The sequence below is a fragment of the Paraburkholderia sp. CHISQ3 genome (assembly GCF_030464945.1).
Taxonomy (GTDB): Bacteria; Pseudomonadota; Gammaproteobacteria; order Burkholderiales; family Burkholderiaceae; genus Paraburkholderia; species Paraburkholderia megapolitana.
The window spans coordinates 115,344-343,294 of the sequence record NZ_JALPRG010000008.1 but is presented as its reverse complement, the minus strand read 5'-3'; the positions used below and the strand labels follow the sequence as shown (position 1 = coordinate 343,294).

The following is a 227,951-nucleotide window of genomic DNA, read 5'->3' as shown; positions in this document are numbered from 1 at the left end:
CACCTGGCGAATACATTCCACGAAGTGACCCGCGCCACCATCGCGCAGATCGTCGCGATCGACGCTCGTGATCACCACGTACTTCAGCTTCAGCGCCGCGATCGTGCGGGCGAGATTGACGGGCTCGTCGGTATCGAGCGGATCGGGCCGGCCGTGGCCGACGTCGCAGAACGGGCAGCGGCGCGTGCACTTGTCGCCCATGATCATGAACGTCGCCGTGCCCTTGCCGAAGCATTCGCCGATATTCGGGCAGCTTGCTTCCTCGCACACCGTGTGCAGGTTGTGCTCGCGCAGGATCTGCTTGATTTCGGAGAAGCGCGAGCTACCGGTCGCGGCCTTCACGCGAATCCACTCCGGCTTCTTCAGCTTTTCGATCGGGATGATCTTGATCGGGATGCGCGCGGTCTTGGCCTGTGCCTTCTGTTTCGCCGTGGCGTCGTAGACAGCGGGAGCGTCGGTGGGGGCGGCAGTAGCGCCGGCGAGGTTCGCGGTAGCGTCAGTCATTCGTTCGATCCAGTCAGGCGGTGACGGCACCGGCCTGCGGTTGGGCGGCTGCGGTGCTGCCGTCGAGGTTTGCGGTAAGGCGGGCTGCAAGGGTGCCGGCTACGTCGTTCCAGCCGGCGGCGACGCCGAGCGTCGCCATATCGACTGTTTCGAGCCCGGCGTAACCACAGGGATTGATAGCCAGAAACGGCTGCAGATCCATCGCGACATTCAGGCTGACGCCGTGATAGCTGCAGCCGTTGCGGATCTTCAGCCCGAGGGCGCCGATTTTCGCGCCGCCATGCGGCCCTGCGTGCGGGCCGGGCGCCACATAAATGCCGGGCGCGCCCGCCTTGCGTTCTCCGGCGAGATTATACGCCGCGAGGGTATCGATCACGGCCTGCTCGATCCGCGTGACCAGTTCGCGCACCATCAGCTTGCGCCGTCGCAGGTCCAGCAGCAGGTATGCGACAACCTGCCCCGGCCCGTGATACGTGATCTGCCCGCCCCGATCCACCTTGACGAGCGGAATGTCGCTGTCGGCGGCGAGCAGGTGAGCGGGGTCACCCGCCTGGCCGAGCGTGAAAACCGGGAGATGTTCGACGAGCCAGATTTCGTCGGGGGTGTCGGCGGTACGCTCGTCGGTGAACGCGCGCATGGCCGCAAAGCTGGTTTCGTAGGCTTCCACGCCGCGCCAGCGCAGCACCGGAGCCGGCACGGCAGGCGCCGTCTGGACGTTCGCGCTGGCGGCGTCAGGAGCAATCGGGCTGGGAGAGGGGGAGGAAGGCAAAACCGGCGAAGCGCACATAGTTTCGGCAGTTTACCGAAAACCGTGGCACCTCGCCGGAGGCACGCCATATCGCTACGGAACGTCCGGGCCGGTTCAAGCTGGTTCAGACCGGCTCAAACCGTGCGCCAGCCGTCCCGCTGCAGATGCATCGTCAGTCGCTCGACGATCCGCCCCAGCCAGCCGCGTACGCGCTGGTCGCAGCGACCGGGTACCGAAAAGGCGACGTTCGCAGCCAGGTCGCTCTCGGCGCTGAGCCACAGCCGCTCGCCGCTGCGCAGCCGCAACGTATGGCCCGGCTGGAGCCAGTAGTCCCGGGTGTCGTCGCTGCGCGTCACCCAGACAGGGCCGCCGCTCACCGCCAGCCGCGTGCTGCGCGTGACCCGCATCGGTACGGTTTCGCCGGACTTGATTTCGAACACGATACTAGAGGAAATTTCTCGCATGACAGACTCCGCAAAGGCTCGTTGACTGACTACAATCCTAGGCGTAACAAGGGATTGCGCATAACGATCAATTCTCACGGCTATGTGAGCCAGATTGCGATGGACCGACCACCATGGACCTACGACAGCTCCCCGCGCTGAACGCCATCAAGGCATTCGAGGCCGCCGCCCGGCACGAGAGCTTCTCGCGCGCCGCCGACGAGCTCTTCGTCACCCACGGCGCCGTCAGCCATCAGATCCGCGCGCTCGAAGCGGAGCTCGGCATTGCGCTGTTCTCCCGCGACGGCAAGCGCGTCCAGCTCACCGACGTCGGCCGGCGCTACGCAACCCAGGTGCGCGCCGCGCTGACGGCCCTTGTCGACGCGACGCAGGCCATCCGCGGCGGCGACCGCGAGCGGCGGCTGGTGGTGTCGATGCTGACGTCGTTTGCCGCGCGCTGGGTAACGCCGCGCCTCGGCAGCTTTATCGAAGCCAATCCGCAGTGGGACCTGGAGTTGCTGTCCACCAACGCGCTCGCCGATTTCACGCGCGACGACATCGACGTGGCAATCCGCTTCGGCTACGGCAAATATCCGGGGTTACACGCTGAATTGCTGCTGGAGGAGGTGTTCTTTCCCGCGTGCTCGCCGACCTTCAACGGCGGCAAGCTGCCGAAAGTCCCGACCGATCTCGCGAAATTTCCGCTGCTGCGCTCAGACGACGAGCTGTGGCGCCCGTGGTTCGACGCGGCGGGTTTGAACGACTGGCCGGAGCCCAAGCGCGGGGTGCTGTATGAGGATTCGTCGAACCTGCTGCAGGCTGCGATCGAAGGTCAGGGCATTGCGCTCACGCGGCGCTCGCTGGCTATGCCCGAGGTTGCCGCCGGCCGGCTGGTGCGGCTCTTCGACATCGACGGGCCGAGCCCGTGGCAATACTATTTCCTCTGCCAGCCGCAGATGCTGCAGACAGCACGCGTGATGGCGTTCCGCAACTGGGTATTCGAGGAAGTCAGACGGTTCCGGCAACTCTTCGAGCGCGCCTGTCAGGAAGGTCCGCAGAAAGCGGTGAAGGGCGGAAAGACCGGCAAAGCGGAAAAAGCCGCCCGGCCGTCGCTGCAGGTCGAGCCCTGAACGGCTGTCCCGCTCAGAGCACGACCTTGACCATCGGGTGTCCGGTCAGCGCGCGGTAAATGTCATCGAGCTGTTCGCGATTGACCGCCCGCACCGTCACTGTCAAACCGGTGTAGTTACCGCCGCTCGACGGCCGCACTTCGATGCGCTCAGCGTCGACACTGTTATCGAACTGACGGATCACCGTAACGATCGTCTCGGCGAATTCGGGATGCGACTTGCCCATCACCTTGATCGGGAAATCGCACGGATACTCAATAAGTGATTCTTCGTTCACAGGGCTCATCCTTGACTCCTTGAAACACCGCGCACGGCGTAACCCGACGACGCGCGCGGCGCAACCCGGGATGCCTCGGGTCTTACTTCTTCTTGTTGAACATCAGCATCAGCGAATCCCACACGCGGCCTGCCACACCGGCCTGCGGCACCGCTTCGAGCGCGACGACCGGGAACTGCGCGAGCGTCTTGCCGTTGGCGACGAGCTGCACGTTGCCGACCTGCTGGCCGTCCGTGAGCGGCGCGATCAGCGGCGAATTCAGCGTGACCTGCGGCTTCGCCTTGTCGGCGGCGCCCTTCGGCAGCGTGAGGAACTGGTCGCTCTTCACACCGACCTTCACCATGTCCTGCGCACCCTTGTAGATACGCGCCGTTTCGATCGTCTGACCGGCCTTGTACAACCGCACCGTGTCGTACGCGCTATAGCCGTAGTTCAGCATCTTCAGGCTGTCCTGCACGCGGTCGTGTTCCTTCACCTCGCCCATCATCACGGTCACGAGGCGGCGCGATGCATCAGGCGTGCCCGGCAGCGAACGCTTCGCGGTCGCGATCAGGCAGTAGCCGGCGGCTTGCGTGTGACCGGTCTTCAGGCCGTCGACAGTCGGATCGATCCACAGCAGACGGTTGCGGTTCGGCTGCTTGATCTTGTTATAGGTGAATTCCTTCACCGAGAAGATGCTGTAGTAGTCGGGGAAATCGCGAATGAGGCGCGTGGATAGCAGCGCGAGATCGCCGGCTGTCGTGTAGTGCTGCGCGTCGGGCATGCCGTTCACATCCGCGAAATGCGTATGCGCCATACCGAGGCGCTGCGCCTCCGTGTTCATCATGTTGACGAACTGCGATTCGCTGCCGCCGACCAGTTCGGCCAGCGCGATCGCCGCGTCGTTACCCGACTGGATGATCATCCCGTAGACGAGATCGTGCACCGTGACCGGCTTGTTCGCTTCGATGAACATCCGCGATTCGTCGTTGCGCACGCGGCGCACCGCTTCGCTCGGCATCACCGTCTGATCCATCGAAATCTTCTTCGTCTGCAGTGCTTCGAAGACGAGGTAGGCCGTCATCAGCTTGGTCAGCGACGCGGGTTCGACGCGCTCGTCGGGGTTGCCCGATGCCAGCACCTGGTTGCTGGTGGCATCGACGAGTACCCACGAACGCGCGTTCACCGCCGGCGGCGGCACCTGCGCGAAGGCCGTGCTCGCGACCAGCGTAGCGGGCAGCAGCACGCCGAGCGAGACGGCACGGCTGAGGGAAGACGGAACGAGGGAGGACAGTGACGAAGAGCCGGGAGTGGAAAAACGCATAGGATCGATTCGGGCAGGGTGAGCTTCGTGCACACAAGGGCACACGCGCAGTGCATGGTTGGGTAGAGCCGGTCGGCAAGCGCAGCGCCGCAAAAACTGTGCGGCGCCCATTGGACTTGCGGCCACGCGATCGGTTCGCGCAGATGCCGGGCATCCGGCGCTGCACGTGCTCAATCGGGCCCGCACTACCGGATGGGCGGCGCTGCGCCCAAAAAAGAGCGCCCATTATACGCGCCGCGGTATCGACCGATTCGGGTCGATTGGGGAAAACCGCGAGAAAACAGCGTACATCACGCTAAAAACGGCTTCATCCCATCAGTGCAATCAGTGCCACGCGTCGACGATGATGCGCTTCAGAATATGCAGCTTGCGATGCAGAAAATGCTCGGCACCCGGAATCACGACGACCGGCAGTTCCTGCGGCCGCGCCCAGTCGTACACCGATTGAATCGGCACCGTATCGTCGGTTTCGCCGTGAATCACGAGCGTATTTTCCGGCACCGGCGCGACTTCCCAGCGGCTCGCCGCGGTGCCGACAAACACCACTCTTTCGATCTCCTTGCCGGCCTCGCGCAGTTGCTGCACGACATGCGACAGCACGAACGTGCCGAATGAAAAACCCGCAAGCACGAGCGGCAGATCGGCGTAACCCGGTTGCGCACGCATGTGATCGAGTACCGCGAGCAGGTCGTCGCGCTCGCCGTGACCGTTGTCGTGCTCGCCTTGCGTTTGCCCGACACCGCGAAAATTCGAGCGGTACGTGACGTAGTTAAGCTGCACCAGCGTACGTGCGAGCGTCTGCGCGACCTTGTTGTCCATCGTGCCGCCGAAGAGCGGATGCGGATGCGCCACCAGCGCGATGCCGCGCGGTGCGGCGCCGGATTCGCGCACGGCGTCGGGCAGATCGAGCGCGACCTCGATCTTGCCGACCGGACCGTCGATCAGGAAATTCTGCGTGTGAACGTTCATCGTGTGGCTTACCGGTCGATCAACAGCCGTTCGACGATCTTGCCGTTCGCGAGATGCGAATCGACGATCTCGTCGATGTCGGCCTCGTCGACGTAGGTGTACCAGATGCCTTCCGGATACACGACGATAGTCGGACCTTCCTCGCAGCGGTCGAGGCAGCCGGACTTGTTGATCCGCACCTGCCCCGGACCCGCGAGGCCCAGTTGCTTGACGCGTTTTTTCGCGTACTCCTGCATCGCCTGCGAGTTGCAGTTCGCGCAGCTCGGGCGTTCTGCGCCGGGGTCGCGCTGATTCAGACAGAAGAAGACGTGGTGCTTGAAGAACGAGTCCATGATGGGCCGGAAGGTACGCGCAAATGTGGGGACCGCTGCGGCGCGACGATGCGATACGTTGTACGCGCGCTGCGCACGGCTTGTTGTGCGGTCGATTATAACGAGCGCGGTGGACGCTCGCAGCCGGGAGGTGCCGATCGCCCCCGGCGAGGCGAGGTGAAGCGAGCGCCAGACAGATTCAGCGGCCGGCACGCCGCCGCGTGAGCCACGCCCGTTCCGCCGAAAACGCGAGCCACACGAGCATCGCATACGGCCACGTCCACGCGAGCCAGCGTGCGAGTCCATTGAAGTGCAGATAGCGGCCCTGGCGCCAGTCGGCAAGTACGACATCGAAGTACGGATTCACCGGCAGGAGATTCACGCACACGAGCGCGAGGACCAGCGCGCCTGCGGCGAGCGTCGCCCGCAACGTAGGCGGCAGAACGAGCGCCAGCAGCGCCGCCACGGTACCGGCCACCAGCCCGGCCAGCGCGCCGGGCGTTGCCCAGTCGAAGGCGAGACCGGACTGCGATTGCAGGAACGTCGCGCCGGCCTTCACGAACAGCGTCAGCGCGATCAGGCCGAGCATCAGGCGCACGCGCGGTGCGCGCGGCCGGATCGGCAGCGATGCGAGCGCTGCGGCCGCAAACAGGTTCAACGCGGTGACGACGGCTTCCCACACGTCGTCCGGCATCCACGTGGCGAGTAATCCTGGCCACCCCGCGACGTGCCACGAAGCGGGCGTCCACGCGAGCAGCGCGTCCTGCATCGTCGCATCGAAGTTCAGCCACAGCACGCGCGGCCAGTCGCCAATGCCGAACAGAAGCGGCGCGGGAAACATCGTGGCGAACGGCCATAACCCGGTAAGCGCGACCAGCGCCGCCGCATCGCGCTCGAGCCACAGAAAGCGCAACCGGCGCAATGCGCCGCGATCGAGCAGCGCGCCGGTCGCGGGCGCCATCAGCGCGGCACCGAGCAACGCGCCAAGCGCATTCGCCGTGAGATCGAGGTTCGATGCAACGCGCGTCGGCAGATAGGTCTGCACCGCCTCCATCACACTCGATAGCAGCGCACCCAGCGCAAACCCGAGTGCGATGGCCGATGCGCCACGCCGGCGCGGATAGATCGCGAGTACGACGAGCGCACCGAACGGCATGTAGCCGAGCACGTTCGTCACGACATCGAAGGCGGTCAGATAGCGGGGAAGCGGATCGTTCAGATAGTCGAACGGGCCGAGGCCGAGCGAGCGCCAGCCGGAAAACGGATACCACGACCCGTAGACGATCAGCGCCGCATACAGCCCCAGCGCCTGCCGCGCGAGCGCAGACGGGCGGCGCTGCCACGGCTTGTCGCTCATGCTGCGCTCCAGTGTCCGCGCGGCGCGCCGCTCACGACGCGCCGCTCATCGCCGCTCGCTCATTGCGCGGCCACCAGCGGCTGCACGCCGAGCCATGCGGCAATCTGCGCGATCAGATCGTTGCTCGCCGCGGCTAGCGCGGCGGCGCCGCCTGCGGCATCCGGAGAACTAGCGGGCGCGCGTGCTACGAACGTGTGCTGCCCGATCACCTTGCCGTTCTGGATCAGCGTTGCGCGTGCCGTGACCCCACCGTGACTTTGCGCCTGTCCGTCGAAGACCTGCTCGAACTCCTCGAGATCGATCTTCAGCACCGGCGCGCGCACCCCGTCCGCGCCGGTCAGCACGGTGCCGCGCGACGACAGCGCAGCGCGTAGACGCTGGGTCAGCAGCTGCGCGGGCGCCATCGTCCAGTGGCTGTTCGAGTACGACGAGAGCCGCTGCGCGTCGGCATAGCCGAGGCGATAGACGAGGTGGTCGGAGTCGAGTGTCTGCGGCGCGGTGACCTCGAGCACCTTGATGGCGGGCAGCGTGCCACCGGTGATTGACGGCGTGGCCGGGCCGAGGTCGTAGCGGAAATCGGCGACTGCCGCCGGCGTGCTGCAGCCCGCGAGCAGACTCACGGCGAGCAGCACGGACAACACAGCACCGACGCCGGCGGAAAAGGAGCGGTCAAGCAAGCGTGACATGGCAGAGTCCTTTGAAATCATTGCGCCGCCGCGGGCACGCGCGATGCCGGCCAGCTAAAGCCTGGCTCGCCGGGGCCCGGTGCAGACGGCGCCGTGCCGAACAGCACACTGCGCGGGTTGTTGCTGAACGCATCGGCGGCACGATCCACCGAGCGCGCCGCCGACCGCACATCCTGCGACAGCGAATTCACGCGCGGCAGCGTCTCGTAGCTGACCCGCGCGGACAGATCCTGCAGCGTGCTATCCATCGACGACAGCGCGATACCCGCCTGCTGCGCCGCCGTGCCGACCTTGTTGAGCGGGCCGTCCGAGCGGTTCAGGCTCGTGATCAACTGATTGGTCGAAGCGAGCGTGCTGTCCAGTTGCGTCAGCGTGCCGGGCAGCTTGCTGACCGTCGGGCCCATCTGCTGGCTCAGCGTCGTCACGCCGTCGGCGGCGTGCTGCAGGCTCGCGGCCGTGGCGAGCAACTGGTTGCGCATGTCGTCGGAGAGCATTGCGTCGACGTCGCCGGCAACCTTTTCGAGCTCCCGCAGCAGCACATCGCCGCGCTCCTGCAACTGGTCGAGCAGGCCCGGATGCATCGGCAACTGCGCCACGTCCTTCAGTGTGGAAGGCAACGGCGCGGGATCGTGGCCCGTATCGTCGAGCTGGATGAACGCAATACCCGTCACACCCTGAAAGCCGAGGCTGCCGAACGTCGAGCGCGTAATCGGCGCATTCTTGTCGACCACGATGCGGATCACGATCTGCCCCGGATGCGAGCGATCGAACTTGATGGTCTGCACCTTGCCGACGTCGAGCCCGCGATACCGCACGGCGGCATCGGTATAGAGCCCGGTCACATTGGTCCGCGCGATCAGGTCGTACGGAATGCGCACCGACCGGTCGACGTTGAACAGAAACGCCGCCACGGCGATCGCGACCAGCAGCGCGACGGTGAAGAGCCCGGCCCAGAAGGCGTGCGATTTGTTTTCCATGGTCAGGTTCCCTGGTTCACAGCGGTAGCTCGGACGACGCCGGCTCGAGCGCAGCCGGCGGCAGCTTCGCACGGCGCTCGGGCGGCAATGCCTGCAGCGCGCGGCGGCCGCGCAGGCCGAGGAAATATTCGCGGATGAACGGATGATCGACGTTCGCGGCTTCTTCGACGGGCGCGGCGACGAGCACCTTGCGATCCGCGAGCACCGCCACGCGGGTCGACAACGCGACCATCGTATCGAGATCGTGCGTCACCATCACGACCGTAAGACCGAGCGCGCGATGCAACGTGCTGATCAGTTCGACGAATTCGTCGGAGGCACGCGGATCGAGCCCGGCGGTCGGCTCGTCGAGAAACAGCAACTCGGGTTCGAGCGCGATGGCGCGCGCAATGCCGACGCGCTTGATCATGCCGCCCGACAGCGCGGCCGGCATCTTCGATGCGTGCTTGCATGGCAGACCGACCATCTCGAGCTTGAGCATCACGATGTCGCGCAGCAGGTCGTCGGGAATCTTGCCGAGTTCGCGCAGCGGTTGCGCGATGTTGTCGAACACCGACAGCGACGAGAATAGCGCGCCCTGCTGGAACAGCATGCCGGAGCGGCTGCGCATCAGGTGAGCGGTTTCCGGGTCGATCGTCGAGGTGTCTTCGCCAAACACCAGGATGGTCCCCGACGAAGGCCGCTCGAGCCCGAGGATCTGCCGCACGAGCGTGGTCTTGCCCGAGCCCGAGCCACCGACAATCGACACGATTTCGCCGCGCTTCACGTCGAAGTTCAGATGCTGGTGGACGATGTTGCGGCCGTAGCGCTTGGTGAGGTCGCGCACTTCGATCACCGGTTCGGCGATCGAGGGCAGCGGCTGGCCGCGCACGGCGGAAGTGAGCGGCGCGATCATCCGAGCCCCACGTTCTGGAACAGGATCGCGAACACCGCATCCGCGAGAATCACGACCGTGATCGACGACACGACCGAAGTCGTCGTCCCCTCGCCGAGACTCTGCGAGTTCGCCTTGATGCGAAAGCCGAAGTGACAACCGACAATCGCGATCAACATGCCGAACACGACGCCCTTGCCGAGGCCGATCCACAGGTTCGCAACCGGCACGACGCCCGGTAGCGCGCGCACGAAATACGACATGTCGATGCCAAGCACGATTTTCGCAGCGAGCGCGCCGCCGGTGAGCGCGATGATGTTGGTCCACATCACGAGCAGCGGCATCGCGACAGCGAGCGCGACGACGCGCGGCAGGATCAGCCGCAGACCGTGCGGGATGCCCATCACGCGCATCGCGTCGAGCTCTTCGGTGACGCGCATCACGCCGATCTGCGCGGTGATCGCCGAGCCCGAGCGCCCGGCGACGAGAATCGCCGACAGCACCGGCCCGAGTTCGCGGATCACCGATAGCCCGAGAATATTCACGATGTACTGGTTCGCGCCGAACAGCCGCAACTGCTGCGCGGACAGATAGCTCAGCACGATGCCGATCAGGAACGCGACGAGCGCGGTGATCGGCAGCGCCTTCGTGCCGGCGCCATAGACGTTCGCGGAAATTTCGGTCCACGGCGTGATCTTCGGATTGCGCGCAATGGCCAGCAGGTCGAGTACGACACGACCGAACATCGCGATGCCGCCCGACAGATGCTCGAAGAACGAGAAGAGCGACAGGCCGAGGCGCGTGAACGGATCGATGCGCGGCACGGCCTCGACCGGTTCGCGGCCGGCGTCGAGTAGCGCGATGCGCTCGAAGATATCGCGCTGCGTGTCGTTCAGTTCGGCGAGTTCCGGCGGCAGCCGGTGGCCCCAGATGCGCCACAGTGCCTGGCCGCCGACGTGATCGAGCCGCTCGACGCGCGACAGGTCCCATTGCACGACCCGCTCCGCGCTACCCGCCAGCGCGCGCAGACGCGGCACCACGTGGCTGCGCGAGCGCGCCAGCGCGAGCGCCGTCCACTGGCCGGAGAGCCGGACCACCTTGCCCTGGTTGCCCGCGGTGATGTCGAGGCCGGGGGGAGTGTCGAAGTTCAAGGGTGCGTGGAAGAAAGTGGTTATGGGGTCGAGGTAGCGGCCCGGGTGTCCGCGCCCGGGTTAGCGGCCATTGTAACGAACGCAGCGCGTCGAAAGCGTGGCCGCGCCCGCGGTTGGTCCCTATGGCTACAATACGGGCCATGAACGCTCCCACAAAACCCTCCAGCGGCGCTCCGGCAGACGACTGGCGTATCGACCGGGCCCGCGCCGTCGCGCTGTTCGGCGCGCATGCGCAAGATTGGCCGATCGAGATCGTCGAAGAAACCGGTTCGACCAACGCCGACCTGATGGCCACCGTCAAGGCGCTGCCGCGCAAGGCCGGCGCGCTCGTCCGGCCGATCGTGCGGGTCGCCTATCTGCAGACCGCCGGTCGTGGCCGGCGCGGTCGCACCTGGTATGCGGAACCGGGCAATGCGCTGCTGTTTTCTGTCGCCTGCGTGCTGCCGCGGCCGCTCGAAGGGCTCGCGGGTCTGAGCCTCGCGGTCGGCGTCGCGCTGGTCGACGGGTTGCGCTCGCTGCCGCTCGGTCCGGCGGCTGGCCAGATCGCCCTGAAGTGGCCGAACGACGTGCTGTTCGAAGGCGACAAGCTGGCCGGCATCCTGATCGAAACCGCCTGGAGCACCGACGATGCCAGCGCGGTCGTGATCGGCATCGGTACCAATGTGAAGGGCGCGGACGCGCTTGCCGCGAAGGTGGGTGCGCTCAATGCTGGCGTGCCGGCGCAGGTGCGTGGCGCGGCGCCGACAGCGCTGTCGCGCGCGTTGCCGACGGCGAATCTCACCGATACGCTCGCCGCCGAACTGAATGCACTCGAACCCGCGCTGCAGCGCTTCGCGACCGACGGCTTCGCGCCGTTCCGCCAGCGCTGGAACGGCTGCCACGCGTACGCGGGCCGCGAAGTCGTGTTGATCGAACAGGGCAAGGAAATTGCGCGCGGCGTGGCGGCGGGTGTCGACGAAAGCGGCCAGTTGCTGCTCGACACCGCGAGCGGCCGCGAAACGATCGCTACCGGCGATGTGTCGCTGCGGCTCGCCAGCGACGGTGCCGCATGAGCGACGCGCTATTTTTGCTGATCGATGCTGGGAATAGCCGGGTGAAGTGGGCGCTGGTGCGGGCCGACGGCACGCAAGTACAGAGCGGCACGTTCGAACATCGCAAGGCGCAGGCCGAGATCGACGAAACCGCGGATGGCCCCGACTGGTCGCAGTTGCCGGTACCGCGCGGCGCGTGGCTGTCGAATGTCGCGGGCGCCGCGGTCGGGCAACGTATCGACGCATTGCTCGATGCGCACTGGCCCGCTCTGCCGCGCACGGCGATCCGCGCAGTCGCCCGGCAATGCGGTGTGACCAATGGCTATACGACGCCGTCCGCGCTTGGCAGCGACCGCTGGGCCGGCTTGATCGGCGCGCACGCGGCGTTTCCCGGCGAACATCTGTTGATCGCGACGTTCGGCACCGCAACGACACTCGAAGCACTGCTCGCGGATGGGAGCTTCGTCGGCGGCTTGATTGCGCCCGGCTGGTCGCTGATGATGCGCTCGCTCGGCGAGCACACCGCGCAGTTGCCGACGCTCGACATCCCGTCCGCGCAAGGTTTGCTCAAGGGTGAGAACGGCTCCGGCCCGTCGTTTGCGAGCGATACGCTGCGTTCGTTGTCGGCCGGTTGCGTGCTCGCGCAGGCGGGGCTGATCGAGCGGGCGTGGCGCGACTTGCAGGCCGCGTGGCAGGTGCCAGTGCGGCTCGTGGTGGGCGGCGGCGCGGCGATCGAAGTGACAGGCGCGCTGCAGGTGCCGCATACTCGCCATGACACGCTCGTGCTGTCCGGCCTCGCGTTGATCGCCGCCGACGATGCCGCGCGGACCGTATCATCCGCACCATCCCCCTGACCCGCACGCGCCCGATGAACGCAGCCTCATCCTCTCGACGGAGACTTCGACCATGCTGCGCTGGCTGATCGCCATCCTGCTTCTTGCCAATGTGCTCGCGTTCGTTGCGATGCGAGGCGTCTTCGGTCCGTTGCCGGCTGCCGGCATACGCGAACCGAATCATCTGAACCGGCAGATTCACGCCGACTGGCTCAAGGTCCGCGCGTTGTCGGCCGCGGATGCGGCGGACCAGGCGGTAGTGGGCGGGCCGGCTCCCGCTCCGGCGATCGCGGCGTCGGCGCTCGCGCAATAAGCTGGGCTACTGCGGCGTTACTTTCGCACCGGGCGCACTGCATCCGCGCTACCGCCGCACCACCGGCGCGCGATTCCCCAGACGAAACGAGCGCGTCAGCCCTGAGCGCGAACTTTCTTCAGCAACGACGTGGTCGAGCGATCGTGCTCGAACGGAATGGCAAGCGCGCTGCCACCCCACCCGCGCACCAGCGCCGATTCAGGCAGCGTGTCCATGTCATAGTCGCCGCCCTTCACGAGCACATCCGGACGCAGCGCTTCGATCAATGCGACCGGCGTCTGTTCTTCGAAACACACCACCCAGTCGACGCTTTCCAGCGCCGCGAGCAGCGCCATACGGTCGGCTTGCGCGTTGATCGGCCGGTCGTCGCCCTTGCCGAGCATGCGCACCGACGCATCGCTATTCACACCGACGATCAGACATGCACCGAGCGCCTTCGCATCGGCGAGATACGTGACGTGCCCGCGATGCAGGATGTCGAACACGCCGTTCGTGAACACCACCGGGCCGGTTAGCGACGGGCGCAGTTGCGCGAGCGCGTCGCGGGTCGTGAGCTTGCGTTCAAAAATGGCAGGCATGGGAATCGGGCTAATGAAGGTGAATGAGGGGTAAATATCGGACGAATGAGGAAATCGGGAAATCACGAAGCGGGGACGACGGCAGAAAGAAAAACGGCCCGCCAGGTTTGCGCCTGTCGGGCCGTTTCGTGTCCGTTGCCGGTTCGGGCTTCTGATTCTTGCTACCGGCTACCGGCGCAATCAGGCCGGTTGTTGCTGCACCGAACCTTGCTCGACCTGCAGACGGCCGACCACTTCCTTGCGGTAGCGATTCAGTTCCTGCGCGGTGTTGAAGGTGCGTTCGAACAAGATAGACAGGTTGTGCAGGATGCGCTCGACGACCTTCTTTTCCCAGCCGTCGTCGAAGCGGATCTGCTCGTCGAGCCAGCGTTCGAGCCATTCCGGATCGGGCAGGCGCGACTGGATCGTGTCGCGCGGGAACAGCGCCTGGTTCACGTGCAGGTTGGTCGGATGCAGCGGCTTTTCAGTGCGGCGGGCCGACGCCATCAGCACGCCGATCTTCGCGAATGCCGCACGCGCGACGTCGCCGAAGTTCGTCAGTGCCTTCTTCATGTAGCGCAGGTAGGCACCGCCGTGGCGCGCTTCATCGCGCGAGATGGTTTCGTAGATGTGCTTGATGACCGGCTCGGTATGCCATTCGGCGGCCCGGCGATACCAGTGGTTCAAACGGATCTCGCCGCAAAAGTGCAGCATCAGCGTTTCGAGCGGGGGCGCCGGATCGAACGTGAAGCGCACCGCATGCAGTTCTTCCTCGGTCGGCACGAGTTCCGGCTTGAAGCGCCGCAGGTATTCCATCAGCACCAGCGAATGCTTCTGCTCTTCGAAGAACCACACGCTCATGAAGGCGGAGAAGTCGCTGTCGTGGTGGTTGTCGCGCAGGAACATTTCCGTCGCGGGCAACGCCGACCATTCGGTGATCGCGTTCATCTTGATCGTCGCCGCCTGCTCGTCGGTGAGCAGCGAAGCATCGAACGAGTCCCATGGAATGTCCTTCTCCATGTCCCATCGAACGGACTCGAGCGATCTGTAAAGTTCCGGATAAAGCATGGTGTTCATATTCCCACCCCTGTTTCTGCGCGTTACGACGACTGTTGAATCTGGTTACTGTTTCGGCTGACGCACGAAAACCGCTTGTTCACGTGCTCAATGTTCGATTTTACGCGGCAATCGGACGCTCAGATGCACGCGTGTCGCAAAGAAACGTCTGGAAACGATTATGCGTTTGCGAAAAAAGCCGGTTTTTGCGCGGGGCGGCGACCGCCACGCGGTCAGCCGTGGGTGGAGAACTACCTTGCCTGGGCCGACAAACGGGCGATTCGTGGGTTGTTTTCTGTGCGCCCGAACATTCTGAAAGCTCATTGCATGATAGCACGCGAACTTGACAAAACCTGGTTGCGTCCGGGACGGTCCGGCTCACCGCCGGATGCAGGATGGAAAAGCCGTCTGCCGCGTCGATCCGGGGCGACATCCCGATTGTGTCAGCGGCCAGCGTGCCCGCTTGTGCCCGCCTGTTCGATCCATGCAGCCACTTCATCGCGCCGGGCAAGCGCGTCGCGCCGGCCGAGTTCGATCAGCTCGCTCGTGAATTCGCTTTCGAACAGCAGATAACTGGCAAACGACGCGCCCGATGCCCGGTTGCCGCCGACCGCGCCGAGCAGCCCGCGCACCGTCAACGGCAAGCGCTTTAGATGGCGTGCCGCGATCAGCTCGATACGTTCGCTCGGCGCGATCGCGAGCACGTCTACGTGGCGCCAGCCGCTTTCGGGCTCGACGGCATGCGGCAGTTGCAAGACCATCCGGTTGACGTGCTCGATCCGTTCGATGTCCGCGCCGATCGCATCGAGAAACACGCTCGCGAGCACCTGCTGGCCGATCTGCGCCAGCGACGGATAGTTGTCCTGCTGCTCGATCGCCGGCACTTCGGGGCGCGGCGTGGCCGCACCGATCACGACGATGCGGTCGGCGCCGAAGTGAATCGCGGGGCTGAGCGGCGCGATCTGGCGCACCGAGCCGTCGCCGAAATATTCATGGCGACCGTCGATTTCGAGTGACACAGCCGGAAACACATACGGAATCGCGGACGAAGCGAGCAGATGCGCAGGCGTCAGTTCGACCATCCGCGCGGTGCGTTGTGCGCGCCGCCATGCGTGGATCGGCTCGCTGGCCTGATAGAACGTGAGGTGTCGCCCCGACGAATAGCTGAGCGCCGTCACCGACAGCGCATGCAGCGCACGCGATTCGAGCATCTGGTCGATGCGGTGAAAGTTGAGCGTTTCATGCAGCAGCTTCGCGAGCGGTGCATTGTCGAACAGCGCACGCGGCGAGCGGCGCGCAGCCCAACCGAGCGTCATTGCCGCGAGCCAGCGCGCCCCGGCTCCGACCACACCGGGCCAGTCGGTGCGATACACATGATTCGCGCGCATGCCCGACCACACGTCGACGAGCCGTTCTGCGCCGCGCGCGAAATCGTCGGCGTGGCTCGCAATCGAAGTCGCATTGATCGCCCCCGCCGATGTGCCGCACACCACGGTGAACGGCGACGCGCGCTGCGCGGGCGCGACCTCGCGGGCAATGCTCGCGAGCGTCTGCAATGCGCCGGCCTGATAGGCCGCGCGCGCCCCGCCGCCCATCAGAACCAGTGCGAGTCGCATGAGGTACGCATCGGGTTGTCGGTGATGGTGGTGTTTTACTCGGGCTGCGGCGGGGTTTTCTTCGCGCGCGAGGGGCTCGACGCCCGCTTCGCCGCCGGTTTGCGCTTCGCGGCCGGCTGCTTCGCTCCGGCTGCCTTAGGCGCGGCCGTGCCAGCTGGCGCATCGGGCGTCGCGCCAGGTTGCGTCATCGCGAACTGCGCAAGCTGATTGAACTGCGATTGCAGCAGGTTCCACCAGCCCGACGTATCGAACGCGGGCGCGCCGGCTTCTGTGCCAACGGTCGATGCCGAGGCTGCTTCCTCTGGCGCCGGGGCCGCTTTCGCAGCGGGCTCAGCCGGTTTGCTGCCAGACGCCGCAGCTGCTGCCGCCGCCGAGAACGCAAACGGCGACGCCGCCGACGACGACGTCTCCTTCGGTCCCAGCGGCGCCTGCGCAAACGCGCCGAACGCGCGCAGCGTTGCGAGCGTCGCGCGCTGCACTTCGAGCGCCTGGATCGCCGATTGCAACATGTTCAGGTTCAGCTTCAACCATTGCTCGACGGCGCGCATGTCGGTGATGCGTTTGTCGAGTTCCTCGACGTTGGTCAGCGGCGCCATCATGTCGGACATCATCGACAGCGACGGTCCGAAGCCTTGCGCCGCGCCGGGCTGGCCGCCCGCAAACGGCGTGAGACGCATCATCTCCCACATCCGGTCGAGCATGCCGGCAGGGGGGAAACCTGGGAAGCCAGGGAAAGGCGGCGCGGTGCCGGATTTATCGGTCATATAACTTTCTCCTCACACCGGAAACGATTGAAGCGCGGCGGCCCGTTCACGGACAGGATGCGCTTCGTCCGATCATACCGCGCGGGCCGTGCTGCGCGCCGCGCTCCGCAACACGGCCGCGACACACAGGCGAAACCGCATCAGAACGGCTCGCTGCCCGGAAAATCGGCGGGGCGACGCTCGCGCAGCGAACTCACGCCCTCGCGCACGTCCGGCCCCGCGAAGCCCATGAATTCAAGTGCCAGCGAGGTATCGAAGGTCGGCCCTGCCAGCCGCAGCCAGTTGTTCAGCGCGTACTTGGTCCAGCGGATCGCCGTCTGCGAGCCATACGCGAGTTTTTCGGCGATCTCGAACGCGGTGGACAGCAACGCACTTTCATCGACGGCGCGCGACACGAGGCCGATGCGCTCCGCTTCTTCGCCGCTGACCGGCTCGCACAGCAGCAGGTAGTACTTGGCCTTCGCCATCCCGCACAGCAACGGCCAGACAATCGCCGCATGGTCGCCCGCCGCGACGCCGAGGCGCGTATGACCATCGATGATGCTCGCCGTGTTCGCCGCGATCGAAATATCGGCGAGCAGCCCCGCGACGAGACCCGCGCCGACCGCCGGCCCATGCATCGCCGAGACGATCGGCTTGCTGCAGTTGATCACGTTGTAGACGAGATCGCGGGCCTCGCGCCAGACGCGCGTGCGGACATCGAAGTCGGTCGCCATCTGCTCGACGAGGTCCAGATCGCCGCCAGCCGAAAAGCCCTTGCCTTCGCCGCGAATCACCGCGACGCGGGTCTCGTTGTCGCGATCGATGTCGCGCCAGATGTCGGCGAGTTCGCGATGCATGCGCTCGTCGGCGGTGGCGAGACCACTGCGATTCGCGCCCGCACCGTTCATCACGATTTCGAGGATGCCGTGCGGATGGCGGCGCAGTTGCAGCGACTCGTAGTGCGCGTAGAAGGCGGGGTTGCGGTCGGGCGCATCGGGCGATGCCGCTGGCTCCGGTGGTTGATTCGACATGGCGGTTTTCCGTGATCGAGGGTTGCGTGCCGGCGGTATCCGGGTCGATGCGGTTGAATGTGGCTTAGTGCAGCTCAATGCGGTTGATACACCCACTTGCCGTCGCGGATCTGCACCATCACCCGTGCGCGCTGATCGAGCCCAAGGTGATCGGTCGTACTCATGTTGACGACGCCGTTGGTATCCGCGAAGCCGCGTGTTGCTTCGAGTGCGTCGCGCAGTGCGTGACGGAATTCGGGTGTGCCGGGCGCCGCGCTCTTCAACGCGATCGGCACGGCGTTCGAGAGCAGCATGCTGGCATCCCACGCATACGAGCCGAACGCCGATACGCTGCCGCGCCCGTGCAGCGCTTCGAAGCGGCCGATGTAGTCTAGCGCGAGACGCTTCGCCGGGTGATCGACGGAGAGTTGCGCGGCGACCAGCACCGGGCTTGCGGGCAGGAACGTGCCGTTGCAGTCGCTGCCGCACACGCGCAGGAAGTCGTTATTGCCGACCCCGTGATTGTGATAGATCTCGCCCTTGTAGCCGCGCGCGATCAGCGTCCGCGGCGGCAGTGCGGCCGGCGTCCCGGCAGCGCCGACCACGACTGCATCGGGATTCGCGGCCATGATCTTGAGTATCTGGCCGGTCACGCTCGGATCGGTGCGGTTAAAGCGTTCGCTCGCCACCACGCGGATGTGATGCAGATCCGCGAACTTCGCGACCTCGGTATAGAAGGTTTCGCCGAGCGCATCGGCCTGGCCGATGTACGCGATCGTCTTCACACCGTGATCGCTGGCATGTTCGGCAATCGCGGAGGCCATCATCGCGTCGGTCTGCGGTGTCTTGAACATCCAGTGGCGTTTTGCATCGACGGGTTCGATGATCTTCGCGGACGATGCCAGCGAAATAGCCGGCGTCTCGCCTTCCGCGACGACGTCGATCATCGCGAGCGAGTTCGGTGTGATCGACGAACCGATGATCGCATCGACATGATTCTCGGAGATCAGCTTCTTGGTGTCCTGTACGGCCTGCGTCGTGTCCGATGCATCGTCGAGCACGATGTATTCGACCTTCTGGCCGGCCAGTTCTTTAGGAAATAGCGCGACGGTGTCGCGTGCAGGAATGCCAAGCGATGCGGCCGGTCCGGTCAGCGACAGCACGAGTCCGATTTTTACCTGGGCGAGTGCGAGTGCGGGCAAGCCGACTGTGAGTAGCGGCACGCAGCGCAACCAGCGGCGTAACGGCGTGCTCGCTCCGGCTCCGGTTGATAGCGATATGCCCCGGGCACGCCGGGTCGTCATGTCGAACGGGCGCAAGCGCAGCATGGAAGTCTCCTGATGGTTCTTGTTGTTGGCGATGTTGTTCTCTATGCCGGCCGTCTGTTGCGTACTGTCGTTGTCGTACGGCGTGAGGTCGTGCGACACGGTGCGCGTCCGGCGCGTGCGTCAGCCAGTGTAGCGGCGCACCGGCAGCCCGGCATCGGGCGAAACCCTTTCGGATCGGCGCGGCAGGCCGCGCAGCCGGGCGCGGTATTTCGGGCAGTCAAGCGCGTGCAGTCTGCTGCCTGCCGATGCGGTTAAACGCGCACCGTCCACCGATTCGGAGCATGCAGTCGAACCGTTCAGCACGCGCCATCGTTACGTTCAGCGCGCCCCGTCAGGCGGTGCAATCGCCTGATCGATCGCACCGAAGATCGATTTGCCCGCCTCGTCGAACATCTCGATCTTCACCGTATCGCCGTACTGCATGAACTCGGTCTGCGGTGCGCCATGCTCGATGGTTTCGAGGCAGCGCTTCTCGGCGATGCAGCAGTAGCCGCGCTTCGCATCCTTGTTCGAGACCGTGCCCGAGCCGACGATCGTGCCCGCGCGCAGATTGCGCGTCTTCGCCGCATGCGCGATCAGCTGGCCGAAGTGGAACACCATGTCCGTGCCGGCGTCAGGCTGGCCGACTTTCTTGCCGTTCCAGTGGACGATCATCGGCCGATGCACGCGGCCTGCGCGCCAGTGCTCGCCAAGTTCGTCGGGCGTGACGGCGAGCGGCGCGAACGATGTCGCCGGCTTGCTCTGGAAGAAGCCGAAGCCCTTCGCAAGTTCGGCGGGAATCAGGTTGCGCAGCGAAACGTCGTTCACGAGCGTGACGAGCCGCACGCCTTTCAGCGCCTGCTCGGGGGTTGCGGCCATCGGCACATCGCCGGTGATCACCGCGACTTCCGCTTCGAAGTCGATGCCATAGGCTTCCGAGGCGCAGATCACGTCGTCGCGCGGCCCGATGAAATCGTCGCTGCCGCCCTGGTACATCAGCGGGTCGGTCCAGAACTCGGGCGGCATCTCCGCCCCGCGTGCGCGGCGCACGAGTTCGACGTGATTCACATACGACGAGCCGTCGGCCCACTGGAACGCGCGTGGCAGCGGCGCCATGCAGTTTTCGGCATCGAACGGGAACGTGTTGCGCGCGCGGCCCTGGTTCAGCGCGTCGTACAGATCGAGCAGTTGCGGCGCGTAGAAGGTCCAGTCGTCGAGTGCGCGTTGCAGCGTCGGCACGATCGCGTCGGCAATCGCCGCGGTATGCAGGTCGCGGGATACGACGATCAGTTGACCGTCGCGCGTGCCGTCCTTCAGCGAGGCAAGTTTCATAGGGAAATGAGCGGTATGGATGACGATAGAAGGAATCTATTCTACGATGGTGAATCGGCGCGACCCAAACGCGCGTTTTTCCACCGCTGTATATCACGTGCCTTCGCGGCTCGCGCCTGCTCCCGCTCATGCCGTCATCCACTCGTCCACGCACTGCCCGTCGCAACGCCGCCGATGCTATCGATCCGCCGGCTATGCCCGCGGCCGCCGATGCCCTGGAGCCATTCGAAGCCGACGACGACGCGCCGGACGCCGGCGAAGAGAAACTGCGCTCGGGCATCCAGTCGATCGAAGTGGGTTTCCGGCTACTCGACGTACTGACGCACGAACCGCGCGCGATGATGCTGCGCGACCTCGCGCAACGCGCGGGCATGAGCCCGGCGAAGGCGCATCGCTACCTCGTGAGTTTTCTGCGGCTCGGCGTAGTCGCACAAGACCCGCTGTCGGGACGCTATGAACTCGGCGGTTTCGCGTTGCAACTGGGGCTCGCACGGCTTGCGCGGGTGGATGGCGTGAAGCTCGCGCGTGTCGCGCTCGCCGAACTGCGCGACCGGCTCGACATGACGGTCGGCATCGCCGTATGGGGCAACCAGGGGCCGACGGTCGTGCACTGGATGGAATCGAGCTACCCGGCGAAGGCATCGCTGAAGCTCGGCGACGTGATGCCATTGCTCGGCTCGGCGACCGGCCTGCTGTTCGCCGCCTATCTGCCGCGCAGCAAAACCGCTGCACTGATGGAGCGCGAACTCGCCGGCGCGCAACGGTTCACACAGGCCGACACACCGCGCACGCCGGCAGAAGTAGAGCGCGCGCTCGATGAAGTGCGCGCACATGGCGCGGCCCGTGTCGAGGGCATGCTGCTCGCGACGATCCACGCGTTCTGCATGCCGGTGTTCGATTCGACCGGCGAACTCGCATTGGGGCTGATCGCGCTCGGTCATGAGGGCGCGTTCGACATTCGCTGGGGTGGTGCCATCGATACAGCGCTGCGCGAATGCGCGGACAGACTGTCGTACGAGCTGGGGTATAGTCCGACGCCGCGCTGAGGCGAGTTTCACGGAGCGTGTTGGCCTGTTGCTTCGCGTGGGCCCGGAACGTCGCGGGTAACGGTACAGTCGAACCCCGCAGGCGCGCTGGCTCATCGATTGCGTGTACGGTATCGACCGAAGCCACTCGCCGCCCGATTCCTCACGAGTTATTACCGCCCACCTATCCCGTCCTGCATGTCGTCATCTGCGCTCCGTCGCGGTCCGAACCGCCCGCCTCGTCCGAATCGTCCGCCAACGGCAGCGGCGCGGTTGAGCTCGCGCGCAGGACGCTGGATCGCGGTGTTGATCGCCGTGCTGTGCCTGCACTGGATCGCCGCTGAGTGGATCGAGCGGAATCGGCAAACATTCCAGCCCGCCGACGCCGCACACGCGCCGGTCGAAATTGCGCTGCTACAGCCCGAGCGCATCGAGCAAAAGCCGGCCGCCGAACCGGCTGCTGCCGCACCGAAGCCCGCACCGGTTCAACGCGCCCGTCCCCATGCATCGCAAGAACATGTGCTGACGGCTACGCAACCCGACGCGAAGGCGCCAGCCGCTGCGTCTGCGCCCGCGGTGCCCGAGGCCGCAAGCGCTGCGACTGCAACGGCAGCTTCAGGCGCAAACGGCAATGCGGCCGCCACCGGCGCCTCCGCACCGAGTGCCGCTAGTGCCGCGCAGGCAACGCCCGGCGTGAAGTTCTCGGTACCGCCGTCCAGCGACATGCAGTACGACACGTTTTACAACGGCGTACGCAACCAGCCCGGCACGATCCACTGGACCAGCGATAGCCAGCACTATGAGATCGTCGTCTCGATGCCAGTACCGTTTATCGGCCCGTTCACCTATTCGAGCCACGGCCGGGTCGACGCATTCGGTCTCGCGCCCGATCAGTACATCGAAAAACGCGGCCGGCGCCCCGAAGACGTAACGATCTTCAACCGCACCGACAAGCAGATCGCCTTCACGCGCACACCGACAACGCTCGCGTTGCCCGATGGCGCGCAGGACCGCTTCAGCATGGTGATGCAGCTTGCGAGCCTCGTGCGCGGCGACCCCGATGCGTACAAGCCTGGCGTCACGCGGCAGTTCTACGTCGCGGATAACAACAGTGGCGAGATCTGGCCGATCGAAACGATCGGCGACGAGACAGTGCGCACTGCACAGGGCTTCGTCGGTGCGCGGCACTTCATGCGTCTGTCGCGTCACGCCGGCGATGAGCGGCGCATCGACGTATGGCTCGCGCCGTCGCTAGGCTGGTTGCCCGCGCGACTCGTGCAGACCGAACCGAACGGCACGCAGATCGAGCTTGTCTGGCGCGGCAAGCTTGGTGCGCCCGATGGCGATGCGGCCGGCGGCGCAGCTTCACCGGCGCCTGATGTCGGCGGGGCGAACGGGGCAAACGGGGCAAACGATCTCGCCGCGCCTCAACCCGGCGCCGCTGCCGGGAGTGCTGGTAGCGCTGCCACGCCGGCTTCGTCGTCCATTGTCGCGCCCGCTACATCTCCAGCTGGATTACCCGCTGTCCCGCCTGTTGCTTTCCCCGCCCCTCCGACGACTGCTTCACCGGACGCGTCACCCGCAACGCCACCCGTCGCTTCACCTGCGCCTGCACCGACCCCTAGCGCCCCCTCGGGCAACAGCGCGCCAAGCCCCTGAACCTCACCAGGTCTTACACAGATCCCTGAAACTTCCTCGTGAGACTCCACTCGCATCCACCAGGCGCACGCCCAGCGACGCCGCCATGACGTCTATCGCACGCCGCGCCGCAAGGCACCGCTGGCCCGCTTCGTGCGACGGTATATCTCGCGACATTGCGTCATTCAACGCATCTTCACCGCATCACGACTAACGGAGCCCGCATGCAACTGAACATCGACGGCATCGACACACGTTATGTACTGAGTAACGAGGGCGGCGGCCCCTGGCTGACGTTTATCCATCAACTGGGCGGCGATCTTTCCATCTGGGACCAGATGGCCGGTTATTTTCGTGACGACTACACGGTGCTGCGCTACGACGTGCGCGGCCATGGTGCAACCGCGGTCACGGATACCCATTTCAGCATCGCGGATCTGGCACACGACCTGGCGTCGCTACTCGATGCGCTGGGTGTAACGCATACGCATCTGGTCGGTATATCGATGGGCGGCATGATCGCGCAGCAGTTCGCACTCGATTACCCGCAGCGCGTCGACACCTTGACCCTCGCCGATACGTCCGCGGGCACGCCGCCCGAGGGCCGCGCGGTCTGGGACCAGCGTGCGGCCTCGGCACGCAACGACGGTCTTGCGGCACTCGCCTCTGCGACAATCGGTCGCTGGCTCACACCCGACTTCCAGCAGGCGCATCCCGAAGCAGTCGAGCAGATCCGCGAAGTGCTGCTGCAAACGTCGCCACAAGGCTATGCGCGTGCATGCGAAGCACTGCGCGATTTCGACGTGCGCGACCGGCTCGCCGCACTGCGCATGCCGACGCTCACCGTAGCCGGTCGACACGACACGGGCACGCCGCCAGCTGCGACGGCGGCGATCGCCGAGGCGATCGAAGGGGCTCGGCACGAATTGCTCGATGCCGCGCACCTTGCACCGATCGAGCAATCACAGCGATTTGCTGCCATGCTTGAAACGTTTCTACAAAGCCCTGTCTAACCTTCAGGTCCGGAAATTTTTACTAGCGTTGCCCGGACCCACCCCTTGAATTCCACACCATATGCTCCATGTATGGCGCAGGAACGGCCTGGAGCCCACGGAAAGAAGGAGTGTCGCCATGCAAATGATCTACAACAGCCCCAATTATTGTGTTGTCGAGTTTCCGCCTGAAGATGGCCATCTCGCCATGCGCTCAGGCGGTTATGAGATCGTCGACAAGAATATGCAACGCGAGATCTATATCGACGGCGCCATGGCTGCGCGCTTTCGCGAACATGTACAGAAGCTGATCCAGGAGGAACCGTCGCTGGACGAAGTCGACGAGTTCCTCGGGCAATTCGATAGTCTGATGAATCAACCGGTCGTGCTTCACTAACCCACGCCCCGGCGACACGTTACTCAAAAGTCCTGTCCGGCTCCGTGCCGGACAGGACTTTTTCTTTGTCATTGCGAAACAGATCTTGCTCGCCCGCACGGGGGCGCTTTTCAGCCCGATGGCCACACGCAGCGCCACCATGCGGCTGCGGCTACAATGACGGGTTCCCGAGTCCCATCAGGCGCAAGCCGCTTTTTGCCACGCGCTTTTGCCATTATTTCGCCATGAACCAGCCTGCTTCCTCCGCCGTTGCCGCCCGCACCCATGCGCTCGCCCGTGTCTACACGCGCGGCGCAACGCTGCCCGCGCTGCTCGAGTCGCGCATCCTGATCCTCGACGGGGCGATGGGCACGATGATCCAGCAGTACAAGCTCGGCGAAGCAGCGTATCGCGGCGAGCGCTTCAAGGACTACGGGCGCGACATCAAGGGCAATAACGAGCTGCTGTCGATCACGCAACCGCAGGTCATCGGCGAGATTCACGAGCAGTACCTCGCGGCCGGCGCCGACATCATCGAGACCAACACGTTCGGTGCGACTACCGTTGCCCAGGCCGACTACGGCATGGAGAACCTCGCGTACGAGATGAACCTCGAATCGGCGAAGATCGCTCGCGCCGCGTGCGAGCGTTACTCGAGCGCGGGCAAGCCGCGCTTTGTCGCCGGCGCGATCGGCCCGACGCCGAAAACGGCCAGCATCTCGCCCGACGTCAACGACCCGGGCGCGCGCAACGTGACCTTCGACGAGCTTCGCACCGCTTACTACGAGCAGGCGAAAGCGCTGCTCGAAGGTGGTGTCGACCTGTTTCTCGTCGAGACGATCTTCGACACGCTGAACGCGAAAGCGGCGCTGTTTGCGCTCGACGAACTGTTCGAAAACACGGGCGAAATCCTGCCGATCATGATCTCCGGCACCGTCACCGACGCGTCGGGCCGCATCCTGTCCGGCCAGACCGTCGAGGCGTTCTGGAATTCGCTGCGGCACGCGAAGCCGCTCACGTTCGGGCTGAACTGCGCACTCGGTGCGGCGCTGATGCGCCCGTATGTCGCCGAGCTCGCGAAGCTCTGCGATACGTATGTGTCGTGCTACCCGAACGCCGGTCTGCCGAATCCGATGAGCGACACCGGCTTCGACGAAACGCCCGCCGACACCTCCGGGTTGCTGAAGGAGTTTGCCCAGGCCGGGCTCGTCAATATCGCGGGCGGCTGCTGTGGGACGACGCCGGAACATATCGCGGCGATCGCAAAAGCACTCGCCGACATCAAGCCGCGCAGGTGGCCGAATCACTATCGCGACGCGGCCTGAGCCGCGCGGCTGACCCACGCTCCTGCACCGCTCCATAAAAAAGACAACGCCATGACCGATCACACCCTGCGCCTGTCCGGCCTCGAACCGTTCAATGTCACGACCGGCACGCTCTTCATCAACGTCGGCGAACGAACCAACGTCACCGGGTCGAAAGCGTTCGCGCGGATGATTCTCAACAGCCAGTTCGACGAAGCGCTCGCGGTTGCGCGTCAGCAGGTGGAGAACGGTGCGCAGGTGATCGACATCAACATGGACGAAGCGATGCTCGATTCGAAAGCGGCGATGGTCCGCTTCATGAATCTGATCGCGTCGGAACCGGACATTGCGCGCGTGCCGGTGATGATCGACTCGTCGAAGTGGGAAGTGATTGAAGCGGGTCTGAAGTGTGTGCAGGGCAAGGCGATCGTCAACTCGATCTCGCTGAAGGAAGGCGAAGACGCGTTCCGTCATCACGCGAAGCTGATTCGCCGCTACGGCGCAGCCGCGGTCGTGATGGCCTTCGACGAAAAAGGCCAGGCCGATACCTTCGAGCGCAAGACCCAGATCTGCAAGCGCTCGTACGACTTCCTCGTCAACGAAGTCGGCTTCCCGCCCGAAGACATCATCTTCGATCCGAACATCTTCGCGATTGCGACCGGGATCGAAGAGCACAACAACTACGCGGTCGACTTCATCAACGCGACCCGCTGGATCAAGCAGAACCTGCCTTACGCGAAGATCAGCGGCGGTGTGTCGAACGTCTCGTTCTCGTTTCGCGGCAACGACCCGGTGCGCGAGGCGATCCACACCGTGTTCCTGTATCACGCGATCCAGGCGGGCATGGATATGGGCATCGTCAACGCGGGCCAGCTCGGCGTCTATGCCGATCTCGACACCGAACTGCGCGAGCGCGTCGAGGACGTCGTACTGAACCGCCGCGACGACGGCACCGACCGTCTGCTCGAAATCGCCGACAAGTTCAAGACCGGTGCCGCGAAGAAAGAGGAAAACCTCGAATGGCGCAACCAGCCCGTCGAGAAACGTCTGTCGCATGCGCTCGTGCTCGGCATCACGACCTTCATCGTCGAGGATACCGAAGAGGTCCGTGCGAAGATCGACGCGGCCGGCGGCCGCCCGATCAACGTGATCGAAGGGCCGTTGATGGACGGCATGAACATCGTCGGCGACCTGTTCGGTCAAGGCAAGATGTTCCTGCCGCAGGTGGTCAAATCGGCGCGCGTGATGAAGCAGGCCGTTGCGCATCTGATCCCCTTCATCGAGGAAGAAAAGCGGCTGCTCGCCGAAGCCGGCGGCGACGTGCGCGCGAAAGGCAAGATCGTTATTGCCACCGTGAAGGGCGATGTGCACGACATCGGCAAGAACATCGTGTCGGTGGTGCTCCAGTGCAATAACTTCGAAGTGGTCAACATGGGCGTGATGGTCCCGTGCAACGAGATTCTCGCGAAGGCGAAGGTCGAGGGCGCGGATATCGTCGGGCTGTCGGGGCTGATTACGCCAAGCCTCGAGGAAATGGCCTACGTCGCCTCCGAAATGCAGCGCGACGATTACTTCCGCATCAAGAAGATTCCGCTGCTGATCGGCGGCGCTACGACTTCGCGCGTGCACACGGCCGTCAAGATCGCGCCGCATTACGAAGGCCCTGTCGTGTATGTGCCGGATGCGTCGCGCTCGGTGTCGGTTGCATCGAGCCTGCTCTCCGATGAGGGCGCGGCGAAGTATCTGCAGGACCTGAAGACCGACTACGACCGCATCCGCGACCAGCACGCCAACCGCAAGGTTCAACCGATGGTCACACTCGCCGAGGCGCGCGCGAACAAGACGAAGATCGACTGGGCCGGCTACCGGCCGGTCAAGCCGAAGTTCATCGGCCGGCGCGTGTTCAAGAACTTCGATCTGAACGAACTCGCGAACTATATCGACTGGGCGCCGTTCTTCCAGACCTGGGATCTCGCCGGCCCGTATCCGGCCATCCTCAACGACGAGATCGTCGGCGAATCGGCGCGACGCGTGTTCTCCGACGCGAAATCGATGCTGTCGCGGCTGATCCAGGGCCGCTGGCTCACCGCGAACGGCGTGATCTCGCTGCTGCCCGCGAACACGGTCAACGACGACGACATCGAGATCTACACCGACGAATCGCGTACTGAAGTCGCGCTGACATGGCGCAACCTGCGCCAGCAGAGCGTGCGACCGGTGGTGGATGGCGTGATGCGGCCGAACCGGTCGCTGGCCGATTTCATCGCGCCGAAGGATTCGGGCGTGGCCGACTACATCGGCATGTTCGCGGTGACGGCCGGCCTCGGCGTCGACGTGAAGGAAAAGCAGTTCGAGAAGGATCACGACGACTACAGCGCGATCATGCTGAAGGCGCTCGCCGACCGGTTTGCCGAAGCGTTCGCCGAAGCGATGCATGCGCGTGTGCGCCGCGACCTGTGGGGCTACGCCGCAGCCGAAACGCTCTCCAACGAAGAACTGATCGGCGAGAAATACCGCGGCATCCGGCCCGCGCCGGGCTATCCGGCCTGCCCGGACCATCTCGTGAAGCAGGACATGTTCACTGTGCTGCGCGCCGAAGAGATCGGCATGAGCGTGACCGAGTCGCTAGCGATGCTGCCCGCGGCAAGCGTCTCCGGTTTTTATCTTGCGCATCCCGACAGCACGTATTTTTCGGTCGGCAAGATCGCCCAGGATCAGGTTGAAAACTTCGCGCAGCGCATGGCGCTGTCGAAAACGGATGCGGAACGGGCGCTCGCGCCGCTGCTGTAAAGCCTCGACGGGTGGGCAATATATCGGATGTGTAAGGCTGAATATTTCTCGCAGCACGAATTTCGGTTTTGTAAGCTGAAGCAGCAGTACCCGCCGGACGCGGGGTCAACAACGCGCCGGCTTCATCGACTTGCAACCGTCACGGAGAAAATCGTATGAAAAAGCTGACGCTGTTACTGACTGCTTTGTCACTGGCTGCGGGCTCGTCGCTGGCGCTCGCCCAAACCGCCACGCCCGCCGAAGCGAGCGCGGTCAGTTCGTACTCGCCGCCCACCCAGAAGCACGTGAAGAAGGCGAAGAAGAAAAAGGTGAAGAAGGGTGCATCTGCGCCGGCCGCTACGCCGGAAGCGGCCAGCCAGTAATCAAGACACGTGCAATGCACCGTTTGGTTTGCGGCGCATTGCAGACCTGCAGAAACGACGGAGCCCGCTTATAGCGGGCTCCATGTCTTTGGTGCGCTCGATGCGCGCGGTTATTTATCCAGCGCTCGCCAGGCCGCGGGATTCTTTCCGGGCCTGGTCAATGCCAGCACCAGCACCGCGGGCCACCACCCGATAACCGTTCAGATGCCCCAGAGCACGTCGTTGTTTTCCTGCTTCGCGAGGCGCAGCATGTCGAGGAACGGGTACGCGCGCTGCGCGAGACCGATCGGGATTTCATGATGCTCGTGGCCTTCTTCACCTTCGTGGAAGTGCCCGTCGTGTTCGGCGCGCTCCTGCTTGTCGGTGACGATGGCCGACTCGAGCTTCGCGATCGCCGCATCGAGTTCGTCGTGCATGATGACGCCGCGTTCGCCAAGCGGTTTGCCGACGATACCGACGAGATACTGTGCGAGATTTTCGAGCATCACGACGTCCGGGGCGGCGCGACATTTGAAAGTAACCAGCATGGCAATTCCCTTTTCGTTATGTTGGATTCGCGTACGAAACGACATAGAACGGTGATTCATACGGTTTCGTTGGCAAGGCCGGCGCGCGCCGGCTGCCACGGCCCTTGATCGGGCATCGATCCAGTGGACACTCAATGGACATATTAGCACCTGCTAAAATCCGTCTAGACCGAAAAAGCACCTCCCGACGCGCCGGACCCGTTTGCTGCTCCGCCCGCTCCCGCCTCCCCGATCGCCGCCTGCGGCCGTGGCGACGACCGCAGGCCGATGAACGATCCACCGCAGGCGAAACGAACCATCCGCCGCGAGCGGACCAGCCGCCTGCCGTGGCCGAACTACCATCCGGCGCCTCGGTCGCCTTACTGCACTGCCTCACTGGACTCGCAACAAGCATGCTGCCCGCACAAAAACTGACTCTCGAAACACTGCTCGCCGACATCGTCAAGCAGGTCGCCCAGACTACCCAGGCCGCCCAGGACCAAGCCGATGCCGCCTTCGTCGCGCCCGCCATCACGCTCGAACGCCCGAAAGTCGCCGCGCACGGCGATGTCGCGTGCAACGTCGCGATGCAGCTCGCCAAGCCGCTGCGCGCCAATCCGCGCCAGCTCGCACAACAGATCGTCGACGCGGTGCTCGCGCACCCGCAGGCTAAAGGTCTTGTGGACGGCGCCGAAGTCGCCGGTCCTGGCTTCATCAACCTGCGTCTTGCCGCCGCTGCAAAGCAGGCCGTAGTCGGCGCCATATTCACCGAACGCGCCGACTTCGGCCACTCGCAGCGCGAAGCAGGCAAGCGCGTGCTGATCGAATTCGTCTCCGCCAACCCGACCGGCCCGCTGCACGTCGGCCACGGTCGCCAGGCGGCGCTTGGCGATGCACTGTCGAACGTACTCGCGTCGCAGGGTTACGCCGTGCATCGCGAGTTCTATTACAACGATGCGGGCGTGCAGATCCAGACGTTGGCCCTGTCGACCCAGGCGCGCGCGCGCGGCCTGAAGCCCGGTGATGCAGGCTGGCCCGAGTCCGCCTACAACGGTGAATACATCGCCGACATCGCGCACGACTATCTGAACGGCGAAACCGTGGCAGCCAAGGACGGCGAACCAGTGAAGGGTGCCGGCGACATCGAAAACCTCGATGCGATCCGCCGTTTCGCGGTCGCGTATCTGCGCCACGAGCAGGACATGGACCTGCAGGCATTCGGCGTGATCTTCGACCAGTACTTCCTCGAATCGTCGCTGTACACGCAAGGACTCGTCGAGAAGACCGTCAATACGCTGATCGCCGCAGGCAAGACCTACGAGCAGGAAGGCGCGCTGTGGCTGCGCACCACCGACGACGGCGACGACAAAGACCGCGTGATGCGCAAGACCGACGGCACGTACACGTACTTCGTGCCGGACGTCGCCTATCACGTCGCGAAGTGGGAGCGCGGCTTCACCAAGGTCATCAATGTGCAGGGCTCGGACCACCACGGCACGATCGCGCGGGTGCGCGCCGGCCTGCAGGGGCTCGGCGTCGGCATTCCGAAGGGCTATCCAGACTACATCCTGCACAAGATGGTCACCGTGATGCGCGACGGCCAGGAAGTGAAGATCTCGAAGCGGGCCGGCAGCTATGTGACCGTGCGCGACCTGATCGAATGGTCGGGCGGCGCTGCGCAAGGTGCGGAAGCCGCGCCGGATCTGCTCGATGAAGCGACCATCCGGCGCGGCCGCGATGCGGTGCGCTTCTTCCTGATCTCGCGCAAGGCCGACACCGAGTTCGTCTTCGACATCGATCTCGCCCTCAAGCAGAACGACGAAAACCCCGTGTATTACGTCCAGTACGCACACGCGCGGATCTGCTCGGTGATCAACGAATGGAAGTCGCGCTTCAACGCCGACGAGGCCGTGCTGCCCACCGTGGACGTCACGCCGCTCGTCAGCGACCAGGCGATGGCGCTGCTGCAGAAGCTCGCCGAATACCCCGACATGCTCGCGCACGCCGCCGACGAACTCGCGCCGCACGCGGTCGCGTTCTATCTGCGCGACCTCGCGGGCGAATTCCACTCGTTCTACAATGCCGAACGCGTTCTCGTCGACGACGAAGCGCTTCGCAATGCCCGCATCGCGCTGCTCGCGGCGACGCGCCAGGTGCTCGCCAACGGTCTGGCAGCGATCGGCGTCTCCGCCCCCGCAAAGATGTAGGCATTGCGCAGCGGGATGCGTGCGGCCGTCGTTATAATCGACGGCCGTTCCACGATTCTTTTCGCAGGTGATTCAAACGATGGCAAAACCGCGCCGCACTACGAAGCAGTCGAAACAAACCGGGGGCACTTTTCTCGGTATCGTGCTGGGCCTGATCGTCGGCCTGGCGATCGCGGTGGTGGTGGCGCTCTACATCACGCGCGCACCGACGCCGTTCGTCGCGAAGGTCGCGCCGGCCGCCGCCTCGGACGCGGGTGCGAGCCAGCCGCAATACGACCCCAACCGGCCGCTGCAGGGCAAGACGCCGGGCGTCGCGGTGCCGCAAGCCGCCCAGCCGGCGCCGCCGAATACCGCACCGGGACAGTCGACCAACCAGACGCAGTCGTCCGGCATGCTCGAAGAACCGCAGATCGTCGAAGTGCCGCCGGCGGCCAGCAACGGCGTCGCTGTCGCGCCCAAGCCCGCGCAGGACAACAGCACGCAGACGAAGAAGCCGCAGGGTGCTTCGGCACCGGCCACGGCCAACGCGGCAAACACCGCGCCGAAGCCAGGCTCCACGGCCAACGCAGCCAATGCGGCCAACGCCAAACCGGCAACGGGTACATCGAACGCCGCAGCCGACGCGAATACCGGCTACTTCCTGCAGGTCGGCGCCTACAAGACCTCCGCCGATGCCGAACAGCAGCGCGCGCGTCTCGCGTTCCAGGGCTTCGAATCGAAGGTGACGCAGCGCGATGCGGGCGGCATCACGTACTATCGCGTGCGCATCGGGCCGTTCTCGAAGTTCGACGACATGAATTCGGCGCGTCAACGGCTGTCCGATGCGGGCGTCGATACCGCCGTCATTCGCTTCACCAAACAGTAAGCCAACACACTGCGCCGCCGCTGAACCTTCGGTGCGCGGCGCAGGTCTGAATCACGGCAGAACGGCGCCGTAGCCTGTACGATGGCGCAGATCGCTGGGTCACCCGGGTCGCACAACTTTCGTAGTGGCGACGCACGCTACGGCAAGCCGCCGTCGCACGTCGCCGTTATTTCCGCCTTATCAGGTCCACACGACATGAAAAAACTGCTTGGCATTCTCTTCATCTCCGTCGGTATCGTCGCGGGCGCTGCCCACGCGTCGCCGGCCGCACCGGTCGCAGGCAAGGACTACAAGGTACTCGCCGCGCCGCAGCCGGTCGAAGTGCCGGCCGGCAAGATCGAAGTCACCGAATTCATGTGGTACGGCTGCCCGCACTGCAACGAGTTCGACCCGTTCCTCGAAGCATGGGTGAAGAAGCAAGGTCCGGACGTCGTATTCAAGCGCGTGCCGGTTGCGTTCCGCGACGACTTCATTCCGCATTCGAAGCTGTACCACGCTGTCGATGCACTCGGCCTCGCACAGCAGCTGACCCCGGCCATCTTCAACGAAATCCACGTCAACCACGATTACCTGCTGACGCCGGAAGATCAGGCCAAATTCCTCGCCACCAAGGGTGTCGATCCGAAGAAGTTCAAGGAAGCGTACAACTCGTTCTCGACGCAGACCGCGCTGGCACGTGACAAGAAGCTGCTCGACGACTACAAGATCGACGGCGTGCCGACGCTTGCAGTGCAGGGCAAGTACGAAACCAGCCCCGCCATCACAAACGACCTGCCGGGAACGATTCAGGTGCTCGACTACCTGGTCGCCCAGGTTCGCGCGAAGAAGATGTAATCCCCAAAGGCGCCGGAATGAGTACACCTCTGAAGGTTTTCATTACCGGCGCATCGAGTGGCATTGGCCTCGCGCTCGCCGCCGAATATGCGCGGCGCGGCGCGATCCTCGGCCTGGTCGCCCGTCGCGGCGACGCACTCGCCGCGTTCCAGCAAGCCCATCCCCAGACTTCCGTTTCGATCTATCCCGCCGATGTCCGCGACGCCGAAGCGCTCGCCTCGGCCGCCCAGCAGTTCATCGATCAACACGGCTGCCCCGATGTCGTGATCGCCAACGCCGGTATCAGCCGCGGTGCGGTCAGCGGTCGCGGCGACCTGCGGACCTTCCGCGAAGTCATGGACATCAACTACTACGGCATGGTCGCCACCTTCGAACCGTTCGCCGCCGCGATGAGCGCTGCGCGTACCGGCACGCTGGTCGGTGTCGCGAGCGTCGCCGGGGTGCGCGGGTTGCCGGGCTCGAGCGCGTACAGCGCATCGAAGGCCGCGGCGATGAAGTATCTCGAAGCGCTGCGCGTCGAGATGCGGCCGCGCGGCGTGGCCGTCGTGACGATCGCGCCCGGCTTCATCCGCACGCCGATGACCGATCACAATCCGTACCGGATGCCGTTTTTGATGGACGCCGATCGCTTCGCCAGGAAAGTGGCCGATGCGGTCGCACGCAAGGTGTCGTTCGCGGTGTTTCCGTGGCAGATGCGCGTGGTCGCGATGCTGCTGCATGTCACGCCTCGCTGGCTCTACGACCGCGCGTTCGAAAAAGCGCCGCACAAGCCGCGCGCCGAAGACTGACGGACTGTGACGGACTGACCGATAGACCGATAAACGCACACACGTAGCCGAAGCGAGCCGCGTGTCGAAGCGAGCCTTCTGTCACGATGCACGTGTCGTGAGCCGGTGCGTGGCGGCGTGGCCCGTCCATATGCATATGCGGTTTAAGTGGTTGTCGGCGCAACTCCCCTTCGATAAGCTTTCTCCCAGGCGGGATGCGAAACGCAACGAATCGCAACGAAATGCAGACAGGCACTGCACGCATCGCCCGCATCTCGATCAGAACGCCCGGCCGGGGTTGTCGCTGCCGGAACGAAGACGAACTGCCTCGAACTGCCTGATACCACGCCTGTTTTGGGAGATCTTATGCGCTTCAAACTGCTCGCCGCCGTCGTACTCGCCGCGGCACCCGCGCTCGTGCTGGCCAAGCCGCTGACCGTCTGCACGGAAGCGAGCCCGGACGGTTTCGACGTCGTCCAGTTCAACTCGCTCGTCACCACCAACGCCTCCGCCGATGTGATCTTCAACTCGCTCGTCTCTTACGACGAAGCCGCGAAGAAAGTCGCGCCCGCGCTCGCCGACAAGTGGGACGTCAGCGCCGACGGCCTCACGTACACGTTTCATCTGCGGCCGGGCGTTGCGTTCCAGACCACCGATTACTTCAAGCCCACCCGCGCGCTGAACGCCGACGACGTCGTGTTCACCTTCACCCGCATGCTCGACGACAGCAACCCGTGGCACAAGGTCACGGGCGCGAGCGGGTTTCCGCATGCGCAGTCGATGGGACTCGTGAAGCTGATCAAGTCGGTATCGAAGGTCGACGACAGCACGGTCAAGTTCGAGCTGAACGAACCGAACGCCACCTTCGTGCCGATCCTGACCATGGGCTTCGCATCGATCTACTCGGCCGAATACGCGGACCAGTTGCTGAAGGCCGGCAAGCAGGCCGATCTCAATGCAAAGCCGATCGGTACCGGGCCGTTCGTGCTGAAGAGCTACACGAAAGACGCGATCATCCGCTACGACGTGAACCCGACCTACTGGGGGCCGAAGCCGAAGATCGACCGGCTCATCTACGCAATCACGCCGGATGCCACCGTGCGCGCGCAAAAGGTGAAGGCCGGCGAATGCCAGATCGCGCTGTCGCCGAAACCGCAGGACATCGCCGAAGCGAAGTCCGACAAGTCGATCAAGATCGAACAGACGCCCGCGTTCATGACCGCGTTCGTCGCACTGAACACGCAGAAAAAGCCGCTCGATAACGCAAAGGTGCGCCAGGCGCTAAACCTCGCGTTCGATCGCACGACGTATCTGAAGACCGTGTTCGACAACACGGCGACGCCTGCGACCAATCCGTATCCGCCTAACACGTGGAGCTACGACAAGGCGATCCAGCCATGGCCGTACGATCCGGTGCAGGCGAAGAAGCTGCTCGCGGAAGCGGGCCTGCCGAACGGTTTCGAAACGACGATCTGGGTGCGCCCGAACGGCAGCGTGCTCAATCCGAGCCCGAAGGTCGGTGCGGAACTGCTGCAGGCCGACTTCGCAAAGATCGGTGTGAAGGCCGACGTGAAGGTGATCGAGTGGGGCGAGCTGATCAAGCAGGCAAAGCAGGGGCAGCACGACACGCTGTTCATGGGCTGGGCCGGCGACAACGGCGATCCGGACAATTACCTGTCACCGCTCTTTAGCTGCAACGCGGTGAAGTCGGGTATCAATTTCGCGCGCTACTGCGATCCGCAGCTCGACAAGCTGATCACCGACGGCAAGGCAACCGCCGACCTCGCGAAGCGTACGAAGGCGTATGAAGCCGCGCAGAAGATCATTCACGACCAGGCGCTGTGGATTCCGCTCGGCTATCCGACGGCCACTGCGTTGACGCGCACGAACGTTAGCGGGTATCAGGTGAGCCCGTTTGGGCGGCAGAACTTTGGGGCGGTGAGCGTGCAGTAATGTAGCGGTAGTTGTCACGGCATTGCGTGGCAGAAAAGCAGAAGGCCCGATTGCTCGCAATCGGGCCTTCTGCTTTTTTCACCGCGGCTTGCTCAGCAATCTGACAACGCCGCGTCGCGCAAACTACGCCGTAAAGCGGATCACACCATCGGCATCGTTGGTTCGCTTCAACTCGCCCGCCAGCCACAACAAATGCAAATGTGCGAGCGCTTCACCCAGCGCAAACGTCATCTGATGAATATCGAGTTCGCGCTTGAACATCAGCGGCACGATGTCCGCGGCACTTTGCGGTTTTGCCGCACAGGCTTCGCGCACTTCGGCGAGCCGCGCATCGTGGTGATCGCGCAACTGCTTAATGCGCGTGTGCACTCCGCGAAAAGGCTTGCCGTGCGACGGCAGCGCAAGCGTATCGGCGGGCATCGTTTCATAACGACCGAGCGACTGCAGATACAACGCCAGCGGATTGCCTTCCGGTTCGATATCGAACACCGACACGTTGGTCGAAATGCGCGGCAACACCATGTCGCCGGAAATCAGCACGCCCGCCGCTTCGCAATGTAGCGCGCAATGTTCCGGCGAATGTCCGAAGCCGGTCACGACACGCCACGAACGCCCACCGATCGCGAGCACGTCACCTTCACGCATCCGCCGATACTGCCCCGGCACCGCGGGCACCAGGCTTCCGTAGTAGCTCTTGCGATTACGCAACGCATCGAGCGATGTTTCGTCGGTAAGCCCGTGGCGCGCGAAGTGCCGCGCTGCACCTTCGCCGCCTGCATTCGAGCCATCGCCGGCGGCCATCACACGGCCCAGCATGTATTCACCAAGCGACATCCAGAGCCGCACATTCCAGCGCTGCCGGTCGCCGCCGTTGCACAGCCAGTGAGCGAGCCCGAGGTGGTCCGGATGACAGTGCGTGACGATCACGCGCAGGATCGGCAGGCCGTCCAGCACGGTGTCGAACACGCGCTCCCAGTTCGCCTTGATGGTGTCCGACGCGATCCCGCAATCGACCGCCGTCCAGCCCTGCTGTCCATCGATTTCATCGCGCAACAGCCACAGGTTGATGTGATCGAGTGCGAACGGCAGCGGCATGCGCAGCCACAGCACGCCGGGCGCGACCTCGTGCGCCACGCCGGGTTCGGGCAAGGTATCGGCGAACGGGTAGTCGAGTTGATGTTCGAGTGCGTTCATTGCGGGTGTCTTTGTGTGGTGTAGTTGCGCTTCGTTCAAGTTGACGATAACGTAAACGTCGATTCTATCGTTCAATCCGCTTTCGTGCGCAGTCACGGCGGTCTACGAGATGCCCCAATGGATACCCAGTACACGATCACCGAGCTTGCCCGCGAATTCGACGTCACGCCGCGTGCGATCCGTTTTTACGAAGATCAGGGTTTACTCTCACCCAGTCGAGAAGGATCGAGCGGCTTGCGGCGCGTCTACTCAGGGCGCGACCGCACGCGTCTGAAGCTAACGCTGCGCGGCAAGCGCCTTGGTTTCACGCTGTCCGAAATCCGCGATCTGCTCGATCTCTACGATTCGCCGACCGACACGCTTGCGCAATTGAATGCGTTCCTCGCGACGGTCAAGCGCCATCGGGACGTACTCGAGCGTCAGCGGGAAGATCTGGACGCGACGCTCGAAGATCTCGCGCAGTACGAAGCGCAGGCGCGCGCACTGCTCGACGGCGACACGCGGGAAAAAGACGACGCGCAACCGGTGGCGACGAAACCGCAGGCTAAACCGGCGCGGCATACAGCCTGAGGCAATACGCGAGTGGATTCACGACGAAAGATTTTCCGCACGAAGATTCCTGCACAACCCGGCGATTAATCGCTGCGTTGCACGGAGTTAGCAGGAACCGCTGCGAACGCCGCTCAACGTGCTGATGCAACGGCAAGCGCAAACGCGGCGAGCGCGGCATGGCAGGATCGCCCGGACGATACAATCGCGAGTGGCGTCACGACACTGGATGAATGCACGGTCACCATGAATCACTTTCCTAAACTGCTGTCGTCGCAAATCGGTTTCGACCTCGCGCAGACGATGCTCGAAGGTTTCGACCGGCACTACCGGATCTTTCGGGAAGCGGCGATCCACGCCAAGACGCTGTTCGAGCGCGCCGACTGGCACGGGTTGCAACGGCTTGCCCGCGAGCGCATCACGTCGTATGACGAACGCGTGAAGGAATGTGTCGAGCTGCTCGAAGACGAATACGATGCGGAGAACATCGACGACGAAGTCTGGCAACAGATCAAGCTGCACTACATCGGTCTGCTGACCACGCACCGTCAGCCCGAGTGCGCGGAAACGTTCTTCAATTCGGTGTGCTGTCAGATCCTGCATCGTTCGTACTTCAATAACGATTTCATCTTCGTGCGGCCGGCCATCTCGACCGAATACATCGAGAATGACGAGCCCGCCGCGAAGCCGACTTACCGCGCGTACTACCCGGGCAAGGACGGCCTCGAAGCAACGCTCGAGCGCATCGTCACCAACTTCCAGCTGGAGCCGCCGTTCGAGGATCTGCAACGTGATGTTGGCTGTGTGATGCAGGCGGTGCGCGATACGTACGGTGAATTCAACGAAGCCGCCAATTTCCAGATTCACGTGCTGTCGTCACTGTTCTACCGGAACAAGGCGGCGTACATCATCGGACGCATTATTAACGGCGATCTCGTGCTGCCGTTCGCGTTGCCGGTGCATCACGTGTCGCCGGGCGTGCTCGCGCTCGACACCGTGCTGCTCAAACGCGACCAGTTGCTGATCATCTTCAGCTTCTCGCACTCGTACTTTCTGGTCGACATGGAAGTGCCGTCCGCATTCGTCGAATTTCTCGGCTCGATCATGCCGGGCAAACCGAAGGCGGAAATCTATACATCAGTAGGTCTGCAGAAGCAGGGCAAGAATCTGTTCTATCGCGACCTGCTGCGTCACCTGTCGCATTCGAGCGATCCGTTCATCATCGCGCCCGGCATCAAGGGGCTCGTCATGCTCGTATTCACGCTGCCGTCGTTCCCCTATGTGTTCAAGCTGATCAAGGACAGCTTCCCGCCGCCGAAAGACACCACGCGCGAACAGATCCAGGAGAAGTATCAACTGGTGAAGCGTCACGATCGTCTGGGACGCATGGCCGACACGCTCGAATATTCGAGCGTCGCGCTGCCGGTATCGCGTCTCGACGAAGCGCTCGTGCGCGAACTCCAGAAAGAAGCGCCGTCGATGATCGAGTACGAGGGCGACAACCTGGTCATCCGCCATCTGTACATCGAACGCCGCATGGTGCCGCTCAACCTGTTCCTGCAGAACGGCACCGACGAGGACGTCGAGCACGGCATCAAGGAATACGGCGACGCGGTGAAAGAGTTGATGCAGGCGAACATCTTCCCTGGCGACATGCTGTACAAGAATTTTGGCGTGACACGGCACGGCCGCGTGGTGTTCTACGACTACGACGAGATCGAGTACCTGACCGACTGCAACGTGCGCGCCGTGCCGGCGCCGCGCAACGAGGAAGACGAGCTGTCCGGCGAGCCCTGGTACACGGTCGGCCCGCACGACATCTTCCCGGAAACCTACGGCACGTTCCTGCTCGGTGATCCGCGGGTGCGCCAGTACTTTCTCAAACATCACGCCGATTTCTTCGAACCTGCGCTGTGGCAACGGCACAAGGAGCATCTGATGAAAGGCGAACTGCCTGACTTCTTCCCGTACGACCGCGGCGTCCGCTTCCGCGTGCGCTACCCGGAGCGCTTCACAGCAGCGACAGCAGCCGACACAACCGCGCAGCCGCCGGACCGCGCTGCGCGTGCGGCCTGACGGCATCATGCCAAGCCTGGTCGAAGCGATCCGCCACGATTCAACCGATACGCCGCCCCATAACCGCGTTGAAGCGACATAAAAGCACATGAACTCAAACCCGAACCAGCCCCACCCGCTCGCGCATCTGTTCGACAACAACGATGCATGGGTCAAACGCAAGCTCGCTGAAGACCCCGAATTTTTCTCGCGACTCGCCGACCAGCAGACACCCGAATACCTGTGGATCGGTTGCTCGGATTCGCGCGTGCCGGCCAACCAGATCATCGGTCTGCCGCCCGGCGAAGTGTTCGTGCACAGAAACATCGCGAACGTCGTCGTGCACTCGGACCTGAACTGCCTGTCGGTGATCCAGTTCGCCGTCGATCTGTTGAAGGTCAAGCACATCATGGTGGTCGGCCACTACGGCTGCTCGGGTGTCGGCGCCGCGCTGCACGGCCGACGCATCGGACTTGCCGACAACTGGCTGCATCACGTGCAGGACGTGCGCACCAAACACGCGGCGCTACTCGAGGAATGGCCGATCGGCGACGCGCGGCATCGCCGGCTCGTCGAGCTGAACACGATCGAGCAGGTCGTCAACGTGTGCCGCACCACCATCGTCAACGATGCATGGGCGCGTGGCCAGGACCTCACCGTGCATGGCTGGGTGTATGGCGTGCATGACGGCCGCGTGCGCAATCTCGGCATGACGATCGCGAGCCTCGACGATCTCGATCCCGCTTACAAGCAATGCGTGGCCGCCGCGTCCGCCGGCCGCGCACATTCGACCGACAACGACGTGGTCGCCGCCGATGCAGCGAAGCTCGGCGACGTGCCCGCTGTCGTCGCAGGTGTTATCAAGGAGCTGAAACATGAGTGAGACAAACGCAACTTCGCGCGATCCGATCGTGATCGTTTCCGCTGTCCGCACGCCGATGGCGGCGTTTCAGGGCGACTTCGCGACGCTGACTGCGCCGCAACTGGGTTCGGTGGCAATTGCCGCTGCGCTCGAACGCTCCGGACTGAAGGCGGAACAGATCGACGAAGCGGTGATCGGTTGCGTGCTGCCCGCCGGCCTCGGCCAGGCACCCGCGCGGCAAGCCGCGCTCGGTGCCGGCCTGCCGCTGTCCACCGGCAGCACGACGGTCAACAAGATGTGCGGCTCCGGCATGCGCGCGGCGATGTTCGCGCACGACATGCTCGCGGCCGGCTCGATCGACGTGATCGTCGCGGGCGGCATGGAGAGCATGACCAACGCACCGTACCTGCTGCCGAAGGCACGCGGCGGCATGCGTATGGGGCACGGTCAGGTGATCGATCACATGTTCTACGACGGTCTCGAAGACGCGTACGAACGCGGCCGCCTGATGGGCACGTTCGCCGAAGAATGCGCAGCATCGTTCGATTTCACGCGCCAGGCGCAGGACGCCTTCGCGATCGAATCGCTGCAGCGTGCGAAACGCGCGAACGAAGATGGTTCGTTCGCATGGGAAATTGCGTCAGTGAAGGTCGAGAGCCGCAAGGGCGAGGTCACCATCGAGCGCGACGAGCAGCCGTTCAAGGCCAACCTCGACAAGATCCCGACACTCAAGCCCGCGTTCAGCAAGACCGGTACGGTAACGGCAGCGAACTCGTCGTCGATCTCCGACGGCGCCGCCGCGCTCGTGATGATGCGCGAGTCGACCGCACAAAAACTCGGCGTGACGCCACTCGCCCGCGTCGTCGGCCACTCGACGTTCGCTCAGGAGCCGGCGAAGTTCACCACCGCACCGATCGGCGCGCTGCGCAAACTGTTCGAGCGCAACGGCTGGCGCGCGGATCAGGTCGATCTCTACGAGATCAACGAAGCATTCGCGGTCGTCACGATGGCCGCGATGAAGGAACACCATCTGCCGCACGACCGGGTCAACGTGAACGGCGGCGCGTGCGCGCTCGGTCATCCGATCGGCGCATCGGGTGCGCGTATTCTCGTCACGCTGCTCGGCGCGCTGCGGCAACGCGGGTTGAAGCGCGGCGTGGCGAGCCTGTGTATCGGTGGCGGCGAAGCGACTGCGATGGGCATCGAGCTGCTGTGAACGCAGCCACGACGAACCGTGTGAGGTGAGTGCATGAAAACTGCGTTGATCGTCGGGGCGTCGCGCGGCATCGGCCGCGAGTTCGTCCGCCAGTACCTGCACGCGGGCTGGCGCGTGCTCGCCACCGCGCGCGACGACGACGCGCTCGATGCGCTCGCCGCGCTCGGCGCGCAGACCTTTCCGCTCGACGTCACCGAGCCTGACGAAATCGCTACGCTCGGCGACAAGCTCGTCGCCGAGCGGCTCGATGTCGCGCTTCTCGTGTCGGGGGTGTACGGGCCGCGCACCGACGGCGTCGAAACGATCACGTCTGAAGACTTCGATCACGTGATGATCACCAACGTGCGCGGGCCGATGCAGTTGCTGCCGGTGCTGCTGCCGCGCGTCGAAGAGGCGGACGGCGTGCTCGCGGTGCTGTCGAGCAAGATGGGCAGCATCACGGAAGCGACCGGCACGACTGGCTGGTTGTATCGCGCGAGCAAGGCGGCGCTCAACGACGCGTTGAAGATCGCTTCGCTGCAAACGCGGCGCGCGGTTTGCGTCGCGCTGCATCCCGGCTGGGTGCGCACCGACATGGGCGGCTCGCAGGCGGCGATCGATCCGGAACACAGCGTCAGCGGTATGCGCAACGTGCTCGCGCAGGCCGCGGGCGCGCACGCGACGTTCAACGGCCGCTTCTATCAGTACGACGGCACGCCACTCGAATGGTGAGCTTTTCACCACAAACCTCACGGCCGTCCGCGTGCCCCTGCGGCGGCGCTGCACCTGGCTCGCGTAGCGGCACTGCCGCGCCGTCGTTCGCGCAGTGTTGTGGCCGCTTCATCGATGGCGATGCAACTGCGCCGGACGCGCTGACCTTGATGCGCTCGCGATACAGCGCCTACGTGCTTGGCGCGACTCAATATCTGCGCGCAACCTGGGCGCCACACACCTGTCCCGCCGACCTCGATGCCTCCGAAGCATCTAACGCATCCAACGCCACACGCTGGCTTGGCCTGCAGATCAAGCGCTTCACCCCACTCGATGCAACCCATGCCGAAGTCGAATTCGTCGCACGATACAAGATCGGCGGTCGCGCGCACCGGCTGCACGAACTGAGCCGCTTCGTTCGCGACGACAGCGGCTGGCGCTACGTTGACGGCGACATCCGCGAAGACTGACACAGCGACGCGATATCGTCGGGCTACGTGTGTTGTAGCTCGCCACCTGGTTACCACCCGTTACATAAGCCCCTTCCAGCGCCTCCTTCACGTAGTGTTCAGGTGTTGGCCGCACGCCACATGGTTTTCCCGTCATCGCCGCGACACCTGGTCCTGCGCCCCTGCATGGGGCCTTCCGGGCGCCACCTGGCGGTCATTCCAGCGCGACGTGCCACTCGGCAATTTTTTCGCTGCGGGCTTGTCCCGAATTGCACAAACCAAAATTGTCGTGCCAGTATCGCTCCACAGGTTGTGCAGCGTTACGTCGCGAGGAGCGGCTCAACACCGTCCTCGTGCGATACCAAAGTGCAGATCCGGTATCGCGTAGCGCTCATCTTCGGCGCGTGGGGTCGCGTCGGTCGACAGACGGTTCACTCGTTGCGATCTCCAGCAGCGTGCGCGTGCAAGCGCTCATGCATGTCAGTGGCTTGTTGTTGTCAAACGGCGCTGTAACGAGTCCGTAAGGCGATCCGGTTGCATGACCTCGGGCGAAGGGCTTCAAGGCAGATCTTCAAGGTGGGCGTAGCAGATGGCGTTCAGAAGGGTTCAGGCGGGATGTAAGGCGGTCTGTGCATGTGCGGCGCTCGTTGCGCTCACTGCGTCGTCCGCACACGCCGATCCGCTCTTCGCTTCATCGACGAATGCGCCAGTCAAACCGGATAAGCCGGTTAATTCAGCGTCCGCTCAACAACCGGTCGGCCCGCTCTCCAGTGCGCAGGTCCAGCGTCTGTCGCTCGAAGACGACGCATGGCTGCCCAGCGCGCGCCTCAACCAGCAGATCCTGCGCATCCCGACCGATTCCTCCGGCGACATCACGCTCGAAACGACCGTCTACAAGCCGGACGGTGCGGGTCCGTTCCCGATGATCGTCTTCAATCACGGCAAGATGCCCGGCGACCCGCGCAACCAGGCGCGCAGCGATCCGCTGCCGTTCGCGCGCGAGTTCGTGCGCCGTGGTTACGTCGTCGTTGCACCGAACCGGCGCGGCTTTGCGGAGTCGGGCGGCGTCTACGAGCAGGACGGCTGCAATGTCGAACGCAACGGTATCGGCCAGGCCGCCGACGTTGCCGCGACCATCGACTACATGTCGAAGCAACCGTATGTCGACGCACAGCACATCGTCGTGGCCGGCACCTCGCATGGCGGCCTCGCGACGATCGCCTACGGTGCGCAGGCTGCATCCGGCGTGCGCGCACTGATCAATTTCTCGGGCGGTCTGCGCCAGGATGCCTGCAACGACTGGCAGGGCAACCTGACGCAGGCGTTCGGCGCTTACGGCGAGAAGACGCATGTGCCGTCGCTGTGGCTCTATGGCGACAACGATTCGATCTGGCCCGCCGCGTTGATCACGAAGATGTACACCACGTACACGACGGCGCTCGGCCCCGATGTGCGGCACGGTGTCGGCTCGACGATGATCGACTTCGGTATCTACAAGGACGATGCGCACCGCCTCGTCGGCGATCGCGACGGCGTGCGCGTATGGTGGCCCGCCGTCGAGAGCTTCCTTGCGCGTGTCGGTATGCCGACCAGCGTGCAGTATCGCGTGGAAGAGGCGCCCGAGCCGAAGCCGACGGGCTTCGCATCGGTCGAAGCAATCGATGCCGTGCCGTTCGTCGACGAAGGCGGCCGTGCGGGTTATCGCAACTTCCTGCATCAATATCCGAGTCGCGCGTTCGCGGTCTCCAACTCGGGGGCGTGGTCGTGGGCCGAAGGCGGCGACGATCCGAAGGCAGTGGCCATCTCGAACTGCCAGAAGCACAGCAACGATCCGTGTCGCCTGTATGCGGTGAATGACGTTGTCGTGTGGAAGGACACCTCGGCCACGGCATCCGATCCAGGTGCGGTCGACCCCGCCGTGCATAAGCCCGCGCTCGCGAGCCGTTAGTTTTCGTCGTAGCAATCTTCGGCGCGTGGCCGCGCGTTATCGTTGTCCCATCGCGTCCTCGCATCGCGTGGTTGCATTCCGCACGGCCGCTCCCGCTTACCGGTTCTCACCTCATCCTCCCCACCGCATCCCCCACGGCGTTATGCGAAAGAAGTCGTGTCGCGACCGCTCCATGCCTCTCGAATTCGCCCGCCGCACCTCCGCTCTGACCCAAAACCCTGCATTTCCCCCACCCACCACCCGATTTTTTTAGTCACCCCCCACTACTTTGCCGTCGTCATCTGCGGTCTTTTCTGCCCTTCTGGCGCGATCGGCTCCGTGTTGTCGAAAACGCCCGCTAACGCCCGCCCAGCATGGCTCAGCGGCCTTTTTCCGGGGTAGTGCATCGGGCCCGTTAACACGCTAATCTCCGCCTGGAATGGCGAACGGCACCACCCGGCAACCTGTATCGAGCCTCAGATTGCGCACCTGAATCGCACCGCGCTTCACGTGAGCGCTGCGAAATCCCCGTTCGCCTGCTTCAATGTCCCGGAGTCCGTGTGAACCCATCCGCATCAACCGAAGACTGGGTCGCCCGCAGCCTGCGCGCTGTCTGGCACCCCTGCACGCAGATGAAACACCACGAGCGCCTGCCGCTCGTGGCGGTTTCTCGCGGCGCCGGCGCGTGGCTGTACGACCGCGACGGACATCGTTACCTCGATGCGATCAGTTCGTGGTGGGTCAATCTGTTCGGCCACGCGAATCCGCGCATCAATGCCGCGCTGAAAACACAGCTCGACACGCTCGAGCACGCGATGCTCGCCGGTTGCACACACGAGCCTGCCGTCGAACTTGCCGAGCGGCTCGGCGCGCTGACCAACCACACGCTCGGCCATGCGTTCTTCGCGTCCGACGGCGCCTCAGCCGTCGAGATCGCATTGAAGATGAGCTTCCATACCTGGCGCAATCGCGGCTTCGATGAGAAACGCGAATTCGTGTGCGTCGCGAACAGCTATCACGGCGAAACGATCGGTGCGCTCGGTGTCACCGATGTCGCGCTGTTCAAGGACGCCTACGATCCGTTGATCCGTCACGCGCACGTGGTCGCTTCGCCCGATGCGCGACACGCCCAGCCTGGCGAAAACTCGGAGGATGTCGCACGCCGCGCGCTTGAGAGCGTGCGCGCGCTGTTCGAAGCACGCAGCACGAAGATCGCCGCGCTGATCGTCGAGCCGCTCGTGCAATGCGCGGCCGGGATGGCCATGCACGACGCGTCGTATATCGCCGGTTTGCGTGCGTTATGCGATCAATACGGCGTACATCTGATCGCCGATGAAATCGCAGTGGGATGCGGGCGCACCGGCACATTCTTCGCGTGCGAACAGGCGCAGGTGTGGCCGGATTTTCTGTGTCTGTCGAAAGGCATCAGCGGTGGCTATCTGCCGTTGTCGATCGTGCTGTCGCGTGACGAGATCTACGCAGCGTTCTACGACGACGACACCGCGCGCGGCTTTCTGCACTCGCATTCGTACACGGGCAATCCGCTTGCTTGCCGCGCGGCACTCGCCACACTCGATCTGTTCGCCAGCGACGATGTACTCGCGACCAACGCACGCAAGTCGGCAACGCTGCGCGCAGCACTCGCACCGCTCGCCGAACATCCGCAAGTGCGCAACCTGCGTCAATGCGGAACGATCTTCGCATTCGATGCCGCGCTCGACGACCCGAACGCCGCGAAAACATTCTCGCGCCGCTTCTTCGAACACGCGCTGCAACGCGAACTGCTGCTGCGCCCGATCGGCACGACCGTGTACCTGATGCCGCCGTACATTCTCGACGACAACGAACTCGGCCTGCTCGCCGAGCGCACGCGTGAAACGTTCGATGCAACACTGAAGGAGACCCGCTGATGCATCTGCTCACCACCCTCGAACAAGGCCTGAAGGACATCGATGCGCGCGGCCTGCGCCGCCGTCGGCGGATTGCGGATACGCCGTGTGCGGCGCACATGACTGTCGATGGCCGTGAGATCGTTGGCTTTGCGAGCAACGATTATCTTGGCCTCGCGGCGCATCCGCAGCTGGTCGCGGCACTTGCGGAAGGCGCGCAACGCTATGGCGCGGGCAGCGGTGGTTCGCACCTGCTCGGCGGTCACTCGCGTGCGCATGCGCAACTCGAAGACGATCTCGCTGCATTTGCCGGTGGCTTCGTCGATGCGCCGCGTGCGTTGTACTTCAGCACCGGCTACATGGCAAATCTCGCCACGCTGACTGCGCTCGCGGGTCGCGGCACAACGCTCTTTTCCGACGCGCTGAATCATGCGTCGCTGATCGATGGTGCGCGGCTATCGCGCGCCGAGGTGCAGATCTATCCGCACGCCGACACCGATACACTGAGCGCGCTGCTCGATGCATCCACGGCCGAAACGAAACTGATTGTCACCGACAGCGTGTTCAGCATGGACGGCGACGTTGCACCGTTGGCACGGTTGCTCGAACTGGCGGAGCGGCACGGCGCGTGGCTCGTCGTCGACGACGCGCATGGTTTCGGCGTGCTCGGTCCGCAGGGACGCGGCGCGATTGCTCAAGCGGCATTGCGTTCGCCGCATCTGATTTCGATTGGTACGCTCGGCAAGGCGGCTGGTGTGTCGGGTGCGTTCGTCGCTGCGCATGCAACGGTGATCGAATGGCTCGTGCAACGCGCGCGGCCGTACATCTTCACGACTGCATCGACGCCCGCTGTTGCACATGCGGTGTCGGCAAGCGTGCGCATCATCGCGGGTGCTGAAGGGGATGCGCGCCGTGCGCATCTGCAGCAGTTGATCGAGCGTACCCGCGCCATGCTCAAGACGACACCGTGGTTGCCGGTCGATTCGCATACCGCCGTGCAGCCGCTGATTATCGGCAGCAATGAAGCTGCGCTTGCGGCAGCCGAAGCACTCGATCACGCGGGACTGTGGGTGCCCGCGATCCGTCCACCGACTGTGCCGGTCGGCACGTCGCGCCTGCGTATTTCACTGTCGGCTGCGCATTCGCACAGCGATCTCGACCGTCTCGACGCAGCACTCACACGACCCGGCACCACCATGGTCGCGGAGGCTGCATGAGCGCGCTGTCGCTGTTCGTCACCGGCACCGACACCGAGATCGGCAAGACGCTGGTTTCCACGGCGCTGCTGCGCGGTTTCGTGCGCGCGGGACTGCGTGCCGCTGCAATGAAGCCAGTCGCGGCAGGCGCGTTCGAAGTGGATGGTGTCCGGCATAACGAGGACGCCGATCAACTCGACGCCGCCGCGAACGTGCTGCTGCCGCCCGCGATCCGCACGCCGTATCTGTTGAAAGAACCTGCCGCACCGCACGTCGCCGCCGCACTGGAAAACGTGACGCTCGACGTCGCACGCATCGTCGAGTGTCATGCTCAGGCGTCGCGCACCGCGGATGTGGTGGTGGTCGAAGGGGTCGGTGGTTTTTGCGTGCCGCTCACCGACACGCACGACACCGCCGATCTCGCCCGTCTGCTGAACCTGCCCGTGGTACTCGTGGTCGGCATGCGGCTCGGCTGCATCAGCCATGCATTGCTCACCGCCGAAGCAATCGCCGCACGCGGCCTGCGCCTCGCGGGCTGGGTGGCGAATCGTGTCGACCCGGCCATGCGCTTCGCCGACGAGAACATCGCCGCGATTCGCGAGCGGCTCGAACATCGATACGGCGCACCGCTGCTCGGCACCGTCCCGCATCTGAATCCCACGTCCGCCGATGTCGCAGCGGAACATCTCGACATCGCCGCACTCCTGCACACGCTGCGCACGTTATGCATCGCACAGCACCCGACCCGACTCCCCGTCATTCATTCATGAGGATCGACGACATGACTTCACTGCACACCGGTTCGACAACTACCCCCACACCTGCCGTCGCAGCGACAGCTTCAGAAGCCACGGTCGCGCGCTGGCGCATCGCCGACATCGTCGCGTTGTACGAACTGCCGCTCAACGACTTGCTGTTTCGTGCGCAGCAAACCCATCGCGAGCACTTCGATGCCAACACCGTGCAACTCTCGACACTGCTGTCGATCAAGACCGGTGGCTGCGAAGAAGACTGCGCATACTGTCCGCAATCGGTTCACCACGACACGGGCTTGAAAGCGGACAAGCTGATGCCCGTCGACGACGTGCTCGCAGCCGCACGCGTTGCGAAAGAGAACGGTGCCACGCGCTTCTGCATGGGCGCCGCATGGCGCAATCCGAAAGACCGCCACCTCGAGCCGATCAAGGACATGATCCGCGGTGTGAAGGCCATGGGCCTCGAAACCTGCGTGACGCTCGGCATGCTCGAAACGCACCAGGCAGAAGGTCTGCGCGAAGCCGGGCTCGACTACTACAACCACAACCTCGATACGTCGCCGGAGTTCTACGGGCAGATCATCTCGACGCGCACCTATCAGGACCGGCTGGACACGCTGGAGCGCGTGCGCGACGCCGGTATCAACGTGTGCTGCGGCGGTATCGTCGGGCTCGGTGAGTCGCGTCGCGAACGGGCTGGGCTGATCGCCCAGCTCGCGAACATGGACCCGTACCCGGAGTCGGTGCCGATCAACAATCTCGTGCAGGTGGAAGGTACGCCGCTCACCGGTACCGAGGCGCTCGATCCGTTCGAGTTCGTGCGCACGATCGCGATTGCGCGCATCACCATGCCGCGCGCGATGGTGCGACTGTCGGCAGGCCGTGAGCAGATGGACGAGGCGCTGCAGGCGATGTGCTTCTTTGCCGGTGCGAATTCGATTTTCTACGGCGACCAGTTGCTCACGACTAGCAACCCGCAGGCGGAAGCGGACCGGAAGTTGCTCGAGCGTCTTGGCATACGTGCCGAAGCCGCGCAGCAAATGCCGCACGATTCGCACGGTTGCGAACATGCATGCGACGGTCATGCGCAATCGGCTGCGAACTAAGGCTGCGCAAGTTCACTGACCGACTGATCGACTGACGCTGGAAATACGAAGGCCGCCCGATAGCACTATCGGGCGGCCTTTGCTTTACAACGAAACCCGCGCTTCTTACTTCCGGTCGACGACGATTTGATCGAAGGTCCCGCCGTCGGAGAAGTGCGTCTGCTGCGCCTTCTGCCAGCTGCCGAACATCTGCTCGACAGTGAAGGTTTTCAGCGGTTTGAATTCGCTCGCGTGTTTCGCGAGCACGCTCGCATCGCGCGGCCGCAGATGATGTTGCGCGATGATCTCCTGCGCGGCCGGCGTGTACAGATAGTCGAGATACGCCTGCGCTTCCTTGCGCGTGCCGCGCTTGTCGACGACCTTGTCGACGATCGTGACAGGCGGTTCGGCCAGCAAGCTCACCGACGGGTACACCGCCTCGAAGCTGCCCGCGCCCACACCGGTTTCGATCAACGCGACTTCGTTCTCGAACGTCACCAGCACGTCGCCGATACCGCGCTGCGTGAACGTCGTGGTCGCGCCGCGGCCACCGGTATCGAGCACGGGCACGTTGCGGAAGATCGTCTTTTCGAAGTCCTGTGCCTGCGCGTCGGTGGCGCCGTGCTGCTTGCTGTAGCCCCAGGCGGCCAGGTACGCGTAACGGCCGTTGCCCGACGTCTTCGGATTGGCGATCACGACCTGCACACCGGGCTTCGCCAGGTCGTCCCAGTCCTTGATGTGTTTCGGATTGCCCTTGTGCACGAGGAACACCATCGTGGTGGTGTACGGCGCGCTGTTATCGGGCAATCGCGCGCGCCAGTTGGCGGGTACGAGCTGGCCGCGCTCGGCGAGCAGGTCGATGTCGTTGGGCTGGTTCATCGTGACCACGTCTGCCTGCAGGCCCTGCAGCACCGACAGCGCCTGTGCGCTCGACGCACCATGCGACTGGCGGACCGATACGGTCTCGCCGCTCTTCTGCTTGTATGCAGCAATGAAGGACGCGTTGATGTCCTTGTACAGTTCGCGTGTGACGTCGTAGGAGACGTTCAGCAGCGACGTATCGGCATGCGCATTCGATACGCTACCGAGCGCGAGCATAAGCGCCGTAACGCCGGCTGCGAGCCAGCGCGGATTTATTCGATTTCCTCGATTCCCCGAATTGCCTGTCATTGTGTCTGCGCCCCGTCCGTGATGAATGCGTGATGCCGCCGCTGCGGTTCAAAGCCGGATTCTAGCGGATCGGACTACATGCGACCGGCACGGCACGATCGAACGATTAGAACGACGATCGACTATCCGCGCGGCGATGTCATCAAACGAAGGCGTGCGTAGCAGGTTCGATCGATTCTTCGCGAAAGCGCAGCGGCGCGGCGCAATGCACGAGCGTATCGATGAAGTATTTGGCGCGCGGCCACGGACCATAGCCCGCTGCGGTGTTGATATGGCCCGCGTCGCCGAGATTGACGAACGCGCTGCCGAAACGTTGTGCGAGTTCGCGAGCGTCGGCGAGCGGCATCCATGGGTCGGTATCGCTGCCGATCATGATCGACGGCACACCGATGCGCCGTGCGTCGAAGGTGCCCGCGAAGGTGAACTTCGCGGGACTGGCCGGCGCGACGAATAGCACGCCGGCGACATCGGCAGCGTGCGTGGCCTGCTGCAGCACTTGCGCGGCAACCAGGCACCCGAAGCTATGCGCGGCCAGCACGAACGGACCGCGCTCGCGCGCGAGCAACTCGCGCAACGACTGGGTCCACTTCGCGAGATTGGGAGCATCCCAGTCCGCCTGCTCGACGCGCAGCGAACGCGCGAACTGCCGCTCAAGCCACGTCTGCCAATGTGCGCCCTCGCTGCCATGCAGACCCGGAACGGTTACGACGCGGGGTGGCCATGTCGATTTGCTGCATGAGAACATGATTTTCCTCGCTGACGGGACCCGATAAATCATTGTGGACGTCGAATCCGCGCTTCCGAACCAATTTTTCGTGCTTTGTTTATGGGTTAAAGATTCGCAATCGCCAGCGAGACTGCGGGCGTAGCCGCTCCGGCGCACGGCACCGTCGGCAAGAAAGTAGAATGTGGCCTATCCGCCCGCGCAATCGCCAACGTAATCAAACAGCCAGCCTGTGAAAATTCTCTTCTATACGCCGCTCACCGACGCCGCCGCGTGGCTGCACGATCTGACTCGCGCGCTGCCGGGCGCCGAACTGCGCGAATGGCAACCGGGCGACACCGCCCCCGCCGATTTCGCCGTGGTGTGGCGTCCGCCGCGCGAACTGTTCGCGCCACGGGCCGGCCTGCGGGCCGTATTCAATATGGGCGCGGGCGTCGACGCGATTCTCGCGCTCGAACGCGAACACCCGGGCACACTGCCGCGCGACGCCCTTCTGGTGCGCCTCGAAGACACCGGCATGGCGCCGCAGATGGTCGAATACACGCTGCACTCGGTGCTGCGCTACCTGCGCCGCTTCGACGAGTACGCCGCGCTACAGGCACAGCGTCGCTGGCAGATGCTCGATCCGCATCCGCGCGAGTCGTTCACGGTCGGCGTGCTCGGCCTTGGCGTGCTCGGCACGCAGGTCGCGCGTTCGATTGCGGCGCTCGGCATCCCCGTGCGCGGCTATAGCCGCAGTGCAAAACAGATCGACGGTATTACGACCTTCGCGGGTGAAGCGCAGCTCGGTGCGTTTCTCGACGGTGCGAAGGTGCTCGTGAATCTGCTGCCGCATACGCCCGACACTCACGATGTCCTGAACGCCCGCGTGTTCTCGCAACTCGCGCGCGGCGCGTATCTGATCAACGTCGCGCGCGGTGCGCATCTGGTCGAGCAGGACCTGCTCGATGCGCTCGCGAGCGGCCAGATCGCGGCGGCCACGCTCGATGTGTTTCGCGAGGAACCGCTGCGCCCCGATCATCCGTTCTGGCAGCATCCGCGCGTCACGATCACGCCGCACAGTTCGGCGTTGACGCTGCGTGAAGAAGGTATTGCACAGATTGCCGAGAAGATCGGTGCGCTGACGCGTGGTGAAACAGTCGGCGGTCTCGTCGATATCGCGCGCGGCTACTAACGAACACACGTACTCAACACCCATTGCAGAGGCCGCCTCAGGCGGCGAGGAGACACCCCATGACATTGCCTCAAGCAGTCAAGATCGTCGAAGTCGGTCCACGCGACGGCCTGCAGAACGAAAAGGACTTCGTCCCGACCGCGGTCAAGATCGAACTGATCAACCGGCTTTCGGCGGCGGGGTTTCGCAACGTCGAAGCCGCGTCGTTCGTCTCGCCGAAGTGGGTTCCGCAGATGGCCGACGGCACCGAAGTGATGGCCGGCATCGCGCGTCGACCGGGCACGCTGTATTCAGTGTTGACGCCGAATCTGCGCGGCCTCGACGGTGCGCTTGCCGCGCGCGCGGATGAGATCGTGATCTTCGGTGCTGCCAGCGAAGCCTTTTCGCAGAAGAACATCAATTGCAGCATTGCGGAAAGCATCGAACGTTTTGTGCCGGTTGCGCAGGCCGCCAAGGAAAAAGGCCTGCGTGTGCGCGGCAGCGTGTCGTGCTCGCTAGGTTGTCCGTATCAGGGCGACGTGCCGGTTGCATCGGTGGTCGATGTGGTCGAACGTTTTGCGGCGCTCGGTTGCGATGAGATCGACATCGCAGACACGATCGGTGTCGGCACGCCGAAGCGCACGCGCGAAGTTTACGAGGCGGTGACCAAAGTGTTCCCGCGCGAACGTCTGTCCGGGCACTTTCACGACACCTACGGTCAGGCGCTCGCCAATATTTACGCGGCGCTGCAGGAAGGTATTGAGATTTTTCATGCATCGGTGGCAGGGCTCGGCGGCTGTCCGTATGCGAAGGGCGCGACCGGCAACGTCGCAACCGAAGACGTGCTGTACCTGATGAACGGCCTCGGCATCGAAACCGGCGTCGATCTCGCTCAGGTAGTCGCGATCGGCGACTTCATCTCGACGTCGATCGGCAAGCCGAACGTGTCGCGCGCGGGCAAGGCGCTGCTTGCCAAAGCGCGCAGCGAAGCGCAGACCTGCGTCTGACACCGTCGCCCTGAAACTCATCCGAACGACCATGACAGACAACGCATCTCTTCAGACTCCCCACCCTGACGATCTCGACGCGCTCCCCGACGCCGCACGTCGTGTCGCGCTGCTGCTGCGCGAACGCGGTCACGCTGGCCACGTCGTGATGCTTGCGGAAACCGGCAAGACCTCGGCGGAAGCGGCGGCCGGTCTTGGCTGCACCGTCGCGCAGATCGCGAAGTCGATCCTGTTCCGTCGCAAACACGACGATGCGCCCGTGCTCGTCGTGGCGAGCGGTGCGAACCGCGTCGACGAACAGAAGGTCGCCGCGCAGGTCGGCGAAATCGGTCGTGCCGATGCGAAGTTCGTGCGCGAGAAGACCGGTTATGCGATCGGCGGCGTGTGCCCGATCGGTCACGCGACGCCGCCCGTGACGCTGATCGATGCCGACCTGCTCGCACTCGACAGCCTGTGGGCCGCGGCAGGTCATCCGCATGCGGTGTTCAACCTGTCGCCGCAGCAACTGGTCGAACTGACCGGCGCGCCCGTCGCCGACGTCGCCTTGCGCGAATCCGCATGACACACGACACCGCGTCCGTCCCGTCACCGTGCATCGACGTGTGCAGGATGAACGCTGCGACCGGCTGGTGCGAAGGGTGTCTCCGAACCATCGACGAAATCGCCGGCTGGTCGTCGTTCGACGACACGCGCAAGCACGCGGTGTGGGATGCGATCGAAGCGCGTCATACGCAGTTGCTCACAGCGCAGCGGGAACGGCCATGAAAGCCGCCGCATTGCAGATCGTGATTCGCTCACAACCGGAGCCCCGCTCGCCATGATCGCGCTGCCTGCATCGATACGCGTATTCGAGCGCGGCTGGCTCTCGTCGAACAACGTGCTGCTGGTCGACAACGCGTGTGCTGCGCTCGTCGATACCGGTTACGCGACACACGCGCCGCAAACCGTCGCGCTGGTTCGCGAGGCACTCGGCACGCGGCCGCTCGATCTGATCGTCAACACGCATCTGCATTCGGATCATTGCGGCGGTAACGCGCTATTGCAGGCGACCTGGCCCTGCCGCACCGAAATCCCCGCCCAGGAAGCCGACGCGGTTCGCAACTGGGACGAGACGCGCCTCACCTATCGCGCGACGGGTCAGACCTGCGAGCGCTTCACGTTCACCGGTACGCTATCGCCCGGTATGCAGGTCACGCTCGGCGCGCTTGAGTGGACCGTGCTCGGTGCACCCGGCCACGATCCACATTCGCTGATGTTGTATTGCGCCAGCGAGCGTGTGCTGATCAGTGCCGACGCGCTGTGGGAAAACGGCTTCGGCGTGATTTTTCCGGAACTGAACGGCGACAGCGGTTTCGCGGAACAACAGGCAGTGCTCGATCTGATTGCGACGCTCGATATCGATGTCGTGATTCCCGGTCACGGTGCGCCGTTCACCGATGTGCAATCCGCACTCACGCGTGCGTGGTCGCGCGTCGCATGGCTGCGCGCCGATCCTGCGCGCAACGCGAAGAACGCGCTGAAGGTGCTGATCGTGTTCAAGCTGCTCGAAGTACGCGTGATGCAGTTCGACGCGCTCGTCGCGATGCTCGACGACGCCACCCTGATGCGCGCAGCGGTATCGATGCTAGGAGCACGCACCGAGACTCCCACGTTGCTACGCGAACTTGTCGGCGAACTGGCGCGAGCGGACGGCCCGCTGTCGATAGACGGCGACTGCATCCGCGCCCGCAGCGCGTAAATTCCAGTTCACCAAAAAAGAAAGCCGTTCCCCAGAAATGGCGAACGGCGTAATTTGGTCGACGTGATCAGCGTCGATTCGGATCATACTCGCGCGTACCTTTCGAACGCATCGGTGATTTCCCTACAGAAGGTTGACGGCGTTTCGTAGTCTTCATACGCACTGCAGTCGTGCCGCCATGTTGCGCAATTCGCAGCAACGTCGGCTTACGACACCAGACGCCGCTGCGGCACGATACGCCAGCCCAGATTCACGCCCGCCGCGGCGAGCAGGATCAGCAGCGCGCCGAGCAGTTGCACCCACGCGAGCTTCTGTCCAAATGCGACGCGGTCCACAATGATCGCCACCACCGGATAGATGAACGACAGCGCGCCGGTCATCGCGGTCGGCAGCTTCTGGATCGCGCCGTACAGCAACACGTACATCGCGCCGGTGTTGACGACGCCGAGCGTCACGAGTTGCAGCCAGTGCACGCCGCTCGTAGGCAGGTTGTCGAAGTGGACGAACGGCGCGAGCGCCAGCACGCCGAACGCACCCTGTATCAGTGCGAGCAGGTGCGGCGGCGTGCCCTTCAGGTGTTTGGTAATGATCGACGAGATTGCATACAGGAATGCAGCAGCGACCGCATACGCCACACCTTCCAGATACTGGCCGGGCACCGCGAGCACCGCCGGTTCGACCTTGACGACGAACACGAGACCGATGAATGCGATCACCAGCCACGCAATCGCCGACGGCGTGACGCGTTCGCGGAACACGAAAGCACCGAGCGCGACCAGCATGAACGGCTGCGTGTTGTAGACCGCGGTCGCCATCGAGATCGACGCGCGCGAATACGCGGCGAACAGCAGCGCCCAGTTGGCGACGATCGCCGCGCTGCTCAGCACGGCCAGGCCGATGATGCGCCAGGAGAACAGCTTGCGCCGGAACAGTCCCAGCGCGCCGCAGACGATCGCCATCGTCGCCGCGCCGAACAGGCAGCGAAAGAACACCACGTTCGAGACAGGTTGTTGCGACGACACGACCAGCCAGCCGATCGTGCCCGACATCAGCATGGCGATGCTCATCTCGGCGGCGCCGCGGCGGATTTCATTGGAAGCCATGTTTTCGATCCTCGGATTGGCGAATTCAATGAGGAAAGTTTAAGTGCTGCAACTGCGCATTTACATGGCTAAACTATGGATCATCGGCACAATCGCCTAATAAGCGAAGGCAAAAATGAACAAACACCTTGCATCGCTCAATCTCCCCGTTCCGCTCGACGATACCGACCGCGCGCTGCTTGCCGCACTCGCTGAAGACGCGCGTCAGCCGGTCAGCGAACTTGCACGGCGTGTCGGCTTGTCGGCACCGAGCACCGCCGACCGTTTGCGGCGGCTCGACTCACAAGGCGTGATCGAGCGCTTCACGGTACAACTCGATCCGCGCGCGCTCGGCTACACGCTGCAGGCCATCGTGCGCGTGAAGCCGCTGCCCGGTCAGTTACACCTGGTGGAAGACGTGCTGCGGCGCATTCCCGAGTTCGTCGAATGCGACAAAGTCACCGGCGACGACTGCTTCATCTGCCGTCTGTATCTACGCTCGATCGATCAACTCGACGAGATTCTCGCCAAGGTGACCGAGCGCGCGGAAACCAGCACGGCGATCGTCAAGTCGACGCCGATCGCGCGGCGGCTACCGCCGCTGGGTTGAGCGCGCTGGCTGTTATAGCTACTGCTACTACTGCTCGACCGCTTCGAAAAACGCCAGCATCTCCGCGACGAGTGCGTCCGGCGCTTCTTCCGGAATGTAGTGCCCGCACGGCAGCGGTCGCCCGCCGACATCGCGGGCGACGCGCCGCCATTCGTCGAGCGGCGTGAAGCACTTTTCGATCACGCCATACTCGCCCCACAGCACGCGCAACGGACACGCCACCTTGTTGCCGCGTTCGATGTCGGCGCGGTCGTGCTCGAGATCGATCGTCGCCGATGCACGGTAGTCCTCGCACATCGAGTGCACCGCGCCCGGCTGTCGCAGCGCCGCACGGTATGCCGTGAGCGCTTCGGGCGCAAACGGCGTGAGCCCCGCGTGACGGCTGCCCAACACGCGATCGACGAAGACGTCCGGATTCGCGCCGATCAGCGTTTCCGGCAGCGGCTCCGGCTGGATCAGGAAGAACCAGTGGAAGTACAGCGTCGCGAAGGTACGGTCGGTGGCTTCGTACATCGCGAGCGTCGGCGCGATGTCGAGCAGCATCAACCGTTCGACTGCATCCGGGTAGTCGAGCGCCATCCGGTGCGCGACGCGGGCGCCGCGGTCGTGCGCACAGACCAGAAAATGCTCGAAGCCGAAATGGCGCATCACGGCGACCTGATCGGCGGCCATCGTGCGTTTGGAATACGGTGCGTGAGTGTCGTCGGTGGGCGGTTTGGACGATGCGCCATAGCCGCGTAGATCGGTCGCGATGACCGTGAAATGCTGCGCCAGTTGCGACGCGCAGCGCTGCCAGATCAGATGGGTCTGCGGACTACCGTGTAGCAACAGCAAAGGCGGACCTGCACCGCCCTTCACCCCATGGATGTCGACGTCGCCCACGGCGACGCGAAAGGGCGTGAAAGCCTCGAAGGACATATCGGGTCTCTTGTCGTTGTAGGTCAACGCATTGTAGGAGCCCGGTGTGACTGTGCGGCGCCGAACCCATCGACAACGCGTAGACACTGAACACTCCTTCCAACCCGAAGCTGCACATGCAAAAGTGGCGTTTCGCCTATAATCGAACGATCGTTCTTAAATTTACCGGTCCGAATGGACGGGCCTTTACGGTTGGCCACGTTTGTTTTCCGGTACCTCGCTACACTCATCCGTGGGCCGCATAGCCCGCATCAGCTTGTGCAACTGCACTTATCAGGAGACCCGCATCATGGCTCTGCCCGCCGTCCTGCAAAACCTTGCGTTGCCCGTCGTCGCTTCGCCGATGTTCATCGTCAGCTACCCCGAGCTTGTGCTTGCCCAGTGCAAGGCCGGTATCGTCGGTTCGTTTCCTGCGTTGAATGCGCGCCCGGCAGAACTGCTCGACGAATGGCTCACGCAGATCCAGGCGTCGCTCGCCGCGCACAAGGAAGCGCATCCGGATGCCGTGATCGGGCCGATTGCCGTGAACCAGATCGTGCATCAATCGAACACGCGACTCGAGCACGATGTGCGCGTGTGCGTCGAGCACAAGGTGCCGATCTTCATTACGAGTTTGCGTGCACCGGCGCGGGAAATCGTCGATGCCGTGCATAGCTACGGCGGCATCGTGCTGCACGACGTGATCAATATTCGCCATGCACAGAAAGCGCTCGAAGCGGGCGTCGACGGGTTGATCCTGGTGGCGGCGGGTGCCGGTGGTCACGCGGGTACGACTTCGCCGTTTGCTCTCGTGGGCGAAGTGCGGCGTATGTTCGACGGTCCGATCGTGTTGTCGGGTGCGATCGCGAACGGCGGGTCGATTCTTGCGGCGCAGGCGATGGGCGCCGACCTCGCGTACATGGGCACGCGCTTTATCGCTACGAAAGAAGCGCACGCGGTCGACAGCTACAAGCACGCGATCGTCAACGCGAGTGCATCGGACATCATCTATACGAACCTCTTCACCGGCGTGCACGGCAACTACATCCGCGAGAGCATCGTCAACGCCGGGCTCGATCCGGACGCACTGCCCGCTTCCGACAAAACGGCGATGAATTTCGGCAGCGACAAGGCGAAGGCGTGGAAGGACATCTGGGGTGCGGGCCAGGGCGTCGGCCTGATGAGCGATGTGCCGAGCGTCGACGAACTGGTGGCGCGTCTCACGCAGGAGTACAACGATGCGCGTGCGCGGCTTTCGATCGCACGCTGAGACGCTTTGACGTAGCGGCTCGTTTGTTTGCTTGCTTGATTGCGCTAACGCGCCGCCAGCGCGCAAATTTCTTCGGCAGAGGGCCACAGGTTTTCGCTGCCGAAGCGCGCCGCAATAAAATCGACAAACGAGCGCACCTTCGCCGACAGGTGTCGGCGGCTCGCATATACGACGTGGATGGGCAGCTCGTGCGGCGGCATTTCATCGACGAGCAACGGCACGAGCCGGCCCGCCAGCAGATCTTCGGCGATCACCTCGGTGCCCAGCTGCGCAATGCCGGCGCCTTGCAACACGGCGACGCGCATCGCCTCGAGGTGGTTGACGATCATGTTGCCGGTCAACTGGATACGCGCGCCGCTGGCGATTGTCGTCATGAACTCCTGAGCCGACACGCCCGCGTACTGGATGAAGTTGTGGCGCTGGAGATCGGCGGCACTGGTCGGTGTGCCATGACGGCGCAGATACTCCGGCGATGCGCACAACACGAGGTGCGCGGTCGCAATCTGCCGCGCGATCAGCGATGACGATTTCAAACCGGTCGGCGATGCGCGGATTGCTACGTCGAAACCTTCGTCGATCAGCTCGACGACGCGGTCCGACAGCGTGACTTCAACGGTGACCTTGGGATATTGCCCAGCGTAGTCGGCGATTGCGCTCATCAGGTGACGCAGCCCGAATGCGGAAAGCGACGATACGCGCAATCGTCCCTGCGGCACGACGCTCGCCGCACCGACAACCTGCGCGGCTTCTTCGAGTTCGGTCAGCGCCTGGCTCAGACGCTCGTAGTATTCGCGGCCGGCTTCAGTGGGCGCGACGCGCCGGGTCGTGCGGTTCAGCAGGCGGGCGCCGAGCTGCTGCTCGAGGTGCATCACATGCTTGCTCGCCATCGCCGCCGACATCTCCATGCGCTCCGCCGCACCGATAAAGCTTCCCACTTCGACGACGTGCCGAAACACTTTCATGCTGACGAGGGTGTCCATAGGAATCGCTCACGATGAGAATCAATCGCGTCGATTTTACGGGCTTTATCAAATGGGGGTGTGGAAAGGGGGGGCGATCGGGTCAGGGATCTTGACGCGCTAAACGCTAGCCTCGTGAGGCCCAGGCATCGAAAGATGGGTGGTCCCGGCGCTGAGCGGGCTATCGCAGAGCATCAAAAAACAGCTCAAATGTGGGGACCGCCTCGAAATAGACCAAGTAGACTCGAAATTGGTCAATTTTTTGCTGGATTTCTACCAAAACCTCGAAATGCAGTTACTTACCACTGTCGGAGTCTGGTTCGACATCTTCCGCATCGGTACCAACCGGGTTAAAAGCCTCCCGGACAATTTGTTCGATCCGGTCGAGAGTTGACACCGGCACGTGCACATACTGCTTGCGTCTGTTAATCGCCAGGACTCCCTTGTTCGACTGAATCATGCGGATGAGCGCTGACAGATCCTTGTTAGGGAGGTCGAACTCCGCATTCAACTGCTGGTACGCCTTGTCGTAGCCGCTTAGCCATGCGAGCTCTCCCGGTATCTCTTCTTCGACCGCCAGGCGAATCATTCGATAAAGAAACGCGACTTCCGCCGTCGCATCTATGAACCGATACGCACGACCACCGGGCGAGTGAACCACGATTGGAGTGACATCCCCTCGCTGGTATCGCCAGAGCTGAGTGACCGGTCGAGAGAACCCCGTCAAGACACTCAGATATTCGGGAATATTTTTCAGGATGACGGCCGAGACTGGCACCAACGCGCCACCGCTCAGGGGTGACGAAGGTGCGAGCACATGCTGGATGAGGAAGCGATGCAAGCGACCATTCCCATCGAGAAACGGATGCAGGTAAACGAAACCGAACGCAGCGCAGGCAGTTTTCACGAGCGCATGCTCGCATCGGGTGGTGTCGTTCACGAACGCTTCCCACCCGCGCATTGCCTGGCGGAGGTCCGTTGGTGGCGGCGGGAAAAAAGTAACGCGGCCGAGACCGTCTTCGAGCCAGTTCTGTGAGGTTCTGTAGGAAGCTTCCTGGCTATAAACATCTCGCACAATCGCGTTTTGCAGACCAACGAGCCATTCCTCGCTGACGGTTGCCGTCTCACCGACCCGGCGAAGCAACTGTACGAACCGTTCCTGTTTGTCTGAGCTCGGCGTTTCGCGCTCGATAGCATAGCTACTTCGCGTTTCAGACAGATACAGATAATTGACCACCCGTTCGTAGAGAACCGGATCTGTCAAAGTCTCGAGCGTGCGCTTCGCCTGCTCCATCAGTTCCGCGAGACTCGGCAACTCGGATACGGCAGCACGTCGCACGACGGGGCAAAAATCCGCGTTGCCTAACGCGTTATTCCGAACACGAAATTTCTGGTTGTTTGTCGGCCTTGTCGATGTGACGTAGGTATCCGAGGGAAACAGGTCGACGTAACCCGCGTTCAACGTCGTGGGAAACGAAAGCGTTTGTCCGGTAAGCCATTCCCACAGAAAGCAGGCTCGGCGGATCGTCGCCCGGTTGGGCGCGGATTCCAGCGTTCGGACGAGATCATTGGCGGAAATGTGCTCGAACACCGCGTCGATAACTTCAAGGTTCACCCCTTCATGTTTCAGGGCGAACTCAAGATGCCCGACTGGGGATTCCTCGATCGCAACATTTTTTGGAAACAGCAGCTGATTCGGCGCATCGACACGCCGATTCACCGACGCGCTTGTGGTGGCTGGTGTTTGAAGCGGCCGGACGTCTAGAGAAAAGTGCCCGATAAGATGCTGGTATCCGATCGCCGACATGGTTCAAGCTCGAAATCCGTTAACTCCCATCGAAATATAGCAATAAATTTGATCATTTCGTCTTTTTTATCGAAATCCATCAAAAATCGGCATCATCTTTTGTTGCTGCTACCCGAACTCCAGGAGTCCGCCAGGCGTTGGCGGGCTCCATGGCCTGCGGATCAGCCCCCCCACCTCCACTGATCCGCGCGGTCACATACGCTTAAAACTTCGCCCGAACCCCCACCCCAAAAGTATCCCCAGTCGACTGGCTACTAATGTGGTCGTTCATATACGCCGCATACACATCCGTGCGCTTCGACAACGGATAGTCGTAGCCGAGCGCCCACGTCTGATGCGTCTGGTCGAGCCCACCTTTGTCGCGCGAATAGGCGTACGACGCCATCACGGTACCCGTACCGAGCGGCACACTGACGCCGCCTTGCGCGGTATTCACATGCCAGTTGCCGAACACGTCTCGAACGTTCTTCGTGTACATGTACTGGCCGAAGAACTTCACGTACTTCAGATCGTACGAGAGGCCCAGTTGCGCGACGCTCTGGCTCTTCAGGCCGGTGACAAGGCTATTCAGTTCGCTCGGATCGGCGGGAACGCTCGTGTTGAAGTTCACGTACTGATACACCGCGGTGGCCGCAAACGGACCATGGAAATACAACGCCTGCGCACTCCACTTCTTCAGGCTGTTGTCCGACGCGTTGTTGCCGAAGCCGTACATCACAGCCCCGCTCAAGCCGTTGAAGTTCGGTGTCTGATACTGGATCGCGTTGTCCCAGCCCGAATCGCCGACCACGCCCTGGTCCGTCGTGTAGGTCGGGAACGTGCCGAGGCCGAGGAACACGTGATACACCATCGGCGAGAACGTATACGAGTCGATGAACGGATTGAACAGGATCGTCGACACGAACAGTTGCGTGGTCAGACGGCCGGCCGTCACGGTGCCGTAAGGCGACTCGATGCCGACGTAGGAGTTACGCGCAAAGAAACGGTCGCCAGGGAAGCGGCCATACTGGCCGTTCTGCGCGAGGAAGAAGTCTTCGAGTGTGAAGATGGCCTTGTAGCCGCCGCCCAGGTCTTCGCTGCCCTTTATGCCCCAGTACGAAGTCGACATCCCGCCGCCACCGACCACCCACGAACGCTGGTTGCCTGGAAATTTCTGCGAGCCGACCCATTCGTCGACCTGACCGTAAAGCTGCACGCTCGATTGCGCGAACGCCGACGATGCGCCCGCCAGTAAACCTGCCACGACGATCGCCTTCAAGGACGTTTTCAGCACATCGCTGACCATTGTTGTTCTCATGGATTCTCCAGTCTTTGTCAAAAGTGAGGTGGCTGTGCGGCGGGGAGCTCACGCGAACCGTTGTTGCCTGCTGCTTGTTGGTATCCGGTCGATCGTCGAGCCAATCAGGGCTCAACCATGTTTGCGGACCATTTTTATGGACAAAAATATGTACGGTTATTGCCGGTATAGCGTTCTGATTAGTTTTTACTGATATCGACCTGATAACGGGTCGAGTGAAACAGGACAAACTGCACTGCCACAAACCGTTTTATCGACTGCTCATGCCCGGTACGGCTAAAGCGGTGGATTCAACCGGGCGTAATCCGGCGCGCGGATGATGCACTGCCGCACGCCTCTGACAATTGGATGACGAACCCCTTCTTGCGAGCGAGCAATTTCAAAAAAGTGTGGTGTGCATACGTCACTTATGGACGTGCGAAATCGCGCCACCAGGCGGTGACGGAGCAAAAGAAAGAGGAAAAAGCGGCCGGGTTACCTCAGAGCGCGCTCAGTTGCGATAGGGCGACGCGCCAGGGCGCGAGAGGTCTTCGGGCGGTCGGGGCGGCGGCCGGCTAAAACCGCGCTCTTCGTTATATCGCGCGACGTCTTCGCGGATCGAGCCGGCCCGGACCATGGTCGAATTGCCGGACTGGCGCGGCACCGGCCGCGTTTCGGCGCTTACCGGTGTGATCGCGCCGGCATACTGCGGCGCGGCGCGCGGGGCCATGCGCGGAATGCCGCGGAAACCATTGCCGCTGGGCATCACACCCGGGCCACGCGCCACATTCATGACGCGGTCGGGACGATTGCCGTAGTTGCTGAAGCTACGGGCATCGGGGCGTCCGCCGCCACCGAACGACCGCGGCGCGAAATGAGCAAAGTGCCCGCCGCCACCGCCGCCGAAGCCGCCGTGCCCCATCATCACGGGTCTCGCTTGGGCGAACGAAGCCAGGACGACGAGAATCGCGCCCAATAACCACTGCTTCGCTGTTGACGATGCTGCTTGCACGGTAATCCACCTGCCCGACGACCCGCCCAGACCCGCCGCTCGGACGACAACGGAATCTGTCCGGGGAAATCACATCCGATGCGCATTTTTCGCATCCGCAGCTATCCCCGATGGCCCTGTACAGTAATTTATGGGTCCCCCTAAAACGTGTCGAGCCAAAAAGTGTTATGCCCGCCGAACGGTTGTAACACCGTGTTACTGCGGCGTTCCGGCGAGTAATCCGCCGAATAACCGCCCGAGAAAACTCTCGTTGAATAGACGGAAAAAACCCTCATCGCTTTTTAACCAGAAACGTTTCCAGCAAAAACTACGGCGGCATTTTTAGACCAGATCGAAAGATAAAAGCGTGACCGTCGATACCGGCAGGAAAGACCCGTCTCATGCCGGTAATTCATCAATCAATGCCTCAAATGAATTTGCATTTTCAATCGCTTTGCCGGGACAATAGCCGCACCTGAGCGTGCGTAGCACGCGTCGTCGCGTTGCCAGGACACCGCGGCGATTCAAGCACTACCGTATCGAGATTCCGAAGATGGCCCGCCCGAAACTGCTTCCCGACAACTTCACGCTGTGCCTGATCGGCACCGTGATCTTCGCCAGCCTCCTGCCCGTACACGGCCAGGCCGGTGTCGCGTTCAACTGGCTGACGAACGTCGCGATCGGCCTGCTGTTCTTCCTGCACGGCGCCAAGCTGTCGCGCGAAGCGATCGTGGCGGGAGCGACGCACTGGCGCCTGCACGTCGTCGTGCTGCTCAGCACGTTCGCGTTGTTTCCGCTGCTCGGTCTCGCGCTCAAACCGCTCCTTTCGCCGCTCGTCACGCCGGCGCTCTATGCCGGGGTCCTCTTCCTCTGTACGTTGCCGTCGACGGTGCAGTCGTCCATCGCGTTCACGTCGATCGCCAAGGGCAATGTGCCCGCCGCGGTGTGCAGCGCGTCCGCATCGAGCCTGCTCGGCATCTTCATCACGCCCGCACTGGTCGGAGTGGTCGTCACTAACCAGTCTGCCGGCGGCGCATCGCCGTGGCATACGGTGTGGAACATCGTGTTGCAGCTGCTTGTGCCGTTCATTGCCGGGCAGTTGCTGCGGCCGCTGATCGGCGACTGGATCGAGCGCAATCGCGGCGTACTGAAGTTCGTCGACCAGGGCTCGATCCTGCTCGTCGTGTATGGCGCCTTCAGCGAAGCAGTGAATGAAGGCTTGTGGCATCACATTCCGCTCAGCGCGCTCGGCGGGCTCGTCGTGGTCAATGCAGTACTGCTCGCGCTGGCGCTCGCCGTCACGATGTTCGTCAGCAAGCGGCTCGGCTTCAACCGCGCGGATCAGATCACGATCGTGTTCTGCGGATCGAAGAAGAGTCTTGCCGCCGGTGTACCGATGGCAAAGGTGATCTTCGCGTCGCACGCGGTCGGTGCCGTCGTGCTGCCGCTGATGCTGTTCCACCAGATCCAGCTGATGGTGTGCGCCGCGCTCGCGCAGCGCTGGGGCGCGCGCGACACGAGCGGCGAAGGACGCGCGGCCGCGCAAAAAAACGGCCCCGCGGCGGTGGCGCGGCGTTGATGCCGCGCCAGATGTGAACCGGATGTTCATGAGCGCAGACCTTCCTGTGCGTGATCGACGAAAGCCGCCCCGTGCGGCTTTTTTCTTGCGGACGATCATTTCAACTGCAAAGGCGTGAGCTGTCGCTTAGGCCGGATGGGCTAGATCGCGCGACTCGTTACGTCGCACTACCCAATCGGCAAATGCACCGCCGCAGTGCGACGCTTCATCAAAGATTCACTTAATTCGCCGCCATCCCCGCCGATAAGCCGAACGTCCACCGTCTTCGGCTCTTTGCGATGTCCTCGCGCTCGTCTTTCCGTTCCGTTGCGCCGAGCAAAGCAACCCTGATCGCGCAATGCGCAACGCCCAATCCCGGCAACGTCACGTCATTCGCGTTGCCACCCGCGCTTCAACTTCCCGCACACACATGACCCGCCTTACCGTCAAAACCCGCCTGTATCTGCTGATGTCCGTCGTCGTTCTCGTTCTGGTCGCCGCCGGCGGCATCGGCCTGTATGGCGTCGCGCGTACCGATGCCGCGCTCGAGCAGGTCTTCGAAGGCCGCGCGAAAGCGCTGCAACGCATCTCGTCGATCGACGATCTCGCTGCGCAAACGCACTACGCGATCAGCGATGCGGTGCTCGATCCGTCGGCGGCAAAAACATCGGCGGTGGTCGATGCCGCGTCGCGCAATATCGCGAGCATCGACCGCTGGCTCGGCGAATATCGCGCGTATCCGCTCGACTCGCAGGAACACACGCTCGCGAACCGCTTCGCCGACGACTGGACCACGTTGCGCGATAAAGGCATCGCGCCGACGGTGGCTTTTCTGAAGGCGAACAATCTGTCGGAAGCGCAGTGGGTCGTCACGCAGTCGCTCGAACCGGCGGCGCAGCGCGTGAAGCGCGAGACCTCCGCGCTGCGGCAACTGCAGGTCGAATCGGCGCAACGCGAATACGATCGTGCGCAGGGTGTCGCGCGTACCGTGCAGGTGCTCGTTGCCGCGTGCATCGCGCTCGGCGCGATCGTCGTCGGCGCGTTGTGCTGGACGATGGCGCGGTCGTTGTATCGACAGCTCGGCGGAGAGCCCGCGTATGCAGCGGCGATCGCTAACGCAATCGCCCAGGGCGATCTCGCGATCGACGTGCGCATAGAACACGCTGCGCACGGTACAACCCACAGCGTGCTGCACGCGATGCTCGCGATGCGCGACCGGCTCGCCGCGATGATCGGCGCGATCCAGCATGCGGCGCACGGCATCTCGCACGCGACCGGTGAAATCGCCAACGGCAATCACGCGCTCTCGCATCGCACCGACGAGCACGCCGCCGGCATCCAGCAAACGGCAAGCAGCATGGAACAGCTCGCCGCGACCGTGAAGGCCAACGCCGATCACGCGCGCGAAGCAAACGTGCTCGCGTTACACGCATCGTCGAAAGCGGAAGACGGCAACGAAGCCGCCGTCGAGGCGATGAACCGCATGGAATCGCTGAGCGAACGGTCGCAGAAAATTCGCAGCATCACCTCGGTGATCGAAGGCATAGCGTTTCAGACCAACCTGCTCGCGCTGAACGCAGCCGTCGAAGCAGCTCGCGCCGGCCAGTCGGGTCGCGGCTTCGCAGTCGTCGCGCAGGAAGTGCGGGCGCTCGCGCACCGTAGCTCGCAAGCGGCCAAAGAAATCTCGGCGCTGATCGCCGCGGTGACAACGGAGGTCGAGACCGGTACCGAGACGGTTCGCAAGGCAGGCAGCACGATCGTCGAGATGCTCGGCTCCGTGCAAAGCGTGGCGGCGCTGATCGACGAAATCTCCCATGCCTCCGACGAACAGAGTTCGGGCATCGAGCAGATCAACCGGGCCGTCTCGCAGATGGATCAGATGACGCAGCACAACGCGCTGCTCGTGCAGAAAGCGGCCTCGGCGGCCAACGCACTCGCCGACGAAGCGTCCGTGCTGCGCGAAGCCGTGGCGATCTTCCGGGTCGGTGAAGCACCGGCTTTAACACTCGTTTAGCGAATTTTACTAAACAATACATTTATCATAGAAGAGCCTGTATACGGGTATCTACGTGTATTGATAAAGCGGTTTAAGGGGTTTTCTGTCGACGTTTTACTATACAATCCTCGACACCTGAAACCGCTGCGGCGCACCCGCGTCTGCCCTGATCGATGACCACCACCATTCGCGATGTCGCCCGTGAAGCAAGCGTGTCGATCGGCACGGTTTCGCGCGCGCTGAAAAATCAGCCTGGCCTGTCTGACGCGACCCGGGTGCGGGTCGTCGAGACCGCGCGCCGGCTCGGTTACGACGCGGCGCAGTTGCGCCCGCGCATTCGCAGGCTGACGTTCCTGCTCCATCGTCAGCACAACAACTTCACGACCACGCCGTTCTTCTCGCACGTGCTGCATGGCGTCGAGGACGCGTGCCGCGAACGCGGCATCGTGCCGTCGCTGCTCACCGCGGGCCCGACCGAAGACGTCGCTCAGCAAATGCGTGTGCACGCGCCCGATGCGATCGCCGTAGCCGGTTTCGTCGAACCCGAAACGCTGGCAACGCTCGTCGCAATGCAGCGGCCGCTCGTGCTGATCGACTTGTGGGCACACGGTCTGCGCTCGGTGAATCTCGACAACGCGGCCGGCGCCGCGCTCGCGATGCAGCATCTGTTCGAACTGAAGCGCAAGCGCATCGCGTTTATCGGCGGATCGCTTGCGCACTTCAGTATTGCGGAGCGTGCACTCGGCTACCGGCGCGCATTTTTCGAAGCGGGCCTGCTGTTCGACCCGTCGCTCGAAGCACCGATCGACGCCGGCCTCGATCCGGACACCGGCGCCGCGCTCGCCATGCAGCGTCTGCTCGACGCATCCGGTCCGCGGCCCGACGCCGTCTTTGCCTATAACGACGCCGCAGCGCTCGCCGCGCTGCGCGTCTGCCTTGCACGCGGGCTGCGTGTGCCGCAGGACATCGCGATCATCGGCTTCGACGACATTCCTGCTGCCGCGCACGCCACACCGCCGCTGTCCACCATCGCGGTCGACAAGGAAGCGCTCGGGCGACGCGGCGTCGAACTGCTGCTTGCCGACTCGCCACCCGAACTCGAAATCCGCTTACCCGTCCACCTGATTACCCGCGCCAGCACTTCAGTGAATAAGCCATGACGCAGACCGACACGCTTCAATCCACCCCTTCCGCGGACGCACCGGTAGCCGTGCCGCCCGTTGCAAGTTTCCGCGAGCGCGGCTTCCTGCTGTCGCACATCGAGGACACGTTGCGCTTCTACGCGCCGAACGTGCTCGATTCGACCGGCGGTTTCTATCACTTCTTCCGCGACGACGGTTCGATCTACAACCGCACGACGCGGCATCTGGTCAGCAGTTGCCGGTTCGTTTTCAACTACGCGATGGCGTATCGGCAATTCGGCGATCCGCAGCATCTCGAGTACGCGCGTCACGGGCTACGCTTCCTGCGCGAAGTGCACTGGGACCCGCGGCACGAAGGCTACGACTGGGAACTCGAATGGCGCGACGGCGAGAAGCACACGCTCGACGGCACGCGCCACTGCTACGGCCTCGCGTTCGTGCTGCTCGCCTACGCGCATGCGGCGATGGCCGGTGTCGAGGAAGCGAAGCCGCTAATCGCTGCCACCTTCGAACTGATGGAAAAGCGCTTCTGGGATGCTGCCGGCGGTCTCTACGCCGACGAGGCGACGGCCGACTGGCAGGTGAGCGGTTATCGCGGGCAGAACGCGAACATGCACACCACCGAGGCGCTACTCGCCGCGTATGAAGCCACCGGCCATCTCGTCTATCTCGACCGTGCGGAACGCGTCGCGTCGAACATCACGCTGCGCCAGGCGAAGCTGTCGCAGGGACTTGTGTGGGAGCATTTTCATGCGGACTGGTCGGTCGACTGGCACTACAACGAGGAAGACAGTTCGAACATCTTCCGTCCGTGGGGCTTCCAGCCTGGTCACCAGACCGAATGGGCGAAGCTGCTGCTGATCCTCGAACGACACCGGCCGCTGCCGTGGCTGCTGCCGCGCGCCATCGAACTCTTCGATGCCGCCATGTCGCGCGCATGGGACAACGATCACGGCGGCCTGTACTACGGCTTCGGACCGGACGGCACGGTCTGCGATCACGACAAGTATTTCTGGGTGCAGGCCGAGACGTTCGCGACCGCCGCGCTGCTCGGCAAACGCACCGGCAACGAACGGTTCTGGGACTGGTACGACGAACTCTGGCGCTATAGCTGGAGCTATTTCGTCGATCACCAGTACGGCGCGTGGTACCGCATCCTCACTTGCGACAACCGCAAGTACAGTGATGAAAAGAGCCCCGCCGGCAAGACCGATTACCACACGATGGGTGCCTGCTACGAAGTGCTGATCCACGGGCTGGACAGCGCGTCGAGTGCGTCGGCTGCGCCTGTCGCGACCCTCTCCGCACGGTGAACCGCATGACCGATCCGACCACATTGCCCCAGTTCGTCTCCGCAGGCGACATCCTCACCGACCTCGTCCGTACCGATACCTCGAACTGGCTGTCCGTGCCCGGCGGCGCAGGCTGGAACGTCGCGCGTGCCGTTGCACGGCTCGGCGTGCCGACCGGTTGCGCGGGCTCGCTCGGCACCGACCATTTCTCCGACCAGATCTGGAACGCAAGCGTCGCGGCCGGACTCGACATGCGCTTCCTGCAGCGCGTCGATCGTGCGCCACTGCTCGCTATCGTTCACGAAACCCATCCGCCCACCTACTTCTTCATGGGCGACAACAGCGCGGATCTCGCCTTCGATCCATCGCAGTTGCCCGACGGCTGGATGAAGCAGGTGAAGTGGGCGCACTTCGGCTGCATCAGTCTCGTGCGACAGCCGCTCGGCGAAACGCTTGCTACGCTCGCCGCCACGCTGCGCGCCGGTGGCGTGAAGATCAGCTTCGATCCGAACTACCGCAACCTGATGGCGCATGGTTACGAACCGACGTTGCACCGGATGGCCGCGCTCGCCGATCTGATCAAGGTTTCCGACGAAGACTTGCGCCTCATCTTCAAGACCGACGATGAAGCGGCCGCGCTCGCGCAACTGCGCGCGCTGAATCCGACGGCCGTCGTGCTGGTCACGCGTGGCCCGGAAACGGCGACATTGATCGACGGCGCTACGATCGTCGAGGCAAAGCCGCCGCGCGTCGAAGTTGCGGATACGGTCGGTGCCGGCGATGCGTCGATCGGCGGGCTGCTGTTCAGCCTGATGGCTTCGCCGCAACGTCACTGGAACGAGCATCTCGCGTTCGCACTCGCGGCCGGTGCCGCGGCTTGCCGTCATTCGGGCGCGCATTCGCCGTCGCTTGACGAAGTCGTCGCGCTGCTGCCTCAGGGCGGCGCATAGCCTTAGTATGGGCCGCGCCGCCTCTGTGCGGGCGGCCCGAAAAACCTTACGAAGTGCCCCCCGGTCGACGCCGAATCATCGTGCTAGGATGGATCTTCCCCTCGCAGGAGATGCATCATGGACGACATCACCTATACCAAAGGGATCTACACGGCCACTGCAACGGTGCGTCCGTTAGACGACGGCAAGTATCACGGCATCGTGTCGCTCGCACGCGATGCAGGTGACGGGCCGGAGAACACGGTCTACGAAGTGGAGGCGAGCTCGCCCAGCCCGGAAGAAGCCTTTGAAGAAGCGAAGGCGCTCGCCCATCGCATCCTTGGCGAGATTGATCTGTAGTTTGCGAACCGTACCGCAATCCGCGGGCACGTCGCGCCGCTCTTTTCCTACGTTGCTGGAGGCCCAGATGGCTGAACAGCTCTTCCTCTACGGCGTCTATACGATCCACGTGCGCCCGCTCGAATTGCAGGGCTCGCACTGGGACGCCGAATACGAGATCCGACATCGCAACAAGGCAGTGAAACCGTGGACCACGGTCGGCGGCGACGCCGGCTATCTGGATCAGGCCGATGCGATCGAATCCGCGCATCAACAGGCTGTTGGAGACATCGAGCGCGGTGCGGGTATTCCGAAGCCGCGCGGTTTTCCCTGACCTGACGACCGACGCGGCGTGGCGCATGACCTGATCGCAGCTGTCGTAGCGGCTGTAGATACGTGTAGCCGGCGTGCTACGCTGTGCGCGTTTTCATTTTGACGGGAACGCGATGGCTACAGGCTCAGACGATCGCCGCTTCGACGCATCCGCGTCCGATACCGCCGATGCACCGATGCGCCGCCGCGGGCGCCGGCTGAAGCTGGATGATCGCGTCGTGTTCGCCCAGGGCCTGCCGATGCCGCTCTGGCAGGACCTCTACTACCAGGCGCTGCGGGCCAGTTGGCCATCGTTCTTCGTCTCGCTGGCAGTGCTGTTTCTGCTGCTCAATACCGCGTTCGCTTCGCTCTACATGCTCGGCAGCACGCCGATCGCCAACCAGTTTCCGAAGGGCTTTGCCGGCGCGTTTTTCTTCAGCGTCGAAACGCTGGCGACCGTCGGTTACGGCGACATGCATCCGCAGACGATCTACGCGCATCTGGTCGCGACCGTCGAGATCTTTATCGGCATGTCGGGCATCGCGCTGGCGACCGGGCTGATCTTCGCGCGCTTCTCGCGCCCTCACGCCAAGATCATGTTTTCGCGCTACGCGATCGTGCGGATGCTCGACGGGAAGATGACGCTCGTCGTGCGAGCGGCGAACGGACGGCAGAATGTGATTGCGGAAGCGCACGCAAGGCTGCGGTTGATGCGTGTCGAAGTTACGCCGGAAGGCTATCGGTCGCGCAAGATTCGCGATCTCGCGCTGATACGCGACCAGCATCCGATCTTCCAGCTTGGCTGGAGCCTGATGCATATCATCGATGAAACGAGTCCGCTGTATGGGCAGACGGCGGAGTCGCTGGCGGCTTGCGATGCATCGTTATTGGCGATCATCGAAGGCTCCGACGAAACCACCGCGCAGACGATGCAGCAACGCAAATCGTGGCCGGCTGCGGATATTCGCTGGCAGTACCGCTATATCGACTTGATGCACGACGAAGATGGGGTGAGCTATATCGACTACTCGCAGTTCGATGAGGTCGTGCCGCTTGAGCCGCATGAGATGATTCCGGCGGGGGTGGTGGCGGATATGCAGCGGGGGTGAGGCATACACCGATTACCGCGTAACCTTCAACGCCGCCAGTTCCCGCTGTTCAACCGCCACCGCCCGCGCATGACCATCGCGCGACACCGCCCGCTCGACAAAATCGCCGATCCGCCCTTTCGGCTCCAGCAGCTTCGCAGCAAACGCAATCTGCAACGTCCCGGCAAGCAACAGATCGGCAGCGGTGAAGCGTTCGCCAAGCAACCATTCGCCTTCTTCGAGCGCACCGTCAACCGCGTGCCGCACACGATCGAAATCCCCCCACCCGAAGCTAAACGTATTGCCAGAAGCACCGGTGATCTTCTCAGCCATCGCCGGTTCGAGACAGCCCGGCGTAAAGAACAGCCACTGCAGGAAACGGCCGCGCAACGGATCGTCGATCGCTGCACCAAGATTCGCAGCGGGAAAGCGGTCGGCAAGATACAGCAGCACCGCACCTGATTCAGCGACGCGCACGCCATGGTCATCGAGTGCGGGCAGCTTCGTCATCGGGTTAACGTCGCGGTAGTCGGCAGTGCCCTGCTCGCCGGCGCGGATGTTCACGTGAACAAGCTCGTAGCGTGCACCGATCTCTTCGAGCATCCAGAGTGCGCGAAACGCGCGGGTCTTCGGCCAGTAATAGAGTTTCATCTGACGGCTCCCGGATGCGGAAAGGAAGCTGTCAGCGTACAGCAATGCACCGGCGGCGGGCGTGTTATCGACGGTGCCCACGCACCCGACCAGGGTGCCCGGTAGAACTCACTCAAAAAACCGATTAAACACCGCGTGCGTCGCGCATTCAGACGGACAGCGCGGCAAGTTAGCAAAAATATTCTCCATTCGGCGCGAAAAAATAGAGTCTCTTTCGCCACGCCCGGGATCGCCCGGCGTGGCGAATGCATAACAGGAGACTCCACAATGACCGCCCGCCTGCCCGTCGACGGAACGCCCGCCCTCTCGGACTACCGTCTCTCGGACAATCTCACCGCTACGCGCGGCCGCATCTTCCTTACCGGTACTCAAGCGCTTGTTCGTCTCGCTTTGATGCAGCGCGACGCCGACCGCGCGCGTGGCCTGAGCACTGCTGGCTTTATCAGCGGCTATCGCGGCTCGCCGCTCGGCATGGTCGACCAGCAGTTGTGGAAAGCGAAGAAGCTGCTCGACAGCCACGACATCCGCTTTCTTCCCGCGATCAACGAAGAACTCGGCGGCACGGCCGTGCTCGGTACCCAACGCGTCGAAGCAGACCCGGAACGCACCGTCGAAGGCGTGTTCGCGATGTGGTACGGCAAGGGACCAGGCGTCGACCGCGCCGGCGATGCACTGAAGCACGGCAACGCATACGGCTCGTCGGCACACGGCGGTGTACTCGTAGTAGCCGGCGACGACCACGGCTGCGTGTCTTCATCGATGCCGCATCAAAGCGACTTCGCGATGATGGCGTGGCACATGCCGGTCGTGAATCCGTCGAACGTCGCCGACATGCTCGAATTCGGCCTGTACGGCTGGGCGCTGTCGCGCTACTCGGGCGCATGGGTCGGCTTCAAGGCCATTTCGGAAACCGTCGAATCGGGCTCGACCGTCGATCTCGATGCGCTCCACACCACCTGGGATGCCCCGAGCGGTTTCGAGCCGCCCGCGGGCGGTCTGCACAACCGCTGGCCCGACCTGCCGAGCCTCACTATCGAAGCGCGCCTCGCCGCGAAGCTCGACGCGGTACGGCACTTTGCGCGCACCAACAGCATCGATAAATGGATCGCCCCGAGCCCGCACGCAAACGTCGGCATCGTCACGTGCGGCAAGGCGCATCTCGACCTGATGGAAACGCTGCGCCGGCTCGACGTGACGGTCGCGGACCTCGAAGCGGCAGGCGTGCGGATCTACAAGGTCGGCCTGTCGTTCCCGCTCGAAATGACGCGTATCGATGCGTTCGTCGCAGGGCTCTCCGAAGTACTCGTGATCGAGGAGAAAGGTCCGGTCATCGAGCAGCAGATCAAGGACTATCTGTACAACCGCCAGGAGGGCGCGCGTCCGGTCGTGATCGGCAAGCACGCGCAGGACGGTACGCTGCTGCTGTCGTCGCTGGGCGAACTACGCCCGTCGCGCATCCTGCCGGTGTTCGCGAACTGGCTTGCGCGGCACAAGCCCGCGCTCGATCGCCGTGAGCGCGTGGTCGATCTCGTCGCGCCGCAAATCCTCTCGAACGCCGCCGATGCAGTGAAGCGCACTCCGTACTTCTGCTCGGGTTGTCCGCACAACACCTCGACGAAGGTGCCCGAAGGCTCGATCGCGCAAGCCGGCATCGGCTGCCACTTCATGGCGTCGTGGATGGAGCGCGACACGACGGGTCTGATCCAGATGGGCGGCGAAGGCGTCGACTGGGCCTCGCACTCGATGTTCACGAAGACGCCGCACGTGTTCCAGAATCTCGGCGACGGCACCTACTTTCACTCGGGCATTCTGGCGATCCGCCAGGCAGTCGCAGCGAAAACCAACATCACGTACAAGATTCTCTACAACGATGCGGTCGCGATGACAGGCGGCCAGCCTGTGGACGGCAGCATCTCGGTGCCGCAGATCGCGCGTCAGGTCGAAGCGGAAGGTGTGTCGCGCTTCGTTGTGGTCAGCGACGAGCCGGAAAAGTACGACGGTCATCACAATCTCTTTCCGCTGGGCACGACGTTTCATCACCGGCGCGAACTCGATACGGTACAGCGCCTGCTGCGCGACATCGGCGGCGTCACGGTGCTGATCTACGACCAGACCTGCGCCGCCGAAAAACGTCGGCGCCGCAAGAAAGGCGAGTTCCCCGATCCCGACAAGCGCCTCTTCATCAACGAAGCCGTCTGCGAAGGTTGCGGCGATTGCGGTGTGCAGTCGAACTGCCTGTCGGTCGAGCCGGTCGAAACGCCGCTCGGCAGAAAGCGTCGCATCGACCAGTCGTCGTGCAACAAGGACTACTCGTGCGTGAACGGCTTCTGCCCGAGCTTCGTGACGATCGAAGGCGGCAAGCTGAAGAAAGCCGCGGGCGTCGCGTTCGACGTGGAAGCGCTGGCCAAGCGGGTCGATGCGCTGATCGTGCCGACGCCTCAGCTAGATGCTGCACCGTATGACATCCTGGTAACGGGTGTCGGCGGTACAGGCGTCGTGACGGTGGGCGCATTGATCAGCATGGCCGCGCACCTCGAAGGCAAGAGCGCGTCGGTACTCGACTTCATGGGCTTTGCGCAGAAGGGCGGTTCGGTGCTGTCGTTCGTGCGTTTCGCCGCACGCGATGAGTGGTTGAACCAGGTGCGCATCGATACGCAACAGGCCGACGTTCTGCTCGCCTGCGATATGGTGGTCGGCGCGGGCGCCGACGCGTTGCAAACCGTGCGTCATGGCCGCACCCGCATCGTTGTGAACACGCACGCGATTCCGAATGCGACGTTCGTGCAGAACCCCGACGCCAACCTGCATGCAGACGCGCTCTACGAAAAGATGCGCCACGCGGCCGGCGACGAACGCATGTCCGCCTGCGATGCGCAATCGCTAGCCACGCGCTTTCTCGGCGACACGATTGGCGCGAACATCCTGATGCTCGGCTTTGCGTGGCAACTCGGGCTCGTGCCGGTCTCGCTCGGCGCGTTGATGCGCGCAATCGAACTCAACAACGTGGCCGTGCCGATGAACCAGCTCGCGTTCGCAGTCGGCCGTCTCGCTGCCGCCGATCCGGCAGCACTCGAAACGCTGTGGCAGGCGCGTCATTCGGCCAAACCGGCGGTGAATCTCGACACGCTTGATCAACTGATCGCCGATCGCGAAACGCGTCTCGCAACCTATGGCGGCGCAGCGTACGTGAAGCGTTATCGCACGCTCGTCGATGCGGCACGCAAGGCCGAAGGCGGCGCCAACGACGACCGTATCGCACGCGCCGTCGCGACCACGTTCTATCGTCTGCTTGCTGTGAAGGACGAGTACGAGGTCGGTCGCCTGCATACGGACAAGGCGTTTCGCGAAGCACTCGAAGCGCAATTCGAAGGCGTAGCGGGTAAGGATTTCGGTGTGAAATTCAATCTCGCGCCGCCGGGACTCGCACGCTCGAAGCACGGTGAAGTGCCGCGCAAATTGACGTTCGGACAATGGATGTGGCCAGTGCTCGGCATGCTTGCAAAGTGGCGTGGACTGCGCGGCACGATGCTCGATCCGTTCGGCAAATCGCTTGAACGGCGCATGGAACGCGCGCTTGCTGGCGACTACGAAAACACCCTGCTGCGAGCCTTCGCCGTGTTGCAGCCCGATACCGCCGAAGTCGTCGCGAAGCTCGCCGATCTGCATGCACGTGTGCGCGGTTATGGCCACGTGAAGCTGGCGAACCTCGCGGGTGTGAAGCGCAGCGAGCGCGATCTGGCTGCGCAGTTGCAGATCGATGCGGTGACGTCGTCGGCAGTTCAGCAGGCGCTCGCCGAGGTGAAAGGCGCGGGTACGTTGCGCGGTATTCCGGTGGTTGTGGCGAAGTGAGCTGTAAAACGTGCGCCGTGCAACCTGCGGCGCACGCTGTCATGTCATGTTGATCAAACCACCGCGTCGAGCAGCGCCCTGACGCGCGCCACCTGCTGCGGATCGACCGGCGCAAGACCATTGCCGCCGATCCGCACGCCCGAACCGAAGTGCACCGCCGCGACACCGGTAGCGCGCACGAAACCGGCAATTGCATCCACAGTCAACCCCGCGCCCGCAAGCACCGTGCAGTGCGATCCTGCTGATTGCTGCACGAGCAGCCGGATCGTATCGGCGGCATCCAGTACCGAAGGTTTGCCGCCCGATGTCAGCACGTTCGTCACGGCTTCGAAGCCGAGCAGCGTATCGAACGCTTCGTGAAGATCGCGCGCTTCGTCGAACGCGCGATGAAACGTAATAGCCAGATCACCGGCGACATCGATCAAGCGCGCCAGCCCCTCGCAATCGATCTCACGCGCCTCAGTCAACATGCCGGTCACAACGCCATGCGCGCCCGCGGCAACGATCGCGCGAACATCGCGCGTCATCACGGCAAGATCGTGCGCATCGAAAACAAACGAACGGCTATGCGGGCGCACGATCACGTTCACCGGAACCGGCACGGCGTCGACCACCGCTTCGATCAATCCGATGCTCGGCGTGAGGCCGCCTTCGCCCATCGCAGTAACGAGTTCGAGCCTATCGGCACCGGCCTGCGCGGCAAGCCGCGCGTCGGCGACAGTCGTCGCGATGACTTCGAGCAGAACAGGAGAAGCGGGCATGGTGAATCGTCGTCTTCGAAACAGAAAGACGACATGATCTCAGATGCGCTCCTCATCGAGCCAGTCGATATCGCCGCACAGCACGCAGGTCTCGCCGCCGATCCGCGTCACCACCGACAGCGTCACGCACGGCATCGCCTCGTTGATCGACAGATACGGCCGCGTCACATGCACGCGCTCGGGCGCCGCGATCGCCGCACGGAAGTACGGCCGGCGCAGCCAGTTCGCGCCCTGTGCATCGGCGAGCGGCAGAAAACGCGTCTCGTGTGCGGCACGGTCCGCGCGCAGCACGACGTTGCTCCCCGACTGCCGGCCGTTCGCATCGAGCAGAAAGCAGCGTGCCGCGTGGTCGAGCGCGAGAAAATTCCAGCACACCTCGTCGAGCGCTTCGCCGGCACTCAGACGCTCGGCGGCCCGTTCGAAAGCGCGCACATACGGCGCAAGGCGCGCCGCGTTCTGCCGCTCGCGCGCTTCGGTCTGTATGCGGTGGCGATCGGTCAGCTCGCCGATGCACTGCGCGGCCTGCACGCTGTCCGCCACACCGGGATTCGGCCGGCCGAAGAAAAAGCCCTGCACGAAATCCGCGTTGCACGCGAGCGCCATCTGCGCTTCGTGCTCGGTCTCGACACCTTCGATCAACACGAGCTTGCCCGCTTCATGCAGCAGCGCAACGAGCCCAGGCAGGATCGCCGCCATGTCCGCGCGATGCGCGGCGTGCGACAGCATGACCCGGTCGAGCTTCACGATGTCGGGATTCAACTGCCAGATGCGTTCGACGTTCGAGTGTCCCGCGCCGAAATCGTCGAGTGCGATCAGGAAGCCGCGCTCGCGGAACTGCCGCACGGCATCGGCCAGACGTTCGATGTCTTCGGCCCGTTGCTCGAGCACTTCGAGCACGATACGGCGCGGCGAGATATCGAGCCGCCGCAGATTCGCGAGCAGCGCGGCCGAATGATAGGGATCGGTGAGCGCACCGGGATGCACGTTGAGAAACAGCCACTCGCGCTCGGCACCGAGCACCTTGAAGTTTTCGAGGTGCAGCGCCTGGGCGAGCCGGTCCACCTGCAGCACTTCGCCAAGACGCGCGGCCTGGCCGAATACGTCGAGCGGCGATACCGGGCGATCGAGTGCATCGTGTGCGCGCAGCAATCCTTCATAACCGACTGCCCGCATATGCGACAGGCTGAAGATCGGTTGAAATACGCTCGTCAGCGTGAGCTCGCCGTGGTGCACCGAGTAGCGTTCGAACCCCGAGGTCACCGAAAGCTCGAAGCCGTGCGGCCCAACGGCCGTCCTTTCCTGTTGCGCAATCGTCATGCATTCCTCTCGAGCGAGAGCAGCACCGATGCAGTCCGCATGAAACGGGGCACGGCGTCTGTTCTCGAAATGTGCGTCATCGGTACAGGTTAAGCAAGCTCCATGCGCACAGCGGACCACGCGTTGGCGAAATTTGCAATGAAGCCTGCACCGACCGTAAGGTTCGTGCGTCGCGTGAGGGCGTTCACTGCACCGCAACAGTGCGCAACGATTATTGTGGTCCGTATGCGCGTTGTTCGCTTCAGTGATAACCGGGCTGTGACGCTATGTGTGTTTTGCACCGGACCGCCGTCGCATCGGGCTACACTGCCTGCTCCATCGCCTTTCAATTTCACTGGCCGCCCGCGCGCGGCGTTCCGTTAAACGGTCGCTTCCGAATTCGCCCATGGAAATTGTCTTTACCGTTCTGATCCTGCTGCTGGCGGTCGCCGTCTCCGGCATCGCCGTCCGGCTCTTACCGTTTTCGCTGCCGCTTCCGCTGGTGCAGATCGCAATCGGCGCCGTGCTCGCGTGGCCCGTACTCGGCCTGCATGTCACGTTCGATCCCGAGATCTTCATGCTGCTGTTCATTCCGCCGCTGCTGTTCGCGGACGGCTGGCGCATCCCGAAGCGCGAATTCTTCATGCAGCGTCGCGCGATCCTGATGCTCGCGCTCGGGCTCGTATTCATGACCGTGTTCGCGGTGGGCTACTTCATCCATGCGCTGGTGCCGGAGATTTCGCTGCCGGTTGCCTTCGCGCTCGCCGCAGTGTTGTCGCCCACCGATGCAGTCGCGCTGACCGGTATCGCGGGCAAGAACAAGCTTCCGGCGCAACTGATGCACATCCTCGAAGGCGAAGCGCTGATGAACGATGCGTCGGGTCTCGTCGCGCTCAAGTTCGCAGTCGCGGCCGCGCTGACCGGCGTGTTCTCGTTACGCGAAGCGTCGATCAGTTTCGTGTTGATCGCTTCCGGCGGACTCGCGACGGGCATTGCCGTCACCTGGCTCTTCAGCTTCATATCGGCGCATTTTCTGAACCTGGCGGCTGAAGGCGACCCGGCGCCCGGCGTGGTAATGACGCTGCTGATTCCGTTCGCCGCCTATCTGTTCGCCGAGCACTTCGAGTGTTCGGGCATTCTCGCGGCTGTCTCGGCGGGCATGATGATGAACTACACGAAGCTCGCCGAGGCCGCCGCTGTCGCAACTCGCATGCGCATGGCAAGCACGTGGACGATGATCGATTTCGTGTTCAACGGCATGGTGTTCATTCTGCTCGGGTTGCAGTTTCCGCACGTGCTCGGCCGCGCGCTGCTCGATGCGCATCACACCAGTAACGCACAGGTGTGGAAACTGCTCGGCTATGTTGCGGCGGTAGCGCTTGCGCTCTACGCGATGCGCTTCGTGTGGGTGTGGCTGTTGCGCTGGTTTGCGAGCCGCGGGGCGGCGAAACGCGGTGTCGAAAGCGCGGTGCCGGGGCTGCGCACCGTCACGGTGACGACGGTGGCCGGTGTGCGCGGGGCCGTGACGCTGGCAGGCGTTCTGTCGCTGCCGGTCGCGCTCGACGACGGCTCTGCGCTGCCGGGGCGCGACACTGCGATCTTCATCGCATCGGGCGTTATCCTGCTGTCGCTGCTGGTGGCGGTGATCGCGTTGCCGCTGCTGCTGAGCGGCTGGCGGCGCGGACGCGATCCGAACGTGGCCGAAGAGCGCCTCGCGCGTACGCGCGGCGCGCAGGCGGCCATCCGCGCGGTCGACGATCTGCATGAAACCGCTACCGCCGATCTCGACGAATCGGCGGCGGCTTACTGCACCGACGTCACCGCGCGCGTGATGGACATCTACCGGCGCCGGCTCGCCACGCTCACCGACGAAAAGGAAACGAGCGAAGCCGCGCGCACGGCCGAAGCGCTCGAGTTCCGTATGAAGCTGACCGCGATGCGCGCGGAACGCGCGACGCTGCTCGGGTTGCGCAGCACGCAGGAGATCAACGACGAAACGTTGAACAAACTGATGCGGGAAGTGGACCTCGCGGAAACGGCGCTGACGAGCCGTAACCGCGGTAAAGGCTGAACGATGTAGTGCGGTCCGTCACACGACGGAGTCCTGCGCAGGTTTGCGGCGCAGCAGCGCATACAGCACGATCGCGCCGAACGTCGCCGTCCCGATACCGCCGAGCGCGAAGCCACCCAGCTTCAGCGAGAAATCTCCTGCGCCGAGCACGAGCGTGACCGCGGCCACGATCAGGTTGCGGTTGTCGGAGAAGTCGACCTTGTTGACGACCCAGATGCGCGCACCCGTCACCGCGATCAGCCCGAACACCACGATCGACACCCCACCGAGCACCGGTCCCGGAATCGTCTGGATCACCGCGCCGAATTTCGGCGAGAAGCCGAGAATCAGCGCGATCACCGCAGCGACGACGAACACCAGCGTCGAATAGATTTTCGTCACGGCCATCACACCGATGTTTTCCGCGTAGGTCGTGACGCCCGTACCGCCTGCGAAGCCGGACACGACCGTCGCGAGACCATCGCCGATAAACGCCCGGCCGACATAGCGATCGAGATTGTGGCCGGTCATCGCGCTGACTGCCTTGATGTGTCCGAGGTTTTCGGCGACGAGAATCACGGCGACCGGGGCGAGCAGGGTCATCGCCTGTGCGTTAAACACCGGTGCGGTGAAATGCGGCATGCCGAACCAGGCGGCCTGCGCGACGATCGAGAAATCGATGGGCTTGCCGAAACCGAGGCCGTTCGTCACGACTGCGTAGATCGCGTATGCGATCAGCAGGCCGACGAGAATCAGCAGACGTTGCAGCATGCCGCGTGCAAACACCGCGACACCGCCCACGCACAGCACGGTCACGAGCGCCATCCACGATTCGAACGCGCTGCCGCTCACGCCGTGCACCGCGATCGGTGCGAGATTCAGCCCGATCACCGCGACGATCGCCCCGGTAACGACCGGCGGCAACAAGGTTTCGATCCACGTCGTGCCGATCGCCGACACGATCGCGCCGATGATCGCGTACACCACGCCGCACGCGATGATCCCGCCCAGCGCGAGCCCAATGTTCGCGTTCGGGCCGTGTCCCGCATAGCCGGTGATCGCAATCACGAGCCCGATGAACGCGAAGCTCGAACCGAGATAGCTCGGCACCCTGCCGCCTACCATCACGAAGAACAGCAACGTGCCGATGCCCGACATGAAGATGCACAGGTTCGGATCGAAGCCCATCAAGAGCGGGGCGAGCACCGTCGAGCCGAACATCGCGACGACGTGCTGGATGCCCATGGCGACCATCTGCGGCCAGGGCAGCCGCTCGTCGGGACCGACGATGCGGCCCGCGGCGGCATTGGGTTGTGCGCGCCAGCGCGGGAAATAAGTATTGGCCACGGCGGGAGGTCTCCTTTTTATCGCGGGATGATCCTGGGCAGCGTCGTGAAGACGGCGCTGTTCTGAATTACGCGCGAGTGTACGGAGTGGGAATGGTGCTGACAAGCTGGGGGGAATCGGGTTGATGTCCTGGGGATGTGGGGGTTTCTGGTCGGTGGTGGCGGTGGTTTGCAATGACTGCGCTGCAGTGTTTCAGTGTGTTTTCCTGTGTGCGTTTCGGCGTGCGTTTTGGTGCGCCTCTCAACGCACGTCGAACGCACCGTCCGCCAGCCGTCCCGCATGCTCCCGCACATCGGCCGGCCACACTGCAATCAGCTTGTCGAAGCGCGCGCGGTCGCTCGCATACAGCGCACGGGTCGCCTCTTCGTAGCCAGGCAGATTGCCGGCCAGCGCAGTCATGAACCGGTAGGCCGATTCCTGCGCAGCGCGCCTGCGGTCCTTGTCTTCGCTCGCGAGCCGTGCGGCATCGACGAGTTTGCGCAGCGCCACCGATGCGCCGCCCGACTGCTCGTTCAGCCAGTCCCAGTGACGCGGCAGCAACGTGATCTCGCGCGCCACTACGCCGAGCTTCGGCCGGCCACGGCCGCGCGGTGTCGCGTCGGCGGGCTCCTGATCCGCGTTTGCGGACGACTCGACCTCCGGCTCCGTGCCAGCGAGTCTTGCGCGCACGTCGTCGACGGTGCCGCGTAGATCGAACTCGACGGGCTCGCTGGTCAGGTCATCGAAGACCAGGATGGGCGGCTGCTCACCCTGCTCGCCTTTCCCTGCCAACCGTTTCAGCGCAACAGCCACCTCTTGCCGGCTGCCCGCCGCAACCCTTCGCACGCCTTCGAACGCCGTACACGTTGTTACCTGTCGATTCACGTACCGCTCCTTTAGTCGTCGATTGCGCCGAATTATACCCGGGTATAAAAAGATGCCATAGCAATTTGTGCCGACGACCGGCACGTGCAGTGTTGCATCGACTAGGAAGTAGCTGGTGCTGGCCCCAGCGTGCCTCCACCGATTGGCTCTAAAACCGCACTCGCGATGGCCGTATGCTGTTGACACACGACCGCACATCCCGCTTCGCGGGCCTTCAGGCGGTCTCATGCGGCGAGCCGATGGCACGGCCTCAATGAAACCGTCCGCCGGTTCGCCGACACACCACAAGGAGCTACGCTTGAAACCGCTGCAAAACGAATACGGCCAGTCGATCGGCGCGCCTGTGCCGAACTGGCAAGGCGCACGGACGCCCGCACACGTCACGCTCACTGGGCGTTATGCGCGTCTCGAACCGGTGAACGTCGAGCGTCACGCGCGCGACCTGTACGAGGCGCACGCCAAAGCCGCCGACGGCCGTATCTGGACCTACCTCGCCGCAGGCCCGTTCGATTCGTTCGAAGCCTGGAAGGCGCACTTCACGAAGATGACCACGCTCACCGATCCGCTGCATTTCGCGGTGATCGATCTGGCGAGCGGCAAGGCGGTCGGCACGCTGGCGCTGATGCGCATCGACAGCGCGAACGGTTCGATCGAGGTCGGCCACGTCACTTACTCGCCACTGTTACAGAAAAGCCGCACCGCAACCGACGCGATGTATCTGACGATGAAGCACGTGTTCGAAGACCTCGGCAATCGCCGCTTCGAATGGAAATGCGACGCGCTGAATGCGCCATCGCGCGTCGCCGCCGCGCGGTACGGGTTCACGTACGAGGGGTTGTTCCGGCAGGTGGTCGTCTACCGGGGACGCAACCGCGACACGGCGTGGTTCTCGATCATCGATCGCGAATGGCCGGCCATCCGGCAAGGCTTCGAGGACTGGCTCGCCGCCGATAACTTCACTGCCGAAGGACAGCAGGTCGCCCGGCTTGCGGATTTGATTGCGGCGCGGCGTTCTGCTGCGGATGGTACCGCCGGTTAGCCAGATGGAAGGCTGCAGGACTGTGCATGCGGCACGGTGGCGTAAATCTTCACGCGCAGTTTGCATCGACTGCATCCAATAGCTTGCGCGTGCACCTTCCTTTACGCGTTGCGTCGACAGTGCAACGCATCGCAACGGTGGGAGTTAAGAGGTCGTCCAGTCTTCGATGCGCAGATCAGGCATTTGGTGAATAGCCTGATCGTTCGTCACGAGTGTCGCGTTCACACTGAGTGCATGTGTGGCAATCAGCAAATCCAGAGGCGCCAATACCTTGCCTTGACTGGCCATACTGGCACGTACGGTCCCGTAGTGCTCCGCCGCAACGCTGTCCCAAGGGAGCACGTCGACACGTCGAAGAAACTCCTGCACTGCGACATGAAGCTGTTTGGCAAGAGGACGTTTGGCAAGTCCAAAGAGCAGTTCCCCTTCGGTGATGGCGGAAATACAAAGCGATGCCATGGGCACGGCCAGGATCCGTTTAGCAACAGCGAGATGTCCTTTGATCAGATGGCTGACGGTGTTGGTGTCAAGCATATAGCGAGTCATTCGTCGTGGCCTTCAAAGGGGTCACGATCCTGCTCTGCCTGGCTACGTTCTTGCTGGTTAAGGAAGTCATCCGGTATATCGGCGCCTTCAAGAGCAAGGAAGAAATCGTCCCAACTTGCTGGCTTGCGCGACAAGATCACATCACCGGTTACGGGATCCTGGCGAATGAAAACTTCTTTGGTGTCGAAGCGATAGGCCGCAGGCAGGCGCACGGCTTGGCTACGGCCATTGGTGAAGAGTTTGGCGATTTGAGTCATATCAATTCCCCTCGCGGTATATACCAAAGTATATGCCAACGATCGTGACGTAGCAAGATGACGAACCGGCGCCAATGTGCACGGGCGCGAATCGGCTGCCGCATGGATCAGTTGCGAGCCTGCGGCGCCCCACATTCTGTAGCCGCCAGTCACGCAACCGGCCTCGCGCCATTTCGCGCTGCCAACCACGTGCCCTATGATGGTCAAGCACCGTTCACGGCGCACAGCGACGACGAGCCGGCACGCCGCAAAGCGTGCACGACACCGACACGAAAGGAGACACCAATGGACCTGCATCTACGAGGAAAAGTCGCCGTACTAACAGGCGCGAGCGTCGGCATCGGACTCGCGGTAGCCGAGAGCTTCGCGGCAGAAGGCGTGAATCTCGTGCTCGCCGCGCGCACCGCCGACCGCCTCGAAGTCGCCGCCGCACAGATCGCGACGCAGCACGGCGTGCGGACCGTACCGGTCGCCTGCGATGTCGCGACGGTCGAAGGCGTCGACCGCCTCGTGCAGGCAACCGTAGACGCATTCGGCGGCACGGACATCCTGTTCAACAACGCAGGCACCGGCAGCAACGAAACGATCATGAATGCGCCGGACGAAAAATGGCAAGCGTACTGGGACCTGCACGTGATGGCCGCCGTGCGGCTCGCGCGCGGTCTCGTCCCGTCGATGAAGCAGCGCGGCGGCGGTGCGATCCTGCACAACGCATCGATCTGCGCCGTGCAGCCGCTCGGCTACGAGCCAATCTACAACGTCACCAAAGCCGCATTGATGATGTTCTCGAAGAATCTCGCGAACGAACTGATCGGCGACAACATCCGCGTGAACACGATCAACCCGGGCCTCGTGCTGACACCCGACTGGATCAAAACCGCGAAGCAACTCACGAGCGATTCCGGTGGCGACTGGGAAGGCCATCTGCAGCAGGTCGCCGACCATCACGCGCCGATCCGGCGCTTCGCCACGCCGGCCGAGCTGGCGGACTTCATCGTCTTTCTGTGCTCGGAGCGGGCGAGCTATAGCGTCGGTTCGACGTACTTCGTCGATGGCGGGATGCTCAACACGGTGTGAGCGACGGGCCTTCCATGTGGATGTCTTCGGGCTCCAGCGCGAACAGTTGCGGGTCCGGCTGCACGCTCACTACGAAGCCAAGCCGCAGATAAAAATCTATCGTGCTTTGGGAAGGCGTCGCCGATACGTAGAGGCGCCGCGCGCCGACCTGTGCCGCATGCGCCTGTGCCGCGCGATACAGCTGCATACCCGCGCCGCGGCCGCGATACGCGCAGCTCACGTGCAGGAACTTCAGTTGCAGCATGTCCGCGTTCGCACCAAGCCGCCGACTATCGATGATCGTCGCGCCAATCAGCCGCTCGCCATCGAAAAGACCCGCGCACCACCCACCACGGTCGTAGCAATCGAGCAGTATCGGCGCGTAATGCTCCGCCTCGCCTTCGGGCCAGCCGTGCATGTCGTAGAACTCGGGGTAACGTTCCAGCCGCCCGTCTTTCAAACGGTACAGATGGTGGATCACCTCGCTGCGATCGATGGTCCAGACCCGCACCAGTTCCTCGCGTTGCAGTTCGCGGAGAGTGAAAGAAGGTGGTGTGAGAGAAGCACGGGTCATGAATTCAAGCGGCGTCGGATGCCGGAAAAGATGCCTTGGAAAGGCGCTGAAAAAATGTGCGCAGCGTCTGCTGCGGGAGCGCAGGATAGCATTTGCGTGTGGCTACCCGTTGTACACCCGCGTAGTACGCTACGACAATCATGGGCCGCATGTCCATCGTTGCCTCCATCCCGTTGTCTCCGTCCCGTTCCATCAATTCGACGAGTGTATGAAAGAGGACATCACACTGAGAAGTATCGTCAGCCTCATTGCCTGGATCGTTATCGCGATCGTGATCGTGGTTATCTTCGCCCGTATGGGAGTCGGTCTGATCGTCTACGCCGACGACCTGGCGAGAGAACTCCTCGCGGACTATGGAATGCAGGGTTGGGCGTTGGTCGCCATACCGCTGTTGTGCTGTTTCGTCGCGGGATGGCTCGCATGGCGCTATCTTCGCGGCAGCCGCCGCTTCTTCGCACTACTCGTGTGTGCGAGCTTGATCGGCGACATCGCGTTACGCGTCGTCGCGCCCAACGTCGAAGGACTGGTTCGAGAATTCGGACAACCTGCTTGCCATACAAGCAAGGTCGACGCGTATCGAAGCCGATGCTCATTCTGAACGCGGCACCCAGACGAGTCACCGCCATTCAACCAAGCGGACAGTAACGACCTCGGCTACCATGTGCGCGTCGACCCACTACGCTCTGCGCGCCATCGCGCCGTTCCACCGCCATCGCCCGTCATGTCTACCTTCCCGACACCGGCCGAACTCAGGCTGATGCTCCCGTTCACCGCCCCGGCCCGGCCGTGGCGGCTCGTCCGCTATGCATGCGTCGACTGGCTCGTCATTGTCGCGTGCTGGATCGCGATGAGCCGCTTCGCGCATCCGCTCGTCTATGTCGCGGGCGTGCTGCTGATCGCGGGACGGCTGCAGGCGCTCGGCGTGGTCCTGCATGACGCATGCCATCTGCCGTCGCGCCGCCGCACGTTCCCGCTCGTTGTCGTCGAGGCGCTGGCGGGCTGGCCGATCGGTTCGACGGTTGCCGCGATGCGCTATCACCACCTGCGCCATCACCGTGCGGTATGCACCCCTGAAGATCCCTATCTGCATCGGCTCGCCGCCCACGGCGGCTGGGTCAAACGCGCGATGATGGTACGCGGTGCGCTGCTGCCGATCTGGTGGCCGCTACGCGCGCTGATGGCACCGCTCGCGCTGGTCTGGCCGGCCTTTCGTCCGTGGTACGCACGCGGCTTCATGCAGGACCGCTCGAAGCACGATCTGCACCGTCATCCCGAGGTCCTTGCGTGCATCCGTGCCGATCTGCCGCACTGCGCCGCCTATCTGCTCGCGATCGCCGCAGTGCTGGTCTGGCATCTGCCGTTCTTTACGTATTACGGCTTGCCGTGGATCGTCGGCGGCATCATGAACGCGAACCGCGTGCTGATCGAACACGATCACGTCGAATCGGGTGAGCGCACACAGGAAGCGGTCTGGGCCATGACCCATACGTGGCACTACGGCTGGGCCGGCAAACTGATCCTGTTCCCGCGCAATATCGGCTTTCATCAGGTGCACCATGTGTACCCGGCGCTCGCGCTCGAACATCTGCCGGCTGTGCATCGCTTCCTGCTCGATCGGTTGCAGGCCGCGGCGCGCGACCGGACCAACCCCGCTACATCCAGCAACCATCCCGCTTAAAGCTCGAAGCGCATCGGCTTCTCGCCGCGCTGTGCCTCCGGCAGACTCTCTCCACGCCGCACCGCGGCGAGCAGCCTCTCGATCCCCACATGCACGACATCGGCGCGCACGTTGTGCACCTCGAATCCCGGCGCATTGTCGAGCCCCTCGCGATGCGCGCGCATGATCCGTACGTCCTGCTGGATCACGATGTGCGTGTACAGATGCAGTAGCGGTCGCAACGCACGCAGCACCCAGCGCGGCAGCGGAAAGCGGTACGCGATGTAGGTATAGACGCGCGACGAGCGTGCATCGATTGGCGTGATCTGGCTCACGATCAAAAAACCCGACAGGCTGCCCCATCTGTAATCGCAGCGCGTCACGTTGGGCGCGAAGAAGCGGTCGGTGTGCACGAGCGGCTCGTGATGCGGATTGGTCAGCCAGTCCATCATGCCGATCTTGTCCGAGCCGTCGTGATACGTCACCTCGACGCTCTGTGCGTTGAGCGCGACCGTGGCTTCCATTGCTTTGCCGCGGCTCGAACGGAAAATGCCGTCGTGGACGAACACGGTATGCGGCACGTCCATGAAGTTCTGCGCGAGCATGCCGATGTCGCCGTCGAACGTGTTCACCATGTAGTACGACTGCCACGGCTTCTCGCCATGGAACGGCATGCGGAAGATCGGCACGGAGTCAGCCGCTGCGCTGTCGTTGCCGCGATAGACCCAGATCAGGCCATCCTGCTCGCGCACCGGCAAACGCCGCTGGCGAAACGGGTAGTCGCCGGGCGTCGCGGACGGCTGCACGCCATCGATGGTCGGAATGTGCACGACCTGCCCTTGCCCGTCGTAGCGCCAGCCGTGATACGGACACACGAGGCAATCGTCCGCGAGCTTGCCGGCCGACAGGCGCGTGCCGCGATGCACGCACTGGTCGATCAGCGCAACGACTTCGCCGCTGCGCTGACGAAACAGGACAACGCCCAGTCCGAGAATTTTTACGCCGCGCGGTTTGCCGTTGCGCAGTTCGCTACCGGTACACGCGACGAACCATTGGTCATGCAGACCATCGGCGGCGGCGTGATCGACGACGTTTGGCGTTTGCTGAGATTCGGCGGTCGACATGGTGTCAGCGCTGCGTCAACGCGAGCAACGCGTCGGCGGTCACGAGGCGGTTGACGAGCGCGCGCGGTTTCACGTCGCCGGCGCGGATGCCGGTCTGCTCGGCGGCCTGTTGCAGCAGGTCGGCAAGCAGCGCAGGCGAACCCGCGAGATGCCGCACGCGCACCGGTCCTAACTGTGCGAAACGGCGCGCATGCGCATAGTGGAACGATCGCGCAAGACCGCTTTCGACGGCCACACTCAACGCGTCCCGATCGCACGGTACTTCGCTCGCGACGAGCAGCACATAGTGCGGTGGGTCCGCTGCCGCGCACGGCACGAGACACGCACTGTCGCCCGCCGCGATGCATGCGGCAAGCACCGCCGCGACACCGGCTTCATCGAGCTTCTCGCCGACCAGATCGCTGTGCGCACCTACCCTTCCAACGAACTCGATACGCGGCGTACGACCCGTCATGCCGACTACTCGCACGCGGTCGCCGAGCGCATAGCGGTACAGGCCGCCGCCGGTCGTGACGACGATCTGCACGATGTCGCCCGGTGCGAGTTCGTGCGTTTCGCGCACGCTGCCGTCATCGAAGATGCATTCGAAGTAATGCCCCGCGACCGCAAGCGGACACCCTTCGTCATCGCCGAACGGTACGCTCACTACGGCTTCGGTGGCGAACAGGCTTTTCGACAACCAGCGTGCTTGCGGAAAGCGGGCCTGCAACGTAGCGGCATAGTCGCGGCTCGGTCCGTCCATCCAGCAACTCACTGCGGCCAGTCGCGGCCATAGCGCATCGCAGGTACCCGCTTCGAGCGCGTGCCGTAACGCCGCGCGGCGCGGCGCGGGCAGTGCCGCTTCGAGCCATGCGAGCGTGTCGCGATGCGCAGGATCGTCAGCATCGAACAGCGGGCGCAGCAGGCTTGTCAGGAACGTCGGGCTCCATACACTGATGAACGCCAGATCGGCGGCTTCGATGAGCGCAAGCAGGGTTTGCCTGCGCCACGCGGACGTGTCGTCGCTCGCATCGCTCGCGAGCCGCGGAACGATCAGCGTCGCAGCGAGCCCCGCAACGATGCTGCCGTCGAGGTACGCGAAGTCGCTCTCCGAGCCGATCGGGATGCCGTTCGGCGCGCGGCCCGGTGCCTGCAGCGGCGGCGACATCGACCAGTAGGCACGGCCTTCGCCGATCTCCGGCACACGGCGGTAGAGATCGGCCAGCCAGATCGTCAGCGCATGCTGAAGCTCGCCGAGAAATGCAGCCGTGTAGGGAATCCGCTTCTGCTGCGCGCTATTGCCGCTCGTGCGCTCGAAGAACAGCGGCGGCTGCGCGGTGAGCACCGGTTGGGTGTCGCGCTGCCCCCGTTCGATCCACGGTTCGAGGTCCGCGTAGCTGTGCACGGGGACGCGCTCGCGATACTGCGCGGCGTCGGCGATCTGCGCAAAGCCGTGCGCGCGGCCAAACGCCGTGTCGCGATTCGTGTCGAGGATCTGCGCGAGTCGTTGCCGCTGCGTCGCGGCCGGATCGTCGAGCATGCGCTCCCACGCAGCGAGCGTCGGAGCCGCCGCGTCGGCAAAGGCTCGCCACGCGTCGCGTGTGCCGCTCACGGGCGGGTTCATCAGAAGTAGGTCTTGTCGAGTTGCCGGAGATCGCCCGGCAGTCGCTGCGGCGGCAGGAAGATCTGCAGCCAGCCGAACCACAAGGGGCGCGTTTCGCGTGCGTTCGACAGCGTGTGCAGCTGTTGCCAGCGCAAATGCGGCTGCCGGTGGTGTGTGAGGTTGTAGTTGAAGTTCAGGAACGCCCAGCGCACGAGAAGCGGTGCGCGCATGTTGTAGGTCCCCTCGACAACATCGAGCGGTGCGCGCATGTGATTGACCCACTGCAGCGACGACCACGAAAACGCGAATGCGACATACGCGATCGCGACGACGTGCAATTGCCAGTGCAGTAGCCAGGCACACAACAGCCATGCAGCCACACTTGCGATCACTTCGAAACGGATGCGCTGAAAATCGCGCAGTGAAAAATCCTTGAAGGCCGCGGCGTAGGTATTGTCTTCACCGCGCTTCGCCCAGCGGTTCGCGAAGCCTGCGGGCAGCAACACGAGCACGACACTGCCGACAAATCCGCCTAACCAGATACCGCCCAGCACCGCGGCATAGTATTCGATCCGCTTGCGCACTAGCGACTCGCCCGCCGTGGCGAAATCCGCGCGCTCCGAGCGCGTGCGGTTGCGTACGTGATGCCCGAGATGGTTGATATGGATCAGCGTGCCGGAGGCACCGAATATCGTGGAAGCCCACCACCGCATCATATAATTCACGGACGCGACGCGATGTGCAGAGCCATGAAACGACTCGTGCATCATCGAGAACACGCCCTGCATGATGAGGCAGAACGGAATCAGCGCCAGCCACTTCAGCGGTCCGGCGGCGGTGTTCGAGAGCCACGTCAGCATGCCGGCCCATGCGGCGGTTTGCAGCGCCAGCACGAAGAGATTGGCCAGGTCGAGGCGGGCGGTTCGCATGACGCTATCCGGCTCGTTCGATGTACGCATACAGGAGATCCAGACGGGATGTACGCGAAGGATACATCGGATGCCTCGGGTTTATCCAATCGGCAGCGACGCCCGGCCGCTTCGCGTTTGCTGAACGCTCGTGGGACTGTTTTCGTGGGGCTCTTCGTCCGGCGGGCCACGCCTATCCCTGAAGTTGCAATCGAACCATGACGCCGTCGCTCGCGTGGACACCGCACGGCTTCGACGACTGGCGTCGTCATTTTCCGTCGACGCCGTTTGCGCGACCGGCTGGCGAGCTCGACTGGACTGCGCGTTTTATCGCGTGCTGGGAGCGCCCTGCGCTGCGGTTGCCGCGCGACACCGTCGTCGTACTCGTCTCGGGGCTGTACTCGGAATGGCTGCCACGCTGCCACCGTGACGCAGCCCGCGCACTGCGCGGCGCGGGCTATCGGGTGTTGCGGATACCCGTGCGGTCGTCGCGCGGCGTGATGACGCAGGCGACGCACATCGGCGCAACGTTGCGCGCGCATCTACCGGACGGGCAGCGTTTTATCGCGCTCACACATAGCAAGGGCGGTATCGATACGCTCGCCGCGCTCGCGGCCGACCCTGCGCTGTGCGCACGATGCGATGGCATCGCACTGGTTCAGCCGCCGGTCGGGCCAGCGTCGGTGGTCGACGAGATACTGGGTTGGGGGCCTGCGGCTGCGATGTCGACAACGCCAGGCACCTGGAGCCCAGCGACGCAGACGCCAACAACTCCGCCCAGCACGTGCCCGGCGACATCCACGTCGCCAACGCCGCGCACAGAAATACCCTGGCACGACCGTATCGGCGCCCGGTTACTACGCAGCCGCTGGCTCGCCGACGGCACACGCGATATCAGCAGCCGGCGCGATCCACGCGTCGCCACGATGCTCGCGAACCTGCCACGTGGTCTGCACAGCGTGCATGCAATCAGCTGGTCGATCGAGCGCAGTTCGCGCTTCGATACGTTCCACGCAAGGCTCGACGGCCGCCGACCCGGCTGCGCGCACGACGGCCAGTTCTACCTCGAAGATCAGGTGCTTGCGGGCGTTCCGCAGATCTGTCTGCCGCGGCTCGATCATGGTCAGCCGGTGCTCGGCGGACTCGGTTTCGACTCTGGACGCTTCTGGCTCGCGCTCGCCGATCTGCTGCATGCGAGCCGGCCCACATCGACAGGTGAACCGTACCGTTCAAACGAGGTAGATTTCGAAGCCGGGGATGCGGGTATCCGGGCAAGCAGCTGAGTCGCGGCGGAGTGCCGGCGCAGCACCCGTACCCGACAGTGTGTACAGATCCATCGGCACACGCGTGTAGCGATAGCGCGCCACGGCCGGCCACAGCGGATCGTCGTCATACAGGCACAATTGCATCAACGCATAGCGGCTACGCACCTGCAGCCACGCAGCATCGAGCAACGCGGCGAACACCGCCGGGTCGCGCTGCCGCACCTGCAGATGCGTCAGATACACATCCTTCAACGCCTCCCCCGCCGCCGCGATCCGCGGACGACCGAACACCGGTGCCACCACGTTGAACGCCACACGGATCGCCTCGATAGAACCCGGCAGACCTTCCAGCACGATCCGCTTGATACGCCCCGCGTCCCAGGGCGCAACGCAACCGAGCAGATTGCCATGGGCGTCGAGCGCCAGCAGAAACGATTCGATGCCGAAGTCCGGCCAGCTCTGCAGGCGGCGCGCGAACTCATCGGTGGAGAAGACGCAGCCGAACGGCTGACCCATCGATTCGGCGTCGAGAAACGCACGCAGTGCATCGGCATGACGCGGCTGCGCCTGCACGACACGCACATCCGGCACGGCACGCGGCGTACTGCGCAGCCCACGCTGGCCATACACCGACACGTTGCTGTAGCCGCGCCAGTGTTCGAATCCAAGCCGTCCCGCCCGCCGCGCGCCGAGCAGCGATTGCGTGGCGAGCCGGTTGTCGCGGATCATCGCGCAGTACGCGTGCCGCACTCCCGCTTCGTGTTCGAGATCGGCAAGGCGGCGACGCACTTCGTCCGTCCAGTTGCGCGACAGATGCCGGTCCGGCATCACGCGTAGATCGCCGAGATAGGCGACCGGTTCGACGCGCTTCCCCAGATAACCGTCGCGCACGACCAGACTCGCGATGCCCTTCAAGTCCCCCTGCGCATCCTCGGCAATCCATGTGCGGTGATCGTCCGCATGACAACGATGCAGCGCGAAGTAATCAGGTGAACGATCGAAGCGCAACGGCAGGGCGCCCTGCATCGGATGACGTGCGTGGAAGTCGAGGATGCGCAGGTTGTCCACTGCCTGCGCACGCCGGATCAGCATTGCTCGGCCTGGACGCCGCTGAAGAGGCGTTGCGCCATCGGCCGCAGGTTGGCCGGTGCGAGTTCGCACAGGCAGACGAGTTCGTCGCCGCGCGCGTAGTGCGGATTGCGCGCGAGGAAATACGCCACGTCCGGCAACCGGCGATGCGCCTCGGACACTTCCGCCAGCTCGGGAGCGAGCCGGCCCTGCGGACGCTCGAACGACAGCACGCCGCTATCCGCGCCATACGCGGCGCCGAAACGCTCGCGTGCCAGGTAGTCCATCAATGCCGCGGTGGTCGCGGGCGTTTCGGCATCGACACGCGGCGCGTAGTCGCACGCAAACGCACGCAGATACCGATACGTACGATGCCCCTTGCAGATCAGAAACCAGTAAAGCGGCACGTCCGGAGATTGCCGGTAGAGCTCGCCGGCAAGACGTATCCATGTGAAGGCGAGTTGCTGGCTACCCCAATGCTGCGGATCGATGATCGTATCGCCGGAAAACACAACACGTAGCGGCTTGTCGCGCCAGGTCGTGGTGTATAGCTTGAGTGTCGAGAACCCCTGGATCGAATCGTCGTCGCGCAGTACAACGCAGTGGGTTTTGTCCGCGAGGTCGCGGTCGAACAGACCGCGCTGCGCATCGCAGTACGAAGCGGCGTAGAGCATGAACATGCGGTCGATGTCATGTGTGCTCAAGGTGCTGCACTCGACGGGCGTAGCGCGAAGGCGCATGGGTAGCTTCTGCGTGGCTGAACACGTTGTTATGATACTCGACCCGTTCCGCGCATTCGCCGCCCATGCAGACACTGTCGTCCAGCTCCACAGGTAGCGCGTTCATGGCGAGGCCGCTGAGGTGGCTCGTCGCCTATCTGTGCGTATCGGGCGCGCTGTACTTTCTCGTCACACATGTCGCGCTCGGCACCGTGCGCCTCATCCAGCCCAGTGCGATCGATGCCGCCGTGCCGATCCTGCCCGCTACCGTCCCGCTGTATCTGAGCTACCTGTTCGTGATGCCGGTACTGGTCTGGCTCGGCCGGGCACGTCCGTGGTTGCTACCCGCGTTCTTCGCCGGTGCACTCGCAACCGGCATCTGTCTCGTGTTCCATCTGTTCTGGCCAACAGAGATCGTGCGACCTCCCGCCGATACAGGGTGGCTTGCGTGGCTGCACCGGATCGACTCGCCGCTCGCGGCGTCTCCCAGCGGACATGTTGCGCTGCCGGTGGCGATTACGATCGTGCTCGCCGCACAGCGACAGCGGGTCGCTAGCGTGTTCGCGGTGTGGAGCATCGTGTTGATACCGACCGTGCTGACGACCGGACAGCATTTCCTTGTCGATACGTTATGGGGCTGCGTAGTCGGCCTGCTGGCCGGCACAGTGACCTTCATGCTGGCGCGCTCGCGCGTGAATCTGCGCTCGATGGCAATGATCCTGCTCGAATGGCTCTGTATCGTCGTCACCTTGCGAATCGCGTTTCTGCTCGGCAACGGCTGGTTCGATGCGCTCGCCTTCGTCGTCATTGCGACGCGCCAGCACGCGCTGTTCATCCTGTATCACGACGCCACGCACTACCACCTCACGCGACGCCGCAGCCTCAACGACTTTCTGATCAACGTCGCGATCGGCGTACCCGGCACCGTGCCGGTCGAGTTCTACCGTCCGCTCCATCTCGCGCATCATCGGCATGTCGGTACAGCGCTCGACCCCGAGCGCCGCTTTCTCTATCAGAATCAGTTATGGCAATTCCGGCCGCTAGACACGGTGCCGCTCGTGCGGCAACTGCTTGGCGACGCGCTCTTTATCAACACGTTGCGCACGATGCGCGCTTACCGCGCAGCCGGCGGTAAGGCCCCGCGACCGACCACGCCGCTCATTGCGGCGCTTCTGGTGTGGACCGCGGCGGGCGCACTGCTCGTGTGGTTATGCCCCGTGCGCACGCTGATCCACCTGGCCGTGTTGTGGTTCGGACCGCTCTTCACGATCGGCGTACTGCTGCAAAAGCTACGCAGTTTCGCCGAGCATAGCGGCGGTCCCGGTGCGACGCCGGGTTGGCTCGACTGGACCTATTCCTGGCGTGTCAGTTGGTTCGGCCGGATCTTCGTCTGGCCGTATCACATCAACCTGCATCTTCAGCATCATCGCAACCCGGATGTCGCGTGGCATGCGTTACCGGAGCAGATGCGCGACGACGATCTCACGCTGCCCGGGAAGCATCTTGGCGGGTTGCTGTGGGCGCGCGCCGCTCGACGGAACGAAACGTAACGGCACGTGCGTGGGTTTCCTTTCCGTGATGCGACGCGACGCGCCTCAGGCTCGCCGGTCAATATGCAGGTTCGCTACGCCTGCGACTCGAGAGGCTGCGCCGTCACCCGCAGCCCACGCGCCGGCATGAAATACCACACCGCGCACGCTGCCTGCATCACGATCAGCACCGCCCACACGCTCTGATGCGCAACGGGCGGATAGTGGCCGTCGTGCGCGGGCCAGTGACCAAGCGCCGCGCCAATCACGACCTGCAGCACGAAGATCGCGAGAAAGATCACCAGCGTGAAGGTCGTGTTGACGCGACCGACCATCCGCACCGGAAAGTGCCGCGCGAGCACCGTGTAGGTCAGGATGCCCGTGCCGCCGAGCGCACCGTAAGCGGCCCACAGCACCGGTTCGGGCAACGGCACACGCGCGGCGATCGCCGCCTGCACGAGCACGAACGACAGCATCGTCAGGCCGGAAAACATCTGCACGCTGACGCCGCGCCGCTCGAGTGTGCGAGCCAGCGCGCCGAAGCCGACATTGCCGACGATAAACGCCGCCCCCAGCACCGACACGAGAAACGCGGCGCCCGCGGCCGCATTACCCGGCGACGCCGGCATCACGACATCGCGCAGAAACGCGCCGACCCACAGCGACTGCATGGCATAGAACACGCTCTGCGTGAGCCCGGAGAACATGGCCAGCTTCCAGAACGCGCGACTCTTCAAGATGTGCAACGTGCCCTTGAACTGTTCGAGCACCCCGGCCTGGCGATGCGTGTCGCGCACGTTCGGTGCGAACACGAACAGATTCGCTGCGACGATCGTCGTGAAGATCGCGAGCCCGATGCAGATGGTGCGCCAGCTCGCCACGGTAAGCAGCCACGACAGCGGCGTGCCGACCACGACGCCGCCCAGCCCGCCGACCGCCATCACGAGACCGTTGACGAGCGTCAGTTGCGCCGCCGGAAAATGCTGCGCGGTCGCCTTGAACGCGCCGCCCAGGCACACCGATACGCCGACGCCGATCAGGGCGCGGCCGATCATCATCGTCGGTAGCGTGTGTCCGATGCCGAAGATCAGCGCGCCGACGGCGGCGATCAACATCACGCAGGCGGTCACGCGGCGCGGTCCGAAATGATCGAGCAGCACGCCCGCCGGAATCTGCGCGCCGGCAAAGCCGAGGAAGTAGAGGCTCGTCAGCGTGCCGAGGTCGGTGGCGGAGAAACCGAGGTCGTGCATCAGGAACGGCGCGAAGCCGAGATTCACGCCGCGGTACAGGTACGAGACGAAGTACGCGAGCGCAAATACCGCGAAAACGCGCAGTCTGGTGGAGGTCATGAAGCGGACAGCCCTGGTGGAATAGCAGGGTTCGATTATTCGCGACTATCGTGGGCGGAGCCAGCGAGAGATTTAGACGGCAATTGTGAGTAGAATTTGACGTCATGCCGACTCCCATTCCTCCGCTGCAGGCTCTACGTGCGCTCGAAGCGGCGGCGCGCCGCCGCAGCTTCAGCCGTGCTGCCGAAGAACTTCATTTGACGCACAGCGCCATTAGCCACCATCTGCGGGGGCTCGAAGCGCAGCTCGGCGTAGAGCTGTTCCGCCGGGCCGGCGCGCGCATGATCCCGACAGCCGCCGGCGCGCAACTAGCGGATCGCGTGCGTCACAGCCTCGACGACCTGAGCGAGGCACTCGATGCCGCGCGGCGCGGTGTCGGCGCAGCAGGCGTGACGCGGCTCGAACTGAGCGGGATGTCCGACTTCCTGTCGGTCTGGCTGATTCCGCGGCTCGGCGACTTCTACGAAACCCATCCACTGATCGACCTGTCGCTGCATATGCACGCGAACGTCGTGCCGCCCGATCCGTATTCCGTCGATATCGGCATCTGGCACCGGCGGGTGGACGAGCCGGGGTTCGTCGCCCGCAAGCTGCTCGACGACCAGGTAGTCGCCGTGTGCAGCCCGACGCTGCTCGCGCGCTATCCGGCGTTTCGCATCGAAGACCTGCCGGAGATGCCGCTGCTGCGCTTCTCGCGGCGCTCGTGGCGCGACTTCTTCGAGGCAGCCGGCATCGCCGCCGACGAACCCGATCGCGGGCCGATGTTCGACGACGCAGGCTTGCTGCTGCAGGCGACCGTCGCCGGGCAAGGCGTCGCGACCGCGCGTCTGCAACTGGCGCGCGCGTTTCTCGAGCGCGGCGAACTGGTCCAGCTCGGTCACGTGAGAATCCCCGCTTCGCTCGACTACTACTTCACCTGGCGCGAGGGGCATCCGCGGGAAGCGACGATCCAGCAGTTCTATCGCTGGCTGAAAACGCAGCTCGCACGTTGACGTTCGCCGGACCGCCAGTCCATTGCGACTCGCTTGATACGTACCCGCGCTACCCGTAGTGACCTTATTGACAATGATTCTCATCTTCAATAAAGTCACCGGGCTTTACTTACATCTACCATTCAGCCTGCGCAGCAGGTTACTGCGCAGCAGGTTACTGCGCAAACCGGATCACTCCTTTGCCGCGTCCGTACCCGATCTTGTTCTGCTCGATGGCATCTGCAGCGCCTGCTACTTCTGTGACCTTCGCGATATCCACTTTCACGTCTCCTCGCGCGATCATCGCTACGATGTTCGCGAGTTGCGTCTGGTCGGGACGCATCTGGAACCACACACCGTTCTTGCCGGGCGGGATCTGCGCGAGGATATCTGGAGCGGCCGTGCTGACAATCCTGCCTCCCGCGCGCAACACCTGCCACGAATCGGCTAGTGTCGTGCCTCCCACGAGATCGAGCACGAGGTCCACATCCGCCACACGTTCGTGGAACGCAGCAGTCCGATAGTCGATCACGTCGTGCGCGCCGAGCGAGCGCAGGTAGTCGGTATGTGTACCGCGTGCAGTGACCACCACACGCGCGCCAGCACGCCGCGCGAACTGCACCGCGAAGCCGCCTACCCCACCCGCCGCACCGTGGATCAACACGGTTTGACCGGCGATCAATCCCCCTGCGTCGAACAGCGCCTGCCATGCAGTCAGCGCAGTTACGGGGATAGCGGCCGCGTGTACGTCGTCCAGATTTGCTGGCGTCGGCGTGAGATTGGCGGCAGAAATCGCGACTCGATCGGCGTACGCACCGAGCCCACCCATCGCGCCCATCACGCGATCGCCGATCGAAAAGCCGGTCACGCCAGCGCCGAGCGCGATCACTTCGCCGGCAAGTTCGCTACCCAGCGTGACAGGAAACGTCAACGGAAAAGCGCCGTGCAGCAAACCGTCGCGAACCTTCCAGTCGAGACCGTTCACACCCGCCGCATGAACACGAACTACAACTTCGCCTGCGGCAGCAACCGGCTCGGCAATCCGATCGATCTGTACCGCGTCGCTACCGCCGTAAGCATGAATACGAAGCGCGCGGTTCGTCGCGTTGCCGGCGTCGAGTGCCGGGTAATCGATGTAGCCGTCAGGACCGGGCGAGTAAAACGTATTCCGGTCCGGCGCGTTGAGCGGAGCGTCTGCAAGAAACCGGTGCGGCAGATCGGGGTTCGCCAGATACAGGCTGCCGAGCACGACAGCATCCGCTGTCCCTTCCGCGATCACGGCCTGGGCTGTCGCTTTCGTCAACGCGCCGCCGCGCAAATAAGCACCATCGAACAGCGGCCGCAACACACCGTGATAGTCGAACCCGCTCTTCGACCATGCGACGTGCAGATAAGCCAGCTTCAGCGGTGCAAGCTGTTCCACCAGGTAGCGATAGGTTTCCTGCGGCGCGGCATCGACGATGTCGTTAAAGCCCATCTCCGGCGAGATCTTGATGCCGACGCGGTCGCTGCCTGCTTCTTCAGTCATCGCGGCGAGCACCTCCAGAATGAAGCGCGCGCGATTCGCCAGCGAGCCGCCGTACTGGTCCACGCGCTGATTCGTGCCCGTCGACAGGAACTGCTCCGGCAGATACCCGGACGCGGCATGCAGTTCGACGCCGTCGAAGCCGGCATCGAGTGCGTGACGTGTGGCACGCCGATACTCATCGACGACACCGGCAACCTCTTCAGTCGACAACGCACGCGGCGTGACGAAATCCTGCAGCCCGGATGCGGTCCATACCTGGCCGGCTGGACGAATCGCGGAAGGGGCAACCGGCGTGGCGCCACCGGGCAGCATATCCGGATGCGAGATGCGGCCGGTGTGCATCAGTTGCAGGAAGATGCGGCCGCCTTTCGCGTGTACTGCCGCGGTGACCGCGCGCCATGCATCGATCTGCGCAGCGGAGTGGATGCCCGGCGTGCGGACGTAGCCCTTGCCCATCAGCGACGGGTACGTGCCTTCCGTGATGATCAACCCTGCGTCGGCGCGCTGGCCGTAATAGACGGCGACGAGGTCTGAAGGCACACCGCTGTCGTCGTCGGCGCGGGAGCGTGTCATCGGGGCCATCACAAAGCGATTGCGAAGGGTATAGCGCCCGATCCGGGCGGTACTGAAAAGGTCGTTGCTCATGTCCGTTCTCCTGGTTAGGTCGGCATGGAGGCATCTTGCATTGCTTCATTAATGGATTAAACAGGCATAATTGAAAATACTGATCCACTAATGGAGCAATCGACATGGAAGTGCTCAATGGCATGCGCCTGTTCGTCGAAGTCGCGAGAACCCGGAATTTTCGTCGTGCCGCCGATGCGCTGGGGATGCCGAACTCGACGCTGTCGCGGCAGATCGCGGAACTCGAGAAAGCCGTTGGACTACGGCTTTTGCATCGCTCCACGCGCAAGGTGGAGCTCACCGAAGCCGGTGAGGTGTATTTCAAACGCTGCCAGAGCATCGTCGAAGAAGCGCTCTCCGCGCACGAAGCGCTGCGCGATGTGGCGACGAAACCGGGCGGAACGTTGCGTGTTTCGATGCCGGTCGATCTTGCGACCGGCTATCTCGCGCCGATCCTGAGCGACTTCGCGCGAACCTATCCGTTGATCGATTTCGAATTCGACGTGACGCCGCGGCGTATTGATTTACAGACCGAACCGTTCGATCTGGCGATCCGGATCGGCGAGCCGCCCGCTGCGCCGTCGATGCTCGTCGCGCGGCCGATCGGGTTGTTGCCGCGGTATCTCTATGCTTCGCCGGATTATCTGAAGGGTGCGCCGACGCTCAAACATCCCGACGATCTGGCGTATCACGTGATGTGCGTCGGGCAAGGGGCGACGAAACAGCAGGATGGGTCGAGGACACTGCATCGTGGCGATGAAACTGTGACGGTCGTGACCGGGACGCGTTTTGCAATGAATAGCGTTGGTTTGGCTCGTGCGTTTGCGAAGCTTGGTGTCGGCATCGCTGTGCTGGATGACGTGCTTGCTCGCGAGGACGTTGCGTCGGGGCAGTTGCGGCGCGTGCTTCCGCAATGGAGTCTCGCGCCTGTGCCTGTGCATGCGATTACTGAAACGCGGTTGTTGCCGGCTCGGACGCGGTTGTTTATTGATTTTTTGAGGGTACGGTGGGAGGGAGTGGCGGGTGTTTAGTGTCACTCCGGCAGCGTCTGCGGACCTGCGCGAATTCCGAAGTAAGTGATGAGCATGTCGCAGAGCAGATCGGCCTGACGAACAAGTTTTACCGCTGAGGTTCGCTCGTCCGTGGTTCTTTCAGCGAAGCTTGTGACCAGCAGAACGATGAAGTTGACGTCGAAGTCGAGATCTTCCGTATCTGCGATTTCAAGCGCGTCTTTGATGAACGCCTTTGTCAGGGCTGCGCCCTCTGCAATCAGCGCCTTGAACTCCTTCGTCTGCTTGAGATCAATCGCTGCCGTCTTCAATGCCTGACGCAGGTCCGCTTCCGCTGCCTCGATTCTGAAAAACTCGCGAATAAATTCCCGTAGCTTGCTCGGGTGATCGGAGCCAGATTGCTGGAGGATTGGCGATAGCTTCGCAAGCTGTCTTTCCCAGGCCGTCTGGGCTACATAAAAGAGCAAAGCCTGCTTGTTCGGAAAGTATTGATAGAACGAGGCAATGTTGACACCGGCCCTGTCGCAGACCTTATTGGCCGTGAAGCCGCCAGGCCCCTCACGACGCAAAATGTAAGTGGCAGCCTCCGCAATGGCGGCGACCGTCGCGATAGACCGCTCCTGTTTCGCCTGCTTTTTCAATGAGATATCTATCTTTTGCTTCACGTCGCAATTGACTCCAGCAATGTGATTAGAGAATGTAACTAAAAAATTATATTCTGATTCCATCGAAATCAAACGACGGAATGAACATCATGGAAGCAAATCGCGAGGAAACCTCGGTTGTCGTCATTGGCGCTGGCGTGTCGGGTCTGACGCTGGCGACCTTCCTCCAGGATGCGGGGGTGAATTGCGTGGTACTGGAGCGGCGCGATCGTGCAAGCATCGAAGTACGTCAACGCGCCGGTGTCGTTGAAGCGCGCGGCGTGCGCATGTTTGAGAGGTGGCGGTTGGCCGATAAGCTTCTAGGCGGCCCTGTCGCGCAGACCATTGATTACCGCGTGAATGGCGTAGGCCGCATCTTCGAAACATCAGGAGACGACGGCAGCGAAGGTCGGTTTTGCACACAGCAGATGCTGGTCGGCAACCTGTTGCAGGAACACATTGACCTAGGTGACGGCGACGTCCGCTTCGCGGTTGCGGACGTCGCAATCTACAACGAACGGGACTGTCGACCGAGCGTCAGCTATTCCGATTCGACTGGTCCGCACGAAATTCTTTGCGACTACATCGTAGGGTGTGACGGCGATCGCGGTGTTAGCCGGGCCTCGATTCCCGATGGTGTTCTCAGCAAGTTTAGTCACGAGTTTGGCTATGCTTGGTTGGCTGCCCTGGTCGAGGCTCCAGTAACCGGACAACCGATCATGGGCGTAAGCGATCACGGTTTCGTCGCGCAACTGCCTCGCGGCCCCAGTAGAAGCCGGTACTACCTCCAGTGCCCACTCAGCGATGGCCCCGGGGACTGGCCCGATGAACGACTCTGGAATGAAATCCGGCTGCGACGGTGCGACAGCACGATCCAGAATGCCGTGGTGCATGACAAGGACTTCGTCCCCCTGCGCTCCGTGGTCTATGCGCCGATGCAATACCGGAATCTTTTCCTGGCTGGCGATGCCGCACACCTTGTGCCACCTACCGGTGCGAAGGGAATGAATCTCGCCCTGTTCGATGTTGATGTCCTCGCCCAAGCGTTGACAGGCGCGGTGCGGCATCACGACACGACCGGGCTGGAGCGTTATTCCGATACCGTTCTGCCGCACATCTGGAAGTATCAAGAATTCAGTGTCTGGATGACGGAAACGATGCACGACGCTGGCGATGCGACGCAGCACGGAACGTTTCGCCAGATGATCGCCCGTGCGCGTCTTGATACGTTGTTCGATTCATCGACGGCGGGTCGACTGCATAGTGAGTATCAACGTGGAGATATTTGAGCGTTGGTCTGTGATGAGCATGTGACGCCGCGGCGTATTTATCTCTACTGCTCTGCAAGAAAATGGCCTACGTCACGACCAAAACGCACGGGCTGCTCGACAAACATAAAGTGACCACTACCCGAATAGATCAACAGCGTCGCTTGTTGCAGATTTCGCGCAAGCGCACGTTGCACCTCAACTGGAGTTTGAAAATCAAGTTCTCCGGCGATGATCAGTACCGGCATGCTAATTCTCGCGAACTTCACAAAACGGTAGCGCGTAAGGCCTTTGTTGAGCAACGCTTGAAAGCTCTCACCGGAATTGCCAAGTCCGTCGGCCGAGTCTGTATCTTCAACCATCCGTGCGACTCGTATATCCGGGAACATATTGCGATCTATGTAGATCTGTTCGCGCTGGTCCTGGTAAGCCTCGAAGGGATCGCAGCGCGGAAACGTAACGCCAGCAACAGCTTTGACAGCACGTGTATAGGCGACTGGATCGGAACTTTCCAGGCGCCTGCATTGACTGTCCATGAGTGCGGGCATGTCGTTCGCAGTTCCCGCCAGAACAAGCCGAGATACGTGTTCTGGATATCTGGCGGCGTACTCCAGCGCGAGAATCGTGCCGAACGAATGACCGATGATGTCGATACGCTGCACTCCTAGTTGTATCCGCAGTTCTTCAATATCCTGCACCATTCGGTTGATGGAATACGCACTCGAATTTTTTGGACGTTGCGATCGACCACTGCCGCGTTGATCAAGATAGATCATTCGAAGATGCTGCTCTAACTCAGGACCTGCATATCGTGCGAACGTCTGGCTTCCCTCTCCCGGTCCTCCGTGAAGAAAGACAACCGGTGTCCCATTGGGTTGCCCCGCTTCGCGGTACCAGAGACGTACGCCGTCACTTGTCTTGAACACGTGGCTATTCGCAGGGACCGCGGCCGATTGAGGTGCACTGGTTGAGCGAGACACCGGGGCATCGGTGACGTTGCCCGTAGCGTGCGCACTGATTCCGATAAAAAGCGTCACCGAAGCGCAAAGCATCGTAAGGTGTTTCATATCTTGATTGCGTAGTTCCGTGGTTTGGCTAATCTCAGTCATTCGACGGCAGCGGACGAATCCGCGACAATCGCAAGATCGCTAACAGAAGACTATCCAAGATGACTAACAGCGAGTTGATAAACACACTAGCCGAAGACCTTCGTTTAACGTACGGCTGCCATACAGCAATTCTCTATGGCTCGCGCGCACGTGACGACTGGGACGCTACGAGCGACATCGACGTCATTGCCTTCCGGGATGTCGGCGGTCAGCAACGTGTAGCCTCACGGTGGAACGGTGTGTTTCTCGATCTGTTCATACATTCGACGAACGATACAGTAGAACCGGGCTGGATCAGGATCAACGGTGGCCGGGTGCTCTTTCAGGTAGATGGGTTTGGTGACAAGGTGCTTCTTGAAACAAAGGCGCTTTTCGACGCAGGGCCCGAGGAAGTGCCTGCGGCGGAGTTGCATGTGCGAAAGGTCTGGGCAGAGAAGATGCTCGAAAGAGCGGCCAAGGGGGACGTAGAGGGAGACTATCGTCGCCACTGGCTCCTGTTCACCTTGCTTGAAGATTACTTTGCTGCTCGCGGTGAGTGGTACCTGGGTCCGAAGCGGAGTTTTCGGGCGCTAAGCGAGACTGCGGGAGAGCATTTCGGTTTGTTTGAGGCTGCACTGAAGCCTGATGCTTCGCTTGCTGCTGTTAGAGCGGTGATTGATGTGACCTTCAAGGGCGTATAGCAGCTAGGGACAGTCGGTCGAGAATGGCAAAAGATCGTCAACATTGCTACATGCGCTCGTGCGGTCACAGCGCCCTAAGCTTCATGGACTTGAATCGGGATGGGTCGCCTGGTACGCTTGCAAACGGCTCGCGTACACGGCGGCTTTCTGTTCGTCGCCCATCGCGTGATAAATTTCCCTAAGCTCATCCAGGACATCCGGGTTTGTTGTTCCGATAGCGTCGTATTCAGTAAGCAACTGTTGCTGAATCGCCAGCGCTTCGTTGTTTCTTCCCAAAAGACGTAGCGTCCAACCCACGGAGCACCATGCTTGACGTGTGCTCTCTGCGCCCCCGGCGCGTGTACGGAGCGCAAGCGCAATGCGGAATTGCTCGAGCGCTTCCGTGGAACGACCGAGATCGTTAAGTGCGCCTCCAATATTATTGCGTAGGGATGCCTCCCACTTTTGCGCCTTAGGATCAGAAGAATTCATGGCGATTGCGAGCGCTCGATCATCCAATCGCAATTGATCCGCGGGGGCCTTATCGACGAAGGCCATCATGTGAAGTGCGTCCACGGCCAGGTCGTCTAGATGCTGTTCGCTAGCCAGACGAAACGCCTCACTATATTCATTTCGCGCTTCGCGCTGCATCTCCCGCGACGGTCCTCCCTCAGTCGAGACAGCCGAGGCAAACGTGCGGCCACGTTCCAGGTGGTAGCGTACGCGTGCTTCCGGTGAGACGTGAGCGAGTTTGGGTTTGAGATCTTCGAGAATCTGACGCGCCTGGGCGGAATTACCACGCAAACCATAGGTTCGTGCGATTTGAGTCTGGAGAATGAATGCCTGGTTAGCATCGGCACCTGCGAGCGCGGAACGGAAGCGTTCCTCACTTTGCGCCGGCGAATTCCAGTTCCAAAGCTGATCGATGTCTATTGGAACGGCCAGGAGCGTTCGCGGAAAACCCATCGCAAAGAGAAATGCGAGCGCGATATAGAGCGGCACGGACCTGGGTTGTCGCCTTGTCGGATGGGCTGATCGAAGAGAACGATTTCTAAGGTAGTGTTGCGTCGCTTCGATCTTGTTCATAGGTCGCCGGTTTATAGAGGGCCTAATTGGTGAGACCGTATGTTGACACAAAGGAGAGTATGCAAACCCCGTCGTCTGCCGGGGTCGGAATCGGGAGGTTTTATCGGGCAGTAGCCGGCCAGTCTGAGACCTCCGCCCCCCGCCGAAGATCGTCGGCAATCTTCGGAACGCCCGGTGATGCAGCAGATGCTTTCCGTTGACGCCTTTCTCACCAAACCCACCGGCGTCGATCTAATTTCCCGCAATCCCCTTTGCGCTTCGTTTCTCGATTGTGCGTGCAGGAATAGTCATCGCTGCTACACCGCTAACAACGCATCCCAGCCCCAGCCACGCCGACGTAGACAGCGACTCTCCGAGAAATACGATGCTTATCGCAACCCCAATCGGCACCCGCAGGTAGGCCTGTGCCGTTGTACCAATCGACCCCAGCGTTTGCACCAATCGAAAATAAATGACGAACGCGATAGCTGTCGAAAAGAGCGCGAGCGCTACAAGTGCGCTGAGTGATTGCAATGACGGATGGAGCGTCCACGGACGATCGACCACCAGACTGAGCGGAACAAGCAAGATCGCGCCGACAATCAGCGAACCTGCGGCAGGAGCGATGGGAGGAAGTCCTTTAAAAGACCGTCCATAGATTGCCGCCGCCGCATAGCAGACCGTGGCCGTGACAATCGCCAGTTGAGGAACAAGCTGCCGTCCCAGCCCTTCGAAGGCGTTAACACCCACGACCAGGCATATACCCGCAAGCCCCGCGACGACTCCAAACAGTTTACGAGGCGTTAGATGTTCATGGCCGGTGACGAGCCACGTTGCGAGAAAAGCAAGGACCGGCGACGCGGAATTGAGGATCGTTGCCAGGCCCGCGTCAACCGAACGCTCCGCCCACGCGATCAGCGTGAAAGGAACCACACTGTTCAACAGTGCCTGCACGAGGAAGCGACGCCATACTGCGGGATCGTTGGGCATCGGAATACGTTGCGCCCTCATCCAGAGCAGGAGCACCGAGCCGGCGATCATCGTTCTCCCAACAATGAGCGTAAGCGGAGGAATAGTGGTGACACCGATTTTGATGAAGGTGTAGGAAGCACCCCACAGTGTCGATAGCGCTAGCAGAAGAAGCAGGTCAAGGGCGGCTTTGGGTCCACCCTGCGTCGTTGAGGTTTGGGACAATTGGTTTCGCCGTGACTGGATCAGGATCGACGTGGCTCGTGGCAAGCCCGCAGGGATGAATTATGCAAGTACCCTGGAGTCGAACGCTTCAGCTTGCAGCGAAATGTCGATGGCGGTCGCGGCAACAGCAAATACACCCGCGGTTCATGCATCCAGATCGATGACGACCTTCCCAAAGTGCGCCGCACTCTCCAGGAACCGATAGCCCTCCACCGCAGCCTCAAACCCAAATACCCGATCAACGACCGGCTTAATCCCCGTCGTCGCAACTGCCCGCGCTGCATCCGCAAGATTCGCCGTCGATCCCGTATTGCTACCGACAATCCTCAACGTCTTGAGATTGATCGGCAGGATTGGAATTGACAGCTCCATGCCACTGACAAAGCCCACGACAAAAATCGTTCCGGCGATAGCCGCCGCGTTCAGAGACCGCGCAAACGTGGTCGCGCCGACCGTCTCGACGATCAGGTCGGCGCCCATCCCATCTGTTGCGGCGAGCACAGCGTCGTCCCAGGCCGGCGTCGACTGATAATTGATCGTCAGATCTGCACCCAACGTGCGGGCACGCTTGAGTTTCTCGTCCGACGAGGATGTGATGATGACGCGCGCGCCCACCGCCTTGGCAAATTGCAACGCAAACAGGCTCACCCCACCGGTGCCAAGCAACACGACCGTCGACCCCGGACGAACCCGCCCTGTAACGATCGCGTTCCAGGCTGTCGTTGCAGCAATCGGAAGCGTTGCGGCTTCTGCAAAAGTGAGCTGATCGGGAATCGGAACCAGAGACGTAGCAGGAACCACCGCGTAGTCGGCCAGCGATCCCGGCATGGTGACGCCACGCATGCGCGTCGCAGCCGCGGATGTCAGCGGTCCCGCAGCCCAGTCGACCAGCAACCCGGGGACCACTCTGTCACCAACGGCCCAACCCTTCACCCGATCGCCGACCTCGACGATCTCACCCGCGCCGTCAGTGCCGGGAATAAACGGCGCGCTTCGGCTCCCCAATCGCCCCCACGCAACCATCAAGTCGAGATAGTTCAGGCTCGCGGCGCGCAAACGGATTAGCACTTCGTCATGCGCCGGGCTCGGTGTCGGCATATCGACACGCTTTATGGAAGCCAGCGAATGGTCGGTCAGGTTGAAAGCGCGCATGAAAATCTCCGGTTCGCAATGGAGAGGATCGTAACAGCGCCCAATCGCTATAATTCATCGCTAGAACACAACATCCATGCATGTGGTGCACTAATGAACAGCGACGAAGCGGACCAGACCGAAGCGTTCCTTGCCGTGGTGGAATCGGGAAGTTTTTCGGCGGCGGGACGCAAGCTGGGTCGCGATGGGTCGGTGATCTCCCGGCGAATCGCTGCCCTCGAAGCACGTCTTGGTATCCGCCTGCTGGAACGTTCGACGCGCCGTGTAGCACCGACTGAAGCGGGCATCCGTTTTCGCGCCCGGGTCCATGAGGCGATGGACATGATGCGTGCCGCTGAAGACGAAGCGAGAGCCATGGCCGCATCACCGACGGGTCTATTGCGCGTGAGCCTCCCTTTGGCCTTCGGGCGCAGGTGGATTTCGCCGCGGTTGCCTGAATTCCTCGCGCGCTATCCGGCGCTTCGTGTCGAGGCAACCTACACCGACAGGTACGTCGACCTCATCGCCGAGGGCTTCGATGCAGCGGTCCGGCTCGGTGAAATGAAAGACAGCAGGTTGATCGGCCGTCGCATTGCGGCGACGCGCCGACTGATATGCGCAGCGCCTTCCTATCTCGACCAACGACCCGCGCTGAACGAAGCAGAAGATCTGCTACGTCACGACTGCATTTGCTTCACGCGACTGACCACCCACCCTGTCTGGCACCTGCAACGCAACGGCAAGAACCGCGCTGTGCGAATCTCGGGGCGCCTCGAGACCGACGACGTCGAAGCCGTCGTTCACGCAGCGCTTGCCGGTATGGGCGTCATCATGGCGACCGACTGGCTCGTTGCGCGCGAACTCGCCGACGGTCGGCTCGTCCCGGTGTTGACGGACTGGACGGTGGGTGGAGAAGCCGCCGTGAGTGTCGTGCGCGCTTCCGTCCAGCATGAGCCTGCCAAGAGTCGCGCGTTCGTGGATTGGATGGTAGAGATCTTTGCAGCCGTGCCGTGGCAAGAAGCGGTGCGATGAGCAAAGCGATCGATGCGCTCGCGGTCGCGCCTTGGCGATATCCTCTTTACCTTCGAATGCGTTATTCGTCGACATCACACGATCTATCCATGCTCGCTTCCAGATTGCACCGACGATACTCATCACTCGCACTTCCCCGCATTTGCGGCCCGATCGTGTTGATCCTGGTTGGGCTTCTCTTCGGCACTGCACGAGCAGATGTCGCAGGAAGTACATCTAATGTCGCGCAAGGCGCTAGTAGCCAACGCAGTATCGTTCTGCCGACCGCACAGGCAGATTGCCGCCCTATGCTGATCGAAGGGACGGCGAGTTCAAAGGGTTTCGTCGGTAAGTTTTTGATCGCTAGCGATCCGCAAGCGCAGGTGGCGACGATCCAGGTAACCGATGCCGGGCCTGCGAATTTCGCTTTTGGTGTGTCGGGCTCTCATGCGTGGGTCAAGGGCGCGGATGGAGTTATCAGGGATGCGGACTTCGATGGCTATCGGGCGGGTATTGTCAGCGACGCGTATTGGCTAGGCGGCGGTCTATTGAATAGATGCTGGCCGGCGAAAATCGACTTTCTTAGAACCGATCGGATAGACGGTACGACGGTCGATGTCCTTGAGGTATTACCGTCGGGCGGCAAGGTCACAACGGCCTGGGTTTCTCACGCGACGCATTTGCCTCTGCGCTGGTCGCGCAGAGATGAACCCGATGTGGCGACAACGACATACTCCGACTACCGTCGTGTCGATAAGCAACTCGTTCCGTTCAGGCAAAGCATCGTGGATCGTGACAGCAATCGGTGGGATCTCAAGGACATCCGGATACAGTCTGGAATCGATCCGGCGATCGTCGCAGTCAAAGCACGGAAACCCGATGCGGTTGTGAACGACTATGGCATCGATGGGGGAGAAACCACGACGATCCCGATGAGTTCAAGGGAAAAACCACACGTCGATGTTTTCATCAATGGGAAAGGTCCGTTCAGTTTTCTGTTCGATACGGGGAGCGCGCTCACGCTATCGAGGGCCACGGCGCAAGCTGCAGGTCTTAAGCTGGTCGGAGAAGGACACGACACAGGGTTTGCCGGAATCGCGATCACGACACGATTCGCAAGAATCGAGGATTTGCGTTTAGGTGCGGCGCATGTGCGGGATCAATACGCCACCGTCTTCGACGACGCCTCAGGCGGGGTCGGCGCGCAGACTGCCGGGTTGATCGGCTACGAAGTGCTTGCGCGCTTTACTACGACTTTCGATTTTCCCCGGCGTACCGTCACGCTCTCTCTGACGCCGGATCGCACGGTACTCGACGATTCGCACGCGTTGCCTTTAATGCTCGACCACACCGTGCCGGTGGTAGCGGCTGAGATCGATGGCGTGGCAGATCATCTGTGGCTCGACACCGGGGCCAATACTGCACTCGTCGTCAATCGGGCGTTCATGAATGCCCATCCCGGTGCTGCGCCAAAGCGGCTCTATGACGTCAACGGTTCGTTAGGCGGCGTGGGCGGAAGCGGAGGAAGCAGGCTCGGACGCATTCCCCGCCTGACCATCGGGTCGAACACTTTCGCCGATGTCATCGCGATGTTCCCGGGCTTCGACCGTGGGCTAAATACAGATTCGGAATTTGCCGCTGATATGGGTACTCCTTTGCTTAAGTCGAGCGTTTTGACGCTCGATTACCCCTCACATCGTATCTGGCTCGCGAGACAGGATGCGCCGGTCGGTCCGGAGATTCCGGTCTATAACAGAGCGGGCTTCGGTATCGAATATGCGCACGGCGATGTTGCAACAGTGAGCTACGTCAGGGAAGGTTCCCCCGCCGCCGAGGTGGGCTTGCAGCAAGGCGATCGAGTGATAGAGATCGATGGGAAACCCGTCTCTGCGCAAGCGGTCTCGCTCGTTAAAGCGCAATTCGGAACCTTCGATAACACGCTCATAAAACTCGCCGTCCTTCGGGATGGCAAGGTGCTGGATTTCAATGTTCGACCGCGTGACTATATTCAGTGACCCATACAGGAGTGAAACTTGTCATCAACCAGTCTGCGCCTCTACGTCGATGCTCAATTCGCCAGTCCCTATGCGATGTCGGCGTTCGTGGCCCTTCGTGAAAAAGAACTGTCGTTTGAGCTCGTCACCATCGACCTTGCCAGCAAGGCAAACCATGAACATGGATACGCAGCAAGTTCACTCACGCAGCGTGTACCGACGCTGGTTCATGACGGTTTCGCTTTGTCCGAATCGTCAGCGATAGCTGAATATCTCGACGAGGTTTTTCCGGGAACCTCGCTGTACCCCAAAGACGCGATGCGGCGCGCACGGGCACGTCAGGTACAAGCATGGCTGCGAAGCGATCTCATGCCGATCAGGCAGGAACGCTCCACCGAAATCGTCTTTTATGGCGCTTCCGCACCGCCCTTATCTGCTGCCGCACTTTCCGCAGCAGGAAGACTGTTTTCTGCCTGCGAGTTATTGCTTACCGATCATTCGCCGAATCTCTTTAGCGAGTGGTGTATTGCAGACGCTGACCTTGCTCTCATGTTGAATCGACTGGTCCTGAATGGCGATACGGTGCCGCAAAGGTTGGCGGACTATGCTGCGCATCAATGGCAAAGGTCGTCTGTTCAACGCTGGGTTGCTATGAATCGTCCTCCGTTGTGAAGCCTTCGGAGCGGCGCCAGTAATCCAGCGCTCAAAGCTGGCCCGCAAGAACGATCAAATGCCCTCATCGGCTGTGCCATATATTCCTTGGAAAACTCTCTTTTGAACCCTATTGATCCGGTTGGCAAAGCGCTCTGGTTCATTGAAATCGAACTGGACGACGAACTCACTCTCGATGCGATTTCTGCAATTTGCGGAATGACACGCTTTGGTCTGTCGCGCATCTTCTCGATGAGTACGGGCTGGCCGGTGATGCGTTACGTCCGGTCCAGACGACTGACGCGTGCGGCGCGAACACTGACGCAAGGCGCACCGGATATTCTTCGCGTGGCGCTCGACGCCGGATATGGTTCTCATGAGGCGTTTACCCGCGCGTTCCGTGATCTCTTCGGCGTCACACCGGAAGAGGTGAGAGCACGGCGCAGTCTCGATGGTCTTTCTCTTGTGGAGCCGTTACGCATGAAGGAATCGAAAATCGTACCGATAGCGCCACTGCGCTTCGAGGTCGCCGAAAAGCTATTGATAGCAGGCATGAGTGGCCGCTTTACCTTTGAAACCAACGAAGGCATTCCTGCGCTTTGGCAAGCCTTTAACCCATACATCGGCAACCTCCCGGATCAGGTCAACGGCGTGACTTACGGTGTGTGCTGTAACCCGGATGCGGATGGCGGCTTCGAATATGTCGCCGGCGTAGAGGTGAAGAGTCGGGACCGCTTGCCTGCTTCACTGCGTTGCGTGGAGATTGAACCGCAGCGCTATGCGGTCTTTGTACATGGCGGGCACATATCTACGCTCCATCAGACGTTCTATAGCATCTGGAACGGGTGGTTGCCGGAGTCTGGATTGGAGGTGGCAGAGGCTCCGGAGTTCGAGCGGTACAGCGAGGACTTCGATCCTGTTGCGGGTACGGGCGTTCTTGAAATCTGGTTGCCAATAAAGAGCCCGGCGCGCCCATCGAACTGATCGAGCCCAATTGCCAACGCGCTCCCGAGGAGCAGTAGCCGAGGGCAATAAAACCAGGTTGTGTAACCAGGTTGGATCCATCCTGCTTCCGCGTACTAGAATCGCTCCAACAATGCAAAAACGCGCCGACGCGCATCTGCGCATCCGACGTGTCGCACAGAGCCATTAGAACTACGAGAAATACAGGCGCGAAAAGGGCCGAGTATGAACGCATCGGTGATGTGCCGCAGGGGGATTCGTGGGTTTAGTGCGATTGGCCTGGCGTTGATCGCAACCCGATTGTTCGCCGCATCCGAATCGGTGGTGCCCTCGTCCGAGCCGGTCGCTGCGATTGTCGACGCCACACGCAGCGATCCGAGCCAGGCGGACGACATTTCGCGGCTCGACGCCGATGACGCTCACGTACGCGCGATTCGAGCAGCGGCCGAGCAAGGCCAGCCGGAGGCCGAAGACGAGCTTGGCCGGCTGTATCAGGGTGGCCTCAGCATCCCGCGAAACAATGTCATCGCCGCACAGTGGTATCGGAAGGCTGCCGATCAGGGCTATGCGCGCGCGCAAAATCATCTCGGCTACGCGTACGAGAACGGACTCGGTGTGCCACAAGACGACGCGCTCGCGGTGCAATGGATGACGAAGTCGGCACAGGGTGGCTACGCGCCTGCGCAGTACAACCTCGGCTTGTTCTATGACGCTGGAAAGAACGGGCTACCACACGATGTCGATCGCGCGCTCGAGTGGTTTCGGAGCGCGGCAGCGCAGGCCTACGCACCGGCTCAGTTCCAGATTGGCGATCACTATCAACGTGGAATCGGCGTGTCGCAGGATTCAGCGACCGCCGCGCGCTGGTTGACGCTGTCCGCGCAGGGAGGATATGCGAAAGCGCAAACGGATCTCGGATACCTCTACCTGAAAGGTTTGGGCGTCGCACACGACGATGCACGGGCCGCCACACTGTTCACCCAGGCGGCGCTTAGCGGCGATATGGCCGCGCAAAGGAATCTCGCCATCATGTATGACCAGGGTATCGGCGTGCCGCGCGACGACGCGCTCGCGACCGGCTGGTTGAAGTCGGCCGCAATTCAGGGCGATGCGTTCGCGCAGTGGCAATTGGGCAACCGCTACAAAAACGGAATCGGTGTCGAACGCGACCCGGTTGCGGCGGTGGCCTGGTACCGCAAGGCCGCAGAGCAGGGCGATGCCGAGGGGATGATGTTGCTTGGCTACGGCTACGCGAAGGGACAAGGCGTTGCTCAAGACGACGCCGAGGCGTTCCGATGGTTCGCGAAGAGCGCCGAACAAGGCAACGCATTCGCCGAAGACTATCTCGCGGCATTTTATAAAGCCGGTCGTGGCACCGCGAAAGATGACGTACGTGCCGCCACCTGGTTTCGCAAAGCAGCCGAACAGGGCAACGCCGACGCGCAGAATAATCTCGCCCTCGCGTATCAGGCCGGTACCGGTGTCGCACGCGATCTTGACGCCGCAGCGATGTGGATGAGGAAATCGGCCGAACAAGGCGACGTGATCGGGATGTTGGTGTTAGGCAGCGACTACCTGTTCGGGCTCGGCGTCGCAAAGGACAACGCCAAAGGGTTTGCGTGGCTATCGAAGGCCGCCGCACTCGGCGACGTGCGCGCCGAAGTTTACGTCGCGAAGTGCTACGCGCTTGGCCTCGGTGTCGCGATCGATTACGGTCAGGCGACCGCGTGGTTTCGCAAGGCCGCCGAACAGGGCAACCCTGAGGCGATGTTCAACATGAGCCAGGCCTATCAGGACGGGTTGGGTGTCGAGCGCGACCCCATCCAGGCGCTCGAATGGCGTCGCAAATCGGCCGCGGCGGGATACGTGTCGACGCCCGCGCAGAGTGGCGGGGGCGGTGAAGTGAATACACAGATACCTGGGCAGCCGGTTCACTGACTGTCGAACGGCAGGAGCGCCCGATAACCCGTCTGATCGTGCCGGTCGAACAATGAGCGTCCGCTGACCGCCCAGGCACACCAGCCCGCTTCTGTCACAATACCCCTCTGCCGTTTCACCGCCGTGCCGCTGGCAACGCACCACAACTGACGTTTTCGCAAATGCGCATTTTCGGAATCAGCCTTTACCTCATCATCGCCGTGTTCTTTGCGGTGCATGCCGTGCGTACCCAGCAGAACATGTTCTGGCTACTGATCCTGTTTCTTTTCCCCGGCCTGGGCAGCCTGGTCTACTTCTTCGTCATCTACTTGCCTTCGCTGCGCCAGTCGCATGGCGCGCGAGCGGCAACGCGGGCGATCTCGCAGCTTGTCGACCCCAACCGGGCGGTGCGCGAGGCGCGCACGGATTTCGATCGCACGCCGACCGTCGCGCATCGCATGCGACTGGCCGCTGCGCTACTCGATGCAGGCAATACCTCGGAAGCTTTAGAGCATTATCAATTGGCGGTGAATGGACCGTTCTCATCCGATCCTGCGTTACTCCAGGGCCTGGCGCGCGCGCAGTTCGCCAATGGCAACGCTGCGGCCACGCAGGAGACCTTGGAAAAACTGTTCGCAGTCCATCCTCCTGCCCGTCAGCAATCCGAACCTGCCTTGCTGTATGCACGGGCTCTCGCAACGATAGGCGCACCTGGTACGCGCACTGCGTTCGAGACGGCGCTCGCCAGTGCCAGCGACGCGGCCCCCCGTTGCCTGTACGCCGACTGGCTAACGACGCAACCCAACGATGCCGATCGCCAGCGTGCGCGCGACCTTTACGCTGAGATCGTGCACGATGGGAAGCACTGGCCACGCCACGCGCGCGAACATAACAGCGAGTGGCTGCAACGGGCGCAGGCTGCGCTGAGTCGATAATCCACGGAAGCCTGCGGCAGAGCGGCTGACAATCGTCACCGGGTAAAAAACGTGAACTAACTCACGTCGCCGCGGCTTCGCGCATCAACGCAACATGCAGCGCCTCACTCGCCTCATCCGCAGGAAACATGCATTCAATGCGCAGCTCCTGCGCGGCCACCGTTTGCGGCGTACCCACCGTCGCAACCATCGAGAAGTAATTCAACACCCGCCCATCCTTGACGAAGCCAAGCGGAATAACCGGCATCGTCGGCGACACCGGCAGCGCACTCAACGCCTTAGGCGATTTCCACTCGGCCTGCACATCGGGATAGTCGAGCAACGCATCGAGTAGCTCGCGCGTTTTCTCATCGATCACCCGCCCAACCGATTCACGATAAACCCGCTGGATCAAACTCTTCGCCACCGCTTCCCAATCGGCGATAAACGGACGCATGCCTTGCGGATCGAACATCAGATGCAGCAGGTTACGCGGGCTCGTGCGCGCCGACATATCGATGAAGCAGTTGAAGAAACGCGGCGCCGATTCATTGGTCATCAGCACATTCCAGTAGCGGTCCATCACCACGGCGGGAAACGGCTCGTGCTGGCGCAGCATTCGCGCGAGCGCACTCGTTACGCCCTGCATTTCCTGCGCATTCCACGCGCCTTCCGGATAGATCGGTGCGTAACCGGCCGCCAGCAGCAGCGTGTTGCGTTCGCGCAGTGGAATGTCGAGCGCCTGGGCGAGATCCATCAAGGTTTGACGGCTCGGCACGCTGCGCCCACCTTCGATAAAGCTGATGTGTCGCTGCGACACACCCGCGTCGAGCGATAGATCGAGCTGGCTCGTGCCGCGCACGTCGCGCCAGTGGCGCATCAACGCACCCAGATCGCTGGCAGGCGAGCGGGTATCGGTAGTGGTGGGATTCATTGGGCGGCGTTCACTATGCGTTCGGGGAATGACTCGATCATAGCGGTCGCGTGAATCCACACAACTACCTCCCAGGTAATGGCCGGCCCGCGACCGACCCGTCCAATAGTTCAGATTTTCAGATTCATTAGATAAGAATTATCCAATTTTCTTATTACTCCAGAGCGCTTAACGTCGCCGAATCCAGTTTTCCCAGGACGGCCCGCGTGACACCCCAGACCGTACGCCTCTATGGAGCGGCAATCGCCAGCGCCAAAATCGGCACAGGCTTTTTCTTCCTCATCAACACGTGGCTGATCATCGAGATCACCGGGCATCCGTCGAGCGCGGCGATCACGCTCGTCATGACGATTCTGCCGAGCCTGCTGCTGTCGCCGCTCATCGGTCTCGCCGTCGATCGCAGCGAGCCTGCGCAGCTTGCGTGGCGGGCCGAGGTTTTCCGCTGGCTCGTGTTGATGAGCTACGGCCTGCTCTATGCCGCCGGCTACGCGACAGCGCCCATCGCGTACCTCGTCAGTTTTCTGATCGCACTCGGCAACGAAATCCAGGTGCTGGCGTGGCGGGCCGCGCTCGCACGCCACGCTTCGTCCGAGCAGATGTTTCGTCTCAATGCGCTAACCGTCGTCACCGGGCAGACCGGACAGATACTCGGCGCGGCTGCATCGGGTGTGGTGCTCGCCGCTATCGGCGCGTCCGCTACGGTCGGCGTGGCTAGTACAACCTATCTGCTGTCGGCGTTCGCGGGTTTCGTCGTCGCGCGCCGCATGCATGGCACCAGCACCACGGAACCGAGCCCCAACGCGCCCGAGCGCGGCGTACGCCGGCATTTGAACGACCTGCGCGACGGTCTGAGCCACATTGCGCAACGCCCCGCTATCGCGTTCTTCTATGGGCTGATCCTCGCCAACCTGACCGTCATCTTCGGCATCAATGCGATGCTCGCGCCGTTCGTGCGCGAGGAACTGCATCTTGGCGCCGCAGCGTTCGGCAAGATCGATGCGGGTTACGCGCTCGGTGCGATCGTCAGCGGGTTTTTCGTGGTGCGGCTCGCGAATCGCTTCGGGAGACGCACCATCCTGACGCTGGCGTTCCTCGTCGCCTCCATCAGTCTGCTGGTGTTCGCGCAATGTAGCGGCCTCATCGTCGCGTTCATCACCTACGTCGGCCTTGGCGCAAGTTTTCAGAGCAGTGTGATCGCGCTGAGCGCGGCACAACGCGCCGCCGATCCGCTCTATCAAGGCCGCGTGAGTGCGAGTTTCAACGTGCTCAATGGCCTCGCGGGTCTCGCCATCTACGGCATCGTCGCGATGAGTGCTGGACATCATCTGTATCGCCAGCTTTATCTCTGGCAGGCCGCGATCATGTTGATCATGGCTCCGGTCGTGATCCTCGCGAGCCGGCGCGAGGGGATCAGCCGGCTACTCAAACCCGAAGCGCTAGCGCCCGCGCCCACCCGCGAGCGAGCCGCCGAACATCGCGAGACGACGCCCTCCCGATCAGCGCCGGAGACCATCGAAACATAAACGCGAAAGCAACAGCCCAACCGCCCCAGCCCCGCATATCCCCTTCGGGACATTCAAAATCTTCCGCCACCGTCTCATGATGAGTCCGGCTTCGTGCGCCCCTGGCGACCGACGGCCTCATACAACGGAGACAAATCGTGACGGAAAGAAGCGCTTTAAGCACCGATCTGCCACCAGGCAGCGCGACAGGTGTCAGCTACCAGGACGTTAGCGACAAATATTTCGAACAACGCCAACTGCAGCGCCACGCGGGCTTCTTTACGCTGCTGGTGCTCGGCGTTGGAGCGGTTATCGCCGGGCAATACTCGGGCTGGAATCTCGGTCTGTCGCAGGGCTTCGGTGGCATGCTCGCGGCGACGCTGATCATCGCCGTGATGTACGTCTTTCTCTGTTCGTCGATCGGTGAAATGGCCGCAGCGCTGCCGCATACCGGCGGCGCCTATTCGTTCGCGCGGACCACGATGGGTCCGTGGGGTGGCTTTACCACCGGTCTCGCGGAAAATATCGAGTTCGTGCTCGCGCCGGCCGGCAACATGTTTTTCATGGGCGCGTATCTCGGCGCCATCTTCGGCACGCCCGCCGATGCGCAACCGCTCTGGTGGATCGCCGGCTACGCGGTGATGCTGCTGCTGTCGATGCGCGGCCTCGGCATGTCGATGCGGGTCGTCGTGATCGTGACGATCGCCGCAGTCGCGGTGCTGGCCTTCTTCTGTCTCGCCGCGATCCCGCACGTCGATTTCGCGTATCTCGCGCTGAACCTCGGCGCGGATAGTGCGGGCAAACCGGTCGAACTGCCGGCCGGTCACGGCCCGTGGCTACCGTTCGGCGCGACCGGCATCATGCTGGCGCTGCCGTTCGCGGTCTATATGTTTCTCGCCATCGAGCAACTGCCGCTCACCGCCGAGGAAGCGCACAACCCCACGAAGCACATGCCGATGGCACTGATGTTCGGCATCCTGATCCTCGCGGTGCTCGCGCTGTCGATCGTCTTCTTCAGTGCATCCATTCCGAATGGCGCGTTCGCGCTGAGCACGTCGGGCGAGCCGCTACTCGATGGTTTCCGTTCGCTGTTTGGCCATACCGCCAGCAAGATACTCGCGGGTGTCGCTGTGCTCGGTCTCGCCGCCTCGTTCCTCGCGGGCAGCTTCGCCGCGGGTCGCAACATCTACTCGCTGTCGCGTGCGGGTTATCTGCCAACTGCGCTCTCCGTCACGCACCCAGTCAAGAAAACGCCGAATCGCGCGCTATGCGCCGGCTCGCTGCTGGCGCTCGGCGTACTGATGGCCTTCTGGTTCACCTTCGGACGACGCGACAACGCGCTGATGGGCGGTGTCCTCGTCAGCATGATCGTGTTCGCCGGGATGATCTCGTACATCTTCCAGAGCCTCTCTTACATCCGGCTCAGGAGCCTTCACGCGGGTTTGAAGCGTCCGTTCAAGAGCCCGTTCGGCATCTTCGGCGCGGTCGTGACGATCCTGATTGCCGGTGCGACGCTGCTGTTTCAGTTCGTCGACCCGGTCTACAAGTGGGCCGCGCTCGGCGCCGCCGTCTGGTATCTGCTCGGCCTGAGCTACTTCGGACTGTATCGCCGCCATCACCTCGTGCTGTCGCCCGAAGAAGCATTCGCCGTAAGCGGCGGCCGGCGCGGCATGCCCGATTGATCGCACCGTATGACTCTCAACTGGAAAAGGGTAATTTCATGAATGCACAGTCGACAGGCCGGCTGGCCGGCAAGGTCGCGATCATCAGCGGCGGGGCGGGTGGCTGCGGTGCCGCCGCGGCAGCGCTATTCGCCGCCGAAGGCGCGCAGGTCGCCATCATCGATCGCGATCCGGCCGCGGGCCAGGTACTCGCTGCGCGCATCAACACCGGAGGCGGCAGCGCGATCTCGCTGGCTGCGGACGTGTCGCGCGCCAAAGACGTCACGGAAGCCGTCGCCGCGGCCAACCGCCTGCTCGGCGATGCGGACATCCTCTTCAATCACGCGGGCACGCTGATCGTCAAACCGTTTCTCGATGTCGAAGAAACCGAGTGGGACTGGTTGATGGCGGTCAATGTAAAGAGCATGTACCTGATGACGCGTGCGGTGTTGCCGCAGATGCTGCGCAAAGGCAAGGGCAGCATCGTCTGCACGTCGTCGATTTCCGCGCTGTACGGCACACCGGGCGAAGTGCTGTACGACACGACCAAGGGTGCATGTCATATGTTCGCTCGCGCAATCGCAGTCGAGTATCGCGATCGCGGCATTCGCTGCAATGCGGTAGCGCCTGGCTTTATCCGCACGCCGCACGGCATTCGCGAACTGCGCGACCTGCAGGCGATGGGCGTGGCGGCATCGGAAGCGGCGATCGCCGAACAGCAGGGCAGACTGTGCGAACCCGAGGAAGTCGCGCGCGCCGCGCTGTTCCTCGCCTCCGACGATGCGAGCTTCGTCAACGGCACGCATCTGTTCGTCGATAACTGCTTTTCGGCGGTTTGACGCATGGCCCCGGCACAACATACGATGGCTGGATTCGGTGCGCAGTCGCACCCGTCGTATCGTTCCGAGGCCATTTTCATGAGCGTTTCCCCCGCATCGCGGCCGCGCCGTGCTGGCGATGGCCATGGTATTGCCGCCTGGCAAGATGCCGCGCCGAAGCTCGTCGAGCTGATCGGACAGGATACGTTCATGCGCCAGCTCGACGACACGCTGCAGTTGCTGGTCGAGTTCGATCTGAGTTGCGTGCTGCTCTACGTGCGTTCGCATTCGCCGGCCTTGCTGCACGACAATCTGAACGGCGTGTCCGAACTCGATGCGATGCGCAACTATCTGAACGGTACCTATCTGCTCGATCCGGTTTACTCGGCTTGCATGGAGCGCGTGGCGGCCGGCCTGTATCGCATGGCCGAACTGGCGCCCGATGAATTCTTCGACAGCGACTACTACCATTCGCCATATGTGCATCCGTGTATTTCGATGACCTCGGGTTCGCTCGCCGAAGAAATCGTTTTTATCGGTAGTCCTGCACCCGATACCTATGTGGCCTACTCGTTGATGCGCAGCAATGGTCGCACGCGCTTTACCGATGAAGACATTCATTGTCTTGACGCGGTCCAGCCGCTGCTGAATGCGCTGCTGTGTCGTCACTTTCTGATGACTGCGCCGCCCGCTGCGAGCACATCGAGCGCGCCGCAACAAGGCGATGTGGCAGGGTATCTGCATGCCGCCTTCGCCGATTTTGCTACCGACATTCTCACGCTGCGCGAGCAGGAGATCGTCAGTCTGATCCTGCGCGGCCATTCGAGCCTGTCGATTGCGCGCACGCTGCAGATCGCCGAAGGGACGGTGAAGAATCATCGCAAGCATATTCATTTCAAGCTCGGCATCTCCAGCCAGTCGGAGCTGTTTCATCGCTTCGTCAAACATCTGTTGACACGCTCCGCTGCGCTTCCTCAGGTACCGCATTGATGTCAATCGCTGCCCCATCCACCATCGAATTGCGCCACAGCCGCGACATCGAAGAGCAGGCGGGACTGTTCAGCAACTGGCATCAGTCGTACTGCCAGATCTCCCGCGGCACCTTTGATGGCTCCGTGACCGTCATCGAGATCGGTGGCGTGTGCATTCTCGTCGAGAAGATGAACCGCATCGTGTTCCAGCGCGGCTACGTCGCGGACACAATCGCTGTCGGCGTGCCGTTTCAGCTAGGCGGCCACGCGCGCATGTGCGGACAGACCAGCCATACCGACGGCCTGCATGTCTTTTCCGGCGACCGCGAATTCGAACTGGTGTCGCCGGACTGCTACCTCGATTGCAATATCGAACTGGACGCGCGACGTATCGAATCTCTGGGGTCACCGCTCGCGCGTGCGGGGCTGCACCGTATCGCCGCGTTGCTGCCTGCATCGCCGGGCATCTTGACCGTCGATCACAGTCTGCTGCACAGATTCCGCGCACGGCTCATGGCGCTGTTCGAGATCGCTTCGTCGGCACCGCATCTGCTGCTGGATAGCGCGTTGTGCGCGCAACACGAGCAATCGGTTGTGCTGGATCTCGCGGCGTTGCTCGAAGACGAGATCAGCGAATGCAGACCGCCGCAGAGCAATGCCACACGTGACTGGTCGCTGGTTACGGCCGCGCGCGACTTGATCGAGTCTAGCGATACGTGCCCGCTGTCGGTTGCGGAACTCGGCGCGCAGCTCGGCGTCGCGACGCGCACGATCTACCACGCGTTCCAGAATGCACTCGACGTCAAACCTGTCGACTACCTGCGTGCAGTCCGCCTGAACCGTGTACGCCACGAACTGCAGAGCGCGCAGTCGGTGACCGACGCCGCGACGCGCTGGGGGTTCCTGCACTTCGGCCGCTTTGCACACGACTATCGCGCGATGTTCGGCGAGCAACCGTCGCAGACCTGGCGACGTCTTCACTCGGGCTGCGCGCACGATGCCGGGCCGTTTCAGTAAGACGGCTTCACTTCGGTAACGCCCCGCCGGTGCAGCATCTCGACCAGATGCGCACGCCGCTGTGCGACTTCAGCAAGCGCCGGACGACGCAGACGAGCAACTTCTTCCGTGGTGTACGGGCGAAAGTCCGCTGGCAACTCTTCACGGTTATAACTAACCAGCAGCCAGTTCACGACTTCGGCGAGCTCGCTATCGTCGAGCGCCGAGTTCGAAGCGCCCGGCACGCGCACGGCAAATTCGCGCCCCTGCGGCAAATGCATGAAGTAGCCCAGCGAATGGCGCAGCGGCGGGATCTTTCCCGCGACGCCGGCACCGGTCGGCGAATGGCAACCCATGCAGTTGAGCGTGTAGTTCTGCAGCGCGCGGGCGTTGTCGATCGTTTGTGCACGCGCACTCGCCGCACCGCACGCGAGCAGCAGGATCGGGAGACCGCGCTGCCGCAATGTGCGAACCAGACGGCTGAGCGCATTCACCGCTACAGTCCCAGCGAAGGCAGCAATGCGTTGCGCCGCTGCCGCACCTGCTCGCCGTCGAGCGCTTCGGCACGCAGCGCATGCACGTCCTCAGGTCGCAGCGGCAACGCCTTGCTGCCCTTCTTCGCAGCGAGATCGAACGCGACGTAGTTCAGCACGTTGGCAATGTCCACATCGCTCAAGCTCGCGAACGACGGCATGCGAAAGTTGTAGTGCTTCGCACCAACGGCGACATCGCCGTACATGCCGTTGAGCACCGTCTGGATCAGTTGCTTGCGACCCGGTGCGAGCGTGACGTAGCGCGCCGGATAGTCGGTAAGCGGCGGCGCGAGTCCATCCATGCCGCGGCCGTCGGCTTGATGACAGACCGCGCAGCGCGCGGCGAAGATCGTCTTGCCGAGATCGTTCATCTGTTGCGCGTGAATCGCGTGCATCGGGCTGGCGGCGCATACCGCAACCAGCGCGCACAACATCGTGTTCCACCGCTTCATTTCTGCGCCACCCCAAGGATGTAGGACACGGAACACACGTACGTCGACACGGGGTTCGCCATGCACCAGTTGATATCGTTGTCGAGTGACAGCTTGTAGAGCGGCTTCTCGCCTTCATTGCGACTGCACAGGCAGTGCCCGCAACTGGTCGTGCCGCAGCAGTCGTTGTACGAAACCATGTAGTCGCGACCATCGTTGGGATTGCGACAGGTGCCGATCCACGTGATCGGCGATGGCGTGCTGCCGGGCGGGCAACTGGTCGACGTGCCGCCGCAGCAACTGCACAACCAGCCGTCGACGGCACAGTACTTCCAGTAGTCACAGCTCTTCGGGTCGTTGACGCCGGTGGCCAGCGGACCGGAAGCACCGGACGCCGCGGCCGGTGTCTGCGCATTGGCAACGCGGTCGTACGGCAACAACGGCAGCGCTGCAGCACCCGCAACCGCGCGCCCGAGGCGCGCCAGTGCACCGCGGCGCGAGCTGCGCTGCGCGACGTTGCGCGCCGATTGAACGAACATTGCATCAAACCATTTCATCGCGGTTCCTCGCGTCGTGATCAAAAGGCTTGCGCGGCAGATTGCCGCTGCTTGCCGGAATATTCCTGAATCGATGCGACACCTTGCTCCCTTGCTTCGAACAGGCTTTCGAGGTGTTCGCGCGTATTGACCAGGCCCTTCGCCCGCACCGTGCCGAATTCGTCGAGCAGCACCGCGTACGGCAGCTTGCCGATCTGATACGTCTGCCCGAGTTCCTGGGACAGCACGTAGGGCACGGCATTCACCGGCGATTCAAGGCCGGCACGTCGATAGAAGGCACGGTGTTCATTGCGCTCGCCGTCACTTGCGAGCACGACGCGGTACGGCTGGCGCTCATTCGCGATGATCGACGGCAGCAGCGGCAGCAGCTTCTTGCAGATCGGGCAGGTAGGCGACAGGAAGAACAGCAGCGTGCCGCGCCCCGCTTCGTCAAGACCGCCGATCTTCACCGGACGCTCTAGCAGATCGAGCAACTCGAACATCGGCGCGAGACTGCCGACCGCCGGCCCCTTGTCGATCACGAGCGCGCCGACCGGCATCAGACGTTCGTACAGCACGCCGATTTGCCGGGCCAGCGCGAGGCATAGCGCAACGAGAGCCGCAGTCGCGACCCACAACACCAGATTCGAAATCAGCAATGCATTCAACATGGTCATGCCTCAGGTTTTTTGGGTTTCGATGCGTTCGATAGCCACAGATCGACGACAAAGCAGACGCCCATAACAAGCAGAACGGAAAAGAACACGGTGAGGTGATTCACAAGGAGCAGTGCCGCGATTGCCATCCACAACACAAGGCTAAAAACCAGTACGACGCTCAGCATGGTCACGTCCCGAGATTCTTGAGCTTCGGCGCATTTGCGAGCAGCAGATCGACGACGTAGTACGCACCGACGATAAACAACACAGCGAAGAACACCGTCGCGTAATCGAGCAGGAATACCTGGCGCTCCGTCACGGGCTGCAGTGCGGGCCACAGCAACACAACCAGCGCGGCAACACGGCCGACGTGCCAGTAACCGATACCGCTCGACGCCGCAGCGGATTGCGCTTCGACGAAACCACCGCAGCCGCAGTCGATTGCATCGTTGCCGCGCAGCAGGTTGACCAGCAACGCGATTGCGAAAACGCCGAGCAGACATTGCAGACCGAGTGCCGCGAACGGACGGACCGGCGCGTACAGCAGGCCCATTGCAAACCCGGCTTCCAGAACCGGAATGAGCGGTGCCGCATAAGGCGTCAAGCGCGCAGGCACGAGCCGGTAAGCGCCGAACGCTGCAGTGAACACCGCGAGGCTACGAAACTTCGTCAATGCCGACAGAAAGAAAACGATCGCGCCAGCCGCCACGCTGATGTGGCGCAACACAGGATCGAGAGCGAACATGGGTTCTCCGGTAACAGACTCGCGGGCCGTTCGGGTTTGAACGACACGATGGCGTACGGCGGCTAGAAAGCGGCCATCACATCGAAGCTTTCGCCGAGCTGCTTTTCGTTTTGCAAAAGCCTGCCGCTCGCCGCATCGAGCACGATCAGATCGGCCCCGCCGGTGCCGTACACCATGGGCTTGTCGTCCTGCGATACCTGGATCGACGTAATCGGTTCGACTTTCAACGCGGCGAGATTCCAGCGCGCGATGCGTGTACGCCGCGCGAGGTCGTAGACCCAGATCTCCGTGCCCGGGTCCTTATGCGAACCGTCGACACCCTGGTGCATCGCGACATAGATCCTGCCGGTCTTCTCCTGCAGCGAGAACGGTTGATTGCCGCCCGGGCGCCAACCCGCGGCGCGCTCCGGTTCGCTTAACAAACTCCACGGCGGCCCGAACTGCCCCGCGCCCTTCGAGAAATCTGCGGTGCGGATCATCCCGTGATGCGACAGGAACACGTACTTGTCGCCCAGGTGCTGTGCATTGACGTATAGCGGGTCCCTGTCGACGTCGATGAATGCGTCGCTTTGCTGGCACGAGATTTCCTTGCCGGCGTCGTTAAGCGTGAAGGTCAGCGCGCGACCGCTCTCGCAGAGCGCCGTGACGCGGCGATTACCCGACGGATAGGACAGCACGCAGCCGGCCGTATCGATCTCGCCGGTGACTTTCCGATGCTGTAGATCCACCACCGTAATCGACGTCGCCGGTGTGATGTTGGACACATAGGCGAACTTGCCGTCGCGACTCACCGACGTATCGAAGCTCGCGGTGACGACCTGAACGTGCTTCGGCGGAAGCACGACTTCGGCGATCTTTTCGAAGCTGCTGTTGTCGGTGATCTCGAGCACATCGGTGCGATCGCCGCGTGTGCCGCGCGACAGGTAGCTCGTAGCGACATAGCTGTAGCGACGATCGGGCGATGCGGCAAGGCCGGGCCAGGAGCCCGCACCCACTTGCGCGACGATCTTCTTGTGATCGGCGTCGTAGATCACGAGCCGTGCATCGATCATGTGGCTGTTGGCCGCATCGACCAGATAGAGCCAATGCGGCCCCGGCTTCGGAACCGGCTCGATGCTGAGCGTTTCGGTCTTCAGGGGCGGCGCGGCAACGCTTGCCGCAGACACTCCCAACGCGACCAGAGTCGCCGCCATTCGCCAGACGCCACCTTGACTCATCACTACTCCCATGCTTGGAAATCGTGCGGATCGCCTGAATGCAGCGATCTCGCACAACCTTCGTTTCGATAAAGGAAATCTCGCAGGAAGCTTAGTTGGGTGGCCTGTGTCAGCACTATCCGATTTCGACCGGAATGTGTAACAGCTACGCGTTGGGCATCACGTGCTGCAAGTGCGCGTAACCCGCAGCGCGCTTGAAATCGGCAAGCGTCCACGCCAGACCGCTTACGCCCCACGCACCGTTGGCCACGTCGTGCAGTACGACCGAGGTTTCAAGACGGCGCGTCTCGCCCGCCGGAAGCGACTGCCTGAACGCGGCGTGCACAAGCTCGACATAGCGGCTACGCGCCGCGCCATCGAGCACACCCGCAGGCACGTACACCAGCGCGACGCACGGAAGAAATCGCGCTGTCACATCGATTCCTCCGCAAGTCCAGTTGCCGGTTTCAACTTCTTCGATCAACACCCAGCACAGAAACCGCTTTGCCGGATCGGCAGGAATCTGTTCCGCCGCTGCCGCCGCGTCGCTGATCCCTGCAGAAAGTGCCGCGCGACTCGCGCCAGCGAACGAACCCTTCGGAATCTTCACAAAAATGTTTGGCATATCGATACGCAAGTGAATAGAAAGCTTGTATTGAAGTGTTTTTCGCGTCAAAATCACAGTGTCCGATTCGACTTTTTTAGGGCTTAATCCGACATGTTCGATTTCACGGTTCTCGTCCTGGAAGATGCCTATCCCAGCAGCGTCACGATCACGCTCGACGTTCTCAGCGCGGCCACGGCGCTCGCGGCGCAAGCAGGCGTGGTGGCGCCGCGATGGCGGTTGTGTTCGGTGGATGGCGGGTCGGTTCAGTTGCAAACCGGCTTGACGGTGGAGACTTCCAGATTGCCGGTCCGGCCAAGAGAAGACCGCTCGATATGGGTCGTGCCGGGTCTGGGCGTCAGCCCAGCGGCGTCGCTTACACAGCGGCTCGAATACGACGATGCGGTGCGGGCGATCAAGGCGCTCGCGCGGCACGCGAAGGCTGGCGGACATGTCGCCGCTTCGTGCTCGGCGGTGTTTTTGCTGAACGCAGCAGGTTTGCTGCAGGGTCGGCGCGCGACCACGTCGTGGTGGCTCGCGCCGTTGCTGAAAAGAATGGGACCGGACAGTACGGTCGACGCCGACCGGATGGTGTGCGCCGACGGCCCCGTCGTTACGGCCGGCGCCGCATTTGCGCAAACGGATCTGATGCTGCATCTGATCCGCGAGCGCTGCGGTAGCGCGCTCGCGGATATCGTGTCGCGCATGCTGCTAATCGATGGGCGGCAGGCTCAGGCGCCGTTCATCGTGCCGGAAGTCATGGCTAACGGAAACGATCTGGTGGCACGGCTGGCGGCGCGCGTCGAATGTGCGCTGCCGCATCCAACCGCCGTGACGGCGCTCGCACAGGAGTTCTGCATGTCGGAGCGCACGCTGTCGCGGCACGTGCGTCGGGCAACCGGAAAGAGCACGCTCGCGCTGGTGCAAAGCGTGCGAATGCGTCGGGCGCGGGTTCTGCTGGAAACGAGTCGCATGACGGTCGAACAGGTCGCCGAAGCAGTCGGTTACCGCGACTCAACGGCGCTGCGACGTTTGATGAAGCGCGTATCGGGTGCGAATCCGGGCCGGTACCGGCCGGCGGTTGCGGCGCCGTAACGTACGCCGCACGCAGCAGACGTGCGGTCCCGAGCCGGTTACCGGGGTTGAGCGGCCGCCGGCGTGTCGGGCGTGTTGATCTTTAGCGCAACCTCGGGCCGCGCCGTCGCACGTTCGACGAACATGCTCGGCGTCATCCCGCAGCATTGTTTGAAATGCCGGCCAAAGTGGCTTTGATCGAAGAACCCGACCTCGGTCGCGACCACTGCCCCCGGCACGCCTTCCAGTAGCAAGGCCTGGGCGCGTCTGATCCGCAGGCCGCACAGATACCGGTAAGGCGACGCCCCGTACTGCTGCCGGAACACGGTCGCGAAGCGCGACACGCTGAGTGCCGACAGCGCGGCGAGTTGCGCGAGCGTCACCGGTTCGTTGAAATGCGCTTCGATGAACGCGCGCGCGGCATGGAGCGCCGGCGAATTTCTCATAGTGTCGCGACCTCCGGCCGACCTGCCGCCCGCTGCGCAAAACGCGTCACGGAAAACGTGTCGAGTGGAATCGGCGTGCTGCCGGTATCGATGAGTTCCGCCAGTGTCTCGCCGACGCCCGGGCCGATCTGAAAACCCGAACCGCAAAAGCCGAACGCATAGAACAGGCCGTCCACGTTTGAGCTCGGCCCGATCACGGGTTCGCTGTCCGGCAGATAACTTTCGACGCCGCTCCACACGCGGATCACATGCAACGGCGCGAGGCCCGGCACCAGTCTGCGTAGTTGCGCGAGCTGGCTCACGGTGTTGCGCGGCAGGACCGCGGCACGCTGCGTGACGGTATCGGCGGGACCGCCCGGCCCGCCGCCGAAAATGATGTTGCCGCGCGGAATCTGGCGGAAATAGATGCTCTCTTCCTTGATCGCCGTGAATACACCCATCGACGACCTGAAAGCGTACGGCACCGGTTCGGTAACGGCCATCTGTGGGCCGCTCGCCGTCAGCGGTACTGGCTCGCCGAATTGCGCCGTGAGGCGGCCCGCCCATGCCCCCGCGCAGATCACCAGTTGCGCGGCCCGATAAATCTCGCCGCGTGCGCACTCCACGCGAAAGCGGCCCGCTTCCTTTTCGACCCGCACGACCTCGACGTTTTCCACGATCTGTGCACCGTGCCGCGCCGCCGCGCGACCAAACGCCGGCGCGGCGAGCCGTGGGTTCGCATGGCCGTCGAGTGGAGAGATCGACGCGGCAAGCACTTCGCGCCCGAGAAACGGAAAACGCCGGAACATCGCCGCGCCGTGCAGAACTTCGAGATCGAGGTCATGGGCACGTGCCTCGGCGGCGTAACGGTCGAAATACTCGGCGTCGTGCGCGTGGTAGCACACGCGTGTATGGCCCGACGGCAGGAACTCGATATCCTCGTCGAGCAGCGCCGCCGAATGCTGCCACGTGTGCAACGCCCGGTTCGCCAGCGCGAGTTGCGGCATCGTGCGCCCTTGCCGGCGAATTCCACCGAAATTGACACCGCTCGCCTGCTGCCCGGTCAGGCCGCGCTCCAGCACGATCACCGAACGGTTGCGTCGGCGCAGAAAGAATGCCGTGCTCGTCCCCATGATGCCGCCGCCGATCACGAGCACATCGGTTTCTCGGGCTGTCATTCGCTGGCCTCCACGGCAGGCGCGGTGAGTGCATCGAGTGCATCCAGGACATCGAGCGCGACCGGCAGCGGTTTGACCGGTGCCTGGCCGCGCAGGCGGCCCACGGCCGAAAGCGGTATCGATGCTGCTAGCGCGATGATCTCTGCGCCCGCGTGCCCGCAATAGCGGCCCTGACAGCGGCCCATGCCGACACGTGAAAATGCCTTCGCGCGATTCGCTTCGCGTGCCCCGCCTTCACGCACCACGCGGCGCAGTTCGCCCGCGGTGATCGCTTCGCAACGGCATACGACGGCGTCGTCGGGGATCGACGCGGCCAGTCGGTGCGGCCACGGAAATGCGGTCCGCAGCCCCGCCGCGAAACGCGTGAAGCGCGCCAGTTCCGCGCGTAACGCCTCGACGCCGTCGGCCCGCATGCCGCAGTCGTGCAGCGCCGCGAGCGCGGCAAGACGGCCGGATCGTTCAGCAGCATCGGCACCGCGTACACGTGCACCATCGCCGGCCAGATAGACGCCTTTAACGCTGCTGCGGCCATCTTCGTCGACGCCCGGCAGCCATTGCCGCGACGGCGCGTCGAACTGAAACTCGCAGCCCGCGAGATCCGCGAGTTGCGTCTCGGGGCGCAGATGATAACCAAGCGCCACCGCATCGCACGCGAGCTCGTGGCGCGCGCCGCCCTGCAGCGCGACTGCCACGCCGCTTACGCCATGCTGCGGCGTGCCGACGATTTCGAGCGGCGACACGCCGCGATGGACCGGCACGCGTGCGCGCTTCAACACGCGCAGCAACGCGATGCCCTTGAGCAACGCGGCAGGCATTGCCAGCAGTTGCGGCAACGCGGCGAGGCGTTGCGCGAAGGTCGACGTGTCGAGCACGGCCGCCACGTTCGCACCGGCCTTGACGTATTGCGCGGCCACCAGATAAAGCAGCGGGCCGGTACCCATCATCACGGTTCGCGTACCGATCGCGCAGCCCTGCGATTTCAGTGCGACCTGCGCACCGCCGAGGCTATAGGTCCCCGCCGCCTGCCAGCCCTTGACCGGCATCAAACGATCCGTCGCGCCACTGCAGACGATCAGCGCATCGAACGCGAGGCTCCGGTAGTGCGCGCCGTCCGTCGCGAGATGCACGGTGTTCGGCGTGATGTTCCACACCAGCGTCTCGGGCAGATAGTCGATCTGCTCCCTGAGCGCGTCGAAGCGCCGATGCAGCGCGGCAGCCTTCGATGCCTCGGTGCCATACAGCGTCTCGTAAGTACGCGAAAAACCTTCTGGTTGGCGCCGATAAATCTGCCCGCCGTCGCGCCGTCCTTCATCGATGAGCGTCGGGCGCAGCCCGGCCTCGACCAGCGCCTCCGCAGCCCTTACGCCAGCCGGCCCGCTGCCGATCACGATCACCCGCGCGGCCATAAATCCTCCGTGGCGGCATCGAGCCTCGTGACGATCGACATGCCCGGCACCGCGGGCGTACTGCATGCGCGCACCCGTTTGCCGTCGCTCGTCCACACCCAGCAGTCCTGACAGGCTCCCATCAGGCAAAAACCGGCGCGGCGTCCGTCGCCGAATTCGGAATCGCGCAGGCTCGACACGCCCGTCAGCAGCGCGACCATCAGCGTGTCGCCCTCGGCCGCTTGGTGTACGACGCCATCCACCGTTACCGGAAAGGTTCTGCGGCCGGTTTCCGCGACCCGTACGAATCGTCCGCTCATACCGTGTGCGCCTCCATCGTCTGCAAACGGTGCAGCTCGGCGGCCGGATGGTGGCAGAGAATCTCCGCACCGGAAGGCAGCTTCTTGAGCGACGGTGGCGTCGCATTGCACATACCGTCGATACGTACCGGACAGCGCGCACGAAACGCGCACAACTCCGGCATATCCGCGCTTGCTCCAAGCGGCGGCAACGCCACACTGCCGATCTCACGGCGCGCATCGAGCCAGCCGGGTTTGAGCGCCGGTACGGAGTCGACCAGCAGCCCCGTGTACGGGTGATAAGGCGGCGCTGCCAGCACATCGCGCTGCCCCGCTTCCACCCGGTGTCCCGCATACAGCACGATCACTTCGTCGCAGATCGCGCGCACTGTGGAGATGTCATGGCTGATGAACATGTACGACACGCCCAACTCGCGGCGCAGCTCGGCTAGCAGATCGAGGATCGCGGCACCGACCACCGTATCGAGCGCGGACGTCACCTCGTCGCACAGAATCAGCGCGGGGTCGGCCGCGAGCGCGCGCGCGAGATTCACGCGCTGCTTCTGGCCGCCGGACAAACCGGCCGGCGTACGCGTCGCGAGCGACGCGGGCAACTTCACCAGATCGAGCAGTTCGAGCGTCCGCCGGTTAGCCGCCGCACCGCGCAGACGATGATAGAAAGCAAGCGGCCGGCCGAGAATACCGGCGATCGTGTGGCTCGGATTCAGCGCGGTGTCGGCATTCTGAAACACGATCTGGATCTGCCGGTACTGCTCAGGCGTGCGCTGCGAAAGCTGCGCAGGCAGCGGCTTGCCGCCGAACGACACTTCGCCGCGCGCACGGTCGACGAGCCCCGCCACCACGCGTGCGAGTGTCGTCTTGCCCGAGCCCGATTCGCCGATCACGCCGAGCGTGCTGCCGCGTGCGATCGACAGGCTGACATCGTCGAGCACGTGCACCGTGGGCGCGCCAAAGCGGTCGAGCTTGCCGTAACCCGCCGCCAGCCCGCGAATCTCGAGCAGCGGTGGTACGTCGCCACTTGCCGCTGCCGGCTGCGCCAGTGGCGCTTGCGGACGGCGCGTCGCCGCGAGCAACTGGCGCGTGTACGCGTCGACCGGCGCATCGAGCACCTGGGCGACGGCCCCGCTCTCCTTCACCGCGCCGCCGTTCAGCACGACGATACGGTCCGCCATCTGCGCGACCACCGCCAGATCGTGCGATACGTACACCGCCGTCGTGCCGAGTTCGCGCACGACCTTCTTGAAGGCCGCGAGCACTTCGATCTGCGTGGTGACGTCGAGCGCGGTAGTCGGCTCGTCGAATACGACCACGGCCGGATCGGTGATCAGCGCCATTGCGGCCATCAAGCGCTGCAACTGGCCGCCCGACACCTGGTGCGGGTAGCGCTCGCCGATCGTCTCCGGTGCGGGCAGCGCGAGCGCGCGAAACAGCCCGATCGCTTTCGCCTGCGCTGCGGCGCGCGTCATCAGCCGATGTAGCAGCGCAGGCTCGGTGACCTGGTCCATGATCTTGCGCGCGGGATTGAAACCCGCCGATGCGCTCTGCGCCACATATGCAACCGTGCGGCCACGCAACGCGCGGCGCCCCGCGGAATCGAGCGCAAGCACGTCGACGTCGCCGATGCGCACCGAGCCGCCGCTGATCTCGCAACCCTCGCGCGCATAGCCTAGCAGCGCCAGCGCAATCGTCGTCTTGCCCGACCCCGACTCGCCGATCAGCGCCAGCACTTCGCCACGGTGCACCGAAAAATCGACGCCTTTGACGATCTGCGCCACCGGCCCCGGCGCGGCCCCCGCGACGACCTGCAAGCCCCGCACTTCGATCATGCTTCGAGCCGTCATCGCGCGCCTCCGTGACCGCGACGGCGCCGCAGGTTGTCGATCAGCAGGTTCACGCCGATCGTCAGCGTCGCGATGGCGACAGCCGGCATCAGCACGGCGGGGGCACCCTCCGACAGCCCGCCGATGTTCTCGCGCACGAGCGAGCCCCAGTCCGCATCCGGCGGCTGCACGCCGAGGCCGAGAAAACTGAGGCCGCTCAGCAGCAGCACGATGAACACGAAGCGCAGCCCGAAGTCGGCGAGCATCGGATGGATCATGTTCGGCAGCACCTCGGCACGCGCGATATAGAAGATCCGTTCGCCGCGCGCCTTCGCGACCTGAACGTATTCGAGCGTCATCAGATTCACCGCAAGCGAACGGGAGATGCGGAACGCGCCGGGAATGTAGGCGAGCGCGGCAACGGTCGTCAGCATCGTGATCGACGAGCCGAACGCCGCGATCACGACGAGCGCGAGCACCTTGCTCGGAATCGAGATCAGCGCGTCGAACAGACGGCTCAGTATCTCGTCGACCCAGCGGCCGGACACCGCCGCCAGCAGCCCGAAGCACGTGCCGATCACGCTGGCCAGTAACGCCGCCGCCAGCGCGAGGCCGACCGTGTAGCGCGCGCCATAGAGAATCCGGCTCAGCATGTCGCGGCCGAGATAGTCGGTGCCGAGCGGATACGCGGCGCTATAGCCGCCGAAGATCTGCGTCGAGGTCAGCGCACCGCCCTTGTAGGGGGCCACCAGCGGTCCGACAAACGCGATCAGCAACCAGAACACCACCAGTACGAGACCGATCAGGCCGAGCACGGGGAAGCGCCGCACCAGTCGCCTGAAGATGCCTTGCCGGGGCGCGTCGGTATCGGCCACAGGCGACGGGCAATCCGGTTCGTCGCGCGCCGCGTCGTACAGCTCGGTACCGGGATGGGGGACCGGGGGAAGGGCGGGTCGATTCATCATTGACGCAGCCTCGGGTTGGACACGATCTGGCACAGGTCGGCGATCAGCACGAGCGCGAGATACGCCGCGCAAAACACCATCACGCAACCCTGCACGAGCGGCATGTCGCGATTGGTGACGGCATCCACCATCAGGCTCGCCAGACCGGGATAGTTGAAGATCGACTCGACGATCACCACGCCGCCGAACAGATACGACAGGCTCAGCGCAACCGCGTTGGCGATCGGGCCGATGGTGTTCGGCAGCACGTGCCGCAGCACGACGCGCATCGGCGACGCGCCCTTGAGCACAGCCATCTCGACGTACGACGAATTGAGCTGATCGAGCACGGCGGCGCGCGTCATGCGCGCCATCTGCGCGACGATCACGCAGCACAGCGTCATGACCGGCATCGCGTAGATGCGCAGCAGCCCACCGAACGACGTCACCTCGGACAGATACGACAGCGCAGGCAGCCAGCGCAGCTTGACCGCGAAGATCAGCACCGCGATCGTTGCAATCAGGAATTCCGGCACGGCGACGGTCGACAACGTCAGCACGTTGAGCGTGCGGTCGAGCAGCGAGCCGCGAAACATCGCCGACGCGATGCCGATCAGCAGCGCGAGCGGCACCGAGACGAGCGCCGTCAGACCGGCCAGCACCAGCGAATTAGGCAGCCGCGTGGCGATCAATTGACTGACCGGTAGACTGTTCGACAGCGAGGTACCAAAGTCGCCGCTGAGAATATGCAGAAGCCATCCCGCATAGCGTTGCGGCGCCGGTTGGTCGAGCCCGAACTGATGGCGCAACGCCGCGACCGCTTCGGGCGTAGCCGCCTGGCCGAGCGCCTGCTGCGCGGCATCGCCCGGCAGCAGACCGGTGATGGCGAACACGACCATCGAGACGAGCAGCAGCGTGAGCAGCGCGAGGCCGAGGCGCGTAGCGATGAGTCGTTGCGCGTGTGCTTTCATCGAGAATCGCCTCCTGGGTTGAACCTGCTGCTTGCCTCCCGCCTGCCTGACGCTCAGCTCTCGAGCCAGACGTTTTCCGCAAACATGAAGCCCATCAGGCCAGCAAGCGGAATCGAGCCAAGCCCCTTGAGTTTCGTCGTATGCGCGTCGAGCGAACTCTGGAACAGCGGGATGCCGATACCGCCGGTTTCATGGACCAGTACCTGCATGTCGCCGTAGATCTTCTTGCGCTTCGCATCGTCCGGTTCTCCGCGTGCCGCGACCAGCATCTGATCGAACTTCGGGCTCTTCCAGTTGGCTTCGTTCCACGGCGCATCGGACTTGAAGAACTGCGTGAACAGCACGTCGGCGCTCGGCCGCGCGTTGACCGAACCGAAGCCCAATGGATGCTTCATCCAGTGGTTCGACCAGTAGCCGTCGGCGGGTACGCGTGTCACCTGCAGGTTCAGGCCGGCTTGCGGAGCGACCTGCTGAAGCAGCATCGCCATCTCGACCGATCCCTCCGCCGCCGGCGACGCGAAGATCTGCACCGGCGCGCTGCCAAGCTTGGCCTTCTGGAAGTGGAACTTCGCCTTGTCCGGGTCGAACGTGCGTTGCGGCAAACCCGCGAGGTAATACTTGTTGGTCGGATCGATCGGCTGATCGTTGCCGATCGCACCGAAACCCTGGAAGATCGCGCGGCGCATCTGCTCGCGATCCTGCAGATACATCATGCCTCGCCGAAAATCGTCGTTGCCGGTAATACCGCCTTCGTCCCGCACGATCAGATCGGTGTACTGGCCGGTTTTCGTCTCCAGTACGGCGAAGCCACCAGCGCCCTTGATCTGGGTGGTGGAACGCGGGCTGACCGAGTTGATCAACTGCACGTCGCCCGACAGCAACGCATTCACGCGCGCCGATTCGTCGCCGATACCGATCAGCTCCAGTTCGTCGAGGTACGGCATACCCGACTTCCAGTATTTCTCGTTGCGCACACCCACCGTGCGCACACCTGGCGAAAATTCCTTGACCTTGAACGGACCGGTGCCGATCGCGGTCTTGAAGTCGCGCGTGCCGTCCTTGATGATCAGGAAATGTGACGTGGCGAGGATTACCGGCAGGTCCGCGTTCGGACCTTCCAGCGTAATCGTCACTTCGTTCGGGCCACTCGCCTTGACCTCCTTGATCTGGTCGGCAAGCGTTTTTGCCTTCGATGCGGTCGCCGGGTCCTTGTGGCGCATGATCGAGTACACGACGTCGGCGGGCGCGAGCGCCTTGCCGTCGTGGAACTGCACGCCGCTACGCAGCTTTGCGACCCACACCAATGCATCTTTCGATTCGAGCGATTGCGCAAGCGCCATCTTTGCGCCGAGGTGTGTGTCGAGTTCGGTCAGGCCGTTGTAGAACATGTTGCAACGGACGTAGTCGGTACCGAGCGCGCCCTTCGCCGGATCGAGCGTATCGGCTGCGGAAGCGGACTGGGTCGCCACGCGGATCTTGCCGCCCTGCTTCGGTTTCTCCTGAGCAAACGCCGCGCCGCTCGCGGTGAGCAGACCGGCGCCGGTCATCGACATCATGCCGGCGGCGGCCATCGCGCGCAGCACGTTGCGCCGCGACGCGCCGCTCGCCGTCAAGCCGTCGAGCCCGGTAACGGGTGCGAGGACGTCGTGTTGCGAGTTTTCCTTATTCATCGAACTTCTCCGCGAGGGTTGGCAGGGATAGCTGCGCGATTGACCGGCGACCGGGTCAATCGGATCGGGTCAATAAAAAATGTCCTTGATGCGGTAGTACGTGCCCACCAGCGGCAAAAACCAGGGCTTGCCGGTATGCCCCGGAATCGCGGGCCACTCGGCTTCGCACCACGGGTTGCGCTCGTCGCGGCCGTCCATCACGTCGGCCATCACCTGCCCCATGTGCGTCGACATCTGCGTGCCGTGACCGCTGTAGCCCATCGAAAAATAGATGCCATCGTGCTGCCCCGCGTGCGGCAGGCGGTCGGCGGTCATATCCACCAGGCCGCCCCAGCAGTAGTCGACATGCGCGATCGCGAGCGGCGGAAACATCTTCGCGAGGCTCTGCTGCAGAATGCGTCCGCTCTTCGCATCCGACGGCTGCTCGGATGCGGTAAAACGCGCGCGACCGCCGAACAGCAGGCGCGAATCGGGTGTGACGCGAAAATAGTTGTGCATGAGGCGCGTGGTCGTGTACGCGCGCCGCTTCGGGAACAGCTGCGCGAGCAGTTCGGACGGCAGTCGCTCGGTGACGACGATAAACGAGCCAACCGGCGCAAGCCGGCGCCGGTACCAGCCGAACGGGCCGTGCCGCGACGGCCCGGTGGCGATGAGCACCTGCTTCGCGCGCACTTCGCCGCGCGCCGTCGCGACCCGGTAGCCGCCCGCGCCGTCCTTCGCGATCGCCGACACGGCCGCGCACTCGTACAACTTCGCGCCGCGGCGCACGGCAGCATCGGCGAGACCCACGGCGAACTTGCCCATATGCATCTGGCCGCCGTGCCGTTGCAGCAGTCCGCCGTAAAAACTGTCCGACTGGATCTCGTTGCGAATCTGCTCGCGGCCGATCAGTTCGATATCCGGATCGACTTCGCGATGAATCAGCGCCGCCGTTTTCTCCAGATGACCGAGGTGGTGCGGCTTCGATGCGAGCTTCAGTTTGCCGGTGGCGACGTAATCGCAATCGATCTGCTCTTCGCGGATCAATCGTTCGACGGTATCGACTGCACTCGCGTACGCGCGATAGCAGGTGCGTGCGCGATCGATGCCGAGTTGCGCGGCGAGCGCCACGAAATCCTGCGCGACGCCGGTGTTGACCTGACCGCCGTTGCGCCCCGATGCGCCACCGCCGATCCGTCCCGCGTCGAGCACCGTGACGGACGCGCCGCGCCGTCCGAGCGCCTCGGCTGCCGAAAGACCGGTGAAGCCGCCGCCGATCACGACGACATCGGCCCGACCGTCGACTGGACCTTCGCTGGCCGACCGTAGCGGCGGCGCGGTATCGAGCCAGTAGGAATCGAGTTTCATCGGCGAGGTCCCGGTGGCAGGCGGTTTCGGTGGCGGGGCGGTCGCGCTTACAGGCCGAGTTGCGTTGCCAGATGCGGAATGTCGTCGACTTCGTAGTACTCGTAGTAAGGAGTAGACGGTTCATGGCCGCGCTTCACGAAGGCCTTGTGGCGGATGCCCATGTCATGCGCGGTCATCAAGTCGTAGCGCAGGCTCGACGAAACATGCAGGACGTCTTCCGGATTGCAGTCGAGCTGGTCGAACATGTACTCGAAGCCCTGCATGCGCGGCTTGTACGACTGCGCCTGCTCGGCGGTGAAGACCGCATGGAACGGCGCACCGAGCTTGTCGACGTTGCTCTGGATCTGGTTGTTCGAGGCGTTCGACAGGATGACCAGCTTGTACTTCTTCGCGAGACGCGACAGGCCCTCGGGTACGTCCGGATGCGGGCCCCAGGTCGGCACGGCCGTATAGAAGGTTTCGGCCTGCGCTTCGTCGAACGCTACGTTCACGCGCCGGCACGCGCGACGGAGCGCATTGACGATCACATCGCGATACGGCTTCCACGCGCCGAGCACTTCGTCGCGACGATAGCCGGCGAAGAAGGCAACCAGCTTTTCGAGGTCCGCGGCGTCGAGCTTGTCGCGATACAGGTCGCGCGTCATATCGGCGAGACGGAAACGCGTCAAGGTACCGTAGCAGTCGAAGGTGATGTACTTCGGCTCGAATTCGATCATGGTGTCAGTCCTATCGTTGTGATGAACTCGCGACGAGTTCAGTAGCGAAAACAGGAAAACGCATTCCCTGTAGAAGATTTAATCAGCGCAAAAACATAGATGCTTCTGATTCGGCCGGCGCCGATGACACAAAACATCCGTTTTGAGGGCATCGCGCAGCAGAGTCTGCGGCGGGCTCAAGGGCGAATATCGATCAGCACGCTCTTGAAGCGCAGGTTGGCTTCGTAAGCCTGCCGGCCGAGATCCTTGCCGATGCCGGAACGCTTGTAACCGCCGGTCGGAATCATGAAGTCGGCGCTACGGCCGTAGCGGTTGACCCAGACGGTGCCCGCCTCCAGACCGCGCACCAGACGCAGCGCCCGGCCAAGGTCGGCTGTATGAACGCCGGCAGCGAGGCCGTAGTCGGGATGCCGGGCCAGCGCGAGCGCTTCATCCTCGGAATCGAAGACCTGCAACGTCAGTACCGGACCGAAGATTTCTTCGCGCACGGCTTCGATGTCGGTGCCGACATCCGCGAGTAGCGTCGGGGTGTAGAACGCGCCGGGCGTGCCGCCGTCCGCACGCTTGCCGCCGTAGCGCAACGTCGCGCCGGCCGCCACGCTGCGCGCCACGATGCCGTCGATGCGCGCGGCCTGCGCTTCGGAAACGATCGGCGACAGCGTGGTGCCGGCGAACCACGTTGCACCGGCACGCAGTTCGGCAAACGCACGGCCGATCCGCTCGGCGAGCGCGTCGGCCACACTGCGCTCGACCAGCAGCCGCGAGCCGGCCACGCAAACCTGCCCGGCGTTGCCCGTGATCGCACCGGCAATCCGGCGCGCGACATCGTCGAGACGCGGCGCATCGGCAAAGACGATCTGCGGACTCTTGCCGCCCAGTTCGAGCGTGACGGGCCGGGTGCCTGTTTCGGCACACGCGGCCATGATCGCGGCACCGGTGCGCGTGGAACCGGTGAACGTGACCTTGCCGATCTTCGGATGACGGACGAGCGCGTCGCCCGTGATACGGCCGTCGCCCTGCACCACGTTGAAGATGCCGGCCGGTACGCCGGCCTGCACGGCGAGTTCAGCGAGCCGTAACGCGGAGAACGGCGTCATTTCGGACGGTTTGAGCACCACCGCGTTGCCCGCCGCGAGTGCCGGCGCGATCTTCCATGAGGCCATCACGAGCGGAAAATTCCACGGCGCGATGGCGCCGATCACACCATATGGCTCGGCCATGGTCAGGCCGAGATGATCGTGATCGGTTGCGGCGACGTCGCCGCCCAGCTTGTCGGCGAATTCCGCATAGAAGCGGATGCCTTCGGCGGTGAACGGCACGTCCCAGGCGAGCGCATCGCGGATCGGGCGCGTCGAGCCCAGCGCCTCGAGACGGCCGAGCGCGGCGACATCGGCGGCGACGAGGTCGGCGAAGCGCCGCAGGATTCTTGCGCGTTCGCGCGGTGCCATGCTGGCCCAGCCGCTCGTGCGAAACGCCTGCCATGCATTCTCGACCGCGCGATCGACCCATGCCGCGTCGGCGACCGGCACCGATGCATACACCACGCCATCCGACGGCCGCGCGACCTCGATGCGACGTGCGCCTTCGTCGACATACGCCCCGCCGATGAAATGGCCGCTGCGAATCGCAATGTCGTTGGGATCGAAACTGTCCATAGGGAGAGAGGTCCTGATTGCGTGGCTGAAAGACCGCACCGAAAGGCCGCACTGAACGACACCATGCGGCGCGGCCGCGATAGCTGAAATCGTAGGACTGGACGCACCGCATATCTCGCCGACAAAAATGGGCGTACAGCACAATCCCGTTGTAATCGCCACGCCAACCGGCCATTTGTGCCGATCTGCGCGGCCCGGTCGCGGATGCGTCGCAATGAAAAGATCGTCCTAGTCACGCTACACGGCGGATGACACAGTCACGGGTAGCTTCTAGCCATCGAGGGAGTTCGGCGTGTCCGATCCAATCACCTACAGACGCTTCACTGACGACGACATCCCGGCAGCCCACGCGCTGACAGTCGAACTGAAATGGCCGCACCGCGCGGACGACTGGAAATTCGTCGCGCATCTCGGCATTGGTTTCGTGGCGCAAGACACGAGCGGTGTAATCGGCACCGCGCTGTGCTGGAAATTTGGCGCGGACCGGGCCTCGCTCGGGATGGTGATCGTGTCGCCCGCGCACCAGGGGCGCGGTATCGGCAGGCAACTGATGGAGCGCGTACTCGAAGCGCTCGGCGGTCGCGTGACGTTTCTGCATGCCACGACAGCCGGCCGCCCACTTTATGAAAAGCTCGGCTTTCACGCGACCGGTACGCTCGACCAGCATCAGGGCGCGGCGTTCCAGCCGCCGCTCGTATCGCTGCCGCCGGGCGAGCGTCTGCGCCCGCTCGGATCGAGCGATACGGCACGCCTCGTCGAACTTGCATCGCGCGCGAGCGGGCTCGACCGCAGCGTCGTTCTGCCCGCACTGCTCACCGCCGCCGACGGCATCGCGCTCGATCGCGACGGCGAACTGGTCGGCTTCGCCCTGTTCCGCCGCTTCGGCCGCGGCTTCGCGATCGGACCGGTGGTCGCGCCCGCGGCCCCCGACGAGCGCCGCGCCAAGGCGTTGATCAGTCATTGGCTCGCGCTCAATGAAGGCGTATTCGTGCGCATCGACACACCCGGCGGAAGCGGGTTGACCGCGTGGCTGGAACGGATGGGCCTGCCGCGCGTGGATACCTCTGTGAAAATGGTGCGCCCGGCACAACGCGGCGACGTAAGCGATGCAGAGGATGACGATTGCCGGCAGTTCGGCATCGTCAACCAGGCGATCTTCTGACCATGACGTTTCTCTACAAGGGCGACCCCGAGCGCGGCGCGCAATGGGCCGCGCTGTTCGCGCGTAAGGCGCCGGACCTGCGGTTTCGCGTCTGGCCCGATCTCGGCGACCCTACTGAGATCCGCTACCTCGCCGCCTGGCAGCCACCCGACAACCTGACGCGCACGCTGCCCAATCTCGAAGCGATATTTTCGGTCGGCGCGGGCATCGATCAGTTCGACCTGTCGCACGTGCCGACGCATGTGCCGGTCGTGCGCATGATCGAGCCAGGTATCGTCGAAGGGATGGTGGAATACGTCACGCAGGCGGTGCTGACCCTGCACCGCGACCTGTTCGATTACGCGCTTCAGCAACAACAGCAGATCTGGCGCGAGCGGACGCAGTTGCCGGCGGCGCAGCGGCGGATCGGTGTGCTCGGACTCGGCGTGCTGGGCACAGCGGTGCTGGAGCGGCTACGTCTGTTCGGTTTCGCGTGTGCGGGCTGGAGCCGTTCGGTCCGCACCCTCGAAGGAGTCGAGTGCTATGCGGGTGAGGCTGCACTCGATGCCTTTCTTGCCCGCACCGATATTCTCATTTGCCTCGTGCCGCTCACCGACGCGACCCGCGGCCTGCTCGACGCGGCCCTGTTCGCGCGGCTGCCGCGTGGCGCGTCGCTGATCCAGACCGGGCGCGGCCCGCACCTGCGGCAGCAGGACCTGCTCGCGGCGCTGGACAGCGGCCAGTTGCAGCACGCAATCCTCGACGTGACGGACCCCGAGCCGCTACCTGCCGGCCACCCGCTATGGACGCATCCGCGCGTGCGGATCACGCCGCATATCGCCAGCGCGACGCGGCCCGACACCGCCGTCGAAGTCGTGCTGGAGAATCTGCGCCGGCATCGCGAAGGCCTGCCGATGCTCGGCGAGATCGACCGGACGCAAGGGTACTAGGCGATTTCCTGTCGCCGTGTTTGCGGGTGGTCAGCAGAAAATGCCGGACAGGTGCCGAAAAAAACGTCGCGCGCACTTTTCGGGCGATGGTTTAAGGCATCGCGCGATCGTCGTGGGTCAGTAGTATCGGATGGTCTACAGCCCCTTTGCGACGAGAAAACTCACCATGTCGATTCAATCGCTCATCGAAGCCGACCGCAAGCATCTGATTCACCCGGTCATCAACTATCGCGCGCACGAAGCCCGCGGCGTCACCGTCCTCGAATCCGCCAATGGCGCGTTTCTGCGCGACGCGGCCGGCAACGAACTGCTCGATGCATTCTCCGGCCTGTGGTGCGTCAACGTCGGTTACGGCCAGCAGAGTATCGTCGACGCCGCGACCGCGCAGATGAAGAAACTGCCCTACGCGACCGGCTATTTCCACTTCGGCTCGGCCCCCGCCATCGAACTGGCGCAACAGCTCGTCGCCGTGTCGCCCGCTTCGCTGCAGCACGTGTATTTCACTCTGGGCGGCTCGGACGCAATCGACTCCGCACTGCGCTTCATCACCCACTACTTCAATGCAACCGGCCGGCCTTCGAAGAAACACGTCATCGCGCTGCAACGCGGTTATCACGGCTCATCGACGATGGGAGCGGGGCTCACCGCGCTGCCAGCGTTTCACCGCCACTTCGATCTGCCGCTGCCGAACCAGCATCATCTGCCGTCGCCGTACGCGTACCGCAGCGACTTCCCCGACGACGCCGCGTTGATCGCCGCATCGGTCGCCGCACTCGAAGCAAAGGTCGCCGCGCTCGGCACGGACCACGTCGCCGCGTTTTTCTGCGAGCCCATCCAGGGTTCCGGCGGCGTGATCGTGCCGCCGGTCGGCTGGCTGAAAGCGATGCGCGACGCCTGCCGCCGGCTCGACATCCTGTTCGTCGCCGACGAAGTGATCACCGGGTTCGGGCGCACCGGTCCGCTGTTTGCGTGTCAGGGCGAACAGGTCGAACCCGATCTGATGACCGTGGCGAAGGGGTTGACCGCCGGCTATGCGCCGATGGGTGCCGTACTGATGTCGGACGAGGTCTACCAGGGGATCGCGGGGCACGATACCGAGGCGATCGTCGGTCACGGCCATACGTATTCGGCGCATCCGGTCAGTGCGGCGATCGGTCTCGAAGTGCTGCGGCTGTATCACGAGGGCGGTGTGCTCGCGAACGGCGTGGCACGCGCTCCGCGCTTCGCACAGGGGCTGGACGCGCTGCTCGAGCATCCGCTCGTCGGCGATGCGCGGCATCGCGGCCTGCTGGGGGCGCTCGAACTCGTCGCCGACAAGAACAGCAAGGCCGGCTTCGATCCCGCCCTGAAGCTGTCCGAGCGGATCGCCGCGGCCGCGTATCAAAACCGCCTCGTGTTCCGCGCGTTCGGCGACAACATTCTCGGTTTCGCACCCGCGCTGTCGTACACCGAAGCCGAATTCGACCTGCTGTTCGAGCGCCTCGAAAAAACCCTCGACGACGTTCTCGCACAAGCCGATGTCGGGGCTGCCGTGAAGCGCAAAAGCGCTATCGCTGCGTGCTAGAGTAGAGCGTCTTTCGAGCACCATTCCCCAATCGCCGGAGCGATAAAGTCACGATGATCAGCGACAGCAAGCTTGATCGAATTGATCTGCGGATACTTTCCCAGTTGCAGAAGAAAGGCCGCATCACGAACGTCGAGCTTGCCGATGCGGTCGGCCTTTCGCCCAGTCCGTGCCTGATCCGGGTCAAGCGCCTCGAAAAGGCCGGCTACATCATCGGGTACGGTGCGCAGATCCAGCTCGAAAAGCTCGGCGACGTGCAGATCGTGTTTACCGAAGTGACGCTCGCCGATCACCGGCGCGAAGATTTCATCAAGTTTGTGGCGGCGATCCGCGATGTCGACGAGATCGTCGAGTGCCACCTGGCAAGCGGCGGCTACGACTATCTGCTGAAGTTCGTGACGCGTAGCGTGAGCCACTATCAGAGCATCGTGGAAGGCCTGCTGGAACGCGACATCGGGATCGAGAAGTACTTCAGCTACGTGATCATCAAGTCGCCGTTCGTGAAGAATCACTACCCGCTCGAAACGCTGTTCTCGCAGCATCACAACTAGCGCGGCTGCGCAAACTCCTCGCTCAGAAAATCGACACACACCCGTACCTTCGCCGACTGCGCGAGCCGCGCCGGATACACCGCCCACAGGTTCGCCGGTTGCGTGACGTCGGGCAGCACCTGCTGCAACTGGCCGCTCTCGAGCAGCGGCCACACATCCCACATCGAGCGCAGCACGATGCCACGCCCCGCCAGTGCCCATTGCACGGCCACCTCGCCGTGATTCGTCGACAGCGGCCCGGTGACCTTGACCGATGTCACATCGCCGCGCACTGTCAAACGCCAGAGACCGAACGGATGATCGCGTTCCTTGATCGCGAGGCACGCATGCGACGACAGATCGGCCAGCTGTTTCGGCGCACCGTGCTGCGCCAGATAATCGGGCGACGCGCACAATACGCGGTGATTCGACGCGAGCCGCTTCGCGATCAGATGCGACGCGATGTCGTCGCCGATCCGGATATCGAGGTCGAAGCCTTCACCGCCTACGTCAACAAGCCGGTCGAACAGATCGAGCCTCACATTGAGCTGCGGGAACTGCTCCGAGAAACGGGCCAGCGCGGGCGCGACGAACCGCCTGCCGAAACCGAAACTGCTCGATATACGCAGCTTGCCGGCCGGAATGCGCCGCGTGGTGGACACGTCCTCGACGAGCTGCTCGACGTCGTCGAGTATCTTTTCCGCCCATGCGTAGACGCGTTCGCCGGCTTCGGTGATCGCGACGCGGCGCGTCGAGCGATGCAGCAGCCGTGTGCCGAGCGTAGCCTCGAGCACGTTGATTCGCTTGCTGACGTACGCCGCCGACACCGACAACGCCTCGGCTGCCGCGCTAAAACTCGATTTGCGCGCCACTTCGCAAAACACGCGCAAATCGCCGAGATCGGGTGACGGGACGGCATTCATGGCGGATCTCTTTGTACACGATTCGTGCACAGTGACTTAACTGAAGCCGCCATTTTAAGATCAAACAGAAGGAATAGACTAGCCACTGTCACACCATCGAAGACTCATGGAGGAGCAGGAACATGGCGAACAAGTACCAGATTGCGGTGATCCCCGGCGACGGCATCGGTGTCGAAGTGATGCCCGAAGCGCTCAGAACACTGGACGCCGTAGGCAAGCGTTTCGGCATCGACTTCGAATACCGGCACATCGAGTGGGCGAGCTGCGCGTACTACGCGAAGCACGGCCAGATGATGCCGGACGACTGGAAGGCCCAGCTGCAATCCGCCGATGCGATCCTGTTCGGCGCAGTCGGCTGGCCCGACACGGTGCCCGACCACATCTCGCTGTGGGGCTCGCTGCTCAAGTTCCGCCGCGAATTCGATCAGTACATCAACCTGCGGCCTGCGCGCCTTTTCGCTGGCGTTCCTTCGCCGCTCGCGGGCCGCAAGGCCGGCGACATCGACTTCTGGATCGTGCGCGAAAACACCGAAGGCGAATATTCGTCGGTGGGCGGCGTGATGTTCGAAGGCACCGAGCGCGAATTCGTACTGCAGGAATCGATCTTCACGCGGCACGGCAGCGAGCGCGTGCTGAAGTTCGCCTTCGATCTCGCTCAACGGCGCGAACGCAAGAAGATCACCGTTGCAACGAAGAGCAACGGCATCGCCATCAGCATGCCGTGGTGGGACAAGTGTGCGGCCGGTATCGCCGCACAGTATCCCGACGTAACGTGGGACAAGCAGCACATCGATATTCTCTGCGCGCGTTTCGTGCTGAACCCCGATCGCTTCGACGTCGTCGTGGCGACCAACCTGTTCGGCGACATCCTGTCGGATCTCGGCCCGGCCTGTACCGGCACGATCGGGCTGGCGCCGTCGGCCAACATGAATCCGGATCGCAAGTTTCCTTCGCTGTTCGAGCCCGTGCATGGATCGGCGCCCGATATCGCGGGCAAGAACATCGCGAATCCAATCGCGATGATCTGGTCCGCGGCGATGATGCTCGACTTTCTCGGCAATCACACGGGCAAGGAGCGCGAGGCTCACGACGCGATTCTGGCGGCCATCGAAGCGACGTTGATCGAAGGACCGCATACCGGCGACCTCGGCGGCAAAGCAAGCACGACGGATGTCGGTCAGGCGATCGCGGCGAAACTGGCTTAGGCCGAAGGAGCAACGCATGGCGCGCAGATTCGAACTGAGCGAGCTGATCCGCTTCGACAACTTCATCGACGGACGCTGGACGCCCGCGCAGGACGGCGCACGCTTTGCGGTCACCGACCCGGCCACCGGCAACACGATTGCCGAGGTCGCCGACAGCAGCCCCGCCGATGCCCGCGCCGCCACCGATGCCGCCGCGCGCGCCTTTCCGGCGTGGCGTGCCGCGCTACCTAAAGATCGCGCGGCCGTGCTGCAGCGCTGGCATGCGCTGATCGTCGACAATCAGGACGCGCTCGGCGCGCTGATCTCGCTAGAACAGGGCAAGCCGCTCGCCGAAGGCCGCGGCGAAATCGCGTACGGCGCGTCGTACGTGGCGTGGTTCGCGGACGAAGCGACGCGCATCTACGGCGACCTGATTCCGCAGCAGCAGCACGGCAAACGGATGTCGGCGATCAAGGAACCGATCGGCATCGTGGCCGCGATCACGCCGTGGAATTTCCCGCTCGCGATGATCGCGCGCAAGATCGCCCCGGCGCTCGCCGCCGGCTGCACCGTGATCGCCAAGCCCGCCGAAGACACCCCGTTGACCGCCTCCGCACTGGTCCTGCTAGCGCACGAAGCCGGCGTGCCGACGGGTGTGCTCAACCTGATCACGGCATCGCGCGATCACGCGGTCGGCGCGGTCGCGGACTGGCTCCACGACGCACGTGTACGCAAGATCACTTTCACCGGGTCGACCCAGGTCGGCAAGTACCTCGCGCGCGAATCGGCGGATACGCTGAAGAAACTGTCACTGGAACTCGGCGGCAATGCGCCGTTCATCGTGTTCGACGACGCCGACCTCGATGCCGCTGTCAGCGGCCTGCTCGCGGCCAAGTTCCGCAACGGCGGACAGACCTGCGTCTGCCCGAACCGTGTGTATGTGCAGGCGGGCGTGTACGATCGTTTCGCCGAGCTGCTGGCACAACGCGTCGCCGCACTGAAGGTCGCCCCCGCCACCGACCCCGCCGCCCAGATCGGTCCGATGATCAATGTCCGCGCGCTCGACAAGATCGCCCGCCACGTCGACGATGCCGTGTCGCACGGCGCCCGCGTGCTGGCCGGCGGCAAGCGTCTGCCGGAACTCGGGCCGCGCTATTACGCACCGACGGTACTGGCAGATGCGACAGCCGACATGCAGCTGAACAACGAAGAAACCTTCGGCCCCATCGTGCCGCTGTTTCGCTTCGACGACGAAGCACAAGCCGTCAAGGCCGCGAACGACACACCGTTTGGCCTCGCCGCTTACTTCTTCAGCGAGAACCTGAAGCGTATCGACCGGGTATCGCGAGCGCTCGAAGCAGGTATCGTCGGCATCAATGAAGGTGCTGTGGCGAGCGAGGCTGCGCCCTTCGGCGGCGTCAAGGAATCGGGTTATGGACGCGAGGGCTCGAAGTACGGCCTGGACGATTATCTTTCGATCAAATACCTGTGCCAGGGCAACCTCGAATGAGCATCGACAATTACCCCATCGAAGTCGGCTTCCCCGATATTTCGGCGCATGAACGCTCGTCGTCCGGCATCCCTTACGCGCACACGTTCGACTCGGGTGCACCGGGACCGCATGTGATGATCAACGCACTGACGCACGGCAACGAAGTGTGCGGTGCGATCGTGGTCGACGAACTGCTGCGCCGTGCATTGCGGCCGCGGCGCGGACGCTTGACGCTCGCCTTCGCGAACGTCGATGCGTATCGCCGCTTCGATCCCGCGAAGCCCGATGCCGCGCGCTTCGTCGACCAGGATTTCAACCGCGTGTGGACTGCCGCAGTGCTCGACGACACGTCGCGCACGTCCAGCGAGCTGACCCGCGCGCGGCAGCTGCGTCCGCTCGTCGATACGGTCGACAGCCTGCTCGATCTGCACTCGATGCATGAGAAGAGCGCGCCGCTGATCGTCGCGGGGCCGCTGCAAAAAGGCAGCGACCTCGCGGTGCGACTCGGCACGCCGGCCACCGTGATCTGCGACGAGGGCCACCCCGAGGGGCGCCGCATGCGCGACTACGAAGCGTTCGGCGAACCCGGCAGTCCGAAGAACGCGTTGCTGATCGAATGCGGGCAGCACTGGGAACAGAGCGCCGTCGCTGTGGCACGCGACACCTCCGCGCGCTTTTTGCTGCTGGCCGGCATCGTCGACGAAGCGGACCTGCCGGCGGACTGGATCGCTCCGCTACCTGCCACCCAGCGCGTCGTACGCGTGACACAGCCGGTTGTGGCCACGAGCATGGACTTTCGTTTCGCCGCGCCGTACACCGGGCTGGAAATCTTTCCGGAGGCCGGCACTGTGATCGGCTGGTCGAACGGCGAACCCGTGCTGACACCCTACGACAACTGCATGCTCGTGATGCCGTCGCTCAGGCAATTGCGCCCGGGCGTCACGGTGGTTCGTCTGGGCAAGGTCGAACAGGTTCTCGAAAGCGGCGCATGACACACCCTATTCCACCGTGATGGTTGCCTTCATGTTCGGATGGATGCCGCAAAATATCTTGTAAGTACCGGGCTTGTCGAACTTGAATTGATAGGTGTCGTTCTGATCGAGCGCGCTGGAGCGAAACAAGCCGCTGTCGTTGACGACCGTATGCGGTTCGCCGTCGAGATTTTTCCATGTCACCGTCGAGCCCGCCTTGATGGTCAGCGACATCGGCATGAACATGAAATTCTTGATGACGACCGCGTTCGGCTCGGCGGCTTGTGCAATGGAAATGGAAGCACCCATGGAAGCAGCGCTGAACACCACAGCGCCGAGAGCGGTAACAAACGCACGGCGAGAAATTATCGTTGGCATGATGCAAGTCCTGGCTGAGTAAGCGTATCGACTCGTTCAGACGAGTGTCGTATCGGTGAGCGTCGCCGCAAGCGGATGACTTGCGACGCTGATGCGCGTCACACCGAGCATGTGCGGCAGGCGATCGCCCGGCACCGTCAGCGGCATCGGTCCCGGCCCTTCGCCCGCAGCCGGTTGCGGATAGGCCGTAGAACGCGCGGTATGGAAAGTGATATTGCCTTCCACTTTTGACACGATCTGGTGGATATGGCCGTTGAGAACGGTCACCGAACCGAACCGTTTCAGATAGCTCATCGCCTGGCCGGCATCACCGGTTCCCCAACCCCACGGTTCGTAGATCGTCCACATCGGCATGTGCGCGAAGACGACGATCGGCGTGCTCGACGAGCGTCCCTTCAGATCGTTTTCCAGCCACGCGAGCTGGTCGTCGCCGAGCCCGCCTAAACCGTTCGGCTTGAAGTGCATCACGTTGACGAGCGCGATGAAGTGCACGCCTTGATGATCGAAGCTGTAATAGCCCTTGTTGTCCGATGCCTGGCCGAAGCGGCTGAAGTATTCCGCGCCTGGTCCATCGGTCACGTCGTGCTCGCCCGGCACCGTGTGCAACTCGGTGATATTCAGGCCCGACAGCAGTTGCGCAGCAAGATCGAATTCGGCGGCCTTCGACAGATGCGTGATATCGCCGGTGTGGATCGTCAGCGCGGGTTTGACGGGCATCGCGTTGACGAGATCGATGGTCTGCTTGAGCGTGCCCGCGACGTCGGGATTGGCTTCCTTGTTAAAACCGATATGCGTGTCGCTGATCTGCAGGAACAGCGGAACGCCTGAATCGACTGACGTGCTCTTCTCGCTCGCGGCAAGCGCGAGATCGATTGGCGCAAGCACACCGCCGGCCAGAACGAACAACGTGCCCACGCCACCGAAGGCAAGGCATTTCAATGCGCCGCGGCGCGACGGATCGACAGGAGGATGTGACGGCATAGCGACCTCACGATGACGATGCGAGCAGTGAGCCGCAGGATCATCCTGCGGGCCGCTCGATCGGGTTCGTGAAGTAGACCGGCGTGTGGTGGGTTTTATTCCGCGTTCAGGACGCAGGATGCGCAAGCAGATCCGCAACGAAGCCATTCAACTCGGCTTCGCCGGCATCGGTGATCGCCCAGTAGTTCATGCCTGCGCCCGTCCAGTGCGCGAGGTGATAGCCTTGCCGTTCGACGATACGCGGCGGCGCAGCGCCCGCATCTTTACTCGGCCAGACGTAAAGATTGATCGGATGGAGTTTGTAGCGATAGACCATCACGGCAACGGATCGCCCATCGAGGTAATCGAGCCGCCCGCCGATCAACGGATACCCTTGCTGCACGAGATCGACCACCGGCGGCGCATAGTCGAGCTTGCCGTCGAACCACGGCTTGACCGTGTGCTTGTCGGTTGAAATCACATCGGACAGGTGATCGAACTGCAGCGAGCGAATATGGCTATCGACGAGTTCCTGGGTCAGACGCGTCTCGCTCGACGGCACCGATAGATAGAGCCCCGCGCTCCACGTTAGCGCGACCGCGCTCAACACCATCGCACCGACCGGCGCCCAACCCGGCGAGCTACCGCCGCCGAACCATCCGCCAACCCGGTCGCCCAGCTTCTGCCAGAGCGAGCGCGGCCGGGGCAGCGACCGGGGCAACGGCAACGCAGCTTCGATACGCTTCAGCAGTTCAGCCGGCGCATCCACGCGCAAGTCCGCCTGCTTGAGCTGCGCACTCACCTGACGGTGCTGCTCATAAACGCGCTGGCATTCCTGGCAACTCGCAAGATGCCGCTCGAACGCGAGCGCCTCGGACAGGCTCAGTTCCTGATCGATATAGGCCGGCAGTAATTCGAATGCGTGTTCGTGATCCATCATGCCTCCCGATCCGTCGGGGCGAGCAGCGCCGCGAGTTGCTGGCGACCGCGCCCGAGGCGAGACATCACCGTACCCATCGGTATCCCCACGATGGTCGCGATTTCCTTGTACGACAGCTCTTCCAGCTCGCGCAGCACGATCACCTCCCGGTACTCCAGCCGCAGGGCGCGCAGCGCGTAGTGCACCCGCTTCTGACTTTGACTGCGGATCAACATCGCTTCCGGACTACTGTCGGATTCGGCGGCACACGCCTCAATGCTATGCAGGTCTTCCTCGAAACTCGACGTCTGCGACGCGTGCCCGCGGTTCTGCTGATGCCAGGTGTAGAAGGTGTTGCGCACGATGCTCAATAGCCACGCGCGCGCATCCTCGCCGCGAAACCCGTCGAAAAAACGGAACGCGCGCAGGTAGGCCTCCTGGACCACGTCCTGGGCATCCTGGTCGTTATGCGTCAGCCAACGCGCGACGTTGAAGGCCGAATTCATGTGCGGCAGGACCAGTGCCGCGAAGCGTTGCGCGATGATTGGATCGGCCATTGAAGAACCCTGCAGTAACCGTATTCCGGGACCGACAGCTATAAGACAGCCGGCGGGTCGGTTTTATTCCCGGATGGCACATTCGGTCTGACGGCGGCCCCTGCGCCGCGTACTGTCACTCCGCGGGCAGGCCCGGTGCGCCGGCCGGTTCGTCGGCGGTGCTCAGCTTCGGGACCACGGCTTTCGCGGCGTAGATGCGCGGGCGCACCAGTTCCTCGGGACGTAAGGCGTCGTCGAGTTCGCTCTCGGTCATCAGTTGTCGAGCCAGCACGACTTCGCGGACCGTGGTGCCGTTCGCGTGTGCTTCGGAAGCGACCGACGTGGCGTTCTTGTAGCCGATGTACGGGTTGAGCGCGGTGGCGAGGGCAATCGAGCGTTCGATGGTTTCGCGCAGACGCTCCGGGTTCGCCGTGATGCCTTTCACACAGCGTTCGGCAAGCGTCGTGCAGCCATTCGTCAGATGCTTGAAACTGCGGAACAGACTCACCGCGATCATGGGTTCGAATGCGTTCAGCTGCAACTGGCCGGCCTCTGCTGCGAACGTGATCGCCACGTCGCTGCCGAAGACCTCGAACGCAATCTGGTTGACGACCTCGGGGATGACCGGGTTCACCTTGCCGGGCATGATCGACGAACCGGCCTGCATCGGCGGCAGGTTGATCTCGCCAAAACCCGCGCGCGGACCACTCGACAGCAACCGAAGGTCGTTGCAGGTTTTGGAGAGCTTGACGGCAATGCGCTTCAGCACGCCCGATATCTGCACGAACGCGCCGCAATCCTGAGTAGCTTCGATCAGGTTCGGTGCCGTCGATAATTCGAGCCCGGTGATCCGGTTCAGCGCGATGAGCGCTTTGCCCGCGTATTCGGGGTGCGCGGTAATGCCCGTGCCGATCGCCGTAGCGCCCAGATTGATTTCGCGGATCAGCGCGGAGGTTTCCCCGAGCCGCGCCATGTCCTCATCGAGCATCACGACATAGGTTGAGAACTCCTGGCCCAGCGTCATCGGTACCGCATCCTGCAACTGCGTGCGGCCGAGTTTCAGCAGCCCGGCGAATTCTTCGGCTTTTTCCGCGAAAGCGTCGCGCAATATCTTCATCGCGCCGAGCAAACGTTCGATTGCAAAGCAGGTGGCAATGCGTAGCGCGGTCGGGTAGACGTCGTTGGTGCTTTGCGCGAGATTGACGTGTTCGTTTGGATGCAGGAACGTGTAGTCGCCGCGATGGTGGCCCAGGATTTCCAGCGCGCGGTTGCAGATCACTTCGTTCGCGTTCATGTTGGTCGACGTGCCGGCGCCGCCCTGGATCATGTCGACGACGAACTGATCGTGCAGCTTGCCTTGCCGCACTTCGACGCACGCGGCAACGATGCCGTCGCGCAACGCGGGATCGAGCAGGCCGAGTTCCGCGTTGGCTTCAGCGGCCGCCTGCTTGACCGAGGCAAGCGCATTTACCAGTTCGGGGTACGCCGCGATCGTCACACCCGATATCTGGAAGTTCTCGACGGCCCGCAGCGTGTGCACGCCGTAGTAAGCCTCTTGCGGTATCTGCCGCTCGCCCAGCAGATCATATTCGACACGAAAATTCGGGGTATTCATGGCGCGATTTCCTTGAGTGGCTGGAGCGGCAAGGGGCAATATGCGCGACGACTGGCCCGCCTGCCATCCTTTCGAATTGCATGCAGTGACGTCTGCATGCATCGGCATTCCGCATGCAGACCCTGGCGGTCATCATAGCCGGAGCCGACACGAACGGGCGATTGAAATCGAAACCGGCGACCCAGCCAGGGCGCCCCTGCTTACGCCGGGATTTGCGGAACGTCGCGCAGGAACACGGGAAGATCGTTTGACGCCAGCGAAACACCCGCCTCGAACATCAGGGTGCTGACAAAACCACGGTGATAGGTGCCGTGATTCACGACGTGCAGGATCATTTCGTTGCGTGTCATGACACCCTCGCCGCCACCGATAAAGTTGAAGTGGATCGGTCGCTCCAGATCTTCGGCCGATAGCCCGTCGGCGTAATCGATGTACCACTGGTCCAGCGTCTGGACCGCGCGCCATAGTTCGTCGAGCGGCGGGTGTTCGCGTGTATTGCGAGCGGTATAACCGTGCTCGCGTCCTTGAAGGTGGGCCTGAAACACGTCGTCGATGACGTAGACGTGATTGAGCGTATGCACGATGTTGCCGAAGCGGGTGTTCCGTTGCTTGATCGCTTCTTCGTACGGCAATTCGCTCACTGCGGAGAAGATGAGGTCGTTGGCCCACGCCTTGTAGCGGGTCAACATGCGGATGGTTCTTGTCGTGGTCATGAGTCGCTTCCATCGCGTGATTCGGACGGTCGGGTATCGTACACAACCTTCCGGTATTGATAGGGGCACGTCGAGAAAGCTATTTTGCCCGACGTGACAACCGGTCGACAGATACAAATGGCGCAGAAATCACCGGATCAGTGTCAGGTAATAAAAGACGCTGGCACCTCCCGAAGGGTATACAGTAGGGCAAGGCGGGTTACATATCGTGACCTCCTGCTCCGGTACCCTACATGCAATTAAAGTCAAAATCAGCCACGGCTATTGCCGGCGGCGAAAGCGCATACACGCGCGAACGCAAAACCCACGCCCTTGTCCTCGAAACCGCAGATGCTTTGCGCGAGGAACAAAGACGCACCAATTTTGCTTCGATCGATTCGAAAGCGAGTAAATGGCGTTATTCAGTTCCGTCAACGAAAGCCTGATCGTGGCGCTCGAATTCCCCAATCCCAGCCGTAGTTACGATGCCTCCAGGCATTGCGTATGTTTCTGGGGGTATGACAACTCGCGCGAAATCACCTTCCAGGTCGACGATGCGATGCTGAGGAACCTGCAACCTGACGCGGGCTCCGACGAACGATCGATACTTGGTGCATTCGACCAGTTTCGTGAAAAACTCCTCGACATCGCGAGGAAGCGGTATGTGAGCGGCCCGCAGAACCGGTATTCGCTGTCCTAGACGCAAGCCGCGTGTTGGCGGTTTTTGTGCCATCAAGCCTCAAAGCGCTCCCATTTGAAGCGTTCGCTCATCACATGTACCACCAGGCTATCAATCGGCATTGAGTCGACCGAGCCGCACCACGCGGCTGGATACGCCTGTTGCAACTTCCCTGCCGCATGTAAAGCCGCCCAGACCTCGTGGGTGATGCACGCTTTTCGCCGCAACGCTTCGCCGGCGTACAGGCGCTTGACGTCACATCCGTAGCGCACGAGTCCTTCGCCCTCCGCGTAGGTTTCTCGCATCGTCAGACGGCGCACCGGTTGTCCGGCCTCATGGCATGCCTTGCCAGCGGTTTGCTCCCAGTGTTGATTTCGCGAGAACCAGAGTATGGGTTCGTCGGTCGACTCATTTCCAATGCGGCCTGGGACCAGCATTCCGCTTGCAGTGATGGACCGCAATTTCCGGCCCGTTGTGTAGTGCCACGCCAACATTGTTTTCCCTGATTCAAAAACTCCGGCGCCGGACGGCTCGTCCAGCGCCTCGATAGGCGTACGTCGATCGTCACACAACCTGTTCGCCATGATCGACATCTTCGTTCGCTGCAAGGCACAGCGAAATCAGGAGCGTGTGCGAACCGGCATCCAGCGGCACCCGCACACATCCGCCCTCGCAATCGACGCTTGTGCCGTCTAGTACCGCACGCATCACACTGTGCCCAGCCGTGGAGTCAACGCGAATGTCATACCGTGTCGAATGCACATTCACTGTCGCTGCAAATCCGGGCCACGTGTCCGGAATACAAGGATCGATGACGAGGACATCGCCCTCGCGACGAATGCCCAGAATGCCTTCGACACCCGCGCGATACATCCATCCCGCAGACCCCGTGTACCAGGTCCAGCCACCGCGCCCGACATGCGGTGTCACGGAATAGACGTCGGCGGCAACGACATAAGGTTCGACCTTGTAGCGCTCGACTTCCGCCGCCGTGCGTGCGTGATTGACAGGATTGACCAGTGCAAACAGCGCGGCGGCCTTGTTGCCATCGCGTAGCTTTGCAAACGCGAGGATCGCCCACATCGCCGCGTGGCTATACTGCCCGCCGTTTTCACGCAACCCCGGTGGATATCCTTTGATATAGCCGGGATCGTGCGCGGTTCTATCGAATGGCGGTTTGAACAGCAACGCAAGCCCGTCGTCGCGACGGATCAAATGCTTTTCCAGCGAGTCCATCGCCAGCGCCGCACGCGCCGGATCGGCCGCGCCCGACAGCACCGCCCACGATTGCGCGATCGAATCGATCTGACACTCCTCGCTTTGCTTCGAGCCGAGCCACGTGCCATCGTCGAACGTCGCGCGGCGATACCACTCGCCGTCCCATGCATCGCGTTCCAATGCCTCGCGCACCGACACCGCATGCGTGCGCCAACGCCTGGCACGCGCGATAGACACGGCATCGCGCGACTCCGCCAGTGGTGCAAACAGCTCGATGGTGCGCAACAGTAGCCACGCAAGCCACACGCTCTCTCCTTTGCCGTTCGCACCGACGCGATTCATCCCGTCGTTCCAGTCGCCGGTGCCCATCAACGGCAGACCATATGCGCCGGTGAGCTCGATGCATTGATCGAGTCCACGCGCGCAATGTTCGAACAGCGATGCCGATTCGTCCGCGACCAATGGCTGAAAAAATGCGTCATGCTCGCCCGGTTGTAGCTGCGGCCCATCGAGGAACGGCACACGTTCATCGAGAATTGCAACGTCGCCAGCGCAGCTAACATAGGTTGCCGTAGCGTAGGCGAGCCACACGCGATCATCGGAGATCCGTGTGCGCACGCCTTGTCCCGACTGCGGCAGCCACCAATGCTGAAAATCACCTTCGACGAACTGCCGCGCCGCGGTGCGCAGCAAATGCCGCCGTGTCTCGTCCGGCTGCACGTGCGTCAATGCCATGCCGTCCTGCAACTGATCGCGAAACCCATATGCGCCGCTCGCCTGATAGAACGCGGAGCGCGCCCAGATACGGCACGCGAGCGTCTGATACAGCAGCCAGCCGTTTAGCATCAGGTCCATCGCGCGGTCGGGGGTCTTCACCTGGACGGCGCCGAGCACGCCCTGCCAGTGGTTCGTCACCTCCGCGAGGACCGCATCGAGATCGGCCTTGCGATAACGCGCGATCAACGCGCGCACTGCTTCGACGGATGCGCATTGCCCGACGAACGACACCACTTCGATAGCCTCACCCACCCCCAGTTCGATCACACCCTGCAACGCCGCGCAGGGATCGAGGCCCGCACCGGTCGCACCGGATAGCGGCGTCTTGCCGGTCAGCGCAGCGGGCGCAGACGTGCGACCGTTGCGGCCGAGAAACTCGCTGCGATCCGCGGTCCATGCAGTCTGCGCTCCACCAAGATCGGCAAACGCGACGCGTCCCGCGAACCCGGTGCTCCACGGATTGCGCGCCAGCATCGCGCCGGTAGCGGAGTCGATCTCCGTCACGATGAACGGCCCCGACGCGCCGCGTGACGTACCGAGCACCCATTCCAGCCATGCCGTCACGGACAGTCGGCGCGGCATGCCCGACAGATTGCGCAAGGTCAGCCGGGAAATCTTCAGCGGGTCGGCAAGTGGTACGTATTGCAGCAAGTCGAGCGCGATGCCATTGGCCTCGTGTTCGAAGCGGCTGTAGCCGTGCCCGTGACGCGCGATGTAGGTTCCACTGTCGCGGATCGGCAGCGCGGTCGCGCTCCACACCTCGCCGGTCGCTTCGTCGCGCACATAGATGGCTTCGCCGGCGGGATCTTCGACCGGATCGTTCGACCACGGCGTGAGCTGGTTCTCACGGCTGTTTTCAGCCCATGTGTAACCACTGCCTTCTGCGGCGACCTGAAAACCGAAACCGGGATTGGCAATCACATTGATCCACGGTGCGGGCGTCGTTGCGCCTGCCGCAAGCACGGTCACGTATTCCCGACCGTCTTTATCGAAACCGCCAAGACCGTTGAAAAACTCGAGCTTCGCTGGAACCGGCGAGGGCACGCGCGGCTGACGAATCGGCGCGGGCCATAGCGACGACATCGGCGGCTTCTGCCGGCGCAACGCCGACGGCTTGCCCTGTGATTGCGGCAAGCGCGCGAGCTGATCGGCAATCGACCCGCGCCGCGCGACCAGCGCGACACGCGCAACCGATTGCAGCAACGCGCGCGCCTCGACGCTCATCAAATCGGCGCGCAGCGTATACACCGCTCCTTGCGCGAGTTCTTCGCCGAAGTGTGGCCGCGACTGGCTACTGCGCACCGCTGTTTCGATTGCGCCCTGCAACTCCTGGATGTACGAAGACGCGCGCTCGTTGACGATCACGAGATCGACACCGAGCCGCTTCATGCGCCAATACTCGTGGGCCCGCAACAGTTGCCGAACCTGCGCGATATCTTCGACGTCGTCGATACGCAGCAGCACGATCGGCAGGTCGCCGGAAATCGCGTGCGGCCACAATCCCGACTGCGCACCGGCCCCGCGAACGATCGTGTCCGACGGCGCCCTGAAACGCGCGTCGGCATAAATGAGCGGTGCGGCGAGGCGCTGGAAATCGGCCGCCTCTTCGGCTTCGACATCGAGATGTCGCAACTGCACCTGCGCTTGCGTCCATGCGAGCGTTTTGGCGCGACCGAATGCGTTACGGTCGTGGTGCTTGTCGATCATATCGAGCAGTTGCGCCCGCGACTCGGCCACCACGGTCCAGAACGTGACGCGCGCGACCTTGCCCGGCGGCACCAGTACGCGATACCTGAGCGCAAACACCGGATCGAGTACGGTGCCAACGCTGTTGGTGAGCGGCCGATCGCCGAGAATCGCGTCCGCTGTGCCCGCGTTGCGGCCACGCCCCAGAAAACGCGCGCGATCCGATTCATATTGCGGATCGGCCGCGATCTCACCGTCGACAACCGCGAAATGTGCGGCCCACATCTGCTTTTCGTCATGCGAACGCGGGCGACGTGTGGCCACTAGCGCACCGAATTCGGCGAGGTACTCGGTCTGAACGAACATCCGCGAGAAAGCAGGATGCGCGTTGTCGGCCGCGGACGTGGCCAGCACGATTTCGGCGTAGGACGTCAGCTCGATCTCGCGTACCCGGCGTCCGCTGTTGGCGAGCGACACACGGCGCACTTCGCCATCTGCTTCACCGGAAACCAGTACATCCATCGTGGTGGTTAGCGAGCCGTCGCGGCGCACAAATTCAGCGTGATCTTCGCCGAACACGACTTCTTCATATTCCGCTTCGCTGTCCACTGGCTGTGCGCCCGCCGACCACACCTGGCCGCTGCGCGCATCTCGCAGGAAGATGAACGAGCCCCAGTCGTCGCGGGTCGCGTCTTCGCGCCAGCGCGTGACGGCGGTATCGCGCCAGCGGCTGTAGCCGGCTCCCGTTGCCGTTAGCATCACAGCGTAGCGGCCATTCGACAGCAGATGCGTCACTGGTGCGCCATCCGCCTCGGCAGGTGCGACGATGCGCCGGACCGTCGGCGGCACGGCGCCCGCTTCAACCGCGGACGTGTTCACTTCCTCGGCACGCGGTTGCGCAACGGCGACATTGCGCGGCATGCGCTCCTGCAACAGCAACTCGCTTGCCTGGATCATCGGTTCGCGATGGAAACGCGCGCGCATCTGCGCATCGAGTAGCGTGTTCGCGATCGAGACGATCGTCATACCCTGATGATGTGCCATGAAATTGCGCACGATCGCCACGGTCTCGTTATCGGGTAGCCGCGAACGCGTGAAATCGAGTGCTTCATAAAAGCCGTAGCGCCCCAGCGCGCCTAGCGCGGCAAGTTGCGCATAGTTCTGCCGCGCAGCCTGTGGATCGACCATCGCTGCGAGCCCCGTTGCATACGGCGCGATCACGAGATTTTCCGAAAGACCACGCTTGAGACCCAGACCCGGCACGCCGAAATTCGAGTACTGGTAGGTGAATTCCATGTCGCGGGCGTTGTAAGCCGACTCCGAAATCCCCCACGGAATACCGAGCGACCGCCCATACGACGCCTGCCGCTCCACCACCAGACGGCTCGTCTGTTCGAGCAGGCTGCCGACCGGCGCACGCATCACCAGCGACGGCATCAGGTATTCGAACATCGATCCCGACCACGAGATCAGCGCCGAGCCGTTGCCGACCGGCGTCGCAGAGCGACCGAGCCGGAACCAGTGGCGCGTCGTGACGTCGCCCTTCGCGATGGCAAACAGGCTCGCGAGCCGTGCTTCGGAAGCCAGCAGGTCATAGCAATTGGGATCGAGGCTGTTGTCGGACTGCGAATAGCCGATCGACAGCAGCTTGCGTTCCGGATCGAGCAGAAATGCGAAGTCCATGCCGAGCGCCATGGCACGCGACGCATCGGCGAGCGACTTCAAACGCTCTCGTAAAAGTTCCGGTGCATCGGTGGATTGTTGCCGGTCGCGACCATGCTCGACGGTGCTCTTTCTCAATGCATCGATCCAGAACATGAGATCGGCGGCACTGTCGTCGACGCCGGTCGGCACAATTTCGCGCGCGGCTTTCGCGGCTTTCTCCGTCAAACGGGACAGCGACGGCGACAGCGCTTCGAGCGTCTGTGGCCCCTGCAACTGCGCTTCGATTTCGTCGAAGCTCGCCGTAATCTGCTTGCCGCGCTCGCCGCTTGCGGCCAGTAGCGCATCGACGGCTTCGCGCGCGAGTTGCAGGTTGTCCATCATCCCTGCCCGCGCAGCCGGCGCGAGCAGCGCGTTCACCCACTCTTCGCAGGCATTGGCGAGGACGATTAAATGACCCGCCAGATTGCCGCTATCCACCGACGAAACATACGCAGGCGCCAATGCCTTGAGATCCAGCGTCCCGTACCAGTTATAGAAATGTCCCCTGAAACGCGACAGTTTCTCCATCGATGCGAGCGCCGCTTCGAGGCGCTCGACGGTTTCGGTCGTACCCGACCAGCCGAAATCGCGTGCGGCAACCGCCGATAGAAGATAAAGACCGAGATTGGTGGGCGAGGTCCGATGAGCCACCACGGGCTTGGGATCTTCCTGAAAATTATCGGGCGGCAGCATGTTCTCAGCCGGCGTGACAAAAGTCTCGAAGAAGCGCCATGTGCGTCGCGCAATCAGACGCAGATCGCGCGTGTCCGGGTCCGACATCGCGAAGTGCCGCGCGATACCCGGCGAGCGGCTCGTCCACAACGCCAGCGCCGGTGCGGCAAGCCATAGCACTGCAAACGGCAGCACGAGCGGCCAATGCGACGGCACGAGCACGAGTGCCCCAGCCGACAGCGCAAGCCCGAGCACGACGCCAGCCGTCATCTGCCGATAAAAACCACGCAGATCGAGGCGCGGACTGCCGCTCGACTGCGCAGCCGTCGTCCATTCGAGCAGACGGCGATGCGTCACGAACAGCCGCGTCAATGTCCGTACGATCGCGTCACCCATGCGCCGCGCGTGGTCGGCAAGGAACACGACCGACAGAAAAGTTTGCAACGTGGCAAGCCGTACATCGGCGGCCAGCACGCGAACGTGATTGCCCAGACGGATGCCGGTACGCCGCGGTACGATTGCGAAGAGCGTCGGCAGGAAGGCGGGAATCGCCAGCGCGCCTAGCACCAGCAGCGCGCCCATCATCGCGGCGCGAACCGGCATCAGCCAGCACAGTGCGAGCGCGGCGATCATCGACGGCGCGAGTAACGAACGACGCAAATTGTCGAGCATTTTCAGGCGGCCGATCGTCGGCATGGCATGCCGGTCCCGACCGCGATGCCCGACGATCCATGGCAACAACTGCCAGTCGCCACGCGTCCAGCGATGCTGTCGCTTGGCGGTCACGTCATAACGCGACGGCACTTCCTCGACTACTTCGACATCCGATGCGAGGCCGGCGCGCGCAAAAACGCCTTCGAACAGATCGTGACTAAGCAGCGCGTTCTCTGGAACGCGGTCACGCAAAGCGGCTTCGAATGCGTCGACATCGTAGATGCCCTTGCCGGTGAACGAACCTTCACCGAACAGATCCTGATAAACGTCGGACACGGCTGCCGCGTACGGGTCCATCCCGCCCGGGCCGGAGAAGACGCGCTGATACAGCGAACCTTCCTGCCCGACCGGCAGCGATGGCGTAACACGCGGCTGGAGAATCGCGTACCCATCGACCACACGTTGTTCGGCCTCACTGAATTTCGGCCGGTTCAGCGGATGGGCCATCTTGCCGATCAGGCGCAATGCCGCGTCTCGTGGCAGACGCGTATCGGCGTCCAGCGTGATCACATAACGCACGCCCGACGGCACCTGTGGTGCTCGACCGGCGATCGGCTGGAAGGTTGTATCGGTTGCACCACGCAGCAAACGATTCAATTCGTGCAGTTTGCCGCGCTTGCGCTCCCAGCCCATCCATGTGTTCTCGCTCGCGTTGAAGACGCGGCGACGGTGTAGCAGCAGAAAACGCGCGCCGTTCGGGCCTGGCTCGTAACGGCGGTTCAATGCGTCGATCGCGTCGGCAGCGACGGCCAGCAGATGTGCGTCGCCGGCTACCTCTTCCTGATCCGCATCGAGGCCGTCTGCCAGCAACGCAAACGACAGGTCCCCGCCCGCACCGGCGAGGTGATGCACCTCCAGGCGCTCGATCTGCTCACGCAGGTCGGCTTCGCTCGTCAGCAGCGTCGGCACAGCGACCAGCGTGCGCAGCGACGACGGCACGCCTGCTGCCAGTTCAAGACCTGGCAACGTGATCGCGCCAAAACTCCACGTGATCGTGCGGTTGATCAGCGCAGTCGCGATCTCAGTGGCAGGCAGAAATCCGCACAGGGCAAACAGCAAAAACACATCGACATGGAGACCTCGCGGTGCAACCGAGCCGAGCCCCCACAACACCAGCGCCAGCAAGGTCGTGGCGAGCGTGAGAATCTCGCCGACATAACCGCCGGCGCCAAGGCGGACATTGAATCGCGTGATACGCAAACGTGACGTCGGACGGAACCCGATCGCCTGTTCGAGCGCGCCACGGCCCTCGGCGATCAGGTGGTAGCCGGGATCGCTGGCTCGCTCCGTATGCACGGCATCGTCTGTTGCGCCGGCGGCCGCTTGCGCTGAGTGCAGCGCAAGATCGGCGACTTCGAGTTCGGTAAGACGTGAACCACGCGCTAGTTGCTCGATCGCGCTGCGATACAGATTGCGGGTCGGAAAATCCATCGCACCGAAGGCACTGCCGGCACGCAAGCGGGCGTCGACCAGACTCACGCTCTCGAGCAGGTCCGCCCAGTCGATGTCGGAAATCAACCGCATGCTGGTAATCACATTGCGCACGGTGACGTTCGACGCGCCCTGACGCTGCTGCGCGTGCCGCACGACTTCATCGACGCTGGCGCCCTGGAGCCTGAGCCGCTCTTCCAGCCAACCGAGCGCGGGAGTGGTTCGTGGATCCTGGTCGCGCAACCGTTTAGCAAGTTGCGCAGCAAACAGTTCCGAGAGCAGGCCAGACGAACGCGTTGAGATGTCCGCTTCGAGCGCCGAGCGCGCGCTGCCCGATTCGAGCAGACGATCGGTAAGCGCGTCAGCGTCCGCGCGTGCGCTGCGACCAACCGTAATCTGATCGGTCAGACGACGCAGGTTTTCGATCAGGACGATGCGCAATGTGATCGCAACGGCCCACAACTCACCGATCGTCAGCGGCTGGACCCGTTGATACGCGTCGATGAAACGCCGCAGGATCTGCGGATCCAGATGGCTGTCGGTATGGGCGACGAAGGCCCACGCGAGGCCGAACACGCGTGGATAGCCGGCGAACGGGCCGGCGGCGAGCTTGGGCAACTGCCGGTAGTAACCGTGCGGCAGGTCGTCGCGGATTTCGCGGATCTGTTCCTCGACGAGGTGATAGTTGTCGAGCAGCCATTCGGCGGCGGGCACGACGCCGCGGCCGCTCTCGAGTTCTGCGGCACTTGCGCGGTAGGCCGCGAGCAGGACGGCGCTGTTGTCGTTAAGCCGTGTGTGCAGCGACAGCACGACGGGAGGGTTCTTCGTCACGGGTTGCGCGGCAGCGAGACTCTGCGCGTGTTGCTCGAGCCGCTCGACGCCGAACAGTTCCTCTCGCACCGGTGCGGTGTCGGTCCACGGCGGCAACACAAAGCGACGCCGCGTGACGTAACGCAGCAGCGCGTTCACAGACGCCTTTGTTGCGACGTTCGCGCTAGCGGCGGATTGAACACGTCGGGCGTCGTCACTGCGCCGCTGTACTCGCCGTACTGTTCATTGGAGTCGGACATGATCGGTTCTTCCTTCGCAGCGGCCGGCTTACGTGTGGTGTGTCGCGTAAGCGGGCGCCTGCGGGCTGGGGTGGGTCCGACGAATGCGGAGGTATCACGCAACTCCGTCAGGACGAGAGAGCAGGCACGCACGGCTTCTGCCGGCGTGTTCAGCCATGACGCGATGCAACCGCTGACGCAGTTGCGGATCGCCAGTGCATCGAAACATCGCGCTGGGACGATGTGGATAGCGGAGGGCGCCGGTACACCGTCACGCGCTAACTGTTAGCGGTCGTCAGGCGGTGTACGAAAACGGCGGATCAGTCTTGATCGGCCCGATGCTGCAACAAGGAGAGGCAAGGGCACTGGTGTAGCCCTGTCCCTGTCAATGCGGTTTCCAGCGAAACATCCGGAGATGGGATAGCGCAGAAAGGGCACGGATCTGTGCCCAATTTCTGCTATTTCTTCCTGGCCGGTGCGCTGGTTGCAGCGCCTTTCCCTGTAGTTGCCGGGGACACGGCCACCACAGGAGAGATCGCCTTCTTGGGTTGTTTAGGCTTCTTAGCCTCGCGATTTCCGCGCGTCGCGCTCTTTGCCAATGTGATTCTCCTGAATTGCCGGTCGCGAAAGCGACAGCCCTATCGCGCAGTCTGGGCGCTTCTGGCGTTACTGTCGCGATTTATCTTTTTCGGTGCCCGTTGCGCGTCTTCCGGAAGTCGTCAGTCAAACGGGGCGCGATGGGGTCGCAAGTCTTGTTCTGCCCCACCACTACCCGCTTCACGATCACACCCTGACCAGCAGCTTCCCTAGGTTCTTCCCTTCAAACAGGCTGTTCAGCGCGTTCGGCAACGCATCAAAACCGTCGATATACGTTTCCTGATAAACGATCTCGCCGTTCTTCACCCACGGCGCGACGGTCTGCAGCATTTCGTCCATCCGGTGCGTGAAGTCGCGCGCGAGAATGCCCTGGATCGTCGCGCGTTGAAACAGCATGTGCTGCAGGAATCGCGGTGCGAGATCCGGTGTGTCGAGACCGCCGTCGTATTGCGCGATCGCGCCGCAGATCACAATCCGCGCGCGGCGCTTGATGAGCGGAATCACTGCGTCGGTGATCATGCCGCCGACATTGTCGAAGTAGACGTCGACGCCGCCGGTAGCGGCTTGCAACGCCGACTGCAAACCTTCGAGTGTCGGATGCGCGCGGTAATCGACCGCGCCGTCGAGCTTCAACGTGTCGGTCAGAAACGCGCACTTCTGCGCGCCGCCCGCAATGCCGATCACCTTGCAACCGGCTCGCTTGCCGAACTGCGCGACCAGCGAGCCGACCGCGCCCGCCGCACCGGACACGACCAGTGTGTCGCCGGGACGCGGCTTGCCCGCTTCCATCAAACCGAACCACGCAGTCCGTCCGGGCATGCCGAGCACGCCGAGCGCGGTCGAAACCGGCGCTTCGTCGGGATTCAGGCAGGTTAGCTCGCTGTGATGACACCGGGCGTACAACTGCCAGCCGCTATACGCCGACACCCAGTCGCCCTGCTTGAAGAGCGGACTGGCCGACGCAACCACTTCGCCGACCACGCCCGCACGTTGCACGATGCCAAGCGGATGCGGCACATCGTAGGTATTGCGCTCGTGCTGCTGAATCCGGATGTACGGGTCCACGCTGACAATGCGCGCGCGGATCAACACTTCGTTCGACGACAAACTGGCGTCGATCTCGCTTTCGCGTAACTCGTAATGCTCGTCGCCAACACGTCCTTCGGGGCGTTTGACGTAAAACCACTGACGATTCTGGTAACTCATAGGAAGCTCGCTGCTGTCGTAGGCAATCAGCGATCTTACCAGTGACGTGCATATGAGTTGAGTCGAATCCCGATAGTTGAACCGGGGCCCGCGCGGCCCCGGTGCCTCACGCGCTTACTCGAACCGGCACGCCGAACGCGGTAAAGCCGCAAGCGTATCGCTCGACAACTTCAGGATGCCGTCGAAATTGGCCTTGTTATCCGCAGGACAGAAGTCGGCGAGTTTCATGTGATCCGGCCGCGTGTATTCGACGTTGAACACGGCCTTATTCAGCGCGATGAAGCTCGCATAGCCGCCGCATACATGGTCATGATTGCACTGCTCGTTGAGTGCCCAGTCGGCGACTTTCGCCATCGCGGTCGCGATGTTCGGCCCGTTCTTCAATCCCATCGACATGCCGCGATCGTGCGCGGCGTTGATCAGTGCCGTGTTGTAGTTGAGTTGATCTTCGAGCGTGATCGGGAAACTCGTGTCCTCGGCATACGAGTCGTCCAGATCGGGTTCCACGCCGTCGCAACCCTTGGCCTTCGCGCGATCGAGACGTGCCAGCATGATCGGCATCAGGATCGCGGTCTGTCGGATATCGAGCCAGCGCTCCGTATCTTCGTAGCCTTCGACGGGGTTACCGAGCACGCCTGGGGGAAACTGGCCCGCATCGTTCCGATACTTTTCCCAGCCACCTACCTCCATATAGCAGACGACATAAATACCCTTTGCCTTCAGACGCGCGATCGTCTGCGCATCGGTCTGCTCCATGTCGATGTCGTACATCTTGCGCGGATTCTTGACGCCATCGAGGATGGTCTCGTTGATCGTGTTGCCATCGAGCTGCCATTGCCAGCTCGTGCCGGGAACCAGTGGCTTCCAGCTGGCGTTCTGCTGCGCGGACTCTTTGAGCGCCTTCGCAGATGCGCTCAAAGAGTCCGAACCCGAACCCCCTCCGCATGCGGCGAGCATAAGAACCAATACGAATGAACACAGCGATTTTCCGTACATGACAGATCCTTTGTTCTAGCAAGTTTGTCGGTGTGAATCTGGAATGCAAGAGGTGCAGAAAAATTGTAGCGAGGGCTCGCAGTTTCACTGTCCCGTTTTGTCGACTTTTGTCCTGGAAGGTGGGCGTTACCTTCGTCACGCCATCGCTGCGCCGTCGTCACGATGTGTAGTTGCAATATAAAACTCACTCTGCTATAAAACTCACTAGTTGCAACATGCAACACGTATCACTAGCTGGACTTAGCCGCTTCTTCGAGAAGGGTCATTTCATGACGCGATCCAACGATACGTTTGACGGCGCGTTTCCGTACGCGCCGTGCTTTACCGACGCGCCTGGTTTCCGCATGCATTACGTCGACGAAGGTCCCGCCGACGGCCAGATCGTCCTGTGTCTGCATGGCGAACCGACATGGGGTTATCTGTACCGGGACCTGATTGCTACGCTCAAGGGCAGCTATCGCGTCATCGCACCCGATCACATGGGATTCGGCAAGAGCGAGACGCCGCAAGAGCGCACCTACTGGCTGCAGGACCACATCGATAATCTTGAGCGTTTCGTGCTGGCACTGGACTTACGTGCGATCACGCTGGTCCTGCACGACTTCGGTGGAGCGGTGGGGATGGGCCTCGCAGCGCGGCATCCGGACCGTATCCAACGCATCATCAGCACCAACGGACCCACGCCGTTTGGGCAAGCCACGCTGATCGACCGCCTGACCGCGAACGCCGAGGTTTCGCCATGGTTTAGCTGGATCTTGAAAGCGGAGCCTGAAGGACGTCTCGAAGCAGTACTTGGCGAACTAGGCTTCAACATTCTGAGTACGCTAAAGATCAATGGTTTCGAGAATCACGCACTGATTAACGACACCTGGTTGCGCGCATACGGTTCCCGCTTCGCCACACCCGCCGACTGCGCGGGTGCGATCGGTTGGGCCAAGGGCTTTGCGATCGGCGCACACCGTTTCGAGGTACCGGATGCGACAGCTCTACGCGCGATTCAATCGAGGCCCGCACTCGCGATCTGGGGGATGGCCGATCGCACGTTGCATGCGGAGCACTTTCTTCCATTGTTTAGCGAGGTTTTTCCGCAGGCGGAGATACATCGGTTAGCCGGGGTGGGGCACTACTGTCACGACGATGCGCCTGAAGCAATCGCCGGGCACATCGCACGCTTCCTGCAGCAAACCTGATGCCGGTTAGCCCGTTCGTGCCGGCATAGCGCGCTTGACACACACGTTGATGCATCCGGCACTACACATTGATCGATTCAAGTGCGCTTCCCGGCACAAGTCCCGCATGAATCAGGCTCTTCGCGCAGTCCAGCACGGCGACAGACGGCGGCCGCGGATGCCAGTCGAGCAACGTAGCCGCTTGCACCGTGCTGAAACGCGGCCGTCTACCGATCATCGGCACCATGAAACGTGCGTCGGCCTGAAACAATGCTGCGATACGCAATACGAGGTTTGGCAGCCTGCGCGAGGTCACTTTCGTCGCATCGTCACCGAGGTTCTCGCGCAATAGCCTGGCAATCTCGGCAAGCCACAGAAAGTCGCTGGACGCCAGAAATCGCTGACCGGCAGCTTGCGGTGCGAGCATCGCCTCGATATGAAGCTCGACTAGATCGCGGACATCGACGATGTTAAATCCGACATCAGGTACGGCGGGGACCTTACCTGCGAGCATGCGCGCTACCACGCCTACAGAACCGGAGATGCTGCGCTTCATAACCGGCCCCATGATCATGCCGGGAAGGATTGTGGTCAGTGTCGTCGCACCATTCGATTGCCGAATGAACTCCCACGCCGCGCGCTCCGCCAGCGTCTTGGACCTGGCGTAATCGCTCACACCTTTGCCGTTGACGTCGGTCCATACTGCCTCATTGGACTCGGGTTCATCCTTGTCGGCCCGCGTAGTCAGTGCAGCCGCCAGCGACGAAGTCACGACCACCCGCTTCACACCGGCTTCGACAGATGCCCTCAGAACACGAAGCGTGCCGTCTCTGGCGGGCCCCAGGAGATCTGTACCTTTGGGTTCCCCTTCACCCATGGGCGACGCAACATGTACGACGAAGTCGCAGCCGGATACCGCGTCGGCCCACCCCTTGTCGGCCGAAAGATCCGCGACGCAGAATGTCAGGGCGTCGCCGGAAACACCCTGGCTCGTCACCGCGGCGCGCACGCTGGCTTCACGCGCGATATCGCGCACTGTCGTTCGTACCTTGAAACCGCGCATGAGAAGACCCACGATCATCCAGCCGCCGACATAGCCCGATCCGCCCGTCACCAGAACAACGCCCTCTTTGACCTCGGTGTTCACATCCAGTCCTCTGATAAACAAGTGGACTTCGATAGTATGGTCGGTGTCGCGATGCCACAAGGAGGCACTTTTATGCGCTCAAGTCACCTTAAGGTTCCCAAAGCCTGTTCTGCTGCTGTGCCTGAGACACTCGCCATCGATGTGTGTGAAGCCGTAAGCGACGTCTTTGCGCGGGTCGGCGATAAATGGTCGCTTCTCGTGATCCACGTCCTTTCCAGTGGAACCATGAGGTCCAGCGAATTGAAGCGCAGTCTGGGTCCCATTTCGCAGAAGGTGCTAACGGCAACGCTCAGAGGATTGGAGCGCGACGGCTATGTCTCACGAAGCGTGACGCCTAGCGTGCCGGCGCGAGTGGACTACGAGTTGACTGCGATGGGGCATGAGGTACTCGCGCCTGTGACTGCGCTTGCGACATGGGCGATGTCCCATCGTCCGCAGGTTAAAGCCGCCCGGGCACAGTTCGATATTGAATACGCCTAGATAATTTCGAACACTGGCCGATCGCGACACCAAAGAAATCGACACGTCGCATTCCATCAAGATGATGGCGGATTTACGCTGCACGACATTCAACCAGCATCTAAAACTTAACTGTCATACAGATTGTGGATACTTGTGCGATCGGTTTTGCACACGGGCGTCCCTGCTTGACCTGCCTTTCTGCTTCCGAAAAATTCATCAGAACCCGCGGCGTGTATTTTCCGGACGGCCACGCGGGTCTTCGAGTTTGATCTCACAGGGAGGAGCATGACAAAAAATAGCAAAGCAGCATCGTGCCTGATCGCAGCCCTGCTATGTGGCTCGCTTGGCGCGTGCGGCGGTGGGGACTCAAGCATTGCGGCGACTAACCATTCGACGTCTTCTACGACGTCCTCAGCCGGCAGCAACGGCGCCTCTCCTCCCGCATCGCCAACCTCGGGCAATACAACAACTCATCCAACGGCCGCGGCCGGCACCAGCACATCCACTGCGTCGGCGCCCGTCTGGCACTGCGCAGCAGCCTCCTGTTCATAACGACAGCGCCGTACCGTTCGGTGTTCCGTCCGTGTGCTTTAAGCACACGCGCGTATTGATCAAGTTCGTGTGTCCGGATTCCGATCCGCGCTAAAGAGAGATCATGCTAAAAAAAACCTCGTCCCGACGTCAGTTTCTGCTCGATGCCCTCAAGCTTGCAGGGGCTTCCGCCACAGCCACCGTGTTGCCGGAAAGCATTCTCAGAGCGCAATCGATACCCGCCGCCGGCCCTACCGGCACGATCCAGGACGTCAAGCACGTCGTGATCCTGATGCAGGAAAACCGCTCGTTCGATCATTACCTCGGTAACGTGCCCGGGGTTCGCGGTTTCGGCGATCCTCGTCCGGTTGTGTTGCCAAGCGGTTATCCCGCCTGGTACCAGACGTCGTCATCATCGTATGTGTTGCCGTTCAGGCCGGGTTCGTCGTCGAGTACCTCGAACGCCGACATCTACTATGCCGATCTCGCTCACGACTGGACCTCGACACACAGCGCATGGAATAAAGGCTGGTACGACAGCTGGGTGAGTGCGAAGGGCTCATCGACGATGGCGTACTTCACGAACCAGGACATCCCGTACTACTACGCACTCGCGCAGACCTTTACGGTATGCGACAGCTACCATTGCTCGATGCTCGGACCGACCGATCCGAACCGGATCTATCTCTGGACAGGGTGCTGCGGCAATGTCTCGGGCTCGTCGCCTCACACCGATAACAGCACCTCGGGATATAACTGGAAGACACTGCCCGAGCGCCTCAATAAAGCGGGCATTAGCTGGAAGGTCTATCAGGACAAAGGGCAAGGGCTCGGTGCAAACAGCGGTGTCGGCGAGTATGCGACGGGAACGTCGAGCGATTTGTGGTGGAACGGCAATTACGGCGACAACCCGTTGTTGAACTTCACGCAGTATCAGAACCTCGGCGCAACCGATCCACTTTCTCCCGCATTCAACGGCACACAGATCGACCCGACCGGGCAAGGCAAAGAATACGATACGGGGCTATTCGCACAACTCCAGAGCGACGTAGCGAACAACACCCTGCCGCAGGTCTCGTGGATCGTCGCACCGTATGCGTATTGCGAACATCCGTCGTGGGCGGCAAGCGGCGGCGAGTGGTACGTCAACAACGTGCTGAATGCGTTGACGTCGAATCCCGCGGTCTGGGCGAGTACCGTCTTCCTGATCACCTACGACGAGAACGACGGACTGTTCGATCACGTTCCGCCGCCGGTGCCGCCCACGTCGACGAACGGCAAATCCAACGTCAGCACCGCCGCTGAGTTCTATAGCAGCAGCGGCACCGCCTCGGACGGCTCGTTGTCGGGCGATCAGCCTTTTGGTCTCGGGCCGCGCGTTCCAATGATCGTCGTGTCGCCGTGGTCGAAGGGCGGCAACATCAATTCGGAGGTGCTCGACCATACCTCGATCATCCGTTTCATCGAAGCGCGATTCAGTACCGCGACGTCGCCGCTGCAAGAGACGAACATCACACCATGGCGGCGCGCGGTCTGCGGCGACCTGACGTCGGCGTTCAATTTTGCTGCGGCCGATTCGTCGGCGTTGTCGATTGCGGCTGCTGCCAGCAACATGAATCCGAGCGGGCCGGTGGTGGGCGCCTACCCACCGAGCACACAGACGATGCCGGCTCAACCGGTCAACCGCCGTCCTGCGTGTCGACTGCCTTATGAGTTCTTCGTAGCGGGCCTGGTCAATAGAGCGGCGAAAGGGTTGTCGCTGACATTCACCAACACGGGAACCGCGGGGACGAGTCTGCAGGTCAGAGCGGGCAATTCAAGCACTGCGCCGAGGCCGTACACGATTGCCGCGTCGGCCAGCCAGTGTGCGGCTCTCCAGGACACGTTGCCGTTGAACTCCGACGGTAGCTACGACTTCTCGATCTCGGGCCCCAACGGCTTCCTGCAGGAATTTCGCGGCAGTATCGGGTCGGCGGGAACGTCGGGCTCGCTTGTCGAGATCACGTTGTGCTACGACGTCCAGAACGGCAACGTCCGCATCACGCTCGACAACACCCGAGGCACTCAGCCGGCCACGTTTCAGCTCACCGACAACGCGTATGGAAAGAATGCCTACACCTCGACTACCGTCGCCGCGGGCGCAACCAGCGACGTAACGTGGCTAGGCGACGCCGGTTGGTACGACGCAAGTATTCGTGTCCCCGACGATGCGAATTTTTTCCGGCGTGTCGCGGGCTGTGTGCAACAGCTTTCGGGAACGCTCTACACCGACTCGGCTATCGGGAACACCAGCCAGTTCGTTCCCGCACTTGCCATGCAGGGTTCGACCTACGCCACGTTGCGCTTCGACTATGTGGCGCCGCCGTGGCTGCATAGCCCGAAGAACTGGGTCGGCGTGTATTCGAAGGGCGTAAAACCCGGCGCGTCTGCATCGCTGGCGTGGGTGTATGCGCCCAAGGGCGTTGGTTCGGTGATGCTGGCGAGCCGCAGCGGCAACACTGCGCTCCCGTCCGGGCAGTACGACGTGTGGTACCTGTTCGACGACGGGTACAAGGCGTTGCTCGGACCGATATCGCTGAGCATCTAGCGTAGCGTAGCGGAAGGAATCGGCAAAGCAGCCGGCTATGAAGCCGGCGCTATCGCAAACGAGTCCGCATGAAACGAAGCGTCCGTCATTGTGTATTCAAGGGCGCGGCGAGGGATTCATCGCAACGCCCCAAGTGCACGGACCAGCGAGTCGAACACGCGATCGACGTCCTGTTCGTCGGTACGCCAGTTGCAGAACGCCGCACGCAGCCCCCAGGTGCCCTCATACACGGTCATGCTAACGAAGGCATCGCCGAGATCGCGCACCGCGCGCACGTACGCATTGATGCGCGCCTCGTCGGGCTGCTCGGCGAGCGTGAAGCACACGACGTTCAGCCGGGTCGGCGCCAGAAGTGCAAGGCCCGGTTGCACGGCAATCCGCTCCCCGAGCCGATGTGCCAGTGCGATGTTGCGGCGGACGATCTCCGCGTGCCCGTCGCGGCCATAAGCGGCGAGCGCGAACCACGTGGACAGTGCGCGCAGACGGCGGGAATTCTCGGGCGTCAGATGCACGAAGTCTGGATTGTCGGTCGGTACGCCCAGGTACGCGGAACTGTTCTGGAACACACGCACTTGCAGGTCGCGTCGACGGCTGAACTGCACCGCCGCGTCATACGGTACGTTGAGCCATTTGTGCAGATCGATACAGATCGAGTCGGCTTCGTCGAGGCCGCGCACCAGTGCCGCGTGATCCGGCGACAGTGCCGCGAATGCGCCGAACGCCCCGTCGACATGCAGCCAGAACCGGTAACGCGAACGCAGCGCCGCAATGGCTTGCAAGTCGTCGTAGTCGACCGTGTTGACGGTACCGGCGTTCGCGACGACGATCACCGGCTCGCCTGCGTACTGCTGCAACGCGGCTTCGAGTACGTTTAGATCCACGGCCTCGCGATCCTTCAGCGTCGGGATTTTCTGCACCGCGCGCCGGCCGATGCCGAGCACGGACAGCGCCTTGTAGATGCTGGAGTGCGGTGCGCCGGACAGCACTCTGACCGGCGGCAGCATGCTCACGCCGTCTTCGGCGATATCGACGCGATTCGGGCACTGTTCGCCGAGCCATTCGCGGGCGATCGCGAGACCGACAAGGTTCGACATCGTCGCGCCGCTGACGAGCACGCCTTTCTGCGCATCCGACAACCCGAACAACTCGCGCAGCCGCGCGACGGTTTCGCGCTCCAGATCGGGCGCCGCGCTATCGATGCCGGCCGTCGGATTCTGGTCGTACACGCTCGTCAGCCAGTCGCCGGCAAGCGCTGCCGGCGTCGCGCCGCCCGTCACGAAGCCCAGATAGCGCGCCCCGGCGCTACCGGAGAACCCCGGTGCCCAGCGCGTCAGGAAATCGTCGAGCGCCGCGTCGAAGCCGGGGCCGCTCGATGGCAGCGGTTGCGGCTCGACGGGCTTCGGTGCGAGCGCGGCTGGGCGCTCGTCGATATGGTCCAGCACGTCGAGCGCATGCTTGAGCGTACGTTGCAGCACTGCTTCGATGCCGACGAGGTCGTGTGAAAGTTTGGCGTCCATGCAATCCGTGGGGGTCGAGTGGAGAAAATGCGATCGTCACGCGCGGGGGCGCAACGTCGCGTACCAGAACACTAGCGCAGTCGCGCGGATTGCGGCGCCGGGCGTGCAGACGCCGCTCCAGCCCAAACACGACTGCCGCGCAAAACTGATGTTCCATCGAGTGCTGTTCTTTCGCGTTATCGCCAGCGATATAGTGGCTCGTCGGTAAGCAGCCTCTCCCGTACAGAACGAAGCAAGTCGGCGCGCTTCCATGGCTACCCGATACGCGCTTCGATCTTGTACACGCTGTTGCGCCATGCTGCCCGAGCCGCCCCACCATCATCCACGCGGGATATACATCATGAAACGACTATTCGCTCTGTCCTCACTCGCCATGCTCGCAGCATTCACCGCACCGGCGCACGCTGAAGCGCCGCCGCCCAGCGGCTATCACTACGTGCTGCCGCTTGCGCTTGCAGTCGAAGCGGCGCAAGAGGCCGTCCGCGTATGCGAGGCGAAGAATTATCGGGTGACGGCAACGGTACTCGATATGGATGGCATCCCGCAGGTCGTCCTGCGCGGCGATGGAAGCACCGTGCACACCGGCGAATCGAGCCTGCGCAAGGCCTTTACCGTGGTGACCCTCGGGCCTGAATTTGGCTTCGACAGATCGAGTGGATTCTTCGAGCTGGTTAAAACGAATCCTTTTGCTCCGCAACTGGCTACTGTCCATAACGTGATGGCATTGCCGGGCGCCGTCGCCTTCAAGGCAAACGGCGAGATCGTGGGCGCGCTGGGCATCGGTGGCGCGCCGGGCGGCGACAAGGATGAGGTCTGCGCGCAGGCCGGTATCGACAAGGTTGCGAATCGCTTGCCGCATTGATGGATGTCGGGCGAACCGTCGCAACCGGCTAGCTCGTCCTCGTCAACGCAACAATGAAGTCGAGAAACACCCGTGTTTTGGCCGGCGTATGGTGTCGCGACGGGTGGTACGCATAGAACGGGAAGCGCTCATCCGGCCAGTCCGGGAACAGATTGACGAGGCGCCCTTCGCGGATCAACGGTTCCGCTCCGAGCAGCAGCATCTGCGCGATGCCAGAGCCGGCAAGGCACGCGTTCAGGAGTGCGCTCGGATCGTTCACCGTGAGCCTGCCATTCGTCTCGACAACCAGTTTTTTGCGCTTGCGATGAAACTCCCACGGGAACGGTTTTCCGGTTTCCGGGTTGCGAAACTCGAGACACCGGTGTTGCCCGCGCCCCAGATCTTGAGGCTCCGTTGGCCGCCCGCGACGAGCGAGGTACGACGGTGCCGCGACGGTGACAACCGGGGTGTCCAGAAGCTTTCGCGCGATCAGACTCGATGAGCGAGGTTCGCCGAATCGCAAGGCCAGATCGAAACCATCCACGATGAGGTCGCCGAGTTGATCTCTCGCGATGAACTCGATTTCGAGTTCGGGATGCGCGTCCATGAATTCGTCGAGCTTCGGGCTCAGCGCGATTCGCAGAAAAGCCGGATCGAGATTGATGCGCAGTTTTCCGCGTACCGTCGCGCCCCCGCCGGCCGCAGCGGTGGCGGCTTCTTCCATGCCCCTCAAGTGCGGCATAACCTGCTCGTAGAACCGTCGGCCTTCTTCAGTCAGAGAAACCGCGCGGGTCGTCCGGTTGAAGAGCCGTATGTTCAGGCGCTTTTCGAGTCGCGCGATCGCGCGGCTCACCCCGGGTGGCGACATGCTCATCATGTCCGCCGCCGCGGCAAACGTTCCTGCATCGACGACGGCGGCAAATACGCCGATACCGCTGGAAAGATTCTCGCTGGACGATCTCATGGAGGTTGCATCCTGGTCGTTGCACCGTGCGCCACGCAGCCCACCATAACTCATTCGTAACTGGAAGTCATTTCACAAGTGTCACTCGTGACATTTAGTTTCTCATCGCGGTTGTCCACAATGCATCCCAACGGTAGGTCACTACCTCAACGAATCAAAGGAGCATTGCCATGAATACCCGTCATCTCACACTGGCCATCGCGGCCGTCATCGCCTTTCCCGCGGCTGGATATGCACAGGAATCCGGCTCCACGATCACACGTGCGCAGGTGCGCGCGGAGCTCGTGCAACTGGAAAGCGTGGGCTATCGGCCCGGTCGCGTTAGTCCGAATTACCCCACCGACATTCAGGCAGCCGAAGCGGCTGTGGCCTTGCAGAACGGTGCCGGGACGAACGTCAGCAGCGGCATAGGCGGTGCGCGCAGTGGTTCGTCGGCTTCGGGCAATCGCGTCGTTGCGAATGCGCCGTTCGGTTCGGTCGGTTCGCTCTACGCGCATCACTAATTCGCCCGGAGAAACAGCAATGTATGCAATCACAGGAATTACAGGGAAGGTCGGCGGTGCGGTGGCGCGCACGTTGCTCGCAGCGGGCCAGCCGGTGCGAGCGGTTGTACGCGATGTCGCGCGGGCACGTTCGTGGGCCGAGCGCGGGTGTGAAGTCGTGACCGCCGATATGGACGACGCCGCAGCGCTTGCCGCCGCGTTCGAGGGTACGCAGGGCGTCTTCATTCTGCCGCCGTCGGACTTCGATCCGTTGCCGGGGTTTCCGCAGGCACGCGCGGTCATCGACGCAGTGAAAACGGCGCTCGCATCGGCGCGTCCCGGCAAGGTTGTCTGCCTGTCGACGATCGGCGCGCAGGCCACCGAGACCAATCTGCTCACGCAACGCACGCTGATGGAACAGGCGCTTCGCGATCTACCGATGCCTGTGACGTTTCTGCGTCCGGGCTGGTTCATGGAAAACGCCGCGTGGGATGTTGCACCGGCGCGCGATGAAGGCGTGATCCAGAGCTTTCTGCAGCCGCTCGACAAGGCCGTGCCGATGGTCGCGACTGCGGACGTAGGTCGGGTTGCCGCGCAGTTGCTTCAGCAGAACTGGCGTGGTGTGCGTACCGTCGAGCTGGAAGGTCCGCAACGTGTGAGTCCGAACGATCTGGCCGCGGCGTTTGCCAAGGTGCTCGGTCGTCCGGTTCTGGCGGAGGTGGTGCCGCGCGAAACGTGGGATGCGCTGTTTCGCTCCCAAGGTATGAAAGAACCGCTGCCGCGCGTGCGCATGCTTGACGGGTTCAATGAAGGGTTCATTGCTTTCGAGGGCGAGGGAGGCGATATCGTCAAGGGTGAAGTGGGGCTGGAAACTGTTTTGCGGGGTCTTGTTTCGCAGGCGGGCTGACGTTCAACAGAGGTTGGCCTGGCCATCTCCGGGTGCTGCTTGCTGCAGCACCCGTTTCTGCGTTCGCTATCTACAGCATCCACGTTCTAGCTGGATCGATGGGCACGGAACTGAACCGAAGGAGCAGAACACGCAGCAATCGCCCGGCTTTGGGCGCAACAGTGCCTTGCAGTTCGAGCATTCGTAGTAAAACTGGCAAGCATCCGCGGGCATGGTTTCTTGCCTGGCAAAGCCGCAGTGTGGGCAGGTCAGGATGGATTCCAGAACGGCTGTACTCATCGAGGTTTCACTCCTGCAATGCGGACAGATAGGCTATGTCCACGGTGGCTTTGATCATAGCCTGCTCGCACTGCCACCCATCGGGACTTCATTTCTATATTTCAACAATACTTGAAATATAGAAATGAATGCTCTATCGTTCCGGGCATGGACTCGAACCTCGTTGTACGCGCTCTGAGCGCGCTCGCCCATGAATCGCGCCTTGCGATCTTTCGTCTGCTGGTTGTAGCCGGCCCCGACGGCATGGCCGCCGGCGAAATCGCGCAGCAGCTTGGGCTTTCCCCTTCCAGTCTTTCGTTTCATTTGAAGGATCTGTCACATGCAGACCTCGTGAAGCCGCGACAGGACGGACGTTTCGTCATCTACACCGCGAACTTCGACGCCATGACGGACCTGATTGGTTTCCTCACGGAGAACTGCTGCGCAGGCGCGACCTGTGCCGCGAGCGATCTCTCAAACTGCTGCGGAGACACACCATGAAGCGCATGCACATTCACGTTGCGGTCGAGAGCCTGAACGACAGCATCCGGTTTTACAGCGCCATGTTCGGCAACGTCGAGCCGACCGTTCTCAAAACCGATTACTGCAAATGGGAACTGGTGGACCCGGCGGTAAATTTCGCGATCTCCAGGCGCGGTGCGAAACCGGGCGTCGATCACATCGGTATCCAGGTTGAAACCGACGCGGAACTGGCCGAGATGAATGCGCGCTTTAGCGCTGCGCTACTGCCAGTAGAGTCGCAGATAGGGACGACCTGCTGCTATGCCCGGTCGGACAAGGCATGGACGGTCGATCCGCAGGGTGTCGCGTGGGAAACGTTCAGAACCCTCGAGGCCGCGCCGGTCTATGGGCACTCGCGCGAGCAGCCGGAAGCGCAGTCGCAATCGTCGACCGCATGTTGTGCGTCGGCTAATCCGTCGTGACACTTCGGAGCGACACATGAGCGATAAACCTTATTCGATCCTCATTCTCTGCACTGGCAATAGCTCGCGCAGCCTCATGGCCGAGGCGCTGTTTAACGTCCTTGGAAAGGGTAAGTTTCGCGCGTATAGCGCAGGCAGTCACCCATCCGGCGCAGTGAATCCGTTCGCGACCGAGCGTTGCGAATCACTCGGCTATGACACGTCCCAGCTACGTAGCAAAAGCTGGGACGAGTTCGCGACGCCCGATGCACCGCACATGGATTTCGTCATCACTGTCTGCGACGACGCTGCGGGCGAAGTCTGTCCGATCTGGCCCGGCCACCCGCTGACAGCGCATTGGGGCTTTGAAGATCCTGCCGCGTTCGAGGGCAGCGACGAAGACAAGCGCAACGTGTTCAGCAAGGTGTATCGGCAGATCATGACCCGCGTGAGCCAGTTCGTGAACCTGCCGCTGCACGTGCTCGATCACAACGCGATTCAGCAAGAGATGCGTGCTATCGGCGAGAGACCGGCGGAGGAATCAAATGAGCAGCGTTGATATGAAGCGAAACACAGCATCGAAAGACGATCGCTATGAGCGCGATCGACAGCGAACGATGGAGATCGGTAGATGACGCAGTATCTTCCTAACGTCAGCGCTCCGCACCTGGACACACCGGACCTCGACAAACTCGAACCGGTCACCGTCTCGCAACACGCTCCGCGCATTCTCCTGCTCTACGGCTCGTTGCGGCCCACATCGTACAGTCAGCTTCTCACGCTGGAAGCCGAGCGCATCCTGCGCCATTTCGGCGCGGACACCCGGGTCTTCGATCCGCACGGCCTGCCGCTCGCTGATAGCGTGTCCGCCGATCATCCAAAAGTGATCGAGCTACGCAAGCTTTCGGAGTGGTCGGAGGGGCATGTATGGTGCAGCCCGGAGCGTCACGGCACCCTGACGGCTGTATTCAAGAATCAGATCGATTGGTTACCGCTTGAAAGCGGCGGTGTTCGTCCAACGCAAGGCCGTACGCTTGCGGTGATGCAGGTATGCGGCGGCTCGCAATCGTTCAATGCAGTAAATGCGCTGCGCGTGCTCGGTCGATGGATGCGCATGGTGACCATTCCGAATCAATCCTCGGTAGCTAAAGCATGGACGGAATTCGACGCGGACGGGCGGATGAAACCATCGGCCTATTACGATCGCGTCGTCGACGTCATGGAAGAACTGTTCAAGTTCACACTACTGGTGCGCGATCGTTCGGACTACCTCACGGACCGCTATAGCGAGCGGAAAGAAGCACATCCTGAGCTTGCCACGGCACTGGCGGCCACTGCCATGAGTCAGGAAGCGTTAACCGCCAATGCAGACACCGACGACAGCGAAACGGAGTGACAGCGACGGCCGCAGCGCTGTCGCGTCATGGGCACTCGCAGGCGCGTCGACAGGAAGTCCCAACACTGCCAGCATCCATGGCTCCATGGGAATGGCCAAGGTTGAGAAGACTACGTCGAGCGTCAAGGCGATCCCGGTAAGGCCGCGGGAGATTAGCAGTTGAGCGTGCCACTCATCGACCGCGCAGCCATTTGCCTCGACGAATAATTCTAGGCCTCCGCAATCGCAGCAATAGAAACCTTAAGCCCCGGAATACGCGCAGGCAGTTTGGCTCCCTGACGCGCTGGAGGATCGGCAGGAAACCATTTAAGCCACTCCTCATTCATGCCAGCAAAGTCGTCTTCGTCCGCCAATACAACCGTGACACTGACAATCTTGCCTAGCGAACTGCCTGCTTCCTCCAGGATCGCCTCTATGTTGACCATGCACTGCCGGGTCTGCTCCTGGATAGTGGCGCCCTTGATCGCACCTGTCGCCGGATCGACGGGAGCTGTGCCGGAGACGAAGATCAGACCCGCGGCTTTGACTGCCTGGCTGTAGGTCGGCGGCGGTTTGGCCGCTTTTGGTGTGAATACAATCTGACGGGTCACCTCGCTCTCCTTCGTGAAAGACTGTTTTCCAAGACTATCGATGGAGGCGAGCGGCGGCAATTGCTAACGCGCAGAGCGGGCGCGATAGCGCACAAAGGACAGGCTGTCTCCAGTGGAACTCGAAGAGCCAGGTGCCTGTTGCCGGAGCGATGAAACGACAAAGCCGGCACAAGGCCGGCTTTGTCGTTTCATGCGGAACTACGAGAAATACGTTTGGTGGAGCGGATGAGGATCGAACTCACGACCTTCGCATTGCGAACGCGACGCTCTCCCAGCTGAGCTACCGCCCCAACGACGTTGGGATTCTAGCACACGGTTTTTGCGTTTTGCCACGCGCCCAGCCGGCGCTCGGACAGCCTTATTTGGCCGGTGCGCCGGCTAGCACCCAGTCGACAACCGTGCGGATATCGGCATCGCTCATCGACGGATGGGAGGGCATCGGAATCACGCCCCAGACGCCCGACCCGCCGTCCTTCACCTTGCGCGCCAGCTTCGCCTGGGCCTGTGGATCGCCCTTGTACTTCGCCGCGATCTGCTGGAACGCCGGCCCAACCAGTTTGCGATCCACCGCGTGACAACCCATGCACGCATTGCGGCTGGCAATCACCTGGCCGGCCGGCGCATCGGCCGCGCGAGCAACCGGCACGCAGGCCACAACTAGCAGCGCCGAACACATCCATCGAGCTAATCGCACACCGCACATCCCGACCGCCACGCTCATTTTTGCGGCGCAGCCGGATTGCCCGGCTGTACTGGGGTCGAGTTCGTCACCGGCGCAGGAGCCTGCTGCTCAAGCGGACGCGAGCTCACCGACGAATCCGGCACGGCGCCAACTGTCGGTTCGCTCGCAGCCGGCTGCGCGCCAGGCGCTGCCGGTGCCGATGCCGCCGCTGCCGCAGCGGCCGCTTCCTGCGGCTGGATGTACTGGAACACCTTCACGACCTGCACGACACCGGGTACCCGACTCGCTACATCGGCGCCGCGATTGCCTTCGTCGACGGTAACGAGGCCCATCAGGTACACGATGCCGCGCTCGCACACCACCTTGTAGTTGTTCGCGGAGATGTTCTTCTCTGCGATCAGCGCGGTTTTAACCCGCGTTTCGAGGTAGGTGTCGTTGCTACGCGAGGTGTACGCGCTGGCCGCCTGCACCGCGAGCTCGTTGGCAATCGAATTCACGTTGTTGATACCGCGCACCAGCGTGTCGGCTTTCTGCTTCGACGCGTCGTCGGGTACTTCACCGGTGATCAGCACACGCCGGTTGAACACCGCCACATTGATGTGCGATGCGTCCGGCAGATTGCTGCTGAGCTGGGACAGCGCCTTCACCTGAATCTCGCGGTCCTCGGTCTGCGCGCCGAGCGTGCGGCGGTCGGTTGCGAGCAGCGCACCGCCGCCGGCCGCGCCGGCCACAGCCAGCACACAGCCCTGCAAGGTCGCGGCCAGTCCGGCAGCGAGGCTCACCACGAGCGTGGTACGTACAAGCGTTCTTTTGACGCGGGTTGCGCTCATCAACAAACTCTCCTTCTGGGTCAATCTTCGCCGAGCAACATGGCATCGATGCCGTCGCACAGACAATGGATGGTCAGCACATGGACTTCGTGGATACGTGCGGTACGCGCCGACGGCACGCAGATGTGAATGTCGGTATCGGTCAGCACGTCGTTGATCGCGCCACCGCCGTTGCCGCTCAGCGCGATCACGACCATTTCGCGCTCGTGTGCGGCGTCGATCGCGGCCAGCACGTTGGCGGCGTCGCCCGCTGCGGAAAGCGCGAACAGCACGTCGCCCGGCTGACCGAGCGCGCGGACCTGCTTCGAGAATATCTGCTCGAACGCGTAATGACTGGCGATTGCGGTCAATACGGAGGAATCGGCGGTCAGCGCAATGGCGGGTAGCTCCGGGCGCTCGCGCTCGAAGCGGCCGAGCAGTTTTGCGGCGAACTGCTGCGCGTCGGCGGCGGAACCGCCGTTACCGCACGCGAGAATGCGATTGCCGTTGGCAAGCGCGGCGAACATCGCGTCGATGGCCGCGGCGATCGGCATCGACAGCGTTTCGATGGCTTCGTGTATCACCTCCGCGCTTTCGCGGAAGTGCTGTTGAATGCGTTCGACTGACATCGACTCTCTATGGTGTGCTGCGTCGCGGCCGCATCGCACGCGGCCCGTGTTGTGAAGATCGGGCGTTCATCCGCCCCGTTCGCGTCCGCAAGTTTAGCGTACTCGTGCGCGGTATCCGGCAGGTTTAGCGGTCGTCGGCACGAAATGCGTCGCGTAGCCAGATAAGCCGACCTGCTTCGAACGCAACGACGTCGAACCGGCAGGCGGGCATCTCGCCGTTCTGGTTCGCTAACCGAGTCGCCAGAAAAAACTGCGCGGCGCGCAACAGCCGCTGCCGCTTGTGCCAACCGACACTTGCCACGGCGCCGCCGTAGCGGCGCTGCGCACGCGCCCTCACTTCGACGAATACGAGCGTGTCGTCGCGATCGCGCATCACGAGATCGATCTCGCCGCCGCGGCACGTAACGTTGCGTGCCACGAAGCGCAACCGTTGATGCTGCAGGAACACCAGCGCATGTGCTTCAAATGCCGCGCCGACGAGCTTCGACCCGCGCTGCCGCGGAAAGTTGTCGCCGGCAGACTGAACCCGCGTGGGCGTGGGCGCAGTCGTAGGCGCGGCGCGGTCCGGAGCGCCGGTAGCCGCGTGGCACAATGGCGGCCTTGCTTCATCTGTCTGCGGGTTCCGTCTCATGACTCCTCTCTCCGAACTCGCGCAAGGGCAGCAGTACCCCGCCCCTGCGCTCTATGTCGTGGCGACGCCGATCGGCAACGTTGCCGACATCACGTTGCGCGCATTGCATGTGCTCGGACTCGCGGACCGCATCGCCGCCGAAGACACCCGCAACACCGGCCAGCTGCTCGCACGCTACGGCATCTCGAAGCCGCTCGTCGCCGTGCATCAGCACAACGAACGGGCCGCGGCGCAACGCATCGTCGAATACCTGCAGGCCGGCGAACGCGTGGCCTACGTGTCCGATGCCGGGACGCCGGGCATTTCCGACCCCGGCGCGAAACTCGTCGAAGCGGCGCGCGAGGCGGGCTTCCCGGTCGTTCCGCTGCCCGGCGCCAGCGCGCTTGCCACCGCGTTGAGCGCAGCCGGCGACTGGGCCGAGACGTTCTCGTTTCTCGGCTTCCTGCCGCCCAAGGCAAAGCAACGCGCGACGATGCTGCAGCCGCTCGCAGGACATCCGTACGCGATGGTGTTCTACGAAGCGCCGCACCGCATTCTCGAAACCGTGACGGCGCTCGCCGAGGCGTTCGGCGGTGCGCGGCGCATGCTGATCGCCCGTGAGCTGACGAAGTTACACGAGGCATTGCACGTGAGCACCCTGGCCGATGGACCAGCATGGCTCGCCGCCGATCCAAACCGGCAACGCGGCGAATTCGTACTGGTGGTCGAGGGGATGAAGGCGCAGGCAACCGGCGAAGCAGATCACGACACGCTGCTGGGCCTGCTGCTGGAGGAACTGTCGGTGAGCAGTGCCGCGCGCGTGGCGGCTTCGATCACCGGTACATCGCGCAACGCGCTCTATACGCGCGCACTCGCGCTCAAGAAAGACTGAAGGGCCGCGAGAGGCGGCCCTTCAGGGAGACATCTGGCGACCACGAGGCAACTTGGTAGTTGCCCGCGATTCCACGTTCCAGCTTATTTCGTCGAATTCGCCGCCAGTATTTCGTTGCGTGCGGCTCTCGCTTCCTGCTGCGACAGACCTTCGATCTTCACGCGCGCCGTACCGGCGTGCTGCAGGTCCAGTTCGAGCGCGGCTGCGTAGGACAGGTCGATCACCCGGCCGCGTGCGTACGGCCCGCGGTCGTTGATGCGCACGATCACAGAACGCGTCGTGGTCGGGTTCGTCACGCGCACATACGAGCCCATCGGCAGCGTGCGGTGCGCGGCGGTCAGCGCGTGCATGTTGTAGCGCTCGCCGCTCGCGGTACGGCGGCCGTGGAAACGCGGGCCGTACCAGGAAGCGCGACCGGTCTGCTGGAAATCCGAGACATCCGGTCCGCCTTCGGTCAGCGGTTCGGCATCGGCAAGCGACTTGTCGCCCGCCTTCGCGTCGGCGCCGGAAGCCGGCCCACCGAACGCGGCGCCGTAGGCGACCGGCGCGCTCAGATCACTACCGGCGTGCGCACTCCGGGTGCTGAGCGGCGTGTTGCTTGCCTGATCGGCGGGGCCAGGAGGCATCGCGCACCCCGCCAGCACAAAAAAGGCAAAAAAACTCCCGATACGTCGGGGCAACCGAGTTTTCATAAACGTGCATTCACATTGTCGAGCCGCATCACGCGATAGCTGCGTGTTGCATGCGACTCCGGCGGCAAGGCAAAAGCCAACGCCTGCGCGAGGCGCAGAACGTCGTAGCCCGGATGCGGTAATTTCTGCCGCTACCGCACGGTTAGTTTTCACGTCTGGCGCAACCTGTCCCCGGCAGCCTGACCAGACCCCACATGCCGCCATCGAACGTGGCAAACACGTTCTTGAGCGCCGACAACCTTGGCGCCCAGGAACAGCGGCGTAGGCCCCACCCAGCGTCACGGCAGCTAGGCCGTAGCAGGCGCGTGGCGCCTGGCTGGGTAAGACGTGTGCATCGAAACCTGTCGATGCTGGATTTGCCGTCGACAACCGACGGCACTTGCTTGACGGCGCCCGCTCGTCCTTTCAGATCAGGGTTCGGGTCGCCCAGTGGCGGCACGGTTTCCCGTGCACAAGGTCGCCATTATACCCAAAACACATCGGCGCCCTCCCAAACGAGGGATAACCCCATGAATCTTTACTGAATTTTTATCTACGACGCGAAAAACGCGCCTGCTGCGCCGACCTCTTGCGACAACCGGCGCGGGCACGGAGCGGCCGGTACAATCGCAGTTTTAGAGCTGCGCGTACGCCATGAAAGTCACCTTGATACCGGTCACCCCGTTCCAGCAGAACTGCTCATTACTCGTCTGCGAGGCAACCGGCCGCGCAGCCGTCGTTGATCCCGGCGGCGACCTCGAGATCATCCAGGGTGAAGTCGCGCGGCAGGCGGTCACGGTGGAAAAGGTGCTGCTCACGCACGGCCATATCGATCACTGCGCCGGCGCGAAAACACTCGCGGCGCACTACGGCGTACCGATCGAAGGTCCGCATCCGGACGAGCGCTTCTGGCTCGACAAGCTGCCCGATCAGAGCACCCGCTTCGGCTTCCCGGCCGCTGAAGCATTCGAACCGGACCGCTGGCTGCATGACGGCGACACCGCGCAGTTCGGCGACGAACAGTTCGAGGTGTATCACTGCCCCGGCCATACGCCCGGCCACATCGTGTTCTTCAGCCGCGCGCACCGGCTCGCGCTGGTTGGCGACGTGCTGTTCGCCGGCTCGATCGGACGTACCGACTTTCCGCGCGGCAACCATGCCGACCTGATCCGTTCGATCCGCGAAAAGCTCTGGCCGCTCGGCGACGACGTGACCTTCGTGCCGGGCCACGGTCCCACTTCGACGTTCGGCGCGGAGCGCCAGTCCAATCCGTATGTGGCGGACGGAGTCGGCGCATGAGCGAGGAAATCTACGTCAGCACCGACGTCGAAGCCGACGGCCCGATTCCCGGCCCGCACTCGATGCTGAGCTTCGCTTCCGCCGCCTACACCGCGGACAAGCGTCTCGTCGCCACCTTCTCGGCCAATCTCGAGCTGCTGGAGGGGGCCACGCCGCATCCAGTGCAGGAAGCGTGGTGGAAGACGCAGCCGGAAGCGTGGGCCGCCTGCCGGCTCGATCTGCAACAGCCGCAAGCCGCGCTGAACAAGTACGTCGAATGGGTCGAGGCGCTGCCGGGCAAGCCAGTCTTCGTCGCGATGCCGGCCGGCTTCGATTTCACGTTCATGTTCTGGTACATGATGCGGTTCGCCGGCCGCTGTCCGTTCTCCTGGTCCGCGCTCGACATCAAGACGCTCGCGTTCGCGATGACGGGCTTGCCGTATCGCAAGTGCATCAAGCCGCGGCTGCCGAAACACTGGTTCGACGATCACCCGCATACGCACGTCGCACTCGACGACGCGATCGAGCAGGGTGCGTTGTTCTGCAACATGCTCGCCGAGCTACGTGCGTCGCAGGCCGCCGGCGCCACAGCCGCTGTCGCAAACGGCAGCGCGGACACTGATGGGGACGGCTCAGCACAAAAAGCCGCTGAGCGTGGCGCAAATTAGGGAATCTCCCTCATAACTGCCGGTATACATTGCGCTTCGTTTTCGCGGCCTCTACCATTTGGCTATACCGCGACGCACACGGAGGCGCAGTTGACACTCGATACGTTCTCTCAAAAGATCCTGCGTCTGCTGCAGCTGGACGCGCGCCGCTCGGTCCAGGAAATCTCCGATCAGGTCGGCTTGTCCAGTACGCCGTGCTGGCGCCGGATCAAGGACATGGAGCAATCGGGCGTGATCCAGCGCTATACGGCGTTGCTCGATCGGGAGAAGCTGGGGCTCCATGTCTGCGCGCTCGCGCACATCCACCTGACCCGGCACACCGAAGGCGGCGTCGAGCAGTTCGAGCGCGAAATCGCCACCTGCCCGGAAGTGACCGAGTGCTACAGCACGACCGGCGAGTCCGACTACATCCTCAAAATCGTCGCGCCCGATATCAAGGCCTACGACGCGTTCCTGCACGAACGCATCTTCAAGATTCCCGCCGTCGCGCAGGTTCGTACGAGCGTCGTGCTGCGGGAGATCAAGTTCGATACGCAGTTGCCGCTGTAAAGCCGGGGGACGTTTTCATCAGGCGACGTCGCGATGTTCACGCGCCAGTTTGCTCTGCGGCTCTGACAAAACCGTTGCTTTTAGCACGCTCAATCGTCGCGCACCCAGGCGCCGCTGTAGCTCCACGCGATCGATGCCGGCCAGCCAGGCCGCGTCGTCTTCGCTGCGGCCTTCCTCGCCAAGGTCCGGCGACGGCCGCAAAACCAGTTCGACATCGAGCCCGCTGCTCAGATAGTGCAGATTGACCGCCTCGATAGCGACACCATGCCCGTCAAGCGCCGCGTTCAGTTCGCTAACGATGCGCTCGCGCGGCGGCAGATCGACGGGCGGCCGTGCGAGCGTGTCGTTCTCGGGGTCGACGTGAATCAGCGCGTCGAGCACACGCGTGTCGGTCAACAGGCGCGCCCGCGCCGACTCGGCGATGAAATGCCCTTCCGATACGGAAATCAGCGGGTCGACGAGGATATGCGCGTCGACGAGCGCGAAGTCGCCCATCTTGCGGGTACGCAGTTCGTGCACGTCGCGCACGCCGGGTGTGGCCAGTAACAAGGTGCGCAGGCCGGTGGACGCCGCTTCGTCGAGCGCGCGGTCGGACAGGTCCTGCAGCGCGTCCCAGCCGAACACCCAGCCCATGCGCGCCACCATGAAGCCGACGATCGCCGCCGCGATCGGATCGAGCAGCCGCACACCCGCCAGACTGCCGATAATGCCGAGCGCCACCACCAGCGACGACGCCGCATCCGACCTTGCATGCCATGCGTTCGCGATCAGCATGGCGGAGCGCACACGTTGCGCCTCGCGCAGCATGTAGCGGAACAGCGCCTCCTTCGACACAAGTACAAGCACCGCCACGACCAGCGCGCTCAAATGAACGGCCGGAATCGCCTCGAGATCGGCGAGCCGGGTACCCGCGCGCCAGAGCATGCCGACACCCACGGCGATTAGCAGCGCGCCGAGAAACAGCGACGCGACCGTTTCATAGCGGCTATGACCGTAGTTGTGATCCGCGTCGGGTTGCGCACCGCTATGGCGGTTGGCAATCAGCACGATAAAGTCGGATACGAGATCCGATAGTGAATGAACACCGTCGGCAATCAACGCCTGGGAATGCGCCAAAACTCCGACAATTAATTGCAATGCGCTCAATATCGCATTGAGCACGATACTCACAACAGTGGTTTTACGCGCGACCCGATGTTTCTCGCTGGATTGTGCGATAGCGGCTGCAGGCATAAAAATGAAAGCAAACTGGCGGTTGACGGTAACCGTCATTCTACCCGCGAGGCATCGCGAAAGATGCTTGATCGCTCGAAAATACCCTTTTAAATCAGCCGCTTACTGGAACACGAAGCATTCGTATTCAAGCCCTCATCACGTTCTGTCGCAGTGCCATCCGCAGTGCAACCGACCGACGATAAAAAACCGCGCTCCTTGCGGATAACGCGGTTTTATTGATGCTTCGCACCGTGAGGTGCGAACGGGCATTATTTCTGGATAAGAAACTTCTCGCGATCCAATCCTGCGATCCACCGCGGCGGTTTGCCGCGGCCCGACCATGTACTGCCGCTATCCGGGTCGCGATACTTCGGTGCCACGCCTGCGCGCGGGCGGCCAGCCTTGGCGTGCTTGCCGCGACCGCCACCGAGTTCGGCCAGGGTAATACCGTAGTCGGTCATTTTCTGCTTGATCTCGTTCAGCACTTCGGCATATTCGCGTGCCTTGGCTTCTTCGATCTGCTTTTCCAGCTTCTCTCGCTGAGCGAGAAGGTCCTTGTAGGAAGACATAGTTTGCCTTGTGGTTTGGATAAATGGCTGCCGATCTTAAGCGGGCTTGCCGTTTGAAGGTTGTCGTGCCTCGGAATTTGCAGGCGAGATTAACACAAAATCGAAAGAGGGGAAAAGATCGCTTCCCGAAATTAATTATCTTTTGTTTCAAAGTGCTTCGACGAGTACTGAGACGATGTTAAGAAACTTTCATTTCGGTAGATTCTTCGTTCATGCAAACCGACTGCATATTTCAGATAATTGGATTATCAACTCCCAAACCATGAAAATTAATTTGCCATTTACGCCTCAACTTTTCACGGCATGAGAGTTTGTGAGCGACGAGACGCAACAAAATGGGAAATTGCTTCACTTCGGACGAAATAAACAGAATGCTCTGTCCAGTCATCGCAATATTCAGGAGAGATGTCGCTCGATACAGTCGGCCAATGCGGCATGCAACGCATCCGAATCGCATTTCGGCACATCGAACATGAAGCGGGTCCGCTCGCCGGCGATTTTCAGATCCGCGCCGTAGCGATCGACGCCCGCCAGTACCAGACTGTCGACGCGCTTCGGGTGAGCGTCGAAAAAATCGGCGAGAGCGGCTTCCTCGTCGAGGGCAAGCGGCTCGAGGGGATCGAGATCCTGTGCGTCGAGCCAGCCCATCGCGCCGAATCCTCCTATATAGCGCAGCCGGTCGACGTTCATCGTCCAGAACGAAAAGTCGCCGAGTGCCAGATAGCGGGCGGCGTCCGGGTGATAGCGCAGGTAGCGGCGCACCGACGTTTCATCGGGTTCGACCGGCTCGAACGCACCTAACAAGGTGACGCGCTGGCCGTTCAGCACGTCGCCGTCGGGCGCGTGGGCGACCAGAAACCCGGCGCGCGGATCGGCATGCAGGTTGCGCGTGTGTTCGGCGAGACGGCTCACGAGGATGGTCGGGCGATGTCGCGAATCCGGTGCAAACGGCAGGACCGACGGATACGGGAAACCTTGCGGCTCGCGCGCATGGGTGGCCAGCGTACCGACAGCGGCCTGGTGCAGCAGATGCAGCGGAGCGTGAGCGGGAATGTTCAAGTACGCGGTCCTCGGTGGGCGGAGGCGGGCGGCTTGCTGGGCCGGCCTGTTCAGACGTCCATATTAGTTCAGGCGGCTCCGCCATAAGACTCACCTGGGCAGATAGAATCTGACGTTCGCTTTCAGCGCGCTTACCTCGGGGTTTCCTCGCGGTTTCCTTTCTGTCCCGCGCGCCTGCTTCCCGCCAACGCAACGAGCTTCCCGTGTCCGATCGACCCTCCGATTTCCCCGCGCTCCCCGCCGCCCACAGCGCACTCCCCGCTGCCGAGCGCAACCGGGCCCGCAACGCCACGATGGCGTTGTTCTTCATCGCCGGGATGATGTACGCGTCGTGGGGAGTCCATGTGCCGACGGTGCGCGACCGCTTCCATCTGAATCCGGCGCTGCTCTCGTTCGCGCTGCTGGCGGTGGCGGTCGGCTCGATTGCCGCGATGGCGACCAACGGACCGTGGATCGCCCGCGTCGGCTCGCGCCGTGCGTGCTTCGCCGGCGGCCTGACGATGTCGGTGTGCGCGGCGCTGATTCTGATCGTTCCTTCTTACTGGCTGTTGCTCGTCGTGCTGGCTGTCTTCGGTATGGGCATGGCGACGCTCGATGTGGCGATGAACGCGGAAGCGAGCGCCGTCGAAATCGCGCTGGGACGCCCGATCATGTCGACGCTGCACGGTATGTTCAGCGTCGGCGGAATGGCCGGTGCGGCTGCAGGTGGGGCGCTGATGTCGCGCGGCATGGCGCCGCCCGTGCATCTCGCGCTTGCCGCGGCGGTGAGCGCACTGGTGCTGGTGGTTGCGTGTCCTTCGGTCCTGCCTCATGTGCCGCACGCCGAGCATCCGGACGCCCACACGCCGCGGGCCAACCGCTGGCGCTCGCCGGCACTGTGGGCGCTCGGCATCTTCGCGCTGATCGCACTGATCGCCGAGGGCGCGATGTACGACTGGGCGACCGTCTATATGCGCGACATCGTGATTGCGACCCCTGCGGTGGCGAGCGCGGCCTACGCCGCGTTTTCTGGCGGCATGGCCGCCGCGCGGTTCGGCGGCGACGCCGTCCGGGCGCGCTTCGGAGCGCCGCAACTGGTCATGGCGAGCGCATCGCTGGCGTTCGTCGGTATGGTCGGCGCGCTCCTGTTGCCGTATCCGGTCACGGCGCTGGCCGGCTTTACGTTGATGGGGCTGGGGCTCGCTAACATGATGCCGGTGCTTTTTGCGGCGGCCGCGCGCGTCAAGGGTATTCATGCAGCCGAAGGGCTCGCGCATGTTGCCGGGCTCGCCTATTTCGGCATGCTGCTGGGGCCGGTGATCATCGGCGGCATCGCGCAGGTAACGAGCCTGCCGATCGGGCTGTCGGTCGTCGCGCTGTGCGCGGCACTCATCGCGATAGCCGGTCCGAGGGTGCTACGGCGGCTAAAAATCTGACGGGGTAAACGCTAACGCCCTCGCGAGTCGCCGCAAATCGATCGCGCTTCGTCACGGTTACATCCCGGTTCAGGGCAGCACGCGCGTTACGTTACGCGCGGCTCAATCGAACGTTTGTTCCACACCACATCGCAGCGGCCACGACCTTGCACCGTCGCGGCTGGCGCCCGCTTTCCCTTGATGCAGCTTGCTTAGCCGGCATCGCTCGATTCCGGACGAAATTGGCATAAGGTTTGCAGTTGACTCCCCACCAAGCTCTTTACGAGGGGAGGCAAACATGAAACGCCAATTTAAAATGACAGCAGTCGCTTTTTGCGTAACTTCAATGATCGCCCTGACGGGTTGCGGCTCGGCCGTCACCAAGCCAGGGGGCATCGGCGGCGGCGGGAACGGTGGCACGACACCGACGCCCACACCGACGCCAACACCTACACCGACACCCACGCCGACGCCTACTCCGACGCCGACGCCGACGCCCACACCGACTCCGACACCCACGCCGACGCCTAGCGCCAACGCGGTCGGCAATGTCGTCCAGAAGACCAGCAACGTCATCACCGCCGCCGGCCAGACCGTTTCGGCGATTGGCAGCCAGATCGGTACCACGCCGATCCCCGGTGCCAACCCCGCGACCACTGCCGCGCTCGGCAACGTCGTCTCCAACCTCGGCGCCGGTGTCACTGCGCTCGGCACGGGCGCGGCCAATGGCCTGGGCCAGCTCGGCAAGGGTGGTAATCCGCTCGGCGTGACGCTCGCGAGTTCGGGCAACGTCGTCTACGACGCCGGCCAGGCTGTTAATAATGTCGGCCAGCTTGTTACCAGCCTTGGGACCGGACCTACCGCACCGCTGAGTCCGCTTACGACTCCGCTGGGTGGCGTGGTGTCCACCGTCGGCAATGCGGTTAGCGGTCTCGGTACCCAGCTCGGCACCGCGATCTCCACCGGGCCGATCCAGCAGGTCACGCAGGCTGTCAGCTCGGCGATCACGCCGATTACCTCGACCGTCTCGGCGACCACTCAAACGATTGGCGATGCGACCGGTCTGGGCGCGCCGCTCAACGGTCTGCTCTCGACCATCGGCCATGGTCTGGATTCCGCCGGCAGCACGATCAGCGGAGCAACCGGCAATCCGATCGGTCAGAACCTCGGCAACATCGTCACCAAGGTCGGCGACACCGTTACCTCTGCGGGCGGTCTGCTAACCGCCGGGGGCACGGGCTCGAGCAATCCGCTCGGGCCGCTCACCGGACTGCTCGGTTCGCTGCCCGGTACGCTTACTGGCGGTCTGGGTGGCCTGGGTGGACTCGGCGGTTCCGGTACGGGTACGGGCTCCGGCTCTGGCGGTCCGCTGGCGCCTGTCACCGGGCTGCTCAACACGGTCACCGGAGCTGTTACTGGTGCGCTCGGCGGCAGCACCGGGCCCCTCGCGCCGGTTACCGGGTTGCTTACCAGCGTCACGGGAAGTTTGACTGGCGTGCTGGGCGGCATCGGCGGAACCGGTACTTCGGGATCGAATCCGCTTGCTCCTGTTACCGGGTTGCTCGGTACGGTCACCGGTGCGCTCGGCGGCGTAGCGGGCGGAGCTGGCGGTTCGGGCTCGAATCCGCTGGCGCCGGTTACCGGACTGCTCGGATCTGTCACGGGAGCGCTCGGCGGCGTAGCGGGCGGCAGTTCGGGTTCGAATCCGCTGGCGCCTGTCACCGGGCTGCTCGGGTCCGTGACCGGAGCGGTCAGTGGGGCAACGGGTGGATCGACAGGCGGCTCGAGCGGGACGGGTAGCTCGGCGGGTCTGGGCGGTCTGCTCGCGCCGGTCACCGGTCTGCTCACCTCGCTCACGGGCGGGCTGACCGGCGGCTCATCGTCATCCGGCGGTCTGCTCGGCGGACTTGGCTCGCTCGCCAGTACACCTAAGAAATAACAACAACGTCTCATCATCTCAGGGAGTGCGGCGGACCGATAACACGGTCCGCCGTTTTTTTTGTGCTGTGCTGACTGTCGAGTTGTGCCGAAGCCCGGCGGCTCTGCGTGGCGGACATCGTGCTGATCAGGCATGCGAGGTCGCTTCGCGTTACGTTACGCACCGCGTGTGGGGGTGCCTGTTCCGTGACACATCGAAGCCGGCGCTCAACGCTCTCGAACCATTGCGATCCCTTTCCCTTTATTCCACAGGCTTTGGCGGTTTGTGGCGCTTGCCGGAGAAATTGGCATAGCGCTTGCAGTTGACCCCCTATCGGTTTATTTCCGAGGGGAAAAAAGCATGAATCGCCAATTCAAAATGACGACGATCGCAATGTGCGTATCGTCACTGATCGCGCTCTCAGGGTGCGGATCGACTGTTACTAAACCGCTGGGAAGTGGCTCCGGTGGCGGAATCATCGGCACCGGCGGTGGAGGTGGTGGTACGGGTACCGGCGGTGGCGGGACGGGTACTGGCGGTGGTGGTGGGAAGACGCCGACACCGACACCGACACCGACACCGACACCGACTCCTACTCCGACGCCGACGCCCACTCCGACGCCGACGCCTACCCCGACGCCGACGCCTACCCCGACGCCGACGCCTACCCCGACGCCGACGCCTACCCCGACGCCGACGCCGACACCTACCCCGACGCCGACGCCTACCCCGACGCCGACGCCTACTCCGACGCCAACGCCGACGCCGACGCCTACCCCGACGCCAACGCCGACGCCTACGCCTACGCCTACGCCTACGCCTAACGCCAACGCCATCGGCAACGTCGTCCAGAACACCGGCAACATCGTCACCGCGACGGGCCAAACCGTCTCCGCGATCGGCGGCCAGATCGGTCTCACGCCGATTCCGGGCGGCAACCCCGCGACGACCGCTGCGCTCGGCAACGTCGTCTCCAACCTCGGCGCCGGTGTCACTGCGCTCGGCAATGGAACGGCCAACGGCCTCGGCCAGCTCGGCAAGGCTACCGACCCGCTCGGCATCACCCTCGCGAGCTCAGGCAATGTCGTCTACGACGCCGGCCAGGCCGTCAACAACGTCGGGCAGCTGGTCACGAGCCTCGGCACTGGACCTACCGCACCGCTCAGTCCGCTCACCACGCCGCTCGGTGGGCTCGTCTCTGCAGTGGGCAACGCCGTCAGCGGTATCGGTACGCAGCTCGGTACCGCGATCTCGACCGGACCGATCCAGCAGGTCACACAGACTGTCAGCTCGGTGATCACACCGATCACCTCGACTGTTTCGGCGACCACTCAGGCCATCGGTGACACGACTGGTCTCGGCGCGCCGCTCAATGGTCTGCTCTCGACCATCGGTCATGGTCTCGATGCCGCAGGCGCGCAGATCAGTGGAGCCACGGGCAATCCGATCGGCCAGAACCTGGGCAACGTCGTCACCAAGCTCGGCGACACGGTTACCTCGGCAGGTGGTCTGCTCACCTCGGGAGGTACGGGCTCGGGCAATCCGCTTGCGCCGCTCACCGGACTGCTCACCTCGCTGCCTGGCACGCTTACCGGCGCGCTCGGTGGTCTGGGCGGTCTGGGCGGTGGACTCGGCGGATCGGGTTCTGGCTCAGGCGGTGGACCGCTCGCGCCTGTGACCGGCCTGCTCAACACCGTCACCGGAACGCTTACCGGTGCGCTCGGTGGCAGCACGGGACCGCTCGCCCCTGTCACCGGCTTGCTCACCAACGTCACCGGGACGTTGACCGGCGTACTGGGTGGCCTCGGTGGAGCGACTGGCGGCACCGGCGGGACCGGGTCAAATCCGCTGGCACCTGTCACCGGTCTGCTTGGATCCGTGACCGGCGCACTCGGTGGTGCAACCGGCGGAACGGGAAGCTCAGGCTCGAACCCGCTCGCCCCTGTCACCGGTCTGCTCGGGTCTGTGACCGGTGCACTCGGTGGCGCAACGGGTGGTTCGACCGGCGGCTCAGGCGGCACGGGAGGTTCAAGTGGAACGGGTGGGTCCAGCAGCTCCGGCGGTCTGGGCGCTCTGCTTTCACCAGTCACGGGTCTGCTCAACTCGCTCACCGGCGGACTGACCGGCGGCTCGGGTTCCTCGACTTCCGGCGGACTGCTCGGCGGACTCGGCGCATCGACTACGCCACCCAAGAAATAACGACAGCAGCTCAACACGCCAGGGAGTACGGCGGACCGGTCACCCGGTCCGCCGTTTTTCTTTAGGGCTGCACCGACCGTCCCGCGGCACTCGCGGCCCATTCGCCCTGTATGACCGATACCGCATTCGCCGGCGATACAAGGCCGCTTCGCGTTACGTTACGCACCGCCTATGCGAGCGCCTGTTCCACGACACATTGAGACTGGCAAGCTCCATCGACGGACTGTCGCGATCCCTTTCCGTTGATTCCATTGGCCTCGGCGGTTTGTACCGGTTGCTGGAGAGATTGGCATAGCACTTGCAGTTGACTCCTCCACTAGATTCTTTACGAGGGGAGGCCAACATGAATCGCCAATTCAAAATGACGACGATCGCAATGTGTGTATCGTCACTGATCGCGCTGGCAGGCTGCGGATCGACCGTTACTAAACCGCTGGGCAGTGGCTCCGGTGGCGGAACCATCGGCACCGGTGGTGGTACAGGTACCGGCGGTGGCGGGACGGGTACTGGCGGTGGTGGTGGGAAGACGCCTACTCCGACGCCTACTCCGACGCCGACGCCGACGCCGACACCTACCCCGACGCCTACTCCTACCCCGACACCGACTCCTACCCCGACACCGACACCGACACCGACACCGACACCGACACCGACGCCGACGCCGACGCCGACGCCCACACCGACGCCGACGCCTACCCCGACGCCGACTCCGACACCGACGCCTACTCCGACACCGACGCCTACTCCGACGCCGACGCCGACGCCGACGCCGACACCGACGCCGACTCCGACGCCGACGCCGACTCCGACTCCGACTCCGACTCCGACACCGACGCCTACTCCGACGCCGACGCCCACGCCGACGCCGACGCCTACCCCAACGCCGACGCCCACGCCGACGCCGACGCCTACCCCGACGCCAACGCCGACGCCTACGCCTACGCCTAACGCCAACGCTATCGGCAACGTCGTCCAGAACACCGGCAACATCGTCACCGCGACTGGCCAGACGGTCTCCGCGATCGGCGGTCAGATCGGACTCACGCCGATTCCGGGCGGCAACCCCGCGACGACCGCTGCGCTCGGCAACGTCGTCTCCAACCTCGGCGCCGGTGTCACTGCGCTCGGCAATGGAACGGCCAACGGCCTCGGCCAGCTCGGCAAGGCTACCGACCCGCTCGGCATCACCCTCGCGAGCTCAGGCAATGTCGTCTACGACGCCGGCCAGGCCGTCAACAACGTCGGGCAGCTGGTCACGAGCCTCGGCACTGGACCTACCGCACCGCTCAGTCCGCTCACCACGCCACTCGGTGGGCTCGTCTCTGCAGTGGGTAACGCCGTCAGCGGTATCGGTACGCAGCTCGGTACCGCGATCTCGACCGGACCGATCCAGCAGGTCACACAGACTGTCAGCTCGGTGATCACACCGATCACCTCGACTGTTTCGGCAACCACTCAGGCCATCGGTGACACGACTGGTCTCGGCGCGCCGCTCAATGGTCTGCTCTCGACCATCGGTCATGGTCTCGATGCCGCAGGCGCGCAGATCAGTGGAGCCACGGGCAATCCGATCGGCCAGAACCTGGGCAACGTCGTCACCAAGCTCGGCGACACGGTTACCTCGGCAGGTGGTCTGCTCACCTCGGGAGGTACGGGCTCGGGCAATCCGCTTGCGCCGCTCACCGGCCTGCTCACCTCGCTGCCTGGCACGCTTACCGGCGCGCTCGGTGGTCTGGGCGGTGGACTCGGCGGATCGGGTTCTGGCTCAGGCGGTGGACCGCTCGCGCCTGTGACCGGCCTGCTCAACACCGTGACCGGAACGCTCACAGGTGCGCTCGGTGGCAGCACGGGACCGCTTGCGCCTGTCACCGGCTTGCTTACCAACGTCACCGGGACATTGACCGGTGTACTGGGTGGCCTCGGTGGAGCGACTGGCGGCACCGGCGGGACCGGGTCGAATCCGCTGGCACCTGTCACCGGGTTGCTTGGATCTGTGACCGGTGCACTCGGCGGTGCAACCGGCGGAACGGGAAGCTCAGGCTCGAACCCGCTCGCCCCTGTCACCGGTCTGCTCGGGTCTGTGACCGGCGCACTCGGTGGCGCAACGGGTGGTTCGACCGGCAGCTCAGGCGGAACAGGCGGCTCAAGTGGTTCGGGCGGCCTGGGTGGTCTGCTGTCACCGGTTACCGGGTTGCTCAATTCGCTCACCGGCGGACTGACCGGCGGCTCGGGCTCCTCGACTTCCGGTGGACTGCTCGGTGGACTCGGATCGCTCGGCACGACGCCGAAGAAATAACGGCAACGTATCAACACATCAGGAAGCAAGGCGGACCGGTCACCCGGTCCGCTTTTTTTCGAGCGTCGCTGATTGCTCTGCGGCGCTAAAGCTCGACAGTTCCAGTTCTGCATGACAAGGCAACGGCCGCATTCCCCAGGGACGCGAAACCGTTGCGCGTTACGTTACGCATCGCATACACGGCGGCCTGTTCCACGACACATCGCGGCCGGCGAGCCGCATCGACGGACTGTCGCGATCTCTTTCCGTTGATTCCATTGGCCTCGGCGGTTTGTACCGGTTGCTGGAGAGGTTGGCATAGCGCTTGCAGTTGACTTCTCCACTAGATTCTTTACGAGGGGAGCCCAACATGAATCGCCAAATCAAAATGACGACGATCGCAATGTGTGTATCGTCACTGATCGCGCTGACAGGCTGCGGATCGACCGTTACTAAACCAGGTGGTGCGGGAAGTGGCTCCGGTGGCGGAACCATCGGCACCGGAGGTGGGGGTGGAGGCGGAGGAACGCCTACGCCTACTCCGACGCCTACGCCTACGCCTACTCCGACACCCACGCCGACGCCGACGCCGACGCCTACGCCCACTCCGACGCCGACACCCACCCCGACGCCAACCCCGACGCCGACGCCTACTCCGACGCCCACACCGACACCGACACCGACACCGACGCCTACTCCGACTCCGACGCCGACTCCTACGCCGACGCCGACGCCCACACCGACTCCGACGCCCACACCGACACCTAGCGCCAACGCCATCGGCACCGTCGTCCAGAAGACCGGCAACATCGTCACCGCGACTGGCCAGACGGTTTCCGCGATCGGTAGCCAGATCGGACTCACGCCGATTCCTGGCGGCAACCCCGCGACGACCGCTGCGCTCGGCAACGTCGTCTCTAACCTCGGCGCCGGCGTGACCGCGCTCGGCAACGGAACGGCGAACGGCCTCGGCCAGCTCGGCAAGGCCACCGACCCGCTCGGCATCACCCTCGCCAGTTCAGGCAATGTCGTCTATGACGCCGGACAGGCCGTCAACAACGTTGGACAACTGGTCACGAGCCTCGGTACTGGACCTACCGCACCGCTGAGCCCGCTCACGACTCCGCTCGGTGGCGTTGTATCGACCATCGGCAATGCCGTCAGCGGTCTCGGTACACAGCTTGGCACAGCGATCTCCACCGGGCCGATCCAGCAGGTCACGCAGGCTGTCAGCTCGGCGATCACGCCGATTACCTCGACCGTCTCGGCGACCACCCAAACGATCGGCGATGCGACCGGCCTGGGCGCACCGCTCAACGGCCTGCTCTCGACCATCGGCCATGGTCTGGACTCCGCCGGCAGTGCGATCAGCGGAGCGACCGGCAATCCGATCGGTCAGAACCTCGGCAACATCGTCACCAAGGTCGGCGACACCGTCACCTCGGCAGGTGGCTTGCTGACCTCTGGAAGCGCGAGCTCGGGCAATCCGCTTGCGCCGCTCACCGGCCTGCTCACCTCACTGCCTGGCACGCTTACCGGCACGCTCGGCGGGCTGGGTGGTCTGGGCGGTGGACTCGGCGGATCGGGTTCTGGCTCAGGCGGTGGACCGCTCGCGCCTGTGACCGGCCTGCTCAACACCGTCACCGGAACACTCACCGGCGCACTGGGCGGCAGCACGGGTCCGCTCGCGCCTGTCACCGGTCTGCTCACTAACGTCACCGGAAGTTTGACTGGCGTGCTAGGCGGTCTCGGTGGGGCTACCGGAGGAACCGGCGGGACCGGTTCGAATCCGCTGGCACCTGTCACCGGTCTGCTTGGATCCGTGACCGGCGCACTCGGTGGTGCGACCGGCGGAACGGGAAGCTCAGGCTCGAACCCGCTCGCCCCTGTCACCGGTCTGCTCGGGTCTGTGACCGGCGCACTCGGTGGCGCAACGGGCGCAACGACCGGTGGCTCAGGCGGAACAGGCGGCTCAAGCGGCTCGGGCGGCCTGGGCGGTCTGCTCGCACCGGTGACCGGCCTGCTCAATTCGCTCACCGGCGGACTGACCGGCGGCTCGAGTACTTCGTCGTCCGGCGGCCTGCTCGGCGGACTCGGTTCGCTCGGCACGACGCCGAAGAAATAACGGCAACGTATCAACACTGCAGAAAGCACGGCGGACCGCTAACAACGGTCCGCCGTTTTCTTGAAGCGTCGCTATCGCCCAGCCAGACCCGCTACGCGACTCACAGCTCGTGATACGTCTCGTACGTCCTGCCGAAGTCATTGCGTTCGAGGAAGTTCGTGAACGTCATCGTGACCGACGCGTCCAGCCCTTCGACGTAGTGCCACCAGCCGATCGGCAGGAACAACAGATCGCCGGGCTCGAGCGTGCATTCGATCAGCTGCGCGTTCTGCAATGCCGGGAAACGTGTGAAGTCGACCGCGCTGCCGTCCACCTGCGAGTAGCAATGCAGATGGTTGTACATATGCGGCGTATCGCACAGCGGCACCAGCTTCACCTGCTTGCGGCCGATCACCTGCGCCATGAAGTTGTTGGTCAGATCGTGATGGAACGGCGTCTTCGTACCGGCCGGCCCAAACCAGAAAAAGCCCTTATCCGGCGACTCCGCATCGAGATACGCGCGAATCGGCTCGACGTCCGACCATAAGTCCACCAACGCTTCACGATTGTGCGAGTTGTTGTTCGCCGTCATGTAGAAGTCGTTGGTGCGGCCGCTGCGCTCGATCAGATCGACGTAGTCGCGAAAGCGCATCATGCGCTTGAGCTTCGGTTGATTGACCTCGTAGTTGGCATCGGCTTCGCGGCCGAACTGCACCTCGACCTCGCAATCGCCACAACGCTCGCGGAAGTAGTCGAAGCTCCACTTCGTGCGCGCGGGCCACGTATCGAACGTGCCGGTGATGATCACCGGCCGGTTCTGAAAGTAGTACTGCTCGAAGAATTCGTCGTGGGTCAATTTCTCGCGGCGCTCCACCGTGCCGCCATTCGCGCGCAGCCGGTTCAGCGTGCCGTACACCGACAGCATCCATTCGCGTTTGCGCAAACGATTGCGCAGTCGCGTACTGCCTAGCAGATAGGGACTCGCCAGCGCGGCTTGTACCTCGCGCGCGGCGTCTTCCGCGGCGAAGTCGTGTGAAACGAGCGCGGCCTGAAGTGCATCGGGCGGAACGTCGAGCAACAGGTTCTCGGCAATCCACCGACGCCATTCGTCGTCGATCGGACGTGTCATTGCAGCCTCTCAGTCAGGTTGTTGTTCTGACGATAGCGTCTCACGCCGCCCACCAAAAGAAAAGGCACCCGGGGGTTTAACCCGGGTGCCTTTTTCGTGCTGCTTCGATGCCGTGCGACAGGTTCGACCCGCCGCCCGGCAACGTCGGGAATTACATCTTCACGACGTCAAGCACGGACTTCTTGCCGTTCTTGTAGTTGTACAGCGAGATCACGCCGTGCTGCAGGTCGCCTTTCGAATCGAACGTCGTTTCGCCAATCACGCCCTTGTAGTCGGTCGCAGGCATTGCTGCCAGGATCTTTGCCGGATCGGTCGAGTTAGCACGCTTCATTGCATCGACGATGATGTACACAGCGTCATACGTGAACGGTGCGTAGATCTGGATCGGCTGGCCGAAACGCTTTTCGTACTTCGCTTCGAACGCCTTGCCGCCCGCCATCTTTTCGAGCGCCATACCGGCTTCCGAGCAGACGATGTTGTCGGTAGCGTCGCCGGCGAGATCGGACAGCTTGTCGGTACACACACCGTCGCCTGCCAGCACCTTCGAGCGCAGGCCGAGCTGCTTGGCCTGTTTAGCGAACGGACCGCCGGTGGCATCCATACCGCCGTACATGATCGCGTCGGGGTTTTCGCCCTTGATCTTCGTCAGAATCGCGCGGAAGTCGACGGCCTTGTCGTTGGTCGCGTCATGCGACATCACGTTCAAGCCGAGCGCCTTGGCTTTCTTCTCGAATTCGTTCGCGAGGCCCTGGCCATACGCGGTCGAATCGTCGACGATCGCGACGCTCTTCACCTTCAACTGGTTTGCTGCGTAGTTCGCGAGTGCCGGACCTTGCTGCGCATCGGTCGCGACCACGCGGTACGTCGTCTTGAAGCCCTGTTGCGTGTAAGCCGGGTTCGTTGCCGACGGCGAGATCTGCACGATGCCTGCATCGCTATAGATCTTCGATGCCGGAATCGAGGTACCGGAGTTCAGGTGGCCCACCACGGCGACGACCTTGTCGTCGACGAGCTTCTGTGCAACCTGAGTACCGGTGCGCGGGTCAGCTGCGTCGTCTTGTGCGTCGAGTTGCAGCGTGACCTTCTGGCCGCCGATCGTGAGCCCCTTCGCGTTGATTTCTTCTACCGCGAGGCGTGCACCGTTTTCGTTGTCCTTGCCCAGGTGGGCAATGCCGCCGGTCAGCGGTGCGACGTGACCGATCTTGACGACCTCGTCCGCCACCGCGGTCGTTGCCATCGTAGCGAACAGCATGGCCGCAGCGCTGATCGGCAACAGCTTTTGAAGCTTGATATTCATGTAAGTCTCCAGTTTCGGTCCCATAAGCAACGTAATCGCCCTGTGCCCCCGCTCCATCCCTGCTTGTCCCGTGGACGATCACGCCGGATGCATCGTTCATGCACTTGGCCAGCACGTGTGTCGACCTGTTTGTGACAGGTGCCTACCCGTACTTGCGCGCAAGTGTAGGCGATCAAATTAATTTAGGGGATTTTTTTGGGAAACTGGGATCACTACCAATAGCGCTTATTCGATAAGAGCCCTCGTAGAAACCCCAGTGATACACGGAAAGCACCAGCCCATGCGGGTTTCCGCCAGGTACCCGGTGCGCCGGATGCTCCGCCAACAGTCCAGCTAAAGATAGAGACGACAATACCGTTAATAGTTTGAATAGCCATTGCAAACACAAGAACAATTGATGAAAACGAGCGCGTGAGTGCGGTGCACTTCAATGGCGGGATGCCGGGATGTCCACAGTGCCAAAAAACGAATAATCGAGATCGTTTCAATCCGCTTACGGGCACGACGGAGCGCATCGCGATCGGCCGGGCGCCCGCACTGCAAGCCTGTTCTTTTGATGGCACACTGACCAGCCCCGACATCAACCGCTTTTGTTCCAGGAGAACAGTGTGAGCACGACTTCGCGATGGATCGACATTCCGGCCGGCGCCGACAGCTTCGAAGGTTATCTGGCGCTGCCGCAGAGCGGCAAGGGACCGGCGGTCATCATCATTCAGGAAATTTTCGGCGTGAACAGCCACATCCGCACGGTCGCCGATCAGTACGCGGCCGACGGCTATGTCGCGTTTGCGCCGGACATCTTCTGGCGCACGCAACCGCGCGTCGAGCTGACTTACGCCGGCTCGGACCGCGATAAAGGTATCGAGCTGATGCAGAAGACCGATGTCGGTCTCGCGGTCGCCGATATCGGCGCAAGCGCTGCGGCGCTGCGCGCGCGGCCTGAAGTGACCGGCAAGATTGCGGCGATCGGCTATTGCTTCGGCGGCCGGCTCGCCTACCTCGCAGCAGCGCAGGGCACGGTCGACGCAGCGGTCGCGTATTACGGCGGCGGCATCCAGAACGCGCTCGACGAAGCGCCGAAGATCAAGGTACCGATGCTGTTCCACTACGCCGAACTCGATCACGGCATTCCGTTGTCGGCGGTCGGTGAAGTGAAAGAGCGTTTCGCCGGTCGCGACGACGCCGAATTCCATGTGTATGCCGGCGCGGACCACGGCTTCAACTGTACCGACCGCGCGTCGTACAACCAGCACGCGTCGGCGCTTGCGCATGGCCGCACGCTGACGTTCCTCGGCGAACGGCTGTAAAGCACGCGTGCAAGCGGACTACCTCGCGCACGACGCAACCGGCCTCGCCGAACTGATCCGCACGCGCGAAGCCAGCGCGCGCGAGTTGCTCGACATCGCCATCGCGCGTGCCGAGGCAGTCAATCCGGCGATCAATGCGATCGTCCTGAAGGACTACGACGCGGCGCGTCAGCGCGCCGCGCGCCTTGAGGCGAATGGCACCGGGCAGGGGCCGCTCGCCGGCGTGCCGTATCTGATGAAGGATCTCGGTGCGGCGATGGCGGGCTTGCGTCTGTCGATGGGTAGCCGCCACTTTCGCCACTACGTTCCCACCGAAGACGCACCAATCGTCGCGCTCTCGAAAGCGGCCGGTCTGAACATCTTCGGCAAGACGAACACGCCGGAACTCGGCCAGATGCCGTACACGGAACCCGAACTATTCGGGCCGTGCCGCAACCCGTGGAGTCTCGATCACACGCCGGGCGGATCGAGCGGTGGAGCGGCGGCAGCGGTAGCCGCGGGCATCGTGCCGCTTGCGCATGCGGCAGATGGCGGCGGTTCGATCCGCATCCCGGCATCGTGCTGCGGGTTGTTCGGACTGAAGCCGTCGCGTGGCCGCACGCCTGGAGCAGGCGATCCGCTGCCCGGCGACATGGGCATCGATCACGCAATCTCTCGCAGCGTGCGCGACAGCGCACTGCTACTCGATCTCACGTCGGGCAACGCGCACCTGCCGACAGGTGCGCCCGGCACGTTCGTCGGCGCGCTGAAGGAACCGGTCAAGCCGCTGCATATCGGCTATCTGACCGAAGCGATGTTCGCGCCCGCGCTATCTGGCGATGTGCGCGCCTCGCTCGACGACGCCGCGCAACTGGCTGCATCGCTGGGACACCATATCGAGCCGGTTTCATCCGGCGTCGATTTCATCGCCGCACGCGATGCGTTCCTCGCAGTGTGGTCGGTGATCGCAGAAGATGCCGTACTGCATGCCGAAAGTGTCTCCGGTCATAAACCGCTGAAAGCGGACTTTGAAATCGCCACGTGGGCGATGGCGCACATCGGTCGCAAGTTCGGCGCGCGCACACTGTCCGGCGCACTCGAGACACAACGTCTCATCACCGCCCGGGTCACCGATCTGCTGTCGCGTTACGACGTGATCCTGTGCGCGACGCTCGCATCCGCGCCGATCAGGATCGGCGAGATGAAACCAACGTCGTGGGAGCGTATGCAGATGCGCGCAGTCACGGCGCTACCGCTCGAACCGCTGATGCGCAAACTGCTCACCGAAGCATCGAACAAGGCGTTTGCGTGGGCCGGTTGCACGGAGCTGTTCAATATGACCGGGCACCCTGCCATGTCGGTGCCGCTGTACTGGAATGCGCGCGGGTTGCCAGTCGGCGTGCAGTTCGCGGCGCGCGCGGGCGCTGAAGCGATGTTGTTGCAGCTGGCGGCACAACTGGAAGCGGCGCGCCCGTGGTTCGACCGGCGGCCGCCGTTAATGCCTGCGCGTGGGTGAACCTGTCGCGGTTCCGCATTCACGCCACGCGCAGCCAGCGCTGCTCCGCTGGAATCAGGCCTTCTTGTTATAGGCGCTGCACCAACCCTTGCTGGACACCTGCTTGCCGCCGAACATCGGACAGGCACCCCAGGGGTCGGCGGCCTTGCCCTGGTAGAAGCTGCAGTTGCCGCAATCCTGGCCGGCGGCGTACTTCGCATACTTCGCCTTGTCGACCTTGGTGGCGTCTTCCTTGTAGCCGAGCGCCTGCGCGGTCGGATCGGCTTCGGTCACCTTTGCGGCATCGGCTGCGAACGCCTGGCGGGACAGCGCGAGCGTCGACGCAACGCCGATGCTCGTAATCAAAAACGTACGACGGGATGACTTCATGGGGACTCACTCCATTCTTATTGAACTGACGCCGTTCTGACGACGACGCTCCCCAAGCATAGCAACGAAGCGCCCGTGCGTGCTCGCTCAAATGACAGAGATAAACGAATCGCTACTGCGACACGCGAGCGCAGGCACGCGGTTATGCGTAGCCGGTAAGTTCGCAGACGCGCTGCGCGATTGCTAGCGATGCCGTCAATCCCGGCGACTCGATTCCGAACAGATTGACGAGCCCCCGCACACCGTGCGCGGCCGGTCCCTGAATCAGGAAGTCGGCGGCGGGTTCGCCCGGGCCGGAGAGTTTCGGCCGGATGCCGGCATAGGCCGGTTGAAGCGCCGCATCGGGCAGTGCGGGCCAGTACGCGCGGATCGCAGCATAGAACGAGTCCGCTCGATGCGGATCGACGTCGTAACCGATCGCGTCGACCCATTCGACATCGGGACCGAAGCGTGCCTGGCCGCCGAGATCGATGGTCAGATGCACGCCGAGTCCCGCATCGTTTGGCATCGGATAGATGAGGCGGCTAAACGGCGCGTGACCCGACACGCTGAAGTAGCTGCCGCGCGCGAGAAATAGCGGCGGCACATGTCGCGCATCGAGCCCGCGGATGCTGCGCGCCAGTGCGTTCGCGTACAACCCTGCGCTGTTCACGACGCAGGCGGCGCTGATTGTGGTCGGTGCCGCGCCGCCCACTTTGACGATGAACCGCCCGTTGCTGGCTTCGATTGATTCGACCGGCGCATGAAACGCGCACACCGCGCCGTCGCGTTCCGCATCGCCCTGCAGCGCAAGCATCAACTGATGGCTGTCGACGATCCCCGTTTGCGGCGAAAACACCGCCGCGACACAGTGCAGCGCCGGTTCGAGCGCCTGCGCTTCCGCGCCACTGATCCGCAGCAGATCGAGCACGCCGTTTTCCTTGCCGCGCGCCGCAATGCTTTCGAGCTGTGGAATCTGGTTAGGCGAAGTTGCAACGAGCAACTTGCCGCATCGCTGATGCGGTACGCCGCGTGCCGCGCAATATTCGTAGAGCAGTTCGCGACCATGCACACACAGCGACGCTTTTAGCGAACCGCGCGGATAGTACAGCCCCGCATGGATCACTTCGCTGTTACGCGAACTGGTGCCGACGCCGATCGCTTCCGCCGCTTCGACAACGATCACTTCGCGTCCGCGCGCCGCCAGCGCGCGCGCCACGGCGAGGCCTACTACGCCCGCGCCGATCACTACACATTCGATCTGATCCATGGGTCTCGCAGCGGCGCTACGCGCCGCGCTTCGTCTCGCTCGGTTGCTGCCTGGCTGCTGGATGGAAACAGGGTGTGGTCACGAGCGACACAAACGCGCTACAACGCGCCGTGTGTCGCCGCGAACCTCATCCGCATTTGTCGAAATTGTACGACGCGGAACAAAAGAGACGCAGAAGCGTTCAGAATCCGATCGGCTTGCGACGCGTGCCGTAGTCGAGACGAATGTCGTCGGGTTCGATCTGCTCGTGACCGGCAATCCGCGCCGCGCCGAATCCGTTGAGGATCGCGCGGCGCATTTCGCGCGGCGACGCCTGGGTCAGCGCGTCGAGCGTCCGATCATCGAGTTGCGTCGGAAAACGCACGCCCCAACCGTGCGCGGTGCGAATTTCATCGTAGATCGCCTGCGCGATGCGGCGCGCGCCGTCGCGATCGGGCGGCGGAATCTCGTACACGTTCATGCGGTTCAGGATTGGCTCGGGAATCGCGCGTTCATCGTTTGCCGTCGCGATCCAGATCACGTGGCCCGCGTTGATCGGCACTTCGGCAAATTCGTCGATGAAGGTCTGCGCCGTATCGTGTTCGAGCAAGGCGTACAACGCGCCGAGCGGATCGTATTGCGAATCGCCGGTAGCCTTGTCGATTTCATCGACTACGATGACCGGGTTTGCGTAGCTGCCGTGCACGAGCGCCTCGAACACCTTGCCCGGTTTTGCGTTCTTCCATTGCGACGATGCACCTGACAGTATCCAGCCTGCGGTGAGCGAACTCATCGCGATGTAGTGATAGGCAGTGCCCAGCAGTCGCGCGAGATGCTTCGCAAAATGCGTCTTGCCGATGCCGGGGTCGCCGAGCAGCAGGATCGGCATCAGCTCGAGCCGGTCCTCGGTTTCGATGCACAGCGCGACCTGGCGGCGCACATCGTCGAGCGGTTCTTCGAAGTTCGGCAGCGCGCCGATCAGATCGTCGATCGATGGCATCCGGTTCGGCTTGACGCAGAAGCGTAGGTTACCGATCTTCAGCATCTTCTCGTACGTCGTGCGCAACGCGTCGTTCGCACCATCGCCAAGCTCGTTCAGCGCGGTCTCGATCCGGTCGAGATCGTAGACCTTGCTGAACGACGCCACGGCGATTTCCTGCTTGATCATGGCTGTCGTCATCGTTCACCCCGTCGTGCTGGACCCGCCGGTGCGGCATTTTTGCGCACCGTTATAAGTCAGTGTAGCGATGCACAATCTGCACGCAAGCGAGCAGCCGCATGGGTTTGCTGCTAACAGGCACAGCGCATGCTCTAGCTGGGTGATGCGAATTCCCGACATCAGCTGAAATGCACTCTTGCAGAACCCGTCGCGCGATTGGCTGTCAGAGAACCGTTATTGCCATAAGGCGTAAGATGGGCGCCTGTTCCATCGGCAGAATTCAGGCGCCGGAGATCGTTCTCATGTGGAAAACCAGTATCGTCGCCGTGCTGTTCGGCACTGCGTTGCTCGCTCATGCGCAGGAGTCTGCGCAGCCGGTCGTGCAATGGCAGTTGCAGGTGATGCGCGACGGCCAGCAGATCGACGCATTCGACGGTACAACGACCGTCGGCCAGGCGCGCACGGACACGCATCATCATGTCGTGCAACACAACGTCGGCTGCAAGGATCAACCGGGTGGCAGCATCGATCTGTCGCGCACGCTCACCGTGTCGCCGACCCAGGCCGACGCGAACACGGTGACGCTCGCCATCGACGCACAGGAAACCCTCGAAGACGACAACGCGCAGCAAACCAGCGAAGGCTGCAAGCTGCCGCCGCAACCGCGCGTCGTGAACGCCAGTCATCCCGGCCTGCAGGTCAAGACTGGTGAATGGACTACATGGACGATCGTCGACAAGAGTCCGACGCTCGCCTACCGGGTACGCGCGAGTCTCGCGAACCACTCATGACATCGACAAAAGACGTGGACAACGCGGCATGCGAAACCCCGAGGATCTGATTCGCGACATCGCGCAGCCGAAAGACTTCATTGCGGTGAGCTGGAACCTGCACAAGGGTCGCTCGCCGCTCGGCTTCCAGGCATGGCAGGCGATGCAGCGCTGGGTACAGTCGACTCACGCCGATGCGTATTTCCTGCAGGAAGCGATGGCGCGGCGCATGCCGGCGCCCGTGCTGTCTAGCACGTTCGGCGCGCCGCTCACCGATCCAGCCGACGATGTCTGGCACTGCCAGGCCACCGAAATCGCCCGCGCGCTCGAACTCGAAATCGCGCTCGGGCCGAATGTGTTCAAGCCGTCATGGCGGCACGGCAATGCGATCCTGTCGCCGCATCCGCTCGACCTCGGCGGACGTTGGGACATTTCCGCGCATCGTTTCGAGCGGCGCGGCCTGCTGGTTGCGCGTGCAACGTTCGCGGGTCACTCGGTGACGCTGCTGTGCGCACATCTTGCGCTCACGCGCGCGGCGCGGCTGCGGCAGATGAACTGGATCGCACACTGGATCTCGAAGGAAGCACCGAGTGGGCCGCTCGTACTGGCCGGCGATTTCAACGACTGGCGCAACGACTCGGTGCCGCTGTTCGGCGAGCACGGGTTGCATGAAGTTGCCACGTTGCTGGGCGAGCCAGGGCGAACGTTCCCGGCGTTTTCGCCGGCGCTCGCGCTCGACAAGATGTTCGTGCGCGACATGAAACCGATCGAATGGATTCCGCCGGCCCAGGAAACGGCGTGGCTGTCGGATCATCTTCCGTATATGGCGCGCTTGCAGGTCGGTTGAACCCGGCTCATCAGAAACGCTGCGGCGTCCACACGATGCGCGCGGTAATCGCTTCACCTGGCATCAGCACCTGGCCGCCTGCGTGCTCGGGTGTCTCACCTGCGTTGAACGAGTCGGTCGTGTTCGTCACCGGCTCGACGCACAGCAAATCTTCGTTCGCCGGAGCGAACACCACCAGATGATCGAATGGCGCTTCGGCCGTGAGCGTGAGGCGCCGGCGCTCGTCGGTCCACGTCACGATCGCCTCGTGCGCCCAGCCCGCAAAATTATTGTCGAGATCGAACGCATCGGCGGACATGCCGTGGCGCAATGCATCGACGGCCGGGTGCGGGCCCAGATGCGTCGGCAACACGTCGCGGTCCGCGTGCCACATCGCCTGCACCTGCGCATGCACCTGCGTGTTCGGTGTGCGCGGGTAATACGGGTGATGACCCATACCGAACGGCATCGGCCGATCGGAGCGGTTGTGCGCGCTCAACGTCAGATGCAGCGCGCCGCCGATCAACTCGATACGCTGCTGCGCGTCGTAGCGAAACGGCCAGTCGCCGCGACGCCGGACGTCCGGCACGTGTTCGAAATGCAGTTCGAGCGCGCTCGGTGTGCGCGTACCGACCCGCCACGCGCGACGCCAGGCGTGACCATGCAACGCGTGCGGAAAGCGATTGCCGTCGCCGGCGAGGTCGACCGTGCGCCCCTCGAATTCGAAACGCGCATCGCGAATGCGGTTACAGTACGGAAACAGTGGGAAGCTGCCCATTTGCAGCGGATCACCGGCGTTAAGCGCAGATTGCGTCGCTGGCCGGAACCAATGTAACGGGCCGGCAGTCGAGACATCGTAGTACGACGCAATCGAGCCACCGATATGTGGTGCCACCGTCAACCGTGTGTCGCCGCTCGCCAGTTCGATCAAGGCGGCGTCGGCGTGCGGCGCGCGGGACGGCGCGGCGCGGGGAACAGATACGGCGGTACTCGAAGATGCGTCGCGCATGGTCGGATAGAAACGGCGGTTGAGGGTCAGAAACGACCCGGCGCGACTGAGAATCGCACGACACAGCGGGATTGGTCAATATTATTAGTAATAAATTGTCATATGTTTCCAGTACACGGCGGCGCCCTGTAGAGCCATTTAGACGGGTTTTGGCGCGTTGCCGGGCGCATATTATTAGTGTTACCGTCAATCCAGCCGGTTTCCCGGCATTTCCTGCTCTTGCCGCCGCGCCCGCGCGGACAGCCTTATGAAGAAATCGACTCAACGCCGTCCTACGATGACTGACATCGCCAAACTCACCGGCGTGTCCCAATCTTCAGTCTCACTGGTGCTGAACAACGCGACGGGAGCCAAGTTCTCCGAAGCCACCCGCAACAAGGTGCTGAAGGCGGCCCACGATCTCGGCTACCGGCTCGCGACGCGCGCACCGGTCGCGCCATCCAAGGACGAACGCAACCTGATCGTCTACCTGGCCGACGAGATCTCGACGAGCCCGCACCCGGTCGTCAACATCGACGGCGCGCGCGACGCGGCCTACGCGAACGGCAAGATGCTCGCGGTCTACTCTACTCACGGCAACGCCGACATCGAACAGCAGGTGCTCGACACCGTACTCTCGAGCCCCAACGTGTTCGGCGTGGTCTACGCAACCGTCTACACGCGCAAGGTCAGCCTGCCGGCTGCGCTGTCGCGCGTGCCGACCGTGCTGCTGAACTGCTACACGAGCGAAGGAGGCCAGTCGTCGGTGGTGCCGGCCGAGGTGGCGGGCGGCCACATCGCGACCGAATACCTGCTGCGCGCCGGCCATCGGCGGATCGGCTACATCAACGGCGAGCCGTGGCAGGACGCGTCGAAAGACCGGCTGAAGGGCTACCGCACGGCGCTCGCCACCGCCGACCTGCCGTACACGCCCGAGCTGGTGCGCGACGGCGACTGGAGCTCCGGCACCGGCTTCGAGCAAACGTTGTCGTTGATGCGCGAGCCGAATCCGCCGTCCGCGATCTTCTGTGCGAACGACCTGATGGCGCTCGGCGCAATCGAAGCGCTCAAGCAGCTCGGCCACCGCGTGCCCGAAGACGTTTCGGTGCTCGGTTACGACGACCAGGAGATTGCGCGTCACACACATCCGGCACTATCCACGGTCGTGCTGCCCAACTACGAGCTGGGCCGCTGGGCCGTCGAAACCCTGCTGCAGGAAGAGCACAACCGTGCCGCCGGTGCCCCGGTGCGGCACCGCATGGTCAAACTCGATGGGCCGTTGGTCGAACGCAGCTCGGTGAGGGTAATTACCGAGGCGGAACAGCCCGTGATTAATATTATTAGTGATTGACCAATAATAATTTCGGGTGAAATAATCGGCGGGTCCGGGAATCTTCGCGTGGGGATGCGCCGGACCGCAACACCACAAAAGCACAAGCAACCCACCAGGCACTGGAGGAAGACATGGCGTCGCACAATCGGCAGTTGAGCCGTCTACGGGTTCGCCCGCTGGCCGGATCGTTTCAGGTACTGACACTCGCATTGACACTCGGTCTCGGGGCGGCCGCGGCACATGCCGACGACGCGCTCCCCAAGCTGCCGAACAAGACCCCGCTGAAAGTCGGCTTCGCACAGACCGAAAGCAATAACCCGTGGCGGCTTGCCGAAACGAAGAGCTTCAAGGACGTCGCCGCCAAATGCGGCTGGCAACTGGTGATGACCGACGCCAACAGCTCGAACTCGAAGCAGGTGTCCGATATTCAAAGCATGATCGCGCAGCACGTCGATCTGCTCGTGTTCCCGCCGCGCGAAGAAAAGCCGCTCGCACCGGTCGTGTTGCAGGCGAAGAAGGCCGGCATTCCGGTCATCCTCGTGGATCGCGATGTCGATCAGTCGGTGGCCAAAGCGGGTCGCGACTACATCACGTTCATCGGTTCGGACTTCATCGATCAGGGTCACCGCGCCGCCGACTGGCTCGTCAAGGCGACCGGCGGCAAGGCGAAGATCATCGAACTCGAAGGCACCACCGGCGCTTCGGCTGCCAACGATCGCAAGAAGGGCTTCGACGAAGTCATCGCGAAGAATCCAGGCATGCAGATCATCGCGTCGCAAAGCGGCGATTTCGCGCGCGATAAAGGCCGCCAGGTCATGGAGACGTTGTTGCAGGCGCATCCTGACGTGACCGCGGTATACGCGCACAACGACGAAATGGCGCTTGGTGCGATTGCCGCGATCAAGGCAGCCGGCAAGCAGCCGGGCAAGGACATCCAGATCGTGACGATCGACGGAACGAAGGGCGGCATGGACGCAATCGCCGCTGGCGAACTCGGCGCGAGCGTGCAGTCGAGCCCGTTCTTCGGTCCTCTGGCTTGCGATGTCGCGCAGCGCTATGCGAAGGGCGAAAAGATTCCGACGTGGGTGAAGGTCTCGGATCGCTTCTACGACAAGAGCAACGTGCAGCAGAGCATGCAGTACGGCTATTGATCGAAACGTAACGAGGTAACGCGGGGCCGGCGTGCAACGCGACCCGCTCCGCGGTTCACGGGCAGTGCGTGAGCGGAGAGCGTCGAGCGCTCCGCTGACGGGAAGGTTGGAAGCGGCGCGCCCGCAACAGGCGTAGAGCATCGCGCGGGCCGCCGCTTCGCTTTGTCCGGCGTACCATCATCTTGCGGCGCGGCCAGTGTGCCTGCCGCGCGAAATACAGCATCGCATCCGGAGGACCCCGTGACGGCATCCGCCAGCCAGGCGCCACCCTCTCCAGACTTGCTTCGTTCGCCGCTGCTGGATATGCAGGACATCCAGATCAGCTTCGGCGGCGTGCCCGCATTGCGCGGCGCGAACCTGAGCGTCGCAGCCGGCGAAGTGCACGCGCTGATCGGTCAGAACGGCGCCGGCAAGTCGACCATGATCAAGATCCTGACGGGCGCGTACCGGCGCACCGGCGGGAGCGTGCGCTTCGAAGGTCGCGAGATCGATTTCCGCAGCCCGAAGGCCGCGCGCGAAGCGGGCATCAGCACGATCTACCAGGAGATCAACCTGGTGCCGTTCCGCTCGGTGGCGGAAAACATTTTTCTCGGCCGCGAGCCGCGTCGTTTCGGTTTGATCGACTGGCGCACGGTGCAGCGCCGTGCCGCCGAGCTGCTCGAATCGTTTGGTTTGCAGGTCGATGTGAAGAAGCCGGCCGGCAGCTATTCGACGGCGATCCAGCAGATGGTCGCGCTGGCGCGTGCTGTTTCGGCGGACGCGAAGATGGTGATCATGGACGAGTCCACGTCGTCGCTCGACGAGCGCGAAGTGGAACTGCTCTTCACCGTCGTGCGCAAGCTGCGCGACGACGGCCGCGCGGTCATCTTCGTGTCGCACCGGCTCGATGAGCTGTATGCGCTCTGCGATCGCGTCACGGTGATGCGCGACGGACAGACCGTCGCACAAAGCACGATGGCCAACATGGACAAGCGCCAGCTCGTCACGACGATGCTCGGCCGTACGCTCGCCGCCGTCGTGGAAGGCGATACCGCCGAACGTGAAGTGCATCTCGCGCGTCGCGGCGAAGCGGCGATCAGCGTGCGCAAGGTCGGCGCGCGGCCGCTCGTCAACGATGTCTCGCTTGACGTGCATCGTGGCGAAGCCGTCGGACTTGCCGGGCTGCTCGGCTCGGGACGTACGGAGACGATGCGTCTGATGTTCGGTGCCGATCCGCTCGAACGCGGCACGGTCGAGATCGGCGGCGAAACGGTCGCCTTGAAATCGCCGCAGGATGCGATTGCGCGCGGCCTCGCGTATCTGACCGAAGACCGCAAGGGCGACGGCATCGTGCCCGAGCTGTCGGTACGCGACAACCTCACGCTCGTGTGCCTGCGCACGCTCGCGAAGCACGGCATCGTCGACCGGAAACAGCAGCAGGCGATCGTCGAGCGCTTCGTCGCATCGCTTGGCATCAAGCTGCGCAGTCCAGATCAACCGATCCGCGAGCTCTCGGGCGGCAATCAGCAAAAGGTATTGCTCGCGCGCTGGCTGGCCGCGCAACCGACGCTGCTGCTGCTCGACGAACCGACGCGCGGCATCGACGTCGGCGCCAAAGCGGACGTCGCGAAGATCGTGCGCGATCTGCGCGATGCGGGCCTTGCGGTGTTGCTGTCCGCATCCGAACTCGAAGAACTGACCGCCGTTGCCGACCGCGCGGTCGTGATCCGCGATGGCCGCACGGTCGCCGAACTGAATGGTGCTGCAATGAGCGAAACCGCAATCATGGACGCCATTGCGTGGGGCAGCGAAGGCCAGTCGGCACTGGCGGAAGCGGTAGACGCCGCGCACCCGGAGGACAGCCGGCATGGCTCATGATTCGTTGCGCAACGACAGCGCAGCTCCGCTTGCTACTGCAACCGCTGCTGCACCTTCTGCGCCGGCAGCGGCGGTGAAGAAACGTCACCGGCTCACGATCCAGCGCGAGATCGCCGTGCTGCTCGCGATGCTCGTCTTCAATCTCATCTTCACGCCGCACTTCTGGTCGCTGCAAACCTTCAACGTCAACCTGACCCAGGTCGTGACGATCGTGATCGTCGGTATCGGCATGACGCTGGTGGTCGCGACGGGGGGTATCGATCTGTCGGTTGGGGCATCGATGGCGATCGCCGGTGCGCTCGCGCCGATGCTGTTCATGCATATCGACGGCGCGCTCGGCATCGCGCTCGCGTTCGTGTTGCCGGTGCTGGCCGCAGCGGTATGCGGCACGTTCAACGGGTTGCTGGTCACGCGATTATCGGTGCAGCCAATCGTCGCCACGTTAGTGCTATTCATCGCCGGACGCGGCATCGCGCAGGTCGTCACCGACGGCAGCCTGCAGGCGTTCGACAACCCCGCGTTCCAGTGGATCGCACTCGGCAAGGTCGCGGGCGTGCCGTTCCAGGTGCTGCTGATGTTCGCGCTCGTCGCGCTGTTCGCGTGGATCGTGCGCAAGACGCTGTTCGGGCAGTACCTGCTCGTCACCGGCGGCAACGAGAAAGCGGCGTATCTGTGCGGTATTCCGACTTCGCGTACGAAGCTGATCGCGTACACGATCTGCGCGGGTCTCGCGGGTCTCGCCGGCCTGATTTCGATTTCGGTGAACTCGTCGTCCGATGCGAATGTGGTCGGGCTCGGCATCGAACTCGATGCGATCGCGGCAGTCGCGGTGGGCGGTACGGCGTTGACGGGTGGGAAGGCGTATATCGGCGGGACGCTGATCGGCGCGCTGATCATCCAGTTGCTGCGCTACACGCTGCTCGCGCACGGTATCCCCGATGCGGCGGCGCTCGTCGTGAAGGCTGCAATCATCGTCGCGGCGGTGTATGTGCAGCGGCGCTCGCGCTGATATCGCCCGACCACGACGCTCCAGGAATTGATCCCGATGAAAAAGAACCTGCCCATCCTGATCGCACTCGCCGCGCTCGTCGTATTCGGCGTCGTGCGCTATCCCGACTTCGCGTCCGCATACAACCTCACGACCATCTGGCGTTACAACTCGATGTTCGCGCTGATCTCGATCGGCATGGCGTTCGTGATCATCACCGGCGGCATCGATCTGTCGGTCGGCACGGTTGCGGCGCTCGCCAGCGTCGTGGCAGCGCTGGCGAGCCCGTGGGGCGGCTGGGTTGCCGTACTTGCCGGCGCGGCGGCGGGTGCGGCAGTCGGTGTGCTGAACGGACTGATCATCACGCGACTGAAGATCCTGCCGTTCATCACGACGCTCGCGACGAGCCTCGGCGCGCACGGCGTTGCGTTGCTGCTGGGCAAGAACGACGCGGTGTCGATCGCCGCCGATACGAACTTCGGCAACTTCGGTCAGGGCGACCTGTTCGGCCTGCCGATTCCCGGACTCGTTGCACTCGCAGCTGCGATCGCGGGCTGGCTCGCGCTGCGCAGTACGCGCTTTGGACGACATTCGCTGGCGATCGGCGGCAGCGAGGAAGCGGCGCGGTTGATGGGGCTTAACGTCGATCGCACGCTGGTCACGGCCTATGCGGTGAGCGGTTTGCTCGCGGGGCTAGCCGGCGTGATCCTCGCCGCGCAGTTCGGCGCCGGGCAGCCTAACGAGGGTGTGGGCTGGGAGCTGTTCGCGATCTCGGCGGTGGTGCTTGGCGGCACGCTGCTGACGGGCGGCGAAGGATCGATCGCGATGACGATTGCGGGCGTGGCGCTACTTGGTCTCGTGTTCAATCTGCTGAACTTCGAGAACGGGCTGGGCTTCGTCAGTCTTTCTGCGTACTGGCAGTCGGTGATACGCGGCGTGTTCCTGCTGCTCGTGATCGTGCTGCAGGCGCGGGTGCTGAAGCAGCGTGGGCGGAAAACGGTGGCAGCTGGAGGGTAGGGGTTTGGGCATGACGCCTGCCCCGCTCGCGGGTAAGATTGCCTTTCCTCTCCGCGCGGCCGCCGTCCGCACCATACCGCCCACCGACATGCACCAGCCCTATGTTCTGATCCTGCTGCAGATCGCCGCCGTCTACCTCGTCGCGACGATAAGCCCCGGCCCGAATTTCTTCATGATCACGCAGTTGTCGCTCGCCGGGCGACGCGGACTCGGCGCGGTGTCCGCGCTTGGCGTCGGCACGGCCTCGGCGATCTGGGTCGCGCTCGCGATGCTAGGTCTCGCCACGGTGCTGCAGAAAATCGACTGGCTGTACAACGGCATCCGCATCGCGGGTGCGCTGTATCTGATCTACTTCGGCATCAAGCTGCTGCGCGCGAGCATGCAGCGCGACGATGCCTCCGCACCAGTTGCCGCGCCGCCGCCTGAAGCGACTCCGCAGGCGTATTTCCGCGCCTGGCGCTCGGGTCTGTTCACCTGTCTCACGAACCCGAAATCCTGTGCGTTCTGGACCAGTGTCTTCGCGACCATGTTCCCTCCGCACCCGCCGGTCTGGTTCTACGGCGTCGTACTCGCGATGATCGCGACGATGTCGGTGAGCTGGTACGGCAGCGTCGCCCTGATGTTCGCCACCGAACGCACGCAGCGCGGCTACCGGCGGCTGCGCCGGCCTATCGACGGCGTGTGCGGCGCGGTGCTGGTTGGCCTTGGAGCGAAACTGGCGGCGGATAGCTAGGCAGGTTCTGCGCTGCCAGGCGCCGCGACGGTCGGCTCGGCGGCACGGCGGCCCGATCCCGGCAAGGGTGCCGCTCATCGAGCGTGGAAATCGCCGCTTTCCAGGCGTTTCCCCATTAGATTCAAGGCCTTTGCCGTCCCGCCAGCAGGGTCAATGCTGCGCCGCACGACCGCTTTCGGTATCATCGCAAGATTCTGCGGCCCCCCGCCCTACGCCCCGCCCAGTCACCGCCCAGCGACCCACCGGCAGCAGGCGCGGTAGAATGGCGGATTGCGCATCGCTGCTATTTCCGCATGCGCGCATGCATCGCCCTTGCCGTGCCCGACGTCCAGTCCAATCTGGCCGCCTTCTTTTTTGCACCCAAAGCCATGAGCAACCTGACTCACCAAACCGTTCTGAGCGTCCACCACTGGACCGACACGCTGTTCAGCTTCACCTGCACGCGCGACCCCGCACTGCGCTTCGAAAACGGCCAGTTCACGATGGTCGGCCTCGAAGTCGCAGGCAAACCGCTGATCCGCGCCTACAGCATGGCGAGCGCCAACTACGAAGAACACCTCGAGTTCCTCAGCATCAAGGTGCAGGACGGTCCGCTGACGTCGCGTCTGCAGCATCTGAAGGTGGGCGACCAGGTGCTGATCGGCAAGAAGCCGACCGGCACGCTGATGGCCGATAACCTGCTGCCCGGCAAGACGCTGTGGCTGCTGTCCACAGGCACGGGTCTCGCGCCGTTCATGTCGATCATCAAGGACCCGGAAGTGTACGAGCGCTACGAAAAGGTCGTGCTCACGCATACGTGTCGCTTCGTCGACGAGCTCGCGTACAAGGAATACATCACCGAAGACCTGCACAATCACGAGTACCTCGGCGAAGTCGTCCGCGAAAAGCTCGTGTACTACCCGACGGTCACACGCGAAACATTCCAGAACCGCGGTCGCATCACCGAACTGATCGACACGAAAAAGCTCTTCGAAGACCTCGACGTGCAGCCGTTCTCGATCGAGCGCGACCGCGTCATGCTGTGCGGCAGCCCGCACATGCTGCGCGACACGCGCGAACTGCTCGATAGCCTTGGGTTCAAGGAAGGCAGCAATAACGAGCCGGGGCATTACGTCGTGGAAAAGGCGTTCGTCGGCTGAGGCCGACCGCTCGCTTGCAGCGAAACTGCTCGGGGCCATTGCGGCCCCTTCGTCACCGCAAAACCGGAGCCTCGCGCTCCGGTTTTTGTTTGTGCGGCGCCATTGGCGTGCTTCTGCCGGCGGCAACCGGCGTAGTTACAAATTCGACTTCAGGATTTAACCTTTCTTGTTGGCGTTTTTCTGACATCCCACTCTTTGACAAACCTTAGACTTTACGCGAAGACCACGCTCTAAGCCTTGCTACATCGGTATTCCTGGTTTTTTTCGGATATCATCGCGGCTCAGCGACGATAGTCAGAATCCCCACCAGGGTTAGATCCGATTTGTTGCTAAATGTAAATTTCGTTACGCTCCAACGTAACAATTGTCCGTCAAGTCGTACAAGCAACGGGCATGTCTGGGGGCTAGAGGTTCGCATGCGTTCTTTTGTCTGCACCGCCGATGACGAACTCATCCGACTGCGCAAACGCGTGCGCGAGCTGGCCGCCGAACTCGTCGGTGCGCAGGAAGCCGCACGTCGCCATCTCGCGCGCGAACTGCACGACGGCGTGGGCGCCGAGCTCACCGCCAGCCGTTTTGCGCTTGCCGGTGTCGATACCTGGCTGCCCGCCGATGCGCCGCCGCAATGCGCGGCCTCACTCGCCGTTGCGAACCGTTCGCTCGACGCCGCCTGCGAAGCGACGCGCCAGGCGGTCGCCGGCCTGCATGCACCGTCACTGGAAGCCGGTATCGTCGCCACGCTCGCACAATGGGCCGGCGGCTTCGCGACCCGCACCGGCCTGCGCACGAGCTTCGTCTGTACCGCCGACGTGCGCCTCACCCGCCTTCCCGCCGACGCAACGCTCGCCGTGTTCCGCGTCGCCCAGGAAGCGCTGAACAACACAGCCCGGCACGCCCACGCATCGTGCGCGAACGTGCGCATCGAGACCAATCGCCGGTATCTGACGCTGGCTATCAGCGACGACGGTATCGGCCTGCCGCGCGACGCACGCCGTCGGCGCGGCGAAGCGCAGGGTCATTTCGGTGTGGCCGGTATGCGGGCGCGCTGCGAGGCGTTCGGCGGCACGCTGCGTGTCAGCAGCGCGCGCGAAGCGGCGGACGGCAAGGCGCGCGGCACGACGGTGCGCGCCCGTTTCGCGTGGGACGCGTTACTCGCGCTTATGCCGCCCCTCACGCCGCCGGTCGCGCCACACGCTCCGCACACCTCCTCGCCGCACGCTGCCGCACGGCGCTCAAGCGCAGGCAGACCGTCATGAGCCTGCGCATTCTGCTCGCCGACGATCACGCCGTCGTCCGCCAGGGCGTCCGTCATCTGCTGCTCGACCGCGGCATCGCCATCGAAGTCGCCGAAGCGCAAACCGGCGCCGAAGCGCTCGCAAGCGTGGCGAAGCAGGCCTACGACGTCATCCTGCTCGACATCTCGCTGCCCGACATGAACGGCGTCGAAGTGCTCAAGCGGATCAAGCGCAAGACACCGCGCGTACCGGTGCTGATGTTCTCGATGTATCGCGAGGACCAGTACGCGGTGCGGGCGCTGAAGGCCGGCGCGGCGGGCTATCTGTCGAAAACTGTCGATGCCGCACAGATGATCGGCGCGATCCAGCAAGTCGCCGCCGGCCGCAAGTACGTGAGCCCCGCGATGGCCGAGGCGCTCGCCAACTACGTGTCGTTCGACGGCGAACAGCTGCCGCACGAAAAGCTCTCCGATCGCGAATACCAGACGCTCTGCATGCTCGCCTCGGGCCAGCGGCTGACCGACATCGCGCAAACGCTGTCGCTGTCGGTCAAGACAGTTAGCGTGTACCGCACACGCCTGCTGGAGAAGATGCGCCTCAGCAATAACGCCGAACTCACCTTCTACGTGATGAGCAACCGCCTCGTCGACCTGAATCCGGCAATGACTGCCTGAGTGAGTCTTCCCTAACCCCGCGCGGCAATGCTGTCGCCGCTGCGGCCCTCGCCCAGGTCACACCGCGATACGCGTACCCAGCAAGCATGCCGCTACACATCCGCTAGAATTGACGGTTTCCCGACATTCGGCGCGCAATAAGCGTGCTTTACAGGAGACCCTCGCCAATGTCCCTCTTCCGCAAGAAGAACGTCGAGCAGATGCTCGCCGGCGCCCAGAGCGCCGGACTCAAGAAAGCGCTCGGCGCACTCGATCTGACCTTCCTCGGTGTCGGCGCGATCATCGGTACCGGCATTTTCGTGCTGACGGGCACGGGCGCCGTGCAGGCCGGCCCGGCGCTGATGCTGTCGTTCCTCATTGCGGCGGTGGCATGCGGCTTCGCCGCGCTGGCCTACGCGGAATTCGCCTCGACGATTCCGGTGGCCGGCTCAATCTATACGTATTCGTATGCGACGCTCGGCGAACTGGCCGCGTGGATCATCGGCTGGGATCTGATGCTCGAATACGGGCTTGCCACCTCTGCCGTATCGGTGGGCTGGTCGGGCTATCTGCAGTCGCTGCTGCACGGCTTCGGCATCTCGCTGCCCGACGTGCTGACGGCCGCGCCCGGCGCGGTGCCAGGCGTCCACACACTGTTCAACCTGCCGGCCTTCCTCGTGATGATGGCGATTACCGCGCTGCTGTCGGTCGGCGTGCGCGAATCGACTCGCGTGAACAACATCATGGTCTCGATCAAGGTCGTCGTCGTGCTGCTGGTGATCGCAGTGGGCGTCTTCCACGTCACGCCCGCGAACTGGCATCCGTTCATGCCGAACGGCTGGAACGGCGTGTTCGGCGCCGCTGCCGTGATGTTCTTCGCGTTTATCGGCTTCGATGCAGTGTCGTCGGCGGCGGAGGAAGTGAAGAATCCGAAGCGCGACTTGCCGGTCGGCATCATCGCGTCGCTCGGCGTATGCGCGGTGCTGTACGTCGCGGTCGCGGCTGTCGTGACCGGCATCGTGCCGTACGCGCAGTTCGCCAACATCTCGCACCCGGTGTCGTACGCGCTGCAGGTAGCCGGCCAGCCCTGGGTGGCCGGCTTCATCGATCTCGGCGCCGTGCTCGGCATGCTGACCGTGATTCTCGTGATGGCCTACGGCCAGACGCGCGTGATCTTCGCAATGTCGCGCGACGGGCTGCTGCCCGCGGTGCTGTCGCGCGTGCATCCGCGCTTTGCGACGCCGTTCTTCACGACGTGGCTGGTCGGCATTTTCTTCGGTTTGATCGGCGCGCTGGTGCCGCTGAACGTGCTGGCCGAACTGATCAACATCGGCACGCTCGCGGCATTCTCGATGGTATCGGTCGCGGTACTGATCCTGCGCAAGACGCACCCGGAGCTGCCGCGCGCATTCCGTTGCCCCGGCGTACCGGTCGTGCCGGTGCTGGCCGTCGCGTCGTGCCTGTTCCTGATGCTCAACCTGCAACGGATCACGTGGATCGCCTTCGTCGCCTGGCTCGTGATCGGCATGGTGATTTACTTCGGCTATTCGCGACGCCATTCGAAGCTGGCCGAGGGCAATCGCTAGCGCGCACACTGCGAGGGCGCGGTCCTCGCGACGCCGGCGCATGTCGACATGCGCCGGCCGGTTCATAATCTCCACAGCCTTGCAGCGTCCGGCTGCGCTCTCGCGCCTCACGTGCATGCGCCGCCGCGTGCCCCTCGTGCCGCCGTGCGAGCCACGCCATCCGGAGGAACCCCGTCATGGAACTGACCGAGAGCTACACGCTGCCCGTCTCCCAGCAGCGCGCCTGGGAAGCGCTCAACGATACGACGATCCTGCGTGCGTCGATTCCCGGTTGCGACCGCATCGAAGTGGAACAGCAAAACGTGTTCGCGCTGTCGATGAGCGTCACGGTCGGCCCAGTGAAAGTGCACTTCAAAGGCCGCTTGCGTCTCACCGACATCGACGCGCCGCGCTCCTATACGATCGTCTTCGAAGGCCAGGGCGGTACGGCCGGCTTTGGTAGCGGCGCCGCGCACATCACGCTCGAATCCGTCGGCGACGACACCACGAAGCTCTCGTACACCGCAAGCGCGCACATGGGCGGCAAGCTTGCGCAGATCGGCTCGCGGATCCTCGGCGGTGCGGTACGCAAGATCGTGGGTGAATTTTTTCGCCGCTTCGGTGGCCAGGTAAGCGGCACGCGCACTGCGCCGGTTGCCGACGCGACAGCCGATGCTGCGGCACAATTGCACCATTCCGCGAACCGGTCCGCCGACGGCGGCCAGATGGAAGAGCCTCAATCGGAGAGGAAAAAATCATGGACAGCGTCGACCTCGAAGTCCTGAAGTCCAGTGAACGCTGGCTGGAGCAGGGACACCGCGCGCTGCTGGTAACGGTCGTGAAGACGTGGGGCTCGTCGCCGCGTCCGGAAGGCGCGATGCTCGCGATACGCGACGACGGCCTGGTGGTCGGCTCGGTATCGGGTGGCTGCATCGAAGACGATCTGATCGATCGCGTGCGTCAGCGCGGCATCGAGCAGACTTTGCCAGAAGCGGTGAAGTACGGCATCACCGCAGAAGAAGCACATCGTTTCGGCCTGCCGTGCGGCGGCACGATCCAGCTCGTGCTCGAGCCGCTGACGCAGGCGAGCGGCATCGCTACGCTATGTCGTTCGGTGGAAGAGGGCCGGCTCGTCGCGCGCTCGGTCGATATGGCGAGCGGCACGGTGCGGCTCGACACCGCGCAGGCCACCGACGGCATCGACTTCGACGGGACACGTCTTTTGACCATTCACGGTCCGCGCTACCGCATGCTTGTGATCGGCGCGGGGCAACTGTCGCGCTACCTGTGCAATATCGCCGTCGGTCTCGACTACCAGGTAACCGTCTGCGATCCGCGCGAAGAGTACACGGACGAGTGGAACATACCGGGCACGAAGATTGTTCGCACGATGCCCGACGACACCGTGCTCGACATGCGGCTCGACGAACGCTGCGCCGTGATTGCGCTCACACACGATCCGAAGCTCGACGATCTCGCGCTGATGGAAGCGTTGAAGACGCCCGCGTTCTATGTCGGCGCGCTCGGTTCGCGACGCAACAACGCGGCGCGGCGCGAGCGTCTGAAGGAATTCGATCTGAACGATACCGAGCTGGCCCGGTTGCATGGACCGGTCGGTATTTATATCGGCAGCCGTACACCGCCGGAGATCGCGGTGTCGATTCTTGCGGAGGTGACGGCGGCGAAGAACGGCGTGTCGCTGCCGACGCTGCTGCAGGTGGAAGGCGCGAAGGCGGCCCGCGAGGTGGCCGCCAGTGGTGGAGCGACCTGCAGCGTGTAAGTGGTTTGCCGCACGCACGGCTTTGCAACGCAGACTCGTCACGCCACGCAGAAACGAGTCCGCTCCATCACAGCAACCCAAGCGCCACCGCAGCGATCAGCGACCCAAGCACCAGCACGACGCCGACGGTACGGCGCTTGTTCAACTCAGTCCACAGCAGCACGCCCGTCAGCGAAAGCAGGATCATCCCACCGGCAAGCGTATCGACGAGCAGCACCCAGCCGATGCTGAGCCCAACCCCGCGATGCAGGTTATTCATCGTCGTAAGAAACGAATTCTGCGTGCGCTTGACCGACACATAGCCGTTGCCGACCCAGTACTCGGCCTGCACGTTCTGCCGCGTACCGAAGATACCAACCTGCCAGAACTCCGGCTGCACGGCGCTGCGGTCGCCCCATGCCACCGGGTGCGAGGGCTCGCGACGCGGCTTGCTCGGCTTACCGTCGAGATGCAGTTCGCCCTGCAGCCAGTGCGCCATATCGAGCGGCGATTCGAGCTTGCGAGCCGGTAGCGGAATTTGCAGCTGTTCGACCTGCGGCTCGCCCGACGACACCTTCAGCGGACCGGCGCGGTGATTCAGCAGAAAGCCGGTCACGCCGAACAGCAGCCCCAACACCGCGCCCCACAAGCCGACCCAGCCGTGCACCTTGCGCAGCCACTTGATGAAGGTTGCGCGACGCGAACGGCGTTGCCGCGCAAGGCGCTGCACGTCGTCGACGAGGTGGTGGCCATGTGCACCCGACTGCGGCGTCGGCACAGGGTGATACGTCGTGCCGGCACGCGTAGCGGAAGGGATATCGATTGGTTCGGGCGCGTTCACGGAACTCCAGGCACAGCGGCTTCGGCGCACGGCCTGGGCGCGCGCTATCGCGCAGCCTGACCGGCATTCAATGGAATAAACGGGTGGATCGGACCGGTCGCAGCGCGTTTCGGCAGACAAACAAGGAATACCGATGAAGTGTCTGAACGGCTGCGGGGTCCGGCAAGGTACTGGCTGGCGCTCACCGCGAAACAGTGAGGGGCTGGCTACGCCTCAAATGAGAACGGCTATCATTACACAGGCTTACGATTTTCTCAATCGCGGCGCATACGTCGGGTGAGATATCGGTGTTATCGGTTGAGACTGGTTGCGCCCGAGGCCTCGAGTGCAGCGATTTCATCCGCTGAATATCCCAGTTCCTCAAGTACCGACAACGAATGCTCGCCTAGCCGCGGCGAAGGAGACGCATCGGTACATGTGCTGCGCGACCATGTGGTGGGGTTGCCGAGCTCAAGCACGCGCCCTTCCGACGGGTGTTCAGACTGCTTGATGAATTCCACTGCGTTCAGGTGTGGATCGTCCAGCAGATCGTACGGTGAGTTCATTGGCATGTTCGGGATATCGGCCGTGTCGAGCAGTTCGCGCCATTCGTTCGTCGTGCGCGTGACCATGATTTCCGCTAGTTCCGCATAGACCTCGTC

General features: G+C 63.1%; 210 protein-coding genes and 1 tRNA gene (2 of these 211 cut by a window edge). 109 read left to right on the top strand and 102 right to left on the bottom strand.

What is annotated here, in order from left to right; all coding sequences use genetic code 11:
* From lipA to M0D65_RS21125, 3 genes are all read right to left on the bottom strand, one after another.
* Window positions 1-504, bottom strand: the 5' end (the start) of a protein-coding gene (lipA, locus tag M0D65_RS21135) for a lipoyl synthase (protein WP_266254405.1). It extends 510 nt beyond the left edge of the window; 504 of the gene's 1,014 nt are visible here — the first part of the coding sequence; the start codon lies at window positions 502-504; its stop codon lies beyond the left edge, outside the window.
* Window positions 505-517: 13 nt separating this feature from the next.
* On the bottom strand, window positions 518-1,291 hold the full coding sequence (gene lipB, locus M0D65_RS21130; protein WP_266254404.1) for a lipoyl(octanoyl) transferase LipB: 774 nt from the start codon (window positions 1,289-1,291) through the stop codon (window positions 518-520).
* Between the two features lie 95 nt (window positions 1,292-1,386).
* Window positions 1,387-1,716 (bottom strand): DUF2917 domain-containing protein, encoded by a 330-nt coding sequence (locus M0D65_RS21125; protein ID WP_266254403.1) that lies wholly within the window; start codon window positions 1,714-1,716, stop codon window positions 1,387-1,389.
* Between the two features lie 113 nt (window positions 1,717-1,829).
* On the opposite strand from M0D65_RS21125, the gene M0D65_RS21120 reads away from it, so the two are divergent.
* Window positions 1,830-2,825, top strand: coding sequence for a transcriptional regulator GcvA (locus M0D65_RS21120; protein ID WP_096721389.1), 996 nt, complete (start codon window positions 1,830-1,832; stop codon window positions 2,823-2,825).
* Between the two features lie 13 nt (window positions 2,826-2,838).
* On the opposite strand, the gene M0D65_RS21115 is transcribed toward M0D65_RS21120, so the two are convergent.
* From M0D65_RS21115 to M0D65_RS21075, 9 genes are all read right to left on the bottom strand, one after another.
* Window positions 2,839-3,111: a DUF493 family protein gene (locus M0D65_RS21115; RefSeq protein WP_091009406.1), complete on the bottom strand. Its 273-nt coding sequence runs from the start codon at window positions 3,109-3,111 to the stop codon at window positions 2,839-2,841.
* A gap of 73 nt (window positions 3,112-3,184) precedes the next feature.
* Window positions 3,185-4,405, bottom strand: a complete 1,221-nt coding sequence (locus M0D65_RS21110) for a D-alanyl-D-alanine carboxypeptidase family protein (RefSeq protein ID WP_266254402.1) — start codon at window positions 4,403-4,405, stop codon at window positions 3,185-3,187.
* A 324-nt stretch (window positions 4,406-4,729) separates the two neighbouring features.
* Complete coding sequence (locus M0D65_RS21105) at window positions 4,730-5,374, bottom strand: alpha/beta hydrolase (RefSeq protein WP_266254401.1); 645 nt, start codon at window positions 5,372-5,374, stop codon at window positions 4,730-4,732.
* A gap of 8 nt (window positions 5,375-5,382) precedes the next feature.
* Complete coding sequence (locus M0D65_RS21100; protein WP_091009393.1) at window positions 5,383-5,706, bottom strand: ferredoxin; 324 nt, start codon at window positions 5,704-5,706, stop codon at window positions 5,383-5,385.
* A gap of 178 nt (window positions 5,707-5,884) precedes the next feature.
* Window positions 5,885-7,042, bottom strand: coding sequence for a VanZ family protein (locus tag M0D65_RS21095; protein ID WP_266254400.1), 1,158 nt, complete (start codon window positions 7,040-7,042; stop codon window positions 5,885-5,887).
* A 59-nt stretch (window positions 7,043-7,101) separates the two neighbouring features.
* Window positions 7,102-7,728 (bottom strand): ABC-type transport auxiliary lipoprotein family protein, encoded by a 627-nt coding sequence (locus M0D65_RS21090; protein WP_266254399.1) that lies wholly within the window; start codon window positions 7,726-7,728, stop codon window positions 7,102-7,104.
* A 17-nt stretch (window positions 7,729-7,745) separates the two neighbouring features.
* Window positions 7,746-8,705, bottom strand: a complete 960-nt coding sequence (locus M0D65_RS21085) for an MlaD family protein (RefSeq protein WP_266254398.1) — start codon at window positions 8,703-8,705, stop codon at window positions 7,746-7,748.
* 16 nt (window positions 8,706-8,721) lie between these two features.
* Entirely contained in the window at window positions 8,722-9,600 is an 879-nt protein-coding gene (locus M0D65_RS21080) for an ABC transporter ATP-binding protein (protein WP_266254397.1), read from the bottom strand.
* The gene (locus M0D65_RS21075; RefSeq protein WP_091009379.1) at window positions 9,597-10,730 is read right to left on the bottom strand and encodes an ABC transporter permease; all 1,134 of its coding nucleotides are present in this window, start codon (window positions 10,728-10,730) and stop codon (window positions 9,597-9,599) included. The genes M0D65_RS21080 and M0D65_RS21075 overlap by 4 nt, the downstream gene beginning before the upstream one ends.
* 140 nt (window positions 10,731-10,870) lie before the next feature.
* Between M0D65_RS21075 and M0D65_RS21070 the strand changes: the two genes are divergently transcribed.
* The 3 genes from M0D65_RS21070 to M0D65_RS21060 are packed head-to-tail and all read left to right on the top strand — an operon-like array spanning window position 10,871 to window position 12,907.
* A complete protein-coding gene (locus M0D65_RS21070; RefSeq protein ID WP_266254396.1) occupies window positions 10,871-11,782 on the top strand; it encodes a biotin--[acetyl-CoA-carboxylase] ligase in 912 nt (303 codons plus the stop codon).
* Window positions 11,779-12,615: a type III pantothenate kinase gene (locus M0D65_RS21065; RefSeq protein ID WP_266254395.1), complete on the top strand. Its 837-nt coding sequence runs from the start codon at window positions 11,779-11,781 to the stop codon at window positions 12,613-12,615. Before M0D65_RS21070 ends, M0D65_RS21065 begins: the two co-directional genes overlap by 4 nt.
* 52 nt (window positions 12,616-12,667) lie before the next feature.
* Entirely contained in the window at window positions 12,668-12,907 is a 240-nt protein-coding gene (locus M0D65_RS21060; RefSeq protein ID WP_266254394.1) for a hypothetical protein, read from the top strand.
* A gap of 95 nt (window positions 12,908-13,002) precedes the next feature.
* Here the strand turns inward: M0D65_RS21060 and rfaE2 are convergent, their stop codons facing one another.
* From rfaE2 to M0D65_RS21025, 7 genes are all read right to left on the bottom strand, one after another.
* Window positions 13,003-13,485: a D-glycero-beta-D-manno-heptose 1-phosphate adenylyltransferase gene (gene rfaE2, locus M0D65_RS21055; protein WP_266254393.1), complete on the bottom strand. Its 483-nt coding sequence runs from the start codon at window positions 13,483-13,485 to the stop codon at window positions 13,003-13,005.
* 180 nt (window positions 13,486-13,665) lie between these two features.
* A complete protein-coding gene (locus M0D65_RS21050; protein WP_091009363.1) occupies window positions 13,666-14,541 on the bottom strand; it encodes a ferritin in 876 nt (291 codons plus the stop codon).
* Between the two features lie 422 nt (window positions 14,542-14,963).
* Window positions 14,964-16,136 carry a patatin-like phospholipase family protein gene (locus M0D65_RS21045; RefSeq protein WP_091009360.1) on the bottom strand — a complete coding sequence of 391 codons (1,173 nt, stop codon included), beginning with the start codon at window positions 16,134-16,136 and terminating at the stop codon, window positions 14,964-14,966.
* A gap of 35 nt (window positions 16,137-16,171) precedes the next feature.
* Complete coding sequence (locus M0D65_RS21040; RefSeq protein ID WP_266254392.1) at window positions 16,172-16,900, bottom strand: PhaM family polyhydroxyalkanoate granule multifunctional regulatory protein; 729 nt, start codon at window positions 16,898-16,900, stop codon at window positions 16,172-16,174.
* Between the two features lie 140 nt (window positions 16,901-17,040).
* Complete coding sequence (locus M0D65_RS21035) at window positions 17,041-17,913, bottom strand: enoyl-CoA hydratase/isomerase family protein (RefSeq protein ID WP_266254391.1); 873 nt, start codon at window positions 17,911-17,913, stop codon at window positions 17,041-17,043.
* Window positions 17,914-17,987: 74 nt separating this feature from the next.
* A complete protein-coding gene (locus tag M0D65_RS21030) occupies window positions 17,988-19,196 on the bottom strand; it encodes an ABC transporter substrate-binding protein (RefSeq protein WP_266254439.1) in 1,209 nt (402 codons plus the stop codon).
* Between the two features lie 342 nt (window positions 19,197-19,538).
* On the bottom strand, window positions 19,539-20,531 hold the full coding sequence (locus M0D65_RS21025) for a fumarylacetoacetate hydrolase family protein (RefSeq protein WP_091009351.1): 993 nt from the start codon (window positions 20,529-20,531) through the stop codon (window positions 19,539-19,541).
* Window positions 20,532-20,725: 194 nt separating this feature from the next.
* Between M0D65_RS21025 and M0D65_RS21020 the strand changes: the two genes are divergently transcribed.
* The 7 genes from M0D65_RS21020 (at window position 20,726) to M0D65_RS20990 (ending at window position 29,018) form a co-directional block, all read left to right on the top strand.
* A complete protein-coding gene (locus tag M0D65_RS21020) occupies window positions 20,726-21,577 on the top strand; it encodes an IclR family transcriptional regulator (RefSeq protein ID WP_266254438.1) in 852 nt (283 codons plus the stop codon).
* Window positions 21,578-21,829: 252 nt separating this feature from the next.
* On the top strand, window positions 21,830-23,215 hold the full coding sequence (locus M0D65_RS21015; RefSeq protein WP_266254390.1) for a DUF3108 domain-containing protein: 1,386 nt from the start codon (window positions 21,830-21,832) through the stop codon (window positions 23,213-23,215).
* Window positions 23,216-23,418: 203 nt separating this feature from the next.
* On the top strand, window positions 23,419-24,207 hold the full coding sequence (pcaD, locus tag M0D65_RS21010; protein ID WP_266254389.1) for a 3-oxoadipate enol-lactonase: 789 nt from the start codon (window positions 23,419-23,421) through the stop codon (window positions 24,205-24,207).
* A gap of 118 nt (window positions 24,208-24,325) precedes the next feature.
* Window positions 24,326-24,583, top strand: coding sequence for a DUF3567 domain-containing protein (locus M0D65_RS21005; protein WP_091009340.1), 258 nt, complete (start codon window positions 24,326-24,328; stop codon window positions 24,581-24,583).
* Between the two features lie 224 nt (window positions 24,584-24,807).
* Entirely contained in the window at window positions 24,808-25,887 is a 1,080-nt protein-coding gene (locus tag M0D65_RS21000) for a homocysteine S-methyltransferase family protein (protein WP_266254388.1), read from the top strand.
* Between the two features lie 9 nt (window positions 25,888-25,896).
* Window positions 25,897-28,656 carry a methionine synthase gene (gene metH, locus M0D65_RS20995; protein ID WP_266254437.1) on the top strand — a complete coding sequence of 920 codons (2,760 nt, stop codon included), beginning with the start codon at window positions 25,897-25,899 and terminating at the stop codon, window positions 28,654-28,656.
* A gap of 155 nt (window positions 28,657-28,811) precedes the next feature.
* The gene (locus tag M0D65_RS20990) at window positions 28,812-29,018 is read left to right on the top strand and encodes an acid-shock protein (RefSeq protein WP_266254387.1); all 207 of its coding nucleotides are present in this window, start codon (window positions 28,812-28,814) and stop codon (window positions 29,016-29,018) included.
* 200 nt (window positions 29,019-29,218) lie between these two features.
* Here the strand turns inward: M0D65_RS20990 and M0D65_RS20985 are convergent, their stop codons facing one another.
* The gene (locus M0D65_RS20985; protein WP_091009327.1) at window positions 29,219-29,545 is read right to left on the bottom strand and encodes a DUF1840 domain-containing protein; all 327 of its coding nucleotides are present in this window, start codon (window positions 29,543-29,545) and stop codon (window positions 29,219-29,221) included.
* A gap of 392 nt (window positions 29,546-29,937) precedes the next feature.
* On the opposite strand from M0D65_RS20985, the gene argS reads away from it, so the two are divergent.
* From argS to M0D65_RS20960, 5 genes are all read left to right on the top strand, one after another.
* A complete protein-coding gene (argS, locus tag M0D65_RS20980) occupies window positions 29,938-31,731 on the top strand; it encodes an arginine--tRNA ligase (RefSeq protein WP_266254386.1) in 1,794 nt (597 codons plus the stop codon).
* A 79-nt stretch (window positions 31,732-31,810) separates the two neighbouring features.
* Window positions 31,811-32,596 carry an SPOR domain-containing protein gene (locus M0D65_RS20975; protein WP_091009322.1) on the top strand — a complete coding sequence of 262 codons (786 nt, stop codon included), beginning with the start codon at window positions 31,811-31,813 and terminating at the stop codon, window positions 32,594-32,596.
* Between the two features lie 195 nt (window positions 32,597-32,791).
* Window positions 32,792-33,430 (top strand): thiol:disulfide interchange protein DsbA/DsbL, encoded by a 639-nt coding sequence (locus tag M0D65_RS20970; RefSeq protein WP_091010876.1) that lies wholly within the window; start codon window positions 32,792-32,794, stop codon window positions 33,428-33,430.
* Between the two features lie 17 nt (window positions 33,431-33,447).
* Window positions 33,448-34,218: an SDR family oxidoreductase gene (locus M0D65_RS20965; RefSeq protein WP_266254385.1), complete on the top strand. Its 771-nt coding sequence runs from the start codon at window positions 33,448-33,450 to the stop codon at window positions 34,216-34,218.
* Between the two features lie 345 nt (window positions 34,219-34,563).
* Window positions 34,564-36,150 carry an ABC transporter substrate-binding protein gene (locus tag M0D65_RS20960; protein ID WP_266254384.1) on the top strand — a complete coding sequence of 529 codons (1,587 nt, stop codon included), beginning with the start codon at window positions 34,564-34,566 and terminating at the stop codon, window positions 36,148-36,150.
* Between the two features lie 123 nt (window positions 36,151-36,273).
* On the opposite strand, the gene M0D65_RS20955 is transcribed toward M0D65_RS20960, so the two are convergent.
* A complete protein-coding gene (locus M0D65_RS20955) occupies window positions 36,274-37,344 on the bottom strand; it encodes an MBL fold metallo-hydrolase (protein ID WP_266254383.1) in 1,071 nt (356 codons plus the stop codon).
* A gap of 117 nt (window positions 37,345-37,461) precedes the next feature.
* Here M0D65_RS20955 and M0D65_RS20950 point away from each other — a divergent pair, with 117 nt between their 5' ends.
* The 11 genes from M0D65_RS20950 to bioB all read left to right on the top strand — a co-directional run bounded on the left by M0D65_RS20950 (window position 37,462) and on the right by bioB (window position 50,038).
* Window positions 37,462-37,914, top strand: coding sequence for a MerR family DNA-binding transcriptional regulator (locus M0D65_RS20950; RefSeq protein WP_091009310.1), 453 nt, complete (start codon window positions 37,462-37,464; stop codon window positions 37,912-37,914).
* A 225-nt stretch (window positions 37,915-38,139) separates the two neighbouring features.
* Complete coding sequence (aceK, locus tag M0D65_RS20945; RefSeq protein WP_266254382.1) at window positions 38,140-39,969, top strand: bifunctional isocitrate dehydrogenase kinase/phosphatase; 1,830 nt, start codon at window positions 38,140-38,142, stop codon at window positions 39,967-39,969.
* Between the two features lie 88 nt (window positions 39,970-40,057).
* Entirely contained in the window at window positions 40,058-40,831 is a 774-nt protein-coding gene (gene can / locus M0D65_RS20940) for a carbonate dehydratase (RefSeq protein ID WP_091009303.1), read from the top strand.
* The gene (locus M0D65_RS20935; protein ID WP_266254381.1) at window positions 40,824-42,026 is read left to right on the top strand and encodes an acetyl-CoA C-acetyltransferase; all 1,203 of its coding nucleotides are present in this window, start codon (window positions 40,824-40,826) and stop codon (window positions 42,024-42,026) included. The genes can and M0D65_RS20935 overlap by 8 nt, the downstream gene beginning before the upstream one ends.
* Window positions 42,027-42,059: 33 nt before the next feature.
* Window positions 42,060-42,737 carry an SDR family oxidoreductase gene (locus tag M0D65_RS20930; protein WP_266254380.1) on the top strand — a complete coding sequence of 226 codons (678 nt, stop codon included), beginning with the start codon at window positions 42,060-42,062 and terminating at the stop codon, window positions 42,735-42,737.
* The gene (locus M0D65_RS20925) at window positions 42,731-43,186 is read left to right on the top strand and encodes a YchJ family protein (protein ID WP_266254379.1); all 456 of its coding nucleotides are present in this window, start codon (window positions 42,731-42,733) and stop codon (window positions 43,184-43,186) included. The genes M0D65_RS20930 and M0D65_RS20925 overlap by 7 nt, the downstream gene beginning before the upstream one ends.
* Window positions 43,187-43,754: 568 nt before the next feature.
* Window positions 43,755-45,113 (top strand): dienelactone hydrolase family protein, encoded by a 1,359-nt coding sequence (locus tag M0D65_RS20920; RefSeq protein WP_266254378.1) that lies wholly within the window; start codon window positions 43,755-43,757, stop codon window positions 45,111-45,113.
* A 539-nt stretch (window positions 45,114-45,652) separates the two neighbouring features.
* Window positions 45,653-47,002, top strand: coding sequence for an adenosylmethionine--8-amino-7-oxononanoate transaminase (gene bioA, locus M0D65_RS20915; protein ID WP_266254377.1), 1,350 nt, complete (start codon window positions 45,653-45,655; stop codon window positions 47,000-47,002).
* The gene (bioF, locus tag M0D65_RS20910) at window positions 47,002-48,198 is read left to right on the top strand and encodes an 8-amino-7-oxononanoate synthase (RefSeq protein WP_266254376.1); all 1,197 of its coding nucleotides are present in this window, start codon (window positions 47,002-47,004) and stop codon (window positions 48,196-48,198) included. Before bioA ends, bioF begins: the two co-directional genes overlap by 1 nt.
* A complete protein-coding gene (gene bioD, locus M0D65_RS20905; RefSeq protein ID WP_266254375.1) occupies window positions 48,195-48,947 on the top strand; it encodes a dethiobiotin synthase in 753 nt (250 codons plus the stop codon). The genes bioF and bioD overlap by 4 nt, the downstream gene beginning before the upstream one ends.
* Window positions 48,948-48,958: 11 nt before the next feature.
* Window positions 48,959-50,038, top strand: coding sequence for a biotin synthase BioB (gene bioB / locus M0D65_RS20900; protein WP_266254374.1), 1,080 nt, complete (start codon window positions 48,959-48,961; stop codon window positions 50,036-50,038).
* A gap of 105 nt (window positions 50,039-50,143) precedes the next feature.
* Here bioB and M0D65_RS20895 read toward each other — a convergent pair whose 3' ends face one another.
* Window positions 50,144-51,187 (bottom strand): sulfate ABC transporter substrate-binding protein, encoded by a 1,044-nt coding sequence (locus tag M0D65_RS20895; RefSeq protein ID WP_266254373.1) that lies wholly within the window; start codon window positions 51,185-51,187, stop codon window positions 50,144-50,146.
* 142 nt (window positions 51,188-51,329) lie between these two features.
* Window positions 51,330-51,932 (bottom strand): alpha/beta hydrolase, encoded by a 603-nt coding sequence (locus tag M0D65_RS20890; protein ID WP_266254372.1) that lies wholly within the window; start codon window positions 51,930-51,932, stop codon window positions 51,330-51,332.
* Window positions 51,933-52,143: 211 nt separating this feature from the next.
* On the opposite strand from M0D65_RS20890, the gene M0D65_RS20885 reads away from it, so the two are divergent.
* From M0D65_RS20885 to M0D65_RS20865, 5 genes are read left to right on the top strand one after another with little or no spacing between them, the layout of a single operon-like run.
* Window positions 52,144-53,085 carry a glyoxylate/hydroxypyruvate reductase A gene (locus M0D65_RS20885; protein WP_266254371.1) on the top strand — a complete coding sequence of 314 codons (942 nt, stop codon included), beginning with the start codon at window positions 52,144-52,146 and terminating at the stop codon, window positions 53,083-53,085.
* A gap of 59 nt (window positions 53,086-53,144) precedes the next feature.
* Complete coding sequence (locus tag M0D65_RS20880) at window positions 53,145-54,071, top strand: hydroxymethylglutaryl-CoA lyase (protein ID WP_266254370.1); 927 nt, start codon at window positions 53,145-53,147, stop codon at window positions 54,069-54,071.
* A 31-nt stretch (window positions 54,072-54,102) separates the two neighbouring features.
* Window positions 54,103-54,633, top strand: a complete 531-nt coding sequence (locus M0D65_RS20875) for a YbaK/EbsC family protein (RefSeq protein ID WP_266254369.1) — start codon at window positions 54,103-54,105, stop codon at window positions 54,631-54,633.
* Window positions 54,630-54,836: a DUF1289 domain-containing protein gene (locus M0D65_RS20870; RefSeq protein WP_091009267.1), complete on the top strand. Its 207-nt coding sequence runs from the start codon at window positions 54,630-54,632 to the stop codon at window positions 54,834-54,836. The genes M0D65_RS20875 and M0D65_RS20870 overlap by 4 nt, the downstream gene beginning before the upstream one ends.
* Before the next feature lie 52 nt (window positions 54,837-54,888).
* Window positions 54,889-55,809, top strand: a complete 921-nt coding sequence (locus M0D65_RS20865; protein WP_266254368.1) for an MBL fold metallo-hydrolase — start codon at window positions 54,889-54,891, stop codon at window positions 55,807-55,809.
* Window positions 55,810-56,015: 206 nt separating this feature from the next.
* Here M0D65_RS20865 and M0D65_RS20860 read toward each other — a convergent pair whose 3' ends face one another.
* A complete protein-coding gene (locus M0D65_RS20860; RefSeq protein ID WP_091009263.1) occupies window positions 56,016-56,912 on the bottom strand; it encodes a DMT family transporter in 897 nt (298 codons plus the stop codon).
* A 115-nt stretch (window positions 56,913-57,027) separates the two neighbouring features.
* Here M0D65_RS20860 and M0D65_RS20855 point away from each other — a divergent pair, with 115 nt between their 5' ends.
* Window positions 57,028-57,501: an Lrp/AsnC family transcriptional regulator gene (locus tag M0D65_RS20855; RefSeq protein ID WP_266254367.1), complete on the top strand. Its 474-nt coding sequence runs from the start codon at window positions 57,028-57,030 to the stop codon at window positions 57,499-57,501.
* Window positions 57,502-57,528: 27 nt separating this feature from the next.
* Here the strand turns inward: M0D65_RS20855 and M0D65_RS20850 are convergent, their stop codons facing one another.
* The gene (locus M0D65_RS20850; RefSeq protein ID WP_266254366.1) at window positions 57,529-58,419 is read right to left on the bottom strand and encodes an alpha/beta fold hydrolase; all 891 of its coding nucleotides are present in this window, start codon (window positions 58,417-58,419) and stop codon (window positions 57,529-57,531) included.
* Window positions 58,420-58,708: 289 nt separating this feature from the next.
* Here M0D65_RS20850 and M0D65_RS20845 point away from each other — a divergent pair, with 289 nt between their 5' ends.
* Entirely contained in the window at window positions 58,709-59,668 is a 960-nt protein-coding gene (locus M0D65_RS20845; RefSeq protein ID WP_266254365.1) for a nitronate monooxygenase family protein, read from the top strand.
* A 44-nt stretch (window positions 59,669-59,712) separates the two neighbouring features.
* Here M0D65_RS20845 and M0D65_RS20840 read toward each other — a convergent pair whose 3' ends face one another.
* The 4 genes from M0D65_RS20840 to M0D65_RS20825 form a co-directional block, all read right to left on the bottom strand.
* Window positions 59,713-60,648: a LysR family transcriptional regulator gene (locus M0D65_RS20840; RefSeq protein ID WP_266254364.1), complete on the bottom strand. Its 936-nt coding sequence runs from the start codon at window positions 60,646-60,648 to the stop codon at window positions 59,713-59,715.
* A 274-nt stretch (window positions 60,649-60,922) separates the two neighbouring features.
* Entirely contained in the window at window positions 60,923-62,434 is a 1,512-nt protein-coding gene (locus M0D65_RS20835; RefSeq protein WP_266254363.1) for a Fic family protein, read from the bottom strand.
* A gap of 202 nt (window positions 62,435-62,636) precedes the next feature.
* Window positions 62,637-63,731, bottom strand: coding sequence for a porin (locus M0D65_RS20830; RefSeq protein ID WP_091009249.1), 1,095 nt, complete (start codon window positions 63,729-63,731; stop codon window positions 62,637-62,639).
* A 490-nt stretch (window positions 63,732-64,221) separates the two neighbouring features.
* The gene (locus M0D65_RS20825) at window positions 64,222-64,722 is read right to left on the bottom strand and encodes a hypothetical protein (RefSeq protein ID WP_266254362.1); all 501 of its coding nucleotides are present in this window, start codon (window positions 64,720-64,722) and stop codon (window positions 64,222-64,224) included.
* A 532-nt stretch (window positions 64,723-65,254) separates the two neighbouring features.
* Here M0D65_RS20825 and M0D65_RS20820 point away from each other — a divergent pair.
* The 8 genes from M0D65_RS20820 (at window position 65,255) to M0D65_RS20785 (ending at window position 73,378) form a co-directional block, all read left to right on the top strand.
* Window positions 65,255-66,280, top strand: a complete 1,026-nt coding sequence (locus M0D65_RS20820; RefSeq protein ID WP_266254361.1) for a bile acid:sodium symporter family protein — start codon at window positions 65,255-65,257, stop codon at window positions 66,278-66,280.
* Window positions 66,281-66,689: 409 nt separating this feature from the next.
* On the top strand, window positions 66,690-68,273 hold the full coding sequence (locus tag M0D65_RS20815; protein ID WP_266254360.1) for a methyl-accepting chemotaxis protein: 1,584 nt from the start codon (window positions 66,690-66,692) through the stop codon (window positions 68,271-68,273).
* Window positions 68,274-68,428: 155 nt separating this feature from the next.
* Window positions 68,429-69,415: a LacI family DNA-binding transcriptional regulator gene (locus M0D65_RS20810; protein ID WP_266254359.1), complete on the top strand. Its 987-nt coding sequence runs from the start codon at window positions 68,429-68,431 to the stop codon at window positions 69,413-69,415.
* Window positions 69,412-70,710 carry an AGE family epimerase/isomerase gene (locus M0D65_RS20805; protein WP_266254358.1) on the top strand — a complete coding sequence of 433 codons (1,299 nt, stop codon included), beginning with the start codon at window positions 69,412-69,414 and terminating at the stop codon, window positions 70,708-70,710. The genes M0D65_RS20810 and M0D65_RS20805 overlap by 4 nt, the downstream gene beginning before the upstream one ends.
* A gap of 5 nt (window positions 70,711-70,715) precedes the next feature.
* A complete protein-coding gene (locus M0D65_RS20800) occupies window positions 70,716-71,639 on the top strand; it encodes a carbohydrate kinase (RefSeq protein ID WP_266254357.1) in 924 nt (307 codons plus the stop codon).
* A 117-nt stretch (window positions 71,640-71,756) separates the two neighbouring features.
* Window positions 71,757-71,978, top strand: coding sequence for a hypothetical protein (locus M0D65_RS20795; RefSeq protein WP_266254356.1), 222 nt, complete (start codon window positions 71,757-71,759; stop codon window positions 71,976-71,978).
* Window positions 71,979-72,045: 67 nt separating this feature from the next.
* Window positions 72,046-72,291: a hypothetical protein gene (locus M0D65_RS20790; RefSeq protein WP_091009224.1), complete on the top strand. Its 246-nt coding sequence runs from the start codon at window positions 72,046-72,048 to the stop codon at window positions 72,289-72,291.
* Between the two features lie 175 nt (window positions 72,292-72,466).
* Window positions 72,467-73,378, top strand: coding sequence for an ion channel (locus tag M0D65_RS20785; RefSeq protein WP_266254436.1), 912 nt, complete (start codon window positions 72,467-72,469; stop codon window positions 73,376-73,378).
* Between the two features lie 12 nt (window positions 73,379-73,390).
* On the opposite strand, the gene M0D65_RS20780 is transcribed toward M0D65_RS20785, so the two are convergent.
* On the bottom strand, window positions 73,391-74,008 hold the full coding sequence (locus M0D65_RS20780; protein WP_266254355.1) for a glutathione S-transferase family protein: 618 nt from the start codon (window positions 74,006-74,008) through the stop codon (window positions 73,391-73,393).
* 267 nt (window positions 74,009-74,275) lie between these two features.
* Between M0D65_RS20780 and M0D65_RS20775 the strand changes: the two genes are divergently transcribed.
* Window positions 74,276-77,857, top strand: coding sequence for an indolepyruvate ferredoxin oxidoreductase family protein (locus M0D65_RS20775; RefSeq protein WP_266254354.1), 3,582 nt, complete (start codon window positions 74,276-74,278; stop codon window positions 77,855-77,857).
* A gap of 53 nt (window positions 77,858-77,910) precedes the next feature.
* On the opposite strand, the gene M0D65_RS20770 is transcribed toward M0D65_RS20775, so the two are convergent.
* Both M0D65_RS20770 and M0D65_RS20765 read right to left on the bottom strand, forming a co-directional pair.
* A complete protein-coding gene (locus M0D65_RS20770) occupies window positions 77,911-78,618 on the bottom strand; it encodes a copper homeostasis protein CutC (RefSeq protein ID WP_266254353.1) in 708 nt (235 codons plus the stop codon).
* Window positions 78,619-78,657: 39 nt separating this feature from the next.
* Entirely contained in the window at window positions 78,658-79,935 is a 1,278-nt protein-coding gene (locus tag M0D65_RS20765) for an EAL domain-containing protein (protein ID WP_091009205.1), read from the bottom strand.
* A gap of 385 nt (window positions 79,936-80,320) precedes the next feature.
* Between M0D65_RS20765 and M0D65_RS20760 the strand changes: the two genes are divergently transcribed.
* The gene (locus M0D65_RS20760) at window positions 80,321-81,985 is read left to right on the top strand and encodes a Na+/H+ antiporter (protein ID WP_266254352.1); all 1,665 of its coding nucleotides are present in this window, start codon (window positions 80,321-80,323) and stop codon (window positions 81,983-81,985) included.
* 18 nt (window positions 81,986-82,003) lie between these two features.
* Here M0D65_RS20760 and M0D65_RS20755 read toward each other — a convergent pair whose 3' ends face one another.
* Window positions 82,004-83,311: a solute carrier family 23 protein gene (locus tag M0D65_RS20755; protein ID WP_091009199.1), complete on the bottom strand. Its 1,308-nt coding sequence runs from the start codon at window positions 83,309-83,311 to the stop codon at window positions 82,004-82,006.
* Window positions 83,312-83,551: 240 nt separating this feature from the next.
* Window positions 83,552-84,175, bottom strand: coding sequence for a DUF2239 family protein (locus M0D65_RS20750; RefSeq protein ID WP_266254351.1), 624 nt, complete (start codon window positions 84,173-84,175; stop codon window positions 83,552-83,554).
* 298 nt (window positions 84,176-84,473) lie between these two features.
* On the opposite strand from M0D65_RS20750, the gene M0D65_RS20745 reads away from it, so the two are divergent.
* On the top strand, window positions 84,474-85,214 hold the full coding sequence (locus M0D65_RS20745) for a GNAT family N-acetyltransferase (RefSeq protein WP_266254350.1): 741 nt from the start codon (window positions 84,474-84,476) through the stop codon (window positions 85,212-85,214).
* Window positions 85,215-85,358: 144 nt separating this feature from the next.
* Here M0D65_RS20745 and M0D65_RS20740 read toward each other — a convergent pair whose 3' ends face one another.
* Window positions 85,359-85,748, bottom strand: coding sequence for a type II toxin-antitoxin system VapC family toxin (locus M0D65_RS20740; protein WP_266254349.1), 390 nt, complete (start codon window positions 85,746-85,748; stop codon window positions 85,359-85,361).
* An 8-nt stretch (window positions 85,749-85,756) separates the two neighbouring features.
* A complete protein-coding gene (locus M0D65_RS20735; RefSeq protein WP_266254348.1) occupies window positions 85,757-86,017 on the bottom strand; it encodes an antitoxin in 261 nt (86 codons plus the stop codon).
* Between the two features lie 285 nt (window positions 86,018-86,302).
* Here M0D65_RS20735 and M0D65_RS20730 point away from each other — a divergent pair, with 285 nt between their 5' ends.
* Window positions 86,303-87,094, top strand: a complete 792-nt coding sequence (locus M0D65_RS20730; protein WP_266254347.1) for an SDR family NAD(P)-dependent oxidoreductase — start codon at window positions 86,303-86,305, stop codon at window positions 87,092-87,094.
* Here the strand turns inward: M0D65_RS20730 and M0D65_RS20725 are convergent.
* Window positions 87,081-87,647: a GNAT family N-acetyltransferase gene (locus M0D65_RS20725; protein WP_266254346.1), complete on the bottom strand. Its 567-nt coding sequence runs from the start codon at window positions 87,645-87,647 to the stop codon at window positions 87,081-87,083. The genes M0D65_RS20730 and M0D65_RS20725 overlap by 14 nt on opposite strands.
* Window positions 87,648-87,855: 208 nt before the next feature.
* Between M0D65_RS20725 and M0D65_RS20720 the strand changes: the two genes are divergently transcribed.
* Together M0D65_RS20720 and M0D65_RS20715 are read left to right on the top strand one after the other, a co-directional pair.
* A complete protein-coding gene (locus M0D65_RS20720) occupies window positions 87,856-88,245 on the top strand; it encodes a hypothetical protein (RefSeq protein ID WP_266254345.1) in 390 nt (129 codons plus the stop codon).
* Between the two features lie 123 nt (window positions 88,246-88,368).
* Window positions 88,369-89,325, top strand: a complete 957-nt coding sequence (locus M0D65_RS20715) for a fatty acid desaturase (RefSeq protein ID WP_266254344.1) — start codon at window positions 88,369-88,371, stop codon at window positions 89,323-89,325.
* On the opposite strand, the gene M0D65_RS20710 is transcribed toward M0D65_RS20715, so the two are convergent.
* From M0D65_RS20710 to M0D65_RS20700, 3 genes are read right to left on the bottom strand one after another with little or no spacing between them, the layout of a single operon-like run.
* Window positions 89,322-90,428: an aromatic ring-hydroxylating dioxygenase subunit alpha gene (locus M0D65_RS20710; RefSeq protein WP_266254343.1), complete on the bottom strand. Its 1,107-nt coding sequence runs from the start codon at window positions 90,426-90,428 to the stop codon at window positions 89,322-89,324. The two genes, M0D65_RS20715 and M0D65_RS20710, sit on opposite strands and share 4 nt — an antisense overlap.
* Window positions 90,429-90,432: 4 nt before the next feature.
* On the bottom strand, window positions 90,433-92,031 hold the full coding sequence (locus M0D65_RS20705; protein ID WP_266254342.1) for a GH3 auxin-responsive promoter family protein: 1,599 nt from the start codon (window positions 92,029-92,031) through the stop codon (window positions 90,433-90,435).
* Window positions 92,031-92,939, bottom strand: a complete 909-nt coding sequence (locus tag M0D65_RS20700) for a fatty acid desaturase (protein WP_266254341.1) — start codon at window positions 92,937-92,939, stop codon at window positions 92,031-92,033. Before M0D65_RS20700 ends, M0D65_RS20705 begins: the two co-directional genes overlap by 1 nt.
* Window positions 92,940-93,136: 197 nt before the next feature.
* Between M0D65_RS20700 and M0D65_RS20695 the strand changes: the two genes are divergently transcribed.
* On the top strand, window positions 93,137-94,201 hold the full coding sequence (locus M0D65_RS20695; RefSeq protein WP_266254340.1) for a hypothetical protein: 1,065 nt from the start codon (window positions 93,137-93,139) through the stop codon (window positions 94,199-94,201).
* Here M0D65_RS20695 and M0D65_RS20690 read toward each other — a convergent pair.
* The gene (locus M0D65_RS20690; RefSeq protein ID WP_266254339.1) at window positions 94,148-95,275 is read right to left on the bottom strand and encodes a hypothetical protein; all 1,128 of its coding nucleotides are present in this window, start codon (window positions 95,273-95,275) and stop codon (window positions 94,148-94,150) included. The two genes, M0D65_RS20695 and M0D65_RS20690, sit on opposite strands and share 54 nt — an antisense overlap.
* The gene (locus M0D65_RS20685; RefSeq protein WP_266254338.1) at window positions 95,269-95,991 is read right to left on the bottom strand and encodes a hypothetical protein; all 723 of its coding nucleotides are present in this window, start codon (window positions 95,989-95,991) and stop codon (window positions 95,269-95,271) included. The genes M0D65_RS20690 and M0D65_RS20685 overlap by 7 nt, the downstream gene beginning before the upstream one ends.
* Before the next feature lie 104 nt (window positions 95,992-96,095).
* On the opposite strand from M0D65_RS20685, the gene M0D65_RS20680 reads away from it, so the two are divergent.
* Window positions 96,096-97,520, top strand: a complete 1,425-nt coding sequence (locus M0D65_RS20680; protein WP_266254337.1) for a fatty acid desaturase — start codon at window positions 96,096-96,098, stop codon at window positions 97,518-97,520.
* Window positions 97,521-97,594: 74 nt separating this feature from the next.
* Here the strand turns inward: M0D65_RS20680 and M0D65_RS20675 are convergent, their stop codons facing one another.
* Window positions 97,595-98,848 (bottom strand): nitrate/nitrite transporter, encoded by a 1,254-nt coding sequence (locus tag M0D65_RS20675; RefSeq protein ID WP_266254336.1) that lies wholly within the window; start codon window positions 98,846-98,848, stop codon window positions 97,595-97,597.
* 104 nt (window positions 98,849-98,952) lie between these two features.
* On the opposite strand from M0D65_RS20675, the gene M0D65_RS20670 reads away from it, so the two are divergent.
* Window positions 98,953-99,840: a LysR substrate-binding domain-containing protein gene (locus tag M0D65_RS20670; RefSeq protein WP_091009161.1), complete on the top strand. Its 888-nt coding sequence runs from the start codon at window positions 98,953-98,955 to the stop codon at window positions 99,838-99,840.
* 154 nt (window positions 99,841-99,994) lie between these two features.
* Here M0D65_RS20670 and M0D65_RS33150 read toward each other — a convergent pair whose 3' ends face one another.
* The gene (locus tag M0D65_RS33150) at window positions 99,995-101,992 is read right to left on the bottom strand and encodes a zinc-binding dehydrogenase (protein WP_308076694.1); all 1,998 of its coding nucleotides are present in this window, start codon (window positions 101,990-101,992) and stop codon (window positions 99,995-99,997) included.
* Between the two features lie 104 nt (window positions 101,993-102,096).
* Between M0D65_RS33150 and M0D65_RS20655 the strand changes: the two genes are divergently transcribed.
* Window positions 102,097-103,002: a LysR family transcriptional regulator gene (locus tag M0D65_RS20655; RefSeq protein ID WP_266254335.1), complete on the top strand. Its 906-nt coding sequence runs from the start codon at window positions 102,097-102,099 to the stop codon at window positions 103,000-103,002.
* A gap of 2 nt (window positions 103,003-103,004) precedes the next feature.
* Here the strand turns inward: M0D65_RS20655 and M0D65_RS20650 are convergent, their stop codons facing one another.
* A complete protein-coding gene (locus M0D65_RS20650) occupies window positions 103,005-103,646 on the bottom strand; it encodes a TetR/AcrR family transcriptional regulator (RefSeq protein ID WP_266254334.1) in 642 nt (213 codons plus the stop codon).
* An 89-nt stretch (window positions 103,647-103,735) separates the two neighbouring features.
* Between M0D65_RS20650 and M0D65_RS20645 the strand changes: the two genes are divergently transcribed.
* Entirely contained in the window at window positions 103,736-104,914 is a 1,179-nt protein-coding gene (locus M0D65_RS20645; protein ID WP_266254333.1) for a 4-hydroxybenzoate 3-monooxygenase, read from the top strand.
* Window positions 104,915-104,958: 44 nt separating this feature from the next.
* On the opposite strand, the gene M0D65_RS20640 is transcribed toward M0D65_RS20645, so the two are convergent.
* Entirely contained in the window at window positions 104,959-105,945 is a 987-nt protein-coding gene (locus tag M0D65_RS20640) for an alpha/beta fold hydrolase (RefSeq protein ID WP_266254434.1), read from the bottom strand.
* Window positions 105,946-106,061: 116 nt separating this feature from the next.
* Between M0D65_RS20640 and M0D65_RS20635 the strand changes: the two genes are divergently transcribed.
* Window positions 106,062-106,682, top strand: coding sequence for a nucleotidyltransferase domain-containing protein (locus M0D65_RS20635; RefSeq protein WP_266254332.1), 621 nt, complete (start codon window positions 106,062-106,064; stop codon window positions 106,680-106,682).
* An 81-nt stretch (window positions 106,683-106,763) separates the two neighbouring features.
* On the opposite strand, the gene M0D65_RS20630 is transcribed toward M0D65_RS20635, so the two are convergent.
* The 3 genes from M0D65_RS20630 to M0D65_RS20620 all read right to left on the bottom strand — a co-directional run bounded on the left by M0D65_RS20630 (window position 106,764) and on the right by M0D65_RS20620 (window position 110,018).
* Window positions 106,764-107,747, bottom strand: a complete 984-nt coding sequence (locus M0D65_RS20630) for a tetratricopeptide repeat protein (protein ID WP_266254331.1) — start codon at window positions 107,745-107,747, stop codon at window positions 106,764-106,766.
* Between the two features lie 231 nt (window positions 107,748-107,978).
* Complete coding sequence (locus tag M0D65_RS20625) at window positions 107,979-108,920, bottom strand: DMT family transporter (protein WP_266254330.1); 942 nt, start codon at window positions 108,918-108,920, stop codon at window positions 107,979-107,981.
* Between the two features lie 144 nt (window positions 108,921-109,064).
* Window positions 109,065-110,018 (bottom strand): NAD(P)-dependent alcohol dehydrogenase, encoded by a 954-nt coding sequence (locus M0D65_RS20620; protein WP_266254433.1) that lies wholly within the window; start codon window positions 110,016-110,018, stop codon window positions 109,065-109,067.
* 147 nt (window positions 110,019-110,165) lie between these two features.
* Here M0D65_RS20620 and M0D65_RS20615 point away from each other — a divergent pair, with 147 nt between their 5' ends.
* The 6 genes from M0D65_RS20615 (at window position 110,166) to M0D65_RS20590 (ending at window position 117,522) form a co-directional block, all read left to right on the top strand.
* Window positions 110,166-111,083: a LysR family transcriptional regulator gene (locus tag M0D65_RS20615; RefSeq protein WP_266254329.1), complete on the top strand. Its 918-nt coding sequence runs from the start codon at window positions 110,166-110,168 to the stop codon at window positions 111,081-111,083.
* On the top strand, window positions 111,080-113,077 hold the full coding sequence (locus M0D65_RS20610) for an aspartyl protease family protein (protein ID WP_266254328.1): 1,998 nt from the start codon (window positions 111,080-111,082) through the stop codon (window positions 113,075-113,077). The genes M0D65_RS20615 and M0D65_RS20610 overlap by 4 nt, the downstream gene beginning before the upstream one ends.
* Before the next feature lie 18 nt (window positions 113,078-113,095).
* A complete protein-coding gene (gene yfcF, locus M0D65_RS20605) occupies window positions 113,096-113,728 on the top strand; it encodes a glutathione transferase (protein ID WP_266254327.1) in 633 nt (210 codons plus the stop codon).
* A 111-nt stretch (window positions 113,729-113,839) separates the two neighbouring features.
* A complete protein-coding gene (locus tag M0D65_RS20600; protein WP_266254432.1) occupies window positions 113,840-114,691 on the top strand; it encodes an AraC family transcriptional regulator in 852 nt (283 codons plus the stop codon).
* Between the two features lie 303 nt (window positions 114,692-114,994).
* Entirely contained in the window at window positions 114,995-116,608 is a 1,614-nt protein-coding gene (locus tag M0D65_RS20595) for a tetratricopeptide repeat protein (protein WP_266254326.1), read from the top strand.
* 161 nt (window positions 116,609-116,769) lie between these two features.
* On the top strand, window positions 116,770-117,522 hold the full coding sequence (locus tag M0D65_RS20590; protein WP_266254325.1) for a hypothetical protein: 753 nt from the start codon (window positions 116,770-116,772) through the stop codon (window positions 117,520-117,522).
* Window positions 117,523-117,583: 61 nt separating this feature from the next.
* On the opposite strand, the gene M0D65_RS20585 is transcribed toward M0D65_RS20590, so the two are convergent.
* A complete protein-coding gene (locus tag M0D65_RS20585; RefSeq protein WP_266254324.1) occupies window positions 117,584-118,435 on the bottom strand; it encodes a helix-turn-helix domain-containing protein in 852 nt (283 codons plus the stop codon).
* Between the two features lie 206 nt (window positions 118,436-118,641).
* On the opposite strand from M0D65_RS20585, the gene M0D65_RS20580 reads away from it, so the two are divergent.
* The 5 genes from M0D65_RS20580 (at window position 118,642) to M0D65_RS20560 (ending at window position 124,404) form a co-directional block, all read left to right on the top strand.
* A complete protein-coding gene (locus tag M0D65_RS20580) occupies window positions 118,642-119,958 on the top strand; it encodes an MFS transporter (protein WP_266254323.1) in 1,317 nt (438 codons plus the stop codon).
* A gap of 137 nt (window positions 119,959-120,095) precedes the next feature.
* Window positions 120,096-121,619, top strand: coding sequence for an amino acid permease (locus M0D65_RS20575; RefSeq protein WP_266254322.1), 1,524 nt, complete (start codon window positions 120,096-120,098; stop codon window positions 121,617-121,619).
* A gap of 38 nt (window positions 121,620-121,657) precedes the next feature.
* Window positions 121,658-122,437 carry an SDR family NAD(P)-dependent oxidoreductase gene (locus M0D65_RS20570; RefSeq protein WP_266254321.1) on the top strand — a complete coding sequence of 260 codons (780 nt, stop codon included), beginning with the start codon at window positions 121,658-121,660 and terminating at the stop codon, window positions 122,435-122,437.
* A 78-nt stretch (window positions 122,438-122,515) separates the two neighbouring features.
* Window positions 122,516-123,406, top strand: a complete 891-nt coding sequence (locus M0D65_RS20565) for a response regulator transcription factor (RefSeq protein WP_266254320.1) — start codon at window positions 122,516-122,518, stop codon at window positions 123,404-123,406.
* Window positions 123,406-124,404: a helix-turn-helix domain-containing protein gene (locus M0D65_RS20560; RefSeq protein WP_266254319.1), complete on the top strand. Its 999-nt coding sequence runs from the start codon at window positions 123,406-123,408 to the stop codon at window positions 124,402-124,404. The genes M0D65_RS20565 and M0D65_RS20560 overlap by 1 nt, the downstream gene beginning before the upstream one ends.
* On the opposite strand, the gene M0D65_RS20555 is transcribed toward M0D65_RS20560, so the two are convergent.
* The 8 genes from M0D65_RS20555 to M0D65_RS20520 all read right to left on the bottom strand — a co-directional run bounded on the left by M0D65_RS20555 (window position 124,398) and on the right by M0D65_RS20520 (window position 129,108).
* Window positions 124,398-124,826 carry a cytochrome c gene (locus tag M0D65_RS20555; protein WP_266254431.1) on the bottom strand — a complete coding sequence of 143 codons (429 nt, stop codon included), beginning with the start codon at window positions 124,824-124,826 and terminating at the stop codon, window positions 124,398-124,400. The genes M0D65_RS20560 and M0D65_RS20555 overlap by 7 nt on opposite strands.
* 53 nt (window positions 124,827-124,879) lie before the next feature.
* Window positions 124,880-125,368 (bottom strand): cytochrome c, encoded by a 489-nt coding sequence (locus M0D65_RS20550; RefSeq protein WP_266254318.1) that lies wholly within the window; start codon window positions 125,366-125,368, stop codon window positions 124,880-124,882.
* On the bottom strand, window positions 125,365-125,904 hold the full coding sequence (locus tag M0D65_RS20545) for a methylamine dehydrogenase light chain (RefSeq protein ID WP_266254317.1): 540 nt from the start codon (window positions 125,902-125,904) through the stop codon (window positions 125,365-125,367). The genes M0D65_RS20550 and M0D65_RS20545 overlap by 4 nt, the downstream gene beginning before the upstream one ends.
* A gap of 20 nt (window positions 125,905-125,924) precedes the next feature.
* The gene (gene mauD / locus M0D65_RS20540; RefSeq protein WP_266254430.1) at window positions 125,925-126,554 is read right to left on the bottom strand and encodes a methylamine dehydrogenase accessory protein MauD; all 630 of its coding nucleotides are present in this window, start codon (window positions 126,552-126,554) and stop codon (window positions 125,925-125,927) included.
* Between the two features lie 2 nt (window positions 126,555-126,556).
* Window positions 126,557-126,733, bottom strand: a complete 177-nt coding sequence (locus tag M0D65_RS20535; RefSeq protein WP_266254316.1) for a hypothetical protein — start codon at window positions 126,731-126,733, stop codon at window positions 126,557-126,559.
* Window positions 126,730-127,287 (bottom strand): MauE/DoxX family redox-associated membrane protein, encoded by a 558-nt coding sequence (locus tag M0D65_RS20530; RefSeq protein ID WP_266254315.1) that lies wholly within the window; start codon window positions 127,285-127,287, stop codon window positions 126,730-126,732. The genes M0D65_RS20535 and M0D65_RS20530 overlap by 4 nt, the downstream gene beginning before the upstream one ends.
* Before the next feature lie 62 nt (window positions 127,288-127,349).
* On the bottom strand, window positions 127,350-128,516 hold the full coding sequence (locus M0D65_RS20525; protein ID WP_266254314.1) for an amine dehydrogenase large subunit: 1,167 nt from the start codon (window positions 128,514-128,516) through the stop codon (window positions 127,350-127,352).
* A gap of 133 nt (window positions 128,517-128,649) precedes the next feature.
* The gene (locus tag M0D65_RS20520) at window positions 128,650-129,108 is read right to left on the bottom strand and encodes a tautomerase (RefSeq protein ID WP_266254313.1); all 459 of its coding nucleotides are present in this window, start codon (window positions 129,106-129,108) and stop codon (window positions 128,650-128,652) included.
* 93 nt (window positions 129,109-129,201) lie between these two features.
* Here M0D65_RS20520 and M0D65_RS20515 point away from each other — a divergent pair, with 93 nt between their 5' ends.
* The gene (locus tag M0D65_RS20515; RefSeq protein ID WP_266254312.1) at window positions 129,202-130,182 is read left to right on the top strand and encodes a GlxA family transcriptional regulator; all 981 of its coding nucleotides are present in this window, start codon (window positions 129,202-129,204) and stop codon (window positions 130,180-130,182) included.
* A gap of 38 nt (window positions 130,183-130,220) precedes the next feature.
* Here M0D65_RS20515 and M0D65_RS20510 read toward each other — a convergent pair whose 3' ends face one another.
* The 11 genes from M0D65_RS20510 to M0D65_RS20460 all read right to left on the bottom strand — a co-directional run bounded on the left by M0D65_RS20510 (window position 130,221) and on the right by M0D65_RS20460 (window position 142,592).
* The gene (locus M0D65_RS20510; protein WP_266254311.1) at window positions 130,221-130,607 is read right to left on the bottom strand and encodes a helix-turn-helix transcriptional regulator; all 387 of its coding nucleotides are present in this window, start codon (window positions 130,605-130,607) and stop codon (window positions 130,221-130,223) included.
* On the bottom strand, window positions 130,604-131,764 hold the full coding sequence (locus tag M0D65_RS20505; RefSeq protein WP_266254310.1) for an FAD-binding oxidoreductase: 1,161 nt from the start codon (window positions 131,762-131,764) through the stop codon (window positions 130,604-130,606). The genes M0D65_RS20510 and M0D65_RS20505 overlap by 4 nt, the downstream gene beginning before the upstream one ends.
* Window positions 131,761-133,170 (bottom strand): NAD(P)/FAD-dependent oxidoreductase, encoded by a 1,410-nt coding sequence (locus M0D65_RS20500; RefSeq protein ID WP_266254309.1) that lies wholly within the window; start codon window positions 133,168-133,170, stop codon window positions 131,761-131,763. The genes M0D65_RS20505 and M0D65_RS20500 overlap by 4 nt, the downstream gene beginning before the upstream one ends.
* Window positions 133,155-133,469, bottom strand: coding sequence for a (2Fe-2S)-binding protein (locus M0D65_RS20495; RefSeq protein WP_266254308.1), 315 nt, complete (start codon window positions 133,467-133,469; stop codon window positions 133,155-133,157). The genes M0D65_RS20500 and M0D65_RS20495 overlap by 16 nt, the downstream gene beginning before the upstream one ends.
* Window positions 133,466-135,310, bottom strand: coding sequence for an ABC transporter ATP-binding protein (locus tag M0D65_RS20490; RefSeq protein WP_266254307.1), 1,845 nt, complete (start codon window positions 135,308-135,310; stop codon window positions 133,466-133,468). The genes M0D65_RS20495 and M0D65_RS20490 overlap by 4 nt, the downstream gene beginning before the upstream one ends.
* Window positions 135,307-136,254, bottom strand: coding sequence for an ABC transporter permease (locus M0D65_RS20485; RefSeq protein ID WP_266254306.1), 948 nt, complete (start codon window positions 136,252-136,254; stop codon window positions 135,307-135,309). Before M0D65_RS20485 ends, M0D65_RS20490 begins: the two co-directional genes overlap by 4 nt.
* Complete coding sequence (locus M0D65_RS20480; RefSeq protein WP_266254305.1) at window positions 136,251-137,204, bottom strand: ABC transporter permease; 954 nt, start codon at window positions 137,202-137,204, stop codon at window positions 136,251-136,253. The genes M0D65_RS20485 and M0D65_RS20480 overlap by 4 nt, the downstream gene beginning before the upstream one ends.
* A 53-nt stretch (window positions 137,205-137,257) precedes the next feature.
* Window positions 137,258-138,874 (bottom strand): ABC transporter substrate-binding protein, encoded by a 1,617-nt coding sequence (locus M0D65_RS20475; RefSeq protein WP_266254304.1) that lies wholly within the window; start codon window positions 138,872-138,874, stop codon window positions 137,258-137,260.
* A gap of 69 nt (window positions 138,875-138,943) precedes the next feature.
* Window positions 138,944-140,221, bottom strand: a complete 1,278-nt coding sequence (locus tag M0D65_RS20470; protein ID WP_266254303.1) for an FAD-binding oxidoreductase — start codon at window positions 140,219-140,221, stop codon at window positions 138,944-138,946.
* Between the two features lie 47 nt (window positions 140,222-140,268).
* Entirely contained in the window at window positions 140,269-140,937 is a 669-nt protein-coding gene (locus tag M0D65_RS20465) for a haloacid dehalogenase type II (protein ID WP_266254302.1), read from the bottom strand.
* Window positions 140,938-141,113: 176 nt separating this feature from the next.
* Entirely contained in the window at window positions 141,114-142,592 is a 1,479-nt protein-coding gene (locus M0D65_RS20460) for an aldehyde dehydrogenase (RefSeq protein ID WP_266254301.1), read from the bottom strand.
* A 292-nt stretch (window positions 142,593-142,884) separates the two neighbouring features.
* On the opposite strand from M0D65_RS20460, the gene M0D65_RS20455 reads away from it, so the two are divergent.
* The 4 genes from M0D65_RS20455 (at window position 142,885) to M0D65_RS20440 (ending at window position 146,798) form a co-directional block, all read left to right on the top strand.
* Window positions 142,885-143,754, top strand: coding sequence for a GNAT family N-acetyltransferase (locus tag M0D65_RS20455; RefSeq protein ID WP_266254300.1), 870 nt, complete (start codon window positions 142,885-142,887; stop codon window positions 143,752-143,754).
* A 2-nt stretch (window positions 143,755-143,756) separates the two neighbouring features.
* Window positions 143,757-144,683: a glyoxylate/hydroxypyruvate reductase A gene (locus M0D65_RS20450; RefSeq protein WP_266254299.1), complete on the top strand. Its 927-nt coding sequence runs from the start codon at window positions 143,757-143,759 to the stop codon at window positions 144,681-144,683.
* Window positions 144,684-144,849: 166 nt separating this feature from the next.
* A complete protein-coding gene (locus tag M0D65_RS20445) occupies window positions 144,850-146,247 on the top strand; it encodes an aspartate aminotransferase family protein (RefSeq protein ID WP_266254298.1) in 1,398 nt (465 codons plus the stop codon).
* Window positions 146,248-146,300: 53 nt separating this feature from the next.
* Complete coding sequence (locus M0D65_RS20440; protein ID WP_266254297.1) at window positions 146,301-146,798, top strand: Lrp/AsnC family transcriptional regulator; 498 nt, start codon at window positions 146,301-146,303, stop codon at window positions 146,796-146,798.
* Here the strand turns inward: M0D65_RS20440 and M0D65_RS20435 are convergent.
* Window positions 146,795-147,700, bottom strand: a complete 906-nt coding sequence (locus tag M0D65_RS20435; RefSeq protein WP_266254296.1) for a LysR substrate-binding domain-containing protein — start codon at window positions 147,698-147,700, stop codon at window positions 146,795-146,797. The two genes, M0D65_RS20440 and M0D65_RS20435, sit on opposite strands and share 4 nt — an antisense overlap.
* Before the next feature lie 122 nt (window positions 147,701-147,822).
* Here M0D65_RS20435 and M0D65_RS20430 point away from each other — a divergent pair, with 122 nt between their 5' ends.
* Genes M0D65_RS20430 through M0D65_RS20420 form a run of 3 tightly spaced genes read left to right on the top strand, consistent with a single transcriptional unit; the run spans window position 147,823 to window position 151,368 of the window.
* On the top strand, window positions 147,823-148,905 hold the full coding sequence (locus tag M0D65_RS20430; RefSeq protein WP_266254295.1) for a tartrate dehydrogenase: 1,083 nt from the start codon (window positions 147,823-147,825) through the stop codon (window positions 148,903-148,905).
* A gap of 16 nt (window positions 148,906-148,921) precedes the next feature.
* A complete protein-coding gene (locus M0D65_RS20425) occupies window positions 148,922-150,394 on the top strand; it encodes an NAD-dependent succinate-semialdehyde dehydrogenase (RefSeq protein WP_266254294.1) in 1,473 nt (490 codons plus the stop codon).
* Window positions 150,391-151,368 carry a succinylglutamate desuccinylase/aspartoacylase family protein gene (locus M0D65_RS20420; RefSeq protein ID WP_266254293.1) on the top strand — a complete coding sequence of 326 codons (978 nt, stop codon included), beginning with the start codon at window positions 150,391-150,393 and terminating at the stop codon, window positions 151,366-151,368. Before M0D65_RS20425 ends, M0D65_RS20420 begins: the two co-directional genes overlap by 4 nt.
* Window positions 151,369-151,374: 6 nt before the next feature.
* On the opposite strand, the gene M0D65_RS20415 is transcribed toward M0D65_RS20420, so the two are convergent.
* The 6 genes from M0D65_RS20415 to M0D65_RS20390 all read right to left on the bottom strand — a co-directional run bounded on the left by M0D65_RS20415 (window position 151,375) and on the right by M0D65_RS20390 (window position 156,468).
* Window positions 151,375-151,725 (bottom strand): cupredoxin family copper-binding protein, encoded by a 351-nt coding sequence (locus M0D65_RS20415; RefSeq protein ID WP_266254292.1) that lies wholly within the window; start codon window positions 151,723-151,725, stop codon window positions 151,375-151,377.
* 36 nt (window positions 151,726-151,761) lie between these two features.
* Window positions 151,762-152,706, bottom strand: a complete 945-nt coding sequence (locus M0D65_RS20410) for a metallophosphoesterase (RefSeq protein ID WP_266254291.1) — start codon at window positions 152,704-152,706, stop codon at window positions 151,762-151,764.
* Window positions 152,707-152,812: 106 nt separating this feature from the next.
* Complete coding sequence (locus M0D65_RS20405) at window positions 152,813-153,625, bottom strand: anti-sigma factor (protein WP_266254290.1); 813 nt, start codon at window positions 153,623-153,625, stop codon at window positions 152,813-152,815.
* Window positions 153,622-154,161, bottom strand: a complete 540-nt coding sequence (locus M0D65_RS20400) for a sigma-70 family RNA polymerase sigma factor (protein ID WP_266254289.1) — start codon at window positions 154,159-154,161, stop codon at window positions 153,622-153,624. The genes M0D65_RS20405 and M0D65_RS20400 overlap by 4 nt, the downstream gene beginning before the upstream one ends.
* 115 nt (window positions 154,162-154,276) lie before the next feature.
* Window positions 154,277-155,755, bottom strand: coding sequence for an aspartate ammonia-lyase (gene aspA, locus M0D65_RS20395; RefSeq protein ID WP_266254288.1), 1,479 nt, complete (start codon window positions 155,753-155,755; stop codon window positions 154,277-154,279).
* A 200-nt stretch (window positions 155,756-155,955) separates the two neighbouring features.
* Window positions 155,956-156,468 carry a DinB family protein gene (locus M0D65_RS20390; RefSeq protein WP_266254287.1) on the bottom strand — a complete coding sequence of 171 codons (513 nt, stop codon included), beginning with the start codon at window positions 156,466-156,468 and terminating at the stop codon, window positions 155,956-155,958.
* 391 nt (window positions 156,469-156,859) lie between these two features.
* Here M0D65_RS20390 and M0D65_RS20385 point away from each other — a divergent pair, with 391 nt between their 5' ends.
* A complete protein-coding gene (locus tag M0D65_RS20385; RefSeq protein WP_266254286.1) occupies window positions 156,860-157,147 on the top strand; it encodes a DUF1488 domain-containing protein in 288 nt (95 codons plus the stop codon).
* A gap of 32 nt (window positions 157,148-157,179) precedes the next feature.
* Here the strand turns inward: M0D65_RS20385 and M0D65_RS20380 are convergent, their stop codons facing one another.
* The 4 genes from M0D65_RS20380 to M0D65_RS20365 all read right to left on the bottom strand — a co-directional run bounded on the left by M0D65_RS20380 (window position 157,180) and on the right by M0D65_RS20365 (window position 169,098).
* The gene (locus tag M0D65_RS20380; RefSeq protein ID WP_266254285.1) at window positions 157,180-157,719 is read right to left on the bottom strand and encodes a hypothetical protein; all 540 of its coding nucleotides are present in this window, start codon (window positions 157,717-157,719) and stop codon (window positions 157,180-157,182) included.
* On the bottom strand, window positions 157,691-166,297 hold the full coding sequence (locus tag M0D65_RS20375) for a glucoamylase family protein (RefSeq protein ID WP_266254284.1): 8,607 nt from the start codon (window positions 166,295-166,297) through the stop codon (window positions 157,691-157,693). Before M0D65_RS20375 ends, M0D65_RS20380 begins: the two co-directional genes overlap by 29 nt.
* A gap of 863 nt (window positions 166,298-167,160) precedes the next feature.
* Window positions 167,161-168,180, bottom strand: a complete 1,020-nt coding sequence (locus tag M0D65_RS20370; RefSeq protein ID WP_266254283.1) for an NADP-dependent oxidoreductase — start codon at window positions 168,178-168,180, stop codon at window positions 167,161-167,163.
* Window positions 168,181-168,294: 114 nt separating this feature from the next.
* Window positions 168,295-169,098 carry an endo alpha-1,4 polygalactosaminidase gene (locus M0D65_RS20365; protein ID WP_266254282.1) on the bottom strand — a complete coding sequence of 268 codons (804 nt, stop codon included), beginning with the start codon at window positions 169,096-169,098 and terminating at the stop codon, window positions 168,295-168,297.
* A 347-nt stretch (window positions 169,099-169,445) separates the two neighbouring features.
* Between M0D65_RS20365 and M0D65_RS20360 the strand changes: the two genes are divergently transcribed.
* Complete coding sequence (locus tag M0D65_RS20360; protein WP_266254281.1) at window positions 169,446-170,366, top strand: alpha/beta fold hydrolase; 921 nt, start codon at window positions 169,446-169,448, stop codon at window positions 170,364-170,366.
* A gap of 61 nt (window positions 170,367-170,427) precedes the next feature.
* Here the strand turns inward: M0D65_RS20360 and M0D65_RS20355 are convergent, their stop codons facing one another.
* Complete coding sequence (locus M0D65_RS20355) at window positions 170,428-171,492, bottom strand: NAD-dependent epimerase/dehydratase family protein (RefSeq protein ID WP_266254280.1); 1,065 nt, start codon at window positions 171,490-171,492, stop codon at window positions 170,428-170,430.
* A gap of 72 nt (window positions 171,493-171,564) precedes the next feature.
* On the opposite strand from M0D65_RS20355, the gene M0D65_RS20350 reads away from it, so the two are divergent.
* The gene (locus tag M0D65_RS20350; protein ID WP_091009056.1) at window positions 171,565-171,972 is read left to right on the top strand and encodes a helix-turn-helix domain-containing protein; all 408 of its coding nucleotides are present in this window, start codon (window positions 171,565-171,567) and stop codon (window positions 171,970-171,972) included.
* A 637-nt stretch (window positions 171,973-172,609) separates the two neighbouring features.
* Window positions 172,610-175,072: a phosphocholine-specific phospholipase C gene (locus tag M0D65_RS20345; protein WP_266254279.1), complete on the top strand. Its 2,463-nt coding sequence runs from the start codon at window positions 172,610-172,612 to the stop codon at window positions 175,070-175,072.
* 116 nt (window positions 175,073-175,188) lie between these two features.
* Here M0D65_RS20345 and M0D65_RS20340 read toward each other — a convergent pair whose 3' ends face one another.
* Window positions 175,189-176,589, bottom strand: coding sequence for a pyridoxal-dependent decarboxylase (locus M0D65_RS20340; RefSeq protein WP_266254278.1), 1,401 nt, complete (start codon window positions 176,587-176,589; stop codon window positions 175,189-175,191).
* 340 nt (window positions 176,590-176,929) lie between these two features.
* Between M0D65_RS20340 and M0D65_RS20335 the strand changes: the two genes are divergently transcribed.
* Window positions 176,930-177,451, top strand: coding sequence for a heme-binding protein (locus M0D65_RS20335; RefSeq protein WP_091009044.1), 522 nt, complete (start codon window positions 176,930-176,932; stop codon window positions 177,449-177,451).
* Between the two features lie 28 nt (window positions 177,452-177,479).
* Here the strand turns inward: M0D65_RS20335 and M0D65_RS20330 are convergent, their stop codons facing one another.
* Window positions 177,480-178,394, bottom strand: a complete 915-nt coding sequence (locus M0D65_RS20330) for a LysR family transcriptional regulator (RefSeq protein WP_266254277.1) — start codon at window positions 178,392-178,394, stop codon at window positions 177,480-177,482.
* 170 nt (window positions 178,395-178,564) lie between these two features.
* Between M0D65_RS20330 and M0D65_RS20325 the strand changes: the two genes are divergently transcribed.
* Together M0D65_RS20325 and M0D65_RS20320 are read left to right on the top strand one after the other, a co-directional pair.
* Window positions 178,565-178,897 carry a DUF4148 domain-containing protein gene (locus M0D65_RS20325; RefSeq protein ID WP_266254276.1) on the top strand — a complete coding sequence of 111 codons (333 nt, stop codon included), beginning with the start codon at window positions 178,565-178,567 and terminating at the stop codon, window positions 178,895-178,897.
* 19 nt (window positions 178,898-178,916) lie between these two features.
* Complete coding sequence (locus M0D65_RS20320; RefSeq protein ID WP_266254275.1) at window positions 178,917-179,783, top strand: NmrA family NAD(P)-binding protein; 867 nt, start codon at window positions 178,917-178,919, stop codon at window positions 179,781-179,783.
* Between the two features lie 66 nt (window positions 179,784-179,849).
* Here M0D65_RS20320 and M0D65_RS20315 read toward each other — a convergent pair whose 3' ends face one another.
* Window positions 179,850-180,062, bottom strand: coding sequence for a GDCCVxC domain-containing (seleno)protein (locus tag M0D65_RS20315; RefSeq protein ID WP_091009032.1), 213 nt, complete (start codon window positions 180,060-180,062; stop codon window positions 179,850-179,852).
* Between the two features lie 147 nt (window positions 180,063-180,209).
* Between M0D65_RS20315 and M0D65_RS20310 the strand changes: the two genes are divergently transcribed.
* The 4 genes from M0D65_RS20310 to arsH all read left to right on the top strand — a co-directional run bounded on the left by M0D65_RS20310 (window position 180,210) and on the right by arsH (window position 182,360).
* Complete coding sequence (locus M0D65_RS20310; RefSeq protein ID WP_091009029.1) at window positions 180,210-180,542, top strand: helix-turn-helix transcriptional regulator; 333 nt, start codon at window positions 180,210-180,212, stop codon at window positions 180,540-180,542.
* Window positions 180,539-180,985 carry an ArsI/CadI family heavy metal resistance metalloenzyme gene (locus tag M0D65_RS20305; protein ID WP_266254274.1) on the top strand — a complete coding sequence of 149 codons (447 nt, stop codon included), beginning with the start codon at window positions 180,539-180,541 and terminating at the stop codon, window positions 180,983-180,985. Before M0D65_RS20310 ends, M0D65_RS20305 begins: the two co-directional genes overlap by 4 nt.
* 16 nt (window positions 180,986-181,001) lie before the next feature.
* Entirely contained in the window at window positions 181,002-181,523 is a 522-nt protein-coding gene (locus M0D65_RS20300) for an arsenate reductase ArsC (protein WP_266254273.1), read from the top strand.
* 72 nt (window positions 181,524-181,595) lie between these two features.
* Window positions 181,596-182,360, top strand: a complete 765-nt coding sequence (gene arsH / locus M0D65_RS20295; RefSeq protein ID WP_266254272.1) for an arsenical resistance protein ArsH — start codon at window positions 181,596-181,598, stop codon at window positions 182,358-182,360.
* Window positions 182,361-182,569: 209 nt separating this feature from the next.
* On the opposite strand, the gene M0D65_RS20290 is transcribed toward arsH, so the two are convergent.
* The 6 genes from M0D65_RS20290 to M0D65_RS20265 form a co-directional block, all read right to left on the bottom strand.
* The gene (locus M0D65_RS20290) at window positions 182,570-182,950 is read right to left on the bottom strand and encodes a RidA family protein (protein ID WP_266254271.1); all 381 of its coding nucleotides are present in this window, start codon (window positions 182,948-182,950) and stop codon (window positions 182,570-182,572) included.
* Window positions 182,951-183,164: 214 nt separating this feature from the next.
* Window positions 183,165-183,240 (bottom strand) — tRNA-Ala (locus M0D65_RS20285).
* Window positions 183,241-183,308: 68 nt separating this feature from the next.
* Window positions 183,309-183,626: a c-type cytochrome gene (locus M0D65_RS20280; protein ID WP_266254429.1), complete on the bottom strand. Its 318-nt coding sequence runs from the start codon at window positions 183,624-183,626 to the stop codon at window positions 183,309-183,311.
* Between the two features lie 41 nt (window positions 183,627-183,667).
* Window positions 183,668-184,462 (bottom strand): BON domain-containing protein, encoded by a 795-nt coding sequence (locus M0D65_RS20275; RefSeq protein WP_266254270.1) that lies wholly within the window; start codon window positions 184,460-184,462, stop codon window positions 183,668-183,670.
* A 20-nt stretch (window positions 184,463-184,482) separates the two neighbouring features.
* The gene (locus M0D65_RS20270) at window positions 184,483-185,070 is read right to left on the bottom strand and encodes a phosphoheptose isomerase (protein ID WP_266254269.1); all 588 of its coding nucleotides are present in this window, start codon (window positions 185,068-185,070) and stop codon (window positions 184,483-184,485) included.
* A 124-nt stretch (window positions 185,071-185,194) separates the two neighbouring features.
* Window positions 185,195-185,701 (bottom strand): YraN family protein, encoded by a 507-nt coding sequence (locus M0D65_RS20265; RefSeq protein ID WP_266254268.1) that lies wholly within the window; start codon window positions 185,699-185,701, stop codon window positions 185,195-185,197.
* Here M0D65_RS20265 and rsmI point away from each other — a divergent pair.
* Complete coding sequence (rsmI, locus tag M0D65_RS20260) at window positions 185,700-186,572, top strand: 16S rRNA (cytidine(1402)-2'-O)-methyltransferase (RefSeq protein ID WP_266254267.1); 873 nt, start codon at window positions 185,700-185,702, stop codon at window positions 186,570-186,572. The genes M0D65_RS20265 and rsmI overlap by 2 nt on opposite strands.
* A gap of 83 nt (window positions 186,573-186,655) precedes the next feature.
* Here the strand turns inward: rsmI and M0D65_RS20255 are convergent, their stop codons facing one another.
* Window positions 186,656-187,198 carry a septal ring lytic transglycosylase RlpA family protein gene (locus tag M0D65_RS20255; RefSeq protein WP_308076693.1) on the bottom strand — a complete coding sequence of 181 codons (543 nt, stop codon included), beginning with the start codon at window positions 187,196-187,198 and terminating at the stop codon, window positions 186,656-186,658.
* A 699-nt stretch (window positions 187,199-187,897) separates the two neighbouring features.
* On the opposite strand from M0D65_RS20255, the gene M0D65_RS20250 reads away from it, so the two are divergent.
* From M0D65_RS20250 to M0D65_RS20240, 3 genes are all read left to right on the top strand, one after another.
* Window positions 187,898-188,542 (top strand): MBL fold metallo-hydrolase, encoded by a 645-nt coding sequence (locus M0D65_RS20250; RefSeq protein WP_266254265.1) that lies wholly within the window; start codon window positions 187,898-187,900, stop codon window positions 188,540-188,542.
* Window positions 188,539-189,189, top strand: a complete 651-nt coding sequence (locus M0D65_RS20245) for an exonuclease (RefSeq protein ID WP_091008992.1) — start codon at window positions 188,539-188,541, stop codon at window positions 189,187-189,189. The genes M0D65_RS20250 and M0D65_RS20245 overlap by 4 nt, the downstream gene beginning before the upstream one ends.
* Before the next feature lie 90 nt (window positions 189,190-189,279).
* Window positions 189,280-189,738 (top strand): Lrp/AsnC family transcriptional regulator, encoded by a 459-nt coding sequence (locus tag M0D65_RS20240; protein ID WP_074263115.1) that lies wholly within the window; start codon window positions 189,280-189,282, stop codon window positions 189,736-189,738.
* A gap of 18 nt (window positions 189,739-189,756) precedes the next feature.
* Here M0D65_RS20240 and M0D65_RS20235 read toward each other — a convergent pair whose 3' ends face one another.
* The 3 genes from M0D65_RS20235 to M0D65_RS20225 all read right to left on the bottom strand — a co-directional run bounded on the left by M0D65_RS20235 (window position 189,757) and on the right by M0D65_RS20225 (window position 192,581).
* The gene (locus M0D65_RS20235) at window positions 189,757-190,971 is read right to left on the bottom strand and encodes a cation diffusion facilitator family transporter (RefSeq protein ID WP_266254428.1); all 1,215 of its coding nucleotides are present in this window, start codon (window positions 190,969-190,971) and stop codon (window positions 189,757-189,759) included.
* Between the two features lie 251 nt (window positions 190,972-191,222).
* A complete protein-coding gene (locus M0D65_RS20230; protein WP_091008989.1) occupies window positions 191,223-191,522 on the bottom strand; it encodes an H-NS family nucleoid-associated regulatory protein in 300 nt (99 codons plus the stop codon).
* A 396-nt stretch (window positions 191,523-191,918) separates the two neighbouring features.
* Window positions 191,919-192,581, bottom strand: a complete 663-nt coding sequence (locus M0D65_RS20225) for a HugZ family protein (protein WP_266254264.1) — start codon at window positions 192,579-192,581, stop codon at window positions 191,919-191,921.
* Window positions 192,582-192,784: 203 nt separating this feature from the next.
* Between M0D65_RS20225 and M0D65_RS20220 the strand changes: the two genes are divergently transcribed.
* From M0D65_RS20220 to M0D65_RS20200, 5 genes are all read left to right on the top strand, one after another.
* Window positions 192,785-193,996 (top strand): MFS transporter, encoded by a 1,212-nt coding sequence (locus M0D65_RS20220; protein ID WP_091008984.1) that lies wholly within the window; start codon window positions 192,785-192,787, stop codon window positions 193,994-193,996.
* A 277-nt stretch (window positions 193,997-194,273) separates the two neighbouring features.
* Window positions 194,274-195,914: a collagen-like triple helix repeat-containing protein gene (locus tag M0D65_RS20215; RefSeq protein WP_266254263.1), complete on the top strand. Its 1,641-nt coding sequence runs from the start codon at window positions 194,274-194,276 to the stop codon at window positions 195,912-195,914.
* A 339-nt stretch (window positions 195,915-196,253) separates the two neighbouring features.
* On the top strand, window positions 196,254-198,092 hold the full coding sequence (locus M0D65_RS20210; protein WP_266254262.1) for a collagen-like triple helix repeat-containing protein: 1,839 nt from the start codon (window positions 196,254-196,256) through the stop codon (window positions 198,090-198,092).
* A 343-nt stretch (window positions 198,093-198,435) separates the two neighbouring features.
* On the top strand, window positions 198,436-200,388 hold the full coding sequence (locus tag M0D65_RS20205) for a collagen-like triple helix repeat-containing protein (protein ID WP_266254261.1): 1,953 nt from the start codon (window positions 198,436-198,438) through the stop codon (window positions 200,386-200,388).
* Between the two features lie 349 nt (window positions 200,389-200,737).
* Complete coding sequence (locus M0D65_RS20200; protein WP_266254260.1) at window positions 200,738-202,492, top strand: collagen-like triple helix repeat-containing protein; 1,755 nt, start codon at window positions 200,738-200,740, stop codon at window positions 202,490-202,492.
* A 100-nt stretch (window positions 202,493-202,592) separates the two neighbouring features.
* Here the strand turns inward: M0D65_RS20200 and M0D65_RS20195 are convergent, their stop codons facing one another.
* Window positions 202,593-203,600 (bottom strand): cupin-like domain-containing protein, encoded by a 1,008-nt coding sequence (locus M0D65_RS20195; protein WP_266254259.1) that lies wholly within the window; start codon window positions 203,598-203,600, stop codon window positions 202,593-202,595.
* Window positions 203,601-203,751: 151 nt separating this feature from the next.
* Entirely contained in the window at window positions 203,752-204,897 is a 1,146-nt protein-coding gene (locus tag M0D65_RS20190) for a branched-chain amino acid ABC transporter substrate-binding protein (RefSeq protein WP_091019530.1), read from the bottom strand.
* A gap of 608 nt (window positions 204,898-205,505) precedes the next feature.
* Here M0D65_RS20190 and M0D65_RS20185 point away from each other — a divergent pair.
* Together M0D65_RS20185 and M0D65_RS20180 are read left to right on the top strand one after the other, a co-directional pair.
* A complete protein-coding gene (locus M0D65_RS20185) occupies window positions 205,506-206,204 on the top strand; it encodes a dienelactone hydrolase family protein (protein WP_266254258.1) in 699 nt (232 codons plus the stop codon).
* Window positions 206,205-206,211: 7 nt separating this feature from the next.
* A complete protein-coding gene (locus M0D65_RS20180; protein WP_266254257.1) occupies window positions 206,212-207,699 on the top strand; it encodes an amidase in 1,488 nt (495 codons plus the stop codon).
* 54 nt (window positions 207,700-207,753) lie between these two features.
* Here the strand turns inward: M0D65_RS20180 and M0D65_RS20175 are convergent, their stop codons facing one another.
* The 3 genes from M0D65_RS20175 to M0D65_RS20165 form a co-directional block, all read right to left on the bottom strand.
* Window positions 207,754-208,068 carry a high-potential iron-sulfur protein gene (locus M0D65_RS20175; protein WP_091019523.1) on the bottom strand — a complete coding sequence of 105 codons (315 nt, stop codon included), beginning with the start codon at window positions 208,066-208,068 and terminating at the stop codon, window positions 207,754-207,756.
* A gap of 142 nt (window positions 208,069-208,210) precedes the next feature.
* Complete coding sequence (locus tag M0D65_RS20170; RefSeq protein WP_266254256.1) at window positions 208,211-209,317, bottom strand: NAD(P)/FAD-dependent oxidoreductase; 1,107 nt, start codon at window positions 209,315-209,317, stop codon at window positions 208,211-208,213.
* Window positions 209,318-209,498: 181 nt separating this feature from the next.
* The gene (locus M0D65_RS20165; RefSeq protein ID WP_266254255.1) at window positions 209,499-210,476 is read right to left on the bottom strand and encodes an AAA family ATPase; all 978 of its coding nucleotides are present in this window, start codon (window positions 210,474-210,476) and stop codon (window positions 209,499-209,501) included.
* A 281-nt stretch (window positions 210,477-210,757) separates the two neighbouring features.
* Between M0D65_RS20165 and M0D65_RS20160 the strand changes: the two genes are divergently transcribed.
* Together M0D65_RS20160 and M0D65_RS20155 are read left to right on the top strand one after the other, a co-directional pair.
* Window positions 210,758-211,246, top strand: coding sequence for a hypothetical protein (locus M0D65_RS20160; protein ID WP_266254254.1), 489 nt, complete (start codon window positions 210,758-210,760; stop codon window positions 211,244-211,246).
* A gap of 28 nt (window positions 211,247-211,274) precedes the next feature.
* The gene (locus M0D65_RS20155; protein ID WP_266254253.1) at window positions 211,275-212,072 is read left to right on the top strand and encodes an endonuclease/exonuclease/phosphatase family protein; all 798 of its coding nucleotides are present in this window, start codon (window positions 211,275-211,277) and stop codon (window positions 212,070-212,072) included.
* A 10-nt stretch (window positions 212,073-212,082) separates the two neighbouring features.
* On the opposite strand, the gene M0D65_RS20150 is transcribed toward M0D65_RS20155, so the two are convergent.
* On the bottom strand, window positions 212,083-213,060 hold the full coding sequence (locus M0D65_RS20150; protein WP_091019511.1) for an aldose 1-epimerase: 978 nt from the start codon (window positions 213,058-213,060) through the stop codon (window positions 212,083-212,085).
* 277 nt (window positions 213,061-213,337) lie between these two features.
* Here M0D65_RS20150 and M0D65_RS20145 point away from each other — a divergent pair, with 277 nt between their 5' ends.
* The 12 genes from M0D65_RS20145 (at window position 213,338) to M0D65_RS20090 (ending at window position 226,490) form a co-directional block, all read left to right on the top strand.
* The gene (locus M0D65_RS20145) at window positions 213,338-214,390 is read left to right on the top strand and encodes a LacI family DNA-binding transcriptional regulator (RefSeq protein ID WP_266254252.1); all 1,053 of its coding nucleotides are present in this window, start codon (window positions 213,338-213,340) and stop codon (window positions 214,388-214,390) included.
* 113 nt (window positions 214,391-214,503) lie between these two features.
* Window positions 214,504-215,523 (top strand): ABC transporter substrate-binding protein, encoded by a 1,020-nt coding sequence (locus M0D65_RS20140; RefSeq protein WP_266254251.1) that lies wholly within the window; start codon window positions 214,504-214,506, stop codon window positions 215,521-215,523.
* Window positions 215,524-215,826: 303 nt separating this feature from the next.
* Window positions 215,827-217,380 (top strand): sugar ABC transporter ATP-binding protein, encoded by a 1,554-nt coding sequence (locus M0D65_RS20135; protein WP_266254427.1) that lies wholly within the window; start codon window positions 215,827-215,829, stop codon window positions 217,378-217,380.
* Window positions 217,370-218,389 (top strand): ABC transporter permease, encoded by a 1,020-nt coding sequence (locus M0D65_RS20130; RefSeq protein ID WP_091019502.1) that lies wholly within the window; start codon window positions 217,370-217,372, stop codon window positions 218,387-218,389. Before M0D65_RS20135 ends, M0D65_RS20130 begins: the two co-directional genes overlap by 11 nt.
* A 36-nt stretch (window positions 218,390-218,425) precedes the next feature.
* Window positions 218,426-219,385 (top strand): ABC transporter permease, encoded by a 960-nt coding sequence (locus tag M0D65_RS20125; protein ID WP_266254250.1) that lies wholly within the window; start codon window positions 218,426-218,428, stop codon window positions 219,383-219,385.
* 88 nt (window positions 219,386-219,473) lie between these two features.
* A complete protein-coding gene (locus M0D65_RS20120; RefSeq protein WP_266254249.1) occupies window positions 219,474-220,118 on the top strand; it encodes a LysE family translocator in 645 nt (214 codons plus the stop codon).
* 368 nt (window positions 220,119-220,486) lie between these two features.
* Window positions 220,487-221,257: a ferredoxin--NADP reductase gene (locus tag M0D65_RS20115; protein WP_266254248.1), complete on the top strand. Its 771-nt coding sequence runs from the start codon at window positions 220,487-220,489 to the stop codon at window positions 221,255-221,257.
* A gap of 416 nt (window positions 221,258-221,673) precedes the next feature.
* The gene (locus M0D65_RS20110; protein ID WP_266254247.1) at window positions 221,674-222,513 is read left to right on the top strand and encodes a sensor histidine kinase; all 840 of its coding nucleotides are present in this window, start codon (window positions 221,674-221,676) and stop codon (window positions 222,511-222,513) included.
* Window positions 222,510-223,166, top strand: a complete 657-nt coding sequence (rqpR, locus tag M0D65_RS20105; protein ID WP_091019493.1) for a response regulator transcription factor RqpR — start codon at window positions 222,510-222,512, stop codon at window positions 223,164-223,166. Before M0D65_RS20110 ends, rqpR begins: the two co-directional genes overlap by 4 nt.
* Window positions 223,167-223,333: 167 nt before the next feature.
* Window positions 223,334-224,731 (top strand): amino acid permease, encoded by a 1,398-nt coding sequence (locus M0D65_RS20100; RefSeq protein ID WP_266254246.1) that lies wholly within the window; start codon window positions 223,334-223,336, stop codon window positions 224,729-224,731.
* Window positions 224,732-224,907: 176 nt separating this feature from the next.
* Window positions 224,908-225,495: a CoxG family protein gene (locus M0D65_RS20095; RefSeq protein WP_266254245.1), complete on the top strand. Its 588-nt coding sequence runs from the start codon at window positions 224,908-224,910 to the stop codon at window positions 225,493-225,495.
* Window positions 225,468-226,490, top strand: a complete 1,023-nt coding sequence (locus M0D65_RS20090) for an XdhC family protein (RefSeq protein ID WP_266254244.1) — start codon at window positions 225,468-225,470, stop codon at window positions 226,488-226,490. Before M0D65_RS20095 ends, M0D65_RS20090 begins: the two co-directional genes overlap by 28 nt.
* Window positions 226,491-226,557: 67 nt before the next feature.
* Here M0D65_RS20090 and M0D65_RS20085 read toward each other — a convergent pair whose 3' ends face one another.
* Together M0D65_RS20085 and M0D65_RS20080 are read right to left on the bottom strand one after the other, a co-directional pair.
* Window positions 226,558-227,310 (bottom strand): PepSY-associated TM helix domain-containing protein, encoded by a 753-nt coding sequence (locus M0D65_RS20085; RefSeq protein ID WP_266254243.1) that lies wholly within the window; start codon window positions 227,308-227,310, stop codon window positions 226,558-226,560.
* A gap of 290 nt (window positions 227,311-227,600) precedes the next feature.
* Window positions 227,601-227,951, bottom strand: the 3' portion of a protein-coding gene (locus M0D65_RS20080; RefSeq protein WP_266254242.1) for a CaiB/BaiF CoA-transferase family protein. Its footprint extends 864 nt past the window's final position; 351 of the gene's 1,215 nt are visible here — the last part of the coding sequence; the start codon falls outside the window, past its right edge; the stop codon is at window positions 227,601-227,603.

What these genes read in the sequence shown, in the direction of transcription:
- lipB (WP_266254404.1), bottom strand. Translation starts at nt 1,291, where the DNA reads ATGTGCGCTTCGCCGGTTTTGCCTTCCTCCCCCTCTCCCAGCCCGATT.
- M0D65_RS21125 (WP_266254403.1), bottom strand. Translation starts at nt 1,716, where the DNA reads ATGCGAGAAATTTCCTCTAGTATCGTGTTCGAAATCAAGTCCGGCGAA.
- M0D65_RS21120 (WP_096721389.1), top strand. Translation starts at nt 1,830, where the DNA reads ATGGACCTACGACAGCTCCCCGCGCTGAACGCCATCAAGGCATTCGAG.
- M0D65_RS21115 (WP_091009406.1), bottom strand. Translation starts at nt 3,111, where the DNA reads ATGAGCCCTGTGAACGAAGAATCACTTATTGAGTATCCGTGCGATTTC.
- M0D65_RS21110 (WP_266254402.1), bottom strand. Translation starts at nt 4,405, where the DNA reads ATGCGTTTTTCCACTCCCGGCTCTTCGTCACTGTCCTCCCTCGTTCCG.
- M0D65_RS21105 (WP_266254401.1), bottom strand. Translation starts at nt 5,374, where the DNA reads ATGAACGTTCACACGCAGAATTTCCTGATCGACGGTCCGGTCGGCAAG.
- M0D65_RS21100 (WP_091009393.1), bottom strand. Translation starts at nt 5,706, where the DNA reads ATGGACTCGTTCTTCAAGCACCACGTCTTCTTCTGTCTGAATCAGCGC.
- M0D65_RS21095 (WP_266254400.1), bottom strand. Translation starts at nt 7,042, where the DNA reads ATGAGCGACAAGCCGTGGCAGCGCCGCCCGTCTGCGCTCGCGCGGCAG.
- M0D65_RS21090 (WP_266254399.1), bottom strand. Translation starts at nt 7,728, where the DNA reads ATGTCACGCTTGCTTGACCGCTCCTTTTCCGCCGGCGTCGGTGCTGTG.
- M0D65_RS21085 (WP_266254398.1), bottom strand. Translation starts at nt 8,705, where the DNA reads ATGGAAAACAAATCGCACGCCTTCTGGGCCGGGCTCTTCACCGTCGCG.
- M0D65_RS21080 (WP_266254397.1), bottom strand. Translation starts at nt 9,600, where the DNA reads ATGATCGCGCCGCTCACTTCCGCCGTGCGCGGCCAGCCGCTGCCCTCG.
- M0D65_RS21070 (WP_266254396.1), top strand. Translation starts at nt 10,871, where the DNA reads ATGAACGCTCCCACAAAACCCTCCAGCGGCGCTCCGGCAGACGACTGG.
- M0D65_RS21065 (WP_266254395.1), top strand. Translation starts at nt 11,779, where the DNA reads ATGAGCGACGCGCTATTTTTGCTGATCGATGCTGGGAATAGCCGGGTG.
- M0D65_RS21060 (WP_266254394.1), top strand. Translation starts at nt 12,668, where the DNA reads ATGCTGCGCTGGCTGATCGCCATCCTGCTTCTTGCCAATGTGCTCGCG.
- rfaE2 (WP_266254393.1), bottom strand. Translation starts at nt 13,485, where the DNA reads ATGCCTGCCATTTTTGAACGCAAGCTCACGACCCGCGACGCGCTCGCG.
- M0D65_RS21050 (WP_091009363.1), bottom strand. Translation starts at nt 14,541, where the DNA reads ATGAACACCATGCTTTATCCGGAACTTTACAGATCGCTCGAGTCCGTT.
- M0D65_RS21045 (WP_091009360.1), bottom strand. Translation starts at nt 16,136, where the DNA reads ATGCGACTCGCACTGGTTCTGATGGGCGGCGGGGCGCGCGCGGCCTAT.
- M0D65_RS21040 (WP_266254392.1), bottom strand. Translation starts at nt 16,900, where the DNA reads ATGACCGATAAATCCGGCACCGCGCCGCCTTTCCCTGGCTTCCCAGGT.
- M0D65_RS21035 (WP_266254391.1), bottom strand. Translation starts at nt 17,913, where the DNA reads ATGTCGAATCAACCACCGGAGCCAGCGGCATCGCCCGATGCGCCCGAC.
- M0D65_RS21030 (WP_266254439.1), bottom strand. Translation starts at nt 19,196, where the DNA reads ATGACGACCCGGCGTGCCCGGGGCATATCGCTATCAACCGGAGCCGGA.
- M0D65_RS21025 (WP_091009351.1), bottom strand. Translation starts at nt 20,531, where the DNA reads ATGAAACTTGCCTCGCTGAAGGACGGCACGCGCGACGGTCAACTGATC.
- M0D65_RS21020 (WP_266254438.1), top strand. Translation starts at nt 20,726, where the DNA reads ATGCCCGCGGCCGCCGATGCCCTGGAGCCATTCGAAGCCGACGACGAC.
- pcaD (WP_266254389.1), top strand. Translation starts at nt 23,419, where the DNA reads ATGCAACTGAACATCGACGGCATCGACACACGTTATGTACTGAGTAAC.
- M0D65_RS21005 (WP_091009340.1), top strand. Translation starts at nt 24,326, where the DNA reads ATGCAAATGATCTACAACAGCCCCAATTATTGTGTTGTCGAGTTTCCG.
- M0D65_RS21000 (WP_266254388.1), top strand. Translation starts at nt 24,808, where the DNA reads ATGAACCAGCCTGCTTCCTCCGCCGTTGCCGCCCGCACCCATGCGCTC.
- M0D65_RS20990 (WP_266254387.1), top strand. Translation starts at nt 28,812, where the DNA reads ATGAAAAAGCTGACGCTGTTACTGACTGCTTTGTCACTGGCTGCGGGC.
- M0D65_RS20985 (WP_091009327.1), bottom strand. Translation starts at nt 29,545, where the DNA reads ATGCTGGTTACTTTCAAATGTCGCGCCGCCCCGGACGTCGTGATGCTC.
- argS (WP_266254386.1), top strand. Translation starts at nt 29,938, where the DNA reads ATGCTGCCCGCACAAAAACTGACTCTCGAAACACTGCTCGCCGACATC.
- M0D65_RS20975 (WP_091009322.1), top strand. Translation starts at nt 31,811, where the DNA reads ATGGCAAAACCGCGCCGCACTACGAAGCAGTCGAAACAAACCGGGGGC.
- M0D65_RS20970 (WP_091010876.1), top strand. Translation starts at nt 32,792, where the DNA reads ATGAAAAAACTGCTTGGCATTCTCTTCATCTCCGTCGGTATCGTCGCG.
- M0D65_RS20965 (WP_266254385.1), top strand. Translation starts at nt 33,448, where the DNA reads ATGAGTACACCTCTGAAGGTTTTCATTACCGGCGCATCGAGTGGCATT.
- M0D65_RS20960 (WP_266254384.1), top strand. Translation starts at nt 34,564, where the DNA reads ATGCGCTTCAAACTGCTCGCCGCCGTCGTACTCGCCGCGGCACCCGCG.
- M0D65_RS20955 (WP_266254383.1), bottom strand. Translation starts at nt 37,344, where the DNA reads ATGAACGCACTCGAACATCAACTCGACTACCCGTTCGCCGATACCTTG.
- M0D65_RS20950 (WP_091009310.1), top strand. Translation starts at nt 37,462, where the DNA reads ATGGATACCCAGTACACGATCACCGAGCTTGCCCGCGAATTCGACGTC.
- aceK (WP_266254382.1), top strand. Translation starts at nt 38,140, where the DNA reads ATGAATCACTTTCCTAAACTGCTGTCGTCGCAAATCGGTTTCGACCTC.
- can (WP_091009303.1), top strand. Translation starts at nt 40,058, where the DNA reads ATGAACTCAAACCCGAACCAGCCCCACCCGCTCGCGCATCTGTTCGAC.
- M0D65_RS20935 (WP_266254381.1), top strand. Translation starts at nt 40,824, where the DNA reads ATGAGTGAGACAAACGCAACTTCGCGCGATCCGATCGTGATCGTTTCC.
- M0D65_RS20930 (WP_266254380.1), top strand. Translation starts at nt 42,060, where the DNA reads ATGAAAACTGCGTTGATCGTCGGGGCGTCGCGCGGCATCGGCCGCGAG.
- M0D65_RS20925 (WP_266254379.1), top strand. Translation starts at nt 42,731, where the DNA reads ATGGTGAGCTTTTCACCACAAACCTCACGGCCGTCCGCGTGCCCCTGC.
- M0D65_RS20920 (WP_266254378.1), top strand. Translation starts at nt 43,755, where the DNA reads ATGGCGTTCAGAAGGGTTCAGGCGGGATGTAAGGCGGTCTGTGCATGT.
- bioF (WP_266254376.1), top strand. Translation starts at nt 47,002, where the DNA reads ATGCATCTGCTCACCACCCTCGAACAAGGCCTGAAGGACATCGATGCG.
- bioD (WP_266254375.1), top strand. Translation starts at nt 48,195, where the DNA reads ATGAGCGCGCTGTCGCTGTTCGTCACCGGCACCGACACCGAGATCGGC.
- bioB (WP_266254374.1), top strand. Translation starts at nt 48,959, where the DNA reads ATGACTTCACTGCACACCGGTTCGACAACTACCCCCACACCTGCCGTC.
- M0D65_RS20895 (WP_266254373.1), bottom strand. Translation starts at nt 51,187, where the DNA reads ATGACAGGCAATTCGGGGAATCGAGGAAATCGAATAAATCCGCGCTGG.
- M0D65_RS20890 (WP_266254372.1), bottom strand. Translation starts at nt 51,932, where the DNA reads ATGTTCTCATGCAGCAAATCGACATGGCCACCCCGCGTCGTAACCGTT.
- M0D65_RS20880 (WP_266254370.1), top strand. Translation starts at nt 53,145, where the DNA reads ATGACATTGCCTCAAGCAGTCAAGATCGTCGAAGTCGGTCCACGCGAC.
- M0D65_RS20875 (WP_266254369.1), top strand. Translation starts at nt 54,103, where the DNA reads ATGACAGACAACGCATCTCTTCAGACTCCCCACCCTGACGATCTCGAC.
- M0D65_RS20870 (WP_091009267.1), top strand. Translation starts at nt 54,630, where the DNA reads ATGACACACGACACCGCGTCCGTCCCGTCACCGTGCATCGACGTGTGC.
- M0D65_RS20865 (WP_266254368.1), top strand. Translation starts at nt 54,889, where the DNA reads ATGATCGCGCTGCCTGCATCGATACGCGTATTCGAGCGCGGCTGGCTC.
- M0D65_RS20860 (WP_091009263.1), bottom strand. Translation starts at nt 56,912, where the DNA reads ATGGCTTCCAATGAAATCCGCCGCGGCGCCGCCGAGATGAGCATCGCC.
- M0D65_RS20855 (WP_266254367.1), top strand. Translation starts at nt 57,028, where the DNA reads ATGAACAAACACCTTGCATCGCTCAATCTCCCCGTTCCGCTCGACGAT.
- M0D65_RS20850 (WP_266254366.1), bottom strand. Translation starts at nt 58,419, where the DNA reads ATGTCCTTCGAGGCTTTCACGCCCTTTCGCGTCGCCGTGGGCGACGTC.
- M0D65_RS20845 (WP_266254365.1), top strand. Translation starts at nt 58,709, where the DNA reads ATGGCTCTGCCCGCCGTCCTGCAAAACCTTGCGTTGCCCGTCGTCGCT.
- M0D65_RS20840 (WP_266254364.1), bottom strand. Translation starts at nt 60,648, where the DNA reads ATGGACACCCTCGTCAGCATGAAAGTGTTTCGGCACGTCGTCGAAGTG.
- M0D65_RS20835 (WP_266254363.1), bottom strand. Translation starts at nt 62,434, where the DNA reads ATGTCGGCGATCGGATACCAGCATCTTATCGGGCACTTTTCTCTAGAC.
- M0D65_RS20830 (WP_091009249.1), bottom strand. Translation starts at nt 63,731, where the DNA reads ATGAGAACAACAATGGTCAGCGATGTGCTGAAAACGTCCTTGAAGGCG.
- M0D65_RS20820 (WP_266254361.1), top strand. Translation starts at nt 65,255, where the DNA reads ATGGCCCGCCCGAAACTGCTTCCCGACAACTTCACGCTGTGCCTGATC.
- M0D65_RS20815 (WP_266254360.1), top strand. Translation starts at nt 66,690, where the DNA reads ATGACCCGCCTTACCGTCAAAACCCGCCTGTATCTGCTGATGTCCGTC.
- M0D65_RS20810 (WP_266254359.1), top strand. Translation starts at nt 68,429, where the DNA reads ATGACCACCACCATTCGCGATGTCGCCCGTGAAGCAAGCGTGTCGATC.
- M0D65_RS20805 (WP_266254358.1), top strand. Translation starts at nt 69,412, where the DNA reads ATGACGCAGACCGACACGCTTCAATCCACCCCTTCCGCGGACGCACCG.
- M0D65_RS20800 (WP_266254357.1), top strand. Translation starts at nt 70,716, where the DNA reads ATGACCGATCCGACCACATTGCCCCAGTTCGTCTCCGCAGGCGACATC.
- M0D65_RS20795 (WP_266254356.1), top strand. Translation starts at nt 71,757, where the DNA reads ATGGACGACATCACCTATACCAAAGGGATCTACACGGCCACTGCAACG.
- M0D65_RS20790 (WP_091009224.1), top strand. Translation starts at nt 72,046, where the DNA reads ATGGCTGAACAGCTCTTCCTCTACGGCGTCTATACGATCCACGTGCGC.
- M0D65_RS20785 (WP_266254436.1), top strand. Translation starts at nt 72,467, where the DNA reads ATGCGCCGCCGCGGGCGCCGGCTGAAGCTGGATGATCGCGTCGTGTTC.
- M0D65_RS20780 (WP_266254355.1), bottom strand. Translation starts at nt 74,008, where the DNA reads ATGAAACTCTATTACTGGCCGAAGACCCGCGCGTTTCGCGCACTCTGG.
- M0D65_RS20775 (WP_266254354.1), top strand. Translation starts at nt 74,276, where the DNA reads ATGACCGCCCGCCTGCCCGTCGACGGAACGCCCGCCCTCTCGGACTAC.
- M0D65_RS20770 (WP_266254353.1), bottom strand. Translation starts at nt 78,618, where the DNA reads ATGCCCGCTTCTCCTGTTCTGCTCGAAGTCATCGCGACGACTGTCGCC.
- M0D65_RS20765 (WP_091009205.1), bottom strand. Translation starts at nt 79,935, where the DNA reads ATGACGATTGCGCAACAGGAAAGGACGGCCGTTGGGCCGCACGGCTTC.
- M0D65_RS20760 (WP_266254352.1), top strand. Translation starts at nt 80,321, where the DNA reads ATGGAAATTGTCTTTACCGTTCTGATCCTGCTGCTGGCGGTCGCCGTC.
- M0D65_RS20740 (WP_266254349.1), bottom strand. Translation starts at nt 85,748, where the DNA reads ATGCTTGACACCAACACCGTCAGCCATCTGATCAAAGGACATCTCGCT.
- M0D65_RS20735 (WP_266254348.1), bottom strand. Translation starts at nt 86,017, where the DNA reads ATGACTCAAATCGCCAAACTCTTCACCAATGGCCGTAGCCAAGCCGTG.
- M0D65_RS20730 (WP_266254347.1), top strand. Translation starts at nt 86,303, where the DNA reads ATGGACCTGCATCTACGAGGAAAAGTCGCCGTACTAACAGGCGCGAGC.
- M0D65_RS20725 (WP_266254346.1), bottom strand. Translation starts at nt 87,647, where the DNA reads ATGACCCGTGCTTCTCTCACACCACCTTCTTTCACTCTCCGCGAACTG.
- M0D65_RS20720 (WP_266254345.1), top strand. Translation starts at nt 87,856, where the DNA reads ATGAAAGAGGACATCACACTGAGAAGTATCGTCAGCCTCATTGCCTGG.
- M0D65_RS20715 (WP_266254344.1), top strand. Translation starts at nt 88,369, where the DNA reads ATGTCTACCTTCCCGACACCGGCCGAACTCAGGCTGATGCTCCCGTTC.
- M0D65_RS20710 (WP_266254343.1), bottom strand. Translation starts at nt 90,428, where the DNA reads ATGTCGACCGCCGAATCTCAGCAAACGCCAAACGTCGTCGATCACGCC.
- M0D65_RS20705 (WP_266254342.1), bottom strand. Translation starts at nt 92,031, where the DNA reads ATGAACCCGCCCGTGAGCGGCACACGCGACGCGTGGCGAGCCTTTGCC.
- M0D65_RS20700 (WP_266254341.1), bottom strand. Translation starts at nt 92,939, where the DNA reads ATGCGAACCGCCCGCCTCGACCTGGCCAATCTCTTCGTGCTGGCGCTG.
- M0D65_RS20695 (WP_266254340.1), top strand. Translation starts at nt 93,137, where the DNA reads ATGACGCCGTCGCTCGCGTGGACACCGCACGGCTTCGACGACTGGCGT.
- M0D65_RS20690 (WP_266254339.1), bottom strand. Translation starts at nt 95,275, where the DNA reads ATGCTGATCCGGCGTGCGCAGGCAGTGGACAACCTGCGCATCCTCGAC.
- M0D65_RS20685 (WP_266254338.1), bottom strand. Translation starts at nt 95,991, where the DNA reads ATGCGCCTTCGCGCTACGCCCGTCGAGTGCAGCACCTTGAGCACACAT.
- M0D65_RS20680 (WP_266254337.1), top strand. Translation starts at nt 96,096, where the DNA reads ATGGCGAGGCCGCTGAGGTGGCTCGTCGCCTATCTGTGCGTATCGGGC.
- M0D65_RS20675 (WP_266254336.1), bottom strand. Translation starts at nt 98,848, where the DNA reads ATGACCTCCACCAGACTGCGCGTTTTCGCGGTATTTGCGCTCGCGTAC.
- M0D65_RS20670 (WP_091009161.1), top strand. Translation starts at nt 98,953, where the DNA reads ATGCCGACTCCCATTCCTCCGCTGCAGGCTCTACGTGCGCTCGAAGCG.
- M0D65_RS33150 (WP_308076694.1), bottom strand. Translation starts at nt 101,992, where the DNA reads ATGAGCAACGACCTTTTCAGTACCGCCCGGATCGGGCGCTATACCCTT.
- M0D65_RS20655 (WP_266254335.1), top strand. Translation starts at nt 102,097, where the DNA reads ATGGAAGTGCTCAATGGCATGCGCCTGTTCGTCGAAGTCGCGAGAACC.
- M0D65_RS20645 (WP_266254333.1), top strand. Translation starts at nt 103,736, where the DNA reads ATGGAAGCAAATCGCGAGGAAACCTCGGTTGTCGTCATTGGCGCTGGC.
- M0D65_RS20640 (WP_266254434.1), bottom strand. Translation starts at nt 105,945, where the DNA reads ATGCTTTGCGCTTCGGTGACGCTTTTTATCGGAATCAGTGCGCACGCT.
- M0D65_RS20635 (WP_266254332.1), top strand. Translation starts at nt 106,062, where the DNA reads ATGACTAACAGCGAGTTGATAAACACACTAGCCGAAGACCTTCGTTTA.
- M0D65_RS20630 (WP_266254331.1), bottom strand. Translation starts at nt 107,747, where the DNA reads ATGAACAAGATCGAAGCGACGCAACACTACCTTAGAAATCGTTCTCTT.
- M0D65_RS20620 (WP_266254433.1), bottom strand. Translation starts at nt 110,018, where the DNA reads ATGCCGACACCGAGCCCGGCGCATGACGAAGTGCTAATCCGTTTGCGC.
- M0D65_RS20615 (WP_266254329.1), top strand. Translation starts at nt 110,166, where the DNA reads ATGAACAGCGACGAAGCGGACCAGACCGAAGCGTTCCTTGCCGTGGTG.
- M0D65_RS20610 (WP_266254328.1), top strand. Translation starts at nt 111,080, where the DNA reads ATGAGCAAAGCGATCGATGCGCTCGCGGTCGCGCCTTGGCGATATCCT.
- M0D65_RS20590 (WP_266254325.1), top strand. Translation starts at nt 116,770, where the DNA reads ATGCGCATTTTCGGAATCAGCCTTTACCTCATCATCGCCGTGTTCTTT.
- M0D65_RS20585 (WP_266254324.1), bottom strand. Translation starts at nt 118,435, where the DNA reads ATGAATCCCACCACTACCGATACCCGCTCGCCTGCCAGCGATCTGGGT.
- M0D65_RS20570 (WP_266254321.1), top strand. Translation starts at nt 121,658, where the DNA reads ATGAATGCACAGTCGACAGGCCGGCTGGCCGGCAAGGTCGCGATCATC.
- M0D65_RS20565 (WP_266254320.1), top strand. Translation starts at nt 122,516, where the DNA reads ATGAGCGTTTCCCCCGCATCGCGGCCGCGCCGTGCTGGCGATGGCCAT.
- M0D65_RS20560 (WP_266254319.1), top strand. Translation starts at nt 123,406, where the DNA reads ATGTCAATCGCTGCCCCATCCACCATCGAATTGCGCCACAGCCGCGAC.
- M0D65_RS20550 (WP_266254318.1), bottom strand. Translation starts at nt 125,368, where the DNA reads ATGAAGCGGTGGAACACGATGTTGTGCGCGCTGGTTGCGGTATGCGCC.
- M0D65_RS20545 (WP_266254317.1), bottom strand. Translation starts at nt 125,904, where the DNA reads ATGAAATGGTTTGATGCAATGTTCGTTCAATCGGCGCGCAACGTCGCG.
- mauD (WP_266254430.1), bottom strand. Translation starts at nt 126,554, where the DNA reads ATGTTGAATGCATTGCTGATTTCGAATCTGGTGTTGTGGGTCGCGACT.
- M0D65_RS20530 (WP_266254315.1), bottom strand. Translation starts at nt 127,287, where the DNA reads ATGTTCGCTCTCGATCCTGTGTTGCGCCACATCAGCGTGGCGGCTGGC.
- M0D65_RS20525 (WP_266254314.1), bottom strand. Translation starts at nt 128,516, where the DNA reads ATGGGAGTAGTGATGAGTCAAGGTGGCGTCTGGCGAATGGCGGCGACT.
- M0D65_RS20520 (WP_266254313.1), bottom strand. Translation starts at nt 129,108, where the DNA reads ATGCCAAACATTTTTGTGAAGATTCCGAAGGGTTCGTTCGCTGGCGCG.
- M0D65_RS20515 (WP_266254312.1), top strand. Translation starts at nt 129,202, where the DNA reads ATGTTCGATTTCACGGTTCTCGTCCTGGAAGATGCCTATCCCAGCAGC.
- M0D65_RS20510 (WP_266254311.1), bottom strand. Translation starts at nt 130,607, where the DNA reads ATGAGAAATTCGCCGGCGCTCCATGCCGCGCGCGCGTTCATCGAAGCG.
- M0D65_RS20505 (WP_266254310.1), bottom strand. Translation starts at nt 131,764, where the DNA reads ATGACAGCCCGAGAAACCGATGTGCTCGTGATCGGCGGCGGCATCATG.
- M0D65_RS20500 (WP_266254309.1), bottom strand. Translation starts at nt 133,170, where the DNA reads ATGGCCGCGCGGGTGATCGTGATCGGCAGCGGGCCGGCTGGCGTAAGG.
- M0D65_RS20495 (WP_266254308.1), bottom strand. Translation starts at nt 133,469, where the DNA reads ATGAGCGGACGATTCGTACGGGTCGCGGAAACCGGCCGCAGAACCTTT.
- M0D65_RS20490 (WP_266254307.1), bottom strand. Translation starts at nt 135,310, where the DNA reads ATGACGGCTCGAAGCATGATCGAAGTGCGGGGCTTGCAGGTCGTCGCG.
- M0D65_RS20485 (WP_266254306.1), bottom strand. Translation starts at nt 136,254, where the DNA reads ATGATGAATCGACCCGCCCTTCCCCCGGTCCCCCATCCCGGTACCGAG.
- M0D65_RS20480 (WP_266254305.1), bottom strand. Translation starts at nt 137,204, where the DNA reads ATGAAAGCACACGCGCAACGACTCATCGCTACGCGCCTCGGCCTCGCG.
- M0D65_RS20475 (WP_266254304.1), bottom strand. Translation starts at nt 138,874, where the DNA reads ATGAATAAGGAAAACTCGCAACACGACGTCCTCGCACCCGTTACCGGG.
- M0D65_RS20470 (WP_266254303.1), bottom strand. Translation starts at nt 140,221, where the DNA reads ATGAAACTCGATTCCTACTGGCTCGATACCGCGCCGCCGCTACGGTCG.
- M0D65_RS20465 (WP_266254302.1), bottom strand. Translation starts at nt 140,937, where the DNA reads ATGATCGAATTCGAGCCGAAGTACATCACCTTCGACTGCTACGGTACC.
- M0D65_RS20460 (WP_266254301.1), bottom strand. Translation starts at nt 142,592, where the DNA reads ATGGACAGTTTCGATCCCAACGACATTGCGATTCGCAGCGGCCATTTC.
- M0D65_RS20450 (WP_266254299.1), top strand. Translation starts at nt 143,757, where the DNA reads ATGACGTTTCTCTACAAGGGCGACCCCGAGCGCGGCGCGCAATGGGCC.
- M0D65_RS20445 (WP_266254298.1), top strand. Translation starts at nt 144,850, where the DNA reads ATGTCGATTCAATCGCTCATCGAAGCCGACCGCAAGCATCTGATTCAC.
- M0D65_RS20440 (WP_266254297.1), top strand. Translation starts at nt 146,301, where the DNA reads ATGATCAGCGACAGCAAGCTTGATCGAATTGATCTGCGGATACTTTCC.
- M0D65_RS20435 (WP_266254296.1), bottom strand. Translation starts at nt 147,700, where the DNA reads ATGAATGCCGTCCCGTCACCCGATCTCGGCGATTTGCGCGTGTTTTGC.
- M0D65_RS20430 (WP_266254295.1), top strand. Translation starts at nt 147,823, where the DNA reads ATGGCGAACAAGTACCAGATTGCGGTGATCCCCGGCGACGGCATCGGT.
- M0D65_RS20425 (WP_266254294.1), top strand. Translation starts at nt 148,922, where the DNA reads ATGGCGCGCAGATTCGAACTGAGCGAGCTGATCCGCTTCGACAACTTC.
- M0D65_RS20420 (WP_266254293.1), top strand. Translation starts at nt 150,391, where the DNA reads ATGAGCATCGACAATTACCCCATCGAAGTCGGCTTCCCCGATATTTCG.
- M0D65_RS20415 (WP_266254292.1), bottom strand. Translation starts at nt 151,725, where the DNA reads ATGCCAACGATAATTTCTCGCCGTGCGTTTGTTACCGCTCTCGGCGCT.
- M0D65_RS20410 (WP_266254291.1), bottom strand. Translation starts at nt 152,706, where the DNA reads ATGCCGTCACATCCTCCTGTCGATCCGTCGCGCCGCGGCGCATTGAAA.
- M0D65_RS20405 (WP_266254290.1), bottom strand. Translation starts at nt 153,625, where the DNA reads ATGATGGATCACGAACACGCATTCGAATTACTGCCGGCCTATATCGAT.
- M0D65_RS20400 (WP_266254289.1), bottom strand. Translation starts at nt 154,161, where the DNA reads ATGGCCGATCCAATCATCGCGCAACGCTTCGCGGCACTGGTCCTGCCG.
- aspA (WP_266254288.1), bottom strand. Translation starts at nt 155,755, where the DNA reads ATGAATACCCCGAATTTTCGTGTCGAATATGATCTGCTGGGCGAGCGG.
- M0D65_RS20390 (WP_266254287.1), bottom strand. Translation starts at nt 156,468, where the DNA reads ATGACCACGACAAGAACCATCCGCATGTTGACCCGCTACAAGGCGTGG.
- M0D65_RS20385 (WP_266254286.1), top strand. Translation starts at nt 156,860, where the DNA reads ATGGCGTTATTCAGTTCCGTCAACGAAAGCCTGATCGTGGCGCTCGAA.
- M0D65_RS20380 (WP_266254285.1), bottom strand. Translation starts at nt 157,719, where the DNA reads ATGTCGATCATGGCGAACAGGTTGTGTGACGATCGACGTACGCCTATC.
- M0D65_RS20370 (WP_266254283.1), bottom strand. Translation starts at nt 168,180, where the DNA reads ATGAGTTACCAGAATCGTCAGTGGTTTTACGTCAAACGCCCCGAAGGA.
- M0D65_RS20360 (WP_266254281.1), top strand. Translation starts at nt 169,446, where the DNA reads ATGACGCGATCCAACGATACGTTTGACGGCGCGTTTCCGTACGCGCCG.
- M0D65_RS20350 (WP_091009056.1), top strand. Translation starts at nt 171,565, where the DNA reads ATGCGCTCAAGTCACCTTAAGGTTCCCAAAGCCTGTTCTGCTGCTGTG.
- M0D65_RS20345 (WP_266254279.1), top strand. Translation starts at nt 172,610, where the DNA reads ATGCTAAAAAAAACCTCGTCCCGACGTCAGTTTCTGCTCGATGCCCTC.
- M0D65_RS20340 (WP_266254278.1), bottom strand. Translation starts at nt 176,589, where the DNA reads ATGGACGCCAAACTTTCACACGACCTCGTCGGCATCGAAGCAGTGCTG.
- M0D65_RS20335 (WP_091009044.1), top strand. Translation starts at nt 176,930, where the DNA reads ATGAAACGACTATTCGCTCTGTCCTCACTCGCCATGCTCGCAGCATTC.
- M0D65_RS20330 (WP_266254277.1), bottom strand. Translation starts at nt 178,394, where the DNA reads ATGAGATCGTCCAGCGAGAATCTTTCCAGCGGTATCGGCGTATTTGCC.
- M0D65_RS20325 (WP_266254276.1), top strand. Translation starts at nt 178,565, where the DNA reads ATGAATACCCGTCATCTCACACTGGCCATCGCGGCCGTCATCGCCTTT.
- M0D65_RS20320 (WP_266254275.1), top strand. Translation starts at nt 178,917, where the DNA reads ATGTATGCAATCACAGGAATTACAGGGAAGGTCGGCGGTGCGGTGGCG.
- M0D65_RS20315 (WP_091009032.1), bottom strand. Translation starts at nt 180,062, where the DNA reads ATGAGTACAGCCGTTCTGGAATCCATCCTGACCTGCCCACACTGCGGC.
- M0D65_RS20310 (WP_091009029.1), top strand. Translation starts at nt 180,210, where the DNA reads ATGGACTCGAACCTCGTTGTACGCGCTCTGAGCGCGCTCGCCCATGAA.
- M0D65_RS20305 (WP_266254274.1), top strand. Translation starts at nt 180,539, where the DNA reads ATGAAGCGCATGCACATTCACGTTGCGGTCGAGAGCCTGAACGACAGC.
- M0D65_RS20300 (WP_266254273.1), top strand. Translation starts at nt 181,002, where the DNA reads ATGAGCGATAAACCTTATTCGATCCTCATTCTCTGCACTGGCAATAGC.
- arsH (WP_266254272.1), top strand. Translation starts at nt 181,596, where the DNA reads ATGACGCAGTATCTTCCTAACGTCAGCGCTCCGCACCTGGACACACCG.
- M0D65_RS20280 (WP_266254429.1), bottom strand. Translation starts at nt 183,626, where the DNA reads ATGTGTTCGGCGCTGCTAGTTGTGGCCTGCGTGCCGGTTGCTCGCGCG.
- M0D65_RS20275 (WP_266254270.1), bottom strand. Translation starts at nt 184,462, where the DNA reads ATGAGCGCAACCCGCGTCAAAAGAACGCTTGTACGTACCACGCTCGTG.
- M0D65_RS20270 (WP_266254269.1), bottom strand. Translation starts at nt 185,070, where the DNA reads ATGTCAGTCGAACGCATTCAACAGCACTTCCGCGAAAGCGCGGAGGTG.
- rsmI (WP_266254267.1), top strand. Translation starts at nt 185,700, where the DNA reads ATGACTCCTCTCTCCGAACTCGCGCAAGGGCAGCAGTACCCCGCCCCT.
- M0D65_RS20265 (WP_266254268.1), bottom strand. Translation starts at nt 185,701, where the DNA reads ATGAGACGGAACCCGCAGACAGATGAAGCAAGGCCGCCATTGTGCCAC.
- M0D65_RS20255 (WP_308076693.1), bottom strand. Translation starts at nt 187,198, where the DNA reads ATGCCTCCTGGCCCCGCCGATCAGGCAAGCAACACGCCGCTCAGCACC.
- M0D65_RS20250 (WP_266254265.1), top strand. Translation starts at nt 187,898, where the DNA reads ATGAAAGTCACCTTGATACCGGTCACCCCGTTCCAGCAGAACTGCTCA.
- M0D65_RS20245 (WP_091008992.1), top strand. Translation starts at nt 188,539, where the DNA reads ATGAGCGAGGAAATCTACGTCAGCACCGACGTCGAAGCCGACGGCCCG.
- M0D65_RS20235 (WP_266254428.1), bottom strand. Translation starts at nt 190,971, where the DNA reads ATGCCTGCAGCCGCTATCGCACAATCCAGCGAGAAACATCGGGTCGCG.
- M0D65_RS20230 (WP_091008989.1), bottom strand. Translation starts at nt 191,522, where the DNA reads ATGTCTTCCTACAAGGACCTTCTCGCTCAGCGAGAGAAGCTGGAAAAG.
- M0D65_RS20215 (WP_266254263.1), top strand. Translation starts at nt 194,274, where the DNA reads ATGAAACGCCAATTTAAAATGACAGCAGTCGCTTTTTGCGTAACTTCA.
- M0D65_RS20210 (WP_266254262.1), top strand. Translation starts at nt 196,254, where the DNA reads ATGAATCGCCAATTCAAAATGACGACGATCGCAATGTGCGTATCGTCA.
- M0D65_RS20205 (WP_266254261.1), top strand. Translation starts at nt 198,436, where the DNA reads ATGAATCGCCAATTCAAAATGACGACGATCGCAATGTGTGTATCGTCA.
- M0D65_RS20200 (WP_266254260.1), top strand. Translation starts at nt 200,738, where the DNA reads ATGAATCGCCAAATCAAAATGACGACGATCGCAATGTGTGTATCGTCA.
- M0D65_RS20195 (WP_266254259.1), bottom strand. Translation starts at nt 203,600, where the DNA reads ATGACACGTCCGATCGACGACGAATGGCGTCGGTGGATTGCCGAGAAC.
- M0D65_RS20190 (WP_091019530.1), bottom strand. Translation starts at nt 204,897, where the DNA reads ATGAATATCAAGCTTCAAAAGCTGTTGCCGATCAGCGCTGCGGCCATG.
- M0D65_RS20175 (WP_091019523.1), bottom strand. Translation starts at nt 208,068, where the DNA reads ATGAAGTCATCCCGTCGTACGTTTTTGATTACGAGCATCGGCGTTGCG.
- M0D65_RS20170 (WP_266254256.1), bottom strand. Translation starts at nt 209,317, where the DNA reads ATGGATCAGATCGAATGTGTAGTGATCGGCGCGGGCGTAGTAGGCCTC.
- M0D65_RS20165 (WP_266254255.1), bottom strand. Translation starts at nt 210,476, where the DNA reads ATGACGACAGCCATGATCAAGCAGGAAATCGCCGTGGCGTCGTTCAGC.
- M0D65_RS20160 (WP_266254254.1), top strand. Translation starts at nt 210,758, where the DNA reads ATGTGGAAAACCAGTATCGTCGCCGTGCTGTTCGGCACTGCGTTGCTC.
- M0D65_RS20155 (WP_266254253.1), top strand. Translation starts at nt 211,275, where the DNA reads ATGCGAAACCCCGAGGATCTGATTCGCGACATCGCGCAGCCGAAAGAC.
- M0D65_RS20150 (WP_091019511.1), bottom strand. Translation starts at nt 213,060, where the DNA reads ATGCGCGACGCATCTTCGAGTACCGCCGTATCTGTTCCCCGCGCCGCG.
- M0D65_RS20145 (WP_266254252.1), top strand. Translation starts at nt 213,338, where the DNA reads ATGACTGACATCGCCAAACTCACCGGCGTGTCCCAATCTTCAGTCTCA.
- M0D65_RS20140 (WP_266254251.1), top strand. Translation starts at nt 214,504, where the DNA reads ATGGCGTCGCACAATCGGCAGTTGAGCCGTCTACGGGTTCGCCCGCTG.
- M0D65_RS20135 (WP_266254427.1), top strand. Translation starts at nt 215,827, where the DNA reads ATGCAGGACATCCAGATCAGCTTCGGCGGCGTGCCCGCATTGCGCGGC.
- M0D65_RS20130 (WP_091019502.1), top strand. Translation starts at nt 217,370, where the DNA reads ATGGCTCATGATTCGTTGCGCAACGACAGCGCAGCTCCGCTTGCTACT.
- M0D65_RS20125 (WP_266254250.1), top strand. Translation starts at nt 218,426, where the DNA reads ATGAAAAAGAACCTGCCCATCCTGATCGCACTCGCCGCGCTCGTCGTA.
- M0D65_RS20120 (WP_266254249.1), top strand. Translation starts at nt 219,474, where the DNA reads ATGCACCAGCCCTATGTTCTGATCCTGCTGCAGATCGCCGCCGTCTAC.
- M0D65_RS20115 (WP_266254248.1), top strand. Translation starts at nt 220,487, where the DNA reads ATGAGCAACCTGACTCACCAAACCGTTCTGAGCGTCCACCACTGGACC.
- M0D65_RS20110 (WP_266254247.1), top strand. Translation starts at nt 221,674, where the DNA reads ATGCGTTCTTTTGTCTGCACCGCCGATGACGAACTCATCCGACTGCGC.
- rqpR (WP_091019493.1), top strand. Translation starts at nt 222,510, where the DNA reads ATGAGCCTGCGCATTCTGCTCGCCGACGATCACGCCGTCGTCCGCCAG.
- M0D65_RS20100 (WP_266254246.1), top strand. Translation starts at nt 223,334, where the DNA reads ATGTCCCTCTTCCGCAAGAAGAACGTCGAGCAGATGCTCGCCGGCGCC.
- M0D65_RS20095 (WP_266254245.1), top strand. Translation starts at nt 224,908, where the DNA reads ATGGAACTGACCGAGAGCTACACGCTGCCCGTCTCCCAGCAGCGCGCC.
- M0D65_RS20090 (WP_266254244.1), top strand. Translation starts at nt 225,468, where the DNA reads ATGGACAGCGTCGACCTCGAAGTCCTGAAGTCCAGTGAACGCTGGCTG.